At 71.7% G+C, this 209,067-nt stretch carries 196 protein-coding genes, 3 tRNA genes and 1 pseudogene; 111 read left to right on the top strand and 89 right to left on the bottom strand.

The features are described from left to right. Window positions 1-110, top strand: a pseudogene (locus ACW9J6_RS17510) (IS5/IS1182 family transposase); the annotation flags it as partial. On the opposite strand, the gene ACW9J6_RS17505 reads toward ACW9J6_RS17510, so the two are convergent. From ACW9J6_RS17505 to ACW9J6_RS17495, 3 genes are all read right to left on the bottom strand, one after another. Beyond that, on the bottom strand, window positions 62-679 hold the full coding sequence (locus ACW9J6_RS17505) for a PAS domain-containing protein (RefSeq protein ID WP_457117764.1): 618 nt from the start codon (window positions 677-679) through the stop codon (window positions 62-64). The pseudogene ACW9J6_RS17510 and the gene ACW9J6_RS17505 overlap by 49 nt on opposite strands. Before the next feature lie 637 nt (window positions 680-1,316). Beyond that, the gene (locus tag ACW9J6_RS17500; RefSeq protein ID WP_457117763.1) at window positions 1,317-1,757 is read right to left on the bottom strand and encodes a DUF1489 family protein; all 441 of its coding nucleotides are present in this window, start codon (window positions 1,755-1,757) and stop codon (window positions 1,317-1,319) included. Between the two features lie 70 nt (window positions 1,758-1,827). Then, complete coding sequence (locus ACW9J6_RS17495; protein ID WP_457117762.1) at window positions 1,828-2,709, bottom strand: hypothetical protein; 882 nt, start codon at window positions 2,707-2,709, stop codon at window positions 1,828-1,830. Window positions 2,710-2,816: 107 nt separating this feature from the next. Between ACW9J6_RS17495 and ACW9J6_RS17490 the strand changes: the two genes are divergently transcribed. The 5 genes from ACW9J6_RS17490 (at window position 2,817) to ACW9J6_RS17470 (ending at window position 7,882) form a co-directional block, all read left to right on the top strand. Further along, window positions 2,817-4,013, top strand: a complete 1,197-nt coding sequence (locus ACW9J6_RS17490; protein ID WP_457117761.1) for an MFS transporter — start codon at window positions 2,817-2,819, stop codon at window positions 4,011-4,013. Window positions 4,014-4,104: 91 nt separating this feature from the next. Further along, complete coding sequence (locus ACW9J6_RS17485) at window positions 4,105-5,214, top strand: ABC transporter permease (protein ID WP_457117773.1); 1,110 nt, start codon at window positions 4,105-4,107, stop codon at window positions 5,212-5,214. Window positions 5,215-5,222: 8 nt separating this feature from the next. Continuing rightward, window positions 5,223-6,077 (top strand): ABC transporter ATP-binding protein, encoded by an 855-nt coding sequence (locus ACW9J6_RS17480; RefSeq protein ID WP_457117760.1) that lies wholly within the window; start codon window positions 5,223-5,225, stop codon window positions 6,075-6,077. Between the two features lie 13 nt (window positions 6,078-6,090). Then, window positions 6,091-7,170: an MlaD family protein gene (locus ACW9J6_RS17475; protein ID WP_457117759.1), complete on the top strand. Its 1,080-nt coding sequence runs from the start codon at window positions 6,091-6,093 to the stop codon at window positions 7,168-7,170. 121 nt (window positions 7,171-7,291) lie between these two features. Beyond that, entirely contained in the window at window positions 7,292-7,882 is a 591-nt protein-coding gene (locus ACW9J6_RS17470; RefSeq protein ID WP_457117758.1) for an ABC-type transport auxiliary lipoprotein family protein, read from the top strand. A gap of 21 nt (window positions 7,883-7,903) precedes the next feature. On the opposite strand, the gene ACW9J6_RS17465 is transcribed toward ACW9J6_RS17470, so the two are convergent. The 5 genes from ACW9J6_RS17465 to ACW9J6_RS17445 form a co-directional block, all read right to left on the bottom strand. Beyond that, the gene (locus ACW9J6_RS17465) at window positions 7,904-9,226 is read right to left on the bottom strand and encodes a TadE/TadG family type IV pilus assembly protein (RefSeq protein WP_457117757.1); all 1,323 of its coding nucleotides are present in this window, start codon (window positions 9,224-9,226) and stop codon (window positions 7,904-7,906) included. Between the two features lie 285 nt (window positions 9,227-9,511). Further along, window positions 9,512-10,132 carry a helix-turn-helix domain-containing protein gene (locus ACW9J6_RS17460; RefSeq protein WP_457117756.1) on the bottom strand — a complete coding sequence of 207 codons (621 nt, stop codon included), beginning with the start codon at window positions 10,130-10,132 and terminating at the stop codon, window positions 9,512-9,514. A gap of 118 nt (window positions 10,133-10,250) precedes the next feature. Beyond that, window positions 10,251-11,054 (bottom strand): bifunctional hydroxymethylpyrimidine kinase/phosphomethylpyrimidine kinase, encoded by an 804-nt coding sequence (gene thiD / locus ACW9J6_RS17455; protein WP_457117755.1) that lies wholly within the window; start codon window positions 11,052-11,054, stop codon window positions 10,251-10,253. After that, window positions 11,051-11,752, bottom strand: coding sequence for a thiamine phosphate synthase (gene thiE, locus ACW9J6_RS17450; RefSeq protein ID WP_457117754.1), 702 nt, complete (start codon window positions 11,750-11,752; stop codon window positions 11,051-11,053). Before thiE ends, thiD begins: the two co-directional genes overlap by 4 nt. Before the next feature lie 93 nt (window positions 11,753-11,845). Beyond that, window positions 11,846-12,832 (bottom strand): DMT family transporter, encoded by a 987-nt coding sequence (locus tag ACW9J6_RS17445; RefSeq protein WP_457117753.1) that lies wholly within the window; start codon window positions 12,830-12,832, stop codon window positions 11,846-11,848. 245 nt (window positions 12,833-13,077) lie between these two features. On the opposite strand from ACW9J6_RS17445, the gene ACW9J6_RS17440 reads away from it, so the two are divergent. After that, window positions 13,078-13,950 (top strand): UDP-2,3-diacylglucosamine diphosphatase, encoded by an 873-nt coding sequence (locus ACW9J6_RS17440; protein ID WP_457117752.1) that lies wholly within the window; start codon window positions 13,078-13,080, stop codon window positions 13,948-13,950. Beyond that, window positions 13,947-15,041: a glycosyltransferase family 4 protein gene (locus ACW9J6_RS17435; RefSeq protein WP_457117751.1), complete on the top strand. Its 1,095-nt coding sequence runs from the start codon at window positions 13,947-13,949 to the stop codon at window positions 15,039-15,041. The genes ACW9J6_RS17440 and ACW9J6_RS17435 overlap by 4 nt, the downstream gene beginning before the upstream one ends. 737 nt (window positions 15,042-15,778) lie before the next feature. Here the strand turns inward: ACW9J6_RS17435 and ACW9J6_RS17430 are convergent. Both ACW9J6_RS17430 and ACW9J6_RS17425 read right to left on the bottom strand, forming a co-directional pair. Then, window positions 15,779-16,261, bottom strand: a complete 483-nt coding sequence (locus tag ACW9J6_RS17430) for a MucR family transcriptional regulator (RefSeq protein ID WP_457117750.1) — start codon at window positions 16,259-16,261, stop codon at window positions 15,779-15,781. A 419-nt stretch (window positions 16,262-16,680) separates the two neighbouring features. Next, window positions 16,681-17,292, bottom strand: a complete 612-nt coding sequence (locus ACW9J6_RS17425; RefSeq protein WP_457117749.1) for a DUF2147 domain-containing protein — start codon at window positions 17,290-17,292, stop codon at window positions 16,681-16,683. Window positions 17,293-17,491: 199 nt separating this feature from the next. On the opposite strand from ACW9J6_RS17425, the gene ACW9J6_RS17420 reads away from it, so the two are divergent. From ACW9J6_RS17420 to ACW9J6_RS17405, 4 genes are all read left to right on the top strand, one after another. After that, window positions 17,492-17,671 (top strand): hypothetical protein, encoded by a 180-nt coding sequence (locus tag ACW9J6_RS17420; RefSeq protein WP_457117748.1) that lies wholly within the window; start codon window positions 17,492-17,494, stop codon window positions 17,669-17,671. Window positions 17,672-17,784: 113 nt separating this feature from the next. Beyond that, the gene (locus tag ACW9J6_RS17415) at window positions 17,785-18,048 is read left to right on the top strand and encodes a hypothetical protein (protein ID WP_457117747.1); all 264 of its coding nucleotides are present in this window, start codon (window positions 17,785-17,787) and stop codon (window positions 18,046-18,048) included. 97 nt (window positions 18,049-18,145) lie between these two features. Further along, complete coding sequence (locus tag ACW9J6_RS17410; protein ID WP_457117746.1) at window positions 18,146-18,352, top strand: hypothetical protein; 207 nt, start codon at window positions 18,146-18,148, stop codon at window positions 18,350-18,352. A gap of 187 nt (window positions 18,353-18,539) precedes the next feature. Continuing rightward, window positions 18,540-18,845 carry a hypothetical protein gene (locus tag ACW9J6_RS17405; RefSeq protein ID WP_457117745.1) on the top strand — a complete coding sequence of 102 codons (306 nt, stop codon included), beginning with the start codon at window positions 18,540-18,542 and terminating at the stop codon, window positions 18,843-18,845. Window positions 18,846-18,967: 122 nt separating this feature from the next. On the opposite strand, the gene ACW9J6_RS17400 is transcribed toward ACW9J6_RS17405, so the two are convergent. Then, on the bottom strand, window positions 18,968-19,858 hold the full coding sequence (locus ACW9J6_RS17400) for a LysR family transcriptional regulator (protein WP_457117744.1): 891 nt from the start codon (window positions 19,856-19,858) through the stop codon (window positions 18,968-18,970). Between the two features lie 144 nt (window positions 19,859-20,002). Further along, window positions 20,003-20,077 (bottom strand) — tRNA-Thr (locus ACW9J6_RS17395). 22 nt (window positions 20,078-20,099) lie between these two features. Here ACW9J6_RS17395 and ACW9J6_RS17390 point away from each other — a divergent pair. After that, window positions 20,100-20,549 (top strand): hypothetical protein, encoded by a 450-nt coding sequence (locus ACW9J6_RS17390; protein ID WP_457117743.1) that lies wholly within the window; start codon window positions 20,100-20,102, stop codon window positions 20,547-20,549. A gap of 328 nt (window positions 20,550-20,877) precedes the next feature. Here the strand turns inward: ACW9J6_RS17390 and ACW9J6_RS17385 are convergent, their stop codons facing one another. Beyond that, the gene (locus ACW9J6_RS17385) at window positions 20,878-21,591 is read right to left on the bottom strand and encodes an SDR family oxidoreductase (RefSeq protein ID WP_457117742.1); all 714 of its coding nucleotides are present in this window, start codon (window positions 21,589-21,591) and stop codon (window positions 20,878-20,880) included. Between the two features lie 128 nt (window positions 21,592-21,719). On the opposite strand from ACW9J6_RS17385, the gene ACW9J6_RS17380 reads away from it, so the two are divergent. Next, window positions 21,720-22,631: a LysR family transcriptional regulator gene (locus tag ACW9J6_RS17380; protein WP_457117741.1), complete on the top strand. Its 912-nt coding sequence runs from the start codon at window positions 21,720-21,722 to the stop codon at window positions 22,629-22,631. 142 nt (window positions 22,632-22,773) lie between these two features. On the opposite strand, the gene ACW9J6_RS17375 is transcribed toward ACW9J6_RS17380, so the two are convergent. From ACW9J6_RS17375 to ACW9J6_RS17365, 3 genes are all read right to left on the bottom strand, one after another. Continuing rightward, window positions 22,774-22,863, bottom strand: a tRNA-Ser gene (locus tag ACW9J6_RS17375). A 113-nt stretch (window positions 22,864-22,976) separates the two neighbouring features. Beyond that, window positions 22,977-23,336 carry a hypothetical protein gene (locus ACW9J6_RS17370; protein ID WP_457117740.1) on the bottom strand — a complete coding sequence of 120 codons (360 nt, stop codon included), beginning with the start codon at window positions 23,334-23,336 and terminating at the stop codon, window positions 22,977-22,979. A gap of 153 nt (window positions 23,337-23,489) precedes the next feature. Further along, the gene (locus tag ACW9J6_RS17365; RefSeq protein ID WP_457117739.1) at window positions 23,490-24,002 is read right to left on the bottom strand and encodes a cupin domain-containing protein; all 513 of its coding nucleotides are present in this window, start codon (window positions 24,000-24,002) and stop codon (window positions 23,490-23,492) included. A gap of 495 nt (window positions 24,003-24,497) precedes the next feature. Between ACW9J6_RS17365 and ACW9J6_RS17360 the strand changes: the two genes are divergently transcribed. After that, the gene (locus ACW9J6_RS17360; RefSeq protein WP_457117738.1) at window positions 24,498-24,692 is read left to right on the top strand and encodes a hypothetical protein; all 195 of its coding nucleotides are present in this window, start codon (window positions 24,498-24,500) and stop codon (window positions 24,690-24,692) included. A gap of 239 nt (window positions 24,693-24,931) precedes the next feature. Here the strand turns inward: ACW9J6_RS17360 and ACW9J6_RS17355 are convergent, their stop codons facing one another. Continuing rightward, window positions 24,932-26,566, bottom strand: a complete 1,635-nt coding sequence (locus ACW9J6_RS17355; RefSeq protein ID WP_457117737.1) for an ABC1 kinase family protein — start codon at window positions 26,564-26,566, stop codon at window positions 24,932-24,934. 1,191 nt (window positions 26,567-27,757) lie between these two features. Then, complete coding sequence (locus ACW9J6_RS17350) at window positions 27,758-28,972, bottom strand: hypothetical protein (protein WP_457117736.1); 1,215 nt, start codon at window positions 28,970-28,972, stop codon at window positions 27,758-27,760. A 290-nt stretch (window positions 28,973-29,262) separates the two neighbouring features. On the opposite strand from ACW9J6_RS17350, the gene ACW9J6_RS17345 reads away from it, so the two are divergent. The 5 genes from ACW9J6_RS17345 to ACW9J6_RS17325 all read left to right on the top strand — a co-directional run bounded on the left by ACW9J6_RS17345 (window position 29,263) and on the right by ACW9J6_RS17325 (window position 36,122). Beyond that, on the top strand, window positions 29,263-31,257 hold the full coding sequence (locus ACW9J6_RS17345; RefSeq protein ID WP_457117735.1) for a transglycosylase domain-containing protein: 1,995 nt from the start codon (window positions 29,263-29,265) through the stop codon (window positions 31,255-31,257). 116 nt (window positions 31,258-31,373) lie between these two features. Further along, window positions 31,374-32,594: an ABC transporter substrate-binding protein gene (locus ACW9J6_RS17340; protein WP_457117734.1), complete on the top strand. Its 1,221-nt coding sequence runs from the start codon at window positions 31,374-31,376 to the stop codon at window positions 32,592-32,594. Continuing rightward, a complete protein-coding gene (locus ACW9J6_RS17335; RefSeq protein ID WP_457117733.1) occupies window positions 32,591-33,619 on the top strand; it encodes a cyclase family protein in 1,029 nt (342 codons plus the stop codon). Before ACW9J6_RS17340 ends, ACW9J6_RS17335 begins: the two co-directional genes overlap by 4 nt. Window positions 33,620-33,855: 236 nt before the next feature. Continuing rightward, window positions 33,856-35,169 carry a 30S ribosomal protein S12 methylthiotransferase RimO gene (rimO, locus tag ACW9J6_RS17330; RefSeq protein WP_457117732.1) on the top strand — a complete coding sequence of 438 codons (1,314 nt, stop codon included), beginning with the start codon at window positions 33,856-33,858 and terminating at the stop codon, window positions 35,167-35,169. 596 nt (window positions 35,170-35,765) lie between these two features. Then, complete coding sequence (locus ACW9J6_RS17325) at window positions 35,766-36,122, top strand: hypothetical protein (protein WP_457117731.1); 357 nt, start codon at window positions 35,766-35,768, stop codon at window positions 36,120-36,122. 74 nt (window positions 36,123-36,196) lie between these two features. Here the strand turns inward: ACW9J6_RS17325 and ACW9J6_RS17320 are convergent, their stop codons facing one another. Genes ACW9J6_RS17320 through ACW9J6_RS17310 form a run of 3 tightly spaced genes read right to left on the bottom strand, consistent with a single transcriptional unit; the run spans window position 36,197 to window position 38,538 of the window. Further along, the gene (locus ACW9J6_RS17320; RefSeq protein ID WP_457117730.1) at window positions 36,197-36,910 is read right to left on the bottom strand and encodes a hypothetical protein; all 714 of its coding nucleotides are present in this window, start codon (window positions 36,908-36,910) and stop codon (window positions 36,197-36,199) included. A gap of 24 nt (window positions 36,911-36,934) precedes the next feature. Continuing rightward, entirely contained in the window at window positions 36,935-37,567 is a 633-nt protein-coding gene (gene pncA / locus ACW9J6_RS17315) for a bifunctional nicotinamidase/pyrazinamidase (protein WP_457117729.1), read from the bottom strand. Next, on the bottom strand, window positions 37,564-38,538 hold the full coding sequence (locus ACW9J6_RS17310) for a quinone oxidoreductase family protein (protein ID WP_457117728.1): 975 nt from the start codon (window positions 38,536-38,538) through the stop codon (window positions 37,564-37,566). The genes pncA and ACW9J6_RS17310 overlap by 4 nt, the downstream gene beginning before the upstream one ends. A 127-nt stretch (window positions 38,539-38,665) precedes the next feature. Between ACW9J6_RS17310 and ACW9J6_RS17305 the strand changes: the two genes are divergently transcribed. Both ACW9J6_RS17305 and ACW9J6_RS17300 read left to right on the top strand, forming a co-directional pair. Continuing rightward, window positions 38,666-39,874 (top strand): UbiH/UbiF family hydroxylase, encoded by a 1,209-nt coding sequence (locus ACW9J6_RS17305; protein ID WP_457117727.1) that lies wholly within the window; start codon window positions 38,666-38,668, stop codon window positions 39,872-39,874. Between the two features lie 208 nt (window positions 39,875-40,082). Then, entirely contained in the window at window positions 40,083-41,144 is a 1,062-nt protein-coding gene (locus tag ACW9J6_RS17300) for a patatin-like phospholipase family protein (protein WP_457117726.1), read from the top strand. 20 nt (window positions 41,145-41,164) lie between these two features. Here the strand turns inward: ACW9J6_RS17300 and ACW9J6_RS17295 are convergent, their stop codons facing one another. The 3 genes from ACW9J6_RS17295 to acnA form a co-directional block, all read right to left on the bottom strand. Beyond that, window positions 41,165-41,596 (bottom strand): CBS domain-containing protein, encoded by a 432-nt coding sequence (locus tag ACW9J6_RS17295; RefSeq protein WP_457117725.1) that lies wholly within the window; start codon window positions 41,594-41,596, stop codon window positions 41,165-41,167. A 150-nt stretch (window positions 41,597-41,746) separates the two neighbouring features. Next, window positions 41,747-42,568: a rhomboid family intramembrane serine protease gene (locus ACW9J6_RS17290; protein ID WP_457117724.1), complete on the bottom strand. Its 822-nt coding sequence runs from the start codon at window positions 42,566-42,568 to the stop codon at window positions 41,747-41,749. Window positions 42,569-42,889: 321 nt separating this feature from the next. Next, entirely contained in the window at window positions 42,890-45,592 is a 2,703-nt protein-coding gene (acnA, locus tag ACW9J6_RS17285) for an aconitate hydratase AcnA (protein WP_457117723.1), read from the bottom strand. 863 nt (window positions 45,593-46,455) lie between these two features. Between acnA and ccmA the strand changes: the two genes are divergently transcribed. Then, window positions 46,456-47,094, top strand: coding sequence for a heme ABC exporter ATP-binding protein CcmA (ccmA, locus tag ACW9J6_RS17280; protein ID WP_457117722.1), 639 nt, complete (start codon window positions 46,456-46,458; stop codon window positions 47,092-47,094). After that, on the top strand, window positions 47,091-47,759 hold the full coding sequence (gene ccmB, locus ACW9J6_RS17275; RefSeq protein ID WP_457117721.1) for a heme exporter protein CcmB: 669 nt from the start codon (window positions 47,091-47,093) through the stop codon (window positions 47,757-47,759). The genes ccmA and ccmB overlap by 4 nt, the downstream gene beginning before the upstream one ends. 3 nt (window positions 47,760-47,762) lie before the next feature. On the opposite strand, the gene ACW9J6_RS17270 is transcribed toward ccmB, so the two are convergent. Beyond that, window positions 47,763-47,936: a DUF1328 domain-containing protein gene (locus ACW9J6_RS17270; protein WP_457117720.1), complete on the bottom strand. Its 174-nt coding sequence runs from the start codon at window positions 47,934-47,936 to the stop codon at window positions 47,763-47,765. Between the two features lie 114 nt (window positions 47,937-48,050). Here ACW9J6_RS17270 and ACW9J6_RS17265 point away from each other — a divergent pair, with 114 nt between their 5' ends. The 4 genes from ACW9J6_RS17265 to ACW9J6_RS17250 all read left to right on the top strand — a co-directional run bounded on the left by ACW9J6_RS17265 (window position 48,051) and on the right by ACW9J6_RS17250 (window position 50,570). Further along, the gene (locus ACW9J6_RS17265; RefSeq protein ID WP_457117719.1) at window positions 48,051-48,815 is read left to right on the top strand and encodes a heme ABC transporter permease; all 765 of its coding nucleotides are present in this window, start codon (window positions 48,051-48,053) and stop codon (window positions 48,813-48,815) included. 26 nt (window positions 48,816-48,841) lie between these two features. Then, window positions 48,842-48,988, top strand: a complete 147-nt coding sequence (gene ccmD / locus ACW9J6_RS17260; RefSeq protein ID WP_457117718.1) for a heme exporter protein CcmD — start codon at window positions 48,842-48,844, stop codon at window positions 48,986-48,988. Beyond that, window positions 48,985-49,584 (top strand): DsbE family thiol:disulfide interchange protein, encoded by a 600-nt coding sequence (locus tag ACW9J6_RS17255; protein ID WP_457117717.1) that lies wholly within the window; start codon window positions 48,985-48,987, stop codon window positions 49,582-49,584. The genes ccmD and ACW9J6_RS17255 overlap by 4 nt, the downstream gene beginning before the upstream one ends. A 101-nt stretch (window positions 49,585-49,685) precedes the next feature. After that, window positions 49,686-50,570: a fumarylacetoacetate hydrolase family protein gene (locus tag ACW9J6_RS17250; RefSeq protein WP_457117716.1), complete on the top strand. Its 885-nt coding sequence runs from the start codon at window positions 49,686-49,688 to the stop codon at window positions 50,568-50,570. A gap of 44 nt (window positions 50,571-50,614) precedes the next feature. Here ACW9J6_RS17250 and ACW9J6_RS17245 read toward each other — a convergent pair whose 3' ends face one another. Then, a complete protein-coding gene (locus ACW9J6_RS17245) occupies window positions 50,615-51,043 on the bottom strand; it encodes a DUF3597 domain-containing protein (RefSeq protein WP_457117715.1) in 429 nt (142 codons plus the stop codon). Between the two features lie 179 nt (window positions 51,044-51,222). Here ACW9J6_RS17245 and ACW9J6_RS17240 point away from each other — a divergent pair, with 179 nt between their 5' ends. Further along, window positions 51,223-52,257: a Rieske 2Fe-2S domain-containing protein gene (locus ACW9J6_RS17240; RefSeq protein WP_457117714.1), complete on the top strand. Its 1,035-nt coding sequence runs from the start codon at window positions 51,223-51,225 to the stop codon at window positions 52,255-52,257. Window positions 52,258-52,278: 21 nt separating this feature from the next. Here the strand turns inward: ACW9J6_RS17240 and ACW9J6_RS17235 are convergent, their stop codons facing one another. Further along, complete coding sequence (locus tag ACW9J6_RS17235) at window positions 52,279-52,593, bottom strand: hypothetical protein (protein ID WP_457117713.1); 315 nt, start codon at window positions 52,591-52,593, stop codon at window positions 52,279-52,281. Between the two features lie 158 nt (window positions 52,594-52,751). Beyond that, the gene (locus ACW9J6_RS17230; protein WP_457117712.1) at window positions 52,752-52,955 is read right to left on the bottom strand and encodes a hypothetical protein; all 204 of its coding nucleotides are present in this window, start codon (window positions 52,953-52,955) and stop codon (window positions 52,752-52,754) included. 213 nt (window positions 52,956-53,168) lie between these two features. On the opposite strand from ACW9J6_RS17230, the gene ACW9J6_RS17225 reads away from it, so the two are divergent. Next, the gene (locus ACW9J6_RS17225) at window positions 53,169-53,441 is read left to right on the top strand and encodes a hypothetical protein (protein WP_457117711.1); all 273 of its coding nucleotides are present in this window, start codon (window positions 53,169-53,171) and stop codon (window positions 53,439-53,441) included. Here the strand turns inward: ACW9J6_RS17225 and ACW9J6_RS17220 are convergent. The 4 genes from ACW9J6_RS17220 to ACW9J6_RS17205 form a co-directional block, all read right to left on the bottom strand. Next, window positions 53,423-54,172 (bottom strand): hypothetical protein, encoded by a 750-nt coding sequence (locus ACW9J6_RS17220; RefSeq protein ID WP_457117710.1) that lies wholly within the window; start codon window positions 54,170-54,172, stop codon window positions 53,423-53,425. The two genes, ACW9J6_RS17225 and ACW9J6_RS17220, sit on opposite strands and share 19 nt — an antisense overlap. An 85-nt stretch (window positions 54,173-54,257) precedes the next feature. Then, window positions 54,258-54,425, bottom strand: a complete 168-nt coding sequence (locus tag ACW9J6_RS17215) for a hypothetical protein (protein ID WP_457117709.1) — start codon at window positions 54,423-54,425, stop codon at window positions 54,258-54,260. 271 nt (window positions 54,426-54,696) lie between these two features. Then, a complete protein-coding gene (locus tag ACW9J6_RS17210) occupies window positions 54,697-54,882 on the bottom strand; it encodes a hypothetical protein (protein ID WP_457117708.1) in 186 nt (61 codons plus the stop codon). 201 nt (window positions 54,883-55,083) lie between these two features. Beyond that, entirely contained in the window at window positions 55,084-55,785 is a 702-nt protein-coding gene (locus ACW9J6_RS17205) for a gamma-glutamylcyclotransferase (RefSeq protein WP_457117772.1), read from the bottom strand. Between the two features lie 122 nt (window positions 55,786-55,907). On the opposite strand from ACW9J6_RS17205, the gene ACW9J6_RS17200 reads away from it, so the two are divergent. Together ACW9J6_RS17200 and ACW9J6_RS17195 are read left to right on the top strand one after the other, a co-directional pair. After that, window positions 55,908-56,150, top strand: coding sequence for a hypothetical protein (locus tag ACW9J6_RS17200; protein ID WP_457117707.1), 243 nt, complete (start codon window positions 55,908-55,910; stop codon window positions 56,148-56,150). A gap of 248 nt (window positions 56,151-56,398) precedes the next feature. After that, window positions 56,399-58,876: a putative bifunctional diguanylate cyclase/phosphodiesterase gene (locus ACW9J6_RS17195; RefSeq protein WP_457117706.1), complete on the top strand. Its 2,478-nt coding sequence runs from the start codon at window positions 56,399-56,401 to the stop codon at window positions 58,874-58,876. Window positions 58,877-58,895: 19 nt separating this feature from the next. Here ACW9J6_RS17195 and ACW9J6_RS17190 read toward each other — a convergent pair whose 3' ends face one another. Further along, complete coding sequence (locus ACW9J6_RS17190; RefSeq protein ID WP_457117705.1) at window positions 58,896-59,954, bottom strand: hydantoinase/oxoprolinase family protein; 1,059 nt, start codon at window positions 59,952-59,954, stop codon at window positions 58,896-58,898. Between the two features lie 41 nt (window positions 59,955-59,995). Between ACW9J6_RS17190 and ACW9J6_RS17185 the strand changes: the two genes are divergently transcribed. Next, window positions 59,996-60,709: a HisA/HisF-related TIM barrel protein gene (locus ACW9J6_RS17185; RefSeq protein ID WP_457117704.1), complete on the top strand. Its 714-nt coding sequence runs from the start codon at window positions 59,996-59,998 to the stop codon at window positions 60,707-60,709. 150 nt (window positions 60,710-60,859) lie between these two features. On the opposite strand, the gene ACW9J6_RS17180 is transcribed toward ACW9J6_RS17185, so the two are convergent. From ACW9J6_RS17180 to ACW9J6_RS17165, 4 genes are all read right to left on the bottom strand, one after another. After that, window positions 60,860-61,705 (bottom strand): DUF1236 domain-containing protein, encoded by an 846-nt coding sequence (locus ACW9J6_RS17180; RefSeq protein WP_457117703.1) that lies wholly within the window; start codon window positions 61,703-61,705, stop codon window positions 60,860-60,862. A 109-nt stretch (window positions 61,706-61,814) separates the two neighbouring features. After that, on the bottom strand, window positions 61,815-63,503 hold the full coding sequence (locus tag ACW9J6_RS17175; RefSeq protein WP_457117702.1) for a CHASE3 domain-containing protein: 1,689 nt from the start codon (window positions 63,501-63,503) through the stop codon (window positions 61,815-61,817). A gap of 355 nt (window positions 63,504-63,858) precedes the next feature. Further along, complete coding sequence (locus ACW9J6_RS17170) at window positions 63,859-64,659, bottom strand: DUF3108 domain-containing protein (RefSeq protein ID WP_457117701.1); 801 nt, start codon at window positions 64,657-64,659, stop codon at window positions 63,859-63,861. A 67-nt stretch (window positions 64,660-64,726) separates the two neighbouring features. After that, complete coding sequence (locus tag ACW9J6_RS17165) at window positions 64,727-65,032, bottom strand: hypothetical protein (RefSeq protein ID WP_457117700.1); 306 nt, start codon at window positions 65,030-65,032, stop codon at window positions 64,727-64,729. Between the two features lie 413 nt (window positions 65,033-65,445). On the opposite strand from ACW9J6_RS17165, the gene ACW9J6_RS17160 reads away from it, so the two are divergent. The 5 genes from ACW9J6_RS17160 to ACW9J6_RS17140 all read left to right on the top strand — a co-directional run bounded on the left by ACW9J6_RS17160 (window position 65,446) and on the right by ACW9J6_RS17140 (window position 69,825). Further along, window positions 65,446-66,042, top strand: coding sequence for a PAS domain-containing protein (locus ACW9J6_RS17160; protein ID WP_457117699.1), 597 nt, complete (start codon window positions 65,446-65,448; stop codon window positions 66,040-66,042). Window positions 66,043-66,137: 95 nt separating this feature from the next. Continuing rightward, complete coding sequence (locus ACW9J6_RS17155; RefSeq protein ID WP_457117698.1) at window positions 66,138-66,767, top strand: PilZ domain-containing protein; 630 nt, start codon at window positions 66,138-66,140, stop codon at window positions 66,765-66,767. Window positions 66,768-66,808: 41 nt separating this feature from the next. Continuing rightward, the gene (gene trmD / locus ACW9J6_RS17150) at window positions 66,809-67,513 is read left to right on the top strand and encodes a tRNA (guanosine(37)-N1)-methyltransferase TrmD (RefSeq protein WP_457117697.1); all 705 of its coding nucleotides are present in this window, start codon (window positions 66,809-66,811) and stop codon (window positions 67,511-67,513) included. A gap of 87 nt (window positions 67,514-67,600) precedes the next feature. After that, on the top strand, window positions 67,601-68,782 hold the full coding sequence (gene rnd, locus ACW9J6_RS17145; RefSeq protein WP_457117696.1) for a ribonuclease D: 1,182 nt from the start codon (window positions 67,601-67,603) through the stop codon (window positions 68,780-68,782). Continuing rightward, on the top strand, window positions 68,779-69,825 hold the full coding sequence (locus ACW9J6_RS17140; RefSeq protein ID WP_457117695.1) for an acyltransferase family protein: 1,047 nt from the start codon (window positions 68,779-68,781) through the stop codon (window positions 69,823-69,825). Before rnd ends, ACW9J6_RS17140 begins: the two co-directional genes overlap by 4 nt. A 218-nt stretch (window positions 69,826-70,043) precedes the next feature. Here the strand turns inward: ACW9J6_RS17140 and ACW9J6_RS17135 are convergent, their stop codons facing one another. From ACW9J6_RS17135 to ACW9J6_RS17115, 5 genes are read right to left on the bottom strand one after another with little or no spacing between them, the layout of a single operon-like run. Next, entirely contained in the window at window positions 70,044-70,502 is a 459-nt protein-coding gene (locus ACW9J6_RS17135; RefSeq protein WP_457117694.1) for a peptidylprolyl isomerase, read from the bottom strand. Next, on the bottom strand, window positions 70,495-70,974 hold the full coding sequence (locus ACW9J6_RS17130; RefSeq protein WP_457117693.1) for a hypothetical protein: 480 nt from the start codon (window positions 70,972-70,974) through the stop codon (window positions 70,495-70,497). Before ACW9J6_RS17130 ends, ACW9J6_RS17135 begins: the two co-directional genes overlap by 8 nt. Beyond that, window positions 70,964-71,506 (bottom strand): peptidylprolyl isomerase, encoded by a 543-nt coding sequence (locus ACW9J6_RS17125; RefSeq protein WP_457117692.1) that lies wholly within the window; start codon window positions 71,504-71,506, stop codon window positions 70,964-70,966. Before ACW9J6_RS17125 ends, ACW9J6_RS17130 begins: the two co-directional genes overlap by 11 nt. Before the next feature lie 25 nt (window positions 71,507-71,531). Beyond that, complete coding sequence (coaD, locus tag ACW9J6_RS17120; RefSeq protein WP_457117691.1) at window positions 71,532-72,032, bottom strand: pantetheine-phosphate adenylyltransferase; 501 nt, start codon at window positions 72,030-72,032, stop codon at window positions 71,532-71,534. Window positions 72,033-72,074: 42 nt separating this feature from the next. Then, on the bottom strand, window positions 72,075-72,815 hold the full coding sequence (locus tag ACW9J6_RS17115) for a phosphodiester glycosidase family protein (protein WP_457117690.1): 741 nt from the start codon (window positions 72,813-72,815) through the stop codon (window positions 72,075-72,077). Between the two features lie 118 nt (window positions 72,816-72,933). Here ACW9J6_RS17115 and ACW9J6_RS17110 point away from each other — a divergent pair, with 118 nt between their 5' ends. After that, window positions 72,934-73,410, top strand: coding sequence for a hypothetical protein (locus tag ACW9J6_RS17110; protein ID WP_457117689.1), 477 nt, complete (start codon window positions 72,934-72,936; stop codon window positions 73,408-73,410). Window positions 73,411-73,444: 34 nt separating this feature from the next. Here ACW9J6_RS17110 and ACW9J6_RS17105 read toward each other — a convergent pair whose 3' ends face one another. Continuing rightward, window positions 73,445-73,849: a DUF4174 domain-containing protein gene (locus ACW9J6_RS17105; protein WP_457117688.1), complete on the bottom strand. Its 405-nt coding sequence runs from the start codon at window positions 73,847-73,849 to the stop codon at window positions 73,445-73,447. Window positions 73,850-74,272: 423 nt separating this feature from the next. On the opposite strand from ACW9J6_RS17105, the gene ACW9J6_RS17100 reads away from it, so the two are divergent. The 4 genes from ACW9J6_RS17100 to ACW9J6_RS17085 all read left to right on the top strand — a co-directional run bounded on the left by ACW9J6_RS17100 (window position 74,273) and on the right by ACW9J6_RS17085 (window position 77,342). Continuing rightward, the gene (locus ACW9J6_RS17100) at window positions 74,273-75,286 is read left to right on the top strand and encodes an NADP-dependent oxidoreductase (protein ID WP_457117687.1); all 1,014 of its coding nucleotides are present in this window, start codon (window positions 74,273-74,275) and stop codon (window positions 75,284-75,286) included. Window positions 75,287-75,427: 141 nt separating this feature from the next. After that, window positions 75,428-75,649, top strand: a complete 222-nt coding sequence (locus tag ACW9J6_RS17095; protein ID WP_457117686.1) for a hypothetical protein — start codon at window positions 75,428-75,430, stop codon at window positions 75,647-75,649. 218 nt (window positions 75,650-75,867) lie between these two features. Continuing rightward, a complete protein-coding gene (locus tag ACW9J6_RS17090; protein ID WP_457117685.1) occupies window positions 75,868-76,950 on the top strand; it encodes a transglycosylase SLT domain-containing protein in 1,083 nt (360 codons plus the stop codon). Window positions 76,951-77,090: 140 nt separating this feature from the next. Beyond that, window positions 77,091-77,342, top strand: coding sequence for a hypothetical protein (locus ACW9J6_RS17085; protein WP_457117684.1), 252 nt, complete (start codon window positions 77,091-77,093; stop codon window positions 77,340-77,342). 59 nt (window positions 77,343-77,401) lie between these two features. On the opposite strand, the gene ACW9J6_RS17080 is transcribed toward ACW9J6_RS17085, so the two are convergent. Beyond that, the gene (locus tag ACW9J6_RS17080) at window positions 77,402-78,439 is read right to left on the bottom strand and encodes a glutamine synthetase beta-grasp domain-containing protein (protein WP_457117683.1); all 1,038 of its coding nucleotides are present in this window, start codon (window positions 78,437-78,439) and stop codon (window positions 77,402-77,404) included. 468 nt (window positions 78,440-78,907) lie between these two features. On the opposite strand from ACW9J6_RS17080, the gene ACW9J6_RS17075 reads away from it, so the two are divergent. Then, a complete protein-coding gene (locus tag ACW9J6_RS17075; protein WP_457117682.1) occupies window positions 78,908-79,102 on the top strand; it encodes a DUF2735 domain-containing protein in 195 nt (64 codons plus the stop codon). A gap of 35 nt (window positions 79,103-79,137) precedes the next feature. Here the strand turns inward: ACW9J6_RS17075 and ACW9J6_RS17070 are convergent, their stop codons facing one another. Next, on the bottom strand, window positions 79,138-80,067 hold the full coding sequence (locus tag ACW9J6_RS17070) for a glutaminase (protein WP_457117681.1): 930 nt from the start codon (window positions 80,065-80,067) through the stop codon (window positions 79,138-79,140). Between the two features lie 538 nt (window positions 80,068-80,605). Then, window positions 80,606-83,443 (bottom strand): phosphoenolpyruvate carboxylase, encoded by a 2,838-nt coding sequence (locus tag ACW9J6_RS17065; RefSeq protein ID WP_457117680.1) that lies wholly within the window; start codon window positions 83,441-83,443, stop codon window positions 80,606-80,608. Window positions 83,444-83,698: 255 nt separating this feature from the next. Here ACW9J6_RS17065 and ACW9J6_RS17060 point away from each other — a divergent pair, with 255 nt between their 5' ends. Genes ACW9J6_RS17060 through ACW9J6_RS17050 form a run of 3 tightly spaced genes read left to right on the top strand, consistent with a single transcriptional unit; the run spans window position 83,699 to window position 84,904 of the window. Beyond that, complete coding sequence (locus ACW9J6_RS17060; protein WP_457117679.1) at window positions 83,699-84,025, top strand: hypothetical protein; 327 nt, start codon at window positions 83,699-83,701, stop codon at window positions 84,023-84,025. Beyond that, window positions 84,022-84,645, top strand: coding sequence for a hypothetical protein (locus ACW9J6_RS17055; protein WP_457117678.1), 624 nt, complete (start codon window positions 84,022-84,024; stop codon window positions 84,643-84,645). The genes ACW9J6_RS17060 and ACW9J6_RS17055 overlap by 4 nt, the downstream gene beginning before the upstream one ends. A gap of 10 nt (window positions 84,646-84,655) precedes the next feature. Continuing rightward, window positions 84,656-84,904 carry a hypothetical protein gene (locus ACW9J6_RS17050; RefSeq protein WP_457117677.1) on the top strand — a complete coding sequence of 83 codons (249 nt, stop codon included), beginning with the start codon at window positions 84,656-84,658 and terminating at the stop codon, window positions 84,902-84,904. A 15-nt stretch (window positions 84,905-84,919) separates the two neighbouring features. Here ACW9J6_RS17050 and ACW9J6_RS17045 read toward each other — a convergent pair whose 3' ends face one another. Further along, a complete protein-coding gene (locus tag ACW9J6_RS17045; RefSeq protein ID WP_457117676.1) occupies window positions 84,920-85,195 on the bottom strand; it encodes a hypothetical protein in 276 nt (91 codons plus the stop codon). A gap of 528 nt (window positions 85,196-85,723) precedes the next feature. On the opposite strand from ACW9J6_RS17045, the gene ACW9J6_RS17040 reads away from it, so the two are divergent. Together ACW9J6_RS17040 and ACW9J6_RS17035 are read left to right on the top strand one after the other, a co-directional pair. After that, complete coding sequence (locus ACW9J6_RS17040) at window positions 85,724-86,467, top strand: Crp/Fnr family transcriptional regulator (RefSeq protein ID WP_457117771.1); 744 nt, start codon at window positions 85,724-85,726, stop codon at window positions 86,465-86,467. 106 nt (window positions 86,468-86,573) lie between these two features. After that, window positions 86,574-87,146 carry a ComEA family DNA-binding protein gene (locus ACW9J6_RS17035; protein ID WP_457117675.1) on the top strand — a complete coding sequence of 191 codons (573 nt, stop codon included), beginning with the start codon at window positions 86,574-86,576 and terminating at the stop codon, window positions 87,144-87,146. An 893-nt stretch (window positions 87,147-88,039) separates the two neighbouring features. Here the strand turns inward: ACW9J6_RS17035 and ACW9J6_RS17030 are convergent. Then, entirely contained in the window at window positions 88,040-89,002 is a 963-nt protein-coding gene (locus ACW9J6_RS17030) for a CobW family GTP-binding protein (protein WP_457117674.1), read from the bottom strand. A gap of 62 nt (window positions 89,003-89,064) precedes the next feature. After that, complete coding sequence (locus tag ACW9J6_RS17025) at window positions 89,065-89,865, bottom strand: creatininase family protein (protein WP_457117673.1); 801 nt, start codon at window positions 89,863-89,865, stop codon at window positions 89,065-89,067. Window positions 89,866-90,049: 184 nt separating this feature from the next. Between ACW9J6_RS17025 and ACW9J6_RS17020 the strand changes: the two genes are divergently transcribed. Next, on the top strand, window positions 90,050-90,637 hold the full coding sequence (locus ACW9J6_RS17020) for a MarR family winged helix-turn-helix transcriptional regulator (protein WP_457117672.1): 588 nt from the start codon (window positions 90,050-90,052) through the stop codon (window positions 90,635-90,637). A 120-nt stretch (window positions 90,638-90,757) separates the two neighbouring features. Beyond that, on the top strand, window positions 90,758-90,952 hold the full coding sequence (locus ACW9J6_RS17015) for a hypothetical protein (RefSeq protein WP_457117671.1): 195 nt from the start codon (window positions 90,758-90,760) through the stop codon (window positions 90,950-90,952). Between the two features lie 27 nt (window positions 90,953-90,979). On the opposite strand, the gene ACW9J6_RS17010 is transcribed toward ACW9J6_RS17015, so the two are convergent. Further along, complete coding sequence (locus tag ACW9J6_RS17010; RefSeq protein ID WP_457117670.1) at window positions 90,980-92,014, bottom strand: phosphotransferase; 1,035 nt, start codon at window positions 92,012-92,014, stop codon at window positions 90,980-90,982. Window positions 92,015-92,191: 177 nt separating this feature from the next. Here ACW9J6_RS17010 and ACW9J6_RS17005 point away from each other — a divergent pair, with 177 nt between their 5' ends. The 3 genes from ACW9J6_RS17005 to ACW9J6_RS16995 all read left to right on the top strand — a co-directional run bounded on the left by ACW9J6_RS17005 (window position 92,192) and on the right by ACW9J6_RS16995 (window position 94,765). Beyond that, entirely contained in the window at window positions 92,192-92,824 is a 633-nt protein-coding gene (locus ACW9J6_RS17005; protein ID WP_457117669.1) for a hypothetical protein, read from the top strand. 76 nt (window positions 92,825-92,900) lie between these two features. Then, complete coding sequence (rlmN, locus tag ACW9J6_RS17000; protein ID WP_457117668.1) at window positions 92,901-94,196, top strand: 23S rRNA (adenine(2503)-C(2))-methyltransferase RlmN; 1,296 nt, start codon at window positions 92,901-92,903, stop codon at window positions 94,194-94,196. 68 nt (window positions 94,197-94,264) lie between these two features. Beyond that, entirely contained in the window at window positions 94,265-94,765 is a 501-nt protein-coding gene (locus tag ACW9J6_RS16995) for a hypothetical protein (protein ID WP_457117667.1), read from the top strand. On the opposite strand, the gene ACW9J6_RS16990 is transcribed toward ACW9J6_RS16995, so the two are convergent. Continuing rightward, window positions 94,766-95,401 carry a LysE family translocator gene (locus ACW9J6_RS16990; RefSeq protein ID WP_457117666.1) on the bottom strand — a complete coding sequence of 212 codons (636 nt, stop codon included), beginning with the start codon at window positions 95,399-95,401 and terminating at the stop codon, window positions 94,766-94,768. 108 nt (window positions 95,402-95,509) lie between these two features. On the opposite strand from ACW9J6_RS16990, the gene ggt reads away from it, so the two are divergent. The 5 genes from ggt to ACW9J6_RS16965 all read left to right on the top strand — a co-directional run bounded on the left by ggt (window position 95,510) and on the right by ACW9J6_RS16965 (window position 100,105). After that, window positions 95,510-97,285, top strand: coding sequence for a gamma-glutamyltransferase (ggt, locus tag ACW9J6_RS16985; protein WP_457117665.1), 1,776 nt, complete (start codon window positions 95,510-95,512; stop codon window positions 97,283-97,285). Window positions 97,286-97,366: 81 nt separating this feature from the next. Then, window positions 97,367-97,942 carry a sigma-70 family RNA polymerase sigma factor gene (locus ACW9J6_RS16980; protein WP_457117664.1) on the top strand — a complete coding sequence of 192 codons (576 nt, stop codon included), beginning with the start codon at window positions 97,367-97,369 and terminating at the stop codon, window positions 97,940-97,942. Next, complete coding sequence (locus ACW9J6_RS16975) at window positions 97,939-98,718, top strand: anti-sigma factor family protein (RefSeq protein ID WP_457117663.1); 780 nt, start codon at window positions 97,939-97,941, stop codon at window positions 98,716-98,718. Before ACW9J6_RS16980 ends, ACW9J6_RS16975 begins: the two co-directional genes overlap by 4 nt. Before the next feature lie 76 nt (window positions 98,719-98,794). Further along, window positions 98,795-99,505, top strand: a complete 711-nt coding sequence (locus ACW9J6_RS16970) for a Bax inhibitor-1/YccA family protein (protein WP_457117662.1) — start codon at window positions 98,795-98,797, stop codon at window positions 99,503-99,505. A gap of 375 nt (window positions 99,506-99,880) precedes the next feature. Further along, window positions 99,881-100,105, top strand: coding sequence for a hypothetical protein (locus ACW9J6_RS16965; protein ID WP_457117661.1), 225 nt, complete (start codon window positions 99,881-99,883; stop codon window positions 100,103-100,105). A 25-nt stretch (window positions 100,106-100,130) separates the two neighbouring features. Here ACW9J6_RS16965 and ACW9J6_RS16960 read toward each other — a convergent pair whose 3' ends face one another. The 4 genes from ACW9J6_RS16960 to ACW9J6_RS16945 all read right to left on the bottom strand — a co-directional run bounded on the left by ACW9J6_RS16960 (window position 100,131) and on the right by ACW9J6_RS16945 (window position 106,280). Further along, window positions 100,131-100,445, bottom strand: a complete 315-nt coding sequence (locus ACW9J6_RS16960) for a hypothetical protein (protein WP_457117660.1) — start codon at window positions 100,443-100,445, stop codon at window positions 100,131-100,133. An 89-nt stretch (window positions 100,446-100,534) separates the two neighbouring features. Next, entirely contained in the window at window positions 100,535-102,223 is a 1,689-nt protein-coding gene (locus tag ACW9J6_RS16955) for a methyl-accepting chemotaxis protein (RefSeq protein WP_457117659.1), read from the bottom strand. Between the two features lie 599 nt (window positions 102,224-102,822). Further along, window positions 102,823-104,484 carry a putative bifunctional diguanylate cyclase/phosphodiesterase gene (locus ACW9J6_RS16950; RefSeq protein WP_457117658.1) on the bottom strand — a complete coding sequence of 554 codons (1,662 nt, stop codon included), beginning with the start codon at window positions 104,482-104,484 and terminating at the stop codon, window positions 102,823-102,825. A gap of 8 nt (window positions 104,485-104,492) precedes the next feature. Continuing rightward, window positions 104,493-106,280: an ATP-binding protein gene (locus tag ACW9J6_RS16945; protein WP_457117657.1), complete on the bottom strand. Its 1,788-nt coding sequence runs from the start codon at window positions 106,278-106,280 to the stop codon at window positions 104,493-104,495. A 313-nt stretch (window positions 106,281-106,593) separates the two neighbouring features. On the opposite strand from ACW9J6_RS16945, the gene ACW9J6_RS16940 reads away from it, so the two are divergent. The 3 genes from ACW9J6_RS16940 to ACW9J6_RS16930 all read left to right on the top strand — a co-directional run bounded on the left by ACW9J6_RS16940 (window position 106,594) and on the right by ACW9J6_RS16930 (window position 109,074). Continuing rightward, window positions 106,594-106,743 carry a hypothetical protein gene (locus ACW9J6_RS16940; protein ID WP_457117656.1) on the top strand — a complete coding sequence of 50 codons (150 nt, stop codon included), beginning with the start codon at window positions 106,594-106,596 and terminating at the stop codon, window positions 106,741-106,743. Window positions 106,744-107,056: 313 nt separating this feature from the next. Beyond that, window positions 107,057-107,557, top strand: coding sequence for a hypothetical protein (locus ACW9J6_RS16935; protein ID WP_457117655.1), 501 nt, complete (start codon window positions 107,057-107,059; stop codon window positions 107,555-107,557). A gap of 95 nt (window positions 107,558-107,652) precedes the next feature. Continuing rightward, window positions 107,653-109,074, top strand: a complete 1,422-nt coding sequence (locus ACW9J6_RS16930; protein WP_457117654.1) for a TAXI family TRAP transporter solute-binding subunit — start codon at window positions 107,653-107,655, stop codon at window positions 109,072-109,074. Between the two features lie 9 nt (window positions 109,075-109,083). Here ACW9J6_RS16930 and ACW9J6_RS16925 read toward each other — a convergent pair. Further along, a tRNA-Lys gene (locus tag ACW9J6_RS16925) sits at window positions 109,084-109,159 on the bottom strand. Between the two features lie 101 nt (window positions 109,160-109,260). On the opposite strand from ACW9J6_RS16925, the gene ACW9J6_RS16920 reads away from it, so the two are divergent. Then, a complete protein-coding gene (locus ACW9J6_RS16920; protein WP_457117653.1) occupies window positions 109,261-110,334 on the top strand; it encodes a hypothetical protein in 1,074 nt (357 codons plus the stop codon). An 18-nt stretch (window positions 110,335-110,352) separates the two neighbouring features. Here ACW9J6_RS16920 and tgt read toward each other — a convergent pair whose 3' ends face one another. Together tgt and queA are read right to left on the bottom strand one after the other, a co-directional pair. Beyond that, on the bottom strand, window positions 110,353-111,489 hold the full coding sequence (gene tgt / locus ACW9J6_RS16915) for a tRNA guanosine(34) transglycosylase Tgt (protein ID WP_457117652.1): 1,137 nt from the start codon (window positions 111,487-111,489) through the stop codon (window positions 110,353-110,355). Next, complete coding sequence (queA, locus tag ACW9J6_RS16910; protein ID WP_457117770.1) at window positions 111,489-112,574, bottom strand: tRNA preQ1(34) S-adenosylmethionine ribosyltransferase-isomerase QueA; 1,086 nt, start codon at window positions 112,572-112,574, stop codon at window positions 111,489-111,491. Before queA ends, tgt begins: the two co-directional genes overlap by 1 nt. Window positions 112,575-112,671: 97 nt before the next feature. Here queA and ACW9J6_RS16905 point away from each other — a divergent pair, with 97 nt between their 5' ends. The 3 genes from ACW9J6_RS16905 (at window position 112,672) to ACW9J6_RS16895 (ending at window position 114,754) form a co-directional block, all read left to right on the top strand. Next, window positions 112,672-112,872, top strand: a complete 201-nt coding sequence (locus ACW9J6_RS16905; protein ID WP_457117651.1) for a hypothetical protein — start codon at window positions 112,672-112,674, stop codon at window positions 112,870-112,872. Window positions 112,873-112,968: 96 nt separating this feature from the next. Continuing rightward, the gene (locus ACW9J6_RS16900) at window positions 112,969-113,856 is read left to right on the top strand and encodes a cation diffusion facilitator family transporter (RefSeq protein WP_457117650.1); all 888 of its coding nucleotides are present in this window, start codon (window positions 112,969-112,971) and stop codon (window positions 113,854-113,856) included. Between the two features lie 121 nt (window positions 113,857-113,977). Continuing rightward, window positions 113,978-114,754: an SDR family oxidoreductase gene (locus tag ACW9J6_RS16895; protein WP_457117649.1), complete on the top strand. Its 777-nt coding sequence runs from the start codon at window positions 113,978-113,980 to the stop codon at window positions 114,752-114,754. A gap of 40 nt (window positions 114,755-114,794) precedes the next feature. Here the strand turns inward: ACW9J6_RS16895 and ilvD are convergent, their stop codons facing one another. Both ilvD and ACW9J6_RS16885 read right to left on the bottom strand, forming a co-directional pair. Then, the gene (ilvD, locus tag ACW9J6_RS16890; protein WP_457117648.1) at window positions 114,795-116,624 is read right to left on the bottom strand and encodes a dihydroxy-acid dehydratase; all 1,830 of its coding nucleotides are present in this window, start codon (window positions 116,622-116,624) and stop codon (window positions 114,795-114,797) included. Window positions 116,625-116,687: 63 nt separating this feature from the next. Further along, window positions 116,688-117,029, bottom strand: coding sequence for a hypothetical protein (locus ACW9J6_RS16885; RefSeq protein WP_457117647.1), 342 nt, complete (start codon window positions 117,027-117,029; stop codon window positions 116,688-116,690). A gap of 264 nt (window positions 117,030-117,293) precedes the next feature. On the opposite strand from ACW9J6_RS16885, the gene ACW9J6_RS16880 reads away from it, so the two are divergent. Continuing rightward, entirely contained in the window at window positions 117,294-117,893 is a 600-nt protein-coding gene (locus ACW9J6_RS16880; RefSeq protein ID WP_457117646.1) for a cation transporter, read from the top strand. A 30-nt stretch (window positions 117,894-117,923) separates the two neighbouring features. On the opposite strand, the gene ACW9J6_RS16875 is transcribed toward ACW9J6_RS16880, so the two are convergent. After that, the gene (locus tag ACW9J6_RS16875) at window positions 117,924-118,631 is read right to left on the bottom strand and encodes a FadR/GntR family transcriptional regulator (protein WP_457117645.1); all 708 of its coding nucleotides are present in this window, start codon (window positions 118,629-118,631) and stop codon (window positions 117,924-117,926) included. 275 nt (window positions 118,632-118,906) lie between these two features. Here ACW9J6_RS16875 and ACW9J6_RS16870 point away from each other — a divergent pair, with 275 nt between their 5' ends. From ACW9J6_RS16870 to ACW9J6_RS16840, 7 genes are all read left to right on the top strand, one after another. Further along, window positions 118,907-120,400, top strand: coding sequence for a sugar ABC transporter ATP-binding protein (locus ACW9J6_RS16870; protein ID WP_457117769.1), 1,494 nt, complete (start codon window positions 118,907-118,909; stop codon window positions 120,398-120,400). Between the two features lie 19 nt (window positions 120,401-120,419). Continuing rightward, complete coding sequence (locus tag ACW9J6_RS16865) at window positions 120,420-121,433, top strand: ABC transporter permease (RefSeq protein ID WP_457117768.1); 1,014 nt, start codon at window positions 120,420-120,422, stop codon at window positions 121,431-121,433. Between the two features lie 186 nt (window positions 121,434-121,619). Next, on the top strand, window positions 121,620-122,555 hold the full coding sequence (locus ACW9J6_RS16860) for a substrate-binding domain-containing protein (protein WP_457117644.1): 936 nt from the start codon (window positions 121,620-121,622) through the stop codon (window positions 122,553-122,555). A gap of 25 nt (window positions 122,556-122,580) precedes the next feature. Beyond that, the gene (locus ACW9J6_RS16855; RefSeq protein ID WP_457117643.1) at window positions 122,581-123,585 is read left to right on the top strand and encodes an aldo/keto reductase; all 1,005 of its coding nucleotides are present in this window, start codon (window positions 122,581-122,583) and stop codon (window positions 123,583-123,585) included. A 9-nt stretch (window positions 123,586-123,594) separates the two neighbouring features. Continuing rightward, on the top strand, window positions 123,595-124,419 hold the full coding sequence (locus tag ACW9J6_RS16850; RefSeq protein WP_457117642.1) for an amidohydrolase family protein: 825 nt from the start codon (window positions 123,595-123,597) through the stop codon (window positions 124,417-124,419). Window positions 124,420-124,427: 8 nt separating this feature from the next. Continuing rightward, the gene (locus ACW9J6_RS16845) at window positions 124,428-124,757 is read left to right on the top strand and encodes an L-rhamnose mutarotase (protein ID WP_457117641.1); all 330 of its coding nucleotides are present in this window, start codon (window positions 124,428-124,430) and stop codon (window positions 124,755-124,757) included. Between the two features lie 103 nt (window positions 124,758-124,860). Continuing rightward, on the top strand, window positions 124,861-126,138 hold the full coding sequence (locus ACW9J6_RS16840) for an L-fuconate dehydratase (RefSeq protein ID WP_457117640.1): 1,278 nt from the start codon (window positions 124,861-124,863) through the stop codon (window positions 126,136-126,138). 331 nt (window positions 126,139-126,469) lie between these two features. Here ACW9J6_RS16840 and glmS read toward each other — a convergent pair whose 3' ends face one another. The 3 genes from glmS to glmU all read right to left on the bottom strand — a co-directional run bounded on the left by glmS (window position 126,470) and on the right by glmU (window position 130,710). Continuing rightward, the gene (glmS, locus tag ACW9J6_RS16835) at window positions 126,470-128,296 is read right to left on the bottom strand and encodes a glutamine--fructose-6-phosphate transaminase (isomerizing) (protein ID WP_457117639.1); all 1,827 of its coding nucleotides are present in this window, start codon (window positions 128,294-128,296) and stop codon (window positions 126,470-126,472) included. Window positions 128,297-128,467: 171 nt separating this feature from the next. Next, window positions 128,468-129,112, bottom strand: a complete 645-nt coding sequence (locus ACW9J6_RS16830; protein ID WP_457117638.1) for an anti-sigma factor — start codon at window positions 129,110-129,112, stop codon at window positions 128,468-128,470. A gap of 248 nt (window positions 129,113-129,360) precedes the next feature. Further along, a complete protein-coding gene (glmU, locus tag ACW9J6_RS16825) occupies window positions 129,361-130,710 on the bottom strand; it encodes a bifunctional UDP-N-acetylglucosamine diphosphorylase/glucosamine-1-phosphate N-acetyltransferase GlmU (protein WP_457117637.1) in 1,350 nt (449 codons plus the stop codon). A gap of 150 nt (window positions 130,711-130,860) precedes the next feature. Here glmU and ACW9J6_RS16820 point away from each other — a divergent pair, with 150 nt between their 5' ends. Both ACW9J6_RS16820 and mdoH read left to right on the top strand, forming a co-directional pair. Next, complete coding sequence (locus tag ACW9J6_RS16820) at window positions 130,861-132,519, top strand: glucan biosynthesis protein (RefSeq protein WP_457117636.1); 1,659 nt, start codon at window positions 130,861-130,863, stop codon at window positions 132,517-132,519. Further along, window positions 132,495-134,633, top strand: coding sequence for a glucans biosynthesis glucosyltransferase MdoH (gene mdoH / locus ACW9J6_RS16815; protein ID WP_457117635.1), 2,139 nt, complete (start codon window positions 132,495-132,497; stop codon window positions 134,631-134,633). The genes ACW9J6_RS16820 and mdoH overlap by 25 nt, the downstream gene beginning before the upstream one ends. 553 nt (window positions 134,634-135,186) lie before the next feature. On the opposite strand, the gene ACW9J6_RS16810 is transcribed toward mdoH, so the two are convergent. Then, a complete protein-coding gene (locus ACW9J6_RS16810; RefSeq protein ID WP_457117634.1) occupies window positions 135,187-135,723 on the bottom strand; it encodes a hypothetical protein in 537 nt (178 codons plus the stop codon). 117 nt (window positions 135,724-135,840) lie between these two features. Here ACW9J6_RS16810 and ACW9J6_RS16805 point away from each other — a divergent pair, with 117 nt between their 5' ends. The 3 genes from ACW9J6_RS16805 (at window position 135,841) to ACW9J6_RS16795 (ending at window position 138,575) form a co-directional block, all read left to right on the top strand. Next, window positions 135,841-137,223, top strand: a complete 1,383-nt coding sequence (locus ACW9J6_RS16805) for an aminotransferase (protein ID WP_457117633.1) — start codon at window positions 135,841-135,843, stop codon at window positions 137,221-137,223. A gap of 146 nt (window positions 137,224-137,369) precedes the next feature. After that, a complete protein-coding gene (locus tag ACW9J6_RS16800) occupies window positions 137,370-137,552 on the top strand; it encodes a hypothetical protein (RefSeq protein ID WP_457117632.1) in 183 nt (60 codons plus the stop codon). Window positions 137,553-137,657: 105 nt separating this feature from the next. Beyond that, entirely contained in the window at window positions 137,658-138,575 is a 918-nt protein-coding gene (locus ACW9J6_RS16795; RefSeq protein WP_457117631.1) for a metallophosphoesterase, read from the top strand. A gap of 46 nt (window positions 138,576-138,621) precedes the next feature. Here ACW9J6_RS16795 and ACW9J6_RS16790 read toward each other — a convergent pair whose 3' ends face one another. From ACW9J6_RS16790 to alaS, 6 genes are all read right to left on the bottom strand, one after another. Next, window positions 138,622-140,154 carry an acyl-CoA carboxylase subunit beta gene (locus tag ACW9J6_RS16790; protein WP_457117630.1) on the bottom strand — a complete coding sequence of 511 codons (1,533 nt, stop codon included), beginning with the start codon at window positions 140,152-140,154 and terminating at the stop codon, window positions 138,622-138,624. Between the two features lie 122 nt (window positions 140,155-140,276). Continuing rightward, window positions 140,277-141,167, bottom strand: coding sequence for a glucose-1-phosphate thymidylyltransferase RfbA (rfbA, locus tag ACW9J6_RS16785; protein ID WP_457117629.1), 891 nt, complete (start codon window positions 141,165-141,167; stop codon window positions 140,277-140,279). Window positions 141,168-141,178: 11 nt separating this feature from the next. Next, window positions 141,179-142,072 carry a dTDP-4-dehydrorhamnose reductase gene (gene rfbD, locus ACW9J6_RS16780; protein WP_457117628.1) on the bottom strand — a complete coding sequence of 298 codons (894 nt, stop codon included), beginning with the start codon at window positions 142,070-142,072 and terminating at the stop codon, window positions 141,179-141,181. A gap of 7 nt (window positions 142,073-142,079) precedes the next feature. Further along, complete coding sequence (gene rfbB, locus ACW9J6_RS16775) at window positions 142,080-143,132, bottom strand: dTDP-glucose 4,6-dehydratase (protein WP_457117627.1); 1,053 nt, start codon at window positions 143,130-143,132, stop codon at window positions 142,080-142,082. Between the two features lie 23 nt (window positions 143,133-143,155). After that, complete coding sequence (gene rfbC, locus ACW9J6_RS16770) at window positions 143,156-143,710, bottom strand: dTDP-4-dehydrorhamnose 3,5-epimerase (protein ID WP_457117626.1); 555 nt, start codon at window positions 143,708-143,710, stop codon at window positions 143,156-143,158. A gap of 120 nt (window positions 143,711-143,830) precedes the next feature. Continuing rightward, window positions 143,831-146,491: an alanine--tRNA ligase gene (gene alaS, locus ACW9J6_RS16765; RefSeq protein ID WP_457117625.1), complete on the bottom strand. Its 2,661-nt coding sequence runs from the start codon at window positions 146,489-146,491 to the stop codon at window positions 143,831-143,833. A 687-nt stretch (window positions 146,492-147,178) separates the two neighbouring features. Between alaS and ACW9J6_RS16760 the strand changes: the two genes are divergently transcribed. The 3 genes from ACW9J6_RS16760 (at window position 147,179) to ACW9J6_RS16750 (ending at window position 149,629) form a co-directional block, all read left to right on the top strand. Beyond that, on the top strand, window positions 147,179-147,907 hold the full coding sequence (locus ACW9J6_RS16760; protein WP_457117624.1) for a Crp/Fnr family transcriptional regulator: 729 nt from the start codon (window positions 147,179-147,181) through the stop codon (window positions 147,905-147,907). A gap of 181 nt (window positions 147,908-148,088) precedes the next feature. After that, window positions 148,089-149,066, top strand: coding sequence for an iron exporter MbfA (gene mbfA / locus ACW9J6_RS16755; RefSeq protein WP_457117623.1), 978 nt, complete (start codon window positions 148,089-148,091; stop codon window positions 149,064-149,066). A 92-nt stretch (window positions 149,067-149,158) separates the two neighbouring features. Next, entirely contained in the window at window positions 149,159-149,629 is a 471-nt protein-coding gene (locus ACW9J6_RS16750; protein WP_457117622.1) for a hypothetical protein, read from the top strand. Window positions 149,630-149,755: 126 nt separating this feature from the next. Here the strand turns inward: ACW9J6_RS16750 and ACW9J6_RS16745 are convergent, their stop codons facing one another. The 4 genes from ACW9J6_RS16745 to fdh all read right to left on the bottom strand — a co-directional run bounded on the left by ACW9J6_RS16745 (window position 149,756) and on the right by fdh (window position 157,388). Then, window positions 149,756-151,450 (bottom strand): ATP-binding cassette domain-containing protein, encoded by a 1,695-nt coding sequence (locus ACW9J6_RS16745; protein WP_457117621.1) that lies wholly within the window; start codon window positions 151,448-151,450, stop codon window positions 149,756-149,758. 29 nt (window positions 151,451-151,479) lie between these two features. Then, window positions 151,480-152,973 (bottom strand): hypothetical protein, encoded by a 1,494-nt coding sequence (locus tag ACW9J6_RS16740; RefSeq protein ID WP_457117620.1) that lies wholly within the window; start codon window positions 152,971-152,973, stop codon window positions 151,480-151,482. A gap of 910 nt (window positions 152,974-153,883) precedes the next feature. After that, complete coding sequence (locus tag ACW9J6_RS16735) at window positions 153,884-154,186, bottom strand: hypothetical protein (RefSeq protein WP_457117619.1); 303 nt, start codon at window positions 154,184-154,186, stop codon at window positions 153,884-153,886. Further along, complete coding sequence (gene fdh / locus ACW9J6_RS16730) at window positions 154,173-157,388, bottom strand: formate dehydrogenase (RefSeq protein ID WP_457117618.1); 3,216 nt, start codon at window positions 157,386-157,388, stop codon at window positions 154,173-154,175. The genes ACW9J6_RS16735 and fdh overlap by 14 nt, the downstream gene beginning before the upstream one ends. Window positions 157,389-157,647: 259 nt before the next feature. Here fdh and ACW9J6_RS16725 point away from each other — a divergent pair, with 259 nt between their 5' ends. From ACW9J6_RS16725 to ACW9J6_RS16655, 15 genes are all read left to right on the top strand, one after another. Then, window positions 157,648-157,866 carry a hypothetical protein gene (locus ACW9J6_RS16725; protein WP_457117617.1) on the top strand — a complete coding sequence of 73 codons (219 nt, stop codon included), beginning with the start codon at window positions 157,648-157,650 and terminating at the stop codon, window positions 157,864-157,866. 10 nt (window positions 157,867-157,876) lie between these two features. Further along, entirely contained in the window at window positions 157,877-158,812 is a 936-nt protein-coding gene (locus tag ACW9J6_RS16720) for a 4Fe-4S dicluster domain-containing protein (RefSeq protein ID WP_457117616.1), read from the top strand. Beyond that, on the top strand, window positions 158,812-159,930 hold the full coding sequence (gene nrfD, locus ACW9J6_RS16715) for an NrfD/PsrC family molybdoenzyme membrane anchor subunit (RefSeq protein ID WP_457117615.1): 1,119 nt from the start codon (window positions 158,812-158,814) through the stop codon (window positions 159,928-159,930). Before ACW9J6_RS16720 ends, nrfD (ACW9J6_RS16715) begins: the two co-directional genes overlap by 1 nt. Before the next feature lie 48 nt (window positions 159,931-159,978). Continuing rightward, complete coding sequence (locus ACW9J6_RS16710) at window positions 159,979-160,590, top strand: cytochrome c3 family protein (RefSeq protein ID WP_457117767.1); 612 nt, start codon at window positions 159,979-159,981, stop codon at window positions 160,588-160,590. Further along, window positions 160,578-163,418: a 4Fe-4S dicluster domain-containing protein gene (locus ACW9J6_RS16705; RefSeq protein WP_457117614.1), complete on the top strand. Its 2,841-nt coding sequence runs from the start codon at window positions 160,578-160,580 to the stop codon at window positions 163,416-163,418. Before ACW9J6_RS16710 ends, ACW9J6_RS16705 begins: the two co-directional genes overlap by 13 nt. Then, window positions 163,415-164,770: an NrfD/PsrC family molybdoenzyme membrane anchor subunit gene (gene nrfD / locus ACW9J6_RS16700; protein WP_457117613.1), complete on the top strand. Its 1,356-nt coding sequence runs from the start codon at window positions 163,415-163,417 to the stop codon at window positions 164,768-164,770. The genes ACW9J6_RS16705 and nrfD (ACW9J6_RS16700) overlap by 4 nt, the downstream gene beginning before the upstream one ends. Continuing rightward, a complete protein-coding gene (locus ACW9J6_RS16695; RefSeq protein ID WP_457117612.1) occupies window positions 164,770-165,291 on the top strand; it encodes a DUF3341 domain-containing protein in 522 nt (173 codons plus the stop codon). The genes nrfD (ACW9J6_RS16700) and ACW9J6_RS16695 overlap by 1 nt, the downstream gene beginning before the upstream one ends. Window positions 165,292-165,521: 230 nt before the next feature. After that, window positions 165,522-166,076: a c-type cytochrome gene (locus ACW9J6_RS16690; RefSeq protein WP_457117611.1), complete on the top strand. Its 555-nt coding sequence runs from the start codon at window positions 165,522-165,524 to the stop codon at window positions 166,074-166,076. Then, complete coding sequence (locus ACW9J6_RS16685; RefSeq protein WP_457117610.1) at window positions 166,076-167,032, top strand: hypothetical protein; 957 nt, start codon at window positions 166,076-166,078, stop codon at window positions 167,030-167,032. The genes ACW9J6_RS16690 and ACW9J6_RS16685 overlap by 1 nt, the downstream gene beginning before the upstream one ends. Then, window positions 167,022-167,426: a hypothetical protein gene (locus tag ACW9J6_RS16680; protein WP_457117609.1), complete on the top strand. Its 405-nt coding sequence runs from the start codon at window positions 167,022-167,024 to the stop codon at window positions 167,424-167,426. The genes ACW9J6_RS16685 and ACW9J6_RS16680 overlap by 11 nt, the downstream gene beginning before the upstream one ends. Further along, window positions 167,423-168,397, top strand: a complete 975-nt coding sequence (locus ACW9J6_RS16675; RefSeq protein ID WP_457117608.1) for an SCO family protein — start codon at window positions 167,423-167,425, stop codon at window positions 168,395-168,397. The genes ACW9J6_RS16680 and ACW9J6_RS16675 overlap by 4 nt, the downstream gene beginning before the upstream one ends. Next, entirely contained in the window at window positions 168,397-169,329 is a 933-nt protein-coding gene (gene coxB, locus ACW9J6_RS16670; protein WP_457117607.1) for a cytochrome c oxidase subunit II, read from the top strand. The genes ACW9J6_RS16675 and coxB overlap by 1 nt, the downstream gene beginning before the upstream one ends. Then, window positions 169,326-171,002, top strand: coding sequence for a cytochrome c oxidase subunit I (locus tag ACW9J6_RS16665; RefSeq protein ID WP_457117606.1), 1,677 nt, complete (start codon window positions 169,326-169,328; stop codon window positions 171,000-171,002). Before coxB ends, ACW9J6_RS16665 begins: the two co-directional genes overlap by 4 nt. Next, a complete protein-coding gene (locus ACW9J6_RS16660; protein ID WP_457117605.1) occupies window positions 170,999-171,646 on the top strand; it encodes a cytochrome c oxidase subunit 3 in 648 nt (215 codons plus the stop codon). Before ACW9J6_RS16665 ends, ACW9J6_RS16660 begins: the two co-directional genes overlap by 4 nt. Then, window positions 171,643-171,924: a cytochrome C oxidase subunit IV family protein gene (locus tag ACW9J6_RS16655; protein ID WP_457117604.1), complete on the top strand. Its 282-nt coding sequence runs from the start codon at window positions 171,643-171,645 to the stop codon at window positions 171,922-171,924. The genes ACW9J6_RS16660 and ACW9J6_RS16655 overlap by 4 nt, the downstream gene beginning before the upstream one ends. 88 nt (window positions 171,925-172,012) lie before the next feature. Here ACW9J6_RS16655 and ACW9J6_RS16650 read toward each other — a convergent pair whose 3' ends face one another. The 3 genes from ACW9J6_RS16650 to ACW9J6_RS16640 form a co-directional block, all read right to left on the bottom strand. Further along, on the bottom strand, window positions 172,013-173,266 hold the full coding sequence (locus ACW9J6_RS16650; protein WP_457117603.1) for a class I SAM-dependent methyltransferase: 1,254 nt from the start codon (window positions 173,264-173,266) through the stop codon (window positions 172,013-172,015). A 148-nt stretch (window positions 173,267-173,414) separates the two neighbouring features. Beyond that, a complete protein-coding gene (locus ACW9J6_RS16645) occupies window positions 173,415-173,636 on the bottom strand; it encodes a hypothetical protein (protein ID WP_457117602.1) in 222 nt (73 codons plus the stop codon). A 263-nt stretch (window positions 173,637-173,899) separates the two neighbouring features. Further along, a complete protein-coding gene (locus ACW9J6_RS16640; RefSeq protein ID WP_457117766.1) occupies window positions 173,900-175,738 on the bottom strand; it encodes a chloride channel protein in 1,839 nt (612 codons plus the stop codon). Between the two features lie 80 nt (window positions 175,739-175,818). On the opposite strand from ACW9J6_RS16640, the gene ACW9J6_RS16635 reads away from it, so the two are divergent. Further along, window positions 175,819-176,265 carry a MarR family winged helix-turn-helix transcriptional regulator gene (locus ACW9J6_RS16635; RefSeq protein WP_457117601.1) on the top strand — a complete coding sequence of 149 codons (447 nt, stop codon included), beginning with the start codon at window positions 175,819-175,821 and terminating at the stop codon, window positions 176,263-176,265. A 540-nt stretch (window positions 176,266-176,805) separates the two neighbouring features. Here the strand turns inward: ACW9J6_RS16635 and ACW9J6_RS16630 are convergent. The 6 genes from ACW9J6_RS16630 to ACW9J6_RS16605 form a co-directional block, all read right to left on the bottom strand. Further along, on the bottom strand, window positions 176,806-177,651 hold the full coding sequence (locus ACW9J6_RS16630) for a formate/nitrite transporter family protein (protein WP_457117600.1): 846 nt from the start codon (window positions 177,649-177,651) through the stop codon (window positions 176,806-176,808). A 192-nt stretch (window positions 177,652-177,843) separates the two neighbouring features. Further along, window positions 177,844-180,495, bottom strand: coding sequence for an MGH1-like glycoside hydrolase domain-containing protein (locus ACW9J6_RS16625; protein ID WP_457117599.1), 2,652 nt, complete (start codon window positions 180,493-180,495; stop codon window positions 177,844-177,846). Window positions 180,496-181,126: 631 nt separating this feature from the next. Beyond that, complete coding sequence (locus ACW9J6_RS16620; RefSeq protein ID WP_457117598.1) at window positions 181,127-181,519, bottom strand: hypothetical protein; 393 nt, start codon at window positions 181,517-181,519, stop codon at window positions 181,127-181,129. A 15-nt stretch (window positions 181,520-181,534) separates the two neighbouring features. Further along, window positions 181,535-181,921 (bottom strand): hypothetical protein, encoded by a 387-nt coding sequence (locus ACW9J6_RS16615; RefSeq protein ID WP_457117597.1) that lies wholly within the window; start codon window positions 181,919-181,921, stop codon window positions 181,535-181,537. Between the two features lie 50 nt (window positions 181,922-181,971). After that, window positions 181,972-182,187, bottom strand: coding sequence for a hypothetical protein (locus tag ACW9J6_RS16610; protein ID WP_457117596.1), 216 nt, complete (start codon window positions 182,185-182,187; stop codon window positions 181,972-181,974). A 154-nt stretch (window positions 182,188-182,341) separates the two neighbouring features. Beyond that, window positions 182,342-183,562, bottom strand: a complete 1,221-nt coding sequence (locus tag ACW9J6_RS16605; RefSeq protein ID WP_457117595.1) for an LL-diaminopimelate aminotransferase — start codon at window positions 183,560-183,562, stop codon at window positions 182,342-182,344. A gap of 293 nt (window positions 183,563-183,855) precedes the next feature. Between ACW9J6_RS16605 and ACW9J6_RS16600 the strand changes: the two genes are divergently transcribed. Further along, window positions 183,856-184,269, top strand: coding sequence for a response regulator (locus ACW9J6_RS16600; protein WP_457117594.1), 414 nt, complete (start codon window positions 183,856-183,858; stop codon window positions 184,267-184,269). A 15-nt stretch (window positions 184,270-184,284) separates the two neighbouring features. Here ACW9J6_RS16600 and ACW9J6_RS16595 read toward each other — a convergent pair whose 3' ends face one another. The 3 genes from ACW9J6_RS16595 to ACW9J6_RS16585 form a co-directional block, all read right to left on the bottom strand. After that, window positions 184,285-187,449 carry an efflux RND transporter permease subunit gene (locus tag ACW9J6_RS16595; RefSeq protein ID WP_457117593.1) on the bottom strand — a complete coding sequence of 1,055 codons (3,165 nt, stop codon included), beginning with the start codon at window positions 187,447-187,449 and terminating at the stop codon, window positions 184,285-184,287. Further along, on the bottom strand, window positions 187,449-188,501 hold the full coding sequence (locus tag ACW9J6_RS16590; protein WP_457117765.1) for an efflux RND transporter periplasmic adaptor subunit: 1,053 nt from the start codon (window positions 188,499-188,501) through the stop codon (window positions 187,449-187,451). Before ACW9J6_RS16590 ends, ACW9J6_RS16595 begins: the two co-directional genes overlap by 1 nt. A gap of 148 nt (window positions 188,502-188,649) precedes the next feature. After that, a complete protein-coding gene (locus ACW9J6_RS16585; RefSeq protein WP_457117592.1) occupies window positions 188,650-190,707 on the bottom strand; it encodes a methyl-accepting chemotaxis protein in 2,058 nt (685 codons plus the stop codon). Between the two features lie 307 nt (window positions 190,708-191,014). Here ACW9J6_RS16585 and ACW9J6_RS16580 point away from each other — a divergent pair, with 307 nt between their 5' ends. The 10 genes from ACW9J6_RS16580 (at window position 191,015) to rimM (ending at window position 199,858) form a co-directional block, all read left to right on the top strand. Next, a complete protein-coding gene (locus ACW9J6_RS16580; RefSeq protein ID WP_457117591.1) occupies window positions 191,015-192,844 on the top strand; it encodes a DEAD/DEAH box helicase in 1,830 nt (609 codons plus the stop codon). A 106-nt stretch (window positions 192,845-192,950) separates the two neighbouring features. Then, window positions 192,951-193,682, top strand: coding sequence for a septum site-determining protein MinC (minC, locus tag ACW9J6_RS16575; protein WP_457117590.1), 732 nt, complete (start codon window positions 192,951-192,953; stop codon window positions 193,680-193,682). Window positions 193,683-193,748: 66 nt separating this feature from the next. Next, window positions 193,749-194,564, top strand: a complete 816-nt coding sequence (gene minD, locus ACW9J6_RS16570) for a septum site-determining protein MinD (protein ID WP_457117589.1) — start codon at window positions 193,749-193,751, stop codon at window positions 194,562-194,564. Next, window positions 194,561-194,851, top strand: coding sequence for a cell division topological specificity factor MinE (minE, locus tag ACW9J6_RS16565; RefSeq protein WP_457117588.1), 291 nt, complete (start codon window positions 194,561-194,563; stop codon window positions 194,849-194,851). The genes minD and minE overlap by 4 nt, the downstream gene beginning before the upstream one ends. Before the next feature lie 93 nt (window positions 194,852-194,944). Beyond that, window positions 194,945-195,766, top strand: coding sequence for an SDR family NAD(P)-dependent oxidoreductase (locus ACW9J6_RS16560; protein ID WP_457117587.1), 822 nt, complete (start codon window positions 194,945-194,947; stop codon window positions 195,764-195,766). A 14-nt stretch (window positions 195,767-195,780) separates the two neighbouring features. Further along, complete coding sequence (locus ACW9J6_RS16555) at window positions 195,781-196,692, top strand: alpha/beta hydrolase (protein WP_457117586.1); 912 nt, start codon at window positions 195,781-195,783, stop codon at window positions 196,690-196,692. Between the two features lie 174 nt (window positions 196,693-196,866). Further along, window positions 196,867-197,088, top strand: a complete 222-nt coding sequence (locus ACW9J6_RS16550; protein WP_457117585.1) for a glutathione S-transferase — start codon at window positions 196,867-196,869, stop codon at window positions 197,086-197,088. 17 nt (window positions 197,089-197,105) lie between these two features. Next, the gene (gene ffh / locus ACW9J6_RS16545) at window positions 197,106-198,707 is read left to right on the top strand and encodes a signal recognition particle protein (protein ID WP_457117584.1); all 1,602 of its coding nucleotides are present in this window, start codon (window positions 197,106-197,108) and stop codon (window positions 198,705-198,707) included. A gap of 149 nt (window positions 198,708-198,856) precedes the next feature. Next, window positions 198,857-199,222 carry a 30S ribosomal protein S16 gene (gene rpsP / locus ACW9J6_RS16540; RefSeq protein WP_457117583.1) on the top strand — a complete coding sequence of 122 codons (366 nt, stop codon included), beginning with the start codon at window positions 198,857-198,859 and terminating at the stop codon, window positions 199,220-199,222. A 3-nt stretch (window positions 199,223-199,225) separates the two neighbouring features. Continuing rightward, a complete protein-coding gene (rimM, locus tag ACW9J6_RS16535) occupies window positions 199,226-199,858 on the top strand; it encodes a ribosome maturation factor RimM (protein WP_457117582.1) in 633 nt (210 codons plus the stop codon). A 6-nt stretch (window positions 199,859-199,864) separates the two neighbouring features. On the opposite strand, the gene ACW9J6_RS16530 is transcribed toward rimM, so the two are convergent. Next, window positions 199,865-202,225 carry a multicopper oxidase domain-containing protein gene (locus tag ACW9J6_RS16530; RefSeq protein ID WP_457117581.1) on the bottom strand — a complete coding sequence of 787 codons (2,361 nt, stop codon included), beginning with the start codon at window positions 202,223-202,225 and terminating at the stop codon, window positions 199,865-199,867. 319 nt (window positions 202,226-202,544) lie between these two features. Between ACW9J6_RS16530 and ACW9J6_RS16525 the strand changes: the two genes are divergently transcribed. Further along, window positions 202,545-203,417, top strand: a complete 873-nt coding sequence (locus ACW9J6_RS16525; protein ID WP_457117580.1) for a dienelactone hydrolase family protein — start codon at window positions 202,545-202,547, stop codon at window positions 203,415-203,417. Between the two features lie 6 nt (window positions 203,418-203,423). On the opposite strand, the gene ACW9J6_RS16520 is transcribed toward ACW9J6_RS16525, so the two are convergent. Then, on the bottom strand, window positions 203,424-205,463 hold the full coding sequence (locus ACW9J6_RS16520; protein ID WP_457117579.1) for an NAD(+) synthase: 2,040 nt from the start codon (window positions 205,461-205,463) through the stop codon (window positions 203,424-203,426). A 225-nt stretch (window positions 205,464-205,688) separates the two neighbouring features. Here ACW9J6_RS16520 and ACW9J6_RS16515 point away from each other — a divergent pair. Further along, on the top strand, window positions 205,689-209,067 hold a 3,379-nt coding region (locus ACW9J6_RS16515), incomplete at its 3' end, for a DNA translocase FtsK (protein WP_457117578.1).

The following is a 209,067-nucleotide window of genomic DNA, read 5'->3' as shown; positions in this document are numbered from 1 at the left end:
GCTTTGCCAAGCTCAAGCAGTTCCGGCGCGTCGCCACACGCTACGAGAAAACTGCCCGCAACTACGCAGCCGTTGTCACCATCGCCGCTATCGTCTTGTGGCTCCGGTAAGTGTCCACAGCGCCTAGCGCGTCCCAGAAGCGCGCGTAATCCGCCGATTGCCGCTCGGCGGGATTGACGAACAGGACGTGGTGGCGGCCCTTGACCTCGTCGAGCCCGTAGCCGACCACCGCGAGGAAGTTCTCGTTGGCCGTCAGCACCGTGCCGTCGGGCGCGAACTCGATGATCGCCTGGGAGCGGTCCAGCGCCCGCTGCTTGCCCTCGAAATCGGCGTTGCGCAGCGTCTGGGCGGTGACGTCGGTGGCGCATACCAGCACGCCGGTCGGCTTGCCGTTCCGGCCGATGACCGGGTTGTAGCTCGCCTGGATCCAGACCTCGCGCCCGCCCTTGCCGACGCGCCGGTACTCGGCCGCCTGCGGCTCGCCCCGGCGCAGGGCGTCCCAGAACAGCTTGTCGGCCGCGCCACCCCGCTCGTCGTCGGCCACGAACAGGCTGTGGTGACTGCCCCGGATCTCGTCGAGGGCGTAGCCGACCAAGCGCAGGAAGGCCTCGTTGGCAACGACGACCTCGCCGTCGAGGGTGAACTCAACGATGGCCTGAGATCGGAAGATGGCACTCATCTTCGCATGGTTGCGGGAGAAGAGCCTGAACATGACGAGCTGCCTTCAGGGTGACCAATCCCCTGTGATAACGAGCATTGGAACCCGCACCGCTTTCCAAGGTCTTGCTGCGACTGCGGAGTCCGCGGCCCGGCGGGCGGCCAGATGTAGGTATCTTGGGCTAATCTGGAACTTTCACGTGAGATCGAGCTTTCAAATCGACACCCCGCCGCCGCCCACCAGCCATGGTCATAGGCCAGCACGGCGATCCGAAATCGATAAATTCAGACTCAAAATATCGCTTCAAACAATAAAGACGGATGTAGAGCAGAGTGCCCCCCTTTGGACACCCCGAGTTGTGACGTTTCGACCCCTTGCATTAAGAAACTATTCAACATGCGAGGAGCTAGGCCGCATTCCGAGGACGTTCAAGGTCGTTGAGGGCCGCGCGGCCGGCGGACCGAGCGGGGCGGAGGGGTCCGACGCATCCTCGGCGCCAACGTGCGCGACCGGTCGAAGCCGACCATGGCGCCGCGCCGCGGCAGCCGATGTCCGGAGATGGCTCGCGGCCGCGCCGTCACGGCTCGGCTGGCGCGACGCGGCGGTCCGGGTGAGGTCGGTCGTCGATTGCGCAGCGCCCGCCGACGGCCTCTCGGCCTCAGAGCAGGCCGAGGGCGGCGAGGTCCCGGCGCATCGCCTCCGGCATCGCGGCGAGGCCGGCCCCCGCCTCGCGGCCGATGTCCCGCGGCGCGTCGGCCGCGGCGAGGTAGCGCCAGCCCTGGAAGGGACGGTACGGGCGCGGCTCCACGGGAATCACGGCGGGGTCGAGGACGAGGTGGCAGCGCCCGACGCCCGCCGGATCGACGAAGGGCCGCACCGCCAGGATCGGCTGGCGGCAGGCGACGAGGCCCTTGATCACCCAGTAGAGCGAGCCGGCGCCCGCGATCTCGTCGGCGCGCTTGGGGACCATGCGGGTGGTGTGCACCTGCTCGAAGGCGATGCCGGCCCGCGCGGCCACGGCGCGCCGCTCGGCGATCCACGCCTCCAGGTCCCGGATGGACTCGCAGCCGACGCAGAGCTTGAGGAGGTGGAGGGCCATGCCGGATGCCGGTGTGTCGGGACGTGCGGCCCTCTGTGCCGCGATCGTGGCGGCGCCGAGGCGACCCGCCTCAGCTGAAGCGGCTGATCTTCTCGATCGGCGCCAGGATGTCCACCTCCGCGAAGGCCGTCCCGAGATCGACGGTCTCGCCCGCGATCTCGTCCTGGACGGGTTCCGGCCCCAGGAGATCGACCGGCAGGCTCGGCACGAAGGCGATGTCGTCGGGCACGAGCGAGTCAGGCAGGACCGGGCGCGGCGCCGGGGCGGGCGCCGCCGGCAGAGCCGCGGTGGCGATCACCGCGTCCACGTCGCTCTGCGCGAGTTCGGTGCTGACCGGCGCGGGCGGCGGAGCCGCGGCCGGATCCTCGATCTCGCCGCCCCAGATCTCGACCATCGCGGTGAGCCGCTGCTCCAGGTAGCGCAGCGTGTGGACGATGCGGCTGGTGCGCTGCGCGGTGATGTCCTGGAAGGAGCAGGCGGTGTAGATGCGGGTGGCGTTCTGGTCGAGGATGTCGCAGACGCGCGGGTCGGCCCCGCCCTCGCGAAGGGTCCAGGCGACCTCCTGCACCTCCTCGGCCGCCTCCAGGATGTCGGAGGTGGCCCGCTCGGTGGTGCGGACGATGGCGTCGAGGGCCTCGGAGGCGGCTTCGAGGCGGCTCTGGTCGTGGTCCGGCGAGTGGATCGCCGCGATCTCCTGCTTGGTGCGGCCGATCGCCGTGATCATCTCGACGAGGTCGAGGCGCATCCGGTCCAGCTCGGGCGCCGACCGCTCGGCCGTCACCGTGGCCTCCAGCCGGTGGATCGCCGAGAGCAGGCGCTCGGTGTCGTCGGACCGGTTGCGGGCGGCGAACTCGGACAGGAACCAGCGCCCCCTCGCCGTTTCCAGCAGCGCCGCCTCGATCACCGCGTACTCGTCCGCCCCGGCCGTACTGAGCGAGGAGAAACCTGCCATGATCACAATCCCCGGGCTCGACGGGCGCCCGTCGCCCCATTCCGACACTTGACAGTCGCGCGTTAACGGCGGCTTACGCCGCGTCCGCGCCGCTCCCCGGGAGCCCGATGCCCTCGCCGTCTCCGTTCGTCACCCTGCGTCTTGGGCTGCTCTACGCGGCGATCTTCGCCGGCATCGGCATCGCGATGCCGTTCCTGCCGCTCTGGCTGGCGAGCCTGGGCCTCGATCCGGGCCTGATCGGCCTCCTCGCCGCCCTCCCGATCGGCGTGAAGATCGGCGCCACGGCCCCCCTGATGGCCCTGATCGACCGCGGCCTGCCGGCCCGCCGCCTGCTGGTCGCGGGCAGCCTCGGCCTCGGCCTCACCTACGCGACCATGCCCGCCGCGGCCGCCCTCGGCTGGCCGGCGCTCGCGGGGGTCATCGCCCTCAACGCGGTGGCGGGCGCGGCGCTGGTGCCGGCGGTCGACTATCTGTGCCTCGCGGCGGTCCGCCGCGACCCGCGCCTCGCCTACGCGCGGATCCGGCTCGGCGGGTCGCTCGGCTTCCTGGGCTCCAGCCTCGCGGGGGGATGGCTCCTCGGCCTCGTCGGGGAGCGGGCCGGCGTCACGGCCTTCCTGGCGGGGCTCGGCCTCGTCTCGGCGGGCGGCGCGGCACTCCTGGTGCCGCGGGGAGCGGCGGCAAGCGCACCGCCCTCGCCGGAAGCGGGAGCCGGCCCGGCGCGGGCGCCCCGGCTCCCCGCCGCCCTCTCCCTCGCCATGGCGTCGGCGGCGATCACGCAGGCGAGCCACGCCGCGGTCTACACGTTCGGCAGCATCCACTGGGCGGGGCTCGGCCTGTCGCCGCCCCAGATCGGCGCCGCGTGGGCGACGGGGGTCGTCGCCGAGATCGCGTTCTTCGCCCTGGTCGGCCGGATCGAGGGGCTGCGGGACGCCCCCTTCCGCCTCCTGGTGCTCGGGGCCGGGACGGCGCTGCTGCGCTGGGCCGGCCTGATCGCCACCGCGCGGGTGCCGGAGGCGGTGCTGCCCCTTCAGGTCCTGCACGGCCTCACCTTCGGGGCGACGCAGCTCGGCATCATGGGCGCGCTGGCGCAGTTCGCCCCGGCGGGGGCCCGCGGGCGGGCGCAGGGGCTCTACGCCGCCGCGGCCTCCCTGGCCTCGGCGGCCGCCACGCTGGCGAGCGGCGCGGCGGCCCGGGAGGGAGGCCCCCTCCTCGCTCTGACGGCCATGGTCCCGCTCGCGGCCCTCGCCCTCGGGCTCGCCCTGGCCTCGCCCCGGTTTGTCACGTCGCCGCGGCGCGCGCTATAAGGCCGCCGTGGGGACGGCGATCGAAGTGGAGGGCGGGCCCGTGTCGACCGAGGCCAGCACGCATCCGCCCGAGCACGCATCCGCGACCCTCCTGCAATTTCGCGACGGCATTCAGGCGCGCCTGGCGGGCCGCTGGACGGCCGATCAGGCGCCCGCCGTCGAGGCCTCCGCCGCCGCGATCGCGGCGGGTGCCGATCCGGGCGGGCGCGTCCAGATCGACCTGTCGGGCCTCCTGCGCCTCGACACGCTGGGCGCCTTCGTCCTGGAGCGCACCCGCAGCGAGATCGAGGCGGCGGGCCGCACCGTCGACTACGCGGGCGCGCGGCCCGAGCACCGCATCCTCCTGCGCGAGGTCGCCTATCGCGAGCCCACGCCCGCGCCGGAGCGCCGCCGCGGGCTCTCGCCCCTCGACGGCCTCGCGGCGATCGGCGCCGGGATGCGGCATGTCGGCGCCGAGGTGCTGTCCTGGCTCGGCTTCCTCGGCGAGGTGGTGGCGGCCTGCCTGAGGGTTCTGGCGCGGCCGCGCAGCTTCCGCGCCGCCGCCCTCGTCAACCAGGTCGAGCAGATCGCGCTCAGGGGCACGCCGATCATCATGCTGATCGCGTTCCTGGTCGGCTGCATCGTCACCCAGCAGGGCCTCATCCAGCTGCAGCGGTTCGGGGCGCAGTCCTTCGTCGTCAACATGATCGGCATCCTGACGCTGCGCGAACTCGGGGTGCTCCTCACCGCCATCATGGTGGCAGGCCGCTCGGGCTCGGCCTTCACGGCGGAGATCGGCTCGATGCGCATGCGCGAGGAGGTCGACGCCCTGCGGGTGATGGGCCTCGACCCGATCGAGATCCTGATCGTGCCGCGCATCCTCGCCCTGATGCTGGCGCTGCCGATGCTCGGCTTCCTGGCCGATCTCGCGGCGCTCGCGGGCGGGGCGCTCACCTCCGCCGCCTACGGCAACCTCTCCCTCGACGCGTTCCTGTCGCGGCTGCAGGGCGTCGTCACCATCCGGCACGTGATCGTCGGGATGCTCAAGGCGCCCTTCATGGCGCTGATCATCGGCATCATCGCGACGAGCGAGGGATTCCGGGTCGAGGGGTCGGCGGAATCGCTCGGCCGCCACGTCACCGCCTCAGTCGTCAAGTCAATCTTCATGGTCATCGTGCTGGATGGCGTCTTCGCCATCTTCTTCGCGGCCATCGACCTGTAGAGACCCCCGTGCAGGCTGAGCGCCAGGAAACGACGTCCCCCGGACGCGACGCGGTCATCCGCGTGCGCGATCTCGTGGTCGGCTTCGGCGACCGCACGGTGCTCAAGGGCCTGAGCCTGGACATCCGCCGCGGCGAGATCCTGGGCTTCGTCGGCCCGTCCGGCCAGGGCAAGTCCGTCCTCACCCGCACGCTGCTCGGCCTGGTGCCGAAGCGCTCGGGGCTGATCGAGGTGTTCGGCGAGGATGTGGACGCGCTGAGCCCGGCGCGCCGCCGCCTGATCGAGCGGCGCTGGGGCGTGCTGTTCCAGCAGGGCGCGCTGTTCTCGGCGCTGACCGTGAAGCAGAACATCCAGGTGCCGATGCGCGAGCACCTGCGCCTGTCGGAGCGGCTCCTCGACGAGTTCGCGCGGCTGAAGATCGAGCTCGTCGGCCTCAAGCCCGACGCGGCCGACAAGCTGCCCTCGGAACTCTCGGGCGGCATGATCAAGCGGGCGGCCCTCGCCCGGGCGCTCGCCCTCGACCCGGAGGTGCTGTTCCTCGACGAGCCGACCTCCGGCCTCGACCCGATCGGCGCGGGCGAGTTCGACGACCTCGTGGCGACGCTCCAGAAGACGCTGGGCCTCACCGTCTTCATGGTGACGCACGACCTCGACAGCCTCTACACCGCCTGCGACCGCATCGCCGCGCTCGGCGACGGGCAGATCATCGCCGCCGGCCCGATCGAGGACATGCTCGCCTCCGATCACCCCTGGCTGCGCTCCTACTTCCACGGCAAGCGGGCGCGCGCGGTCGTCCCGGGCGGCGCGCGGACCGGCGCCGGCTCCGAGGCGATCGCGGCCGCCGCATTTTCGCCCGCCGAATGAGGACCATGACGGCATGGAAACCCGCGCCAACAACGTCCTGATCGGGGCCTTCACCCTCGCGGTGATCGCGGCCGGCTTCCTGTTCGCCTTCTGGCTGCGCGGCAGCACCTCCAATCAGGCGCGGGTGCCGCTGCGCATCGTGTTCTCGGGCGGCGTCGGCGGCCTCGCCAAGGGGGCCGTCGTCACCTTCAACGGCATCCGGGTGGGCGAGGCGCGGGACGTCGAGCTGCTGCCGCAGGATCCCCGGCGCGTCACCGCGATCGTCGAGGTCGAGCGCGCGACGCCCCTGCGCGCCGACACCCGCGCGCGCCTCGACATGACGATGCTCACGGGCGTGGCCTCGATCGCCCTCGTCGGCGGCAGCGCCGACGCCCCGGCCCTCAAGCCGCCCGAGGGCGAGCGGATGGCGACGATCTTCGCCGATTCCTCGGACATCCAGGACCTGATGCAGAGCGCGCGCATGATCGCCCAGCGCGCCGACGACATGCTCCAGCGCCTCGACCGGGTGGTCGCCGGCAACGAGGGCGCGATCAACCGCACGCTCGCCAATGTCGAGACCTTCTCGAAGACGCTGAGCGACGCCGGCCCGGCCCTCGACGCGCTGGTGAAGGCGATCGACGGGCGCAAGCTCGGCAACCTGATCGACAATGCCGACCGCTTCTCGGCCGCGCTGGCGGCGGCCTCGCCCGACATCCAGGACGGGCTGCACGACGCCCGCACTCTCGCGGGCAAGCTCAACGCCTCGGCCGACCGGATCGACGCGGTGCTGAAGGGCGCGGAGGGCTTCCTCGGCTCCGCCTCCGGCGAGGAAGGGAAGAGCACCTTCGGGGAGATCCGCGAGGCCGCGGTCTCGATCCGCGAGGCCGGCCGCGCCTTCCGCACCATGTCGGAGAACCTCGACAAGCGGACGGCGACCATCACGACGAGCTTCGGGCGGCTCAGCGGGGCGGGCCGGCGCGAGGTCCAGAACCTCTCCACCGAGGGCCAGCGCACGCTGGGCACCCTCAACAGCGCCGCCCGCAGCATCGAGCGCGACCCGTCCCAGGTGATCTTCGGCGGCAAGCCATCGTTGCCCGAATACAACGGTCGCTGACCCTGTGGCGCCGCAACGGGGGCGTGCAGGTGCGCAAAGGCACGCGGCGGCCGGGCCGGCGATGTCCGGTCAAGGTTCCGGTCCTATAATCCGGCTCCGAGACCGCAGCCCGCCACGCTTCATGCCGCACGCTTCCCTCCGCGCCCCGCTCCTCTGCGCCGTGCTCGCGACCCTCGCGCTCGGCGGCTGCGGCACCGGCGCGGTCCCCTCGACCTTCGACCTCACGGCGCTGCCCGGCGCGGCGCGGGCCGGGGCGGCGCGCCGCTCGCTGGTCGTGGCCGAGCCGGTCGGGCTGCAGCCCTTCGAGGCCGACCGGATCATCGTGCGCGAGCCCGGCGGCGCCCTCTCCTTCCTTGGCGGCGGGCAATGGGCGGACCGGCTGCCGCGCCTGATCCAGGCCCGGCTGATCCAGAGCCTGGAGAACACCCGCAGCCTGCGGTCGGTGAGCCGCCCGGGCGACAAGATCGCCGCCGACACGCTGCTGGTGACGGAGATCCGCGCCTTCGACATCGCGGCCGGCTCGCGGGAGGCGGTGGTGGATCTCTCGGCGAAGCTCGTCTCGGACTCGACCGGCGCCGTGGTGAACGCCCGCGTGTTCGAGGCCCGGGTTCCGGTCGCGGAGATCAACGCCGCCACAGCTGCCAACGGCCTCGACCGTGCGCTGACGATCGTGCTGGCGGACGTGGTGCGCTGGGTGGGGACGGGCGGCTGACCGGGCGATCGCCGCCCTGCCCTACTGCACCAGCCGCACCGTGCGCTTCACCGTGTTGCCGACGCCGTCCGGCACCGGGATGTCGCTCACGCCATAGTTGGAGTTCAGGTAGATGCTCGGGCCGTCGAAGAACTCGACCTGGCGCGCCACGATGATCGTGTACGCGGAGCGGTCGGCCACCGGGTTGCCGGCGTCGACGATGAGCCGACCGGCCGGGAGGTAGATGGTCCCGAGCAGGTTGCGGGCGTTGTTGCTGATGATCCGGTACTGTCGCATCGGGGGCGAGCCGGGCGGCGGTGGCGGCGGCGGGGTGTACTTCTCGGTCGAGACCGCCGCGACCGGCGCGCTGACGCTGCGGTTCTCGAAGAACAGCAGCCCGGCCATGACGCCGTCCTTGGGCGCGGTCAGATCAATGCTGCTCTTCACGTCGAACAGCACGCCGCCCGCGTCGCCGGTGAAGTAGAAGCCGACGTTCTGCCCGCTGATCGAGGCGTTCTTGTCGACGGTGAGCGGACCGTCGTCGATGATGTAGATCCCCGCCGCGAAGGTGACCACCGCCCCGTTGGTGATCTTCAGACCCTTGCAGTAGATGCCCGGCGTCAGCAGCGCCGTCGGAGTTTTCGACCCGTCGATCACGGTCGGCGTCGTCGTCGTGCAGCTCGGGATCGCGGGGCCAGAGCGGCTCGCCAGGGGATCGGTCCGAACGGGGCAGCCGCTCTGCGTCACGCCGCGCACGCTCGCGCGGCCGATGGCGATGCCGCCGGCCGAGCAGACCAGCGCCGCGTCGACGCTCGCCCCGTTCTCGATATGCACGCCGCCCTTGTCGGTGGAGTTGCCGAACATCCCGCAGCTCGTCGCCGCCAGGGTGGCGTTCTTGTGCAGGTGCATACCGTCGGGGCGGCTGTCGTCCAGGGTGAGGAGGCAGATCCGGGTCGAGCCGGAGAGTTCCGCCGTCGCGCTCGCCCCGATCTCCATGCTGGGAAGCGTCAGCAGGCGGCCGAACAGGCTCTGCATGGTCTCGTTGATCGCGACCGTGACGGTGCTCCCCCCGCTCCCGATCGTCGCGGTGACCCGCGTCTGGGATGGGTCCGTGCCGTTGGCCGACTGGAAGGCGAGGCTCTTCGCCCGCGCCTCGACGTAGCGGTCCGACCCGGCGACCGTCAGCTCGCCCGCCGCGCCGAGGGCCGCCACGTCCACCGCCTTCTGCAGTTCGGCGCGCCGCTTGTGGATGCGGGCGTACTCGACCGCGGCCCCGCTCGCCGCCACGATCACCGGGAGGCTCAGGCTGAGGATCAGCGCGACGACCCCCGCCCGGTCCGAGAGAAATCGCCCGATCGTACGCATCCCGCACCGACTCTCATCCGCGCGTGGATCATTGTTGTCAGGGATTAAAAATCCGTATTCATCAACTGTATCTCGATCGCGCTCCACACTCTTTGAGCATTCTATCCGATCAAGATTACGCTCGACTGATCGTTACGAACCTTGCGGCGGATGACGGAAGAACCGCGCACCGCGGGAAGCACGGAGGCAAGTCTCGCGGAGACGCGCCGTGATCTCACGGTGCCGCTCGCGGCGATTGCTGCGGAAGGCGAGCGTCGACCGCGACGGCGTCGCGGCCGGCGGGCCCTACTCCATCACGGCGGCCTTCATGATCACCACCATCGTGGCGCGGGCCGGCCGGTCGCCGACGCAGCGCACCGTGTGCGGCCGGTCGCAGCGGTAGCGCAGGGTCTCGCCGGCCTTGGCGCGCTGGACGCTCCCGGCCACGTCGATCTCGAACTCGCCGTCGAGGACCGACAGGCACTCGACCGAGCCGCGCTGGTGGGCGTCCGAATCGAGTTCGCCCCCCGGCTCGGCGGTGAGGTCGTACCATTGCAGCCACTCGACCGTCTTGATCCAGCCGGTGATGGCGAGCCGCACCTTGCCGTCCTCCGACAGCAGGATCGGCGTGTCGGCCCGGGACGACTTCTCGATGAAGGGCTCCTCGTCGCCCGTGGCGAGCACGCGCTCGATCGAGACGTCGAGGGCCTGGCTGAGGCGCCAGATCGTGGCCAGGGTGGGATTTGTCTCGTTGCGCTCGATCTGGCTGATGATCGACTTCGCCACGCCCGACTGCTCGGCGAGTTCGGAGAGCGACAGGTTGTAGGCCTTGCGCAGGCGCTGGATCGTCTTGCCGAGCTGGCCCGACAGGACCTGCGCGCCCGTCATCAGGTCCCTCGTCCGCTCACGTCCCCGCTCCACACCCATCGGCCGCTCTCACCCCGCGACGTTCCGCATTCCGAACGTCCGTACGCTCCATCAAACGCAATCGACCCGGGAGGGCAAGGGGCTTGCGCCCGCGGGGCCATGTTTTCGGGCCGGCGCCTCACCACCACGCGTGGAAGTGGTGGACCGGCCCGTGGCCGTGCCCGATCGCCAGCCGGTCCGCCTCCGCCAGGGCCGCCGCCAGGTAGCCCTTGGCGGCCCGCGCCGCCTCCGTGAGGGGCACGCCGCGCGCGAGCCCGGCGGCGATCGCCGCGGACAGCGTGCAGCCCGTCCCGTGGGTGTTGCGGGTCGCAAGCCGCCGGCCGGCGAGCCGCAGGACGGCGTCGCCGGGTCCGACCAGGAGGTCGACGCTCTCCTCGCCGGCCCCGTGGCCGCCCTTCATCAGCACCGCCCCCGGGCCGAGGGCGAGGAGGCCCCGCCCCTGGGCCAGCATGCCGGCCTCGTCCTGCGCCACCGGCGCGTCGAGGAGGGCGGCGGCCTCGGGCAGGTTGGGCGTCAGCACCCGGGCGAGCGGGATCAGGTGCCGGCGCAGCGCCTCGACCGCCCCGGCGGCGAGCAGCGGGTCGCCGCTCGTCGCCACCATCACCGGGTCGAGGACCACCGGGAGGCCCGAGGCGTGGCGGCGCAGGCCCTCCGCCACGGCGGCGATCACCGGCTCTCGCGCCAGCATCCCGACCTTGACGGCGCCGACCGCGAGGTCGCCGAAGACGCTCGCGATCTGCTGCGCGACGAAGGCCTCCGGCACGTCGTGGATCGCCTGGACGCCGCGGGTGTTCTGGGCGGTGAGCGCGGTGACCACGCTCGCCCCGTAGACGCCGAGGGCCGAGAAGGTCTTGAGGTCGGCCTGGATGCCGGCGCCGCCGCCGGAATCCGACCCGGCGACCGTGACCGCGATCGGCGTCACGCCGCCCCCCGCGCCGCCAGGACCTCGTCGACCACGGCGCGCAGGTCGCGCGCCCGCGGCTCGACCTCCCCGGGCACGCCGAACAGGGCCGAGATCAGCGCGATCCCGTCCGCCCCGGCCCCGATCACCGCGGCGGCGTTGCCCCGGTCGATCCCGGCGATCGCGCCCAGCGGGAGTCCGGCCCGGGCGAGCCGGGCCCGGAACGCGATCCGCGCCAGCCCGTCGAGGCCGACCGGCGGGTCGGGGTTCTGCTTGCTCGCCGTGGCGAAGACCCCGCCGATGCAGGCGTAGTCCACCGGCATCCGGTAGAGTTCGTCCGCCTGCGCGGCCGTCTTGATGGTGAGGCCGATGATGGCCCCGGGGCCGAGCAGCCTGCGGGCCTCGGCCGGGTGCAGGTCCTCCTGGCCGAGATGCACGCCCTCCGCGCCCGCCGCCAGGGCGAGGTCGACCCGGTCGTTGACGAGGAGCGGGACTCCGGTGCCCGCGAGCGCCGCGCGGATCGCCCGGACGCGCTCCAGACTGTCGCGGATGCGGGCGATCTGCTTCTCGCGGTACTGGAGCAGGGTACAGCCGCCCGCCACCGCGGCCCGGGCCATGGCGGCGAGGTGCGCGCCGTCGCCGCCGCTCACCCCGACGTCGAGGATGCCGTAGAGGCGCAGGTCGACCCGGACCGGCGCGCGCGACTCCGCGGGATGCATCGGGACGCTCCTGGCCGGGAGATCCGGCCGGGTCGGGAGTATGCGGCGGCCGCCCCGGGCGTCAATCTTGGGCCGCGCGCGGCGCCCCGGCCGTCAGGCGATCCGGGCGCCCCCCGCCGCGGCGTCCCGGGCGCGCTCCTGGGCGAGGCGCCGCTCGCGCCACACGGTGTAGACGCCCGCCCCCGCCACGATCGCGCCGCCCAGCGCCACCGCCGCCTGCGGCAATTGCCCGAACACGAACCAGCCGATCAGCAGCGACCACAGCATCGTGGTGTACTCGAACGGGGCGACCAGGGAGGCGTCCCCGTGCCGGTAGCTCTCCGTGAGGAGGATCTGGCCGATGCCGCCCAGGATCCCGATCATCGCGAAGCCGCCGAATTCCGCGAGGCTCGGCAGGCGCCAGCCGAGGGCGAGGGTCGAGAGGCCGAGCAGCGAGGTGAAGAGGAAGAAGTAGAGGACGATCGCCCCGGTGCGCTCCGTCATCGTGAGGCGCCGGACCTGGATCGTCGCCGCCGCCGAGCAGACCGCGGACAGGCAGGCGAAGAGCGCGCCGATGGAGCCCGCCGTCCCGGCCCCGCCGAGGTCGAGATGGGGCGCCAGCATGATCAGCACCCCGAGGAAGCCCACCACCACGCCCGCCCAGCGATAGGCCTGGACGCGCTCGCGCAGCACAAGGGCCGCCAGGACCACCACGAGGAGCGGCGAGGCGTAGCCGATCGCCACCGAATCCGAGAGCGGCAGGAAGGACAGGGCCGCGAAGCTCGCGAACATGCCGCAGGCCCCGATGAGGCTGCGCAGGACGTGGCCGCGCAGGTTGTCGGTCCGCACCGCCGCCGCCACGCCGCCCTGCCAGGCGAGCCAGATCAGGAGCGGCAGGATGGCGAAGGAGGAGCGGAAGAACACGATCTCGCCGGTGGGGAACTGCCGGTCCGCGAGGCCCTTCACGCCCGCCGACATCAGCGTGAAGGTGAGGGCGGACAGGATCTTGAGACCGATCCCGAGATAGGGGCGGCCGGACTCGGCGGAACGCGCGGCGGCCCCGGCCAGGGGGCGCTCGGGCAGGACGACGGGGGCAGCCATGGGAAGAGTCGCAGGGAGGATAGGAGGAAGGTCCTTCTAGCCTCCTCCCGTACGGCCGAGCCAGCCGGATCGCCACTGTCCAGATCTGCGCTCCCCGCATGCGGTTCTTCATCAGACCGCAAGGAAGGCCGATTCCGGGCAATCCTGCGTTCCGCCCGCCTTAATCGGGTCGGGACCGGGCTTCGTCATCAAAGTGATACGCGAATGCGGTTTGGGTGCGCCCCATAGACCGAAAGGAGACGGACGTGGCTGACGACGCTGATGCGCTGCGCGTGCGCTCGCTCTTCCTGTCCGACCTCCATCTCGGCACGAAGGGCTGCCAAGCGGAGCTGTTGCTCGATTTCCTGCGCGAGGTCGATTCCGACGAGATCTATCTCGTCGGCGATATCGTGGACGGCTGGAAGCTGAAATCCGGCTGGTATTGGCCGCAGGCCCACAACGACGTCGTGCAGAAGCTGCTGCGCAAGGTGCGCAAGGGCTCCCGGCTGATCTACGTGCCCGGCAACCACGACGAATTCCTGCGCGACTTCCTGGACCTCCATTTCGGCGGCATCGAGGTCCACGACCAGATCCTGCACGAGGGGGCGGACGGCAAGCGCTACCTCGTGATCCATGGCGATCAGTTCGACCTCGTGGTGCGCCACGCCAAGTGGCTCGCGCTGCTGGGCGACGGAGCCTACACGGCGGCCCTGTTCGTCAACACGCACCTGAATTGGGTGCGGCGCCGCCTCGGCCTGACCTACTGGTCGCTCTCGGCCTGGGCCAAGCTGAAGGTCAAGAACGCCGTCAACTTCATCAGCCGCTTCGAGGAGCTGCTGGCCGCCGAGGCCAAGCGCGTCGGCGCGGACGGGGTGATCTGCGGCCACATCCACCACGCGGCCAACCGCGAGATCGACGGGCTGCGCTACCTCAATACCGGCGACTGGGTGGAGTCCTGCACGGCGATCGTCGAGCATTACGACGGCCGCATGGAGGTGATCCGCTTCGCCGAGATGCGCGCCGGGGTCGCCACGGGCCAGCCGGTGCTGCCGCGGCCGGACGCGGCCCCGGTCGAGCCCCTCCCCGCCCCGCGGCCCGCCCGCGAGCACACGGCCTCCGACACCCGGGCCGTCGCGTGAGACTGCTCATCGCGACGGATGCCTGGCATCCGCAGGTCAACGGCGTCGTCCGCTCCCTGGAGCAGATGGCGAAGGCGGCTCCGGGTCTCGGCGTGACGCCGATGATGATCACGCCGCAGCTCTTCCGCTCGGTACCGCTGCCGGGCTACCGCGAGATCCGGCTCTCGCTGGTCACGGCCCGCGGCATGGCGGCCCGCTGCCGCGAGATGGCGCCGACCCACGTGCACATCGCCACCGAGGGGCCGATCGGGCTCGCGGTGCGGCGCGTCTGCCTGTCGGAGCGGCGCCCCTTCACCACGAGCTACCACACGCGCTTCCCCGAATACCTCGCCGCCCGGCTGCCTGTGCCCCCGGCCCTGAGCTACGCGTGGCTGCGCCGGTTCCACAACGCCGCCAGCGGCACCATGGTGAGCACGCCGTCGCTGGAGCGCGAGCTCGCCGGCCGCGGCTTCCGTACCCTCCTGCGCTGGACCCGGGGCGTGGACACGGAGCTGTTCCGCCCCCGCGACGAGCCCGAGCCGGAGGCCCTGCGCGGCCTGCCCCGTCCGCTCTTCCTCTTCGTGGGGCGGCTCGCGGTGGAGAAGAACGTGTCGGCCTTCCTGTCCCTGGATCTTCCCGGGACCAAGGTCCTGGTCGGCGACGGCCCGGATCGGGCGCGCCTGGAAGCGCAGCACCCGGAGGCGCGGTTTCTCGGCACGCTCACGGGCGAGTCGCTGGCGCGGATCTATTCCGCGTCGGACGTGTTCGTGTTCCCGAGTCTCACCGACACGTTCGGGATCGTCCTCCTGGAGGCCCTGGCGAGCGGCCTGCCGATCGCCGCCTATCCGGTGACCGGCCCCCTGGACGTGGTCGGCGGAACGGATGTCGGCGTCCTGGATCACGACCTGCGGGAAGCGGCGCTCGCCGCGCTGGCGATCCCGCGGGGCCGCTGCCGGGACGAGGCGCTCCGCTACACTTGGGCGGAGAGCGCCCGCCAGTTCTTCGGCAACATCGAGGCCGCGCACGCCAAGGGCCCGGCCGATCTGCGCTCCGACACCCGCCCGAGCGCGGCGGCCGTGTTCGGGGCGGCTCCCGGCACCCGCGAGGGTTAGAGAGACAGGGCATCACGGGGCGCGCCGTCACGCTCGCCGTCGTGCGGCCCACCGAGGGGCCCCAGCACCGCCGCGCGCCCTCGCAGTGGACGCCCGCTCTGAAGGCCGCGGCGCGGGCCATCCCGGAAACAGCGCCGCGTCGTGGCGCCGAGGATGGGGGCGGATCCCGCCGCATTGGGGGCCGATCCGCAAGCATGCCCTGACCACCTGACCGACAGTGCGGGACAAATTCTCAGCCGTACGTCCTAGATACGCATCCGATTGAATACGGAAGCAAGACCGAAACACCGAGCACAATATTCCATCAATGGCAACAAATCCACCTCCTCATGCTGAGGTGCGAGCGGAGCGAGCCTCTGGCGGGCCGCAGGCCCGCACGCACCCCAGAGCATCTCGTCCAAGGCGCCTTTTCTCTTGGATGAACGTTCTGGGTGCTTCGAGACCTCTGCGCGGTACCTCAGCATGAGGAGTGTCGCGCACTCCAGGCGGGTTCATTTGATGAGCAGGCTATCGAGATGTGTGCACACGGTAGCCCGTGCGGGAGAGAGTAGGGTCCGAGACCGGCCCGTCATGAAGCGAAGATGGTCGTGCTGGCAGCGGGACACGTCAGAATACGTGCTGAACCACCTGGACCCTCACGCGGGATCTCCGATCCCCTACCCCTCTCCCGCACGGGAGAGGGATTGCCGCGCCACGACCTGCGGGCCGGACGGCACCGCCTCGCGGGAGCGTTCGATTCAGACGTTCTTGCGCGGACGGCCGCGCTTGCGGGGCGCCTCGGGATTGGGTGCGGGCGGTCGCGCGGCGGCGCGGTCGCGGCGGAGCTGGCCGAGGCCGAGGGTCTTGGCGAGTTCGGAGCGCTGGGCCGCGTAGGTCGCCGCCACCATCGGGTAGTCCGGCGGCAGGCCCCACTTCTCCCGGTACTGCTCGGGCGTCAGGCCCCGCCCCGACAGGTGTCGCTTCAGCGACTTGTAGGGTTTGCCGTCCTCCAGCGAGATGATCGCGTCCGGCGTCACCGTTTTCCGGATCGGGATGGGAGGAACCGGCTTCTCCGGCTTCGGCGGCGGCGGTGCCACGATCGTCGTCAGCGAGGCGTGCACCGCCTCGATCAGCCCGGGAAGATCCGCGAGCGGGACCGAGTTGTTCGCCACATAGGCCGACACGATGTCGGCGGAGAGGTTGATCAGCTCCGACTGCTCCGGAGCGCCATCCCTGCTCATGCACTTGCCCTCGGTGAAAACTTGTTTCCACCTGCGAGAAAATCACCTGATCGTCAATGGATCATCGAAATCAAGTTTGGGACTTGGGTCGTTCGCGAGCGAGGGTTTCACGCAACCATTGCGCACCAATTGGATACGATGCAGCAGCGGCGGCGAGACGGCGGAGCCGTCGGCGCCGGCGCGCCCGCCACCGCCGCGCGGCCGCGCTCGGCCCCGGAGGTCCGGCAGCGAGCGGCTAAAACCTCACGCTCGCGGGGGCTTGGCTGGGCGGCATGGCCGCCGGCACCGCGCGGCCGGCGCGGGCGGGCCGGGCGCGGGGCGACCAGCGTGGCTTCAACTTCCGGTCGAACCGGCGGCGGTGACGGGGCCGCTCGCCGGCCGGCCCGCGCCCATACGCCCCTGTGGACGACGCTGCGCGATCAGGGTTTCGCCGCCTCGTCCTTGTGGGTGGCGGCCGCTCCCTCCTTGTGGGCCGCGGGGGCTGCGGGGGCCGCCGCCTTCGGGGCGGCTGGCTTGGGGGTCCATTCCGGATCAGGGCGCGGACCGCCCGGACCGTTGGTCGGCCCGGTCAGCTGGCCCGCCAGCGTGTCGGTCGTCAGCTTCCAGGTCTGCGACCCGCACAGGAAGCCCAGCAGGCAGCCGCGCACGCTGAGTTCACCCGGCGCATCGACCCAGATCGACACGTCGTACGACTTGCCGTCCTCCGAATTGTAGATCTGTCCCTCGAAGTGGTCGTCGGCGTTCGGCTTCAGGCCCATGATGAGCTGATGCCCGAGCGACGGACGGTTGCGCTTCTTGGGATCGCTGTTCTTGAAGTCGACGCGCGGCTGGCCCTGGTCGTTCAGCGGCGTCTTCAGCCAGACCACGTAGCCGCAGATGCGGTCGTTGCGGGTCAGGCACTTCTCGATGCGGATGCGGGCCCTGCCGTCCTCGGTGAGCCAGACGCCGGTCGGATCCTTCGGCGCGGCCAGGACGGCCGTCGGGACGAGAAGGCCGAGGGCGGCAAGGCCCCGGGTCAAGGGCATCATCATACAGGTGTCCTCCGGTGCGGCCGTGCGCGGAAGTACGACGCGTCCGGCGCCGCCGCAACCCGGCGCGGCCGCGCCGCCCGGCCACGCTGTCGCATGGCCGGATGTCACATGGCTGGATGTCACATGGCTCCGGTGGCGGATCGCGCGATAGAGCGGCAGCGTCGGACCGTCGTTGTCGCCGCTCGCTTCAAGGCTTCGCATGATCCCGGTCGAGATCCTGGTGATGACCTTCGGGGCGGTCGGCGCGATCGTGATCGTGGTCGCGGCGCGGCCGGGCCGCCCTCCCCTGCGCTGGCCGCGCAATCCGGTTCTGCCGGACGCCGCGGGTCCGCAGGCCCGCGCCGCGATCCGTTCGGGCAACGCCCTGCCGCCGCGCTGACGCGGCGCCGTCCCGGGCGGCTGCCGCATGACAGGATGGCAATCCGCCCGCCACGTCCACAACAGCTCGGCCGCTCCATGATTCGCCCACTCGCGACGCATGGAGTGCCGCCGATGTCACCGATGGACCGCCCGGCCGAGCTGATGATCTGGCACGCGGAACGCGCCGCCCCCTCGGCCGAGGCCCGCATCTATCCCACGCTGAGGCAGGCCCTCCTCGCCGCCGCGGATTGCGCGGAGGACCCGGACGCGCTGCCCTGGATCGTCACCGAGGACGGCGAGATCCTGAGCCCGCACTGGATCGACCACCACCTCGCCGCGGTGCGCAGGCCGCCCGGCGGCTCCCGCCTGCGGACATGGCTGACGCATTGGGTCTGAGGCGGCCGGCGCGGCGGGCCTGGGGTCGGCGCGAAATCGCGGGAGCGCGACGATAGGGGGCTCTCCCGTTCGGCACCCGCCGTGATAAAGTCTCCGCATGTCTAGCCTGCGCAAGTCCGCACCACCGCATCGCGACCCCGTTGCGACGACTTACGGATACGGGATCCTGCGCGGGCGGCTTCCGCGGGCGGGGAACGACAACCGGCGCGCGGCGGGGCGGCGCTCGGTCCCCGTCCTGGTCGGCGCGTGGTTCGTGATTCTGGCGGCGATCACCGCCCTGTTCTGGCGCTCGGCCGGATTGTAGCGGACCACCGCGGGCATGATCCGACCCGACGACCGGCACGTCGGGGCGACGACGGCGGAGATCCCGGTCCCGCGCGGAGCGAAACGGCCACGCGATCGGGCGCCGCGGCCTCACCGCTGAACCCCGCGACGCCAGGGACGTTGTGGGGGCTGCAGGGGGCGCTGCAACGCCATGTCGGAGCCAATCCATGACCCACTTGACGACCGGAGCGCGGATCCTCGCGGTTTGCGTCGCCGCCCTCCTCCTGTCGGGCGGGGCGGCGGGAGCGCAGGGGACCGAGCGTGAGCGCAACGCCTGCATGGGCGACGCGATGACGCTGTGCGCCAGTGCGATCCCGGACGAGCATCGGATCGAGACCTGCCTGCGGCGCAACTCCGCGCAGATCAGCGCCCCGTGCCGCGTCGTGCTCGGGCCGAGCGAGGACGCTCCCGGCGACACCACCGGCAGCCTGCCCGCCCCCCGCGCGGGCCGCCACGCGTCGACGGTCCGGTAGCCGGGCCGCCCGGCTGGGACGGGCGGTGGAGGCGGATGCCGGTCCGTCGAACGCCGGACCGGTGCTGGACCAGCGGCCCGGCGGAGATCCCGTACGGCGTCGGCCCGATCCCGTGGGGCGGATCAGATCCCGTGCCGGTTCGCGCGCAGGCGCGCCACCGCCAGATCCACGAAGGTCCGGACCTTGGCCGGCGCGTGACGTCCCTCCGGGTGGAGCACGTGGATCGGCAGCGGCGGCTCCTCGTACTCGGCGAGCACGATCCGCAGGCGGCCTTCGCGCAGGGCCGGGCCGATCTGGTAGTGCAGCACCCGCGTCAGCCCCCATCCCGTGACGGCGGCGGCGATGGCTGCCTCGTTGGTGTTGCTCTCGAGCGCGGGATGGACGCTGACGCGCTCGTCCCGCCCGAACCGCCAATCCGATGACGGCCATGCGCCGGTCGAGGCGGCGATGCGGTGATGCCTGAGATCGGCCGGGACCGTCGGAACGCCGTGCTTCTCGAAATAGGCAGGCGCTCCGCAGACCACCCGGCGCACGTCCCCGACCTTGACGGCCGTGAAGCCGGAATCGGGCAGGTGGCCGATGCGGATGGCGACGTCGATGCCCTCCTCCACGATGTTCACCGGGCGGTCGACGAACAGCGTCCGGGCCGCCATGGTCGGGTAGGCGTCGAGGTAGTCGGTGACGATCGGCAACACGTGCATCCGCCCGAACAGGACCGACGCCGTGACCGTGAGCGTCCCGGTGGGCGTCGCGGTGGCGCCGGCCGCCGCGGCCTCCGCCTCCGCGAGATCGGCCAGGATGCGCCGGCAATCCTCGACGTAGCGCCCGCCCGCTTCCGTGAGTTTCACCGAGCGCGTCGTGCGGACGAAGAGCCGGGAGCCGATGGCGCCCTCGAGCGCCGCGACCGCGCGGGTGACGGCCGGGGCGCTCATCTGCAACTGGCGCGCGGTCTCGGTGAAGCTCGCGGTTTCCGCGACCCTCACGACGATGCGCATGGCCTGCAGACGATCCATTCCGAGCCCTACCGCCATGCCGCGCCCCGGCCGGTGCGCACGCCAGCGGCCCAGGGACGACGGCCGCGGTCAATCCGGACCGGCTTCCAGGAGACAGGCGCGGCCGCAGGGTGGCGTAACCCGATCCCGGGGCGAAGCCTGTGATGGTGCCGGCGGAGGGGATCGAACCCCCGACCTTCGGTTTACAAAACCGCTGCACTACCGCTGTGCTACACCGGCATGGCCGCTCGACCGGCGCGCAATGTGGCACCGTGGTCGCGGCACGCGGGTCATAAAGGGCATTCCCGCCCCGGTCGTCAAGGCGCGTCGGCCGCGGAGCGGCGGAGAGCGGACCCTCGCCGAGATCGGCCGCCTGACCGGGTCCGGACGCATCGACATTTCTCGATCGGAACGCGGGGACTTCTGTTACATCGTCTTGGCGATTCGTCCCGAGCCACACCGGATGCCTGTCCTCGAAGAGCTACCGTCCGATGCCGACATCAGCAAGAAGCAGAATTACTTGCTCCTCGAAAAAACAAAGTCGAACTCCGGCGAGCATTATTACGCGATCACCGGGACGATCACGAATGCGAAGCACCAGGTTTCGGTTCGCTCGGCAGCCGCGAATTTCGAAGCGGCGCTCGCCTTAGCGAAGCATCTGGCAGACAGGCTTGACGCCGCGTTCATCTACATCAAAGACGAAGACGTGTAAGCGAGCAAGTGGCGGGTGTCGCGGGTGTGGACTTCCTCTTGACTCAGTCTTCATAGACCGACCAGGAGGTATGACTGTCGACCAGGGAAGCCGTGCGGCCATGACCGGCCGGCCCGCGCCGGGCCCGGATGAGCACGATGTTCACGCGACGGCCCTCCGACACCGCATCGCTCCCACCCTCGCGCCGAAGAATGCGCGCAGCGTGCGTGGCTGGTCGATGCCGATCCTGACGCAACGGCCGCGCATTTCGAGGCTGCGGCGCCGAGGCGGATGGCGTGCCACGCCGCGTCGGGCTTCAAGCCATGCGCCGCGATGCCGATCAGCCCCATCACCACGGTACGGTGTTCCCGTCGCGGTCGAGGAAGGCGAGACCCGGCTTGCCCCGGCGCCCGAGCAGCACGTCGACGAGCAGCGGCACGCTCTCCTCAACGCCGAAGGGCGCCCCAGGGCCGCCGAGCCGCGTCCTGATCCAGCCGGGCGCCAACAGGACGAGCGCACGCGGGTCGTCGGCGTGGCGGGCGGCGTAGCTGCGCACGAGCTGGTTCAGCGCGGCCTTGCTGCTGCGATACACCTCATGTCGCCCGTTGGTGTTGTTGGCAATGCTCCCCTGGCCGGAGGACATGACTCCGATCAGGCCATCGGCTTTCACGAGGGTCCGGCAGGCTTCGATCACCCGCATCGGGCCGAGCGCGTTGGTCACGAGCACGCGGGCATATTCGTCACTCGCGATCTCGGCGGCGGGCTCGTCCTTCCTGTTCGCGGTACCGGCATTGACGAACAGGATGTCGAACGCGCGCGACGCGAGGCGGTCGCGCAGGGCAGCGACCTGCTCAGGCTCGGCGATATCCACCGTCTCGATCTCGATCCGGTCGGGATGAGCGTCCGCGAGGTCGTGCAGCGCGGTCCGCATACCTTCGCGCAGGGTGGCGACGACGTGCCAGCCACGCCCGGCGAACTCGCCGGCCATGCCGAGGCCGAGGCCGCGCGAGGCGCCGATCAGGAGGACGGTCCCGCGGGACGCGTCGGGAGAAATCTGAGTCATGGGGCGGCTCCGATCATGGTCGGAGCCGATATCTCTCGCTCTCGTACGATGCGCCAGACGCAACGGATGCACAGTATCATTGCGCGCAACGCCTGTTCGCGATCACCTCGGTGGGGCATGGTTGGGGCATGTCCGACCTCGATCTGAACCTGCTCGTGGCCCTCGACGTGCTGCTGGGACAAGGCAGCGTCAGCGGCGCCGCCCGCAAGCTCGGGCTGAGCCCATCCGCCATGAGCCGGACGCTGACGCGGCTGCGCGCCGCGACGGGCGATCCGCTGCTCGTGCGGGCCGGCCGCCGGCTGGTGCCGACACCCCGCGCGATGGCGATGCGCGGCCGGGTCCACGACCTCGTGCGCGACGTCCACGCTGTGCTCGGACCGGAATCCGGTGCGATCGACGTGGCGGCGATCGACCGCACCTTCACCATCCGCGCCGGCGAAGGCTTCGTGGAGATGTTCTCGGCCCCTCTGGTGACGGCGATCGCAGCGGCGGCGCCGCGCGCACGGCTGCGGTTCGCGCCCAAGCCCGACAAGGATGCCGGGCCGCTGCGCGACGGGGAGATCGACCTGGAGATCGGCGTTCTGGGCGCCTCCGCGCCCGAATTGCGCACCCGGCTCCTCTTTCGCGACCGGTTCGTCGGTGCCGTGCGGGCGGGCCATCCCTTGCTGTCCGGCGAGATCGGCGCCGAACGCTACGCGGCGGGCCGGCATGTCGTGGCATCGCGCCGGGGGGCGTTCACCGGCCCGGTCGATGCCGCGCTGGCGACGATCGGCCTGAGCCGGGAGACGATGGTGGTCGTGCCGGGCTTCTCCGACGCCTTGCGGATCGCGCGACACTCGGACCTGATCGCGCTCGTGCCGGGCTCGTGCGTCCAGAGCGACGATCCAGGCCTGGCAGGGATTGTCGCATTCCCGCTCCCCGTGCCGGTGCCGGAGATCGCCGTCTCGGCGATGTGGCACCCGCGGATGGATGCCGATCCGGCCCACCGGTGGCTCCGGGGCAGAGTGCTGGAGGTCTGCAGGGCGACGCAGGAACGCTAGCGTCGATCATGTCCCGAGAACGCGCGTTCAGGAGGGATGACCGGAGCGAGCGCGCCGCCTTGCTGGAATTCGTCATAGCGCCGCGGGGCGTGAGATGTTCGACAGTGTTTGAGCCAACGCGGAAGCGATATCGGGCAATCTATGGCGGAGAGGGAGGGATTCGAACCCCCGATGGACTTGCGCCCATGCCGCATTTCGAGTGCGGTGCATTCAACCGCTCTGCCACCTCTCCGGCGCCGCTTGCGCGACCGCCCGGCGACGCTCTCGCGTCGCAGGCGGCGCCTTTAGCACGAGGTTGGCGCCGCTCACAAGCGCCGAGCGCCAACCGCGCCGAGAAAAACGCCCTCAGAACGCCCGGGCGCCGGCCGAGCCCGCGAGGCTGACGCGGCGGGCGGTCGGGTGGCGCGGGCCGGGCTCGCGCGCGGGCCGGCTGCGCGATTGCGCGAAGAGCACCGACCCTGCCAGCCCGGCCGCCTCGACGAGGTCGTGCTCGTCGCAGATCGCCGCGATCCGCAGGCCGATCTCGTGGGTGTGGCTCTTGCCGTAGAGGTAGGCCGCCAGGCGCGCGCGGATGCGGGGCGGGATCCCGCCCACGATCGCGTCCACCGTCTCGCTGTCGCCGCGATAGATCTGGCCGAGCGTCGCGAGGGGAACCGGACACTCGGCATCGTCGGCGGGAACGGGTCGGGCCTTCGGCAGTACCATGGCGCACCTTCGGGAACTGGAATTGATCCAAGGCTCGGGCCACGCGCTTAACAAAGGATTAAAATGCGCGGCGGGCCCGGGGAAGATCCCAGCAACGTCAAGTGGATCGGCAAAAAAGCCACGGCCAGCCCGGCCCGCCCGGGCGCGCTTCCTCTAAGGATGTTTGTGGATCGGATCGACCCAATAGACGGTCTCCGGCGGCTCGACCGGTTGCACGTCCGGCAGGTTGACGACGACGGCCTCGTTGTCCGAGCGCACCAGCACGCATTCGAGCGGCTCGTCCGGCGACGCGTTGATCTCCTGGTGCGGGACGTAGGGCGGCACGTAGATGAAGTCACCCGGCCCCGCCTCCGCGGTGAATTCGAGGTGCTCGCCCCAGCGCATGCGCGCCCTCCCCCGCACCGCGTAGATCACGCTCTCCAGGGCGCCGTGGTGGTGGACGCCGGTCTTGGCGTCGGGCTGGATCGCCACCGTCCCGGCCCAGATCTTCTGCGCCCCGACCCGCGCGTGGTTGATCGCCGCCTGACGGAACATGCCGGGGGTCTGCGCGGTGTTGGGGTCGAGGCGGTCGCCCGTGATCACCCGGACCCCGTCGTGCTTCCAGCGCGGCGCCGCGTCGTGGTCGTGGTCGTGGTCGTGGTCGTGGTCGTGCGGATCATGCGCCATGCGGCCCTCCTGACGAGTGCGCCCAGCTTGCGCCACGGCCCGCACTGACGCCAGGGGGCAGGTACGGCGCTTCGTTCTTTTTGACGAACGCAGCGCGGCCCATTCCTTGGGGTCTTTTCCGCCAATCCAGCGAAATATTCGAGAAAGGCGACCTCGTCCGCACGCAATATGCTCCCTCGACTTGTTCCATAGAAAGAACATTCTCGTTGACAGTGGCGCCGTCCGCCGGGATCCTCTGGAGAACGTCAGCCGGGCCCCGCGAGGCGCGGTCGGACGGATCCCGCGGGCCGCCCCGGCCGCCCGCCTCCCGGAGCCGATGCGGCGATGCGACCGATCCCGATCCGACGCGAGCGCCTGCTGCACGACGCGCGCGGTCCGGCCCGCGCAGCACGCGACGGCTGTCCCGGCGCCTGACCCTCCCGCAATCCCCCATCCCGTCACCGCGCCGCACGGCGCGCCCCGCCGGCTGCGCGCCGGCGAGAGGAGTGTCACGTCATGTCGTCAGCCCGCATCGTGGAGGTCGGGGAGACCTCGGCCGGGATCGTGGTGCGCGAAGCCCAGGGCTTCCGCTTCTTCGCGGCCCATCCCGACTACCTTCGGCTCGAAGGGCAGGTCTTCCGCTCCCCGCATCACGCTACCCGCGCGGCCGTCGAGCTGCGCGCCAGCCGCGGCCGGCCGGCCCGCCACTGAGGGTGTCGCGGGACACCCCCGAGGGGTCCCGCGCCATCGCCCCGGGAGCAGGCGCGGCGCGCGTCGAACCGCGGCTCCGGGTTCGCGGTTCGCCGCGGGCGGTGACGGACCGGCGCCGCCACCGTCGGAGGCTGTCCTCAAGCCCTTTCGGTGATCCTCGGATCTCCGAGAGGGCTTCACGTTCCTTCGTCATCGCCCTGTCTTCACGCGAGCCGGTGACCGCCTCGCTCGACACGGCTCTAGCGGTTGCGGGCGAGCAGCAGGATCCAGCCGATTCCGATCGTCAGCACGACGATGCCGATCGCCGCGAAGGCCGGCGTGCCGTGCTCGATGATCCGCGGCGCGAGCTGCGTCGCGAAGGCCGCCACCACGAGGCCGACCGCCACCCGGGCCGCCGCCCGCTCGATGCCGCGGGTGAGCTTGTCCATGCCCTTGAGTTCGATCTCCACCGTCACGCGGCCCTGCTTGAGGCGCACCAGCATGAGGTGGACGAGGGTCGGCAGCTCGGAGGCCGCCCCGTAGAGGCCGGCGGCGAGGCCCTCGAACTTGGTCTTGACCTCCTTCATCGAGAAGCGCGTGTGCATGGTGCGCTTCACGGTCGGCCCGGCCGCCGCGAACAGGTCGAATTTGGGGTCGAGCTGGCGCATCACCCCGTCCGCCGTCACCAGCCCCTTGAACAGGATCGCGAGGTCGGTCGGCATGGCGAGGTCGTTCTCCCGCGCCATCGTCATGAAGTCGGTGAGCACCACGCCGAGGTTGAGGGTCGAGCCGTTGTGCCGGGTCACGAAGGCCTGCGAGGCCGATTCCAGCTTCGTCAGGTCGGGGGCCGTGCCGCCGGTCCAGTCGAGCAGGACCGCCATCAGCCCGTCCGCATCCTCCTTGAGCATCGCCCCGATCAGGATCAGCAGCTGCGCCCGGCGGCGCTGCGACAACCGGCCGATGATGCCGAAATCCACGAAGGCGATCCGGTTGCCCGGCATGCACAGGATGTTGCCGGGATGCGGGTCGGCGTGGAAGACGCCCTCGATCAGCGACATCTGCAGGAACGCGTCGGTGCCGCGCTGGGCCAGCACGACCCGGTCGAAGCCCTCCTCCTCCAGCCGGCGCAGGTCCGTGGGCGGGATCCCGTGGATGAACTCCTGCACGAGCACCCGCTCGGAGGTCCAGTCCCAGTAGATCTTCGGGAAGACAATGTCGTCCCGGTCGGCGAACAGGGCCGCGAGCAATTCGCAGTTGCGCGCCTCGTTGAGCAGGTCGAGCTCCTCGCGCAGGCCCTGCGCGATGTGGCGCATCTGCTCGTGCGGGCGGTAGCGCGTCATCTCCGGCCACTCGCTCTCGACGATGCGCGAGGCGTGCGAGAGCAGGCGGAGGTCGGCCTCGATGATCTTCTGGACGCCGGGGCGCCGGACCTTGACGATCACCTCCTCCCCGCTCTCCAGCCGCGCCCGGTAGACCTGGGCGATCGACGCGGAGGCGAGCGGATTGGTGTCGAACTCGGAGAAGATCTCGCTCGGCGGGGCGCCGAGATCGGCCTCGAGCTGCGGGCGGATCACCTCCCATGGCACCGGCGCCACCCGGTCGTGGAGCTTGCCCAGTTCCTCCGTCCATTGCGGCGCGAGGAGGTCGGCGCGGCTGGCGAGCACCTGCCCGAGCTTGATGAAGGTCGGCCCCAGCGCCTCGATGGCGCGCCGCATCCGCTCGGGCTGCGACAGCCGGGTGAGGTCGACCGTGGGGGTGCTGCGCCACGCGAGGCGTGGGATCGCCCGCAGGCCGAGACGGTCGACGACCTGATTGACGCCGAACCCGATCAGGATCCCGGCGATCTCCTGGAGGCGCTGCCGGTCGCGCGCCGCGACGAAGGCCGTTTTCAGCATGATCGCATCAGTTCAGCCCGGCTGCCGTGAGAGGTCGGGACCCGTTTAGACCGCGCGGGAGGGCCCCCGATACGGTCCTGTACGCGCCGGCACGCCCGACATCGAGCCTCGCGCCGCTGATCCGCTAGGCCCTCAACCGGGCGGGACTTGGGCGGCGTGCGGACGGGACGACGGCGCGGCCGGGACCCGGGCGAATCCGTCGGGCGCGACGGCGCCCCCGGCGGTAGCGCAAGGCGCGGGCGCGCACAACGGGGCGGATCGACCGGGGGCGTTCCCGGCGCGCGCGGTGAATGAGCGGGGGATCGGCCCGGAGCGCGTCACGACAGGTGAAGCCCGACCGGCCACGGGATCCCGGCCAGTCCTGCGAGACTCGTCTCGAGCTCTGGCGGGGGGCAAGACCTCCCCTCGTCGGCGACACACCGGCCCTGGAGCGCCCAACATCCCTCATGCTGAGGTGCCGCGGAGCGGCCTCGAAGCACCGCGGAACGCTTATCCAGGAGGAAACGCGGCTCCGAAGATCGGTTGCGGTGTGAGTCGCGGCTCGATCCGCTCGCAGTTCAGCGTAAAGACGCTGGCTTTCCGCCATCGATAAGATGTGATAATCTCGCTCACAACAAATGAAAACCGACGCGCTGCCAACGGCACGGCCCAATGTTCCTGCGGAAGCGTCCGTCCCTCGCCCCCGCCCCTCTCCCACTCGGGCTTGCGGATTCACACTTCGGGTCGTGCGCATGCCCGCTCCCCACAGGCAGTTTGCAGAGTCAGACGTCCCCGTCGTGGATTCGTGGACTGAACGCCCCTGGAAGTCGCACCCTTCCTCATGCTGAGGTGCGAGCATCGCGAGCCTCGAAGCACCCCTGACCACAGATCCAAGCCAAGGCCGGTTGGGATCGACCGTTCCGGGGTGCTTCGAGGCTGGCTCCGCCAGCACCTCAGCATGAGGAGTGTCGCGACACCCAGCCACGTCCAGCCGACGCGCCGAAAACCGGATTGTGTGAACAGGCAAGCCCACTCGGGAGAGGGGAGAGGAGTTCCACGTGTCCGCGGACAGCCATGCGGCAGACGGGAGAGGGATCCTGCGAAGGGACGAACGGACGAACCGATGCCACCATAGAAAAGCCCCGCTGCCGCAATGACAGCGGGGCCGATGAGCGGGACGCCCTCACGGACGTCCCGATCGGTGCGATGCGCTCACATGCGGCCGCCGGACGCGCCGCCATTCGCCTTGGTGCCACCCATGCCGCCGGAGGCCCCACCGGACGCGCCACCCGTCGAACCGCCACGCATCGTGCTGCCGGTGGTCTCCGGCGATGCGGCGCCGCGGCCCTGCTGGGCGTTGCCGCGGTCGCGCGGGCCCTGCTGGTTCGCCTGCTCCTGACCACCGCGGCCCATGCCCTGACCGGCCCGGTCCTGGCTCATGCGGTTGCGGTCGCCGCCGCGGTCCCCGCCGCGAGCCTCGCTGCCGCGCTGCTCGGAGCGGGCGCCCTCGCCCATCCGGCGCTCGTCGTGACGGGCGCTGGTGCGCGTCTCGTCGCGGCGGCCGTGCTCACCGACGCGCTCGCTCGACCGCACGTCGACCCGGTCGCGCCGCTCCTCGCGAACGCCGATGCTGCCCGTGACGCCCGACCGCTCGGTGACGACGAGGCGACGGTACTCGGGCGAGCCGTAGAGCACGCGCCGTCCATGGATGAACACGTAGCGGGGACCCGAATGCTCCCGCACCACGAGGCGGCGGTACTCGGGCGAGCCGACGCGCACGCGGCGCCCCTGGATCACCACCCATTCGGTACCGGCGGTACGGACGTGACGGTCGCCGCGCCGCTCGATGATCACGAGCCGGCGGTACTCGGGCGAGCCGTAGACCACGCGGCGGCCGGCCACCGTCACGAAGTGGCGCCCGCCGCCCTCGAAGCGGTCCTCGCGGCTGGAGGTCCGGATGCTGGTGCGCTCCTCGCGGCTGCGGTCGAAGCGCTCGGCGCGGTCGCGGTGGCCGTCGCGCATCTCGCTGCGCGCGTTGCGCATGCCGTCGCGGTCACCGTGACGCCCGTCGCGCTGACCGATCTCCGCCTCGCGGCCGCCGCCCGCGTCGCCCTTGCGGTCGCGGGCGCCCATCTGCTGCCCGCGGCCGCGATCCGGCAGGGCGCCCTGCTCCTGGCGACCGCCCTGTCCGTCGCCGCGGGCGCTCTGGCCCGCCATGCCGCCGGCCTGGCCACCCTTCTGCGCGCCCCCCATCCGGTCGGCCCCGCCGCCGGCCGAGCCCTGAGACCCCGCGCCCTGGGACATGGCCCCGCCGGCCCCGCCGGCACTGCCCGGCCCGCCGGCGCTCCCGCTCTGGGCGTAGACGGACGTGCTGATGAGCAGCGCGGCAAGACCGGCCGTCAGGCGGCCCATGGATGACTTCGTCATGATGCTCCTCCGAGTTGGTGGTAAAATCCGGCTTCGAAACGTCGACAAGCCAGCATCGTTCCACCCGATCGTGCGCGCCTATCTGATATTGCCCAGTGCATCCGAGCTTCTTTTCGCAGTGCAACACGCGATCAACGGGATCGCCCGGAAGAGCAGGGGCGGCAACTTGGCCGCACGACTGAGGTTGCGCGCCCTGATGGGCGGCTGCCGCGGAACCTCGGAGGCCACATGGCGTTTTCGGGGACCGTGGCCGTAGCGGCGGGTGCGCCGCAGGGAGAGCGACCGACGACATGCTGGCGGAGCCTCAGACGACGCCCGAGCGCGACTGGCTCGATCTCGGGACCGCGACGGGCCCCGCGGCGGCCCCGCCGGGCCGGCCCGCTCCCCTCCCCGCGCCCCGGGCGCGCCTCGCTGCGGCGGCGCGATGGCAGGCCGCCCTGGCCGCGCGGGCCGTGCCGCTGCGCCGTGCCGTCGGCCGCGTGACCGGCGAGATCGCCGCGCATCCTGCGGCCCGTGCAGCGCACGGGCGCTGGATCCTGGCGCGGACGCGCGGGCACGCTGTCCTGTCCCGGGCCGCCGGCCTGGACTGGCGCCGCGCGGCATGGGCCGCCGCGCTCGGGCCGCTCGCGCTCCTGGGGGCGCTGCTAGCCGTTGCGGCCGCGACGCTGCCGCCCCTCTCCGGCCCGGCGCCCGGCGCGGCCCCCATCACCGTGCGGGCCGAGGGCGGGGAGCCCGTGGCAACCCGCGGGGCCGTGCGGGGCAAGGCCCTGGCGGCGACCGAGATCGCTCCCGCGATGCGCGACGCGATCGTCGCCGCGCAGGATCCCTGGTTCGCGGATCGCTACCGGCTCGACGCCGCCGGCGTCGCGAGCGTGATCCGCTCGGCCTTCCGCTCCACGATCGGCACGGGCCCGCGCGAGGGAGCGCCCCGGCTGACGCAGCGCCTCGTGCGCGACCAGATCCTCGGGGGCGCCCAGGGACTCGTCGCCCGGGTTCAGGAGGCGATGCTGGTCCTCTGGCTCCAGGCCCGGGAGACGCCCGAGGCGATCGTGGCGCGCTACCTGTCCGGCGCGCCGTTCGGGCCGGAGATCACCGGGCTCGACGCCGCGGCGCGGCGGGTCTTCGACAAGGGTCCGGCCGACCTCTCGACGGCGGAGGCGGCCTTCCTCGCCGGGCTGACCCAGCGGCCCACCGACCGCGTGGCCGACCGGGACAGCGAGGCGTCCCGCGCCCGCGCCCGCGGCGTCCTCGACGCGATGGTGATGATCGGCGCCCTGCGGCGGGAGGCGGCGGACCAGGCGGCGGGCGCCCTCGCGGGGCTGCGCCTCCCCTCGGCCACGATGGTGACCCGCAGCGGCCTCCCGGACCTCGCCGTCCTCGCGGCCCGGGACCGGCTCGGCGACGGGTTCCGCGAGGCCGCCCTGCGCACCTCCCTCGACCGCTCGCTCCAGGGTGCCGCCGAGGCGGCCATCGCCAAGCGGCTCGACGCCGCCGCGCAGCGCCGCGGCGACCGGGTCGGGCTCGTCGCCCTCGGACCCGACGGCGCCGTCCTGGCCGCCGCGAGCACGAGCGGACCCCTCGCGGCCGACCCGACCGGCCGCGCGGCCGCGGAGGCGAGCCTGCGCCGCGTCACCCGCGACGGCCGCCCGGTCTACGATCGGCTCCAGGCCGCGACGCTCGATCCCGCGGCGGTGCGGGCGCGGGCCTTCGCGCTGCTCTCCGGCCTCGCGCGGCTGCCGGACGGGGCCGAACTGACACCGGCGGCCCGCGACGGCGTCACGGTCGGCCTGGCGGGCGACGTCACGCTCGGAATCTGGGCCTCCTCCGAGGACGAGGGCGCGGCGGCCGCGACGCCCGCGGCGATCTGGCAGGACCTCGCCGGGACGCTGCGCGAGGAGCGCGAGGCGTCGGCGCGCGACCCCGGGGCGGCCCGGGCGGCGTGGCAGCCGCCGGAGGAGCGCCGCTCCGCCTCGGTGCTGCGCGGGGCGGCGCGCGTGGTGGATACCGGCCGCCTCAAGCTCGACGGGCAGACCATCCGGCTGTTCGGGGTCGAGGGCCAGGGCGGCAAGGCCGCCCGCGAGTTCCGTCAGTACCTGAAGCGGCGGGACGTCGCCTGCGAGCCGGCCGGCGAGGCCGAGGTCTACCGCTGCAAGGCGGGCTCCCAGGACCTCTCCGAGGTGGTGCTCTTCAACGGGGCCGGGCGGGCCGCCCCGGGCGCGACGCCCGACCTCGCGGCCGCCGAGGCCAACGCGAAGGCGCGCAAGGCCGGGATCTGGCAGGACTGAGCCCGATCCCCCCTCCGGCCGCGCGCAGATCGCGGCCGCGATCGCGTTGACAAGCGCTGCCACAGGCCGATCATGCGGGCGGGCTCCCCGAGAAGCCCCCGACAGGGAACAGACAGGTGAGGAAAACGCTCCTAGCCGCGGCCGTCGCCGCCGCGTGGCACGGGTCCGCTTGCGCGCAAGAATCCGGCACCGGGCGAATCTCCGACGGCGTCGTGAAGATCGGCTTCCTCCTCGACATGTCGAGCCTCTACGCCGACGTCACCGGCCCGGGCAGCGAGGCGGCGGCCCGGATGGCGGTCGAGGATTTCGGCGGCAAGGTTCTCGGCGCGCCGATCGAGGTCGTGGTGGCCGACCACCAGAACAAGCCCGACATCGCGGCCGCCACCGCGCGGGCGTGGTTCGACACCGAGAAGGTCGACGCCATCCTCGACGTCGCCGCCTCGGCGACGGCGCTGGCGGCGGCCGACATCGCCAAGGCCAAGCACCGGATCATCGCCTTCAGCGGCCCGGGCGCGGTGCGACTCACCAACGAGGCCTGCTCGCCGGTCTCGATCCACTGGGCCTACGACACCTACGCGCTCGCGAACGTGACCGCCCAGGCGACCGTGAAGGCGGGGGGCGATTCCTGGTTCTTCCTCACGGCCGACTACGCCTTCGGGCACGACCTGGAACGGGACGCCACCGCGGTCGTCAAGGCGCAGGGCGGGTCCGTGAGGGGCGGCGTGCGGGTGCCGCTCAACACGCCGGACTTCTCCTCCTTCCTGCTGCAGGCGCAGGGCTCGGGCGCCAAGATCGTCGGCCTCGCCAATGCGGGTCGGGACACCACCAACGCGATCAAGCAGGCGGCGGAGTTCGGGCTGACCCAGGCCGGCCAGAAGCTCGCCGGGCTCCTCGTCTACATCAACGACGTGCACAGCCTCGGCCTGAAACCGACCCAGGGCATGCTGCTCACCGAGGGGTTCTACTGGGACCTCGACGACGCCACCCGGGCCTGGTCGAAGCGCTTCTTCGACCGCACCGGCCGGATGCCGAACATGTCCCAGGCCGGCGTCTACTCGACGGTGACGCATTACCTGAAGGCCGTGGCCAAGGCCGGGACGGACGAGACCGACGCGGTCATGCGGGTGATGCGCGAGACGCCGGTCGAGGATTTCTACGCCCATGGCGGGCGCATCCGCGAGGACGGCCGCATGGTCCACGACATGTACCTGTTCGAGGTGAAGCGCCCCGAGGACTCGAAGGGCGAGTGGGACCTCTACAAGCGGGTGGCGACGGTGCCGGGCGACCAGGCCTTCCAGCCGCTCTCGGCCTCCCGCTGCCCCCTGGTGAAGAAATGAGCCCGCGCTGGCGCAGCCGCCCGGAGGGCTCGACCTGGGGCGACTGGGGACCCGACGACGAGCTCGGCCGCCTCAACCTGCTGACCCCCGAGAAGGTGCGCCAGGGCGTGGCCGAGGTGCGCGAGGGCCTGACCTTCTGCCTCAGCCTGCCCCTCGACTATCCGGGCGGCAACGTGCTGAACCCGCGCCGCCACCCGCCGAAGATCACGCCGACCGTGCGGGCGAACGGGCGGCCGAACATGAACTTCCCGGTCTGCGAGGAGGTGCCCGACGCCACCGACGTGATCAGCGACGATCTCGCGGTGCTCCACCTGCAATACTCGACGCAGTGGGACGGGCTCTGCCACGTGGGCTCGCTGTTCGACGCGGACGGCGACGGGGCCCCGGAGCCCGTCTACTACAACGGCTTCCGGGCCGGGCGGGACATCACCGGGCCGTCGCGGCCCGAGGAGGCGGGCGCGCCCTCTCGGGCCAAGGCCCTCGGCATCGAGCGGCTGGCCGAGCGCGGTATGCAGGGGCGCGCGGTGATGATCGACCTGCGGGCGCATCTCGGCGAGGGGCGCAGCGTGGTCGGCTACGACACCCTGCGCCGGATCCTCGATCAGGACGGCGTGGTCGTCGAGCCGGGCGACATGGTCTGCCTGCATACGGGCTTCGCCGAGCGCCTGCTCGGCATGGACCGGGCACCGGACCCGGAGGTGGTCCACCGCCTCGGCGCCGGCCTCGACGGGCGCGACGCGCGACTTCTCGACTGGATCACCGACAGCGGCCTCTGCGCGCTCATCGCCGACAATTACGCGGTGGAGGCCTATCCGGCCGGGCCGATGCGGGGCTGCTGCGCCACGCTGCCGCTCCACGAGCACTGCCTGTTCCGGCTCGGGGTCAATCTCGGGGAGCTCTGGCACCTGACTCCGCTGGCGACCTGGCTGCGGGCCAACGGACGCTCCCGTTTCCTCCTCACGGCCCCTCCCCTGCGGCTCCCCGGGGCGGTGGGCTCGCCGACGACGCCGATCGCGACGGTGTGATCCGGTTTCCGGACGATCCGTTCGGAAACCGGATCACCAGCCCGCGCGGCGGAGCTTCGCTCCGCGCACCTGAGCGAAGCCGGTTTCCGCATCGCGCAGCGATCGATCGGAAACCGTATGACGCTCGGGTGACGCGGGCGGCCGCCTGTGCTATGGGGCCGCCCCGACACCCTCCCTCACACGATCAGGCCTGCTCGCGCGCCGTCCGCCGCGAGGGCGGGTGAGATGCTTTCGTCATGAGCGCTGCCCCCAAGATCTCCTTCGTGTCGCTCGGCTGCCCGAAGGCCCTCGTCGATTCCGAGCGGATCCTCACGCATCTGCGCGCGGAGGGCTACGAACTGGCCCGCAAGCACGACGGGGCCGACGTGGTGATCGTCAACACCTGCGGCTTCCTCGATTCCGCCAAGGCCGAGTCGCTGAACGCCATCGGCGAGGCCATGGCCGAGAACGGCCGGGTGATCGTCACAGGCTGCATGGGCGCGCAGCCCGAGGAGATCCGCGACAAGTACCCGAACCTGCTCGCCGTCACCGGCCCGCAGGCCTACGAGTCGGTGGTGGCCGCCGTCCACGAGGCGGTGCCGCCCGCCCACGACCCCTTCCTCGACCTCGTGCCGCCCCAGGGCGTCAAGCTCACGCCGCGCCACTACGCCTACCTGAAGATCTCGGAGGGCTGCTCCAACCGCTGCAGTTTCTGCATCATCCCGTCGCTGCGCGGCGATCTCGTCAGCCGCCCGGCCGCCGACGTGCTGCGCGAGGCCGAGAAGCTGGTGAAGGCCGGCGTCAAGGAACTCCTTGTCATCTCGCAGGACACCAGCGCCTACGGGGTCGACCTGCGCTACGCGGCGAGCCCCTGGCGCGACGGCGAGGTGCGGGCGCGCTTCTTCGACCTCGCCCGGGCGCTCGGCGAGTTCGGCGTGTGGGTGCGGCTCCACTACGTCTACCCCTACCCGCACGTGGACGAGGTGATCCCGCTGATGGCCGAGGGGAAGGTGCTTCCCTACCTCGACATGCCGCTCCAGCACGCGAGCCCGAGCGTGCTCAAGCGCATGCGCCGCCCGGCGAACCAGGAGAAGATGCTGGAGCGCATCCGCTCCTGGCGCGCGGTTTGCCCCGACCTCGCCATCCGCTCGACCTTCATCGTCGGCTTCCCCGGCGAGACCGAGGCGGAGTTCGAGGAGCTGCTCGCCTGGCTCGCCGAGGCGAAGCTGGAGCGCGTCGGCGCGTTCCCGTACGAGCCCGTGCGGGGCGCGGCGGCGAACGACGTCGCGGCGCTGATCCCCGAGGAGGTCAAGGCCGACCGCTACCGGCGCTTCATGGAGGCGCAGGCGGCCGTGTCGCTGCGCCTGCAGAAGGCCAAGGTCGGCAAGCGCCTGCCCGTGATCATCGACGAGGCCGGCCCGACCGTCGCCAGGGGCCGCTCGAAATACGACGCGCCGGAGATCGACGGCAGCGTCCACGTCGCCTTCCGCCGACCGGTCCGGGCGGGCGACATCGTCACGGTGAAGATCGAGCGGGCGGACACCTACGACCTGCACGGCGTCGTGGTCTAGATCGAAGGCGCTCGCCAAGCCTTGTCGTTTCTGCGAGATCTGAAGCGTTCAGATCTGCGGGTCATGGCGCGGGGAACCCCTAACCCCGAGTGGGAGAGGGGCAGGGGTGAGGGTGGCTCGGCTTCAGGGTTGAATTCTGGACGTTGAGCTGCCAGCGGCACGGTTCAGACTTCTTGCTGACGCGACCGTCCCTCACCCCTACCCCTCTCCCACTCGGGAGAGGGGATCCAACGCCAGTCTTGATGTGCCATCATTCAAGATGGAACGTCTTTGCCACAGACCAGGAGAGCCGTTCGTCCGCGAAGGGCGGCCGAGCCGTCGCGCGACTGATACCATCGATCATTTCCAACGACCGCTGCTTCCCCTCTCGCATTGGCGCCAATCCTCCGGCACCGCATCGGGAACTCGAGATGGTCAACGGCACGATGCGCCAGCATCGTGGGCCGTTGGCCCGACCTTCGGAATCGGTACGGTCGCGGCCCATCCGCTCCGCGTTGCTGCGCGGTTCGGGAACGGCAGGCGCGTCCGGGCGTTTCGGCACGACCTCCGGGATGCCGCGTTCGCGGCCTCTCGGGAGGCGGTGCCGAGGAGGCGTCATGGACAAGACGTTAGTGAGCGTGGTCGGGGCCGTGACGGCCCTGGCCGCTTCGGGCCCGGCCCAGGCGGCGGTCGCGGGCCCGGCCAACCTGGACGCGGTGATGCAGGTCGCGTCCTATGCGGACCTGGTCAAGCCCATCCCGAACGCCGTCGCGCTGCTGAAGGCGTCGGATGCGGCCGAGGAGAGCCGCGCCGCCGAGGCCCTGGACGGGGCGCAGGTCGAGAAGGCGCAGTTCTACTATCACCACCACCACCATCACCATCACCGGTACTGGCGGCGTTTCTATCACCACCACCACCATCACCACCGGTACTTCCGGCGGTTCCACCACCATCATCACCACGGCTATTACTGACCGCGGATCGATGGTCGTGAGGCGGCGGGCCCGTCCGGCCGCCTCACGCCTCCTGGGACCCGAGCGGCGGCGCTTCAGCGCTTCGGCCGCGTGGCCCCGTGGATGCGCCGGTAGGTGCCGTCGAAAACGGTGTTCGTCGACGAAGTCCACTGGGAATCGGCCGAGAGCGTGGAGCGGCTCGCGTAGATGCGCCGGGCCTGGAGCTCGCGCTCGGCCGCCTCCTCCTCGGACATCGGGACGAGCTCGAACTCGCTCTCGGCGGGGACCACCGTGATCTGGAGGAACGGCTCGCCCGGCCTGAAGACGTGGGTCCGCCCCTCCTCGGGGGCCTTAAACACCACGAAGTAGATCATCGGCCACCAGTGCCGCAGCAGGGCCGGCACGGCGACCGGCACCGTTCCGGTCCGGTCGGTGTAGAAGCGCGGGTGCGGCTCGGTCTTGATCGCGAATCCCTCCTCGACCTTAAGGTCGAGCAGGATCTGGTACGTGTAGTAGTCCTCGCCGAAGCTCCGGAATGGCGGCCACTGCATCTCGGGATCCGGCGGCGGGCCGAAATCCCCCTCGAACAGCATCTCTCCGCCGCGCGTCGTCACGCGCAGCTCGGCGTCGTAGGGGAAAAAAACCTCGATCCCCGCCTTCGCGGCCTCCGAGAACGGGATGCAGTGCCAGGCATGCTCGTGCGAGCCGTCCACGCGCGGCTCCGGCCGGCCGGCCCAGCCCGGGATCTCGAGCCGCGTCCGCCGGGGCCGCAGGCCCGGATGGACGAGTCGGTACTTCACGATGCTCATGGCTACGCTCCTCACGCGCCGCCCTCAGGGGGCGACGTCCTCCATCCGCACCCGCTCCACACCCGCCGCCGCCATCGCGTCCCAGGCCCGGGCCAGCGACCCGGCCTGATCGATGGCCCGGCAGGCCTCCTCGACCACCCATGCGGCGAAACCGGCCGCCCGCGCGTCGAGGGCGCTCCAGCCGACGCAGTAATCCGTGGCGAGGCCGCAGAGCACGACCCGGGTGATCCCCCGCTCGCGCAGGTAGCCCGCGAGCCCCGTCGGGGTGCGCCGGTCCGCCTCCAGGAAGGCGGAGTAGCTGTCGATCCCCGGCCGAAATCCCTTGCGGATCACGAGTTCGGCCCGGGGCAGGTCGAGCCCCTCGGCCAGAGCCGCGCCCGGCGTGCCCATCACGCAATGGTCCGGCCACAGCACCTGCGGACCGTAATCGAGGTCGACGCTGTCGAAGACACCCCGGCCCGGGTGGCTCGACGCAAAGGAGGCGTGGCCCGGCGGGTGCCAATCCTGCGTCAGGACCGCGTGCGGGAAGAGCCGCCCGAGGGCGTTGACGACCGGGACCACCGCGTCCCCGTCCGGCACCGCGAGGGCGCCGCCGGGCAGGAAGTCGCGCTGGACGTCCACCACCAGGAGGACGTCCGTCTCGGCCGGGACGATCACGGCAGCAGCACGGTGGCGCCGGTGGTCTGGCGGCCGGCGAGGTCGCGGTGGACCTGCGCGGCATCCGCCAGCTTGGCGCGGCTGTGGACCGGGATCTTGACCGCGCCGCTCTTCACCACGCCGAACAGGTCCTCGGCCATGGCCTCCAGGCTCGCCCGCTCGGCGACGTGGGTGAACAGGGTCGGGCGGGTGGCGTAGAGCGAGCCCTTCTGGCCGAGGAGCGCGATGTTGAAGTTCTCGATCACGCCCGAGGCGTTGCCGAAGCTCACGAACATGCCGAAGGGCTTGAGGCAGTCGAGGGAGGCCGGGTAGGTCGCCTTGCCGACGCCGTCATAGACGACCGCGCAGCCCTTGCCACCGGTGATCTCCTTCACGCGGGCCGCGAAATCCTCGTCGCGGTAGAGGATGACGTGGTCGCAGCCGTGCTCGCGGGCGAGATCGGCCTTCTCCTTCGAGCCGACCGTGCCGATCACGGTGGCACCGAGATGCTTGGCCCATTGCGTGGCGATGAGGCCGACGCCGCCCGCCGCGGCGTGGAACAGGATCGTGTCGCCGGGCTGCACCCGGTAGGTCTTGCGCAGGAGGTACTGGGCGGTCAGCCCCTTCAGCATCATGGCGGCGGCGGTGTCGTCGTCGACGCCCTCCGGCACCTTCACGGCCACGCGCGCCTCGATCACGGCCTCCTCCGCGTAGGTGCCGGCGGCCGAGCCGTAGGCGACCCGGTCGCCCACCGCGAGGCCGCTCACCCCCTCGCCCACGGCCACCACCTCGCCCGCGCCCTCGTTGCCCGGCGTGAAGGGGAGCTGCGGCGCCTTGTAGAGGCCGGAGCGGAAGTAGATGTCGATGAAGTTGACGCCCACCGCGCGCTGGCGGACGCGGATCTGGCCCGGTCCCGGCGCCGGCAGGTCGACCTCCTCGAAGCGCATCACTTCGGGGCCGCCATATTCGTGGACACGGATCGCCTTCGGCATCGGGACCTCCCCAGCGCATTGTTGGAATGCGGGCGGATGATAGGTGGCGCGGCGGTTTCGGCAATGGCGGGGCGCGCTGGGCCGCCCCATCTTGGTCGCACGGGATCATGCGAAGGGAGCGACCGGGTTGAGCGAGGCACAGCGGGCGATCGTCGACGTCGCCGTGGTGGGGGCCGGGGCGGCCGGGCTGGCGGCGGCCCTCGCCCTGTCGCGGGACGGGATCCAAACGGCGCTGGTCGGGCGGCACCTGCCGGTGGCGGACGGCCGCACCGTCGCCCTCCTCGACGGATCCGTGCGGCTCCTGCGGGCGCTTGGCGCCTGGGAGGCCGTCGCCCCCTTCGCGGCGGCGCTGACGGAACTCCACATCGTCGACGACACCGGCAGCCTCTTCCGCCCACCGCCGGCCCGCTTCGTCGCCGCCGAGATCGGCCTCGACGCCTTCGGCTGGAACGTCGAGAGCGCGCGGCTCGTCGAGGCCCTGCGCGGCTCGGCCCGCGGGGCCCCCGACCTGACCCTGGTCGAGCAGGACGCGGCCGGAGCGACCGCCGAGGGCGAGGCGGCCGCGATCGCGCTGGAGGGCGGCGGCACCCTGCGCGCGCGGCTCGTCGTGGCGGCGGATGGCGCGCGCTCGCCGCTGCGCGAGGCGGCCGGGATCCCGGTCCGCCGCTGGGACTACCCGCAGGCGGCCCTCACCACGATCCTCGCCCACGACCGCGACCACCGCGAGGTCTCGACCGAGTTCCACACGCGCCGCGGGCCCTTCACCCTGGTGCCGCTGCCCGGCGGACGCCGCTCCAGCCTCGTCTGGGTCAACGCGGAGGACGAGGCCGAGCGCCTGCACGGGCTCGACGACGCGGATCTCGCCGCGCGCGTGGAGCGTCAGGCCCAGGCGCTGCTCGGGCGGATGCGGATCGACGGACCGCGCGGCCTCGTGCCGATGCGCGGGCTCCTGGCGACGCGCCCGGTGGGCCCGCGCCTCGCCCTCATCGGGGAGGCCGCGCACGTCTTCCCGCCGATCGGCGCCCAGGGGCTGAATCTCGGCCTGCGGGACGCCGCCGCCCTGCGCGACCTCGTGGTCGAGGCGCGGCAGGAAGGCGAGGATCCCGGCGCCGCTGGTCTCCTGAGCCGCTTCGCCCGCGGGCGGGGCCTCGACGCCCGCCTGCGCACCACGGCCGTCGACGCGCTCAACCGCTCGCTCCTCTCCGGCCTCCTCCCGGCCGACCTCCTGCGCGGCGCCGGCCTGCTGGCGCTCACCACCATCCCGCCCCTGCGCCGGGCGGTGATGCGGGAGGGCATCCTGCCGCGCTTCGGCACGCCCAAGCTGATGCGAGCCTGAGGAATGCGTCGCGCGCAGAGACCGGGGCCCGCGCGCGCGTCGCCGTGTTCTGGTTCCGGCAAAAAAACTTTTCCACCGGGTCTTCGCGGCCGGAATGAAACCGCTGCCGTTGAGAAACGATTGATAGGTCCGGCGCAGACTGCCCTGACGATAAGCCCGCTCGGTACGGGTTCCGCGGGGCGAGCGGGCGCAGTGGGAGCTGAACGTCATGATGTGGGACGGCCTCGGTCTGTTCACGGGAGGACCGGCCCGTCGCGTCGCCGAGGGAGGCGGCGCGGGCGGCGCGGGCTACGCGCACGCTCCCCCCGACGACCGGCCCCAGCCGCGCTACCGCCGTCCCAAGCTCGGCCTCGCCCTCGGGGGCGGCGCGGCGCGGGGCTGGTCGCATATCGGCGCCATCGAGGCGCTGGAAGAGGCGGGGCTGACCATCGACGTGATCGCGGGCTGCTCGATCGGGGCAGCGGTCGGGGCCTGCCACGCGGGCGGCAAGCTCCCGGCCCTGAAGGAATTCGCCCTCTCGCTCACCAAGCGCCGGGTGATGGGGCTGCTCGACTTCCACCTCAGCGGCTCCGGGCTGATCGCGGGCGAGCGCCTGCGCCACCTGCTCGAGCGCGACCTCGGCGGGCAACGCATCGAGAACCTCCCGGTGACCTTCGCCACCGTGGCGACCGAACTCGGCACGGGCCACGAGATCTGGCTCACCCGCGGTCCCGTGGTCGAGGCCGTGCGGGCCTCCTACGCGCTTCCCGGCATCTTCGACCCGGTCAAGATCGCCGGCCGCTGGCTGATGGACGGGGCGCTGGTGAACCCGGTGCCCGTCACGGTGGCCCGCGCGCTCGGCGCGGACGTCGTCCTCTGCGTGAACCTCAACGGCGACATCCGCATCCGCGGCACCGTGATCCAGGCCCATGGCGGGGACGAGAGCGTGGTCGAGGCCGCGGCGGCCGAGGCCGTGGAGACGCTGACGGAGGCGCCGCGCCGCTGGCCGCGGCTGCGCCCGCAGAAGACGGTGAAGCCGCGCCTCGACCCCGGCATGCCCGGCGGCATCGCCAGCGTGATGGTGGACGCCTTCAACATCACGCAGGACCGGATCTCGCGCTCGCGGCTCGCGGGCGATCCGCCCGACGTGATGATCAACCCGAAGCTCGCCCAGATGGGCTTGTTCGAGTTCCACCGCGCCGAGGAATGCATCGAACTCGGCCGGCAGGCCGCCCGCAAGATGCTCCCGGAGATCCGCGAGGTGGTGGCGGCCGCCGCGCTGCCGGTCTGACGGCCGCCTCTCCCCGGGCCTCAGGCCGTGGCGATGTACTCGCGCAGGGCCTGCTGCTCGGCCTCGACGAGCGCGATGCGGTGCTTGACGACGTCGCCGATCGACACGAGGCCGACCAGCCGCTCCTCCTCCACCACCGGGACGTGGCGGAAGCGCCCGTCGGTCATGATCTCCATGACCTCCTCGATCGCGGTGGCGCGGGTGCAGGTGACGACGCGCCCGGTCATGTAGCGGGACACCGGATGGTCGAGGCAGGCGGCGCCGTGGCGGGCGATCGCCCGGATGATGTCCCGCTCCGAGATGATGCCGAGCACGGCGAGGCCCGCGTCGCTCACCACGAGGGCGCCGATGCCCTTCTCGGCGAGCAGGTCCGCCGCCTCGGCGAGCGTGCGGTGGGGCTGCACCGTGACGACGGTACGGCCCTTCTGGGACAGGATACGCGCAACGGTCATCGCTTCCTCCACGTCCTGGGACGGCCCATTCCGGCGACCCGCTCGTGCCGGTCGCGTGCGGCCCGTCCGTTGTTCGTGCGCGAGTGTGGAAGCGCCCGCGACATCTTGCAACCCGGACTTCCCGTCATCCCACCGCTGGTCCGTCTTCGGTCAGCGGCGGCGGGGCTCCAGGAGCGGCAGCAGCACGAAGCCGGCCAGGAAACCGCCGAGATGCGCGTCCCAGGCGACGCTCGCATCGGTGATGCCCAGCGGTCCGGCGAGCAGGCCGAAGAGCAGGTTGGTGACGAACCAGATCACCAGGAACAGGGCCGCCGCGCGGTTGCGCACCAGTTCCGGGATCGATTGCAGCCGGGCGGGCACCGGCCGCTGCCAGGGCAGCAGGCCGGCATGCTGGGCCGGATCGGGGGGCGGCTGGAACACGAAGCGGGTCGCGGCCGCCATCAGCCCGGAGACGCCGGCCGAGGCGCCGACCAGCGGCAGCGTGCTCAGGGGCGCGAGGAGGACGTGGAGGACGCCGCCGGCCGCCGTCGCGACGAGCGCGATCACCCCGAAGCGCCACGCCCCGCAGCGCCGCGCGACCGGCGTCCCGAAGGCGGCGAGCCAGAGGCTGTTGAGCAGGACGTGCGCCCAGGAGCCGTGCAGCAGCCCGTAGCTGACGATGGTCCAGGGCATCGGCTCCTGCTCGGCCACGATGTAGCTGGCGAAGGCCGAGCGCGCCTGGACCTCGAGAGCGCTGCCCGGCCAGGCGGCGGCGGCCCGCAGCACGTCGTCGGCGCGGTCCGGCGCGAAGGCCAGCGTCCATCGCGCCGGGACCAGGGCGAGGTCGATCAGCAGCGTGATGTCCCAGGTGTCGGGCAGCACCGTGCGGACCGCGTGGATCAGGACGAGCAGGCCGACGGAGGCGGAGACCACGGCCGGCATGTTGAAGACGGGCACGCGGGGCGGCCGGGGAAGATCGGGAGTCGCATCCATGGCCGGCACCGTGGACGCGCGGCGGCGGCGCCGCAAGGTGGGGCGCGCCGTCGGACAGGACCCTCCCCCCTCTGCGGGGGAGGGTGGCCTGCGGAGCAGGCCGGGAGAGGGGCGGCACGACGGTGATCCAGGTGGCCCGCGTCACGACGGATCAGCACAATCCTGAAGCGTGGTTCCCCTCTCTCGCCCGGCTCCGCCGGGCACCCTCCCCCGCAGAAGGGGGGAGGGTCACGCTGCGCCCCGCGCCCAAAAGAGAAGGCCCCCCGGCAAGCCGGAGGGCCCTCCCTTTTTCAGGCGCCGGGCGCGCGCCCGGCCCATCCGTTACGCCGCGAGCTGACGCAGCACGTAGGGAAGGATCCCGCCGTTGCGGAAGTATTCCAGCTCGTCGAGGGTATCGATCCGGCAGGTGAGCGGCACCTCCCGGGTCGACCCGTCCGCGGAGGTGATCTCGGCGATCAGGGTCTGGCGCGGCTTGAGGTCGCCCTCCAGGCCGCGGATCGTCACCGTCTCGTCGCCCTTGAGCCCGAGCGAGGCCCAGCTGGTGTCGCCCTGGAAGACCAGCGGCACCACGCCCATGCCGACGAGGTTCGAGCGGTGGATGCGCTCGAAGCTCTCGGCCACCACGGCGCGCACGCCGAGCAGCTTCGTGCCCTTCGCCGCCCAGTCGCGCGACGAGCCGGTGCCGTACTCCTTGCCAGCGAAGACCACCAGCGGCGTGCCCTCCTGCTGGTACCGCATCGCCGCGTCGTAGATGAACATCCGCTCGCCGCCCGGCTGGTAGAGCGTGTAGCCGCCCTCCACCACCGTGCCGGACTCGTCCCGGACCATCTGGTTCTTGATGCGGATATTGGCGAAGGTGCCCCGCATCATGACCTCGTGGTTGCCGCGCCGCGTGCCGTACTGGTTGAAGTCCTGCACGCGGACCTGGTGCTCCTGCAGGTAGTGGCCCGCCGGCGAGGCCGCCCGGATGTTGCCGGCCGGCGAGATGTGGTCGGTGGTGATCGAGTCGAGGAAGAGGCCGAGGATCCGGGCGCCGACGATGTCGGTGACCGGGTCCGGCTCCTTCTTCATCCCCACGAAGTAGGGCGGGTTCTGCACGTAGGTGGAGCCCGGGTTCCACTGGAAGGTCTGGGCCGGGGTGACCTCGACCGCCTTCCAGTTGGCGTCACCGCCGAAGACGTCCGCGTAGCGGCTCTTGAACAGGGCCGACGTGATGGTCTGCTCGATGAAGGCGTTCACCTCGGCCGAGGAGGGCCAGATGTCCTTCAGGTAGACGGGCTGGCCGTCCGAGCCGGTGCCGAGCGGCTCGTTGACCAGGTCGACCTGCAGCGAGCCGGCCAGCGCGTAGGCGACGACGAGGGGCGGCGAGGCGAGGTAGTTCGCCCGCACGTCCGGGTTCACCCGGCCCTCGAAGTTGCGGTTGCCGGAGAGCACGGCCGCCGCGACCACGTCATTGTCGTTGATCGCCTTCGAGATCGGCGCCGGCAGCGGGCCGGAATTGCCGATGCAGGTGGTGCAGCCGAAGCCGACGAGGTTGAAGCCGAGCGCGTCGAGGCTCTGCTGCAGGCCGGCCTTCTCCAGGTACTCGGCGACGACCTGGCTGCCGGGGGCGAGCGAGGTCTTCACCCAGGGCTTCGAGCGCAGGCCCTTGGCCACCGCGTTGCGGGCCAGCAGCCCCGCCCCGATCATCACGCTCGGGTTCGAGGTGTTGGTGCAGGAGGTGATCGCCGCGATCACCACGTCGCCGTGGCCGATGTCGAAGTTGGCGCCCTCGACGGGGTAGCGCTTGGCGATGTCGGCGGCCTTGCGGAACTCGCTCTCCATCGAGGCGGCGAAGCCCGCCTTGGCGGAATCGAGCAGCACCCGGTCCTGCGGGCGCTTCGGCCCGGCCAGCGAGGGCTTCACGTCGGCGAGGTCGAGTTCGAGCGTGTCCGTGAAGACCGGGTCCGGCGTCGCCGCGTCGCGCCACATGCCCTGCGCCTTGGCGTAGGCCTCCACGAGGGCGATGCGGTCGTCGGCCCGGCCGGTGACCTTCAGGAAGTCGATGGTCTTGGCGTCGACCGGGAAGAAGCCGCAGGTCGCGCCGTATTCGGGCGCCATGTTGGAGATCGTGGCGCGGTCGGCCACCGCCATGTCGTCGAGGCCGGGGCCGTAGAACTCCACGAACTTGCCGACCACGCCCTTCTTGCGCAGCATCTGCGTGACGGTGAGCACGAGGTCGGTGGCGGTGGTGCCCTCCGGCAGCTTGCCCGAGAGCTTGAAGCCGACCACCTCGGGGATCAGCATCGAGAGCGGCTGGCCGAGCATGGCCGCCTCGGCCTCGATGCCGCCGACGCCCCAGCCCAGCACGGCCAGCCCGTTGACCATCGTGGTGTGGGAATCGGTACCGACGAGGCTGTCCGGATAGGCCAGTTCCTGGCCGTTCTCGAAGGCCTTGGTCCAGACCGTCTGCGACAGGTATTCCAGGTTGACCTGGTGGCAGATGCCGGTGCCAGGGGGCACCACCGAGAAGTTGTCGAAGGCCGTCTGGCCCCACTTCAGGAAGGTGTAGCGCTCGCCGTTGCGCTCGTATTCGAGGGCGACGTTGTCGGCCAGCGCCTTCGGGGTGCCGAACTCGTCGACGATGACCGAGTGGTCGATGACGAGATCGACCGGCACCAGCGGGTTGATCTTCTTCGGGTCGCCGCCGAGCGCCACCATGGCGTCGCGCATGGCCGCGAGGTCGACGACGGCGGGCACGCCGGTGAAGTCCTGCATCAGCACGCGGGAGGGCCGGAAGGCGATCTCGGTCTCGTTCTTGCCGCGGTTGTCGAGCCAGGCCGTCACGGCCGCGATGTCGGCCTTGCAGACCGAGCGGTCGTCCTCGAAGCGCAGCAGGTTCTCCAGCAGCACCTTCATCGAGAAGGGCAGCCGGCTGGCATCCGGCAGGCCGTTCTTCTCGGCTTCGGGGATGGAGTAGTAGGCGTAGGTCTTGTCGCCGATCTGCAGGGTCTGGCGAGACTTGAAGCTGTCGATGGAAGCCACGGCGTGGTCCTCGCGAGGGGGTTGTCGAACACGGCGCAGGCACGACCTGCGCCAGACGTGATGTGTTCGGCCGGATGCGCGAGCGGCGCCGGTCCCCAGGCGGGCACGACTCCGCTTCCCGTGCGTCCTCCGCGGGCGGGCCGCGTCAGCCACGGTGCGCGCGCCGCCCCGGGGGTGCCCGGACTGGGATTGCGCGAGAGACGGTTTGGACGCCTACAAGGTCGCGCGGCGCAGCCGAGACTGCGTATAGAACACTTCGAATGTGGCCGCTACGGGTGAGTCGGCGAGCGGGGAGCGGACGTGACGCGACGTGGGGGAAGCGGGGATCACGCGCGAGCGAAGGTCGCTCAACCCTTCCCCCTCTGCGGGGGAGGGTGCCCCGCGGCGAGTGCGAAGCACTCGCGCCGGGGCGGGAGAGGGGACCCACGGTGCCGGAAACGGCTGAACCGATCTGACGAGGACGGTCCGCAGCAGTGTCACTCTCCTCATATCCCTGGCACGCGAGCGATTGCCTACGCGGTTCGAAAAGCAACCAAATCGCTGATGTTTGATCGAGCCATCAACGTCCCTGCGGATCGCGCGCGGAACCCCTCTCCCGTGCGGGAGAGGGGCAGGAGTGAGGGTCCCGGACCGTGCCGCAAGCTGGCTGAACGGCGGTGCTGGCAGCGATACGGTTCAGGACACTCGCTGAAGCTCCTGGACCCTCACCCCTACCCCTCTCCCGCACGGGAGAGGGGATCCCGCGCCTCACACTGGTTCCGCCGCAGACAATCGTTCGGAGAGGCTGCTCCTCTGCCGCGCACGATGGGGGCGGAGAACTCCATGGTTGCCGCGTCCCCCACGCCCCATCGGGTCCCCTCCCCGTGCGCCTGATCGCCGAGGGGCTCGCCTGCCGCCGCTCGGGGCGGCGCATCTTCGCCGGCCTGTCCTTCGCCCTCGGCGCCGGCGAGGCGGTGGTGGTCACGGGCCGCAACGGGGCCGGCAAGTCGACCCTGCTCACGGTCATCGCGGGGCGCCTCGCCCCGGAATCCGGGACCCTGCGCGCCGAGGGTGTCGGTGAGCGCACGATTCCCGAATGCCTGCACGGGATCGGCCACCGGGACGGGCTCAAGGGCGCGCTCACCGCCGAGGAGAACCTCGCCTTCGCCCGCGACCTCCTCGGCGAGGCGACCCTGGCGCCACGGGAGGCGCTGGCCCGCATGGGCCTCGCCCACGCGGCGGCGCTGCCGGTGGCCTACCTGTCGGCCGGCCAGCGGCGGCGGGTGGCCTTGGCGCGGCTGCTGGTCTGCCGCCGGCCGCTCTGGCTCCTCGACGAGCCGACCGCCGCCCTCGACACCGCCTCGCAGAGCATCCTCGCCACCCTCATGCGGGCGCATCTCGCCGAGGGCGGGCTCGTCGTCGCGGCCACCCACCAGGCCCTCGGCCTCGACGGTGCCCGCGAGATCGCCATCGAGGCCTTCCGCCCGACCCGCACCGATCCCCTCGCCGAGGCCGCCCGATGATCCGCGCCTTCCTGGCGGTGCTCCTGCGCGACCTCAGGCTCGCGGGCCGGATCGGCGGGTCCGGCGCGCTCTCCCTCGTCTTCTTCCTGATGATCGTGGTGCTGGTGCCCTTCGCCCTCGGCCCCGACCTCAACCTGCTGTCCCGGATCGGCCCCGCCATCCTCTGGCTCGCCGCCGTCCTGGCGACCCTGATCGGCCTCGACCGCCTGTTCCAGGCCGACGAGGAGGACGGATCCCTGGATCTCCTCAGCGGCGCGCCCCTGCCCATGGAGGCGGTGGTGCTGGCCAAGGCGCTGGCCCACTGGCTGACGACGGGGCTTCCCGTCGCGCTGGCCGCGCCGCTGTTCGGGCTGCTGGTCGCACTCACGCCGACGGCCATGGCCGCCACCAGCCTGACGCTCCTCGTCGGCACGCCGGCCCTCACCTTCATCGGCGCGGTCGGGGCGGCCCTGACCGCCTCGATCCGCCGCGGCGGCCTGATCCTCGCCGTGGTGGTGCTGCCGCTGATGATCCCGACCCTGATCTTCGGGGTTTCGGCGGCCGAATCGGCCACGGGCGGCACCGTGCCCTTCGCGACGCCGCTCGTGATCCTGGGGGCGCTCAGCCTGGTGGCGGCCGTCGTCGGCACTCTCGGCGCGGCCGCGGCGCTCCGCTGGAGCGAGTGAGGCTCAGAACACCGCCTGCCCGACCGCGAAGGCGAAGATGACGATCGCCACCGCGATGACGAGGAACAGCCCGAACAGCAGACGCGCGATCCCGCGCGCCCCGGCCGCGACGTTGGTGAAGCCGAGCCCGCCGGCGACCAGCGAGATGACGAAGAAGATGAGCGCCCATTTCAGCATGTCGACCAACCTTGACCGGAAACCCGCCCCTCAACGGCGCGGGCGGCCATCCGTTCCCCCGCTGCGCCCATCGTCCGCATTGCCCGGGCGACCGGCCGCGGGCTAGATCGCCCCATGGCACAAGGCCTCCTCACGCGGCTCGCGCAGCCGAGCCACTTCATGCGCTGGTCGGGCGCCGCCCTCCCGTGGATCGGCGGCCTCGCGGCCGTGCTGCTGGCGGTGGGGCTCTACCTCGCCTTCTTCGTCGCGCCGCCGGACTACCAGCAGGGCGAGACGGTGCGGATCATGTTCATCCACGTGCCGGCGGCCTGGCTCGGGGTGTTCTTCTACGGGGCGATGGCGGTCTCGGCGCTCGGCACGCTGGTCTGGCGCCATCCCCTGGCGGACGTGGCGCAGCGCGCCGCCGCGCCGGTCGGCGCCGCCTTCACGCTGATCTGCCTCGTCACCGGCTCCCTCTGGGGCAAGCCGATGTGGGGCACCTACTGGGTCTGGGACGCCCGGCTGACCTCGATGCTGGTGCTCTTCCTGATCTATGGCGGCCTCCTCGCCCTCTGGCGGACGATCGAGGATCCCGGCCGGGCGGCGCGGGCGGCGGCCATCCTCACCCTGGTCGGGGCGGTGAACCTGCCGATCATCAAGTTCTCGGTGAACTGGTGGTCGACCCTGCACCAGCCCGCCTCGATCCTGCGCATGGGCGGGTCGACGATCGACGCCTCGATGCTCTACCCGCTCCTGGAGATGATCCTGGCCTTCTCGGTGCTCGGCATCGCCCTCCACCTCGCGGCCATGCGGACCGAGATTCTGCGCCGCCGGGTGCGCACGCTGGCGATCCTCGAAGCCGAGCGGCTCGACGACGCGGCGGCGCCGCTGGCCGCCTGATCCGCCCTCCCGAACGGATGCGCCCCGTGGACCTCGGACCGCACGCCACCTTCATCGTCGCCGCCTACGCCTTCACCGGGCTCGTCGTCGCCGCGCTGATCCTCCACGGCCTTCTCGACCACCGGGCGCAGCGGCGCGCGCTGGCGCGGCTCCAGGACGGGAGGGACGCGTGAGCGCGACGGAGGAGGTGCCCGGCGCCGAGGGCGCGCCAGCGCCCCGCGGACGGCTGCTGTTCCTGCTTCCGCTGGTGGTGTTCGGAGCGCTCGCGGCGATCTTCCTCGGGCGCCTCCTCACCAGGGGCTACGATCCCTCCGCATTGCCCTCGGCGCTGATCGGCCAGCCGGCCCCGACCTTCGCGCTGGAGGGCCTGCCCGGGCTGACCGACGCCAAGGGGCCGGTCGCGGGGCTGGCCAGCGACGATTTCAGGGGCAAGGTCACGGTGCTCAACGTCTGGGCGTCCTGGTGCGCGCCCTGCCAGGTCGAGCACCCGATGCTGATGCGCCTGTCGCAGGACGGGGTGAACCTCGTCGGCATCGACTACAAGGACGCGCCGGAGAACGGCCGCCGCTTCCTCGGCCGCCACGGCAACCCGTTCCGGGCCGTCGGACGGGACGAGACCGGCCGGGTCGGGATCGATTTCGGCGTCTACGGCGTCCCGGAGACCTTCATCATCGGCCCGGACGGCCGCATCCGGGACAAGCTGGTGGGGATCCTCTCGGAGGACAACTACGCCTCGTTCCTGGAGAAGGTGCGGGCCGCCGGGAAGTAGCCGCCCGCGAACCGCGCCGCGCGTCCCGGCGTTTCCGGGCTGGTCGCGGGCACCCCGCCCGCGCTATCGGGACACCGTTTCCAGGCAGGGGAGGTGCGGTCATGAAGCTTGTGCGCTTTGGCGAGAGCGGCGCGGAGAAGCCCGGCATCGTGGGGGCGGACGGCACGATCCGGGATCTGTCCGGGGTGATCCGCGACATCGCCGGACCGACGCTCGGCGCCGAGAGCCTCGCGAACCTCCGCGCGATCGACCCGGCGACGCTGCCCACGGTCCCGGCCGGCGCGCGGCTCGGCCCCTGCGTGGGCTACGTCCGCAACTTCATCGCGATCGGGCTCAACTACGCGGACCATGCGGCGGAGACCAATTCGCCGATCCCGGCCGAGCCGATCCTGTTCAACAAGGCCCCGTCCTGCATCGTCGGCCCGAACGACGACGTCATCATCCCGAAGGCCTCCGCCAAGACCGACTGGGAGGTCGAGCTGGCGATCGTCATCGGCAAGCGCGCCTCCTACGTGCACGCCAACGAGGCCCTGGACTACGTCGCGGGGTACTGCGTCTGCAACGACGTCTCGGAGCGCGAATTCCAGCTCGAGCGCGGCGGCACCTGGACCAAGGGCAAGGGCTGCCCGACATTCGGTCCGCTGGGCCCCTGGCTCGTCACGCCCGACGAGATCCCGGACGTGCAGAACCTGTCGATGTGGCTCGACGTGAACGGCGAGCGCATGCAGACGGGCTCGACCAAGACGATGATCTTCGACTGCCGCCAGATCGTCTCCTACCTGTCCCACTTCATGCTGCTGGAGCCCGGCGACGTCATCACCACGGGCACGCCGCCCGGCGTCGGGCTCGGGATGAAGCCGCCGCGTTTCCTGAAATCCGGCGACGTGGTCACCCTCGGGATCGAGGGGCTGGGCGAGCAGCGCCAGCGATTCGTCGCCTTCGACGAGTGGACCGCGAAGGTCGCGGCCGGCGAGCCGACGAACTGAGCCGGCGGGAGGCCGCGGCCCCGCACGGGGCCGCGGCGCTCTCGTCAGTCCTTGAGGTCGTCCGGCACCTTGCCGCCGTTCTCCTCCAGCTTCTTGATCACCTGCTTGTGCAGCCAGACGTTCATCGTGGCGCTGTCGTCGGTGTCGCCGGTGTAGTGCAGCTCCTCCGCGAGCTGCTTGCGGGCGGTGAGGCTGCTGTCGAGGTGCAGGAGCTTCAACAGGTCGACGATGGAGGTGCGCCAGTTGAGGGGCTGGCCCGCCTTGCCGGCGAGATCGTTGAGCACCGCCTCGACGTCGACCTTGCCGTCCACCTTCGGGACGGAGCCGGTCGTCGCCGGATCGGAGCCGCCGGTGGAGGCGGGCGAGGCCGGCGCGGAGGAGGATGACGACGAGGAATCCGGCGTCGCGGCCTGCGCGTCGCTCCCCCCGAACGGGTGCAGGATCTTGCTGACGATCGTTCCGAGCAGGCTCATCGCACTCTCTCCTCTCAAGGCGGGCCGCCGGCCGGACGACCGGCCCCGACGCGGCGATTTAACGTCAAGCTGCGTCATGCGTTCCGGCACGGCCGGCGGCGATGACGCGGGCCGGACTTTGCCCTAAGCAGCCGGCGCCGAGATGACACCGGGGCCGCGCCCCGAAACGCCAGGACAGCATGACCGGAGATCCGATCCGCCGCCCCCTCGACGACGTCTGGTACTGCGTCGGCGAGAGCCGCCGCTTCCGGCCGGAGCGCCTCGCCGCCGTGACGCTCGGCGAGGAGGCGATCGTGGTCGGGCGGGACGCGACCGGCGCGCTCTTCGCCCTGCGGGACCGCTGCCCCCATCGCGGCATGGCGCTCTCGGCCGGACGCCTCGACGCGGGCGAGCTCGTCTGTCCCTTCCACGGCTGGCGCTTCCGCCCCGACGGCCAGTGCGCGGCGATCCCCGCGCTCGCGGGCCGGGACGACGCGGATTTCCGCACGGTGCGCCTGCCGCGCTTCCCGGTGAGGGAGGTCTCGGGCCTCGTCTGGGTCGCGACGGGGGCCGTCCCCGACGGGGCGCCGCCGGTGCCCGAGGTCGATTTTCCCTATTGCGGCTCCCTGATCGAGATCCTGGAGGTCGAGGCCGGCTTCGACCTCGTGGCGCTCAGCTTCGTCGACCCCGCCCACGTCGCCTACGTGCACGATTCGTGGTGGTGGCGGACGTCGAAGACCTTGAAGGAGAAGGTGAAGCATTTCGCCCCCTCCCCGTTCGGCTTCACCATGACGAGCCACACGGCGAAGAGCGCCTCGGCGATCTACCGCCTGCTCGGCGCGATCCCGGAGGTCGAGATCGAGTTCCGCCTGCCCGGCGTGCGCCTGGAACGGATCAGGGCGGGCGAGAAGCGCATCGCGAACTACACCTTCGCGACGCCGCTGGGGCCGAACCGCACGGCGCTGATCAACGCCATGTACTGGAACATGCCGGTGCTGAACCTGCTCAAGCCGCTCGCGCGCCCGCTGATGCGGCAGTTCCTCGGCCAGGATCGGTCCGTGCTCGAGATCGCCCAGCGGGGTCTCGACCGAAAACCCGCCATGGTGCTGATCGGCGAGAGCGACGTGCAGACCCAGTGGTATTTCGGCCTGAAGCGGGAATTCCTGCGGGCGCGGGAGACCGGCGGCGCCTTCGTCAACCCGCTCGCCCCGCGCGAGCTGCGCTGGCGCAGCTGACCGACGCGGCCTGCCGGCCGATCAGTCGCGGCGGCCCTCGGTGGAGCGGTCCCGGCAGCGATAGCCGAGGAAGCACTGCCCCCCATCGGAAGCGGGGCCGAAGAAGGGCGCGGTCGTCTGCTCGATGCTGCAGAATCCGACGTCGCGCACCAGACGCTCGTAGGTGAAGGGGCTGGTCGCGACGATCGCCGCACCCGCGCGGTTCACGAGGGTCTCGACCTCGCCGCAGCGCAAGGCGGGCGCGGCGATGCGCGGCGTGGCGGGCTGGGCCAGGGCGGGGGCGCAGCCCGGCAGGGCCAGCCCCAGGAGGATCGCGCGGCGAGCGGTCGTGAGCATGCCCGCCCTATACGCGATTCGCCGCCGCGGTCGATGGCGCCCGCGGACGGCCCTCCCCGCGCCGGACGCGGGTCAGAGCAGCGGCGCGAGGAGGAAGGCCAGCCCGACGCCCACCCCGAAGGTCCCGGCGATGAGCAGCGCTTCGTGGAGCCGCGCCCTCATCGGCTCACGACGCCCCGCGCGGCGTCCTCGAGGGCGAAGACCAGGAGATCCTGGGGCGTGGGCAGGAAGGCCGCGACCGGGAGGCGCTCCGTGTAGAGCTTGGCCGGCGCAGGCCCGCGGGACGCGCTGCGTCCGGGCGGGACCAGCAGATAGGCGGCGAGCGCGGCGAGCGCCGCGATCAGCGTGGCGGTTCGGATCATGGTGCGCTCCCGAGTGCGGCCTTCGGCCTGCGCGGCCGTTCGGCCGTCCCCTCGGTCGCGGTCTAGCGGCCGGTCGTTGCCGCGGGATTGCGTCGGCGCTGCGAATTCGTTGCGTCGCGCAACGCGCCGCGAAACACGCGCGGCCCGGGAACGCTCCGTTCAGCTCGGCCGTTGTGGAATGGGCCGACCGGGACCCGATGCGGAGGGCGAGCGATGACGAGGTGGATGCAGGTGCTGACCCTGGCGGCGGGAGTGCTGGCGCCGGTCGCCGCATCGGCCGGACCGCGTTCGCCCGTGCTCGACATCGACTCCACCGCCTCGGTGGGCGGTCGCGCGCCGTGGTCGCGTCCCTACGAGTACGACTCCGGCAGCGACAACGACAATCGTCCGAACCTGCCCTATTACCAGCAGGGCCGCGGACAGCAGACGGGCGGTCCCGCCCGCAACCTGCTGCCCGACGACGGGCTTCACATCGTCCCGCGCTGATCGGCGCCCTGGCGCCGGTGGGCGGCGCGCTCCCCCGCCTCGGCCGCGCACTTGCCCGCGTGCGCGGCGCGATTGACGACCTGAAGGTTCGGCAAGCCCCAATAGCGCAGCAGGTCCGGCCAGGGCGCGTCGCGCCGTTCGCGCCAGACCCGGTAGAGCGGCACCCGGTGGTCGACTTCCGCGGTGCGCAGCAGGCGCTTGCCGGTCTCGGCGCAGCGGTGGCGCTGGCGGGCCTTGAGCACCTTCACGTGGTCGCTCGCCGCGCCCCAGAACTTCCAGGCCGCGACGCAGGCGGCGTGCCAGCCGGCATTGCGGTTCGGCGCGCCGGCGCCCCAGAGATCCTCGTGCCAGCCGAAGCGGTAGACGGGCTGGCCGCAGACGCAGCAATGGCCGCGGCCGCGGGCGAAGGCCGGCTCGCGGAAGGGGGCGGGCGGTGCGCGGAAGCTCGCGGGCAGGCCGTCCTCCCGCACGCCGAGGCGCCAGGACCAGCCCTCGGGCGTCCCGCTGCGGGCGGCCAGCCCCCGGGCGAGCCGGTCCGCCCGCAGGACGTGACCGCGCCAGTATCCCTCCACCGCCAGCCGCGGCGTGGGGGGAATGAAGGGGCGCGACAGCGCGTGGCGCAGGACGAGCGGCGGGAAGATCGCGGGCAGCGCCTTCTCCAGCCGCGCCCGGGCGACCACGTTGCGCGCCTCCCGCCACTCCGCAGCCTTGCTCCTGCGCTCCTCCGCCATGCGACCTCCGGGCTGCGAATGATCGCAGGATATCGCAGCCGATGGTGAAGGCGGGGTTGCCGGGCGGCCCCGACGGCGGAGCCGCTCAGGCGCCGCCGATCGGCTGCGTCACCGTCCCGGTGCCCAGACACTCCGGGCAGTCCTTGGTCTCGGTCCGGCCGGAGCCTTGGCAGCGCGGGCAGATCGCCTCGCCAGTGCCGGGCGTGCCGGGCGGGGCCTGGTCGCCGGGCTTGGTGGAATCCGTGTCCGTCATGCGCGCTCCTCCTACGGGACCATCCCCGGGCGGTGGCGCGGGTTCCGTCATCCGGCGAGGCCGAGCAGCGTGACGGCGCCGAAGATCAGCACCGACAGGACCGCGGCGGCGAGCAGGATCAAGGCGCCGCGGGATTCACGGAGGTCGTCGTGCATGGTGCCTTGCGTCCAGGCGGGGCCGTCCGGCGCGGGCGGCCGACGCGGATCCAAGCACAGGCGACGGCCTCTTGCGAGCCCGAGAGGCCCGGCGGTCAGCCGCGGTCGGGCCGGGACTAGTCCGGCATCGCGGCGACGCCCTGACCCGGCGATGCCCCCGGCCCGAAGGTGGAGACCGCCACGTGCAGGCCGATGGCCGGTGCGAAGACCAGGGCGAGGAGAAGGAGAAGCGCGAGGGCGACGCCCCGGTCGCGGTGATGGCTCACCGCGGCCGCGCGGGCCCGGGCGGACAGCAGGATCATGGCTCACCTCGTTCGACCGGCCGCCTCACGGCCGGTCGCGGGCGGGCCCGATCGAAGGATCAGGCGAAGCTCACGACACGGGCGCTGGCGGCGCGGTCCTTCGACTGTCGCTGGACATCAGGTTCGTGGTTCCGGTGGAGTCGCGCGGACGGCCGTGGCACGGGCGCGACGGAGGTCAGATGCGACGGACGCGCTCCCGCGTCAAGCGCGGTTGGATACGGAAGGGCTGCGCGCCGCGAGATGCGCCGCGACGCGGGCCTTCAGCCGCTCCAGATGCGCGTCCCGCAGGCCGAGTTCCGCGCAAGCCTCCGCCGTCCGCAGGAGGTACTCGGCGTTGGGCCCGCGATGGCCGCAGGCCGCCGCGATCCGGGCGGCGATCTCCTCCTCGGGGAGCCGTCCCGCGTAGCGGGGTCCGGCGCGGTCGGCCACGAAGGCGAGGGCCATCACCGGCCCGCCGGGCGTCGCGACCGGGAGCCAGCGCGCCGCGTAGCCCCGCCCGCGCATCTCCCGGTGCCAGACGCCCCGCAGGGACTCGACCGGGTCGGGGCCGGCGAGCCGGTAGGCGAGGCCGCGGCACTGGCCGCCCCGGTCAAGGGCGAGCATCACCCCGGGCGCGTCCCGCGTGCCGCGAAAGCGCCACTGCCAGAGGCAGAAGCGCCGATGCCAGCCCCGCAGCGTCGCCGGCCGGCGCTCCCCGAACGGGAAGTCCGGCTGCCACATCAGCGCCCCGTAGGCGAAGAGCCAGATCTCTTCGGGCGGACCGGGCTTCGCGCCGAGCGCCACCGCGAGCAGATCCTCGGTCTGCCCCTCTCCCAGGAGCGGCATCGCCTCCGGATCGTCCGGCACCGGATGCGGATGCGCGCGGGCGACGAGTTCGGCGGTGAGATGGAGGGGCGGCACCATGCCGCCGACAGAGCCCCCGGGTCCGGGCGCGGTCAAGCCCATCCTGCAGGGCGGGTGCGGCGCCGCACCGGCACGGCCCGGCCGGAGGGGCAGGATGCGACGGCTGCGAGGGCGAACGAGCGATGCGGTGGATCGGACGATGGCGGGCGGCCCGGCTCCTGCGCCGGGCGAACCGGGACCTGGAGGAGGCCGACGCACTGTACGAGGCGTCCGCCGCCTGCCGCGCCAGGGCCGAGCGCCGCATCGCCGCAGCCGGACAGCTCCTCGGCCCGCCGTCCTCCGCGTCGCGGCTGGAGCGCCTCGTGGGACTGGGCGGGCTCCTCCCTCTCGGAAAGCGTCACCGTCGCCCCACCAGCCACGCTTGATCCGCGACTTCCCGTAGTTGCATTCCCCTCCTGACGATAGGCTCAACTTTCGATAGGAGGTGACGGACAGAAAGAACTGCGATAAGCCTTCCGCAAGGTCTCCTGAGTTATTGCGGCGCACCCGGTTTCAGAGAGCCCGCAGGGCGGACCCGCCGTGGATGGTAAGCAGGAGACAGTGCGTGGCGTCGAGAACGATTGAGGCATCGCCTTCGACGGAACCGGCGTGCCTCGGGCGGAAACTTTGGGTCATGGCCGCGCTGCTCGGCGCCAGCCTGTTAGCCCTGACGACCGTTGTCGTGGTGCCTCCCGCCGACGCGTTCCTGCACAGCCGTCAGCACGTGTCGGAGATCGAGCAGCTGCGCGAGGTGCTGGCGAGCGCCAACCAGATCTCGGCCGAGCGGGCCCCCGCCAACGTGATCATGTCCCTCCCGCCCGGGGGCGACCCCGCTGCCGCGGCCACGCTGCGGACCTTCCGGTCCGCCAGCGACCGCGCGCTCGCGCGGCTGGGTGAACGTCAAAACCTCGCCGCACGGGTCGAGACCGTGGCGGCGCTTCTGCGCGCGGCGCGCAGAGAGGTGGACCGCGTCGCGGCGCGGCCCGTCGCCACGCGGGGTGCACGGGACGTCCAGGATGCGATCCTGGCCATGTTCGGCGTGAGGGACGCACTCCAGGAGATCATCGCCAGCGGCATTCGCGACCTCGGGCGGGCGCATTCGGACCTTCTCGGCCCGGCGCTCATCGCCGAGGCGGTGAGCGAACTGCGTGAGCATGGCGGCCGGCTCGGCTCGTACCTCGTTCCCGCGCTCGCCACCGGCGAGCCGCTCGGTCCGCAGCGGGTGGCCGAGGTGCTGGAGGCGAGCGGCCGCGTCCGCGCGACCTGGCAGATGCTGCGCGTGCAGGCCCCGTTCGAGGCGCTGGCCGATCTCGTCCAGGCCGTCGAGACGCGATTCATCGGCGAGGGGCTCGGGCTGATCGAGACGACCATCGCCGAGGTCCAGGGACCGGGTCCCTTCGCGCTCACGCCGGACGCGCTGACCCGCCGCTACGTGCCCCTGCTCCGCCCGCTGGAAGAGTTGAGAAGTGCCTACCTGGATCGGCTGATGTTGATCGTCACCCAGGATCAGGATGCGGCGCGAACGCACCTCGTCCTGGTCGCCTGCGGCACGGGCGGGCTGCTCCTCCTCCTCGCGGGCCTGCTTCAGTCGCTCAGGACCGACGTCCTACTTCCTCTACTCGCGGCACGGCAGGCGATCGTCGCCCTGGCCGAGGAGCGCCCGATCCAGCCTCCGCCCGCTCGGTTCCGGATCCGGGAGATGCGCGGGCTCCACGACGCGATCCTCGTGCTGCAGGCGCGGATGGGTGAGCGCGCGCGGCTCATGCAGAACCTGCGGCAGCAGGCCGACACGGACGAACTCACCGGATTGAGCAACCGCCGCGGCCTCGCCCGTGAACTCGCGGCGCTGGGGAACCGGACCGGCGCGGAGGCCGCGGACGGGACGGGCCTCGCCGCGATGCTCGCCATCGACCTCGACGGGTTCAAGCGCGTCAACGACAGCTTCGGGCACGAGGCGGGCGACGGCCTCGTCCGGCTCACGGGGCAGCGGCTCCAGGCGATCGCCGGCGGCGACGGCCTGGTGGCGCGGATGGGCGGGGACGAGTTCGCGATCCTGCTGCGCTCGGTCACCGGGCCCGAGGAGGGCGCGAGGCTCGCCCGGACCATCCTGGCGAGCCTCGCGGAGCCCTTCCGCGTGGCCGGTCAGATCCTCCACGTCGGGGCGAGCATCGGCGTCGCCGTGGCGCCGCGTCCGGGCGCGGCCGTGGAGGATCTGGTCGCGCGGGCCGATACGGCGCTCTACGCGGCCAAACGGGCGGGCCGCCACTGCTACCGCCTGTTCGATCCCGAGATGCGGCAGGCGCGCATCTCATGGACCGCGCGCCAGCAGGAGATGCCGCGGGCGCTCGCGGAGAGCGAGTTCGTGCTGTTCTACCAACCGCAGCTGCGCCTCTCCGACCAAGCCATCATCGGCGCCGAGGCGCTGATCCGCTGGCGGCATCCGCAGCTCGGGCTGCTGACGCCGGCCGCGTTCCTCGCCCCCCTCGAGCGCAGCCGTCTCGCGGACGAGGTCGGACTCTGGGTGCTGCGTACCGCCTGCGCGCAGGCCGCGTCGTGGCGGCGCTGGGGCCTGCGGGACCTGCGCGTCGCCGTCAACCTGTTCAGCCGCCAGTTCCGGTCACCGCACGTCGTGGAGCAGGTGCGCGAGGTCCTGGCCGACACCGGTCTGCCGGCCTCCTGCCTGGAGCTGGAGATCACCGAGACCATCATCCTGGAGCACGACGAGGCGCTGCTCGCCCCGTTGCGGGCGCTGCGCGACCTCGGCGTCGGCCTCGCCTTCGACGATTTCGGCACCGGCTACGCCTCGCTGAGCCACCTCAAGCGCTTTCCCCTCACCCGCCTGAAGATCGACCGCTCCTTCGTCCGCGGCCTGCCGGACTCGCCCCAGGACCTGGCGATCGTCCGGTCGATCATGGCGCTCGGGCGCAGCTTCGGCCTGGAGGTGACCGCGGAAGGCATTGAGACGCCCGCGGTGCTGCGCTGCCTCGCGCTCGAGGGCTGCGAGGAGGGGCAGGGCTACCTGTTCGGCGAACCGATGACGGCGGAGCTGTTCGCGGCGAAGTGCTGGGAATCGGAGCGGACGAGCGCGCCGATCTCGCGCCTGTCGGCCTGAGCCGGAAGGCCCGCCGCGTTCAGGACTGCGCCGCGAGCCAGCCGACCGCCACGGCCGGCCCGCAGGTCGAGGCCCAGCCGGCGAGATCCCCGGCGAGGCGCGGGGCGATCAAGTCGGTGAGCGGCAGGACCGGGCGCCCGAGCCGGGCGGCGAGCCGCGCCGCGAGGAACCGCCCCGCCCCGCAGGCGACGAGGGGGGCCTGTGACGGGAGGTCGTCCCGGGACAGGATGACGGCGGCCGCGTCGTGCAGGAGACGCAGTTGCGCCTCCGCGAAGTGCGCGGCGAGGCGCGCCCACTCCGCGTCGGACCCCTCCCGGAGATCCCGCCCGATCATGCGGGCGAGGCGCGTGCGGGTCTCGGGCAGCGACTTGCCCTTCAGGTCCATCGTGTCCTGCTGGTCCTCCTCCGGGGCGAGGTCGCCGAGCAGGCGGTACACGTCCCCCGTCGCCGCGAAGGTCTCGGCCATGAGGGTCGTGCGGCGCCCCCGGAACGGCGCCCAGCCGGAGAGGGCGAGGACCGGCGTGCGCACGACGCCGGTGTAGACGAGTTCGCCGGTCTCCAGGCGCTCGGCATCGCTGTAGCCCCGGGCAGCGGGCCGGCCGCCCACGATCGGGATCAGGTCCGCGGTGGTGGAGCCGATATCGGTGAGGAGCGCGTCCGGAACCGAGGTGCCGGCGAGGCAGGCGGTGGCGTACCAGTTGGCGCTGGCGATGTCGGCCGCCGCGTCCGCCGCCGCGTCCGGCGCCACGAAGCCGCCCCGGCCCGCGTAGATCGCGACCTCCCCGCTGAGGGCGCGGGCGGCCCAGCCGGCGAGCTGCGCCACGCCGTCCGCCCGGTCGGCGAAGCAGTCGGTGAGTTCGCCCGTCATGGTCACGGCGTGGCGCGCCTCGGCGCGGGCCCAATCCGGCAGCGCCGCGAGCGCGGCGTCGAGGGCGGGCAGGCCCCGCCAGAGGGGACAGGGGACCTGCACCACCGCCCGCACGTACCCGTCCTCCAGCAGGGCCGCCTTGACATGGACCCCGCCGAGGTCCCAGCCGAGGGTTCGGGCGAAGGAAGCGGAGCGATGCGGCAGGGACACGGGCGGGACTCGCGATGCGGGCTGGCGGGGGCCCGGGTGGCATGACCGCGCCCGCCGACGCAAGGGCGTTCGAGATCATCCCGGTGATCGACCTGCGCCACGGGCTGGTGGTGCGAGCGAGGGCGGGCGAGCGCCACGCCTACGCGCCGATCGCGACGCCGCTGAGCCCGAGCCCGCAGCCCGGCGCGGTGGCGCGCGGCCTCTTGGCCGCTTTCCCGGCCCGCCGGCTCTACGTGGCGGTGCTCGATGCGATCATGGACGGCGCCCCGCCGGACCTCGCGGCGCTCGCGGCCGTCGCGGCGGCCGCTCCCGGGGTCGAGCTGTGGGTCGATGCGGGGTTCGCCACCGAGGCGGCGGTGCGGGCCTTCCTGGCGAGCGGCCTCGGACGGCCGGTCCTCGGCAGCGAGAGCCAGACCGACGCCGGGCTGGTGCGGCGGCTCGGCGAGGCGGCCGTGCTCTCCCTCGACAGCCGCGACGGCGTGCCGCTCGGCCCCGCCTCCCTGCACGAGGACGCCTCGTCCTGGCCATCCGACCTCATCGCGATGCCCCTCGCCCGGGTGGGAAGCGGGGCGGGGCCGGACCTCGCGGGGTTGGCCGCGATCCGGGCGCGGGCGCCGCGGGCGCGCCTCTACGCGGCCGGGGGATTGCGCGGCGCCCACGACATCGCGCCCCTGCGCGAGGCGGGTGTGGCGGGCATCCTGGTGGCGAGCGCCCTGCACGACGGCCGGCTCAGCCCGGCGGATTTCGGCGGATGAGAGGATGAGGCATCCGCGCGACGACACCTCCCTGTCTCCGGATCTCCTTCCGCTCGCGCTGCGGTCCTTCGGAGAAGGGGAATCCGCGACGCGAGCTCGCGGGCCGGCTGACCGGCGCGCGAGCCGCGTTCGATCCGACGCCCGCCGGCCTCAGGCCGGGATGACGTCCACGATCTCGTAGGTGTCCGGGTCGATGATGACGATGTCGTCGCCGACCAGCACGTAGCGGAAACCGCGATAGGCCGGGACGAGCGAGATGATCGTCGGCGGCAGCGCGTGCAGGGTGACCGAGCGCGGCACCGCCGTGCCGACCGAGAGCGCGAAATGCGCGTCGCGCAGCGGCCGGACGCCGGAACTCACGATGGTCTGGCGGAACTCGGTGCGCTGCCGGGTGTCGAGCCGGGCCCCCGCACCGCGCGCCTCGCCGATCGCACCGGTCCGATCGCCGCGCGCGCCGCCGTGTTCGGCCCCACGCTCGGCCGCGCGCCCGCCGCGCTCACCCTGCTCCCCCGCACGTCCACCCTGCTCGGCCGCGCGGCCGCCCCGCTCGCCCTGCTCGCCCGCACGTCCGCCTTGCTCGGCCGCGCGGCCGCCCCGCTCACCGCCCGGTTCGCCGCGCTCCGCGCCCCGCTGGGCTCCCGGCTCGCCGCCACCGGCCGGCCGGCCGGCCCCTTCCGCTGCCCGTCCACCGGCGCCGCCGGGCTGGGCACCGGCGGGACGCTCGGCCCCGGCTCCGGCGCCGGGCGCCCGCTCGGCCCCGGCACCCCCGTTCACGGCCCCGCCCGCACCGCCGCGCCCTCCGGCGCCGCCGCCCGGTCCCGCACCCGGAGCCCCGGCACCGCCCGCGGCTCCCGGGGCCGCGCCACCCGCGCCCCCGGCTGCGCCGCCGGCACCGCCCCCCGCTCCGCCGCCGCCAGGCCCGCCCTGCGCGAAGGCGGTCGCCGCTCCGAGGGCCAGGATTCCGGCCGTCAGCGTTCCGCGCACCAGCTTCCTCATCGTTCCATCCTCCTCTGGCCGAGTTCCGGACCCGGACAGGCCGGCCGCACCCGTGAGACGGCCCGCAACGGCAGGAGACGGGGAATGGTTCCGTCCCGGCGGGCCGCCCTCAGGCCGCCCGCAGCGAGTCGAGGAACCGGGTCACCTCGCCGCTGAGATGAGCGGACTGCGCCGAGAGGGTCGAGGCGGAGGCGAGCACTTCGCCCGCCGCGCCCTCCGTCACTTCCGCGGCCGCCGCGACGCCGGCGATATTCGTGGTGACCTCGCCCGTGCCGGAAGCGGCCTGGGCGACGTTGCGCACGATCTCCTGGGTCGCCGCGCCCTGCTCCTCCACGGCCGCCGCGATCGTCGTGGCGAGCGTGCTCATCTGGTCGATCCGTCCGCTGATGGCGGCGATGGCGGCGACGGCCGCCTCGGTCGAGCCCTGGATGCGGGCGATCTGTCCGCCGATCTCCTGGGTCGCACGGGCGGTCTGGCTGGCGAGGTTCTTGACCTCGGCGGCGACCACCGCGAAGCCGCGGCCCGCCTCGCCGGCCCGCGCCGCCTCGATCGTCGCGTTCAGCGCCAGCAGGTTGGTTTGCCCGGCAATCGACGAGATCATGCCGACCACCTCGCCGATCGTCCCCGCCGCGGCGCTGAGTTCGCGGACGAGGTCACCGGTCTGCCCGGCCTCCGCCACCGCCGCCCGGGCGAGGTCGGCCGAGCCGGAGACCTGCCGGCCGATCTCGCGCACGGAGGCGCCGAGTTCCTCTGCCGCCGCCGCGACCGTCCCGACATTCGAGGCCGCCTCCCCGGCCGCCGCCGCGACCGCCGTGGAGCGGGCCGACGTCGCCTGGGCGGTGTCGGCCATGCTCCGGGCCGTGCCCTGAAGGGCGGTCGCGCTCGCCGTCACCGTCGCGACGATCCCGCTCACCGCCTGCTCGAAGGCGTCCGCCAGCCGTTCCGTCGCGGCCCGGCGCTGCGCCTCGGCCCCGGCGCGGGCGAGCGCCGTCTCCTCCTCCAGGGCGCGGGTGCGCACGAGATTGTCCTTGAACACCTGCACGGCGGCGGCCATGGCGCCGATTTCGTCGCGGCGCTCCCGGTCCGGCACCGCCACCGCGACCGTGCCGCGCGCGAGATCCCCCATGACGGCGGTCATCCGGCGGATCGGCCGGGCGAGGCCGAGATTGAGCAGCGCCACCGCGCCGGCGGCGATCGCCAGCACACCCGCGAGGCTGCCGAGGGCCAGGCGGCGGGAGCCGGCGCTGACCTCCGCGAGGGTGCGGGCGCGCGCCTCGAGGAGCGCGCGCTCGGCGGCTTCGATCTCGGCGGCCTTGGCGTGCAGGGCGTTCATGGCGCTGCGCCCGGCGCCGGAGGTCTCAATCCGGCGCGCCTCCGCATACGTGGCGGGGTCGACCATCAGGGCGATCGCCGTGCCGGCGACCTCCTCCTGCCAGCGGCTCGCCGCGACGGCGATCTCGTCGAGCCGACGAAGTTGGTCCGGGTTGTCCGAGACGCGCTCGCGCAGCTCCGTCAGGGCCGCGTCGAAGGCCTGCCGCCCGGTCCGATAGGGTTCCAGGAAGGACTCGTCCGCCGCCAGCAGGTAGCCGCGGATCCCGGTCTCCTGATTGACCATGGCGCCGGTCAGCTGCTCCAGCCGGAGAAGGACTTGCGCGGAATGGTCCCTTCCGCGCCCCGCCTCCTCGACCGAGCCCAGGCCGTAGAGACCCGACAGGGTGGCGGCGGCCGAGACGACGACGACCAGGGCGAAGGAGAGCAGGAGCTTCGACGTGATGCTGAGGGTTCTGAACACAGGCACGGCGGATTCCTCAGGGGCGCGTGAGCAGCCGCCCGGTCATCCCTCGATCGGTGTTCCGGCACGGCTCGGCCGACCGGTTAGTCTGATCGAATTAAGACCTCATGAATTCAACAGCACCCGTCAGCGTCGATTGCTGGCTTCGCAAGGCAGATGCACCCGTTGAAATCTATAGCCGCGGAAGAAAATGGCCAAGATGCCTACGAATTGGCTGAAATATCGCGAGAGTGCGGGCCAGACGTCCGAAGATCTTTGCCGGGCCAGGGCCAATTCCGATCGCCGCGGGGACACGCGCTGGCGCAGGGATGGTGCCCGCCCGACCCGCAGCGTCCCTTGGTCAGGCGGTCGCCCGCTTGCCTCAATGGGACCGGGGCTCCTCGACATGCCAGGACGTCACCTCCGCCAGCGCGGTGCCGAAGGTCGTGCCGACCGCGATGCGGACCGGCGCGAGGACCCGGCTCGACCCGACCGGGGCGAGCCAGACGCGCAGGTCCTTGTTGTCCTGCATGTAGCGGACCACCCAGCGCTTCGGCCGGTGGCCGGAGAGCGGGACGTAGCGGGCGCGGCACATCACGGCGGTTCCCGCGTAGCCGCTCCCGTCGAAGGGCTTCGCCTCCCCGTCCGCGAGCGGGATGTCGAAGCGCGCGGTGCCGTCGTGGACCGGGAGCGTGCGGTCGCATTCCCGCGCCGTCGGCTCCCCCGGCGGGCCGAGCTGCGGGCCGATCAGCGCGGAGAGCGGATCCACCACGTTGCGGTCGTCGCCCGGGCGGGGCGGCAAGCGGTCGGGCCGGATGCGGGCGTCCGGCACCATGGTGACGGAGGTGAGGCGCCCGCCCTCCAGGATCATGCGCTCGCTGATCGGCGTGCCGCCGTAATCGGCGGTCAGGGCGAAGTCCTGCGGGCGCACCGCTCCGGTGAGCGTGCCGCGCGCGCTCGCCGTGCCCTCGCCGCCCCAGAGCACCCGGGCGAGACCGCTCAGCGTGGCGTCGAGGCGCAGAGCGTAGCGCCGCTTGTCGTCGAGGTCCGTGCGCAGGGTCGCCTGCCCGACCGGCAGCCCCGCCAGGGTGATGCGGTAGGTCGCCTCCAACGTGGCGGCCCGCGCGGGACCGCCGAGGCACAGGGCGGCGAGGACGAGGATCGGGGTGCGAAGCGAGCGCATGGGCGACCTCCACGGGCGCGGCCACGCTGCGCGGCGGCCGCTGAACGGGCGCCGAACGCCGCGGGCCTCAGGCCTCCTCCCCCTCCCCGCTCTCCAGGGTCGCCCGCACGGCGTCGAGCACGCGGCGGGCGAGATCCGAATCGGGATCATCGCGGGTGAGCGCGTCCTCCAGCATCGCCAGGTAGCCGCCGAGCTCGTGGCGGTAATGGTCGGAATCGATCCCGCGCAGGATCCGCGCCAGGAAGGCGACCGACATCTGCAGCCCGACCTGCTTGGCGGCGACGTCCGCCTGCGCCTCGGAGAGCCGGGCGATCATCTCGCCGTGACGGGCCGACAGGAGTGTGAGGCCGCTGATCTTGTCCTCCGCGCTCATGGCGGCTGCCTCCGATCTCGGCGCGGTCCTCGCCCGCCAAAAAAAGAAGGGAGAGCGTCGCCGCTCTCCCTGGATCGGGCGGGTGGCGCCGGGATACCCCGACGCGCGCGTCGTTCGGACCGTGACGACGCGGGCCGGAAGGCCCCCACCCTTCAATGCCGCGACCCTAGGATGCCGCCCGTCCGGAGGCTAGCCCCCGCCGCAGGGCTCGCGGGCGAAAGTGTGGCGGCGTGACCGAAACGCCGCGCTCCCGCCCGTTAACCTTACGGGAAAGTTGCCCCCCTTCGGCACATGAAGCGCGGCATAAGCTCTGCTCCATCGAATCGCGGCGGGACGCACGGGGATCACCGCGCATCGACCGTTACCGAATCCGACAGGTCCGCGACGCGGGACCTGTGCCAAGACGAGACATCATGAAGCATCCGACGAGTGCCCTGCTCCACGCCTACTGGGACGGATTGCGCGGCGCCCGGGCCGCGCCCGAGCGGGCGGAGATCGAGCCGGGCGAGATCCGGCACATCCTGGCGGACAGCCTGATCCTGGAGATCGACCCGGCGCAGGGCCTGGCCGCGGTGCGGCTCGCCGGCACGCGGCTCTGCGCGCTGTTCGGGGCCGAACTGCGCGGGCGGCGGTTCGAGAGTCTGTGGGGCGCCGATCCGGCCTCCGACCCGTGGCGGCTGATCGAGGTGGTGGTCCAGGAAACGGTCGGCATCGTGGCCGGCCTCGTCGGCACCACGGCGGAGGGCGACGCGATCGACCTCGAACTGCTGCTCCTGCCGCTTCGCCACCGCGGCAAGACCCAGACCCGGGTGATCGGCTCGCTCTCGGCGAGCGGGTCCCCGCTCTGGCTCGGCCTGCGCCCGATCACGGCGCTGCGCACCGTGTCGCTGCGCGTGCTGACAGGACCGCCGCAGCCGGAGGCGGAGCCCGGCCTGCCGCCGGAGCCGGCCAACGACTGCGTGCAGGCGCGCCGGCCGCGGCTCGTGGTGCATCGCGGGGGGCGGTCCTGAGCGCATCCCTTGCTGTTCGTTAAGGATTGGAGCGCACAAGGGGGCTGTAGCGGAAGTCGACTTCCGAAAGGTCAATCGGCCATGAGGATCGGGCCATGAGCACCGCCGCGACCCCCGCCGTGTCTCGCGTCCGCCTGCTGGCGGCGCAGGCGGCGGACAAGCGCCGGCACCGGCGCGTTCCGGTCGCCCTGCTGGGGCGCTACATGCTGTCCGACCGCCGGGAATATCCGTGCCAGACCGTCGACGTCTCGCCCGGGGGGGTGCGGCTCGTCTGCGCGGTGAGCGGCGAGGTCGGCGAGCGGACGGTGATCTACCTGGAGCATCTCGGGCGGCTCGAAGGAACGATCGCCCGGATCCTGCCGGATGGCTTCGCGGTGGCGCTCAGCGCCACGCCGCACAAGCGCGAGAAGATCGCCTCGCAGCTCACCTGGCTCCTCAACCGGGCGAGCCTGGGGCTGCCGGAGGACCGCCGCCACGAGCGCGTGGTGCCGCGCCAGGCCGCCGTCACCCTGCGGCTCGACGGCGGCGACGAGATCCCGGCGCGGCTCATCGACGTCTCGCTCTCCGGCGCGGCGATCGCCTGCGACCTGCCGCTGCCGATCGACGCCCCGGTCACGGTTGGACGCACCCCCTGCCGGGTGGTGCGCCAGTTCAAGGGCGGCCTCGCCGTGGAGTTCCTGCTGCCGCTCTCGCCCGACCGCTTCGACGAGAACCTCGTCCTGTAACGGGCAGTTGACCCCCGGGGCGGGGCGGGCGATCAGGCCGCATGACGAACCCCTGGCGGGCCACGATCCTCACCCTCTTCCCGGAGATGTTCCCGGGTCCGCTGGGCCTCTCCCTGTCGGGCGACGCGCTCTCACGGGGCGCCTGGGCGCTGGAGGCGCGCAACATCCGCGACCACGGTCTCGGCCGGCACCGGGCGGTGGACGACACCCCGGCGGGCGGGGGGGCCGGCATGGTGCTTCGCTGCGACGTGCTCGCCGCGGCGATCGACGCCGCCGCCCCGGCCGGCGACCCGCGGCCACGGCTGCTGATGAGCCCGCGCGGGCGCCCGCTCACGCAGGCGCGGGTGCGCGCGCTGAGCGAGGGGCCGGGAATCGTCGTGGTCTGCGGGCGGTTCGAGGGCGTCGACGAGCGGGTGATCGCGGCGCGGGCGCTGGAGGAGGTGTCGATCGGCGACTACGTCCTGTCGGGCGGCGAGGTCGCGGCCCTGGTGCTGATCGATGCCTGCGTGCGCCTGATCCCCGGCGTGATGGGCAAGGCCGCCTCGGGCGAGGAGGAGAGCTTCGAGGGCGGCCTGCTCGAATACCCCCACTACACTCGCCCGCGGGACTGGGAGGGCCGGACCATTCCGGAGGTGCTGACCGGCGGCAACCACGCGGCGGTGGCGCGCTGGCGCCGCGAGGAGGCCGAGCGCCTCACCCGCGAACGCCGGCCCGACCTGATGCGCGGGCGCGACGGGCCCGCCTGAGCCCGGCCCGCGCCACGGCAAAATGCTTGGGGCGGGCGCGTCACGGCGTCTCGCGCTCACGGGCCGCCTCCGTTATAGCGGCACTTCATGAACCTGATCACTTCGACGGACGCGCTCGCGGCCACCTGCGCGCATTTCGCCACGCAACCCTTCGTGACCGTCGACACGGAGTTCATGCGTGAGACGACCTACTACCCGAAACTCTGCCTGATCCAGCTCGCGGCGCCGGACGGAACCACGGCCCTCGTCGACCCCCTGGCGCAGGACATCGACCTCGCGCCGTTCTTCGCGCTGATGGGCGACGAACGCGTGCTCAAGGTCTTCCACTCGGCGCGGCAGGATCTGGAGATCATCTGGCTGCTGGGCGGACTTCTGCCGCAGCCCTTCTTCGACACCCAGGTCGCCGCGATGGTCTGCGGCTACGGGGACTCGGTCTCCTACGAGCAGCTCGTCAACGACGTCGCCAAGGCGAAGGTCGACAAGTCCTCCCGCTTCACGGACTGGTCCCGCCGCCCCCTGTCGGAGGCCCAGCTGACCTACGCCCTCTCGGATGTCACCCACCTGATCAAGGTCTACGAGGCCCTGGCGCGCCAGCTCATCGCCACGGACCGGGGGGCCTGGCTCGACGAGGAGATGGCGGTCCTCACCTCGCCCGAGACCTACCGCGCCGAGCCGGACCAGGCGTGGCGGCGGCTCGCCGGGCGCATGCGCAAGGCCCGCGAGGTCGCCGTGCTGATGGAGGTCGCCGCCTGGCGCGAGCGCGAGGCGCAGAACCGCAACGTGCCGCGCGGCCGCATCCTCAAGGACGAGGCCGTGCTCGACGTGGCGACGGCCGCGCCGCGCAGCGTCGAGGCGCTGGGACGGCTGCGCACCATCCCGACCGGCTTCGAGCGCTCGCGGACCGGGCAGGAGATCCTGGCCGCCGTCGAGCGGGGGTTGGCGCGCGACCCGGCGACGATCCCGATGCCCGAGCGCGGGCGTCCGCGCAGCGGCGGCAACGGGGCCCTCGTGGAACTCCTCAAGGTGCTGCTGAAGGCGGTGTGCGAGGAGGAGCGGGTCGCGCCGAAGATCATCGCCACCGTCGACGACCTCGAGGCCATCGCGGAGGACGACGAGGCGGACGTGCCGGTCCTGAGTGGCTGGCGGCGGGGCCTGTTCGGCGACAAGGCCCTGGCGCTCAAGGCCGGCCGCCTCGCCCTCTCGGCCCAGGGCGGGCGAGTCGTGGTGCGCTACCTCGACGGGGCCGCGGGCGCGCAGGATCCCGGGTGAGCGGGGAGGCGCGGGCGAACAATATCGGCCTGCTGCGCCTCGTCCTGGCGGCGCTGGTCGTGGTCTCGCACGCGCCCGAACTCGTCGACGGCGACCGCTCGCGGGAGATCCTGACGCGCCTGTTCGGCACGCTGTCCTTCGGCGAGGTCGCGGTCGACGGCTTCTTCCTGCTCAGCGGCTACCTGATCACCCGCAGCGTGCTCGGCTCGGCATCCCTCCCGGAATTCCTCGGAAAGCGGGTGCTGCGCATCTACCCGGCCTACCTCGTCTCCTCGCTCGTCTGCATCGCGGTGGTCGCCCCGCTCGCGGGAGGCGATCTCGGATCGGTGCGGATCCCGGACATGCTCGGCCGCCTCCTCGTCCTCGGGGTGCCGAGCGTGCCGCACGTCTTCGGCGGCCTGCCCTACCCGGTCCTGAACGGCTCGGCCTGGACGATCGCCTACGAGTTCGGCTGCTACCTTCTCGCCGCGGGCCTCGGCCTGTGCGGGGCGCTCGGTCCGAACCGGCGCTTCCTCGCGATGCTCGCCGTCCTGGCAGCGGCCTGCGCGCTGCGCTGGCATCCCGCCTTCGACCCGGCGGACCCGCGCCTGTTCAAGCTCGGGACCGCATTCCGCTTCGCCCTGATCTTCTGCTGCGGCGGCGCCTTCTTCCTCTACCGGGACCGGATCGCCTACCGGGCGGGCCGCGCGGCCGCGGCCGCGCTCCTGCTCGCTGCCCTCCTGTTCCACCCTCTGCTGGCGGAACCCGCCCTGACGGTGCTCGGCGGGTACCTGCTGTTCGGGTTCGCCTTCGCGGTGCCCGCGGGCCGGCTCGCCCGGCTGGCGCAGGAGACCGACATCTCCTACGGGCTCTACCTCTACGCGTGGCCGATCCAGAATCTCGTGGTGATGCAGGATCGCACGGCGCCGCCATGGGTGGTCGCCCTGGTCGGGCTCGCGGGCGCGAGCCTCCTCGGCCTCCTGAGCTGGCACCTCGTGGAGCGGCCGGCGCTGGCGCGCCGGGCCGCGTTGCTGAGGCTGACGCGGCCTCCCGCCGCCCGGTGATCGCGCGGCGCGACGAGGGCGGCGCCCGACCGCGTTGCGATCGCGCGCTGCTGCAGGTCTCCGTCTTCGCCGCCTATCCTGCGACGAACCGGCATCCACGTCGCCGGAACAATGTTCTAGAGCATTTTTCGACGACGTGGATGCCGGTTCGTCGCAGAAAATGCGTAAACATCAAAGACCTAGAGCAGTGTCCGATTGCAACGTGATCGGATACTGCTCTAGGCGGCCTGAACCCGCATCGAGACGATCTTGTCCGGATCGCGGACGGGCTCGCCGCGCTTGATCTGGTCGACGACCTCCATGCCCTCGGTGACCTTGCCCCACACCGTGTACTGGCGGTTCAGGAAGGGCGCGTCCGCGAAGCAGATGAAGAACTGCGAGTTCGCCGAGTGGGGGAAGCTGGTCCGCGCCATCGAGCAGGTGCCGCGCACGTGCGGCTCGGCGTTGAACTCCGCCTTGAGGTCCGGCAGGTCCGAGCCGCCGCTGCCGGTGCCGGTCGGGTCGCCGGTCTGGGCCATGAAGCCGTCGATCACCCGGTGGAACGGCACGCCGTCGTAGAAGCCCTGCTCGGCGAGCGTGCTGATCCGCTCCACGTGGGCGGGCGCGAGGTCGGGACGAAGCGCGATGACGACGCGCCCCTTGGTCGTCTCCATCACGAGGGTCTTGGTGTCACTCATGCCGGGTCTCCTTTGCTCCGGGATAGACGAAACGCAGCGCGATCGGGCGGCCGGCCACGGCGCCGCCGAGGCCCGCCGTGATCGCCACCGGGGTGCAGGCCTGTAACGCGCGCCGGGTGGCCTCGACCAGGGGCCGGCGCTGGTCGGGGGGCAGGCTCGCGTAGGTCACCCGCGGCGGGCCTTCGAGGCGGCCGTCGCGGGCGAGGCTGAGGCGCAGGGTGATCTGCGCCCGGCCGAGGCCGGGCGGCGGGCTCCAGCAGGCCGCCAGCGCCGGGTAGAGCTGCGCCAGGGTGTCGGCGGGCACCACGAGCCCGGCCCGGTCGACCGGTACCCGAACGGTCGCCCGCAGGGTCGTCGGCAGCGACAGGAACGGCGGATCCCCGTCGAAGCCGATCTGCGCCGCGGCGGGCGCGGCCGCGGCGCCGAGCGCGAGCCCCGCGAGGGCGCGCCTCAGGTCGCGCCTACTGCGCATCCGGCTGGGCGAGCGTCATCTTGACGATCTTGTCCGGGCCCTGGACCTGGCCGTTGGCCGCCTTCGAGCCCTTCTTGATCTTGTCGACCACGTCCATGCCCGACGTGACCACGCCCACCACCGTGTACTGGTTGTTGAGGAACGGCGCCTCGTCGTAGCAGATGAAGAACTGCGAGTTCGCCGAGTTCGGGTCCGAGGAGCGGGCCATGCCCACGGTGCCGCGCTTGAACGGCGTCGCGGTGAACTCCGCCGGCAGGTCGGGCAGCTTCGACTTGCCGGTGCCGGTGCCGGTGGGGTCGCCGGTCTGGGCCATGAAGCCGTCGATGACCCGGTGGAACGGCACGCCGTTGTAGAAGCCCTGTTTGACCAGCGCCTTGATCTGCTTGGCGTGCTTGGGCGCGAGGTCGGGCCTCAGCTCGATGGTGATCCGGCCGTCCTTGGTGTCGAGGTAGACGGTGTTGGCGTCCGGCGCCGCGGCGGCGCCGAAGGCCGTCGCGAGGGTGAGCGCCAGGGCGACGAGCCAGCGGGTCATCGGGGGATCCTTCCTTCGGGGAGGGTCAGGGTCGGGAGAAGCGGGCCCTCAGGCGCTCGGCCACGAGGTCCGGCACGAAGGGGCGCACGTCGCCGCCCATGGCGGCGATCTGGCGCACCAGCGTCGCGGTGATCGGGCGCACGCCCGTCGAGGCCGGGAGGAACACGGTCTGCACCTCGGGCGCCATGGCGCCGTTCATCCCGGCGAGCTGCATCTCGTAGTCGAGGTCGGTGCCGTCACGCAGGCCGCGGATGAACAGGCTCGCGCCCACCCGCCGGGCCGCGGAGACTGCGAGGTCGTCGAAGGTGACGACCTCCAGCACCGCCTGCTCGGCCGCGGCGATCGGCCCGCAGGTCGCGCGCAGGAGATCGGCCCGCTCCTCGGCGGAGAAGAGCGGCGCCTTGCCGGGGTGGACCCCGATGGCGATGACGAGCCGCTCCACGAGGCGGCAGGCCTGCCGGATCACGTCCACGTGGCCGTTGGTCACCGGGTCGAAGGACCCGGCATAGAGCGCGGTGCGGTTCATCGCGGCACGAGGTAGAGCATCGCTCGCGGGAAGGGAATGGCCTCAGCGCGGGACCGCGCCGACGAGCGGTCCGAGCGGACGGCTGAGATCCTGCCGGTTGAGGTCGGGCGCGTAGAGGCTCGACACGCTGCCGTCGAGAAAGAGCGCGTTCGGGCAGCCCAGCCGGTCGCGGAACAGCCGCGCGAAGCTCCCGAACGTGACCGGCCCCTCCGAGATCGCGAAGACCGCGATGTGGCCGTCGGGCGTGACGCCGACCCCGTTGCGAATCTTCAGCGAGGGCCCGTTCGTCGAAATCTTCGGGTGGATGCGCCCGTTAATCACCAGCATCGGGCCGGACTGGGTCGCGTAGTCGGCCCGCGGGTGGGCGCGCAGGTAGCGGCCGGTCTCCATCACGCCGGCCCGCTCGCCGCTCACGTAGAAGACACCGTTCGGCTTGAGGTGGAAGTTGCCCGGCCCGTTCGCGGTGTTCGCCGCCTTCAGCTCCCGGCCCTCCTCGACGTAGAGGCCCACCGGCGCGAGGTCGGAATCGTACATGCCCGCATTCATGGCGAAGGCGAGCGCCCTGCCCTGCGCGGCGGCGAGCCGGCCGAGAGAGGCGTAGGGCTGCCCGTCGGGGCCGCGCCAGAACAGCTTCACGCGGGCGCGCCGCAGGTCGACCGTGCAGGCCACGAAGCGTTCGCCCTCGTGGCTGATCGGAGCGCAGGTCTCCGCCGCGAGCGCGCCGAGCGCCCGCAGCACCAGCATGCCCGCGATCACGATCCGGGCGATTCCGTTCACCGCCATCCTGCCCCCCGAAGCCGGCGCCGTCGGTAGCACGCGATCACCTTCCTGTGCACCGGGGACCGATTTCCTCGACCGAACGTTGAATGGCGACAACGATGCTCGCACTCGGAGAAGCGACATGAAACGGGCAATGGTGGCGTCTGCGGCCCTGCTGGGCGCGCTCATGCTGGTCCCGGCGGCGGCGGAGGCCCGCGGGTTCGGCGGCGGCGGGTTCGGTGGCGGCGGCTTCCGGGGCGGTAGCTTCGGCGGCGGCGGCTTCCGAGGGGCGGCCTTCCGCGGCGGTGGCTTCGGCGGCGGCTTCCGCGGCGCCGGGTTCGGGCGGCCGGGCTTCGCCGGCGGCTACGGCTACCGGGGCGGCCGGTACGGCTACGGGCGCGGCTTCGGCTACGGCGCTGCCGGTCTGGGGCTGGGCCTCGGCCTCGGTCTCGCGGCCGCCTCGTCCTACCCGTATTACGGCGGCTACTACCCGGCGGGGTACGGCGGCTACGGCTACGGCTACGACGATTACGGCTACGGCGACAGCTGCTACCAGGTCCCGCGGGTGCGCTGGACGCCCTACGGCTACCGCCGCGTCCTCGTGACCCGCTGCTACTGAAGATCGGCGGGGCCGGAGAGCCGGCCCCGCTCCCTCACCGTCGACGCGCCGCCTCGTCGCGGCGCATCGGCATCGCGTCGATCGTCCCGAAGATGTCCTGTGCCGGGATCGGCTCCCGGGCGGTGAGCTTGGCGCCCCCGTCCTTGCCCACGAGCACGGCGCGGAACCCCTCCGGCGGAAGGCCGAGGGCCGTGCGCAGCGCCTGCGCGGCGGCGTCGGCTCCGAGCCCCTCGACCACCACCAGATCCCTCTCCCGCGCGCCCGCCGCCTCCGCCTCGATGACGCGCCGCTGCGCAGCGACGCGCGGGTCGTCGGTCCTCCCGGCGATCACGAGCACCCGCGCCTTCCACCGGTATCGATCGAGGGGCGACGCGGCGGCCGGGCTCGTCAGGAGCATTGCCGCGGCGAGGGCGGCGGGGAAGAGGTGGGCAGCGATCATGGCGGGGCGATCCGGGGTGACGGGCCCTGCAGGGGATGGGCACCGTTTGGTGGCTCGCCGGACAACGTGCGAGGCGAAGCGTGGCTCGGATGGGCGGCTTCACGTTTCCGTTCGGACGCGCCCCTGACCCTCCCCCCTCTGCGGGGGAGGGTGCCCGGCGGAGCCGGGCGGGAGAGGGGAACCCCGGTGCCGGAAAGACCTGAAGCGTGGTGCAGGGCGCCAACCTGGTTCAGTGTCGCGCCGGCCCCTCTCCCGGCTCACTGCGTTCGCCAACCTCCCCCGCAGAGGGGGGAGGGTTCGGGCGCGGCGTACCCTCGATCTCCCGCCCGCCGTTGACCCGGGCGGCCCGCAGCGCCAAGTCCCTCGCGCCCACGTCCGGCGCGCCTCGGCGCGACCCGACGGACCGCGCCAGGGAGATCCCGCATGTCAGACGTCAATCGCCGCATCGTCCTCGCCTCGCGCCCGCACGGCGAGCCCACCCCGGCGCATTTCCGGCTGGAGCGGGCGCCGGTGCCGGCGCCGCGGGACGGCGAGGTCCTGCTGCGGAACCGCTACCTCTCCCTCGATCCCTACATGCGCGGCCGGATGAGCGCCGCGAAATCCTACGCCCAGCCCGTGGAGATCAACGACGTGATGGTGGGCGGCACCGTCGCGGAGGTGGCGGTCTCGAACCATCCGGGCGTCGCGGTCGGCGACACGGTGCTCGCCTATGGCGGCTGGCAGGATTACGCCGTGTCGGACGGGCGCGGCCTGCGCAAGCTCGATCCCCAGGCCGTCCCGGTGACGACGGCGCTCGGCGTCCTCGGCATGCCGGGGATGACCGCCTATACGGGCCTCCTCACCATCGGCGCGCCCAAGCCCGGCGAGACCGTGGTGGTCGCCGCGGCGAGCGGCCCGGTCGGCTCCCTCGTCGGGCAGATCGCCAAGCTGAAGGGGGCCCGCGCGGTCGGGATCGCCGGCGGCGCCGACAAGTGCCGCTTCCTCACCGAGGAACTCGGCTTCGACGCGGCCGTCGACCATCGCCGCGACGACCTGCCGACCGCCCTGGCCGAGGCCTGCCCGGGCGGGATCGACGTCTATTTCGAGAATGTCGGTGGGGCGGTGTTCGACGCCGTCCTGCCCCTCCTCAACGACTTCGCGCGCATCCCGGTCTGCGGCCTCGTGGCCAACTACAACATGACCGAGTTGCCCGCCGGGCCGGACCGCGTCCCGGTCCTGATGCGCGCCGTGCTCAGCAAGCGCCTCACCTTCCGGGGCTTCATCGTGTGGGACTTCGCCGACCAGGAGCCCGCCTTCCTGCGTGACGTCTCGGGCTGGCTGCGGGAGGGCCGGATCCGCTACCGCGAAGACGTGGTCGAAGGACTGGAGCATGCCCCGGAGGCCTTCATCGGGCTCCTGAAGGGCCGGAACTTCGGGAAGCTGGTGGTGAAACTCTGAACACCCGCTTCGGGAGCGCGGATCCACTGCCCTTCCGCTGCTGGCGCTCGCCGCGTCCCGGAACCCGCCCTGGCGATCCGTGTTATGGTGACCGCGGCCGCAACGGCCGCGGGAAGGACCGGGAAAGCCCGGAAGACGACAATGAGACAGATCCTGATCGCCGCCTCCGTGGCGGCGGGCCTCGTCGCCACCAGCGGCGCGGCCGAGGCGAAGGGTTGCATCAAGGGCGCCATCGTCGGGGGCGTCGCCGGGCACTACGCGGGCGGCCATACGCTCGCGGGCGCGGCGGCCGGCTGCATGATCGGCCGCCATCAGGCCGCCAAGCGCGACCGCGAGCGGGCGGTGCAGCAACCGGCCCGCTGAGTCGGCCGCACCGCAGCGATGGGGCGGTCAAGCTTAGCGTGGTTAACCTGAGATAAGCTCGGCCATTCGAACCCCGCGCAATCGCGTGTGGACCGGCCGAGCTTCGCCCACACGAAGATGACGGCGCCGCCGCGGGCGCCGTCATATCGCCACAACTCGCGGGCTTCCTCGCCGAAACGGGCCGGACACACGCGGCCGCAGCGCAGGAATGACCCGCCATGCAGCATCGCGCGATCGGACCCTCGGCCCAGGCCGTGCGCTGGGCGCCCGCAGGTCCGCGCGATGCGCTGCTCCTCGGCGGCCCCGACCGCTCCACGCGCGGCGGCCTGCCGGTCCTGGCCCGCACGGCGCTGACCGCGGCCTGCCTGGCGGCGGGTCTCGGCTCGCTGCTCCACCGCTACGGCCCCGACCTCGCGACCTCGGCCCGGCCCCAGGTCACCCTGATGGCCGACCTCCTCACCATGCCGATGCCCAAGCCCCGGGTGCAGGAGCGGCCCAAGGAGGTGCCGATCAGCATGCCGGTGCACGACCTCGACACGGCGCTCGGGGCGGACGGCGTCGACCGCGTCTCCTACGACGACCTGATCTCGGCCACGATGGGAGGCGACCCGAACGAGATCCTGACCTTCGGACCGATGCGGATCCGCCGCCACATCGTGCAGACCGTCGTCAAGGCCGCCTACCAGGTCGGCATGGACCCGGTCCTGCTGATGGCGATCGCCGACAAGGAATCGAGCTTCATCACCGAGGTCCAGGCGCGCACCTCCTCGGCGACCGGCCTTTACCAGTTCATCGAGCGGACCTGGCTGCAGGTGATGCGCGAGTTCGGCGCGCTGCACGGCTGCGCGCGCGAGGCGGCGCTGATCGCGGACGACAACAGCGTCGGGGACGCGGCCGAGAAGGCGCGCATCCTCGACATGCGGCGCGACCCGGCCCTGTCGGCGGTGCTGGCGGCCGAGATGCTCAAGCGCGACAGCGCCCGCATCGCCGCCCGGATCGGCCGCACCCTGACGCTCGGCGAGACCTACCTCGCCCACTTCCTCGGCCCCGACGACGCCGAGCGCTTCATGGCGAAGGTGGTGGAGGAGCCTAAGGCCGAAGCCGCCGCGCTGCTGCCCAAGCCCGCGCGGGCCAACAAGCCGATCTTCTACGAGCGGGTCGGCCGGCGGAAGGCCCGCAGCCTGTCCGTCGCGCAGGTGCACGACAAGTTCGAGGCCATGATGACGACCCGCGGCGACCGCTACCGCGACGTCGGCGCGCTGATGGGCGTCATGGCCTACGCGGCCGCGCAGTCACCGTGACGGGTCCGCGATCCGCCCGGTTTGACCTGCCGCCGATCTGACCTAAGCTCCTGCACAGTACCGTGTCGGGCGGTGCCGCGCGCCTCCGGGCCGGGCGCACCGCCCAGGGAGGACACCGCGGAACGGCGCCGGGGACGACAATGGCAGTGAAGAGCGACGGGAACAGCTACGCGCGCGAATACGCCGCCACGGCCGGGCAGCAGGCCGCCTATTTCCGCGAGCAGGCGGATCGCCACCGGCGCGAGGCGGCCCGGGCGCGCCTGACGGCCGACCTGAGCGAGGGCGAGGACCGCGATGAGCAGGCGCGGCGCGCCGAGCGGCTGGAGACGCTCGGCCGCCACGACGACACCATGGCGGACGCCTTCGAGGCGCGGGCCCGCGGCCCGAACTAGAGACGCGAACGGCGGGGATGGGTGGCCATCCCCGCCGCTCGGTTCGGTCGCGTGACGGATCAGGCCGCCGCCGAGACGCCCTCGGTCGGGACCTCGGAGATCGTCTTCAGAACCTGCGAGGCGATCTGGTAGGGGTCGCCCATCGAGTTCGGGCGGCGGTCCTCAAGGTAGCCCTTGTAGCCGTTCTTGACGAAGCTGTGCGGCACCCGGATCGAGGCGCCGCGGTCGGCCACGCCGTAGGAGAACTTGTTCCAGGGCGCGGTCTCGTGCTTGCCGGTCAGGCGCAGGTGGTTGTCCGGGCCGTAGACCGCGATGTGCTCGTCGATGTTCTTCGCGAACGCCGCCATCAGGGCCTCGAAATAGGCCTTGCCGCCGACCTCGCGCATGTGCGTGGTCGAGAAGTTGCAGTGCATGCCCGACCCGTTCCAGTCGGTGTCGCCGAGCGGCTTGCAGTGCCACTCGATGTCCACGCAGTACTTCTCGCAGAGACGCATCAGCAGGTAGCGCGCCATCCAGATCTCGTCGGCGGCCTTCTTGGAGCCCTTGCCGAAGATCTGGAACTCCCACTGGCCCTTCGCCACCTCGGCGTTGATGCCCTCGTGGTTGATGCCGGCCGCGAGGCACTGTTCGAGGTGCTCCTCGACGATCGAGCGCGCGACGTCGCCGACGTTCTTGTAGCCGACGCCGGTGTAGTAAGGGCCCTGCGGCGCCGGGTAGCCGTTCTCCGGGAACCCGAGCGGGCGCCCGTCCTTGTACATGAAGTATTCCTGCTCGAAGCCGAACCAGGCGCCCTCGTCGTCGAGGATCGTGGCGCGCTTGTTCGACGGGTGCGGGGTGACGCCGTCGGGCATCATGACCTCGCACATCACCAGGGCGCCGTTGCTGCGCGCCGGGTCGGGATAGAGGGCGACCGGCTTCAGCACGCAATCCGAGCTGTGGCCCTCGGCCTGCTGCGTCGAACTGCCGTCGAAGCCCCACAGCGGCAGCTGCTCGAGCGTCGGGAACCCGTCGAATTCCTTGATCTGCGTCTTGCCCCGAAGGTTCGGAACGGGGGTGTAGCCGTCAAGCCAAATGTATTCGAGTTTGTACTTCGTCATTTCCAGCCTCTCGTCATGGAACCATGAGGAGCTTGCGGCGCTTGTGCCCATTACCTTGCCATCCAAGGCGAGCGGGCCAAAGCAGGGACTGTGCCAAACTGGCGGCGCCGCGGCGGATTGCCGGCGAAGCACCGCCGTCGCACGCCGCGCCGGCGGATGGCGAGACGTCGCCGCGGCCCCGGCGGGCGGGACCGGCCGCGGCGGCTGGCCGGCCCGGGTCGGAGCGCCGCTTCTGCCTCTGGAAGAGGCAGACCCGCGTCGCTGCCTTCGGGATGCGCAGATGGCGCGCCTCGCGGCGGCGGCACTGCTGCAATAATGGAATGTCGTTTGGCAAGATGCTGTATGCGCAAATTTCGAGCAAATACTGATTTTTTTAGCGGCAGGACGTGCAAGGCGCGCGCATCGCTGGCTATATTCAGTCAGCACGCGACGCGCCACGGCGCGTCGTTACGACGGGAGACGGCGTTGATGAACACGGGCACCCAGCGCGAAACGGCGAAGATCTATCAATTTCCCCTGCGCACCCGCGGTGGCGCGCCGGTGCGGCGCCCGGCGACCGAGGGCGGCGAGCGCAGCGCCCCGCGCTTCGCCGACGCGGCCTTCGGCGGCGGCTGGTACCATGAGGCCGCGATCCAGGACGCGGACCGCTCGCGCAAGCCGTGATCGGCGAGCCCTGACCGGGCCCGGCCCGCGCGTCGTCACGGACCGAAGATCGACCAGCCGAGCCGCTGGGTCAGCGCCTCCAGGGCGATGCGGCCGAGATGCGAGTTGCCCGCCGCGTCGAGACCCGGCGACCACACGGCGATCGAGGCCCGGCCGGGCGCGACGGCCAGGATCCCGCCGCCGACGCCGCTCTTGCCGGGGAGCCCCACCCGGTAGGCGAAGTCGCCCGACCCGTCGTAATGCCCGCAGGTCAGCATGATCGCGTTGATGCGGCGCGCCCGCTCGGGCTGGACGACGAGGTAACCGGTCGAGGGATCGCGGCCGGAATGCGCCAGGAACCGCCCGGCCTGCGCGAGCTGGCGGCAGGTCATCGCGATGGCGCAGTGGTGGAAGTAGACGCCGAGCACGTAGGGCACCGGGTTGTCGATGACCCCGTGCGCCTTCATGAAATTGGCGAGCGCCACGTTGCGGTAGCCGGTCTTCTGCTCGGAGGCGGCGACCGATTCGTCGATGTGGATGGACTCGTCCTGGGCGAGCATCTGCAGGAAGCGCAGGATCTCCCCCAGCGCCTCCCGGGGCTGGTGCCGGGACAGGATCAGGTCGGTGACCGCGATCGCGCCCGCGTTGATGAACGGGTTGCGGGGGATGCCGCGCTCGTATTCGAGCTGGACGATCGAGTTGAAGGGGCTGCCCGAGGGCTCGCGGCCCACCCGCCGCCAGAGCCGGTCGCCGACCATCCCGAGGGCGAGCGTCAGGGTGAACACCTTCGAGATGCTCTGGATGGAGAAGGGAACGTCGCAATCCCCGGCCGCCGCGACCTCGCCGTCGGCACCGATCACCACCATGCCGAAGGCGCGCTTGTCGGCGCGGGCGAGCTCCGGGATGTAGGTCGCGACATCGCCCCGGTCGGGACGCTCGCGCATCTCCTCGGCGATCTCGGCGACGATGCGGGTCAGGTCGGGCACGGGCAGGTCCCTGGGGCTGCGGTCGGTCAGGGTCTCAGCGGCGTCGGCGCTGCGGGTGCGGCCTCGCCCTCCTCTGCAGACGGGAAGGCGATTCGAGTCACATGTCAGGCGCCTCTCCCCTCTCCCACCCGGGCCCGCGGATTCGCACTTCGAGTGGTGCGCATGCCCTCTCCCCGCGTGCGGGGAGAGGGTCGAGCCCCCCTTGTGGGGGGTGAGACGAGGCGGCAGCCGAAGGTGAGGGGGCGGTTCCGGAGGAGCCACATCCGGCACGGCCCCCTCACCCTCGCCCTTCGGGCTCGCTGCGCCCCCGACAAGGGGGACGCAGCCGTCTCCCCGCACGCGGGGAGAGGGGAAACCCGCGCCTCATCCGGCGAAGTGTGAACGAGTTAGCCCACCCGGGAGAGGGGATCCCCCGCCATGTTCCGCGCCTGTGACGCGCTTTGGATGGAGAGCATTTTCTCGATCAACTCGCTCTCATCAAGGACTCGGATTTCCCCGGACAGCCTTGAACACAGGGGAGGAGGATTCATCATGCGCCTCACCCGAACGCCCCGACCTCGTGCTGGATCATGCCGCTGATCTCGCGCACCAGCGCGAAGAGCCGGCCGATCGGCGCGAACAGGGTGCGGTGCTCCGCCTCGTAGGTGCCCACCCCGCGCGGCCCCGCCGGCTCGCCGAAATTCAGTCCCAGCGTCGGGTCCGGCGTCACCGGGAAGATGTCCTCGAGGGCCTTCAGGCAGCCCGGCACGTCGAGGCGCAGGATCCGCTCGATCAGGCTCTCCCGGGTCACGCCGCCCTGTGGCCGGAAGCCCGGGATGTGCACGGCCAGAAACCAGATCCGGTGGATCAGCGCAAGGCGCAGGGCGTGCAGGAGAGTGAGCCGGGGACTCATCATGCCGAGGTCGGGCGCCACCGCGTGCAGCATCAGGTGGTCGTGGGTGAGCCGGCCGAACAGACGCCGCAGACGCGGCGCGAGGTCGAGGCGGTCGAGGGCACTGGCGATCGCCACGATCTCCTCGCGCCGGCCGTCCCGCGTCGCCCGGCGCGCCCGCTCCAGCCACATGCCCGGATCGAGGGTCTCCACGTAGGCGCGCAGCACGTCGAGGTCGCTCACCTCGGCCGCGTGCTGGACGAGGCTGAAGGCGCGGGCGAAGCGGTCGGACTGAGCCCGCATGTCGCGGAACAGGTCCGGCGCGCGGGCGGCGGCGTGCCCGATTCCGTGCATGGAATTCGCCAGGAATCCGAGCTGCTGCAGGATCGCGTTGTTGGGGATGGCCCGGATCTGGCGCGGATGGGTGATCGCGACCGGGCCGCCCGCATCCGACTGGCGCGCCACCGGCCGCGAGCCGGTGCGGTCGATCAGGTTCGGGCCGAAGGTCCCGAGCAGGGCCGCGTAGCCGGGATCGTCGACGAGCGTCTCCATGTCCTGGCGCGCGCCGGTGAAGAACTCGGTGGCGAAGTCGGGCTCGGCGTAGATCGGGTCGTCGGGCGGGTCCCCGGCCGCGAAGACGTGCTCCACGATCCGCAGCACGGTGGCCCGCGCGAGCGGCGCGGATCCGAGCAGCAGGTAGCCGTCCGTGCCCTGGAAGCTCGATTCGAGCCGCACCTTGAGCCCCGCTTCGCGGTTGCGCAGCCGGGCCTGGCCGGGAGCCAGGTAGGCGAGCCGGTCGGCGAGGCTGGCCGGATGGGCGCCCCGGCCGATCGATTCGCCGTGCGTGTCGAACACCACGAGCTCGATGTCGGAGAGCCCGTTCTGGACCATGATCTCGGTGATGCGCAGCCGCAGCCGCTCGATCCAGAAGGTGGCGGCGAGCTGCCCGACGTAGCGCCCGGAATCCGAGTAGCCGAACTGCAGCACGAGGCGCCCGATCCGGCGCAGGTAGCGCCGCCAGTGCGGCGAGCGCAGGGCGTCCTCGATCACGTGCACCCCCTGCTCCAGGGCGGAGGCGGTCTCGAAGAGCGGCGTGATCTCGACCCGGTCGGCGATGCCGAAATGCTCCGCGAGCCAGAGCGCGGCGAGGAGCGTGTAGCCGGTCTCGGTCTCGGCGATGAGGAAGCGGACCGGATGGGTGCCGTCCACGTGCTTGAGGATCTGCGCGATCGTCATCATCAGCCGGGCGGCGGAGGCCCGCTCGGCGGCGAGCGCGCCGAAATCCACCGGCACCGCCTCGACGCGGTCGAGGAGCGCGTTGATCGAGGCGAGGTGCGAGCGGCGCTGGGCCGGATCGGTCGGGTCGCCGTCCTGCTCGAGCGAGCGGCGCACGGCGTTGTGCACCTGGGTGGCGTTGAGCCGGAAATGCGGCAGGCCGTTCTGGAGGCCGTGGGCCGCGCAGCCCGCGCGCAGGACGCAGAGCTTCAGCCGCGCCTCGTCGTCGGCAGCGGCCGCCACCGCCCGGTCGAGGGCGGCGATCAGCGGGCCGGCCTCGGTCTGGGCGCGCTCGCGCTCGATGATCAGCGCGAGGGCGAAGCGGTGGACCACCTCCAGGCTCGGGTCGTCGCCGAGCTTCGGGGCGACCGCGAGCTGGCGCGAGACCGCGTCGCGGGCCTCCTCGGCCAGGCGCCGCACGACGGCCGCCGCCGGGTCGTCGGGAAGCTGCGCCAGCACCCGCTCCATCTGCGTGCGCTTCGATTCGAGCCGGTAGCGCAGGGTGTCCCACCAGCCGATATCGGTGCGCCCGTCCGTGTCGCAGCCGACCCAGGAGGCGATCACCACCGGCTGGGGCACGAGGCCGTGCCACTCCTCGGGCCAGCGGGTCATGGCGGCGCGCAAGAGCGCCTCGTTCAACCCGTCGAGGGCGGCGCGGCCGTGCTGCACGGAGAAGCGCGCCTGGTCGAACTCGTCGTTGAGGGTGATGACCGGGTCGGGTCGGGCGGAGAGCGCGGCCGCCTCGGCGCAGAGGGCGTGCCGGGCCGCCGGGTCCGGCGTGGAGGCGGCCTCGGCGAGGAGGCGCGCCGCGGCCTTCGGCATGCCGAAGGTCGGGTGAGCGGTGAACACGGCCGCGAAGCGGGGCCGCTCGACCCGCGCCCGGGCGGCCTCGAAGGCGCCGCCCTCCGGACCCAGGATCAGCGGGACGGCGCGCGCGAGGTCGTCCCCACCCGGTGCGTCGAGGCCCACATAGGCGCGCAGCCGCCCGGCCCGCGCCTCCAGGGCCTGCAGGCGCAGGGCGGGCAGCAGCCCGTCGAGGTCGGAATCGGACACGTCGCCCCGATCCATGCGCCGGCTGATCGCCAGCGCCACGGTCAGAACGGGGTTCCGGAACGGATCCTCGCTGGCCTGCCGACGGGTCTCCTCCACGAGCCGGAGCAGATCCGCCTCCAGGCCGCCCTCGGGGCCGTCCGGGGCATGCGGGTCGGGACTGTCCTCGGGCCGGTACATGGACACCTCTCGTCGCGGCGGTGGCGGGTCGGGCGCGGGCGGCGACGCAAGGTCCGTTCCGTCCGGCACCCGGCCCCCTTCATTCCCTCCACGGATCACGGCCGCGCGACAAGGCCCCGCGGCCGCCTGGAATCGCGGCGCGTCTCGGGATAGACCCGACGCGCGCGATGTCGGCCGCCGCCGCCGACGCCGCAGCGGGAGAGGATCCGCGCCCGGGTGGCCGGATGTCGGGGCGGCCTCGGGCGTAAGGTGAACATGGTCCTCATCCTGGCGGTCGCGGCCGCGCTCGTCGCCGTCGGCGTGCTGCTGCTGCTGGTGCGCACGACGGAGCGGCGCCCTCCCCTGCGCCTCCCGCGCGAGAGCCTGCTGGAGGAGCGCGGGGACGAACTCTACGACGCCCACGGGCCCCGCCCGCGCGTTCCGGTCGACCGCGACGCCCCCGCCCTGGACACGGACGGCGCCCCGTCGCCGCGGGCGCTGCCGCACGGCGGCCCGCCGCCGATGCCGCCCCGCAGGATCCCGAAGGTGATCGATCACGACCCCGACGAGGGACGGCCGTCGGGACCGGGAGCCACACCGTGAGGCGGGCCCTCGTCCTCGCCGCATGGCTCGCGGGCGTCGGACCCGCATCGGCCCAGCTGCCCGCCCCGCAGGTCGGTTCATCGGGCGCGCCCTCCGGCTGCCCGGACAAGCAGGCGGCCGAGTATGCCGGCCCCAAGGGGATGGTCCTCTGGGTGACGCGCCGGGGCACGCTCAAGCGGGAGAACCCGCTGCGCCCGCTGACTCCGGACGACCTGCAGGTGCTGGAGGTGGTGATCCGCAACAAGGCCGCGACCGCTCTCGGGCCCGACCTCGACACCCTGCGCCGCGGGGCGGCGCCGGCGAGCCTGGAGGCGCAGAGCGGCGCGAAGATCCAGTGGCTCGACCACCTGGAGGGCCTGCCGGCCACGTTGCGGATCCTGGAGGACGAGGGCGCCGGGCTCGTCGCCGCCCTGCCCTTCCGGGGCTGCGGCGAGGCGCCGAAGGTCGCCGCGCCCAACGTGGCGCGGCCCGCGGCCAAGCCGCGGGCCGGCAAGCCGAGACCCGCGGACGCCAAGAGCGCGGATTCCAAGAGCGCGGAGCCCGGGGCCGGCCCGGCGAAGCCCGCACCCGCCGCCCGCACGCCGGGCGGATTCACCCTGCCGCAGGGCGCGATTCCATGAGGAGGACCCGATGATCGGACCTTGGCTGCGCCTCTCGATCGAGACGACGCACCTCGCCGCGGAGGCCGGCGAGGTGGTCGCGAGGCGGCTCGCGATGTTCGCGCGCGGCGACGCGGGCGCGGCCCGCGAGGCGCACCGGATGGTGGCGGAGAAGGTGCGGGCCGCGGGCGAGGCCGCACTGTCGGGAGGCGCTCTCCCCGCGGTGAAGCTCTACCGGCGGCGCGTCCGCGCGAATGCCCGGCGGCTGCGCAAGGGGTGAGCGGTTCGGCCCGCGCTACTTGCGGGCCGCCATCATGTCGTGCGCGAGCACCGTCAGCTTGCCGATCAGGCTCGATATGTCGCCGTGCGTGCACGACCACTGCGTTCCGATCGATGCGCCGTCCGACGACACCGAGACGATCGCCACCGAGCGCAGCTTGCCCTCGCGGGCCAGCCGCAATTGCTCCTGCAGCACGTCGATCATCGAAGCGGTGTTCTCGTCCGCCGGCGCGCAGGCCACCGCCTGAGGGAAGGAGAGGATGCGGGTCTGTTCGGGAGCGAGATCGGTCATGGGACTCTTGCGGAACGCGGAGGGATGTCTCGGGGCGGTGCCGCCGGCGCGGCGTCGAGCCGCGTCAGCAGGTGGGCGAGGCTCGCCCCGAGGTCGGCCGGAAGGCCCTCGACGAGGGAGCCGTCGAAGACGGCCCGCAACCCCGGAGCGAGCGCGACGACCAGACCGTCGCCATCACACCGGCAGGCGCCGGCTGGGCGCGGGCCCGGCCTGGCCGCGGAGCTGCGCCGCCAAGTCGTCGGCGAGATCTGTGACGTCATCGCGCCCTCGGTGCTGTACGCCGTCTCTGGGCGTTAACCTGCCGATCCCCGACAGGATCACAATCCCCGCTCTGCGGCCGAGCTTTCGGTTCGGTGACCATTGTGCCCGCATCGCAACACTCTCTCCGCCCCCCGTTCTCGCCGAACTGCTTAGCCCAAAAAAGGATTGGGGCGAGACTGTCGGATCCGCAGGTTGTTATCATATGATAGATCGGCGGGACCCCAAATCCAGCCAAGATCGCCCCGCATGGACGAGGTTTCAGGCGCCTTGGCTCAGTACCTGATCCGGAAATTGGAACACTTCACGCGCCTCTCGGGGATCGAGAAGGATCTTCTCGACTCGCTTGCGCGACAGCGAACCCGTCGCGTTCGGGCACGGGAGGACGTGATCCACGAAGGCGACACACCTCAATTCATTAATGTTGTGCTGGAGGGCTGGGCCTGTCGCTACAAGACGCTGGAAGATGGTCGGCGTCAGATCATCGCCTACCTGCTCCCGGGTGACGTCTGCTGCGTGGGCACACCCGTCCTGCAGGAGATGGACCACTCGATTGGTGCAGTGACGCCAGTCACGCTCGGGGAAATTCCGATCGAGGTGGCGAGCCACGCCCTCCACTCCAACCCTCGGCTGCTGCAGGCCTTCTGGTGGGACGTGCTCACCATGGCCTCGATCCAGCGCGAGTGGACGGTCAATGTCGGGCAGCGGACGGCGTTCGAGCGGCTCGGGCATCTCCTGTGCGAGCTCTTCGTGCGGATGCGGGTGATCGGCCTCACGCGCGGGACGAGCTGCGACCTGCCGCTCACCCAGGGCGAGATGGCGGACACGATCGGCCTGTCGGTCGTCCACGTGAACCGGACCCTCCAGGAACTGCGCAATACGGGCTTCATCACCCTCGGTGGCCGCGAATTGACCATCAACAGGCTGGAAGCCCTGGAGCGCGCGGTCCTGTTCAACGCGAACTACCTGCACCTGTCCCGCGAGGGGCGCTACCTCGACGCAGAGCCGGAGTGAGGGCCGCGGCGTCCGGCGTGAAATCCCGGGAAAGACGCGGTGGGGTCACCAAAATGACACCGTCGTCGCGACTTCCTTAAGGTGCCATGTCCGGATCCGTCCTCACATGCTGACCGGTTCAGCCATCACACGCGCCTTCACCATCGTCGTCATGGCGGCGGCGCTGGCGGGACTCTGGCAATACTTCATCGGCGGGGCCGTTCCGGCGAGACGCCCGGCCGAGATCGCGGCCACGGCGTCGCCAGCCGTGGCACGCCCCGCGCCGCCCCCGGCCGCCCAGCCGGAACCGGTCCGCACGGCCAGCGCCGAACCGGTCGTGGCGACGCCGGAACCGTTCCGCCTCGCGCCGGCCCCCCCGCCGGCGATCGCGGCGCCGGCCGAGCCCCCCGCCGCCACGCCGCCGCCGGTCTTCGCGGCCCCCGCGGCGCTCGCCTTCGCGGAGGATCCGCCGGCCGCCCCGCCACCGGAACCGGAGTCTCCCCCGGCGGCCGGTCCGACGGAGGGGATCGACCTCAACACCGCCAGCCTCGCGGACCTCAACGCCCTGCGGGGCGGCGGCCATATCGGCAAGGCGATCGTGGCGGGCCGGCCCTACACCTCGCCGCAGGATCTGCTCTCGCGGCGGATCCTGAGCCGCTCCGTCTTCCTGCGCATTAAGGACCAGGTCACGGTCCGCTGATCCGCGAGGCTCGATCCGCGCGGAGGGTGGAGCAGTCCATCACCGGCTTCGCGATCCCGTGCGGAGGAACAAGTGGTCCGATTGCCGGCAGAAACAGCCGATCATCCATGATGGCGTCGCAAGACTGACGTAGGATCTTCTGTTCCGGACGGGCTTGCTCATTCAACCGTCGTCGGATCAGGCGCGGGCGTCTGCTCTCTCCCGCGTGTGCAGGGCTGTCCGGGGAAAATCCAGGGCTCCCCGAATGCGGCTTGATCTCCGAGAACGGCGAGTTTCTCGAGCATCTACGATCGCTCAGCTCGTCCGGGATGCCCTCTCCCGAGTGGGCTAGCGGGTAAAGAGAAGGCGAAAAATACAAACAGGGTAGATATTTACCTCGACACACGTCGGTTGCCGAGTCTATCGCGGGGAACCCCTCTCCCGTGCGGGAGAGGGGCAGGGGTGAGGGTCCAGGTGGTTCAGCAAGTATTCTGAAGCGCCCCGCTGCCAGCACAACCGTCTTCGCTTGATGACGGCACGGTCCGGGACCCTCACCCCTACCCCTCTCCCGCACGGGAGAGGGGATCCCGCGGGCCTCCTTGGTTCCGTTCAAGCACCTACAAAAGAAGAGCTTTTTGATGCCGACAGGCGAAAGGTGAACACGCTAGCCCGAGTGGGAGAGGGGTGGGGGTGCCTCGTCTTGTCGCCGGACACGTGTGACTGAAAGACCCCAATCGGGAAACGAATTCCTCGCGCCACAACCTTCGACGCTGGGATGCTTCGACCCGCCGCCAGGCTCCCCTTTCCCGGACGCGTGCCGCGTCAGCGGCGTGAGACCCGAAGAAGGGTCACGTCAGCGCGCGAGGGATCCGACCGTCCCCCGAGCCGGTCTCGATCGAGAACCCGGCGGGCGGCTACGCCCGCGTGGCCTCAAAGGCGGCGCGGATCCGGGCGGGATCGAGGTTGCGCCCGATGAACACCACGCGCGACTCCCGCGGGTCCCCGGCCGGCCACTCGTCCTGGAGGTCGCCGTCGAGGATCATGTGGACGCCCTGGAACACGAAGCGGCGCGGCTCGTCCGGGAAGCTCACGATCCCCTTGCAGCGCAGGATGTCCGGACCCTGGACCTGGGTGAGGTCGGAGATCCACGGCATGAACTTGTTCGGATCGACCGGGCCGGGCAGCCGCGCCGAGACCGACTGGATGTCGTCCGCGTGATGATGGTGGTGCCCCTCCTCCAGGAAGGCGGGCTCGACCTCCATGATCCGGTCGAGGTCGAAGGCCTTGCGGTCGAGCACCGCGTCGAGGGGCACGGCGCACTTCACGGTGCGGTGGATCGCGGCCGAGGGGTTGATCGCCCGGATCCGGCGCTCGACCTCGGCGAGGTCCGCCTCGCTCACGAGGTCCGCCTTGTTGAGCAGGATCACGTCCGCGAAGGCGATCTGGTTCTTGGCCTCGGGCGCGTCCTTGAGGCGCTCGGAGAGCCACTTGGCGTCCGCCACCGTCACCACGGCGTCGAGCCGGGCCGCGTCGCCCACGTCCTGGTCGACGAAGAAGGTCTGGGCCACCGGCGCCGGATCGGCGAGGCCGGTCGTCTCGACGATGACCGCGTCGAACTTGCCCCGCCGCTTCATCAGCCCGTCCATGATGCGGATCAGGTCGCCGCGCACGGTGCAGCAGATGCAGCCGTTGTTCATCTCGAAGACTTCCTCGTCGGCCCCGACCACGAGGTCGTTGTCGATGCCGATCTCGCCGAACTCGTTGACGATCACGGCGTAGCGCTTGCCGTGCGGCTCGGTGAGGATGCGGTTGAGGAGCGTGGTCTTGCCGGCGCCGAGATAGCCGGTGAGCACGGTGACGGGGATCTTGTCCGACATGCGGCACCCTGCGGGAGTGGGATGGCCGCCGCGAGGCGGCGAGGAGCCGATGATATAGTGTATCACTCGGGGTCGCGGGAGGGTGCGGACAAGCTGAAGCGGTCGACGTCGCGCAGCAGTTCCACGAAGGCGCGGGCGCCGTGCGCGAGCGCCGCCTCCCCGGCCTCCGGCGTGGCGAGGGAAGCGTCCCCGATCGCGCCCGCCGGGTTGAGATCCTCGGCGAGCCACGCGAAGGCGGCGGGCCGGCCGGCCCGCAGGTGGGTGAAGTCGCGCTCCATCGCCAGCGAGCGCGGCACGAAGGGGCGGACCTGCTCGCGCCGCACGAGGTCCGGCCGCAGCGCCAGCATCAGCGCCGTCTCGATCGCGCCGCCGTGGATGCCGTGGCGGATCTCCTCCTCCGGGAAGAGGCCGGGCGGGGTGCCGAACCGGCTCCAGGCAGTGGTGACGGCGAGGAGCCCCACGGCCCCGCGCAGGTCGAGGGCGAGGAGGTCGATGAGCGCGCTGTTGCCGCCATGCGCGGTGACGATCACGAGCTTGCGGCAGCCGGCCCGATGGACGGCCCGGCCGATCTCCCCCCAGGCCGCCAGGGCGGTGGCCGCCGAGAGCGTGAGCGTGCCCGGGAAGCTCAGGTGCTCGTCGGACTTGCCCACCGCCTGGACCGGCAGGAGCAGGACGTCGAGGTCGTCGGGCACCAGGGCGGCCGCGCGGGCGAGGTAGCCCTCCGCGATGATGGCGTCGGTGCCGAGCGGCAGGTGCGGGCCGTGCTGCTCGACGGCGGCGACGGGCAGGACCGCGATGGCGCGGTCCATGGCGCGCGCGCGGATCTCGGTGGTGGTGAGGTCTTGCCAGGGGCGGGCCGGCATGGGGTCTCTCCGAACGGGTCGCGCCAGATTAGGGGCCGCGGCTGCCGCCTCAACCGCCGCGCGGACCGGACTTGTGCATCGGCTACGGATTGTCATGCCGCCGTCACCGCCGACCGTCAGACGCCGTGCTATGGAACCGGGCGCGGCGGACCGCGTCGCTCCCCCCGGCAGAAGGAAGACCGCGATGACGACGGCGGAGCAGGCGGTGCCGGTGCAGGCCGAGAAGGCGCCGCGCCGCAAGGTCCCGAAGGGGCTGCGCCCGCCGGGCGCCAAGAGCGTCGGCTGGGCGCTGGTCCACGCCGCGCGGATGCATCGCGGGCGGATAGGGGACCGGCTCGCGGCCCTCGACCTCTTCGCCGGCCAGGAGCAGGTGGTGCAGGTGCTGGCCTCCGCCGGCACGATGACGATGGGCGATCTCGCCGCGACCCTGCGGGTGCGGCCGCCGACCGCCTCCAAGACCGTGACCCGCCTCGCGGCCCTCGGCTTCGTCGAGCGCCGGGCGGAGGCGGCGGACGGGCGGATCGTGCGGGTGCGCCTCACCGAGGCGGGTCTCGCCAAGGCGGCGGCGATCGACCGGCTCTGGGACGAGGTCGAGGCCGAGATGCTCGACGGCTTCGACAACAAGGAGAAGCGCCGCCTGCGCAAGCTCCTGCGCCGCGCCGCCCGCAACCTCGCGGAGGCGGCGGGCCTCGACGCGCACGACGCCGAGCCCGAGGACGACCTCGACGCGCTCGGGCTCGAAGCGGAGGATGGCGGCCGGGACGCGGATTGAGGGGCCGGGATCGCCCCGAATTTCCCCTTCGCCGTTGCACGAAAGTCACGCTCCGGCCCTGCCTCCGCCGGATTCCGCCGCTTGGATCGCACTCCAAGAACGATCGACAGGGAGTGCCCCATGCAGAACGGCGACCGGCCGGCGACCGGCCCGATCGACCTCGAACGCTCCGTCGCGGCGGCCCTGCGCGTGATCGCCCAGGTCCAGTCGGAGCGCGGCGACGAACCCGTGCGCGCGGCGCGGCTTCACCTCGCGACGATCTACGGCGTGAACCGCCTGCGGCGCCGCCTCGACCGCGAGGCCGACGCCGCCTGACCTCACCCCATGAGCGGCGCGGGGCCGTCAGCCCTGCGCCAGCTCCCAGGCGCGGTCGGCCAGGGCGATCCCCAGCGCCCCCTTCTCGGCCGCGTCGGCACTCGACGCGTTGCCCGCCTTCGCCCGGGCGAGCACGCCCTCCAGGATCACCGCGAGGCGGAACAGCGCGAAGGCGAGGTGGAACGGCGTGATGCCGTCGCGGCGCCCGGTCCGCTCGCAATAGCGGCGGATATACGCCTCCTCGCTCGGGATGCCGAGGGCGTCGAGATCCTTGCCGCGAATGCCGCGATACACCGTCGGATCGGTGTTGTAGGCGATGCAATTGTAGGCGAGGTCGGCGAGAGGGTGGCCGAGCGTCGCCAATTCCCAATCGATGATGCCGATCACCCGGGGCTCGCTCGGGTGGAAGATCATGTTGTCGAGGCGGAAATCGCCGTGGCAGATGCGGGTCTCGTCGTCGTCCGGAAGATGCGCCGGCAGCCACGCCGCGAGCCGGTCGATGGAGGGGTTCTCGCGGGTCTTCGAGGCCGCCCACTGGCCCGACCAGCGCTCGATCTGCCGCCGGAAGTAGTTGCCCGCCTTCCCGAAATCCGAGAGGCCGATCGCCGCCGGGTCGACCCGGTGCAGGCGCGCCAGGGCCTCGTTCATGGCGAAGTAGATCCCGGCGCGCGCCTCGCGCGGCAGGTCGGGCAGGGCCGGGTCCCAGAACACCCGGCCGGTGAGCCGCTCCATCAGGTAGAACGGCGTGCCGATCACCGCCGGGTCGGCGCAGAAGGCGACGGCCCGCGGCACCGGCACGTCGGTGTCGGCCAGCGCCCGCAGCACCCGGAACTCCCGGTCGACCGCGTGGGCCGAGGGCAGCAGCTTGCCCGGAGGCTGCTTGCGCAGCACGTACTCGCCCGTCTCGGCGACGACCAGGAAGGTCGGGTTCGACTGGCCGCCCCGCATCTGGCGCAGGTCCGTGAGGCGGCCGAGCCCCTGGCCGGCCAGGAAGGCGTCCAGCGCCTCGGTCGGGAAGCGGTGGGCCTCGCGCACCGGGATGGTCTCGGGCAGGTCGGTCATGCTGTGTGGCTCGCAGGGGAATGGGCGCGCGACCATGCAACAGGGCGGCGCCGCGGTCATTCCTGCAACGCAGCATTTCGGCACCGGCCTCACGCAAGCCAAGCGTGATCCGCTGCGGGCCGGATCGGGAATCCCGCGCAGGTTTCGTGCCGCCCGGCCATGCTTTAGGATGCCCGCATGAGTCGTGCCCTCCTCCCCGTCCTCGTCCTCGCCCTGGCCGCCACCCCCGCCGCCGCCCGGCCGAGGCCCAAGGCCGAGAAGCCCGCCGAGAAGACCGAGGCCGCGGCGCCGCCGAGCCTTCAGGCGAGTCCGGTCGGCAGCTTCGGCGTCTGGAACGTCTTCGCGGCCGGAGAGGGCAAGGCCCGGATCTGCTACGCGATCAGCCAGCCGCAGACCCGTCTGCCGAAGAGCCTGAAGCGCGACGCCGCCTACCTGTTCGTGACCGTGCGCAAGGGCGAGCGGGTGGCGAACGAGGTCGCCCTGATGATGGGCTTTCCCCCGAAGCCCGGCAGCAGCCAGACCGGCGCCGGGGCCGAGACCGCCGCGGCCAACGCCGCCCCGGTTCCGGCGCCTTCCGCCGCCAACGATCCCTCGCTGGCGATCGGCGCGGCCCGCTACGCGCTGGTGGTCAAGGGCGCCAACGCGTGGCTGCAGAACCCCGCCGAGGAGGGCCGGGTGGTCACGGAGATGAGCCGCGGCAAGAAGGTGGTGGTGAAGGCGACCTCGCAGCGCGGCAACGCCTCGACCGACGAGTACAGCCTCGAGGGCTTCGGCGACGCCATCAAGCGCACCCGCGAGGAGTGCAAGTAGGGTCCGCCGGCCGCTCATTCGCGTTTCGGCCGCAAAGCGCCTATATCGGGGGCTCTTGCACTCCCGAAGGTTGGTCATGGCGACGGCGTCCCTGGACACCGCGCGGCCCGAGAGCCGTGGCGGTCCCGCTCCCCTCATCGAGAAGACGCCCGAGATACGCCCCGACGTCATGGAGGCGACGGGCCGGCCCTCCCTGGTGGGCCTGACCCGCGGCGCCCTGCGCGAGAGGCTCGCGGCGATCGGCGTGCCGGAGCGCGAGCAGCGGATGCGCACGGGCCAGCTCTGGCACTGGATCAACGTGCGCGGGGCGACCTCCTTCGAGGCCATGACCAACGTGAGCAAGGCGCTCAAGGTGCAGCTCGACGCGGTCTACACCCTCGACCGGCCCGAGGTGGTGAGCGAGCAGGTCTCCCGCGACGGCACCCGCAAGTGGCTGCTGCGCATGCCGCCGACCGGCCGCCACGACCACAATCGCGGCGCCGAGATCGAGTGCGTCTACATCCCGGCCAACGACCGCGGCACGCTCTGCGTGTCGAGCCAGGTCGGCTGCACGCTGACCTGCTCGTTCTGCCACACGGGCACGCAGCGCCTCGTGCGCAACCTCTCGGCCCAGGAGATCACCGCGCAGCTTGTCGTCGCCCGCGACCGCCTCGGCGACTGGCCGGGCCAGATGCCGCCCAAGGGCACCTTCGTGCCGGTCGACGGCTCGCGCTTCGTCTCGAACATCGTCTTCATGGGCATGGGCGAGCCCCTCTACAACGTCGACAACGTGATCGATGCCGTCGGGGTGATGAGCGACAACGAGGGGCTCGGCCTCTCGCGCCGGCGCATCACGGTCTCGACCTCGGGCGTGGTGCCGCAGTTCGAGCGGCTCGGCATCGACGCGAACGCCATGCTGGCGATCTCGCTCCACGCCGTGCGCGACGACCTGCGCGACGAGTTGGTGCCGCTCAACCGCAAATACCCGATCCGGACCCTGCTGGAGGCCTGCCGCAACTACCCGGGCGTGTCGAACGCGCGGCGCATCACCTTCGAGTACGTGATGCTGAAGGGGGTCAACGATTCCGACGCGGAAGCGCGGGAGCTGGTGCGCCTGCTCAAGGGCATCCCCGCCAAGATCAACCTGATCCCGTTCAACCCCTGGCCGGGCTCCCGCTACGAGTGCTCGGACTGGGAGCGGATCGAGCGCTTCTCCGAGATCGTGTTCAACGCCGGCTACGCCTCGCCGGTGCGCACGCCGCGCGGGCGCGACATCCTGGCGGCCTGCGGCCAGCTCAAGAGCGAGACCGAGAAGCTGCGCGCCCGCGCCCGGCTGATGCTGGAGGACGGCATCGGGGCCGAGGGCGTGTACGGGGCGGTGGACGACGATTGAGGGGGGCGGCGTTCAACCCTCCCCCCGCTGCGGGGGAGGGTTCTTGCCGTGCGGTCGAGGACATCCCGATGCACCTGATCGGCCGCCTGCTCGCCGTCAGCTTCGCCCTGCTGATCGCCATCCCGGTCGGCGCCGTGCTCCTCGGGATCGGCACCCTCTACGACCCGCTGCTGCGCGACCTCGTCGGCCAGCTCGGCCTGAACGTCGTCGCGGCGATCCTGAACGAACTCGCCGAGGGCTACCCGCCGGACCCCGGCATGGTCGAGGCGGTGCTGGGGATGGGCCGCGCCGTCCTGCTCCTCGTCGCGGTGCCGCCCGCCCTCAACGCCGTGACGGGCGAGGTTTTGGGCTGGCGCTCGGCCACCTGGTACGGGGGCGCCACCGGGTTCCTCACCGCGCTCCTGCCCTGGCTGATGCGCGCGACACCCGCCGCGCCGGCGGCCGTCGCCGAGGGTCGCGTGACCGCGCTCCTGTTCCTCGCCGGCGCTGCGTCCGGCCTCGTCTACTGGCTGATCGCCGGACGCTGGGCCGGCCGCCCGCCTCTCCCCTTCGCGCCGCGCACCCGGTGATCAGCGGGCGGTGGCGAGGATCCGGGCCGCGAAGGTCCCGAACAGCCCGGCGAAGACCCAGTCGATCGCCCGCAGCACCCGCGGCCGCGCCTGCAGCGCGCCGGTGATCCGCTCCGCTCCGAGGACCAGCAGGGTCCCGAGCGGGGCCGAGATCGCCACGAAGGTGAGGCCCAGGAAGGCGAGCTGCCCGGTCGGGTTGACCGCGTCGGCGCGCACGAATTGCGGCAGGAAGGTGATGAAGAACAGCACGACCTTCGGGTTCGTCAGGTTGACGCCGACGCCGGTCCAGAAGGTGCGCCAGAACCCGCCGCGCACCCGCTCGGCCCGCACGGTCAGGGCCGAGCCGCGGCGCAGGGCGTCGAGGGCGAGCCAGGCGAGGTAGAGGGCGCCCACCACCTTGAGGACCAGGAAGGCCGTCGCCGAGGCCGCGAGCAGGGCCGAGAGGCCGAACGCCGCCGCCAGCGTGTGGCCGAGGGTGCCGACATTGGTCCCGAGCACCGTCGCGAGTCCCGCCCGGCGCCCCGCCCCGATCGTGCGGGCGAGCGTCAGGCTCATGTCGGGGCCCGGCGTCACGAACAGGACGATGCAGGCGACGAGGTAGGTGAGGAAGGTGGTCGCATCGGGCAGGAAGGTCATGGCGGCGCTCCGGGCGTGTCGGGAGGGCATGCGCCGCGTTGCGCGCCGGGGCAAGACCGGGCTTGAGGCGGCGGCGCGCGCCGTTACCTGAGCGGGAGGAGATGTCCCATGCCCCTTCGCCTCGCCCTCGCGCTCCTCGGTGCCCTCGCCGTGGTCGGCCCGGCCCTGCCCGGTCCCGCCGGCGCGCAGAGCGCGCCACCGCAGGGGGCGCCGCCCGGCATGCCGGGCGCGGGCGCGATCCAGTCGGAGGCGTCCCGCATCCTCCCGGCCTTCGCGCCGCACGGCATGGTGTCCTCCCAGGAGGCCCGCGCCACCCGGATCGGCGTCGACGTGCTGCGGCGGGGTGGCAACGCCGTCGACGCGGCGGTGGCAGTCGGCTTCGCCCTCGCCGTGACCCTGCCGCGGGCCGGCAATCTCGGCGGCGGCGGCTTCATGATGGTGCATCTCGCGTCCCGCCGCGAGACCATCGCCATCGACTACCGGGAGACCGCCCCGGCAGCGGCGGCGAGCGACATGTTTCTCGGGCCGGACGGCGAGCCGGACCCGAGACTCTCGACGGCCACCGGCAAGGCGGTCGGCGTGCCGGGCACGGTGCGGGGCCTCGCGGAGGCGCTCGCCCGCTACGGCTCGGGCCGCTTCCGCCTCGCCGACCTGATCGCGCCGGCCGAGGCGCTCGCCCGCGACGGGATCACGGTCGACGACGATCTCGCGGATTCGCTGCCGCGGGCGGCGGGGCTGCTCGGGCGCTGGCCGTCGAGCCGCGCGGTGTTCTTCACGGGCGACCGGCCCTACGGCTGGGGCGAGCGGCTGGTGCAGCCGGACCTCGCCGCGACGCTCCACGCCATCGCGGAGGCCGGACCGGACGCCTTCTACGCGGGGCCGATCGCCGGCAAGATCGTGGCGGCCGTGCGCGAGGCGGGCGGCGTGATGACGGAATCGGACCTCACCGGCTACCGGGTCGCGCTCCGCCAGCCCGTCCGCGGCACCTACCGGGGCACCGAGATCGTGGCGATGCCGCCCCCGAGCTCCGGCGGCGTCCACCTGATCGAGATCCTGAACATCCTCGAAGGCTACGACCTCGCGGCGCTCGGCGCCGGCAGCGCCGGGGCGCTCCACCTGGAGGCCGAGGCGATGAAGCAGGCCTACGCGGACCGCGCCGCCTATCTGGGCGACCCCGACCGGGTCCGCGTGCCCGTGACCGGCCTCACCGCGAAGGCCTATGCGGCGCGGCTGCGGGCGCTGATCGACCCCGACCGGGCGCGGCCGGCCGGCGAGGTCAAGGCGGGCGATCCCCTGCGGGACGAGCCGGACCAGACGACGCATTTCTCCGTGGTCGATTCCGAGGGCAACGCCGTCGCCAACACCTACACGCTCAACTTCTCCTACGGGCTCGGCCTGGTGGCGGCCGGGACGGGCGTGCTCCTCAACAACGAGATGGACGATTTCTCGGCCAAGCCCGGCTCCCAGAACGCCTACGGCCTCGTGGGCGGCGAGGCGAACGCCGTGGCGCCGGGGGCCCGGCCCCTGTCGAGCATGACGCCGGCTCTCGCGTTCCGGGGCGGCAAGCTCCTCCTCGTCACCGGCAGCCCCGGGGGCAGCCGCATCATCTCGACGGTGCTCCAGGTGATCACCGGGGTGCTGGATTTCGGGATGAGCCTGTCCGAGGCCGTGGCCGCGCCCCGCGTGCACCACCAGTGGCGGCCCGACGCGCTCCTCGTGGAGGGCGGCCTGTCGCCGGACACGCTCGCTCTCCTGCGGGCGAAGGGCCAGCGGGTCGTGGTGGGCTCCACCTCCGGCTCGGCGAACTCGATCATGGCGGTGCCGGGCGGCTGGGCCGGAACGGCGGATCCGCGCCAGCGCGGCACTCTGGCCGAGGGATATTGAGGGGCCGCGGGATTAGGCGCGGGGGGCTGCCCGTTCACCTCATGTCGGCTTCCTCAGCCATGAGCCCATGAGACCGCGGAGATGAGACCTCGCAAGCGCCTCGACGTCGTGGACCTGATCGGGCCGCTGCGGCGCTACGCCCGCGCCCTCACCCGCGACCACGCCCAGGCGGACGACCTCGTCCACGACGCCCTGGTGCGCGCCCTGGAGCACCAGGGCGCGCTCAAGAGCGGCACGAACCTGCGCACCTGGCTGATGACGGTGCTGCACAACGCCTTCATCGACGGCCAGCGCCGCCGGCAGGTGGAGGCGCGCTACGCCGAGACGCTGGAGCAGCTCTCGGAGGCGGCGGTGCCGGCGGCCCAGGACAGCCACGTGCGCCTCGCCCAGATCCGCGAGGCTTTCGCCCGGCTGCCCGAGGAGCAGCGCGCCGCGCTCCACCTCGTGACGATCGAGGGCATGGCCTACCAGGAGGCGGCGGACGTGCTCGGCATCCCGATCGGCACCCTGATGTCGCGGCTCGGGCGGGGCCGCGCGGCCCTGCGCGGCTTCGAGAGCGGGCAGGGCCTGCTGCCGCCGCCCGCCGCCGAACCCGGCGGGCCGCCGCGCCTGCGCGTCGTCCAGGGCGGTCGCCCGTCCGCGGAGTACGAGAGATGATGGACCCGATCACCGAGCACGACCTGAACGCCTACGTGGACGGCCAGCTCGACCTCGCGCGGCGGATCGAGGTCGAGGGCCACCTCGCGGCCCGCCCGGACATCGCCGCCCAGGTGATGGCGGATTTGCGCACCCGCGACGCGCTGAGCGCCGCCTTCGCGCCGGCCCGGCCGAACCTTCATCCCGGCCCGGTCCCGGAGCGGATCGCCGCGGCCGCGCGGCGCCTCGACCGGGCGCTCGCGTGGCGGCGGATCGGCCAGCGCTTCCAGCGCGCCGCCGTGGTGGCCTTCCTGGTCGGGGCCGGGTGGCTGATGCATGCGGAGACCGGCGGCTTCGGCGTGCCGGAGACCATCGCCTCCACCCATTCGCCGCCCTTCGTGGCCGACGCGATCCAGGCCCGACAGGCCGCACAGCTGCGCGCCCGGGTGGCGTCCCTGCGCCCGAGCCCGGCCTACGACCGCAGCGGCGTCGAGGCCGCCACCGGCATCCGCCTGCCCGACCTGCCGCGGGACTGGCACGTGCGCGACCTGCAGATCGTGCCCACCCGCTCGGGAGCGGGGGTGGAGGTGGCGATCGAGGCCGCCGCGCTCGGGCCGGTGGCCCTGTTCGCCACGCAGACCGCGGACGACGAGGCCCTCGCCCGGGAGACCTCCCGCGAGCCGGAGGCGGTCACGGTCTACTGGAAGGCGGGCCGCACCGCCTACGCGCTGAGCGGCGGGAGCGACGAGCCGGCCCTCGGCCGCGCCGCCGAGAGCCTGGGCGCCCCCCGTCCCTGACGCACCCTTCCCGCCGGGCGCCCCCGTGCCCGACGGCTTTCGCCCCAAGGATGATCGACCCAGAGATGATCGACCCATGAACACCCCCTACGCCTGGCAGACCGGCGCGGCCCCCTCCGCCGCGCTCTTCGACGAGGGCCTGCGGCAGCACATGCTGCGGGTCTACAACCGGATGGGGCTCGGCCTCGCGCTGACCGGCCTCGTCGCCTTCGCGGTGGCCTCGACCCCGGCCATCGCCCAGCCGCTGTTCGGCACGCCACTGAAGTACGTGGTGATGCTGGCGCCGCTCGCCTTCGTGCTGTTCCTGTCCTTCCGGATCGAGCACGTCTCGGCCGCCACGGCCCAGGCCCTGTTCTGGGGCTTCTGCGCCGTGATGGGTCTGTCGCTCGCCTCCGTCTTCCTGGTCTTCACCGGGACCAGCATCGCCCGCACCTTCTTCATCACCGCGGCCATGTTCGGGGCGACCAGCCTCTACGGCTACACCACCAAGCGCGACCTCTCGCAGATGGGGTCCTTCCTGATGATGGGCCTGATCGGCCTGATCATCGCGAGCCTCGTGAACCTGTTCCTCGCCTCCAGCGCCCTCCAGTTCGCGATCTCGCTGATCGGCGTCGTGATCTTCGTCGGCCTCACGGCCTTCGACACGCAGACCATCAAGGAGCAGTACGCGGACCACTGGGACCGGGAATCGACGAGCAAGCTCGCCGTGTTCGGGGCGCTGACGCTCTACCTGAACTTCATCAACCTGTTCCAACTGCTCCTGAACTTCACCGGCGAGCGGGAGTGAGGTTCCCCCCTTTCCCTCAGGCCTGACGGCGGTGCTCGCGAGCCCCTCGCCCCTGCGCGGGCGAGGGGTTTCGCCGTCGCGGGCCATGCCTCGAGAGGCCGCTCCCGCGGAGGCGCACGTCCAGGACGACGCTCGGCACCGGTGAGGCATCCGGCCCCGACCGGCGTGACTCTGCTCTCGACCGGCGGATCGGCAGGAGCCGCGATGCACCGGACTCGATGGGATCGACATCATCACCGTGACCGCCAGCCTGAGCATTGTCCGCTGGCAGACGGTTTCGTCCTGATGCACGGGGATCGGCGCGATTTGCCTTGAGGTTCGACTTGGTCGATGCAACCGTTCTACAGTTGAGTCCAGCGCCACGGAGGAGTCGGGATGTCGGCCTTCGACGCCTACACTGTCTTCCGACGCAAGGAGAAGCCCGCGCTGCGCTGCGCCGTTCGGCAGGATCGGCCGGTGCCTGGCTTCGTGAGCGGGGACGGCTGGGAATATGCCGGCACGGTCGACGGCGAGACGGCACCGGCGGGCTTCAGGGCCAAGGCGGCCCGCGAGGCGACCTCCCAGGTCGGCTACTACGTCTTCTACGTCCTGAACGCCTGACGGACCGGTCGCCCCCGCACCGGGCTCAGTTCACGCCGGTCGGATCGCGGTTGATGTCCTTGCAGCGATAGCCGACGAAGCAGCTGCGATCGTCCCGGCTGGGCACCAACGCGCGCTCGGTGATCTCCTGCGACCCGCAGAAGCTGCGGTCGCGCACGAAGCGGTCGTAGGTGAAGCCGCCGGTGCCGAGGACGATGGCGCCGCGCCCGGCCACCAGCCTCGCGGCCTCGGCGCAGCGCAGCGCGGTGCTGTCCGGACGCTCCTGGCCGCGGGCGGGCACCACGCCCAGGAGGATGAGGCCGCCGATCCGCAGGGCGAGTCGGGCGAGGCGAGAGGACATGGCCGCACCCTCCCCGACCGGGTGCCGAAGGGCAAGTGCGGCATCGCCGCGCCGGGGGACGCCGGCACGGCCGGGCGCCGGAACCGCGCCTAGGCGGCCTTCACCCCGGCCAGGAACGCATCGAGCTCCTGGCCGAGGCCGGCCGAGGTGCGGGCGAGCTCCCGGGCCGCGTCCAGCACCTGGGCGGAGGCGGCGCCGGTCTGGGCCGCCTCCTCGCGCACGACCCCGATCGTGACCGTGACGTCCTGGGTGCCCTCCGCGGCCTGGGTCACGCTCCTGACGATCTCCAGGGTGGCGGCGCCCTGCTCCTCCATGGCGGCCGAGACGCTGGTGGCGATCGCGTGCATCTCGGCGATGGTCCGGCCGATCGTCTCGATCGCGACCACCGCCGCGCGCGTCTCGCCCTGGATGGCGGCGATCTGACCGCCGATGGACTCCGTCGCCTTGGCGGTCTGCTCGGCGAGCTGCTTGACCTCGCTCGCCACCACGGCGAAGCCGCGGCCGGCCTCGCCGGCCCGGGCCGCCTCGATGGTGGCGTTGAGCGCCAGCAGGTTCGTCTGCGCGGCGATCCCCGAGATCAGGCCGACCACGTCGCCGACCTTCTCGGTGCCGGCGGCGAGCCCCTGCACGAGGACGTTGGTGCGCCGCGCCTCACCGGAGGCCTGGGCGGCGATCTCGGACGAGCGGGCCACCTGCCCGGCGATCTCGCGGATCGAGGCGGCCATCTCCTCGCTGGCCGCCGCGACGGTGCGGACATTCGCGGCCGTCTCCTGGGCGGAGGCGGTGACGCCGGCGGCGCGCCCGATCGTGCGCTCGGCGCTGCCCGTCATGGTGGCGGCCGTGGCTTCGAGTTCGGTCGCCGCCGAGGACAGACCGCCGATCAGCGCCGCGACCTGGCGCTCGAACTGCCTCGTCAGATGGTCGAGCCCCTCGGCGCGGCGGGACCGGCCGTCCGCATCCCGGGCCGCCAGGGCGTCGGCGTCACGCTTGGCGAGGAGCGCCTGACGGAACACCTCGACGCTGCGGGCCATGCCGCCGATCTCGTCGCCCCGGTCGCTCCCGGGCACCGGCCCGCCGAGGTCGCCTTCCGCGAGTTCGTGCATGCGCGCACCGAGCCTGCCGAGCGGTGCCGTGATGCTGCGGCCGACCAGAACCACGAGCAGGCCGGCAACCACCGCGACGACGAGCAGGATGCCGCCGGCCGTGACCGCCACCGGGACGAAGGCCTCGTCGATGTCGTCCGTGTAGGCGCCGGCGATGAGGAGCAGGTTCCAGGGCTTGAACTGGGAGGCGTAGGAGATCTTCGGGAACAGCCCGGTCTGGCCCGGCCGCGTGAAGCTGTAGCGGAAGACGGTGGTCTCGGCGTCCTTCAGCCGGTCGGTGATGGAGCGCAGGATGCGCACGCCGTTCGTCTCGACGTCCATCCGGTTCTGGCCGATCATGCGGCGGTCCGGCACCGCGATCGCCGTCCCGTCCATCGTGTAGACGGAGACGTAATCCGCCCCGCCGTTGTAGCGCATCGCCATCGCGGTGTCGGAGAACTGGGCGAGCGCCGCCTCCTTCGTCACCGCGCCGGACGCGACCTTCTTGTCGAGGCTCGCGGCCAGGGACTGCAGCATCTCGGAGATCCGCACGAGCGAGTCGACGCGCGCCTCCGTGGTCTTCCGGTAGTGATAGGCCAGTGCGCCTACGCCGATCGTGACCACGATGGCCCCGATAAGCACGGTCAGAAGGGCGAGACGATGGAGAATGCGAAGCGTCGAACGACGAGAGATCATGGCGAGACCTGACAAAGAAGCCCGGCCATCAGGTCACAACGTGATTAATATCGGACTAAGGCATAATGCGCAGCTTTCCGACTGGCCGCTCGGAGATCGCGCCGCGGCCCGAATCAGGCTGGCGGCGAGGTCCGTCGGCGATCCGCATCCGGCTTTCATGCCGTAACGGGATCAAGTCCGGGAGAGTCGCGTGGGGCGCGGCCCTGGACTGGCTCTCGACCCGGAAGCATGCGCGCGAGACCCGTCTCCGGGCGCTTCACAGCGGTGCTCCCTCGCGGAGCGGAGCGCCCGCGCCGGCTCCAAGCCGGTCGCGCGCGCCGCCAGGTGAGAACGGCCCGGGTCGAGCGGCTGCCGCGTCGTACGGATGCCGATGGATTGTTCCGTCACGCAGAGACCGGCTTCCGTCCGGGGTGACGAGCAAGGCTCCGCCACGCGGGCCGACCCCCATCGAACACTCTCGCGATTTCGCGCCAGTCTCGACGGCGATCACCGGTGACCGGATGTCTCTGCCATCCATCCGATCGCTCGATCGTCGGCGAGGACCGGCGAATCCGGTGACGCGAAGGCCCACCCTCCCCTTCGCAGCGACCGAGACCGTGTCACGCGACCGCGCGGTCGCGGTTCGGCGCGCCCTCGCGCGCGGCCGGTCCCGGGCCGCCGGGGCCGGCGCGCTCGCTCCGCGCCTGCTCCAGCAGCATCGGCCTCGCGAAGTAGAAGCCCTGCGCGTAGCGGATCTGCGTCGCCGCCTGCAGGTAGGCGACCTCCTCGTGGGTCTCGACGCCCTCCGCGATGATCCGCATCCCGAGCGCCGCGCCGAGCGACTCGATCGCCCGCAGCACGATCTGGCTGCGCGGCCGCTCGTGGATGCCCGTGATGAAGGAGCGGTCGATCTTGAGCTCGTCCGCCGTGATCTCGGCGAGCGCCGCGAGCGAGGAGTAGCCGACGCCAAAATCGTCGATCGACACCCCCGCCCCGACCGCCCGGATGCGCGGCAGCACCTCGCGCTGAAAGGAATCCTTGGTGAAGAACGCCTCCTCGGTCAGTTCCAGGATGAAGCGCTCCGCGCAGCCCGTCGCCGCCAGAGCCTCGCAGAAGGCGCTCATGAACGGCACGTCGCAGGCCTGCTTCGCCGCGATGTTCAGGCTGATCGTCACGCCGGAGCCGAACACCTCGTCGAATTCCGGCAGGGTGTTCACGACCTCGGCGAGGACCTGAAGGGTGATCTCGTTGATGAGGCCGAGTTCGATGGCGAGGCCGATGAACGCTCCCGGCGCCTGGATCACCCCCTCCTCGTCCCGCCAGCGCAGCAGCACCTCGACCCCGTGGGTCACGCCCGTGCGCAGGTCCACCTTGGGCTGGAACGCGCAGCAGAAGCAGCGGTCGCGGATCGCCAGGCGCAACCGCTGCTCCACCGCCATCCGCTCGGTGGCGGCGCGGGCCATGCTCTCCTCGAACAGGCTCACGCCGCCCTTCACGCCGCCCTTGACGCGGTACATGGCGCTGTCGGCCCGGCGCCGCAGCACCTCGTAGGTGCGGCCGTGGTCGGGATAGAGGCTCAGGCCGATCGACGCGGAGGCGAAGACCTCGTGCCCGTCGATGAAGAAGGGCTGCTTGAGGCGCCCGGCCACATCCGCCACCAGCGCGCAGGCCACCTCCGCGCTCTCCACGGGGTTCAGCAGGAGCACGAACTCGTCGCCGCCGACCCGGGCCAGCATGTCGGTCGGGCCGATCAGGCCGCGGACGCGGTCCGCCACCTTGGTGAGCAGGGCATCGCCCGCGGCGTGGCTGTAATAGTCGTTGATGTGCTTGAAGTTGTCGAGGTCGAGGAAGGCCAGCGCGAAGCGCTGGGTGTCGGGCGTGCCGGCGATCAGTTCGGCGATGCTCTGCTCGAACAGCACCCGGTTCGGGAGGCCGGTGAGCGCGTCGAGATAGGCGCGCTCGATCAGGTCGCGCTGGATCGCGTGGTGGTGGGTCGCGTCGATGGCCGTGGTGAGGTGGAAGGTCTCCGCCTCGGCGCCGAGATGCCCGACCTCCATGCGGCGCGTGTGCAGTTCGAACTCCCGGCCCGCCAGGTGCACGGAAGCGGAGCCGTCCGCCGCGCCCGGTTCCTCGTGCGGCGGGCGGTCCTGCATCAGTTCGGGCGTCTGGGCGCGCGCCGCCGCGTTGGCGAGGATGCAGCGCCCGTGGGCGTCGTGCACGACGACGCCCACGGGCAGCACCTGCATCGCCGCCTCGAGGAGGCTGCGCCTGTGGCTCGACATCGGCGGATTCATCGGGCCGACCACAGGCCGTCGCCGGCGGGCCGCGACGGCTGCCCGGGCGAGGCCTCGGCCGCGTCGAGGGGGCGCCGCAGCAGGCGGCGATGGGCCTGATCGAGGGCCGCTCCGGCGCCGCCCTCGGCCGCGGCGTCGCGCGCGCCGAGCGCCGCCGCGAGGTCGGGCTCCGCGCGCCCCTTGTTCATGCTCGCGACGCGCCAGCGCTCGACGACCGCGCCCACGAAGGCGGCGGAGGTCCCGCCGCTGAGGCCGTCCGCGCCGGCCCCCGACGTGTCGGCGCGGGGCAGCGCGTCCGGGGCGAGTTGGCTGAACCGCACCCGCGCCGGGATCGGCACGCCCTCGCCGAAGGCGATGCACTCGCCGGTGCCGAGCAGGGGTACGAAGCTCAGCAGGTTGGCGGTGTCCGAGACCGCCGCGGCCAGGTAGGCCTGGTCGCGGTCGTTCGTCATCCGCATCGCGAAGACCGTGCTGCACTGGGAGATGATGGCCGGGTCGAGTTCCGCCGGCCGCTGGGTGACGAGGCCGAGATGGACGCCGTGCTTGCGCCCCTCGCGCGCGATGCGCGAGAGCGCCCGCCGGGTCGGCGAGAAGCCCACCGACCGGTCGGCCGAGGCGTAGCGGTGGGCCTCCTCGCAGACGAAGAGCAGGGGCACCGCCCCGTCGCTCCAGATGCCGAACTCGAAGGCCAGCCGGCAGAGCACGCAGACCACCGCGTCGAGCACCTCCGCGGGCAGGCCGGCCAGCTGCATGATCGTGATCGGCCGCCCATCGGGCTGCAGCCGGAACAGGTGGGCGAGCAGGTCCCCCATCACGTCGCCGCCGACATTGGCGTTGTCGAACATGAAGGCGTAGCGCGGGTCGCTGCGGATCGTCTCGATGCGGGTGATGAGCCGATGATGGTGGAGCCGTGAGTTGCGGTTCTCCAGGCGGCCCATCCGCTCGTCGATGAGCGCGACCAGATCCTGGAGCAGGTACGGGACCGGCGTGTCGACCGTGAAGCCGGAGGTCCTGGCGGCGTTGCGCTTGATCAGCTGCCGCTCGCCGGCCTCCTTGTACTGCGCGTAGCGTGCCTTGGCGGCGGGCACGAGCTCGGCCAGGATCTCGATCTCCTCGTCCACCGGCGGGCGGCCGCCGTAGATGACGTCGGTCACCTCCTCGATGTTGAACAGCCAGAAGGGCAGCTTGAGCGAGCGCGGATTGATGACGTTGGCGCGCGCGCCGAAGCAGGCGGCGTACTCGTTGTGGACGTCGAGCAGGAAGGCGCGCATGTCGGGCCGGACGCCGAGCACCGCGTCGAGCACCACGGCGACGCCGCTCGACTTGCCGACGCCGGTGGCGCCGAGGACGGCGAAGTGCTTGGCGAGGAGATCGTCCGCCTTGATGCAGGCGGGCAGGGACGGATCCTGCGCATGGGTGCCGATGGTGGCCGTGTGGGCCGCCGAGACCCGGTGGATCAACTGCAGGTCCGCCGAGGCCAGGAGGCGCGCGGTGTCGCCGATCACCGGGTAGGTGGTCACGCCGCGGCGGAAGGCGCGGTCCTCCTCGTGGATGAACTCCCCGAGCAGGTCGAGGTCCGCGAGGACGGCCCGCGCGCCGAGCTTCTCGCCGGAGGTGAGCGCCGTCACCACCGCGACGAGGACGCGGGTGTCCGCGTGGATGGCGAGATAGCTGCCATAGGTGACGCGCGGGCGGGGTTCGCTCGGGATCAGCTCAAGGGTGACCTTCGAGTCCCGGATCGCGATCACGTGCCCGACCGGCGACGAATCAGTCTCGGTGTTCATTCAGGTCGACTCCAGCCATGCGCCTCTCTCTATTAGTATGTCCGAAGAGTGCTGGATCTCGACTTAAGCTTTTTAGTTAATACGGGGTTGAGATGATACAATTGAGGCCGCACCACTCTCTTTCGACTTAGTCTTGTCTCTCGCGGCCCACCGGTGCGCGGTGCCGAGGCTCCGTCGGCGATGCGCCGCACCGCCGTCCCGCGAGGCTTCGCGCGCGGCAAGATGGGGCGTGCCGGGTCTCGGGACGCGACGCGCACGGGGAGCGGTCGCGCAGACCGCAACGCGTCACGCAGGAGGCGCCGTCAGCATCGCCATGCCGAACTGGACCATCGCCGCCGCGACGCTGTCCGTGGGCGGCCGGCCCGTCGGCCGCTGGTTCATGACGTCCACGAACCGCGACGTGATCCTGTCCGATGCGGGCAGGCAAGCGTTCGTCGCGGAGCGGCAGGTATCCGGGAGATGAGTCGACGTGATCGTCGCATCGACCATGAGATGGAGAGCGTGGCAGTGTGCATGACGCTCCCCGATCGAGGCCGAGTGCGGAAGTATCCGCGCGTCACAGACGCGCTTGGCGTGAGTGGACGGACTTGCATCTTCAGGGCGCGCGAGCATGATGAAGCCGAAACGCCGGGAGGGCTGCGATGATGTCGACGCGACGCCCAGCGACACCTCTGTCCGACGAGACGGCAGCCGCTCCCGCCCTTTCCGCACCCGGGCTGGCCTCTGCTGAGGCTGTCACAACAAAGCGATCCATCGCTCGGCGCGCTGCGGAGGAGATGGAGCGTTATCTTGCTCTTTCGGTCTATCTCGTCATTGTCTTCGGGACGCTTATCCTGTTCAGTCTGAACATCTACGCCCGCCTCGACGAGGACGTTCGACGCTATTCCAGTTATCACTTCTACGCGCTCGGCCTGCTTAATGCCCTCGTTCTCGCCAAGCTGATGCTGGTGGCTGAGATGACAAAGCTCGGCTCGCACTCCATCGGGCGTCGTCTGCAGCAAGGGCCACTCGTCTACTCGATCCTGTACCAGGCCGTTCTCTTCGCTGCCGTGCTGACCATGCTCAATGTGTTGGAGGAGCTGCTGGTGGGAGCTTGGCACGGGAAGGCGCTGGACGCGGTCTTGCCCGAGATCGCGGGCGGGCCGCGCGGGCTGGCGACCCTCGCGTGGGTGATGTTCGTGGCGCTGATCCCGTACTTCGCCTTCCGTGAACTCAGCCGCGCGCTTGGCGAGACCCGATTGCGCGCCCTGCTCTGGAGCAGCCGGGCAGCAGAATAGGTGTTCGCGTGACCGGGTGCGCTCGCGGTGAATGCGCAGGCTCGCAGCGGCAGGGTTCACCGGCACGATGAGGTCCAGACACGGGGAGGGCTGCGATGATGTCGGACGCAACGCCCATTGGTCCCAAACCCGAGGCGGAAGGCCGGGAGCGGCCTGTCGTCCGTCAGCCGCACCGCAGAGGGTGGGGGCGCCTCCTCGCCGTGATCGGGGTGCTGTTGCTCGCCGCCGCCGGGTTCACTCTGGCGCATTTCTGGTCGCCACATGCCAACCTGCGCGTGACCACCGGCCCACAAGGCGGTGCCCTTCAGCGGTTCATGGCAGCGTTCGTCTCCGTCTCCGCGATCCAGCATCCCCGCGTTCACTTGGACCTCGTGCAGGTTCCCGACCTCGCCGGGAGCGCGAAGGCCTTGGAAGACGGTCGGACGGATCTGGCCGTCGTGCGCAGCGATGCGGCGGCGCCGGCCAACGCGCAGACCATCGTGATCTTGCGCCGGGATGTGGTGGCTCTCGTCCTGCCGCCCCACAGCAAGATCAGCTCCGTCGCGGGCTTGGCGGGCAAGACGGTGGGGATCGTGGCCGGTCCGGTCCAGGTGAACAATGCCCAGGCCCTCGACACGCTCCTGAGCTTCTTCAACATCCCCGCAAAGGACGTGCATCGGGTCTTCCTGCCCGTGGCAGAGCTCGGCCAGGCCGTGCAGGAGAAGAAGGTCGAGGCGGTCCTCGCGGTCGGTCCGATGGCGCCGGGTGAGGTGGTCGACGTCGTGGCCGCCATCGCGCGGGCGACGAAGGGGACCCCGGGCATTCTGGCCCTCGACGACGCGGAGGCTCTCGGAAAGCGCTTCCCCGGCTTCGAGTCGATCGACGTTCCTGTCGGCGCGTTCCGAGCCCGGCCGGCCACGCCGAGCGACACCGTCACGACCCTCGCCGTCACCTATCGCTTCGCCGCTTCGGAGCTGATGAGCAACGTCGTGGCGGCTGCCATCGCGCGTTCGATCCTGACCACGAAAACCAAACTCATGGCCGCAACACCGCTCGCCAACCAGATCGAAGCCCCTGACCCTGATGACAAGAGCCCCATCCTGCCGATTCACCCCGGCGTGGCGGCCTACCTCAGTGGCGGAGACCAGAGCTTCCTCGATCAGTTCCAGCAGTACTTCTACGTGATGGGCATCGGCACCAGCATCATGGGATCGGTGTTTGCTCTGGCTTCGAGCTACTGGAGCCGGCGGAGATGCGACGAGGACTGGCGGCCGATCAGCAGGCTCGTCGAGATCGCGGATGAGGCGCCCGGCGCCGAGCGGCTCGCATTGGAAGCGCTCGAGCGTGAAACCCGGGCGATCGCCTCGTCCGTGCTCGGCCGGCAGGCCGGGGCGGTAGGGGCCGAGCGGCTGTCGGCGTTCTCGACCGCGCTCACCCACGCGAGGCACGCCCTCGATGCGCGACAATCGGTTCTTGGTCCGCACATGGGGGCGAGCCCCGGACCGAAGCCTGCGCCGACGCTATCCGCAGTCCAGTGAGACATGTGGTGGTGAGCGCGCTGGGGCTCGAACCCAGGACCTACAGATTAAAAGTCCGTTGCTCTACCAGCTGAGCTACGCGCTCGCATCCGCGCGGATCCGGCGCGGGCAGCCCGGTAAGCCGTGAGCGGAGCAGGGGCGGATGTAGGGGGTTGACGCAGCCGGGTCAACCGCCGAACGAGGGGCGTGACCCGTCCCGACCCGCAGGCCCCGCCTCGCCCCGGCCCGGATCCGCGCGCCGCGGAGTGGCGCCGCTTCCTCGGCACGGCCCTCGGGACCGCGGCCCTCGCCGCCCTCCTGGCCTTCGGCTTCATCGCCGCCATGGACCCCTACGGCTTGCGCGCCGCGCCCGGGCGGGCGCCCGGGCCGATCATGGATCTCAACCAGCGCTACATGTACCCGCAGATCGTGCGCGGCGGCGCCTACGACGCGGCGGTCTTCGGCACCTCGACGGCGCGGCTCCTCGACCCTCGGGCGCTCGACCGGGCCTTCCCGGGCGCCTTCGCCAACCTCGCGATGAACGCCGCCACCCCCTGGGAGCAGGCGCAGCTCGCCCGCTTCTTCCTGGCCCGGGTGCGGGCGCGGACCCTGATTCTCACCCTCGACGGAACCTGGTGCGACCCGGAGGCCGAGGCCAAGCGGCTGACCTTCCGGCCCTTCCCGCCCTGGCTCTACGCGGACGGCGCGGCCTGGCGCGGGCTGTTCGCGCAGTGGAACCTGCAGAGCCTGGAAATCGCCGGCCGCGTGCTGCTGCACCGGGTCGGGCGGATGCGCGAGCGGATCCGCGGCGACGGCTACGAGGTCTTCACCCCGCCCGAACAGACCTACGACGCGGCGCGCGCCGCCGGCCACATCCGGGAGATGGCGCGCGCGCAGGAACCGATCGGGCCCGGCGCGGCCTTCCCGGCCCTGGCCTGGCTCGACGACCTCCTCGCCACGGCGCCGGGCGACGCCGTGAAGGTCGTGGCCTTCATGCCGGCGCATGTGGCGGTGCAGCCCCGGCCGGGCTCCGACGACGCCGCGCGGGAGGACGCCTGCAAGGCGCAGGCCGCCGCGATCGGCCGGCGGCACGGCGCCACGGTGGTCGATCTGCGCATCGCCTCGCCGCTCACCACCCGCGACGAGAATTACTGGGACGCCCTCCACTACCGCCTGCCCGTCGCCGACCGGGTGATCGACGGGCTGCGGCGGGCGGTGACGACCGGCCGGGACGACCCGGACGGCCTCTTCCGGGTGCTGGCCCGGCCGGCCGGAGGCTGATTGCGGTCCGGGACGAGGTCAGGCCCGCGCGCGGTCGCGCTCGGCGCGGGCCCAGCCCTCGCGGGTCTCGCCCACGAAATCCTCCAGCCGGCCCTCCGCGATCGCCCGGCGCAGGCCGGCCATGAGGTCCTGGTAGTAGGAGAGGTTGTTCCAGCTCAGCAGCATCATGCCGAGGATCTCCCCCGAGCGCACGAGGTGGTGGAGATAGGCCTTGCTGTAGAGAGTGGCGGCCGGGCAGGTCGAGGCGGGATCGAGCGGTTCGTTGTCCTCGGCGAAGCGCGCGTTGCGCAGGTTCAGGCGGCCGTGCCGGGTATAGACCATGCCGTGGCGGCCGGCCCGGGTCGGCATCACGCAGTCGAACATGTCGATGCCGCGGCGCACCGCCTCGACGATGTCGTCGGGCGTGCCGACGCCCATGAGGTAGCGGGGCTTCTCGCCCGGAAGGTGCGGCTCCACCGTCTCGATCATCGCCAGCATGGTGGCTTGCGGCTCGCCCACCGCGAGGCCGCCGATGGCGTAGCCCTTGAGGTCGAGGCCGACGAGCTCCCGCGCGCTCTCGACGCGGAGCGCCGGGATGTCGCCGCCCTGGACGATGCCGAACAGAGCCTTCCCGGGCTGCGCGCCGAAGGCGACGCGGCAGCGCTCGGCCCAGCGCAGGGACAGGCGCATGGCCTTGGCGATCGCCTCGGGCTCGGCGGGCAGGCGCACGCACTCGTCGAGCTGCATCTGGATGTCCGAGCCGAGCAGGCCCTGGATCTCGATCGAGCGCTCGGGCGTGAGCAGGTGCGCGGTGCCGTCGAGATGCGACTGGAAGGTGACCCCGGTCTCGTCGAGCTTGCGCAGGCCGGACAGGGACATGACCTGGAAACCGCCGGAATCGGTCAGGATCGGGTAGGGCCACTGCATGAAGGCGTGCAGCCCCCCGAGCCGGGCCATCCGCTCGGCGCCGGGGCGCAGCATGAGGTGGTAGGTGTTGCCCAGCACCACGTCGGCGCCGAGCGCCTTCACCTGCTCGGGATACATCGCCTTGACGGTGCCCACCGTGCCGACCGGCATGAAGGCCGGGGTGCGGATGACGCCCCGCGGCATGCGGATCTCGCCCGTGCGGGCGGCGCCGTCGCGCGCCGCGACGGTGAAGCGGAAGCTGTCGGTCATCAGGGTTGGGCCCGGAACAGGAGGCTCGAATCGCCGTAGGAATAGAAGCGGTAGCCTTCCGCCACCGCGTGGGCGTAGGCCGCCCGCATCGTGTCGAGACCCGCGAAGGCGCTGACCAGCATGAACAGGGTCGAGCGCGGCAGGTGGAAGTTCGTCATCAGCGCGTCGACGGCCCGGAAGCGGTAGCCCGGCGTGATGAAGATGTCGGTGGCGCCCGCGAAGGGACGGATCGTGCCGTCCGGGTCGGCGGCGGATTCGAGGAGGCGCAGCGAGGTGGTGCCCACCGCCACGATCCGCCCGCCCGCGTCGCGCACGGCGTTGAGGCGCGCGGCCGTCTCGGGGGCGATCTGGCCGATCTCGGCGTGCATCCGGTGCTCCCGCGTGTCCTCCGCCTTCACGGGCAGGAAGGTCCCGGCCCCGACGTGGAGCGTGACGCGGGCCTCGCCGATCCCGGCCTCGCGCAGGCGCGCCAGCAGGTCGGGCGTGAAGTGGAGCCCCGCGGTCGGGGCCGCGACGGCGCCGGGTTCGCGGGCGTAGACCGTCTGGTAGTCGGCGGCGTCCCGCCCGTCGGTCGGGCGGCGACCGGCGATGTAGGGCGGCAGCGGCAATTCCCCGAGCCGCGCCACCGCCTCGTCCAGGTAGGCGCCCGAGAGCGCGAAGGTCAGGGTGATCTCGCCCCCCTCCCCCCGCGCGGTCACCGTCGCGTCGAGATGGCCCAGCTCGCAGGCCGTCCCCTCGGCGCCGGCGCCGAACCGGATGCGGTCGCCCTCGCGCAGGCGCTTGCCCGGCCGCGCGAAGGCGCGCCAGCGATCCGGCGCCTCGCGCAGGTGCAGCATCGCCTCCACGCGCACCGCGGGCCCGTCCGGACGGGTGCGCAGCCCCCGCAGCCGCGCCGGGATCACCTTCGTGTCGTTGAAGACGAGGCAGTCGCCCGGGGCGAGCAGGGCCGGCAGGTCGCGCACGGCGCGATCCTCCGGCGGCGCGCCCGGCGTGACCCGCAGCAGGCGGGCGGAATCCCGGGGCACGGCCGGGCGGAGCGCGATCAGCGCCTCGGGCAGGTCGAAATCGAACAGGTCCACGCGCATGCGGGCCATGAGCACGGATCGGCCCCCGGGATCAATGGCCCGTGGCGGCGCGGGCCGCGGCACGCCATCTAGAGGCCGAACCGACAGGGAGATCGCGATGGCCAACCAGCCGACGCTCGATGCGGAGCTGGCGACGTGGTGGAGTTGCGAGGCCGAGCGCCTGGACCGGCTCGCCGCCGAGGCGCGCTTCGGCTTCATGCAGCGCCGCTACGCCCGCAAGGCCGCCGAGGCGCGGGCCCGGGCGCAGGTGAGTCAGGTCCGCGAGGCGGCGCGGCGCGGGGACTCCGCCGCGTCATAGCCGCGGCTAAGACGTGTGCCGTGGCCTTCGCCCCCCTCCTGCGCCTAAGGAGCCGGCGCCCCGGCCGGCCGGGGTGCCACCGACGGAATCCGCAAGATGGAACGCGCGCAAGCCGCGGCTCTGGTGAGCACCGGCCTCGGGCTGCTGGTGCTCGGCCTGAAGTTCGGGGCCTGGTGGCTCACGGGAAGCCTCGCACTCTACTCGGACGCGCTGGAGAGCATCGTCAACGTGGTGGCGGCGGCCACCGCCTTCGTGGCCCTGCGCGTCGCCGCGCAGCCGGCCGACCAGGATCACCCCTACGGTCACCACAAGGCCGAATACTTCTCGGCGGTGATCGAGGGCGCGCTGATCGTAGTGGCGGCGGTGATGATCCTGCGCGACGCCTACGAGGCCTATCTGCATCCCAAGCCGATCGACATGCCGCTCATCGGCGTCGCCGTGAACGGGCTGGCGACGGTCATCAACGGGGTCTGGGGCTGGATGCTGCTCCGGCGCGGGCGGGACTGGCGCTCGCCGGCCCTGGTCGCGGACGGGCGCCACGTGATCTCGGACGTGGTGACCTCGCTCGGCGTGCTGGCGGGCGTCGGGCTGACCGCGGCGACGGGCTACGTCCTCCTCGACCCGGCCATCGCGGCGCTCGTCGCCCTCAACATCCTGTGGTCGGGCTGGGGCATGGTGCGCGACTCGGTCAACGGCCTGATGGACCAGGCCGCCGCCCCGGAGATGCTGGACCGGATCCGCGTGCTCATCTCCGAGCACGGCGCCGGCGCGCTGGAGGCCCACGACGTGCGCAGCCGCCATGCCGGGCAGGCGACCTTCGTCGATTTCCACCTCGTGGTTCCCGGCGAGATGACGGTCGCGGAATCCCACGCCATCTGCGACCGGCTGGAACAGGCGATCGAGAGCGGGCTTCCCGGCACCGTCGTGACGATCCACGTGGAGCCGGGGGATCACGCCAAGCAGCGGGGCGTCCCGGTGGTCTGACGCGGTGCGGCACCGCGCCGGGGACCGGCGCGCCGAGGCTTGCCGCCCGCCCCCCGCGTCCCAGAATAGCCGCCAGGACCCGCGCCGGCGACCGGCCGGGCCGCCCGCGGGGATGACGGCGATGAAGCTCGGCTTGGACGGAAAGGTCGCCCTCGTCACGGGAGGCTCGAAGGGCATCGGGCTCGCCTGCGCCCGCGCCCTCCTGGACGAGGGTGCTCGGGTCGGTATCGTCTCGCGGTCGCAGGAGAATCTCGACCGCGCGCGGGGCCTGCTCGGCGCCGTCGCGGGCCACGCGGCCGACCTCGCCGACCCGGCACAGGCCCTGGCGGCCCTCGACGCCGTCGAGGCCGCGCTCGGCCCCATCGACGTGCTGGTGACCAGTGCCGGGGCCGCGCGCCGCAGCCCGCCCGACGACCTCGACCCCGGACGGTGGCGCGCCGCGCTCGACGCGAAGTTCTTCACCACCGTCAACATCGTGGACCCGGCCGTGAAGCGGATGGCGGCCCGGGGCGGCGGCGTGATCGTCACCATCATCGGCAACGGCGGCAAGGTCGCCTCGCCGACGCACATCGCCGGGGGCGCCGCCAACGCGGCCCTGATGCTCGCCACCGCCGGGCTCGCCCAGGCCTATGCGGGCCGGGGCGTGCGGGTCGTCGGCGTCAATCCCGGCCTGACGCGGACCGATCGCGTCGCCGAGGGGATGCGGGCCGAGGCGAGCGCGCGGACCATCACGGTCGAGGAGGCCGAGCGGGCGGCGATCGCGCGCATCCCCCTCGGGCGCATGGCGGAGCCCGAGGAGATCGCCGCGACCGTGGTGTTCCTGGCCTCGGCCCGCGCGAGCTACGTCACCGGCGTGACGGTGACGATGGATGGCGCGCAGGCCGCCCTCGTGGTGTAGGGCGGGCGCCGCTCCGGGTGCCACCAGGAATCCGGGCGGCTCAGACCTTCCGCACGGCTCCCTGCGCGGCGCTCGTCGCGAGCATCGCGTAGGCGCGGAGCGCCGCCGAGACCTTCCGCTTGCGCGGCGCAGCCGGCCGCCAGCCCTTGGCCTCCTGGGCCACCCGACGCCGATCGAGTTCCGCCTCCTCCACCGCGAGGTGGATGAGCCGGTTCGGGATGTCGATCTCGATCCGGTCGCCCTGCTCCACGAGGCCGATGAGGCCGCCCTCCGCCGCCTCCGGTGAGACGTGCCCGATCGACAGGCCCGAGGAGCCGCCCGAGAAGCGCCCATCCGTCACCAGGGCGCAGGCCTTCCCCAGCCCCTTCGACTTCAGGTAGCTCGTCGGGTAGAGCATTTCCTGCATGCCCGGTCCGCCCCGCGGCCCCTCGTAGCGAATCAGCACCACCTCTCCGGCCTTCACCGTCCCGCCGAGGATGCCCTCCGCGGCCGCGTCCTGGCTCTCGAAGACGTGGGCCGGCCCCGCGAAGGTCAGGATGCCGGCATCGACGCCCGCCGTCTTCACGATGCAGCCGTCTTGCGCGAGGTTGCCGTAGAGCACGGCGAGGCCGCCGTCCCGCGCGTAGGCGTGCGCGGCGTCGCGCAGCACGCCCGCCTCGCGGTCGAGGTCCAGGGCGTCGTAGCGCGCCTCCTGCGAGAAGGCGGTCTGGGTCGGCACCCCGCCGGGCGCCGCCCGGTAGAAGGCGTGGACGCCCGGGCTGTCCGTCCGCCGCACGTCCCACCGATCCAGGGCGGCCGCGAGGCTCTCCGCGTGGACGCTGCCGACCGCGGTGTCGAGGAGCCCGGCGCGGTCGAGTTCGCCGAGGATGCCCATGATGCCGCCGGCCCGGTGCACGTCCTCCATGTGCACGTCGGCCACCGCCGGGGCGACCTTGCACAGGACCGGGACGCGCCGGGACAGGCGGTCGATGTCGCTCATGGTGAAGGGCACCTCGCCCTCGTGCGCGGCGGCCAGCAGGTGCAGGACCGTGTTGGTCGACCCGCCCATGGCGATGTCGAGCGTCATCGCGTTCTCGAAGGCCTTCACGTTCGCGATCGCCCGCGGCAGCACGCCCGCGTCGTCCTGCTCGTAGTAGCGGCGGGCGAGGTCGACGATCAGGTGGCCGGCCTCCACGAACAGGCGCCGCCGGTCCGCGTGGGTGGCGAGGAGCGAGCCGTTGCCCGGGAGCGAGAGGCCGAGGGCTTCGGTGAGGCAATTCATCGAGTTCGCCGTGAACATGCCCGAGCAGGAGCCGCAGGTCGGGCAGGCCGAGCGCTCGATCGCCCGCACGTCCGCGTCGGCGACCCGGTCGTCGGCCGCCGCCACCATAGCGTCGATCAGGTCGACCTTCCGGCGCGCCCCGCCGACCACGACCTTGCCGGCCTCCATCGGCCCGCCCGAGACGAACACCGCCGGGATGTTGAGACGCAGCGCCGCCATCAGCATGCCGGGCGTGATCTTGTCGCAGTTCGAGATGCAGACCATGGCGTCGGCGCAATGCGCGTTGACCACGTACTCGACGGAATCGGCGATCAGCTCGCGCGAGGGCAGCGAGTAGAGCATGCCGTCGTGACCCATCGCGATGCCGTCGTCGACCGCGATGGTGTTGAACTCCTTGGCGACGCCGCCGGCCTGCGCGATCTCGCGCGCCACGAGTTGCCCGAGATCCTTCAGGTGCACGTGGCCGGGCACGAACTGCGTGAAGGAGTTCACCACCGCGATGATCGGCTTGCCGAAATCGGCGTCGGTCATGCCGGTGGCGCGCCACAGGCCGCGGGCGCCGGCCATGTTGCGGCCGTGGGTGGTGGTGCGGGAGCGGTAGGCGGGCATCGGTCCATTCCAGTGAACGGGCCGCGTTCTGCGCCCCGCCGCACCGGTGCACAAGCCGGCGGCTCAGTTCTCCGGCGGCACCGGCTCGCCGCTCTCGAGGCGGAAATCCGCCGGATGCCCCCAGAGCGCCAGCCCGGCGGGGCCGCCGGTCACCACCCGGACGGTCCAAGCCGGCCCCCCGGCATCCCTGGCTGTGTCCGCGAGGCGCAGGACGACGAAGCCGCGCCCGGCGCGCAGGCAGCCATTCTCGGCGAGCCAGCGTGCATCCTGCGCCGCCCGTGCGGCGACAGCGAAGCTGAAGCGCGAGACGCAGAGGAGCGCACCCTCGCGGACGAGCAGGCGCCGGGACGCCTCTGGCTGGGCGAAGGTCGGCAGCGGCAGCCCGGCGAGGAGGAGTAGGATCATGCCGCGCCGCATGGGGCCGCCTCCGGTGGAGCGCGCGGCAGCGCCTCGACGCGGGCGGCTCCTCGGACGGGAACGCGCGCGGGCGGCCATGGCGGTGCGGCTCCGGTGTCGCAGGACGGACGTGGCATCCCGCCGATCGCGCCGAGCGGCCGGACATGCGAAGGCTGCGCGCGGGTCCGGGCGCCCGGCCGTGCGGTCGGATGATGGGGGCCGATCGCGACGTTCATGCGAACCGCCCGGGGCGGGACGGAGGGGGATGGGGACATGACGCGCACGCGGGCGCCGCAGGGAGACCTCTCCCGGGTGGTGGTGCGGGTGGCGGTGCTGAACCTCGCCTATTTCGGCGTGGAATTCGCGGTGGCGCTGGCGATCGGCTCGGTCGCGCTGTTCGCCGACAGCATCGACTTCCTGGAGGATGCCTCGGTCAACCTGCTGATCCTGCTGGCGCTCGGCTGGAGCGCCCGCAATCGCGCGCGGCTCGGGATGGGCCTGGCCCTGATCCTGCTGGCGCCGGGCCTCGCCACCCTGTGGACGGCCTCCGAGAAATTCGCCGCGCCGGTGCCGCCGCAGGCCGGCGCCCTGACGCTCACCGGCCTCGGCGCGCTCGCCGTCAATCTCACCTGCGCGCTGATGCTGGCCCAACACCGGTCGCGAGGGGGCAGCCTCACCCGGGCGGCCTTCCTGTCGTCGCGCAACGATGCCGCCGCGAACCTCGCGATCATCGCGGCGGGCCTCGTCACGGCGTTCCTGTGGCCCTCCGCCTGGCCGGACCTGGTGGTCGGGCTCGGCATCGCGGCGATGAACGCCGACGCTGCCCGCGAGGTCTTCGAAGCGGCGCGGGACGAGCACCGGTCCGCCGCCTGAGCCGGACGGGCCGGCGCCGGCGCAGCCCCGTCACCGCGGATCGCTCTCGAGCCAGCGCCGCTTCGACTGATCGAGATGCGCATGCATCATCGCCTGGCCGAGCAGGGGATCGCCGGCCTCGAGAGCGCCCAGGATGGCCTCGTGCTCGGCCAGGGCCAGGGTCCAGGTCCCGGGGCTCTCGAAGCGGTCGCGCATCCCGGCCGAGAGCGGGCTGTGCCGCTCGTCGAAGAGGTCGGCGACGATGCGGGCGAGCACCGTGTTGCCCGCCTGCGCGGCGATCGTGATGTGGAACAGGCGATCGTGGTCGAGGGGCTTGCTGCCCCGCGCGATCGCCTCGCGCATCCCGTCGAGGGCGCCGCGCAGGGTCTCCACCGCCTGCCGCGTCATCCGGGCGGTCGCCAGGACGATCACCGCACCCTCGACGACCGCGCGAGCCTGCATCAGCTCGGCGGGACTGTCGCCGATGCCGGCGGTCGCCCAGATCCGCGGCTCCCCGGTCCCCAGGACGTAGAGGCCCGAGCCCATCCGGATCTCGATCGTGCCCTCGATCTCGAGCGCGATCAGCGCCTCTCGCAGGGACGGACGCGACACGCCGAGCTGCTGCGCGAGGTCGCGCTCCGCCGGCAGCCGGTCGCCGGGGGCGAACCGGCCCGTCTGGATCAGCGCCCGGATCTGGTCGGCGACCTGCTGGTAGAGCCGGCGCTCGACGGACCGCGGAGCGGTCGGCTCGTGTCGCATGATTGGCCTGACCAATAGCGCGGGTTTCCGCATCATAACCGGGCTCCTCAGGCGCGCAATGCGATCCGGCGAGGGCGATGATACGGCTGTGGACCGCGCAGGACGAATCCGCCACGAACCGGCTTGACCAATTTCCACCCGCATCTTACCATGGGTCATCTTGAACTCGCCCCGGCAGTGGGCAGAGGCCCCTAGGGAGGGCAGCCGTGGTCCTGACCTGCGGAACGCAGAGGGCAGACCGTCTTGGGCCGGGCGCGGCCACCGACCCTGGCGAGGTGATCCTGTCGCTGCACGGTGTCGGCAAGACGTTTCCCGGTGTGACGGCGCTCTCCGGCGTCACGCTCGACCTTCGCCGGGGCGAGGTGCACGCCGTCTGCGGCGAGAACGGCGCCGGCAAGTCGACGCTGATGAAGATCATCAGCGGTGTTCACCCGCCGACCTCGGGGCGGATCGTGCTGAAGGGGACGGAACGGCGCTTCGCATCGCCCTTGCAGGCCGAGAAGGCCGGCATCGCGATGATCCACCAGGAACTGAACCTGGTGCCGGACCTGTCGGTGGCCGAGAACATCTCCCTGGCGCGGGAGCCGCGGCGGGGATTCCTGATCGATCGCCGGCGGCTGCGGGACGACGCGCTACGCTGGCTCGACCGGCTGGGAGGCGGGATCGATCCGGACCGGACGGTTCGGACGCTGTCGGTCGCCCAGTGCCAGATGGTCGAGATCGCCAAGGCGCTCTCGCTGAACGCCGAGGTGCTCGTTATGGACGAGCCGACCTCCTCCCTGACCGAGCAGGAGACGCGGCGCCTGTTCGAGGTGATCCGCGGCCTGAAGGCGGCGGGAGTCGGGATCCTCTACATCTCGCACCGCCTCGAGGAGCTCGGCGCGATCGTCGACCGGGTGACCGTGCTGCGCGACGGCCGGCACGTCTCGACCGCGGACGTCCGCGAGACCAGCCTCGACACCATCGTGGCCCACATGGTCGGCCGCCCCGTCGAGGACACGTTCCCGGCGCGGTCGTCGCGGCCGACCTCCGAGACGATCGCCTCCGTTCGGGGCCTCGGGCGGGCGGGCGTCTTCTCGGAGATCGGCTTCGACCTGCGCCGCGGGGAGATCCTCGGCTTCGCCGGCCTGATCGGAGCCGGGCGGACCGAGGTGGCGCGGGCGATCTTCGGCGCGGACCCGTTCGATTCCGGCACCATCACCCTGCACGGGCGCGCCCTGACGATCCGCTCGCCGCGCGACGCGATCGCCGCCGGGATCGCCTATGTCCCGGAGGACCGGCGCGGGCAGGGCCTCGCCGTCGCGATGCCGGTCGACGTCAACCTCACGCTCGCCCACGTGGCGGGGATCGCCGGCCGGCTCGGCGTCATCGATGCCAGGCGGCAGGCCGAGATCGCCCAGCGCTACGTCGACCTGCTGTCGATCCGGACGCCGTCGCTGCGCCACCCGGTCCGCCTGCTCTCGGGCGGCAATCAGCAGAAGATCGTCATCGGCAAGTGGCTGTTCCGCGAGCCCAAGCTCATCATCTTCGACGAGCCGACGCGCGGCATCGATGTCGGGGCGAAGCTCGCCATCTACACGATCATCGACGGGCTGGCAGCACAGGGCATCGGGATCATCCTGATCAGCTCGGAGCTTCCCGAGATCCTCGGCATGACCGATCGCGTGGCGGTGTTCCACCGCGGCCGGATCGCGCGCGTCCTCGACACCGACCGGACCAATCAGGAGGAGATCATGCACTACGCCTCCGGCTTCCGGGAGCGGCCCTGAGATGGGCGCCCCCGCCGTGATGCCCTCGCCCCTCCCGACCGCGCCGGCGGGCGAGCGGCGCAGGGAACTCGTCCAGAAATTCGCCGCCCTCGCCAGTCTCCTGGTCCTGGTCGCGGCCTTCTCGCTGACCAGCCCGGCCTTCTTCAGCCTCGGCAACGGGCTGACCATCGCCCTGCAGGTGACCTCGATCGGGCTTCTCGGCATCGGCGCCACCTGCGTGATCATCGCGGGCGGGATCGACCTGTCGGTCGGTTCGGTGCTGGCCCTGTCCGGCGTGGTGGCGGCCCTGTGCGTGAAGGAAGCCGGGCTTCCGGTGCCGCTCGGCATGCTCGCGGGCATCCTGACCGGCGCGCTCTGCGGCCTCGCCAACGGCGTGCTGGTGACGCGGATGCGGCTGCCGCCCTTCATCGCCACCCTCGGGACGATGCTGGTCGCGCGCGGCCTGGCCCTGCAGGTCACCGGGGCGCGGGCGGTCTCGGGGCTCGGCGAATCCTTCGGCGCGCTGGGCAACGGCGCCCTGTTCCGCGTGATCCGGATCGAGGATGACGGCTTCCCGACCACACTCTTCCCCGGCATCCCCTACCCGGTGATCCTGATGGTGGCGATCACGCTCGCCGTCGCCGTCATGTTGGACCGCACGGTGATCGGTCGGCACATCTACGCGGTCGGCTCCAACGCCGAGGCCGCGCGCCTGTCGGGGGTGAACGTGAGCCGCGTCGTCACGCTCACCTACGTCCTCTCGGGCGCCCTCGCCGGTCTCACGGGCTGTGTGCTGATGTCCCGCCTCGTGACCGCGCAGCCGAACGAGGGCGTGATGTACGAACTCGACGCCAGCGCCAGCGCGGTGATCGGCGGCACCTCCCTGGTCGGGGGCGTCGGCACGATCTCCGGCACGGCGATCGGATCCTTCGTGATCGGCATCCTGCGCAACGGCCTCAACATGAACGGCGTCTCCGCCTTCATGCAGCAGATCATCATCGGCCTCGTCATCCTGTTCACGGTCTGGATCGACCAGATGCGCCATCGCCGCTGAACCGGGCTGCGCGGGCCGTCCCGCCGCCGCGTCGCCGCGCTCACGCCGCACCGGCCCGGCGCGGGAGGGCAGCGGCCACCGAATTCCGGAGCCGGTGCGGCTCCGGCACGAGCGAACCGGGACGCCGGCCCGATCGCGGAGCCTCACCGGTCGACGCGACGATCGACCTGACGACGGGGAGACACCATGAGACGGATCTTCGGTGCGGTGGCGTTCGGGGTCCTGCTGGCGGCGACGCCGGTGCGGGCCGGCGAGATCGCGGTCATCGTAAAGACGGTGAATTCCACCTTCTGGCAGAACGTGCAGAAGGGCGCCGACGCGGCCATCAAGGCGGAGGTCGGCCACACCCTGACCTTCCAGGGGCCCGCGGCGGAATCGGCCATCGCCGACCAGGTCAACATGGTGGAGAACGCGGTGACCCGCGGGGTCGCCGGCATCGTGCTGGCGCCGAGCGATCCGGACGCGCTGGTCCCGGCCGTGAAGAAGGCCTGGGAGGCCCGCATCCCGGTGGTGATCATCGACTCCGCCCTGAGCCCGTCGGCGGAGCCCTATTACCGGTCGTTCCTCGCCACCGACAACCGCAAGGCCGGGGAACTGGCCGCCAGGACCCTCATCGAGCGGGTCGGGACGGAGGGCCGGATCGCCGTGATGTCCTACGTGGCGGGGGTCGGGTCCGAGATCGGCCGCGTCGGGGGCTTCGTCGACTACGTCAAGGCGCACTCGAAGCTCAAAATCGTCGGGCCCTTCTATTCGCAGTCGCAGATGGCGACGGCGCTCAACCAGACCACCGATGTGCTGGCGGCCAATCCCGACCTGAAGGGGATCTTCGGCGCCAACGAGCCCACCGCCGTGGGCATGGGCCGGGCGCTCAAGCAGTCCGGCAAGGCCGAGCGGATCGTCGCCGTGGGGTTCGACGGGAACCAGGACCTGCAGGGCTTCGTCGCGGACGGCACCCTGGCGGCCATCGTGGTCCAGGGCTCCTTCCAGATGGGTGAGCGCGGCGTCGCCACCATCGCCAAGATCCTGCACAAGCAGCCCGTCGAGAAGGTCATCGACACGGGCGCCGTACTCGTGACGAAGGACAATATCGGGCAGCCCGAGGCGAAGAACGTCCTCTACTGACGCCACCCCGGTCACCGGAGCGATCATGAACGCCGCAACCCTCCGCACCCACGCGCGCAGCCAGGTCGTCGTCTCGGCGATGGGCCTCGGCTGCGCCCAGATGGGCAACCTCTACGCGGTCATGACCGGCGCGGAGGCGCGCGACGTGGTGGACGCCGCGCGGGAGGTGGGCATCCGCTACTTCGACACGGCGCCGTTCTACGGGTTCACCCGGTCGGAACGGCGGCTGGGCGCCCTGGTGACCGACCTTCCCCGCGACAGCTACGCGCTCAGCACCAAGGTCGGCCGCCTGATGCGGCCGGACCCGACGGTGGGCGAGGAGGAGGACGGCTACGTGCGGCCGCTGCCCTTCCGGCCCGTCTACGACTACACCCACGACGGCGTGATGCGGTCCTTCGAGGACAGCCGGCAGCGCCTCGGTATCCTGCGGCCCGACATCCTCTTCGTCCACGACATCGGCCGCGTCACCCACGGGGACCGGCACGCGCTGTACTGGGAGCAGCTCACCCGGGGGGGCGGCTTCGCGGCCCTGACGCGGCTGCGGGAGGAGGGTGCGGTCAAGGCGATCGGCCTCGGCGTGAACGAATGGCAGGCCATCGCGGAGGCGATCGCCGTCGCCGACCTGGACATCTGCCTGCTCGCCGGTCGCTATACGCTGCTGGAGCAGGGAAGCCTCGACCTCCTCGACGCCTGCGCCCGGCGCGGCATCGGCCTCGTGATCGCCGGCGCCTTCAATTCTGGCATCCTGGCCGGGGGCGATCGCTACGATTATCGCGCAGCGCCGCCCGCGGCCGCCGCCCGGGTCGCCGCCCTGCGCGCGGCCTGCGCGGAGGCGGGCGTGTCCCTGCAGGCGGCCGCGCTCCAGTTCCCGCTCGCGCACCCGGCCACCCTGTCGGTGGCCGTGGGCGCGCACGACGCGACGCAGGTCCGGGCCAACGCCCGCTGGTTCGAGGAGGCGATCCCCGCCGGGTTCTGGGGCGACCTCAAGGCCCGGGGCCTGATCGCCGCGGCCGCGCCGGTCCCGGCCTGAGGAGGTCCGATGCGCGTCGATGCCCACATGCACGTCTGGCGGATCGCGGACCGGGCCGGCCACTGGCCGCCGCCGGACCTGACCGTCCTGCACCGGGACTTCACGCCCGCGGACCTCGTGACGCGGCTGGACGAGGCCGGCATCGACGGCGCGGTGCTGGTCCAGAGCCTGCCGGACGAGGCGGAGACCGCGTCCCTGCTCGCCGTCGCGGCCGAGCACCCGGTCGTGCGCGGCGTGGTCGGCTGGACCGACCTCAAGGCCCCGGCGGCACCCGCGGCGATCGCGCGGCTCGCCCGCAACCCGAGGCTCAAGGGCCTGCGCCCGATGCTGCAGGACCTCGTCGATGAGGCCTGGATCGACGATCCGGCCCTGGCGCCGGCGGTCGACGCGATGGTGGCGCACGACCTCGCCTTCGACGCCCTCGTCCGGCCCGGCCACCTGCCGCACCTGCGCGCCTTCGCGGCGCGCCATCCGGCACTGCGGATCGTCGTCGACCACGGGGGCAAGCCGCGGATCGGCGGCGGCTCGCTCACCGCCTGGCGGACGTCGATGGCCGACCTCGCGGCCCTGCCGAACGTGGTCTGCAAGCTGTCGGGCCTGCTGACCGAGGTGGTGGGGGACGGGCACGCGGAGGTGGAATCCTGCGCGGCCACCCTGCTCGCGCTGTTCGGACCGGAGCGGCTGATCTGGGGCAGCGACTGGCCCGTCCTGACCCTGGCGGCCGATTACGGCACGTGGTTGGGGCAGTGCCGGGCGATGGTCCCGGCCGACCATCACGGAGCCGTCTTCGGCGGCAACGCCGTCCGCTTCTACCGCCTCGACGACGAACCATGAGGCAACCGATGCGACGCATGGGCATGGTGATCGGCCTCGAGCCCGGCATGGTCGAGACCTACAAGCGGCTGCACGCGGCGGTCTGGCCGGACATCCTCGACCTGATCGGCCGCTGCAACATCAGGAACTACACGATCTTCCTGCGGGAGCCGGAGAACCTGCTGTTCGGCACCTGGGAGTACCACGGCACCGACTTCGCGGCGGACATGGCGCGGATGGAATCCGACGCCACCAACGCCGCGTGGTGGCGCCTCACCATCCCCTGCCAGCGCCCGCTGGAGAGCCGCGCGCCCGGCGAGTGGTGGGCGCCCATGGAGGAGGTCTTCCACCTGGATTGAGGGCGCGGCGCGCCCGACTCCGCCCTGCCGGCAGTGTGAATTCAGATGCGCCGCGGCCCGCCGGCGCTGCGACCCGTCTCCAGCCTGATCCAGGATCCTCGGCATGACCACGATCACCGGTATGCGCGTCATCGATCTGCGCTTTCCGACCTCCGCCGCCCTCGACGGCTCGGACGCGATGAACCCGGATCCGGACTATTCCGCCGCCTACGTCATCCTGGAGACCGATACCCCCGGCCTCGCGGGGCACGGGCTCACCTTCACCATCGGGCGGGGCAACGAGATCTGCTGCCGGGCGATCGAGGCCCTGCGCCACCTCGTGATCGGGACCGAGCTCGACGACGCCCGCCGGCATCCCGGCCGCTGGTGGCGCCGCCTGACCGGAGACAGCCAGCTCCGCTGGATCGGGCCCGACAAGGGCGCCATGCACCTCGCCACGGGTGCGGTGGTGAACGCCGTCTGGGACCTTCTGGCCAAGCAGGCCGGAAAACCCGTCTGGCGCCTCGTCGCCGACCTGTCGCCCGAGGAGATCGCCGATATCGTCGATTACCGCTACCTGACCGACGTCCTGACCCGGGACGAGGCGGTGGCGATCCTGCGCAGGGCCGAACCCGGCAAGGCGGATCGCATCGCCACCCTCGGGCGCGAGGGCTACCCCTGCTACACGACCTCGGCCGGCTGGCTGGGCTACGACGACGCGAAGCTGCGCCGCCTGTGCGAGGCGGCGGTCGCGGACGGCTTCAACCACGTCAAGCTGAAGGTCGGACGCAACCTGGAGGACGATGTGCGGCGCCTCGGCATCGCCCGCGCGGCGATCGGGCCCGACCGCCACCTGATGATCGACGCCAACCAGGTTTGGGAGGTCGACGAGGCGATCGACTGGGTGCGGGCGCTGGCTTTCGCTCGGCCCTTCTTCATCGAGGAGCCGACCAGCCCCGACGACGTCGCCGGGCACCGCAAGATCCGCGCGGCCATCGCCCCGGTGAAGGTCGCCACCGGCGAAATGTGCCAGAACCGGATCCTGTTTAAGCAATTCATCGCCGAGGGCGCGATCGACATCGTTCAGATCGACGCCTGCCGGATGGGCGGCCTCAACGAGGTTCTGGCGGTGCTCCTGATGGCAGCCAAGCACGACCTGCCGGTCTGGCCGCATGCCGGCGGCGTCGGACTGTGCGAGTACGTCCAGCACCTGTCGATGATCGACTACGTGGCGGTGTCGGGGCGCAAGGACGGCAGAGTGATCGAGTATATCGACCACCTGCACGAGCATTTCCTCGATCCCTGCGAGGTCAGGAACGCGGCCTACATGCCGCCTCGGCGCCCGGGCTTCTCGATTGAGATGCGGCCCGAGACCCTGCGGTCCTACGCCGTCGACGGCTGATCCCGGCGCCGGTCCCCTCCCCCCTCACGGACTTGCGGCCTCGCAGTTCGGGTCGTGGCTTCGTGGACTGAACGCCCCTGGAAATCGCACCCTTCACTCATGCTGAGGTGCGAGCATCGCGCGCCTCGAAGCACGCCTGACCACAGATCCAGGCCAAGACCGCTTGGGATCGACGGTTCCGGGGTGCTTCGAGGCCGCGCGCGATCTTCGATCGCCGCGGCACCTCGGCATGAGGAATGGTGCCACACCCGGCCACGGCCAGCCGACGCGCCGAAAACCGGATCGTGTCAACAGGCAGGCCCTCGACGGGGCCCACCTGCCCGGCGCTCCGTCACTCCACGGTGACGGACTTGGCGAGGTTGCGCGGCTGGTCCACGTCCTTCCCCAGCACGACCGCCGTGTGGTAGGCGAGCAGCTGCACCGGGACCGCGTAGACGATCGGCGCCACCACCGAGTCCACCGCCGGCATCCGCAGCGTCGCCAGCGTGTCCAGGCCCGCCGCGTCCGCCCCCGTCGCGTCGCCAATCAGCACGATCCGGCCACCCCGCGCTGCCACCTCCTGCATGTTCGACACCGTCTTCTCGAAGGTGCCGTCCGGCGGCGCGATCACCACTACCGGAACGCTCTCGTCGATCAGCGCGATCGGGCCGTGCTTGAGCTCGCCCGCCGCATAGCCCTCGGCGTGGATGTACGAGATCTCCTTCAGCTTCAGCGCGCCCTCCAGCGCCATCGGGTAGGAGGTGCCCCGCCCCAGATACAGGACGTCCCGCGCCTTCGCGATCTCCCGCGACAGACCCTCGACCGCATCCTCCCGCTGCAGCGCCTCTGCCATCAGACCCGGCACCGTGATCAGCGCGTCGATCAGTTCCCGCTCCCGCTCCGCCGAGAGCACGCCCCGCGCCCGCCCGGCGGCGATCGCCAGGCACAGCAGCACCGTCAGCTGGCAGGAGAACGCCTTCGTTGAGGCCACCCCGATCTCCGGGCCGGCCAGAGTCGGCACGATCACCGAGGCCTCGCGGGCGATGGTCGAGGTCGGCACGTTGACCACCGCAAGCACGTGCTGGCCCTGCGCCTTGGCGTAGCGCAGCGAGGCCAGCGTGTCGGCGGTCTCGCCCGATTGCGAGATCACCAGCGTCAGCCCGCCCGCCTCCAGCGGCGGCTCGCGGTAGCGGGTCTCGGAGGCCACGTCGATCTCGACCGGCAGCCGCGCCAGCTGCTCGAACCAGTACTTGGCCACCAGCCCGGCGTAGTAGGCGGTGCCGCAGGCGGTGATCGACAGGCGCGACAGCGCGGCGAAGTCGAAGGGCAGCGCCTCCGGCAGGGCGATGCGGCTCGCCGCCAGGTCGACGTAGTGGGCGAGCGTGCGGCCCACCACCTCGGGTTGCTCGTAGATCTCCTTGGCCATGAAGTGGCGGTGGTTGCCCTTGTCGACCAGGAAGGCCTGGGTGACGATCCGCTGGCGGGGGCGGGTGACGGCGGTGCCGGCCGCGTCGCGGATCTGCGCGCCGGCCCGGGTGAGGACGGCCCAGTCACCCTCCTCCAGGTAGGTGATCTCGTCGGTGAAGGGGGCGAGCGCGAGGGCGTCGGAGCCGAGATAGGTCTCGCCCTCGCCGAAGCCGATGGCGAGCGGCGCGCCGTGGCGGGCGCCGATCAGGAAGTCGGCCTCGCCGGCGAACAGGAAGGCGAGCGCGAAGGCGCCGCGCAGGCGCGGCAGGACGGCGGCGACCGCCGCGACGGGGTCGCGGCCGTCGCGCATCTCCTGGGTGACGGCCTGGGCGACGACCTCGGTGTCGGTCTCGGTCTCGAAGACGCAGCCCTTGGCCTGAAGCTCGGCCTTCAGCTCGCGGAAGTTCTCGATGATGCCGTTGTGGACGACGGCCAGGCGGTCGGTCGCGTGGGGGTGGGCGTTGGTCTCGTTGGGCCGGCCGTGAGTGGCCCAGCGGGTGTGCCCGATGCCGATGGCGCCCGAGAGCGGGTTGTTGAGGAGCTTGAGCTGGAGGTTGGTCAGCTTGCCCTCGGCGCGGCGGCGCTCCAGTCGGCCATCCTCCAGGGTGGCGATCCCCGCGGAATCGTAGCCGCGGTATTCCAGCCGCCGCAGGGCGTCGATCACCTGACCGGCCACCGCCTCACGCCCCACGATCCCCACGATGCCGCACATGCTGGTTGCCCCGTTCCTGGACGCGCGTCCCCTGCCGGGGCGGCGCGCCGTCTGTCTTCGCGGCCGGCGCAAGGCCCGGACCGCTCGTCTGCGGGTCGCCGGGCGACCCGCTTCCTCCCTGCCCGCCGGGTGCGGCGAGATTCGGGCCGGCCGTCCCGGGCCGATCCGCCGTCACTCGCGGACGAGGCGCCCACGATACACGAAGGTCCCGGCCGGCACGCCCGTCGTCGCGCCGCCGGGCCCCTCGACGCTGACCGCCAGGGTGGCGCCCTCCGTCAGGATCCGGTCGGCGGCCGGGAGCGCGAGGCGCGTGAGCGGACCGGCGGCGATCCGCCCGAGCGAGCGCGGGGCCGCCCCCGGCGCGATGAACCAGAGTTCGAGGCTTCCCTCGCGCGGCATCTCCGCCGCGAGGACGTGCACGCGGACGGTCTCGGCGGCCGCATCGATGGTGACCACCAGAGCCGGCGGCTGGCCGCCGCGATCGAGCACCGCGAAGGCCCGCGGCTCCGCCCCCCGCGGGCGCAATCCGCGCAGGGCCGCGATCAGGACGAGGCCGAGGCCGAGCGCCCCGAGCGCCGCGATCCACCACCGGCGCGACGACGGCGCCGACGCGGCGCGAAACACATTCCACAGGGCCGCGCCCGGAACGATCGGGGGCGTCGCGGGCGCGAGGGAAGCCAAGCGCTCCTCCCAGAAGCTCTGCGCGGCGGCCAGCTTCGGGTCGCCGGCGCGGTCGCGCTCGTAGGCGGCGCGCTCGGCCATGCCCAGGGTGCCCAGGACGTATTGGACGGCGCGGAGGTCGGGATCCTCACTCATGTGCCCGGCTCCGCAGCGACGGGGGCCGGCTCCCGCGCCCCTCCCGGCGAGGGCGGACCCCCCGGTCCTCCCCGCCCCCATCCGGACGCGCCCGCCTCGCGGGAGCCGGGAGCGCCGGACCGAAATCCTAGGGGAATTCGGCCCGCCGGACCATCGCCTCCTGCGTCGCGGGGCAGAGGTCCCGGCCGGACGGGCGGGCGCCCCGTCCATGCGTGCGGCCGCGGGTCTGCGCCGCGCGAAGCGGGCCCTCAGGCCTTGCCCTTGCCGCGCGCCCAGCCGGGCTTGACGACCTGGCGGCCGCGGGCGATCGCGAGCGCCTCGGCCGGCACGTCCTGCGTGACCACCGACCCCGAGCCCACATAGGCGCCCGCTCCGATCGTCACCGGCGCGACCAGGGCGGAGTTCGAGCCCACGAAGGCCCTCTCGCCGATCACCGTCCGGTGCTTGTGAACGCCGTCGTAGTTGCAGGTGATGGTGCCCGCCCCGAGATTGGCCTTCGCCCCGACCTCGGCGTCGCCGACATAGGAAAGGTGGTTGACCTTGGCGCCCGGGCCGATGGCGGCGTTCTTCACCTCGACGAAGTTGCCGATCCGCGCGCCCGTCTCCAGCACGGCGCCGGGCCGCAGGCGGGCGTAGGGCCCGATCTGGACGCCAGGCGCCAGGGAGGCCTGTTCCAGGTGCGAGAAGGCGTGGATCACGCAGCCCTCCCCCACCGTGACACCGGGCCCGAACACGCAATGCGGCTCCACGACGGTGTCGCGGCCGAGCCGGGTGTCGTGGCTGAGGAACACGGTCTCGGGCGCGATCAGCGTGGCGCCGGCGAGCATCGCCTCGCGCCGCAGGCGGCCCTGGATCGCCGCCTCGGCGGCCGCGAGCTGGACCCGGTCGTTGACGCCCTGCGCCTCGGCCTCCGGCACGATCACGACCGCGGCGCGCAGGCCCTCTGCCACCGCCAGCGCCGGCGCGTCGGTGAGGTAGTACTCCCCGGCCGCGTTGGCGTTGCCGATGCGGTCGAGGAGCGCGAGGGCGTGCCGGCCGGACAGGGCCATCAGGCCCGCATTGCTGAGGGTGACGGCGCGCTCGGCCGGGCTCGCATCCTTCTCCTCGCGGATCGCCAGGACGCGGTCGCCCTCCGTCAGCACGCGGCCGTAGCCGGACGGGTCGGCCGCCTCGAAGGCGAGCACCGCCACCGCCGCGCCGTCCGCCAGGGGGGCTCTCAGGCGCGCGAGGGTCTCGGGACGGATCAGCGGGGTGTCCCCGAAGGCGACGAGCACGTCGTCGTGCCCCGCCTCCAGGGCCGCACGGGCGGCCAGCACCGCATGCGCGGTGCCCAGGCGCTCGGCCTGCGGGAAGACCTCGGCCCCCGGCGCGGCCGCCGCCGCCGCCGCGGCCACGTCGGTCCGGCCCGGCTCGGCCACCACCGCGATCCCGGTCGCCCCCGCCGCCCGCGCGGCGGCGAGCACGTGGGCCAGCATCGGCCGTCCGGCCAGCGGGTGCAGGACCTTGGGCAGGTCCGAGCGCATCCGCGTGCCCTTGCCGGCCGCGAGGACGACGCAGAGCAGCGAGCGGGCGCCGGAGGGGGTCGGAATCGGGGTCATCGGGCTCATCGTCCGGGTGCGGGTCGCGGGGGATCTAGCCGAATCGCGGCCAGACGGGCAAACCCCAGGCCGCCGGGAACGATCGATCTTAACCCCGGGTTCAGGTCCGGGCGTGGTAAACCCCCGGCGACCCTCCCGGAACGGATGCGCATGACGGACAGACTGCCCGCCCCGCTACGGCCGGCCGATGACGGAACCCGCCCCGACCGGCGCGCGGTGCTGGCGCTCGCGGGCGGCCTCGCGGCGAGCGCGCTCGGCCCGGCCGCCGACGCCCGGGCGGAGGACGCGCCGCCGGCCCCGCCGCTGGGCGACGGGGCGCGGTTCGATGCCGCCGCGATCGTGGCCCTCGCCCGGTCGCTGGCGGCCAAGCCCTACGCGGCCCCGGCGAACGATCTCCCGGACGGCTTCGGCAAGCTGAGCTACGAGCAGTATATCGGCATCCGGCCCAAGCCCGAGCTGCTGCTCTGGCACGGCGAGGACCGCGGCTTCGTCGTCGAGCCCCTGCATCGGGGCTACCTGTTCACGAACCCGGTCGCCCTGCATACGGTGGAGGACGGGGTCGTCCGGCGCATCCCCTACAACCGCGACCTGTTCGAGTTCCGCAAAGTGGCGCCGCCGGAGGCCGGGCGGGACCTCGGCTTCTCGGGCTTCCGGCTCTACGGCAGCTTCGGGGGCGGCAAGCCCGCCGATTGCGCGATCTTCCAGGGCGCGTCCTTCTTCCGCGCGCTGGCGGCGGGCCAGAGCTACGGGATCACCGCCCGCGCCCTGACGCTTCGCCCGGCCGAGGCCCGCGGGGAGGAATTCCCGATGTTCCGCGCCTTCTGGCTGGAGCGGCCGGGGCCGGCGAGCGGGCAGATCGTGATCCACGCGCTCATCGACTCGGACTCGGCCGCCGCCGCCCTGCACATGACGCTGAGGCCCGGCGACGCCACCATCGTCGACATCGAGGCGACGCTCTGCCCGCGCACGCCCCTCGACCATGTCGGGATCGGTGGGATGACCGGGGCCTTCCTGTTCGGGCCGGCCGACCGGCGCAACGTCGACGACCCCCGCCCGGCCGCCCACGAGGTCGGCGGCCTGCAGATGAGCAACGGCGGCGGCGAGGCCCTGTGGCGGCCGGTGCAGAACCCCGAGACGCTGCAGATCTCCTCCTTCCTCGACCAGGACCCCAAGGGGTTCGGCCTCGTGCAGCGGCACCGCGCCTACGCAGATTACCAGGACGACGTGCAGCATTGGGAGCGCCGCCCGAGCCTGTGGATCGAGCCCTTCAGCACCTGGCAGCCGGGCCAGGAGCAGCACGGCTGGGGCGCGGGCGCGGTGCAGCTCATCGAGATCCCGAGCGAGTCGGAGGTCAACGAGAACATCATCGCCTATTGGCGGCCCAAGGACCCGGTCGCGAAGGAGACGGCCTTCAGCTACCGGCAGTTCTGGTGCTGGGACATCCCGGGCGCGCCGCCGCTCGCGCGCTGCACCGGCACGCGGGTGGGCAAGGGCGCCTCGGGCAAGCGCCGCCGCTTCCTCGTCGACTTCACCGGCGACGCGCTGTTCGCGCCCGAAGTAAAGCCGGAGGCGCTGACCCTCGCGGTCACGGCCTCGCCGGGATCGATCGTGGAGCCCAAGCCCGACGCGGCGCCGGCCAAGAGCGATCCCCAGGTCCGGCCCCTCCTCTACCTGTACCCGGAGCGCAAGACGGTGCGCGCCGCCTTCGAACTCGACCCGGGCGGCGAGACCGCCTGCGAGATGCGCCTCGTCGTCAAGAACGGCGACCAACCCGTCAGTGAGACATGGCTGTTTCGTTGGACCCCCTGACGCCGCCGGCGTCCCCCGCCCCGGCGGTTCTGCCCGAGGCGCCGCTCGCGATGCCGGTGCAGGACCTGCGCCGCTGGTCGCCGGAGCGCGCGCATCGCGGCGCGCCGCACCCGTCGCCGCGGGCGGCGCGGCTGTTCGTGTTCGGGGCGGCGCTGCTGCTGACCGCCTACGGCGCCTACGAGATGTACGAGGTGGTGTCGGTCGCGGGCAGCGCGACGGTCCTGCAGCTGCTCCTACTGCTGCTGTTCACGCTGAACTTCTCCTGGATCGCACTGGCCTTCACCTCGGCGCTGCTGGGCTTCGGGGCGCTGCTGCGCCGCCGCCCGCCCGCGGCGCCGCCGGCTCCGCTGATGCGGCGCACCGCCGTCGTGATGCCGGTCTACAACGAGGCGACGTCCCGCACCTTCGCGGCCGTCGAGGCGATCCGCGCCTCGATCGAGGCCACGGGCCAGGGGGAGCGGTTCGATTACTGGATCCTGTCGGATTCCACCCAGGCCGATGCCTGGATCGCCGAGGAGCGCGCCTTCCTGGCCCTGCGGGACAAGCTCGGACCGGAGGCCCGCCTGTATTACCGCCACCGGCCGAAGAACCACCACCGCAAGGCCGGCAACATCGCGGATTTCGTCACCCGCTGGGGCGGCCACTACGACCACATGCTGGTGCTCGACGCCGACAGCCTGATGAGCGGCGACTGCGTGGTGCGGCTCGCGGCCGCCATGGAGGCGGATCCGGATGCCGGGATCATCCAATCCCTGCCGCTGATCATCAACCGCAACACGCTGTTCGCCCGCGTGCAGCAATTCGCGGCGCGCATCTACGGGCCGGTGATCGCCACCGGCCTCGCCCTGTGGTCGGGGCGGGACGGCAATTACTGGGGCCACAACGCCATCATCCGCACCCGCGCCTTCGCGGAGCAGTGCGGCCTGCCGGACCTGCCCGGCAAGCCGCCCTTCGGCGGCCACGTGCTCAGCCACGACTTCGTCGAGGCGGCGCTGATCCGGCGCGGCGGCTGGAGCGTCACCATGCTCCCCGACCTCGCCGGCTCCTACGAGGAGAGCCCCCCCTCGCTGATCGACATCGCCGTGCGCGACCGGCGCTGGGCGCAGGGCAATCTCCAGCACGCGCGGATCATCACGGCCGCGGGGCTGAAGCTGCCCTCGCGCCAGCACTTCGCGACCGGCATCGCCGGCTACCTCGCCTCCCCGCTCTGGGCGGCGCAGCTCGTGGTCGGTGTCGCCCTGGCGCTGCAGACCGCCTATATCCGGCCCGAATACTTCCCGAGCGAGTTCCGGCTCTACCCGATCTGGCCGCGCTTCGACCCGGTGCGCGCGCTCCAGCTCTTCGGGCTGACCATGGGGATCCTGCTCGCCCCGAAGCTGTTCGGGCTGATCCTCGCTCTCCTCGACGGGGCGGTGCGCCGCGCGAGCGGCGGCGCGGCGCGGCTCATCCTGTCCGCGCTGATCGAGACGCTGCTCTCGGCCCTGATCGCGCCGATCGCGATGCTGATCCAGTCGGGCTCCGTGGTGCAGATCCTGCTCGGCCGCGACACGGGCTGGAACCCGCAGCGGCGCGACGACGGCTCGATCCCCTTCCGCGACATCGTGCGGCGCCACCGCTGGCACACGTTGCTCGGGTTCGTCTCGGGGGCGGCCGCCTTCGCGATCGCGACCTCGCTGTTCCTGTGGATGTCGCCGACGATCCTCGGCCTCGTCCTGGCGATCCCGATCTCCTGGGCGAGCGGGCAGCTGGCCTGGGGCCTCGCCCTCAAGCGGCTTGGCCTGCTGATGACGCCCGAGGAGCGCGTGCCGCCGCCGATCGCGCTGGCCGCGAAGGCGCTGGCGAGCGAGAACGCCGCCCGCGGTTTCGACGACGCGGACGCGGTCGAGGCGCTGAGCGAGGACCCCGTCCTGCGCGAGGGCCACCTCGCGATGCTGCCCGCGCCCGCGCCCCGCAAGCGGGGGGCCGTGGACGCGGACCGGGTCGTGGCCGCGGCGAAGCTCGCCGAGGCGACGCGGTCCGAGGAGGCGGCCGCCTGGCTCACGCCGAAGGAGCGGATGGCCGCCCTGCACGACCCCGCCCTGGTGGAGCGGCTGGGCCGGCTGACCGGGACCTGACTCGTCCCGCCCTGCCGCACGGCAGTCCGGGGACGATGCGAGGGACGTCTCCCTTCTCCCGAGTGGGCTAATGTGTTCACACATCGCCTCTCGGCATCAAAGAAGCGCTTCTTTCGCAGTTGCTTGAACGGAACCGAGGAGACCCGCGGGATCCCCTCTCCCGTGCGGGAGAGGGGTAGGGGTGAGGGTCCCGGACCGTGCCGTCATCAAGCGAAGACGGTCGTGCTGGCAGCGGGACGCTTCAGAATACTTGCTGAACCACCTGGACCCTCACGCGGGATCTCCGATCCCCTGCCCCTCTCCCGCACGGGAGAGGGGTTCCCCGCGCCACATCCGGGAACCATCGTGTGTCGACGCAAGTATCTGCCCTGTTTTATTTTTCACGTTCTATGAATCCGCTAGCCCGAGTGGGAGAGGGGATCCCGCGCCGGCTGGAATGGCGTAGTTTATTGTCGAAGTAACGCTTTTCGAGACCAAAGCGCCTTAAAAGGGGCCTCCGATCTTGCCCGGGCAACCATGCTCCCGCGGGCGTGGGGTCAGGCGCGGAACGCCCTCACGCCGCCCGCACCCGCTCCACGTCGATCACGAGGCCCTTCGGCGTCATGCGCTCGCGGGACACCAGCCGGTCCCCCGGCGCGAACTCGCCGAGCGGCACGTCGCGGTCGGGCAGGATCACCGTCGCGTGCCGGTTCACGAACACGATCACGTGCCGCTTCTGCGCGAGCGAGGCCACGGCCCAGCGCTTGATCTGGTCGTAATAGGGCGCGCGCTTCCACATCCCGGCCTGCCCGGGATCGACCTGGACCTGGAGGAAGCGCGTCACCGGGTCGAGGGTCAGCACCATCTTGGCGCGGTCGGGCTTCCATTCGGGGCCGAGCCAGCCCTCCGTCATCCAGAGGCAGTGGAAGGCGCGGCAATGGCCGGGGCGGGTCGCGTGGATGGAACAGCCGCGGCCCACCAAGGCGTGACGGCACCACTCGCCCGCGACGCTCTCCACCGCCGGCACGTCGAAGACCTTGCAGCAGAGGGTGCAGGCGCCGCAGGAGCGGCCCGGGGCGGGTTGGGTGACGAGTTCAGCGGGATCGGTCATGCCTGAGGGGGTCGTATGCGCGGGCCGCCTTGGTGCGGGGGCATCGCGCCGCTAATGTGGCGGCGCGCCGGTCTTCCAGCCGTCCGGCCCACGCCTCGCCAGGAAAGCGCAGACCCGATGCTCTCAAACCTCGCCGCCCGCGACGTCGAAACCCTCATCCATCCCTACACGAACCTCGCGCTGTTCCGCGAGTCGGGACCGCTGGTGCTGGACCGCGGGCACGGCGTCTGGGTCTACGACACCGACGGTCGCCCCTATCTCGAGGGCATGGCGGGCCTGTGGTGCACGGCGCTCGGCTACTCCAACGAGGAGCTGGTCGAGGCCGCCCGCGAGCAGATGGCGCGGCTGCCTTTCACGCACCTGTTCTCCGGCCGCAGCCACGACCCGGCGATCGAACTCGCCGAGACGCTGAAGGAACTCGCCCCGATCCCGGTCTCGAAGGTGTTCTTCACCTCGTCGGGCTCGGAGGCGAACGACACCCAGGTGAAGCTCACCTGGTACCTCAACAACGCGCTCGGCCGCCCGCGCAAGAAGAAGATCATCAGCCACACCAAGGGCTACCACGGCGTCACGGTGGCCTCGGCCTCGCTCACGGGACTTCCCGCGAACCACGCGGATTGGGACCTGCCGCTGCCGGGCTTCCTGCACGCCCCCTGCCCGCACCATTACCGCGGGGCGCAGCCCGGCGAGAGCGAGGAGGCGTTCTCGGCTCGGCTCGCGGCGGAGCTCGACGCCCTGATCCAGCGCGAGGACCCCGACACGGTGGCGGCCTTCATCGCCGAGCCGGTGCTCGGGGCCGGCGGCGCGATCGTGCCGCCGCAGGGCTACTACGCGGCGATCGGCAAGGTGCTGGCGGCCTACGACATCCGCTTCATCGCCGACGAGGTGATCTGCGGCTTCGGCCGGCTCGGCACGTGGTTCGGCGCCGAGACGATGGCGATGCGGCCGGACAGCCTGTCCTTCGCCAAGGCCGTCACCTCCGCCTACATGCCGCTCGGCGGCCTCACCGTGGAGGAGCCCCTCTACCAAGCGATGCTCGACGAGAGCCGCAAGATCGGCACCTTCGGGCACGGCACCACCTATTCGGGACACCCCGTCGCCTGCGCGGTCGCCATCAAGGCGCTGGAGATCTACCGGCGCGACCGCCTCGTCGAGGCCGCGGCCGAGAAGGCGCCGCACTTCCAGCGGCGCCTCACCGCCCTCGCCGACCACCCGCTCGTCGGCGAGGCGCGCGGCATCGGCCTGATCGGCGGCATCGAACTCGTGGCCGACAAGGCGACGAAGCGCCAGTACGAGCCGAAGGCCGGCGTCGCGGCGCGCTGCGTCGCCTTCGCGCAGGCCGAGGGCCTGATCGTCCGCTTCCTGGCGGGCGACCGGGTCGCGATCTGCCCGCCGCTGGTCATCGCGCCCGACGAGATCGACGCCCTGTTCGACCGGCTGACCCGCGCCCTCGACCGGACCGCCGCCTGGGTCCATGAGCAGGCCCTGACCGCGGCCTGACGCCGTTCATCTCTCGTCCAGGTCTGCGGCGGGGGCGCCGCCATCTTGCCCCCGCCCCGCCGCGATCGCGCCCGACGCCCGTCCCGTTCCGCCGCATAACGGAGGGACCGGCCGAGGAGAGCCGGGGTGACGAGAGGAAATCAGGAATGGCATCGCACACGCAGAGCCCGGCCGTCGCGACCCGCAGCCGCGCGCAGGCGCAAGGCGCGGCGGCGAGCTTCCGCCCCCTGGCCCTGCCGGCCGTCGCGGCCGCCGCGCGGGCCGCCGGAGCCAAGCCGAAGCGCAGCCCGCGCCCGCCGATCCGCCACGAGCACGAGACCGGTGATTGACCGGGCGCAACCGCGCGCGGATGACGGGATCTTAACGCTTCTCCCTTTCCCCTTCGACAGGCGCGCGGAGTCTCCCGCCCCCGCGGCCGACGAGGTCCCGCGCCGATGCTGATCCTGCCGAGCCGGCGACAGATCCTGACGGGCTCCGCCGGCCTCGCGCTCGCGGGCGCGGCGGCCGGCTACGCTGTCGCGGTCGAGCCCGCGTGGCGCCTGGTGGTGACGCCCTACGCGCCGCGGCCGACGCACTGGCCGTCCGGCCTGCGCCTGCGCATCGCCGCCCTGGCCGATTTCCACGTGGGCGATCCCTGGATGTCCCTCGGCCGCGTCGAGGCGATCATCGCGGCGACGAACGCGCTCGCGCCGGACCTGATCCTGCTGCTCGGCGACTATCCCGGGTCGCGGCCGGTCGCCCTGCGCCGGGTGCCGCTGACGGATTTCGCCAAGCGCCTCACGGCGCTGAAGGCTCCCCTCGGCATCCACGCGATCCTCGGCAACCACGATTGGTGGGACGATCCCCGGGCGCAGGCGGCGATGCGCGGCCCCGTCGAGGCGCGCCGGGCCCTGGAGGCGCAGGGCATTCCGGTCCTGGAGAACGCCGCGACGCGCCTGACCAAGGACGGCCAGCCCTTCTGGCTCGCCGGTCTCGCCGACCAGGAGCCGTTCCTGCACCGCGGCAATCCCCGCAGCCTCGCCGACCTGCCCGCCACCCTCGCGGCGGTGACCGACGACGCGCCGGTGCTGCTGATGGCGCACGAGCCGGACATCTTCCCGAGGGTGCCGGGGCGGGTCGCGCTCACCCTGTCCGGCCACACCCATGGCGGGCAGGTGCGCATCCTCGGCTACGCGCCCGCCTCGCCCTCCCGCTACGGACAGCGCTACATCTACGGCCACGTGGTGGAGCAGGACCGGCACCTGATCGTCTCGGGCGGGCTCGGCCTCAGCCGGCTGCCGGTGCGGATCGGCGTGCCGCCCGAGATCGTCCTCGTCGATCTCGGCGGGGAGCGGCCCGCCGGCCAAGTCTGAGCGGCCAAGTCTGAGCGGCCAAGTCTGAGCGGCGGGCTCCGCTGCGTCAGAGCGGGATGTTGTCGTGCTTCTTCCAGGGCTGCTCGCTCTCCTTGGTGCGCAGCATCGCCAGCGCCCGAGCCACCCGGCGCCGGGTCGAGTGGGGCATGATCACCTCGTCGATGTAGCCCCGCTCCGCCGCCACGAAGGGCGACATGAAGCGCTCCTCGTACTCCGCCGTGCGCGCCGCGATCTTGTCGGGATCGCCCAGGTCCTGCCGGAAGATGATCTCCACCGCGCCCTTGGCCCCCATCACGGCGATCTGCGCGCTCGGCCAGGCGTAGTTCACGTCGCCGCCGATGTGCTTGGAGGCCATGACGTCGTAGGCGCCGCCGAAGGCCTTGCGGGTGATCACCGTGACGAGCGGCACGGTCGCCTCGCTGTAGGCGAAGAGCAGCTTGGCGCCGTGCTTGATGAGCCCGCCATATTCCTGGGCGGTGCCCGGCAGGAAGCCCGGGACGTCCACGAAGGTGACGATCGGGATGCCGAAGGCGTCGCAGAAGCGCACGAAGCGCGCCGCCTTGCGCGAGGCGTCCGCGTCGAGCACGCCCGCCAGCACCATCGGCTGGTTGGCGACGAGGCCCACCGTGCGCCCCTCGATCCGCGCGAAGCCCGTGATGATGTTCTTCGCGAAGGCGGCCTGGATCTCGAAGAAATCGCCCTCGTCGACCACCCGCCGGATGAGCTCGCCCATGTCGTAGGGCTTGTTCGGGTTGTCCGGGACCAGGGTGTCGAGGCTCTTGTCGAGCCGCAGCGGGTCGTCGAAGCTCTCGATCTCCGGCACGCCCTCGAGGTTGTTGGCGGGCAGGAAATCCATCAGGCGGCGGATCTGCAGCAGCGCCTCGACGTCGTTGTCGTAGGAGCCGTCCGCGATCGAGGACTTGGTGGTGTGGACCTTGGCGCCGCCGAGTTCCTCCGCGGTGACGACCTCGTTGGTCACGGTCTTGACCACGTCCGGCCCGGTCACGAACATGTAGCTGGTGTCGCGCACCATGAAGATGAAGTCGGTCATGGCCGGCGAGTAGACGTCGCCGCCCGCGCACGGCCCCATGATCACCGAGATCTGCGGGATCACGCCGGAGGCGAGCACGTTGCGCTTGAACACCTCGCCGTAGCCGCCGAGCGCCGCGACGCCCTCCTGGATGCGGGCGCCGCCGGCATCGAACAGACCGATGATCGGGGCGCGCATCTTGAGCGCCATGTCCTGGACCTTGATGATCTTCTGGGCATGCGCCTCGGAGAGCGAGCCGCCGAAGACCGTGAAGTCCTTGGAGAACACGAAGACGGTGCGGCCGTTGATGGTGCCCCAGCCGGTCACCACGCCGTCGCCCGGGATCTTCTGCGCCTCCATCCCGAAATCGCTCGACCGGTGCTGCACGAACATGTCGAATTCCTCGAACGAGCCGGTGTCGAGGAGGAGTTCGATGCGCTCCCGCGCGGTGAGCTTGCCGCGCTTGTGCTGGGCCGCGACGCGGCTCTCGCCGCCGCCGAGCCGGGCCTGGGCGCGCCGCTGGTCCAGCCGATCGAGGATGTCCTTCATTGCCTGCCGCCTGTCTGTGTCGGGCGCCGGGAGCCGGGAGGCTTGGCGGTACTTGTGGACGCGGCTCTAGCACGCACCCACCGCGCCGCAAAACCGGCCGGAGGGCGGAGACGCCGCCCTCGTCAGAGCGGCGGCAGGCCCGCTTGGTCCTGGCGGGCGAGCCGTAACAGGTACTGGCCGTAATTGGTCTTGGCGAAGAGTTCGCCCCGCGCCGCCACCTGCTCGCGCGGGATGAAGCCCTGCAGGTAGGCAATCTCCTCCAGGCAGGCGACCTGCATGCCTTGCCGGCTCTGGATCACGCGCACGAACTCGCCGGCCTCCAGCAGGCTGTCGTGGGTGCCTGTGTCGAGCCACGCGTAGCCGCGCGACATGCATTCCACCCGCAGCTGACCGCGCTCCAGGTAAGCCTGGTTCACGTCGGTGATCTCGAGCTCGCCCCGCGCCGAGGGCTTCACCGCCGCCGCGATGTCGAGCACCTGGTTGTCGTAGAAGTAGAGGCCGGTGACCGCCCAGGTCGATTCCGGCACTTTCGGCTTCTCCACGAGCTTGGTCGGGCGCCCCGCGGCGTCGAGGTTGACGACGCCGTAGGCCTCCGGGTGGTCGACGTGGTAGGCGAAGACCGTCGCCCCGTCCTCCCGGGCGCAGGCCCGCGCCAGCAGGGCCCGCAGGCCCGCCCCGAAGAACAGGTTGTCGCCGAGGATCAGGGCGACCGGGTCGCTCCCGACGAAGTCGCGGCCGATCACGAAGGCCTGGGCCAGCCCCTCCGGCCGCGGCTGCACCGCGTAGGAGAAGCTGACCCCGAACTGCTCGCCCGTTCCGAACAGGCGCTTGTAGTTGTCGAGGTGCTCGGGGCTGGAGATGATCAAAATCTCCCGGATCCCGGCCAGCATCAGGACCGAGACCGGATAGTAGATCATCGGCTTGTCGTAGACCGGCAGCAGCTGCTTGTTGATGGCGAGCGTGGCCGGGTGGAGCCGGGTGCCGGACCCGCCGGCGAGCACGATGCCCTTCATGAAAAATCTCCTCAGGCCGGACGCGCCGGGCCGATCAGCCGGTCGAGGATCGCGTCGAGCGCCTCCGGCCAGGGCCGCGGCGCGATGCGAAAGTCGCGGGTGAGCGTCGCGGTCGAGAGTTCGGAATTGGCCGGCCGCCGGGCCGGGGTCGGGTAGGCGGAACTCGGGATCGCCTCGACAGGGACGGCGCGCACGCCCCGCGCCCGCGCCCCCTCCATGATCGCCCGGGCGAAGCCGCACCACGTGGTCGCGCCGGCATTCACGCAGTGGTAGGTGCCGGACGGGGAAGCCGGGTCCTCGGCGAGGCGCAGCGCCACCACCGCGAGCGCCGCCGCGAGATCCGCGGCCGCGGTCGGGCAGCCGCGCTGGTCGTCGACCACGCGCAAGCCGTCGCGCTCGCCCGCGAGCCGCAGCATCGTCTTCACGAAGTTCGCCCGGTGCGGGCTGACCACCCAGGCGGTCCGCACCACCGCGTGGCGCGGGTTGGCCGTGCGCACGGCGAGTTCGCCCGCCGCCTTGCTCGCCCCGTAGACGCTCGTCGGGTTGATCGGCGCGTCGGGGGCGTAAGCGCCCGACCCCGTGCCGTCGAACACGTAGTCGGTCGAGACCTGGACGAGGGGGATTCCGGCCCGCGCGGTCGCGGCGGCGAGAAGCGCCGGGGCGAGCGCGTTCAGCCGCCAGGCGGCCGCGACCTCGCTCTCGGCCTTGTCCACCGCCGTGTAGGCGGCCGCGTTGATCACCGCCGTGTAGGTCCTCTCCGCGAGGGCGGCCGTGATCGCGGCCTCGTCGGTGATGTCGAGGGCCTCGCGGGCGGGCGCATGGAGCGCGACATCCGCCGGCCAGGCATGCTCCCGCAGCGCGGTGCCGACCTGGCCCGCCCCGCCCAGGATCAAGATCGCGCGCATGCCGGCCTCACGAAGCGGTCAGGCCGAGCCGCTCGCCGGCGTACCGGCCCTCGCGGATCGGCTGCCACCAGTCGCGGTTGTCGAGGTACCAGCGGACCGTATCCTCCAGGGCCTGCTCGAAGCTCCGGGTCGGACGCCAGCCGAGTTCCGCCTCGGCCTTGGCCGGGTCGATCGCGTAGCGCCGGTCGTGGCCCGGCCGGTCGGCCACGAAGGTGATCAGCCGCTCGTGCGGCCCCTCCTCCGGGCGCAGCCGGTCGAAGACCGCGCAGAGCGTGCGCACCACGGCGAGGTTGCTGCGCACCGCCCGGCCGCCGAGCAGGTAGGTCTCGCCGGGGCGTCCCCGCTGCAAAGCCGCGACGAGGCCGCGCGCGTGGTCCTCGACGTGGATCCAGTCGCGCTCGTTCTGCCCGTCGCCGTAGACCGGCAGCGGCTTGCCCTCCAGCGCGTTGAGGATCATCAGCGGGATCAGCTTCTCGGGGAAGTGCCGCGGCCCGTAATTGTTCGAGCAGTTGGTCACCATCACCGGCAGGCCGTAGGTCTCGTGCCAGGCCCGGGCCAGATGGTCGGAGCCGGCCTTGGAGGCCGAGTAGGGCGAGCGCGGGTCGTAGCGGCTCGCCTCCGTGAAGAAGCCGCCCGGCGGCAGGGACCCGTAGACCTCGTCCGTCGAGACGTGAAGGAAGCGGAAACCCGCCTTCTCGTCCCCGGGCAGGGCGGCATGGTGCGCGCGGGCCGCCTCCAGCATCACCTGGGTGCCGACCACGTTGGTGCGGATGAAGGCAGCCGGCCCGGTGATGGAGCGGTCGACGTGGCTCTCGGCCGCGAGGTGCATCACCGCCTGCGGCCGGAACTCCGCGAAGAGCGCGCCGACGCGCTCCGGATCGCAGATGTCGGCCTGCGCAAGCCGGTGGCGGGCCTCGTCCCTGAGGGGCAGGAGCGAGGCCGGGTTCGCCGCGTAGGTCAGGGCGTCGAGGGTGAGCACCTCGTGGCCGAGGTCGCGCACGAGGTGCAGGACCAGGGCCGACCCGATGAACCCGCAGCCGCCCGTGACGAGGATTCGCATCGAAGGGACCTCCGTTCGGGGCGTCAGAAGAGGGCCGGAAGCTCGGCGAGCGGCCGGGCGGTCCGGTCCTTGTCGGACAGGACCGCTTCTGCAGCGGAGACCGGCCAGTCGATCCCGATCGCCGGGTCGTTCCACAGCACCGCGCCGTCATGGGCGCGGCTGTAGTAGCCGCCCGAGACCTTGTAGGCGATGGCCGTGTCGGGCTCGAGGGTGCAGAAGGCGTGCCCGAACCCGACCGGCACGTAGAGCTGGTGGCCCTGCTCGGCGTCGAGGCGCACCGCGACGTGGCGGCCGTAACTCGGCGAGGCGCGGCGCAAGTCCACGGCGACGTCCAGGACCGCGCCCGAGACGACGCGCACCAGCTTGGCCTGCGCGTGGGGTGGCGTCTGGAAGTGGATGCCCCGCACCGTGCCCGCCTGCGCCGAGAAGGACTGGTTGTCCTGGATGAAGACGTCGCGGATGCCGGCCTCGGCCAGGAGATCGGCGCGGTAGGTCTCGGAGAACCAGCCGCGCGCGTCGCCGTGCCGGGTCGGGATGACGAGCTTCACCTCCGGGATGGATTGATCCACGACCTGCATGCGCGCCCTCTCCCACGGCTACCGGCCGGCCGCGCCCCGGACCCGGGAACCCGGCGTCTGCCGCAGGATACGCGCCCTACTGTCTCGCGCCCGCGGTGACAAGCCGGCCGGACGCGCGGGTCAGGCCGCCGCCAGCGCCTCGGCGATCGCCGCGAGCGCCGCCTCGGCCGCCGCCCCGTCCGGGCCGCCGGCCTGGGCCATATCGCGGCGCCCGCCGCCGCCCTTGCCGCCGAGCCGCTCGGACCCGGCCCGGACCAGGGCCACCGCGTCGAACCGGTCCGTGAGGTCGTCGGTGACGCCGACCACGAGGCCGGCCTTCCCGTCCGACGCCACGCCCACGATCGCCACCACGCCCGAGCCGAGGCGCTTCTTGCCCTCGTCCGCGAGGCTCTTGAGGTCGCGCATCTCCACGCCTTCGACCGCGCGGGCCATCAGCTTCACGCCGGCGACCTCGCGCACCGGATCCTCCGCCGCGGAGCCGCCGCCCATGGCGAGCTTGCGCCGCGCCTCGGTCAGTTCGCGCTCCAGGCGCCGCCGATCCTCGATGAGGGCGGCGAGGCGTTCGGGCGCCTCCGCCGGCGGCACCTTGAGCAGGCCCGCCACCGCGGCGAGGCGCCGGCTCTCCTCGGCGAGGTGGCGGCGCGCAGCGTCCCCGGTCATCGCCTCGATGCGGCGCACGCCCGACGCGACGGCGCTCTCGCCCACCACGGTGATCAGGCCGATCTCGCCGGTGCGGCCCACATGGGTGCCGCCGCAGAGCTCCACCGAGAAGGCGCGCCGACGGCCGTCGGCCGCCTCGCCCTCGCCCATCGAGACGACGCGGACCTCGTCGCCGTACTTCTCGCCGAACAGCGCGCGGGCGCCGGTGGCGATCGCGTCGTCGACCGCCATCAGCTTCGTCACCACCGGGCCGTTCTGGAGCAGCACCCGGTTGGCGATCCCCTCCACCGTCGCGACCTCGTCGTCACCCATCGGCTTCGGGTGGCTGAAGTCGAAGCGCAGGCGCTCGGGCGAGACCAGTGAGCCCTTCTGGGCAACGTGGTCGCCGAGCACCTGCCGCAGCGCCTCGTGCAGGAGGTGGGTGGCCGAGTGGTGCGCGCGGATCGCCGCGCGCCGGTCGTGGTCGACCCTCAACTCCACCGCCTGGCCGAGGCTCAAGCGCCCCTCCTCGACCGTGACGTGGTGCACGAAGAGGTCGCCGAGCTTCTTCTCGGTATCGGTGACGCGCACCCGCAGGCCGGCCGCCGTCACGAGGCCGGTATCGCCGACCTGGCCGCCCGACTCGCCGTAGAAGGGCGTCTGGCTGACGACGAGGAGGCCCTCCTCGCCCGCCGCCAGGGCCTCGACCTCGGCCCCGCCCCGGACCAAAGCCGTGACGACGCCTTCGGCCGTCTCGGCCTCGTAGCCGAGGAACTCGGTCGCCCCCACCCGCTCGCGCAGCGCGTACCACAGGGTCTCGGTCGCGGCCTCGCCGGAGCCCGCCCAGGCGGCCCGGGCCGCCGCGCGCTGGCGCTCCATCGCGGCCTTGAAGCCGTCCGTGTCGACGCCGATGCCGCGCGCCTTCAGCGCGTCCTGGGTCAGGTCGAGGGGGAAGCCATAGGTGTCGTAGAGCGTGAAGGCGGTCTCGCCCGAGAGGTTCTGGCCTTCCGAGAGGTCGCGGGTTTCCGCGTCGAGGATCGACAGGCCCCGCTCCAGGGTGCGGCGGAACCGGGTCTCCTCGAGTCGCAGCGTCTCGGAGATCAGAGACTCGGCCCGCGCCAGTTCCGGATAGGCCTGCCCCATCTCGCGCACCAGGGTCGGGACGAGCCGGTACATCATCGGGTCCCGGGCGCCGAGCAGCTGCGCATGGCGCATGGCCCGCCGCATGATCCGGCGCAGGACGTAGCCGCGGCCCTCGTTGCCCGGCAGCACCCCGTCGGCGACCAGGAACGAGGAGGCGCGCAGGTGGTCGGCGATGACGCGGTAGGAGGCGGTCTCGGTGCCCGCGGGCGGGCGCCCGACCTGGTGGGCCACCGCGTCGATCAGGCTGCGGAACAGGTCCGTGTCGTAGTTCGACTTCACACCCTGGAGGATCGCCGCCATGCGCTCCAGGCCCATGCCGGTGTCGATCGACGGTCGCGGCAGGCCGACCCGGTTGCCCGGCTCGACCTGCTCGTACTGCATGAAGACGAGGTTCCAGAATTCGAGGAAGCGGTCGCCGTCCTCCTCGGGGCTGCCGGGCGGGCCGCCCCACAGCTCCGGACCCTGATCGATGAAGATCTCCGAGCACGGCCCGCACGGGCCGGTATCGCCCATCTGCCAGAAGTTGTCGGAGGTGCCGATGCGGATGATGCGGCCGTCGGGCAGGCCGGCGATCTTGCGCCAGAGCGTCGCCGCGTCGTCGTCGTCCGCGTAGACCGTGACCAGCAGCTTGCTCGTGTCGAGCCCGAACTCCTTCGTGACGAGGTTCCAGGCGAGCTCGATCGCCAGCGGCTTGAAGTAGTCGCCGAACGAGAAGTTGCCCAGCATCTCGAAGAAGGTGTGGTGGCGCGCCGTGTACCCAACGTTGTCGAGGTCGTTGTGCTTGCCCCCCGCGCGCACGCATTTCTGCGCCGTGGTGGCGCGCTGATAGGGCCGCTTCTCGACGCCGGTGAAGACGTTCTTGAACTGCACCATGCCGGCGTTCGTGAACATCAGGGTTGGGTCGTTGCGCGGCACCAGCGGCGAGGAGGGAACGACCTCGTGACCGTGCTTGGCGAAGTAGTCGAGGAAGGTCGACCGGATCTCGTTGACGCCGCTCATCGCGTGAAGACTCGTGGGTGGGGCTGCGGGCGTGGACGGGAAGCCCCCTCTGTGCCGCTCACGGAACGTCCCTCCGGCGAGGAAGGGCGTCGCGTGAGGAGCACGCGGGGCTCGCGCCCGCTGTCTTAGTCACGCGGTTCCGCCGTGTCGAGGCGAGCGCCGCCGCAGCCCCGGTCGGCGGGGGTGCCGGCTCGCTGCGTGCTCACGATCCGAGCGTCAACCCGATTACAGCGATGCACAACGTCGATTCAACTACAGATACGTTTCTGCATTGCGTCCAAATCAATCGACCGTAGTTTTCTCCTCGACCTGCGAGGTCAGCAAGCAGCCACGGCTGCAACGTCTTAACAGTTACAATCCTATCACATTAACATTTTTTATAGCCGAGATTGATATTTGCATTGATCATGCGACAGTGATGCAAGGCGCTGACGGCATCGACCAAGATCAGTCCGCCCCGGGGCGCGTCTCGCGGGGCCGTGACCAAGCGACGGGAGGGACGGCCACCCGGGTTCGGGCATGGCGATCGGTCGAATCCCGCCCGCGCGCCGTCCGGCCCAGGTCGGGCATCGGCCTATTCCGGATGGGACTGCCACGCCGGGCCGTCGGCGGCGAAGCCGGCATCCTGCGAGAAGCGACAGGGGACGAGGCCTCCGGGAACGCAACGCGAGCGCGAGGAGACGAGCCATGCCTGATCATGCTGCTGCGGTCCGGCCAGCCGCCGAGAGTTCCATCCCCGAGGGCTGGCGCCTCACACTCCCGTCGCCGCCGCGGCCACTCTCCGTCCCGGCGCGCACGGATATCGACGACGGTTGCGGCGTCGAGAGCATCGCCATCCTCACCGACGGCATCGCCTGCCTGTACCGCATCCTGTCGGACGGGTCCCGGCGAATCCTCGCCCTGATTCTGCCGGGCGAGTTCTGCTGCGGTCCCCACCCGGACGCCCGTCCGCTCGGCTACGCGGTGGGCACGCTGACGGGTTGCACCATCGCGAGGCTCCCGCCCCGCGCGACGATGCGGCTGGCGCGGGACGGCACGACCATCAGCGAAGCCCTTCGCAGTCACGTCGTGCTGAAGGTGAGCGCGATGCAGGAATGGCTCTGCAATGCCGGGCGCGGCTCCGACAAGCAGCTCGCACACATCTTCTGCGAGCTGCACGTCCGGCTGCAGGCGATCGGGCTCGCCGACGAGACCGGTTACGATCTCGACATCACCCAGGCCGACCTGGCGGATATGGTCGGGATCTCGCCCGTCCACGCCAATCGCGTCCTCAAGGCCCTGGCGCGCAAGAGGCTGGTGACCTGGAAGTGCCGGCGCGTGGAGATCCCGGATGCGGGGCGCCTGAAGGTCTTCGCGGGCTTCAGCGCGCATTACCTCTCCGAGTGCTCGCCCCACGCCCTCGGCCTGGACGCCTGAACCCTGCCCATGGCGGGCAGTCCCCTTTTCCCCAGAACCCGCTTCGCGCAGGCTGGACGCGGGTCCCGATAAGGCATGCGCCCGACCCGCTCATCGCGTTCCGCGACGCCGGCGGGAGCGTTGACGCGCGTCGTCCTTCGAATTAGAGGAATTCTAAATTACAACCTCATTCGAGATCGCGATGCCGCTCTTCACCGCGGGGCCGCAGGTGGCCCTCTCCGAACTGTCCGACCGCGAGGTCCTCGCCCTCGCCATCCAGGCCGAGGAGGAGGACGGCCGGGTCTATCGCGAGATCGCGGAGCGCCTCCGGGAGAACTACCCCGCCTCCGCCCAGGTCTTCCAGGAGATGGCGAGCACGGAGAGCGACCATCGCCGGCAGCTCCTCGACCTGTTCCAGGAGCGCTACGGCGACCACATCCCGCTGATCCGCCGCGAGGACGTGAAGGGCTTCGTGCGCCGCAAGCCGGTCTGGATGCAGGAGAGCTTCGACATCGCCGCGGTGCGCCACCGCGCCGAGACCATGGAGGCGGAGACTCAGCGCTTCTACCGCGAGGCGGCCTCCCGCTGCACCGACCCGACGGTGCGCAAGCTGCTGGGCGACCTCGCCGACGTCGAGGCCGGGCACGAGGTGATGGCCTCGCGGCTGGAGGCGAGCGCGGAGCGCAAGGCCGGCGAGGAGGAGACGGAGACCGCGCGCCGGCTCTTCGTGCTGCAGGTGATCCAGCCGGGACTCGCCGGGCTGATGGACGGCTCGGTCTCGACGCTGGCGCCGGTCTTCGCCGCGGCCTTCGCCACCCAGAACAGCTGGGACGCCTTCCTGGTCGGCATGGCGGCGTCCCTCGGCGCGGGCATCTCGATGGGCTTCGCCGAAGCCTTGTCGGACGACGGCTCGATGACCGGCCGGGGCCGGCCCTGGATCCGCGGCATCGTCTGCGGGCTGATGACCACGGCCGGCGGGATCGGGCACACGCTCCCCTACCTGATCCACGATTTCCGGATCGCGACGGGACTCGCCGTGGCGGTGGTGCTGCTGGAGCTCTGGGCGATCTCGTGGATTCGCTCCCGCTACATGGACACGCCCTTCCTGCAGGCGGCGTTCCAGGTGGTGGTCGGCGGGCTTCTCGTCTTCGCCACCGGCATCCTGATCGGCAGCGCGTAGGCGAGACGCCTTCCGGTCGCAGGGGGCAACAACGGCCCGTCCCGCAACGTTCTGGCCTGCGACACGGATCGTGGATCGGACGGAGTGGGACGATGCCGAATTCTCTTCCCCGCCTGCGCGGCGGGCTCGCGGGGCTGCTGCTCGCCGGCCTCGCCGCCGGGCCGGCCCTCGCGGCCAACGACCTGCCCCCGCCCAAGAACGGGGACACGATGCCGCCGGTCTCGCTCACCATCACGAGCGAGAACGGGGCGCCGAAATGCGACCCAGCGGAACTCCGCCTGCCGGCCGACAGCAACGTCGCGCTGCAGGTGGTGAATCAGTCGAAGGACGAGGTCACCCTCACGGCCCCGAAGATTTTCGAGAACCGCTACGTCCTGCACCACGACGGAGACGTGGTGCACGTTGCGAACAACGACGGCTACGTCGTCAAGCAGAACGGCCGCGGCGAGATCCGCCTGCGCACCATCGCACCCGGCCAGTACACCTTCGGCTGCACGAGCGTCACGGCGCGGAACAAGCCGTTCGAGGGCAAGCTGACGCTGGTCGATCCAGCGGCGAAGTGAGCGCAAAGGGGCTGTGCCCAGCCCTCCTCGCTTCGCAGGCCCCTCGATCTCGCCGCGGAGCGTCAGCGCCACCACCTACAGGATGGCCGCGGCAACGCTGCGCTCTGGAGCCGAGCCAAGCCCTCGCTAAGCCGATACTGGAAGCACCGACGTCCTGCTGGCGGGATCGCCGTCCGATGCGTCATCCCACCAGGAGACGTGCTTGTCCGATGCCTCAGCTATGTCATCGTGGGAAATCACGATCAGGATTGAGCGACGGAACCGTTCGCGGAACGCGGCAAGGACTGCGGAAGCCGACTCGGGGTCAAGATTGGTGGTAGGCTCGTCGAGGATAACGATGCCGGCGTCTCGGACGAATGCGCGAGCCAGAGCGATCCGGCGCCGCTCACCACCGGACCAATCGCCACCGCGATCTCCAATTTTGTCCGTCAGGGACAAGCCCCGCCTCGACAGCATCTCCGAAATCCCGAGCTTGATCATGGCTTGCGAGATCAGATCGTCCGGGATCGACGTGTCCCCCAGGCGAATGTTTTCGATGATGCTTTCGGAGAATACGTAATCTACTTGAGGCACGTAGAGGCTAAATTGGCGAAGATCACTGTAGTTATCTTTGACAGAGAAGGGCACGCTGTCGACGACGATCGAGCCGGCCGCTCCCGGAATGAGGCCGGCGATCGTGCGAGCCAACGTCGATTTTCCTACACCGCTCGGCCCTTGGAAGATGATCACTTCACCACAGCGCCACTCCGCCGAGCGTGGAATACCGACCCGGCGCTCACCAGCCATTGCCTCCACACCCAAAAGAGTAAGCCTCTCGAGTGACCGGCGAGTGCGAAGCCCTTCTGGGGCGCTCCTCGTCGCGTCCAGGAGAATGCTCGCCGCAACTTCCATGCTCGCGGAGGCTTGCACGAGCCTCTCCGCAGATCTGGAGAGGCTAACGATCGGTGCAATGAGCTGGAAATAGGACAGAATGAGTGCAACGAGATTCCCGATGCGTTCAACCCCGGGCGGCGCGTCATTCGGAAGCGTCATTTGAAAAGCAACGATTGCGGCAACGAGGCCAGACCAGCGGAGCAATTCGAGCCGAATGTGTTTTCTGAAATAATGTTTCCCGTGAATGACCACGCGCTCATCGAATAATTCCAACTGAGTTCTCAAGCGTAAATCTAGAAATGACTCAGTTCCAAAACTTCTCACTATCTCACCGACTTCGTGGGCACCTGCGATACTTTCGGATATATCCTTCTGAATCTTATCAAATGCCAAACTAAGCGCACGTTCTTTACTAATGTCGCGGAGATTCAAAGCAATGAATAACGACGCTGTTGCAAAAACAGGAGCGGCCGTCACCCAATTTACCGTGAACGTGACAAGAGAAAGCGAGACGATTAAGCCGGAAACATAGGGGATAAGATTAATGAAAAGATCAACTATAATAGCGTGCGTCCCCTCACGTCCTTTAGAATATGCATGCATCAGATCGGTGAGAGTGTATCGCCAGAAATTTCGATCCGGACGTAGCAATGCCGATAGTGTTGCCAAGGCAATGTCCGCGCCAACTCTCTCCCGTGATTGGAGAGCAAAATAAGCAGCGCCTGCTGTGCAACTACCGCCCGCGAGGCCGACGCTAACGTAAGCAACAAGTAGCAGAAGCAGATCGTTGCCTGAGATTGCAGAAACGGTAGCGTGGGCAAGGATAAACGGCTGGACCGCAAGCAATATGGCCGAAATCGTTGCGAGTATAGCCACTAATATACTTTTAATAACGGTTTGTTTATGAATTATGTTGCGCACCGTATTGACATTACTGACAATACTCATAGTTTTTAAGCCTCATTTGTGTCATGCGATTACAGATTACATTGCCTCAGAAAGAATTCCAACCGTACTGCGTTGGCGAAACAAGTAAGTGGTACACTGCATTTTCCCTCATTTATAAAAAGACGGTACTGGTAATTAAGCTTTTCGCAATTTATAATGCCATAATCGTGGAGGATAGATGTCTCAAAAAAATCAGAAACATCAAACAACAATAAATCACTATCATATACGCGAGAAAAATTTTCGCGATATCTTGGGAAAAGGAAGTAATCGCTCAAACCAGACTTCGCTAATGCTAACTTATTAAGAAGACGATTTTTCTTAATTTCCGACGGTAGACATTGAGAAAAATTCACAATGTGAGGATGGGTAAATGGATTTATGGGCCAAATGTGTTGACTTAAAAACATATCAGATCGACAAAATGCAGAAACGATTGCGCTGTTCGAAGCAACATGTCTCGTTAACGCAACTTCTTCGACCGATTCACCAAATAAGTCATCAAGATCGGATTGCTGAAACATGACGGTGTGCTCGTTTGAAATCATAGTGAGCTCATCACCGCCAATGCCCGTTACGACAACATCAGGATGAAAATCACATTTTGATAAACACAATTCTATACCTGTCCTGTAAATTTCGTCACTAGGAACACGCCGTATGATCGATTTTTTGAATATTGAGAAAGGCTTGCATTCCGTGGAATCAACAGAAACATCGTGAAAGTCAAAGATATTTATCAATTCTCTCCTACGAGTTTGCTGCTGGATCCCCGCCACACCCGGTTGGATAAGGCCGTACGTGGGCAACGTTCCAGACATAACGTTCCCACGACGTAGAGCTGCACCGATACAAGAGGAGTCGAGCCCGCCACTAAGCTCCAAAACCGGAGCAGCAGAAGTACGAATGTGAGGTCTTACAACCGACGCAATAAGGTCGAGGAAGTACAGCGCTGCCTCAGCGCCTTCGGCCAATGCCGCCGGCTCATAACGAGCCAACGAGGACGATTGCTCGATTGCACAACCGTCCTTGCCAAACGAAGCGTACTGTCCGCCATTAATCAGATATACATCCTGGAAAATTGTATTGCTTTCGAGATTCGGACCCCAATATATGAGCTTTTGACAGCTTTTTTTGTTAATTTTTTTTGAAGATAACTCAGAACATAAAGTAAAATTCCATGATACAGCCGCACGATTACCATGACGGACTATATATACTGGGACGGTGGAATTTAATGTACGGATTATCTCAATCTTATAACCGATAGAAGATCTTGTCACAAGTACAGCCACGGCCTGGAAATCGACCTCGTTTCTGAGTTTTGATTTCGAAAAATTACTCATATCTATTTTGCTTTTAGTATCAATATCTACGCAGGCTTCCACAGCACACCATAGCCATTGACTCTTCGGCTCATGTGATATGAGTTTTATTTGAGAAGAACACATCTCGATGTATTCTATAATACTATCTTGACAATCCTCACCATATCCATCAAAATCCAAACATGAAGTGAACATATTCGACCTCGTCATCTAGCTTGGGTATGGAAGTAGCAGAGCTACTTCCATCCCAAATTTAACAAATATGAAGTTCTTCTCCAGCGTACCCTTGATCTGCTGTACCAGCCGGCTTGGGAGGATGATCGCAGAATCTGGAAACAAGAACTGCGACTCGCACGTACTTGAAGACTTTCGACATCGCTATCTCCGATGACATCATGTTTGATTGGATATACTGATTTGCATTGACATCGCAGATCAACTGTCTTGGATGTCACATGATTTCTAATATGAGCGTGACTCGCATGTAAACGTGACAACATGACGCTAAGTTATATTAGAAGAATTTTTAAAACTTATTGTTTAACAGTTACAAATATCGAACACAGGCAGAATATAAACATTTAAAAATTTGAATGTAGCAAGTATATGTTTTAAGTATCAAATTTTTGAAATTTATATGAAGCTATAACTTATCTGAATATGGATATTGTCCGGTGAATAAAAGATCATTTTCTGATCATATTGTGACCAATCCGACGCTTACTGCCCCGATCAGCCCGACGAGCGCAAACTCAAGGCGGGCACCATCGCACCCGGCCAGTACACCTTCGGCTGCACGAGCGTCACGGCGCGGAACAAGCCGTTCGAGGGCAAGCTGACGCTGGTCGATCCAGCGGCGAAGTGAGCGCAAAGGGGCGCCCGAACCCTCCCCCCCGGTGCGGGGGAGGGTGCCCCGCGGAGCGGGGCGGGAGAGGGGAACCCCGGTGCCGGATGATCTTGAACCGATGCGACAAGCGCTTCCTTGAGAAGCGTCGCGCCGGCCCCTCTCGGCGGGACTGCGTCCCGCTGCGCCTGCTCCGCAGGCCACCCTCCCCCGCAGAGGGAGGAGGGTTCGGGAGCGAGACCTCCCGACGCGCCCCGCCGACTACTCGAATTCCGCCACCAGGTCCGCAAGCCAGCCCCGCGCCTTCTCCACCTCCGGCCAGGGCACGGTCCCGAGCGGGAAATGCGCCCCCATGACCACGCTGATCACGCCGTTGAGCCGCGCCAGCGTCTCGCGCTGGGCGGGGCTCGGCGGCGCGCGGCGCTGGATCGCGATCACCTCGTCGCGGAACGCCGTCAGGCACTGCATCGTCCGCGTCAGGCCGTGATCGTCCTTGCGTGGCTTCTGCGCCAGGACCGCGTCGAGGGCCGCCAGCGCCCGGTGGCCGTGCTCAAGCGGGAGCACGGCGCGCCTCCCGCTTGAGCGACGTCAGGCGGCCCGCGCGCAGCGCGCAGGTGACCGCCTTGGTGCTGTGGATGCTGGTGTTCGGGTCGCCGGTGATCGCGAGCAGCACGTTCGCCACGGCGCCCCGTGCGTAGCCCTCGCGGCCGTAGACCCAGGGCATCGCCACCTCGTGCACGATTCGTCCGTCGATCCGGAACGGCCGGAGCCGCTCGGTCACCATCGCCCGCACCTCGATCTCCCCGCGCAGCGTCGACAGCACCGTCCAGCCGAGGTGGCGGATGCCGAGTTCGCCGGCGAGTTCCGGCGAGATCTCCACGAAGGCCTCCGGTTGCAACTCCGCCGTGTGCGGCATGACCCGGGTCGGGATGCCGCCGCAATGCAGTTCCGTGAGCCGGAAGGTCGTGAACACGTAGGGGAAGCGCGGGTCCTGCGGCGCGTGCAGGGCGTTGCCGGGACGCCCCCACAGCTTCGCGGCGGGGTTCACCTGCTGGTCGCCGTAGAGCGGGTTCTTCACCGGGCTCTCGACCGGCTCGTAGTGGGTCGGCAGCGGGCCGTCCTTCAGCCCCGTCGGCACGAAGATCTGGCTCTTGCCGTCCGCCTCCATGATGAAGGGGGCGTCGCCGCCGAGCGCGTCCATGCCGCGCGGCGTCGTCGACCAGTCCGGGCGGTAGTCGGGCCGCTTGGTCTCGACGAAGTCCGGGACATCGAGCCCGGTCCAGGTCTCCTTCGCCCCGTCCCACCAGACCATCTTCTTGGCCTCGGACCAGGGCCGGCCCTCCGGATCGGCCGAGGCGCGGTTGTAGAGCGTGCGCCGGTTCGACGGCCACGCGAAGCCCCAGCCGAGATGCGAGCCGGGCCCGTCCGGCCCGTCGGGCCTGCGCGAGCGGGCGAGGTTGTGCCCCTCCCGCGGCATGACCCCGCAATACATCCAGCCGCCGCACGCAGTGGAGCCGTCGTCCTTGAGTTCCTTGTAGCTCGCCACCGGCTTGCGGTCGGAGACGGTGTAGCCGTTGATCTCGGCGAGCACCGCCTCGGCGTCCGGCTCCGCGATCGCACCCTCGACCGGATAGTCCCAGGTCAGCGCCTGGATCGGCCCGTCGCGCAGGTCGCCGCTGTCGGCGTAGAGGGCCTTCAGGCGCCGCCCGAGGTGGTAGATGAACCAGAGGTCGGAGCGGCTGTCGCCCGGCGCCTCGCAGACCTTCTCGTGCCACTGCACGAGGCGGCTCGTATTGGTGACGGTGCCCTCCTTCTCGCCCGGCATGGCGGCGGGGAGGAAGAACACCTCCGTGTCGATGTCCTCCGGGGCGATCTCGCCGCGCTCCACGAGGCGGCCCTTCTGCCAGAAATTCGCGGTCTCGGTCATGGCGAAGTCGCGCACCACCAGCCAGCGCAGCTTCGACAGGCCCCGCTCGACGAGGTCGGCGTTCACCGCGCCGACGAGGGGGTTCTGGCCGAGCACGAACTGGCCGCGCATGACGCCGTCCACCATCGAGAGCGTCATCGGCTCCTGCGAGGCGTCGCCGGTGAGCTTCGGCAGGAACTGGTAGCCGTAATCGTTGGCCTTCGTCGCCGCGTCGCCATACCAGGCCTTGAGCAGGCTGATCACGTATTTGGGCATGTTCGCCCACCAGCCGGTCGTCGGCGTCTCGACCCGCAGGTAGTCGGCGAGCGTCGCGTGCTCGTGGAAGACGTTGGGCTGCGGCAGGTAGGTCGGCAGCATGTTATAGAGGGTCGGGATGTCGGTCGACCCCTGGATGCTGACATGGCCGCGCAACGCCATGATGCCGCCGCCCGGGCGCCCGACATTGCCGAGCAGCGCCTGGACGATGGTGCAGGCCCGGATGATCTGCACCCCGGTGGTGTGATGGGTCCAGCCGACCGCGTAGGTGAAGGCGCCGGTGCGCTCGCGCCCGGAGCGCCGCGCGAAGGTCTCCACCACCTCGATGAAGGTCTCTTTCGGGCAGCCGGTCACCCGCTCGACCATCTCGGGCGTGTAGCGGGCGTAGTGCCGCTTGAGGATCTGGTAGACGCAGTTCGGGTGCTGCAGCGTCAGGTCCTGGGGCGGGGGCCCCTCGGTCATGCTCTCGTAGGGGCTGCCCGATCCGGACTCGCCCTCCTGGCTCTGCACCCGGTGCTCGGCCACCGGCGAGGGCACGCGCTTCCCGGCATATTGCCACGTGTCGTCCGTGTAGGACGCGGTCTCGCGGTCGAAGCCCGAGAACAGCCCGTCGAGCGTCTCCGGGTCCTGGTAGCGTTCGTCGATGATGTGGGCGAGGTTCGTATAGGCGAGTGCGAAGTCCCGGAACCACAAATCGTGCTCCAGGATGTAGCGGATCATCCCGCCGAGGAAGGCGATGTCGCTCCCTGAGCGGATCGGCGCGTAGATGTCCGCGAGCGCGCTCGTGCGGGTGAAGCGCGGGTCGACGTGGATGATCGTGGCGCCCTTGCGCTGCGCCTCGGTCACGAAGCGGAAGGCGATCGGGTGGTTCTCGGCGATGTTGGACCCCATCTCGATGATGCAGTCCGCATTCGCGAGGTCCCACAGCGCCATGGTGGCGGCGCCGCGTCCGAAGGAGGCACCCAGACTGGGCACCGAGGAGGAGTGTCAGATTCGGGCCTGGTTCTCGATGCTGACCACCCCCAGGCCGCCGCCGAAGAGCTTCTTGATCAGGTAGTTCTCTTCGTTGTCCATCGTGGCGCCGCCGAGCGAGGCGATGCCGAGCGTCTGGTTGATCACCCGGCCGTCCGGCAGCCGCTCGGCGAAGGTCTCGTCGCGCGCTTCCTTGGTGAGCTGCGCGATCCGCTCCATCGCCCAGTCGAGGGGCTTCACCTCCCACTGGCGCGAGCGCGGGGCGCGGTAGAGCACGCGGCTGATCCGCTCGGGCGACAGCAGCATGCCGAGCGTCCCGGCGCCCTTCGGGCAGAGCGTGCCGGCGTTGATCGGCGAGCGCGGGTCGCCCTCGACGTGGATGGGCCGGCCGTTCTTCGCGTAGATCAGCTGACCGCAGCCGACGGCGCAGAACGGGCACACGCTCGTCCCGACCTGGTCGGCCTGCTCCAGACGCGGCCGCAGGCGTTCGGACATCGTGCTGCGGGCGGCCGAGCCCATCACGCTCTCGCCCGCGAGCTGGCGCGGGATCGACCAGTCGCGCAGGAAGCCGGAGACGCGCTCGCCGATGCCCTTGCCGATCCGTCGCGCCATGTCCGCCCTCCCGTTACCGCGTCCGTCGCCTCAATCGCGCGCGGTCGCGGAGGTTCCCCTCGGGCACGGCGCGGCTTCGTACGCTCCCGCACCAAGGTCCGGTTGCGTGACCGCTGGAGCCCGGACTGCCCCACGTTATCTCCCGGCCTCCGGCCACAGTTCAGAATGGCTCTGAACCATCCGGCCTTCCCGGCGTTGGCCGCGCGACAAGCGGAACCGGGATGATGGCCGGGCCGCCGCGCGTGAACCGAGGACTCTCATGCCGTCGATGCAGGGCGTGGTCATCATTGCGCAGGAGAGCCGGTTCCAGCTCGTGGACGAGGAGGGCATCGCGCACCTCTTCGTGCTGAGCCCGACCATGCGGGCCGAGCCCGACGACCTCGCCCGGCTCCAGGCGGAGCAGGCCCGGGTCCGCGTGAGCTACGACCGCACCCGCAACCTGATCGCCCACCGCGCTCTGCGGCTGGACCGGGTGTGAGGGCGCGCCGATGGGCATCCAGCACCTCCATCCCCGGGCGGCCGACTACCCCGAATCGCGTCTCGACCGGATGATCCCGGATGAGGCCGAGATCACCGCCGGCACCCGCATCGAGCCGGGGAAGTCCTATGGCTTCTTCACCGACACCACGGTCTGCATCGGCTGCAAGGCCTGCGAGGTCGCCTGCAAGGAGTGGAACAACCTCCCGGCCGACAATCTCGGGCTGACCGGCCACAGCTTCGACAATACCGGCGCCCTCTCGGCCCATAGCTGGCGGCACGTCAGCTTCGTCGAGAAGTCCGGGCCCGGCGGCGTCCGCTCCAGCACCCAGACCGCCTTCCAGAGCGGCTGGCTGATGATGAGCGACGTGTGCAAGCACTGCCACAACGCGCCCTGCCTCGAAGCCTGCCCGACCGGCGCCCTGTTCAAGACCGAGTTCGACACCGTCGTCGTCCAGCAGGACATCTGCAACGGCTGCGGCTACTGCGTGCCCGCCTGCCCGTTCGGCGTCGTCGACCTCAGCCCGGTCGACGGCAAGGCGCACAAGTGCACCCTCTGCTACGACCGCCTGAAGGGCGGCCTCGAGCCGGCCTGCGCCAAGTCCTGCCCGACGGATTCGATCCAGTTCGGCGAACTCGGCGCCCTGCACGAGACGGCGCGCGAGCGCGTCGAGACCCTGCACGAGCGCGGCGTCGCGGGCGCCTATCTGTACGGCGTGCCGGGCGGGCCCGGCGCCACCGGCGATCTCGGCCACCTCAACGCCTTCTTCCTCCTCACCGACCGGCCGGAGGTCTACAACCTGCCCGCCGCCCCGACCCGGCCGTCGAACCGGGTCGCCCCGAGCCTCGCCACCGGGCTGACCGCCGTGGCCGGCCTCGCCCTCGCGGCGGCCTTCCTGCTCGGGGGCGCGGGGTCCCGCGGCGACGGCCGCCGGGAGCGCCCGTGATGGCCGAGTACCCCGTTGCCGCGCGCGGCCCCGAGCGGCCGCTGCCCCGCCCCGACCGCGCCTCCGGCGCCGTGCGGCCGGAGCCCGGGGAGGCCTGGGACGGGCCAACCTATTACGGCCGGGCGCAGCTGAAGACGGCGCCGTTCGAGAACGCGGTGGTTGGCGGCTACATCTTCCTCGCCGGCCTGTCAGGCTCCTCGGCGATCCTGGCGGCCCTCGCCGAGGCGACGCAGGGCGCCGAGGCCGGGCCGATGGCGCGCCGCGCCCGCTACACGGCGCTGCTCGCGCCCACGATCGGCAGCGCGCTGCTGATCTACGACCTGCACACCCCGAGCCGCTTCTACAACATGCTGCGGGTCGCCAAGTCGACCTCGCCGATGTCGATCGGGACCTGGATCCTGATGGGCTTCTCCGGTTGCGCGGGCCTGAGCGCCGCGGCGCAATTCGCCGCCGACCGCGGGATCGCGCCGGGCGCCATGCGGGGCCTCGCGCGGGCCGCCGGGGTCCCGGCCGCCCTGTTCGGGGCGGGTCTCTCGACCTACACGGCCGCGCTCCTCTCGGCGACCTCGACGCCGCTCTGGGCGGCGGCGCCGCGCGCGCTCGCCGTGCGGTTCGGCGCCTCCTCGATGGCAGCGGGCGCGGCCGCCCTGGCGATGGGCGAGCCCGAAGGGCCGCGGCGGGACGCGCTGCACGGCATCGCCACCGCGGCGCTCGCAGTCGAACTCGCGGGCGATTCCGCCGCGGCGCTGGCCTACCGGCGAACGGGTGTCGCGCCGGCGACGCGCGGGCCGGCGGGGATGACCGAGACGGTCGGGGCCGTCGGCCTCGGCGTGCTCCTGCCGCTCGGGCTCTACGCGGCCGAGCGCGTGATGCGCGCGCGGGGCCGCCGGCCGCCTCCGGAACTCTCGCTGGCGGCCGGGCTCGCGGTGCTGGCGGGCAGCGCGCTGCTGCGCGTCTCCGTGATGGCGGCGGGCGACGAATCCGCCGCGCGGCCCGATGTGAGCTTCCGTTTCGCGCAGCCCGAGAACCTGCCGGAGACGCCCGAAACCGGCCCGCCGCCCCGCACGGGCCACCTCGCCTCATCCCCCGCGCCCACCGCTCGCAGACGGTCCGCCTGACCCGTGCAGATCTTCCGTCCCGGTGCCGACACGATCGCCCGCCTGCTGATGGCAGGGGTGGCGGCGCTGCCGGTGCTCGCCGTCGGGCTCACCTACCGGTTCTGGGCGTCGCCCTATTACACGGCGCAGAACGTGGTGCGCGAGCAGCCGGTGCCGTTCAGCCACCAGCACCATGTCGGCGGCCTCGGGATCGCCTGCCGCTACTGCCACACCTCCGTGGAGACGGCCCGCTTCGCCGGCCTGCCGCCGACCCACACCTGCATGTCCTGCCACTCGCAGATCTGGACCAACGCCGAGATGCTGGCCCCGGTGCGCGCGAGCCTCGCCACCGAGACGCCGATCCGTTGGCGTCGCGTCCACACCCTGCCGGACTACGTCTATTTCGACCACTCCGTGCACGTGACGAACGGCATCGGCTGCTCGAGCTGCCACGGCGCCGTCCAGGACATGCCGCTGATGCGCCAAGCCTCCCCGCTCACCATGAGTTGGTGCCTCGACTGCCACCGCAACCCCGAGAAGAACCTTCGACCCCGCGAGGAGGTCTACGACATGACCTGGACCCCTCCCCCCGACCAGGAGACGCGGGGCAAGGCCCTCAAGGCCGCCTACCACATCCCCTCGGTCGACCGACTCAGCGAGTGCTCGATATGCCACCGCTGACGCCCCCGTCCCCGAGCCGCCGCGAGGCCCTGCGGGCTTTCGCAGCCGGCATCACCCTGGCGGCGGGCGCCTGCGCCAAGCCCGACGAGGAGATCGTCCCCTACGTGGTCCAGCCGGAGCGGGTGACGGGGGGCGTGCCCCTCGTCTTCGCCAGCACGCTGCCGCTCGCCGGCTATGGGCGCGGCTGCCGGGTGCGCTCGGTCGAGGGGCGGCCGATCAAGGTCGACGGCAACCCGCGCCACCCGGCGAGCCTCGGGGCGACGGACGTCTTCGCCGAGGCCGCGGTCCTCTCGCTCTACGATCCCGACCGCTCCAAGACCCTGCGGCAGGGCGGCGACCTCTCGCACTGGAGCGCCCTGCAGAAGGCCCTGGTGCCGAAGGTCGCCGGCTGGCGCAGCCGCCAGGGCGAGGGCCTGCGGCTCCTCACCGGCCGGGTGACCTCGCCGACGCTCCAGCGCCAGATCGCTCGACTCCTCGACGCCTACCCGAAGGCGGCCTGGCACGCCTACGAACCGACCGAGGACGTCGCGTCCCGCGCGGGTGCCGCCCTGGCCTTCGGCCGCCCGCTGGTTCCCGTACCGCATCTCGACCGGGCGGCGGTGATCGTGACCCTCGACGCCGACCCGCTCGGCCCCGGTCCCGACCAGATCCGCCTCGGCCGCGGCTTCGGCAGCCGCCGCGTGCCGGGGACCGGGGACGGCTTCTCGCGGCTCTACGCGATCGAGGCGGCGCCGACCCTCACCGGCGCCAAGGCCGACCACCGCCTCGCCCTTCCGCCGGTGCAGATCGGCGAAGCGGCCGTGGCGCTGGCTCGCGCGCTCGGGGCCGAGATCCGCGACGCCGCGCTCCCCGATCTGGCGGCCCGGATGGTGGCGCGGGCCGCCGCGGATCTGACGGCGCATCGCGGCGGCGCCCTCGTCCTCGCCGGGCCGACGCTGCCGCCGGAGATCCACGCGCTGGTGCACTGGATCAACGGCCAGATCGGCGCGCCGCTCGACTGGATCGCGCCGCCGGACGCGGCCGGTTCCCGAACGCCCGCCCCCCTCGCGGACCTCGCCCGCGACCTCGCTTCGGGCAGCGTGCCGGATCTCGTGATGCTCGGAGTCAACCCGGCCTACGACGCGCCCGCCGACCTCGCCGTGTCGGACGTCATCGGCAAGGCCTCGTTCCGGCTGCACCACGGCGGCTACGTCGACGAGACCGCCGTGCTCGCCACCTGGCACGTGCCGGCGACGCATCCCCTGGAGAGCTGGGGCGACCTGCGGGCGATCGACGGCACCGCCTCGGTGGTGCAGCCGCTGATCCGCCCGCTCTACGCCACCCGCACGGCGGAGGAGGTCGTCTCGGCGCTCCTCGGGGAGACGGACGCGGCCTCCTACGACCTCGTGCGCGAGACCTGGAAGGCCGGGCGCGGGGACGATTTCGAGACGTGGTGGCGGCGCGTCCTCCACGACGGCGTCGTGCCGGACAGCGCCGCGGCCCCGGTCACGGTCGGCGCGGCGCACCTGCCGGATCCTGGCCCGCCGGGGCGCTCGGGCGACCTCACCCTGGTGCTGCGTCCCGACCCGACCCTCTGGGACGGATCCCACGCCAACAATGCCTGGCTGCAGGAATGCCCGGCGCCGCTCACCAAGCAGGTCTGGGGCAACGCGCTGGCGCTCTCGCCGGACGAGGCGGCGCGGCGCGGCGTGGCGCAGGGCGACCTCGCCCGGGTCAGCGCCGACGGGCGGGCGGTCGAGGTCCCGGTGGCCGTCGTGCCGGGCCACGCGGCGGGCGTGGCGAGCCTCACCCTCGGCTACGGCCGCTCGCGGGCCGGGGCCATCGGCAACGGCGTCGGGGCGAGCGCCTTTCCCTTACGCCGGTCGGACGCGCTCTGGCGCCTCGACGACGTCGCGCTCGCGCCGACCGGGCGGCATCCCGGCATCCTGACGACACAGCTCGTCGTCCGCGAGCGGGAGGCGGAGGAGAACTACCCGCTCCTCACCCTCGCCGCCCTCAACGGCGGCCGTACGGCGATCGCGGAGGCGCCGGGCACCGATCCCGGGCCGCACCCGACCCTGCTCGAACCCTGGACCGGCGACGCGGACGGCCACGCCTGGGCGATGGTGATCGATTCCTCGCTCTGCATCGGCTGCAACGCCTGCGTGGTCGCCTGCCAGACCGAGAACAACGTGCCGGTGGTCGGGCCCGAGGAGATCGCCCGGGGCCGCCTGATGCACTGGCTGCGCATCGACACCTACGACCGCGGCGACGATCACCATCCCCGGCCGGGCTTCCAGCCGGTGCCCTGCATGCATTGCGAGCACGCGCCCTGCGAGCCGGTCTGCCCCGTCGCGGCCTCGGTCCATGACGGCGAGGGCCTCAACGTCCAGGTCTACAACCGCTGCATCGGCACCCGCTTCTGCGAGGCCAACTGCCCCTACAAGGTCCGGCGCTTCAACTTCTTCGGCTACGCGGACGGGCAGGAATACGCCAATCTCGGCCTCGATCCCCTGCCCGCACAGCGCAATCCGGAGGTGACGGTCCGCCAGCGCGGCGTGATGGAGAAGTGCACCTACTGCGTCCAGCGCATCAGCGGCGCGCGCCGCGCCGCCGAGCGCGACGGGCGTCCGCTTGGCCGCAACGAGGTCACCACCGCCTGCCAGGATGCCTGCCCGACGCGGGCGATCGTGTTCGGCGATCTCGCCGATTCCGGCTCGGACGTCGCTCGCCTGAAGACGGAGCCGCGCCACTACGCGCTCCTCGGCCATCTCGGGACGCGCCCGCGCACCACCTACCTGGCGGATCTGCGCAACCCCGCCCCCGACCTGCCGGGAGACGGCTCGTGAGCGCCCCGATCTCCCAGGCCCATCGCTGGATCGCGCCGGAGCGGGAGAGCGACGCGGCGATCACCGACGCGGTCGTGAACCCGATCCTGGTCGGCGTCGGCAAGGGCTGGTGGATCGCCCTCGGGCTCACCCTGCCCTTCGTGCTCCTCACCCTGGTCGCGATCGCGTGGCTGTTCTGGCGGGGCGTCGGCGTCTGGGGGATCAACACCACGGTGGTGTGGGGCTTCGCCATCGCCAACTACGTCTGGTGGATCGGCATCGGCAATGCCGGCACGCTGATCTCCTCGATGCTGCTCCTCACCCGGCAGCATTGGCGCGCCTCGATCAACCGCTTCGCCGAGGCGATGACCCTGTTCGCGGTCTCGATCGCCGGGCTGTTTCCGATCTTCCATCTCGGGCGGCCGCTCTACGCCTACTGGCTCGCGCCCTACCCCAACACCATGGCGCTGTGGCCGCAATGGCGCAGCGCGCTGGTCTGGGACTTCTGGGCGATCGTCAGCTACCTGCTGTTCTCGATCCTGTTCTGGTACGTCGGCCTGATCCCCGACCTCGCGACGATGCGCGACCGGGCGACCTCGCGCGGGGCGCAGCTCTTCTACGGCGCGCTGGCGATCGGCTGGCGGGGTTCGGCCCGCCACTGGCGGCGCCTGGAGATCCTGCACGTGACGATGGCGGCGCTCGCCGTGCCCCTCGTCTGCTCGGTCCACTCCATCGTCGGCCTCGACTTCGCCGCGAGCCTGATGCCGGGCTGGCAGGAGAGCCTCTTCCCGCCCTACTTCGTGGTCGGCGCCATGTATTCGGGCTTCGCCATGGTGGTGGTGCTCGCCGCCCTAGTGCGCTGGGGCCTGCGCCTGCAGGCGGTGATCACGGTCGCGCATTTCGAGGTGATCGGCCGGGTCATGCTCATGGCGGCGCTGGTGATGGGCCTGTCCTACGCAACCGAATGGTTCATGGCCTGGTACGGGGGCAAGTCCGAGGAGCGCGGCCTCGTCGCCTACGAGTTCCTCGGCGACTACGCCTTCCTCTACTGGGCGATGCTCGCCTGCAACGTGGTGGTGCCGCAGGGCCTCTGGCTCAGGCGCGTGCGGCGCAGCATCCCGGCCATGGTGGTGATCGCGGTGATCATCAACATCGGCATGTGGCTGGAGCGCATCCTGATCACCTGGACGACGCTCTCGCACGGCTACGCCGCGAGCCTGTGGCGGGTGTTCCATCCGACCTTCTGGGACTGGTCCTTCCTGGTCGGGCCGCTCGGGCTGTTCGCGTTCTTCGTCCTGCTCTTCGTGCGCGTGGTGCCGGCGGTCTCGATGCACGAGGTCCGCCAACTCGCCCACCGGGAGGGCGCCGCCTGATGCGCGAGATGCTCGCCTGCTTCGCCGATCCCCAGACCCTGGTGCGGGCCGCCCGCACGGTGCGCGAACAGGGCCACCGCCCCCTCGACACCTTCACGCCCTTCCCGGTCGAGGAGGTCGGGGAGGTGCTCGACGAGCGGCCGACCCGGCTGCGCTGGGCGATGCTGGCCGGCGGCGTCGGGATGGCGGGGTTCGCCTACCTGCTGCAATGGTACAGCGCGGTCTTCGACTATCCCCTCAATTCGGGCGGGCGCCCGCTGCATTCCTGGCCGGTCTTCCTGCTGGTGCCCTTCGAGGTCGGGGTGCTGGCGGCGGCGATCGCCGGTCTCCTCGCCTTCCTGTGGAGCAGCGGCCTGCCCCGCCTGCATCACCCGCTGTTCGAGATCCCGGGCTTCGAGCGGGCGAGCCAGGACCGCTTCTTCCTGCTCGCCGCGCAGGACGGGACGGCGGAGGACGATCTCGCCCTGCGCCACCTCCTGGAGGAGGCCGGCGCCCTCGTGGTGTTCGAGGTGCGGCGATGAAGGGAACATCGGCAAGCTATCGAGGCGCGGGGAACCCCTCTCCCGTGCGGGAGAGGGGCAGGGGTGAGGGCCCAGGTGGTTCAGCAAGAAAACTGAACCGTCCCGCTACCAGCACCGATCGTTGCGGATGCTTGCGGCACGGTCCGGGACCCTCACCCCTACCCCTCTCCCGCACGGGAGAGGGGATCCCGCGCCCAGACGGGAGTCCGGGTCGCTTCAGCAAGTCTGGTTTGGGGATCCTCGGTTCCGGTCCTCGGCAGCGCGCCCGGCTGCGGACCCTCCTCCTCGCCGCCCTCCTCCTCGCCGGCTGCCAGGACCAGAGCCTGTTCCAGCAGAAGCGCTTCGACACCGACGCCCCGTCCACCATTTGGCCGAACGGCACCTCGGCCCAGCCGCTGCCCGCCGGCACGGTCGCGCAGGGCGATCTCGCCCGCGAGGCCGCCCTCGACACCCAGCCGGAGGTCACGCCCGCGCTCCTGGCCCTCGGCCGCGACCGCTACGACGTGTTCTGCTCGCCCTGCCACGGCTACGACGGCGACGGGCACGGCATGATCGTGCAGCGGGGCTTCCCGCCCCCGCCCTCCTACCACTCCGAGCGCCTGCGCGCCGCGCCCGCCTCCCACGTCGTCGACGTCATCACGCACGGCTACGGGGTGATGTATTCCTACGCGTCCCGCGTGCCGCCCGAGGAGCGCTGGGCCATCGCCGCCTATATCCGGGCGCTGCAGCTCTCGCGCCGCGCCACCCTCGCCGAGGCCCCCGAAGCCGCCGGGAGGCTGCCGTGATGGAGGAGGCCGCCCGCCTCTGGCTCGCCGCCACCAGCGCCTGGAGCGGCATCCCGATCGGCAGCCTCGCGCTGCTCCTCATCCACCGCCTCACCGGCGGGCGCTGGGGCGAGGCGCTCGGACCGGTGCTACGCCCGGCCGCCGCCCTCACCCCGCTCGCGGCCCTGGCCTTCCTCCCGATCGCCCTCGCGCTGTCGAGCCTCTACCCTTGGGCCGCCGACCCGTCCCAAGCGCCGCCGGGGGTGGCGGCCCTCTACCTGCATCCGGCCGCGTTCCTCGCCCGTTCCGTCATCGCCCTGGTGCTCTGGTCGGTGATCGGCCTCGTCGTCGCGGCGGGCCGCGGCGGCCCCCTCTTCGCGGCGATCGCCCTCCTCCTGCACGGCGTGATGATCAGCCTGATCGCCGTCGACTGGGTGCTGTCGCTGGAGCCCGGCGTCACCTCCTCGGCCTTCGCGGCGGGCTTCGCGGTCGAGCAGCTGCTCACCGCGCTCGCCTTCGCGGCCCTCCTGGCGCCGACCACGCTCGCGCCGCGGGACGCCAACGACCTCGCGAGCCTGCTGATCGCGACCCTCACCGGGACGGTCTACATCGCCCTGATGTCCTTCCTCGTGGCCTGGTACGGCGACCTGCCCGACAAGGCGGCCTGGTACCTGCGGCGCACGGAGCACGGACTCGTCTGGCTGATCGTTGCCGCGCTTGCGGCCGGGGCGCTGATCCCCTTCGGCATCCTGCTGAACGGGTCCGCGCGGCGCAGCCGCCCGGCGCTCCGCCTCGTCGGCGCCCTCGTGCTCCTCGGCGTCGCCCTGCACCGGCTCTGGCTCGTGGCGCCGGCCTTCGCGGCACCGGGCCTGCCACTGGTTCTCGGAGCGGCGGGACTCGTCGCCCTGGCGGGTGCGACGGTGGCGATGGTGCGCCGGGCGGAACGCTCCTCGGGAGGGCTCTTCCATGTCCGCTGACGCCGCCCGAGACGAACCCGCCCCGCCGGAGGCGCCGGGCATCCCGGTCCGCCGGGTGCTCGCGGCCGTGTTCGGCTTCCTTACCTTCGCCGGGCTGGTGATGGGCGGGCTGCGGTTCTTCTGCGACTGGAGCTTCGAGGGGAACCGGCTGCCGCCGCGGGCGATGCCCCAGCCGGGCCTGCAGGTGGACCCGCCCGGAGATCTCAAGCGCCTCCTCGACGCCCAGCATCAGGCGCTCACCGGCTACGCCTGGGTCGACCGCGAGCACGGCATCATCCGCATCCCGGTCACCCGCGCGATGGAGATCCTGGCGGGGCGGGGCGCCGCGGCCTTCGCCCCGATCGGCGCCGCGCCGGCGGCGCCGGGCCCGATCAAGGAGAACCGGCAGCCATGACGCGCCTCCTCCTCGCCCTGCTGATCGCGCTCGCGCCGGGGGCCGCGCGGGCCGGGCTCGCGGCGGCGGATCTCGCGGCGGCGGGACTCTCGGTGCCCGCGGGCGCGCCGCTGCCCCTCGCAGACCGTTTCACCGACCGCGACGGCCACGCCCTCACCCTCGGGGATGCGCTCGCCGGGCGTCCGGCCCTGCTGCTCCCGGTCGACTTCACGTGCCGCACGCTCTGCGGTCCGTTCCTCGCGGTGGTGTCGGGGGCGCTGGTGCAGACGGGCCTGCGTCCCGGCCGCGACTATCGCCTGATCGTGCTCGGCCTCGACCCGAAGGATGCCGTCGCCGAGGGCCGAGCGCTCCTCGACGCCCAGGTGGCGGATCCCGGATTGCGGGCCGCGACGGTGCTGCTGCGGGGCGATGCCGAGGCGGTCGGCGCCGTCATCCGGGCGGCCGGCTACCGCACGGCCTACGACGCGGAGCACGACCAGTACGCCCATCCCGCGGCCGTGCTGGCGCTGACGCCCGACGGGCACCTCGCCCGCGCGCTCTCGACCCTCGCCCTCACCGGACCGGACCTGCGACTCGCCCTGCTGGAGGCCGGACGCGGCACGATCGGCGGGGTCGCCGGGCAGATCGCGGTGCTCTGCTACGGATTCGACGCGGCGCACGGGATCTACACGCTGGCGATCACGCGGGTGCTCACGGCGGCGGGGGCCGCGACGGTGCTGGGGCTGGGACTTTGGCTGTTGTGGCTCAGGCAAATCGAGGGGTCACGCCCCCCACCCTCCCCCCTCTGCGGGGGAGGGTGCCCGGCGGAGCCGGGCGGGAGAGGGGAACCACGCTTCCGAATTTGGCTGAACCGCGGTGCACGGCGCCAGCCGAATCAACGTCGCGCTGCCCCTCTCCCGGCTCACTCCGTTCGCCACCCTCCCCCGCAGAGGGGGGAGCGTGAGCCCGCCCCCACCGGGAGGACCGCCTGATGTCCTTCTGGCCCGAGACCGCCTCCACGCTCGCGCAGCGCATCGACGGCATCTTCGCCGGGCTCCTCGTCCTCTCGGGCGCGATCCTGCTCCTCGTCGTGGGTCTGCTGCTGGGCTTCGCGGTGCGCTACCGGCGCGGCTCCCCGGCACCGCGCGGGCCGATGCCGGAGGTGGTCAGCCGGGAATTCGAGATCGGCTGGACCAGCGCGACCCTGTTCCTGTTCGTGTTCCTGTTCTGGTGGGCCACCTCGATCGAGACCCGCTCGTTCGTGCCGCCCAAGGACGCGATCGAGGTGCAGGTCATCGCCAAGCAGTGGATGTGGAAGACCCTGCACGCGAACGGCGCCCGCGAGATCAACGAACTCCACGTCCCGATCGGCGTGCCGGTGCGCCTCGTCATGCGCGCGCAGGACGTCATCCACTCCTTCTTCGTGCCGGCCTTCCGGCTCAAGCAGGACGTGGTGCCGGGCCAGACGCACGAGACGTGGTTCCAGGCGACCAAGCTCGGCACCTTCCAGCTCCTCTGCGCCGAGTATTGCGGCACCGACCATTCCGGCATGCGCGGCAAGATCGTGGTGATGCAGCCCGACGCCTACGCGGCCTGGCTCGCCGCGCAGCCCGAGGGTGACGACCTCGCCAAGGACGGCGCGCGGCTCTTCGTCGAGCGCGGCTGCTCGGGCTGCCACGCCCCCTCTGCCGCCGTGCACGCGCCGAGCCTCGCCGGGCTCTACGGGCGCACGGTCGCCCTCGACGACGGCCGCGTCGTCGCGGCCGACGAGGCCTATCTCCGCGATTCGATCCTGCAGCCGAAGAAGGACGTGGTGGCCGGCTTCGCGCCGATCATGCCGAGCTTCGCCGGGCGGCTCTCGGAGGGAGAGATCCAGAGCCTCGTCGCCTATATCCGCTCCCTCGCGAAGGACGACCGGCCATGAGCGATACCGCCGCCCTCGGCGAATTGCCGCTGCCGACCGAACCGGACTACCTGCGGTTCCAGCAGAGCGTCTGGTCCTGGCTCACCACCACCGACCACAAGCGCATCGCGATCCTGTTCGCGATCCTGATCACCGTCTTCTTCTTCCTCGGCGGCGCGGCGATCACGCTGGTGCGCCTCGAACTCGTCTCGCCGGAGGGGCACCTCCTCACCAACGACACCTACAACAAGCTGTTCTCGTTCCACGGCATCGTGATGGTGTGGTTCTTCCTGGTGCCCTCCATCCCCAACACGCTCGGCGTCTTCCTGGTCCCGCTGATGATCGGGGCCTCCGACCTCGCCTTCCCGCGGCTCAACCTGTTCGGCTTCTACCTCAACGCCTTCGCGGGCGCCTGCACGGTCTACGCGCTGATCGCCGGCGGGGTCGATACCGGCTGGACCTTCTACACGCCGTTCTCGACGATGTACTCCAACACGCACGTCCTCGCGGCGGCGATGGGCGTGTTCCTGGTCGGCTTCTCCAGCATCGCCACGGGCGTCAACATGATCGCCACCGTGCACATGCTGCGCTGCCCGGGCATGACCTGGTTTCGGCTGCCGCTCTTCGTGTGGTCGATCTACGCGACCAGCATCGTGATGGTGCTGGCGACGCCGGTCCTGGCGATCTCGCTGCTGCTGGTGATGGCCGAGCGCTGGCTCGGCCTGCCGATCTTCGATCCCAGCCGGGGCGGCGACCCGATCCTGTTCCAGCACCTGTTCTGGTTCTACTCGCACCCGGCGGTCTACATCATGGTGCTGCCGGCCATGGGCGTGGTCTCGGAGATCATCCCGGCCTTCGCGCGCCGCCGCATCTTCGGCTACACCTTCATGGTCTACGCCATCCTGGCGATCTCGGGCATCGGCTTCTTCGTCTGGGGCCACCACATGTTCGTCTCGGGCATGTCGCCCTACACGGCACTGATCTTCTCGTTCCTGTCCTTCATCATCGCGGTGCCGTCGGCCATCAAGGTCTTCAACTGGACCTTCTCGCTCTATCGCGGGCAGATCAGCTTCGGCGCGCCGATGCTCTACGCGCTCGGCTTCGTCGGGCTGTTCACCACCGGAGGGCTGTCGGGGCTGTTCCTCGCCGCGATCCCGATCGACGTCCACGTCACCGACACGTACTTCGTGGTCGCGCATTTCCACTACATCATGGTGGGCGGCTCGGTCTCGGCCTTCTTCGGCGGCCTGCACTTCTGGTGGCCGAAGGTGACCGGCAAGATGTACCCGGAATCCTGGGCCCGCTTCGCCGCCATCCTGATGTATTTCGGCTTCAACCTGACCTTCGCACCGCAATTCATCGCGGGCTATCTCGGGATGCCGCGGCGCTACCATACCTACCCGCCCGAGTTCCAGATCTACAACGTGATGTCCTCGTCCGGCGCGGCGATCCTGGCGGCCGCCTACCTGCTGCCGCTCGGCTACCTGACCTGGTCGCTGTTCTTCTCCGCGCGGGCGCCGAGCAATCCCTGGGACGCGACGGGGCTCGAATGGAGCACGACCTCGCCGCCGCCGCACAAGAACTTCGTCCGGCAGCCGAGGGTGGTGCGCGCGCCCTACGACTACCACCCGGAGGGGCACGCGGCGCAACCGGGGCCGCCGAGCTACCAGCGCGAGCAGGAGCTGGTGCAATGAGCGGGGTCGCCGAGCGCCTGATCCGCGAGCCCTGGTCGGATCTCGGGCGGCAGAGTTACGGGGCGACCCTCGGCATCTGGATCTTCCTCGCCAGCGAGGTCCTGTTCTTCGGGGCGCTGCTCCTCACCTATGGGGCGACGCGGATCGTGCATCCGGAGGCCTTCGCGGCGGCGGGCCGTGAGACCAACATCGTCCTGGGCACCCTCAACACGGCGATCCTGCTCACCAGCAGCCTGACCATGGCGGTGGCCTCGCAGGCCGTGAAGGCACAGGAGGACCTGCGCCGGCTGGCGATCGTCTGCCTGGGGCTCACGGCGGCGCTCGGCCTCGCCTTCATCGTGGTGAAGGGCTTCGAGTACCGGGAGGATCTGGAGAAGAGCCTCGTCCCCGGCCCCCACTTCCCCCTGGCCGCGGCGCCGGCACAGCTGTTCTTCGCCCTCTACTGGCTGATGACGGGCGTGCATGCGGTCCACCTGTCGATCGGCATCGGGCTCGTCGGGCGGCTGGCCCTCCTCGGCTGGCGCGGAGGGCTGGAGTTGCGGAAGAGCCCGGAGGTGGAGGTGACGGGGCTCTACTGGCACCTCGTCGACGTCGTCTGGGTGTTCCTCTACCCGGTCTTCTACCTGCCGGGGCGGTCCGGATGAGCCCGGCCGTCCGTTCCCTCTGGCTGCGCAACCTCGCGGTCTGGGCGGCCCTGATGGCCCTCCTGGCCCTGAGCACGGTCGCCGCCTACTGGAAGCTCGGCGCCTGGACGACGGCGATCGGCTTCGCCATTGCCGCGATGAAGCTGCTGCTCGTCCTCGTGTTCTACATGGAGCTGAGGGAGGCGCGCGGCCTCGTGCGGCTGGCCGCCGGGGCGGGCTTCATCGTCGCGGGGGTGCTGTTCGCGCTGACGCTCAGCGACGTGGTCACCCGGCCGTGAGGGTGGCTCACCGCGGCCTGGGCAGAGCGTGGTGCATCGGGCGCCGCGCCGTCCCTGCCTCTGCGCCGCTCACCGGAGCATCCGGCCTTCAGGCTGCCTCCGCCCACGGCACCCCGACCGTCGCCTCCCGCTGCCGCAGCCGAGCCTCGCCGGCGGCGATGTAGTCGCGGGTGATCGGGACCACGTCGTTGCGGCGCGCGAGCTGGATCTGAAAGACCACGACGTCCTCGTAGCGGAACGCCGCCTCGCAGCTGGCCAGGTACCAGTCCCACATCCGGCAGAAGCGCTCGCCGTAGAGGTCGCGGGCCTCCTCCCGTCGCGCGTCGAAGCGCACCCGCCACGCCGCGAGGGTACGGGCGTAGTGCAGCCGCAGCACCTCCACATCCGCCACCATCAGGCCGGAGCCCTCGATGGCGGGCATGATCTGCGAGAGCGTCGGCAGGTGGCCGCCCGGGAAGATGTAGCGGGTGATCCAGGCATTGGTCGGATAGGGTTCGCCCGTGCGGCCGATCGTGGACAGGAGCATCACGCCGTCCTCCGTGAGGCGCTCGCGGGCGAGGCGGAAGAAGGTCGGGTAATCCGCCGGCCCGACATGCTCGAACATGCCGACCGAGACGACCCGGTCGAACCGGCCGGCCGTGCGGCGGAAATCCTCCAGGGCGAAGTGCACGCGCCCCGCCAGGCTCCGCGCCTCGGCCTGGGCCCGCGCCCGGGCGAGCTGCCCCTCCGAGAGCGTGATCCCCCGCACCGCCTCGCAGCCGGCGACGCCCGCGAGGTACAGCGCGAGCCCGCCCCAGCCGCAGCCGATGTCGAGGACCCGCTGTCCCGGACCCGCCATCAGCTTCGCCGCGATGTGGCGCACCTTCGCCCGCTGCGCCGCGTCGAGATCGTCGGCGTCCGATTCGAAATACGCGCAGGAATACTGCCAGGCCGGATCGAGGAAGAGCGCGTACAGGCGCGAGTCGAACTCGTAGTGGTGGGCGACGTTGCGGCGCGCCCGGCGGGGCGTGTTGCGGGCCACCCGCCGCGCGAGCCGGCGCAGAGCCGCCATGGCGGTGACGGAGGGCAGGCGCAGCTCGCCGCGACTGCGCGCGAGGAGAAGGTGCATCAGATCGGGAAACGCGCCCTCGTCCAGCGTCACCCCGCCGTCGACCACGAGTTCGCCGAAACGCAGCTCGGGATCGAGGAGCAGCGCCCGGGCCGCGCCGGGATCGTGCAGCCGCAGGGTGACGCGGGGCCCGCCGCCATCCCCGGCCTCGTATCGGCGCCCATCGGTGCCCACCACGACCAGCCGCCCGGCGAGCGGCAGCGCCCTCACCACGCGACCGAAGATCCGTTCCATCAGCGCAGTCATCGGAACCACACCGGATGTCCGTCCGGCCCCGCTCGAGCGAAGGCGACGTCGCGGCCGGGATTGCTGCTCCCTCCTCGATCAAACGCCGTTCAGGCCCGGCCGGTCCCCCGTCGCGCTTGCATCGAGCCGAACGCCGTTAGGCCCGCCGAGCATCGGGTCCGAAGGCCCCGTGCACGATCCCGAAATTCTCGGCGTCGCCGAGGAGACGGCGGGCGGACATGATCAGTTGCAGTTCCTGGCGGCAGCTCCGCTGCCGGCGCGCCTGCGTCTCCAGCTGGCGCAGGCGCTCCACCATCCGCTGCTTGGCGGGCCGCACCTCGGTTCGTGAGTCGAGGATGAGCCCCTCGATCTCCGCCACGGTTCTCGGATCCAAAAGCTCAGCCTGTCTCAACATCGTGCGGTCACCATGCTCACGTGACGACAGGCCAAATGTAGCCCTGCCGGATCGGCGGTGCTTCAACTCAGGTTAACCGCGATCGCCCCACAAGAAACGGGCGAATCGCCGTGTCATGGGTTCGATGAAGCTTGCGTGACACACACGATGATCGAGAGCGCTGCACGGGGTGACCGCGCGTCCGCACGGCAAGCGACGCCGCGTCGGGCGGGCGCATCCGCTTCCCGTCATGAGGGACGCACGGGCGAGGCACGGCGCCGGAGGCCCGGCGGCCGCGGCGCCAGGTAGGCGCGGCGCTCGACCTCGGCGCGCTTGGCCGCGGCGCGCACCCGCATCAGATCCTTGCGGCTGACGAGACCGACAAGGGCGCCCGTCCCCGGGTCGGTCACCGGGATCCGGCCCTGATCGGCCGCCAGCATCGCGTCGAGGGCGCGGCCGGCCACGTCGTCCGGATGCACGACGGCGAGGGAGGCGTCGGACACGCGCTCCTCCAAGGGGCCGTCGGCCTCCTCGGCCTCGCGCGCCCAGCGCAGCACGTCGGCCTGGGTGACGATCCCGATCGGGCGGCGGGCGGCGTCGAGGACCGGGTAGGCGTCGTGCCCGCCGGCCGCGACCGCCGCCGCGGCGGCCGTCACCGGAAGATCGGCCGCGAGGACGTCGACCTCCCGCACCATGATCTCGCTGACGCGGGTGAGTTCGAACGGATCGACGCCGTATTCGCGGGTGATGTGCTGGCCGCGCCGGGCGATCTTCTCGGTCAGGATCGACCGGCGCATCATCAGAACGGTGACCGCGTAGGCGGTGACGGTCGCGGCGATGAGCGGCGCCAGCGCCTGCACGGCGCCGGTGAGTTCCACCGCGAAGAGCGCGCCCGTGAGGGGCGCCCGCATGGTGCCGCCGAGCATCGCCGCCATGCCCAGCAGCGCCCAGAAGCCCGGCTCGCCGGGCAGGCCGAGACCGTGGCCGAGAAGCCAGCCCATGGCGCCGCCGAGGATCAGCAGCGGGGCGAGCACACCGCCCGAGGTGCCCGAGGCCAGGGCGACGAGCCAGATCGCCGCCTTCACGGCGAGCAGGATCAGCACGGTTCGCGAGAGGAGCGCGCCGCCGAGGAGATCCGCGATCACGTCGTAGCCGACACCGAGCGCCCGCGGCGCGATCAGGCCGCCCGCCCCGACGACGAGGCCTCCGAGGGCCGGCCACCACATCCAGTGGATCGGCAGATGTTCGAACGCGTCCTCCAGCGCGTAGAGGAGCCGGGTGAGCAGGCCCGAGAGCAGGCCGGCCGCGAGGCCGAGCCCCGCGCAGACGAGGAGGCCCAGGCCGGGCAGCGCCGGGACGGACGCGAAGGGGAAGAGCGGCCCCTCGCCGAACAGGACGGGGCGCCAAGCGGTGGCGACCATGGCGGCCACGGCGACCGGGATGAAGCTGCGCGGGCGCCACTCGAAGAGCAGGAGTTCGACGGCGAGCAGCACCGCGGCCACCGGCGTGCCGAAGATCGCCGTCATGCCGGCGGCGGCGCCCGAAACCAGCAGCGTCTTGCGCTCGGCGGCGCTCAGGTGGAAGAGTTGCGCGAACAGCGACCCGATCGCCCCGCCGGTCATGATGATCGGCCCCTCGGCGCCGAAGGGGCCGCCGCTGCCGATCGAGATCGCCGAGGAGAGCGGTTTCAGCACCGCGACCTTGGCGGACATCCGGCTGCCGCCGATCAGGATCGCCTCGATCGCCTCCGGGATGCCGTGGCCACGGATCTTCTCCGAGCCGAACCGCGCCATCAGGCCGATCGCGAGGCCGCCCAGCGCCGGCGCCAGTACCATCCAGGCCCCGCGCGGTGCCTCCCCGAGGGCGACCGGGGCGTCCGAGAACCGCCCGAACCAGAACAGGTTCGTGACCAGCGCGATCAGCTTGACGAGCCCGAGGGCCGCGATGGCCCCGCCCGTGCCGACGACCAGCGCCATGCCGACGAGAATCAGGACGCGCGGACCGGCGCTGAAATCGGCGGGCGGGCGCCGCGCGGCGACGGCCACCGATCCCCCTGCCCCCTTCGCGCCCGCGTGCTCCTGCGCCATGATCGTCTCCCGGTTCGTGGTCCGGGACATATATCGTACTCCGATACAATTCCAGGGTCGGAGCTGAGGAGAAGTGCGCCGTGACCGAACTGCCGATCCCGCCGGAGGGGTTGTCCCGCGCGCAGTACGCCGCCCTGGCGGCCTTCCGGTTCCGGCTCCGGCAGTTCCTGGCCTTCAGCGAGGCGGCGGCGCTGGCGGCGGGCCTGCCGCCGCAGCAGCATCAGGCCCTCCTCGCGGTGGCCGGGCACGCGGGGCCGGAGGCGCCGCATGTGGGGCTGGTGGCCGAGCAGCTCCTGATCGCACCCCACAGCGCGGCCGAACTGGTGGCCCGGATGGTGGAGGCCGATCTGCTCGCGAAGACGCGGGGCCGGGAGGACCGGCGGCGGATGGAACTCGCCCTGACGCCACGGGCGGAGGCGCTGCTCGCCCGGCTCAGCGCCGCCCACCTGGAGGAGCTGCGCACCCTGGAGCCGGCGCTGATCCGGGCGCTCGGGCGGCTGACGCGGGAGGGGGGTGGGGCCGGGTAGCGGCGGACCCCGGCCGCGCGTGCGAAGCACGGGTGCCGAGGCGGGCCGGGACGACGTCCTGCTGCGCCTGCTCAGCAGGCCAACTTCGCCCGCGGAACCGTCCGGGCAGATCCCGCCCTTGATAGGAGCCGGTTCGCGGGGCGGTCACACGTCGTCCGGTTTCACACCAACCTCTTCCCCACTTGTCCAGGCGCATGCAGCGACAGCGGAATGCGACCCGGAAACCAGTGCAAGACTCCGCGAAGCGTCCGATTGTCAACAACGTGTCTGAAAAACGGAGCCGCTGCGCGGCAGAGTCTTGCGCTGGTTTCCGGGTCGCATTCCGCTGTCGCTGCAGTCGTCCGGAAAAGGGAGAGCTTGAAATCGACCGCGCGAAATCCTGGTTTCATCAGCCAGTGTCCGCTACGCCGGTCACAATCCATACGATACGCAGTTGATTGGTGCGCAATGCGGAGATCACGTTCGCCCAGGCGGGCGGAGCAACGCTCCGCCGCGCGGGATCGGTGAGACCGGGTTCGCTTTGATCGAGCGGAACCCGTCTCACTCCGCCGGATAGGCCACCCCCTGCGGCATCAGGCGGGCCGGCCGAGCGCTCACGGTGCGCACGTGGGTCGCGTAGAGGGTCAGACCGGTGAAGGTGAGTCCGCCGATCAGGTTGCCCAGCACCGTCGGGATCTCGTTCCAGATGAAGTAGTCGGCGATCGAGAACTTGCCGCCGAGCATCAGACCCGACGGGAACAGGAACATGTTCACCACCGAATGCTCGAAGGTCATGAAGAAGAACAGCATGATCGGCATCCACATGGCGATCACCTTGCCCGGGACCGTCGTGGAGACCATGGCGCCGACGACGCCGGTCGAGACCATCCAGTTGCAGAGCATGCCGCGGATGAACAGGGTGAGCATGCCGGCGGCCCCGTGGGCCGCGTAGCCGACCGTGCGCGACTCGCCGATGGCGCCGATCTTCTGCCCCACCGGATCGGGGGGCGTGGTGAAGCCGAAGGTGAAGATGATCGCCATCATCACCGCCACGGTCAGCGCGCCCGCGAAGTTGCCGAGGAACACGAGGCCCCAGTTGCGCAGCACGCCGCCCAGCGTCACGCCCGGGCGGCGGTCGATCAGGGCGAGGGGCGACAGCACGAAGACGCCGGTCAGGAGGTCGTAGCCCAGGAGGTAGAGCATGCAGAACCCGACCGGAAACAGGATCGCGCCGACGAGGGGCGAACCGGTCTGCACCGTGACCGAGACCGCGAAGGCCGCCGCGAGCGCCAGCAGGGCGCCCGCCATGTAGGCGCGGATCAGCGTGTCGCGGGTGGCCATCAGCACCTTGGCCTGACCGGCATCCACCATCTTGGTGACGAATTCGGACGGGGCGAGATAAGCCATCGTGTCTCCTGGGACGGACAGCAGCGGGCGGGCGGACAGTTCCGCCGGCACTTCACGCTGCGAGTAATTGGTGAGATCATGGTAACGACATGATCCGCCTCGTCCAGAGACAAATTGTGGGCAATTCGTGATCTATCGGTGAGCAGGGCTGACGAAGGGATTCGCAGCAGCGGCGGCTTCCCGTTGCGAAGCTCAGCCCTCCCGGTGCTTGGCTTGGCTGAGCAGCAGGTTCATGACGAGGGCCGTCCAGCCGGTCTGGTGCGAGGCGCCGAGGCCGCGGCCGGTGTCGCCGTCGAAGAACTCGTGGAAGAGGAGCGGCTCGTCCGCGCCCGCGGGCGGCATCGCGCGGCCCCCGAGCGCCGGGCGGCGGCCCTCCGCGTCCTTCGTGAACAGCGCGATCAGCCGGTCCTCCAGGGCGTCCGCGATGGCGCGCAGGGGCCGCATGGCGCCCGAGCCGGTCGGGTACTCGACCAGGAAATCGTCGCCGTAATAGGCGTGGAAGCGGCGCAGCGACTCGATGATCAGGTAGTTCACCGGCATCCAGACCGGTCCGCGCCAGTTCGAGTTCCCGCCGAACATCCCCGAGGTCGAATCGGCCGGATCGTAGCGGACCGTGAAGGAGGCCCCGAAGGCGTCGAGGGCGTAGGGCTTCTCCGCATGAACCTTGGAGAGCGAGCGCACCCCGAAGGGAGAGAGGAACTCGCTCTCGTCGAGCATGCGCCGCAGCAGCGCCTTCATGCGGTGGCCGCGCAGCAGCGAGAGGAGCTTGCGGTCGCCGACGCCGCCCTCGGTCCAGCGCGAGACCAGGCGCGCGAGGTCCGGGCGGTTCTCCAGCACCCAGTTCAGGCGCCGGGCGAAGTCCGGCAGGCGCTGGAGCATGCGCGGCTCGATCACCTCGACGGCGAAGAGCGGCACCAGCCCGACCATCGAGCGCACCCGCAGCGGGATCATGCCGCCGTCCGGCATGTCGACCTCGTCGTAGTAGAACTGGTCCTCCTCGTCCCAGAGGCCGAAGCCCTCGCCGCCCATGTCGGTCATCGCCTCGGCGATGAGCAGGAAATGCTCGAAGAACTTCGAGGCGGTGCTCTCGTAGACGTCGTTGTGGAGCGCCAGTTCGAGGGCGATCCGCATCATGGCGAGAGCGTACATCGCCATCCAGGCGGTGCCGTCGGCCTGGTGGACGATGCCGAAGCCCGGGGGCGGCCGCGAGCGGTCGAACACCCCGACATTGTCGAGGCCCAGGAAGCCGCCCTGGAAGACGTTGCGGCCGGTGGCGTCCTTGCGGTTCACCCACCAGGTGAAGTTGATGAGAAGCTTGTGGAAGACCCCTTCCAGGAAGGCGAGGTCGCCCCGCCCTCCCCTGCGCTCCCGGTCGATCTCGAAGACCCGGAAGGTCGCCCAGGCGTGGACCGGCGGGTTGGCATCCCCGAACTCCCACTCGTAGGCCGGGAGCTGCCCGTTCGGGTGCATGTACCACTCGCGGGTGAGGAGCAGCAGCTGGCTCTTGGCGAAGCTCGGATCGAGATGGGCGAGCGGGAGGCAGTGGAAGGCGAGGTCCCAGGCCGCGAACCAGGGATATTCCCAGGTGTCGGGCATCGAGAGCACGTCGGCGGCCGCCACGTGGCGCCAGGCGGCGTTGCGCCCGGCGAGGCGCTCGCGGGGCGGCTCGGGCTGGAGCGGGTCGCCGCGCAGCCAGCGCCGGATGTCGAAGCGGTAGAGCTGCTTCGACCAGATCAGCCCGGCCGCGGCCTGCCGGAAGATCGCCTGCCGGTCGGGATCGTCGATCCCGTCCTGGAGATCCTCGTAGAAGGCGTCCGCCTCCGCGCGGCGCTGCTCGACCACCCGGTCGGCGAGGTCGACGGGGAGCGCGCGCGACCCGGAGGCGAGGCGCAGGCGCAGGCTGGCGGCCTCGCCGGGGCCGAGCCGGAGCCGGTAGTGAAGGCCGAGCCGCGTGCCGGCCTCGCCGCAGACGGCGTCGCGGCGGCCCTCGACCACCGCCTCGTTGATGCCGTCCTTGAACCGGCCGGGCGCGTCGGCGGGGCCGCCGTGCCGGCGCGGATTGGTCTCGTTCTCGCAGAACAGCAGGTCCGGGCTCCCCTCGGCCGCGAGGCGGTAGGGCCCCAGCCGCGGATGCGCGCAGGCGATCGTCCCGTCCGGCAGGGCCGAGAGGCGCGGGCGCTCCCGCTCCGCCCCCTCCTCCCAGGACCAGGTGTTGCGGAACCACAGGAGCGGCACGAGGTGAAGCGCGGCCGTCTCGGGACCCCGATTCACCGCCGTGATGCGCAGGTGGATGTCGTGAATGTCGGCCTTGGCGTACTCGACCGTGACGTCGAAGAAGCGGCCATCGTCGAAGGCGCCGGTCTCTTCGATCTCGTATTCGGGCCGGTCGCGCCCGCGCCGCCGGCTCTCGGCGAGGAGCGCCTCGTACGGGAAGGGGGCCTGCGGGTAGCGGTAGAGGACCTTCAGGTAGGCGTGGCTCGGGACCGCGTCGAGGTAGTGGTAGACCTCCTTGACGTCCTCGCCGTGGTTGCCCTCCTCGTTGGTGAGGCCGAACAGGCGCTCCTTGAGGATGCGGTCCCGCCCGTTCCAGAGGGCGACGGACAGGCAGAGCAGCCCGCGGTCGTCGCAGAGCCCGGCGATGCCGTCCTCGCCCCAGCGATAGGCGCGGGAGCGCGCGTCCTCGTGCGTGAAGGAGCGCCAGGCATTGCCGTCGCGGCTGTAATCCTCCCGCACGGTGCCCCATTGCCGCTCGCTCAGATAGGGGCCCCACAGGGACCACGCCCGCTCGCCCCGGCTCTGCTCGGCCACGCGCCGCCGCTCGGCCCAACGATCCACCCCGTCCACCGCACCCCTTCCGGCTGTCGCGCCGGGGGCAGCAATGCATATTCAGCGCCAGCTCGGCGGGAGGGGGTGGCGAGCGGAGTGAGCGCGGCCGGTCGACGTCATCTTCCGACGTGTGGTTCTCCTCTCCCGCCCGGCTCCGCCGGGCCCCCTTCCCCGCGAAGGGGATTGCCGCGTGCACGCAGCACAGGAAACCATGGTCCGTAGCGAAAGCATGATCGTTCCGATCGATCAGACATCGAGCGGATCCGTCATTGCTCAGCCGCACCCGCTGCGCGGTCGCTCGCAGGGCATCGCAAGGCTCAATCGACGCAGATCGAGGTAAAGAGCGGCCGATTTCATCCGATCAGGTGATAGTGGGCCACAGCATCAAATCCGGCTCATGGCAACAAACCCACCTCCTCATGCTGAGGTGCGACCGAAGGGAGCCTCTGGCGGGCCGCAGGCCCGCACGCACCCCAGAACAGCGGATCCAAGGCGCACTTCTCTTGGATAGACGGCCAGGGGTGCTTCGAGGCTGGCTCCGCCAGCACCTCAGCATGAGGAGTGTTGCGTTTTCCAGGGGTGTTCAGCTGATGAGCCGGACACAACGATGTGTCACACGGCAGCCCGCAACGGGGGGTTGCCCGGCGCGCTACCGCGCGGCCTGCCGATGCCGGCGCTCGATCCGGGCGTGCCGGCGCTGCCAGGCCGAGGCCGTGCGCATGCCGTGATGCCGCGCCCGACGCAGCTCGGCCCGGTCGGCGACCGTCCGCTGCTCGAAGCCCGGCCCCTGCACATCCTCGTAGACGCCGCGGCCCGTCCGGGCCCGGTAGGCGGCGCCCGCGTAGTCGCCGGGGGTCGGCGGCGTGCCGGGCTGCGAGTAGCTCGTCTCGGGCCGATAGGCCGGACCCCAGCCGATCTCGTCGTCCCCGGCCGGATCGCGGCCCGGGATCCCGGTGACGTATCCGACGCTCTGGGCCGCGGCCGGGGCGGCGACGCCCGCGAGGGCGATGAGGGCGGCGAGGAAAGGGGCGGGACGCAGCATCGGGGCTCCTGAGGCTCAGTAGGGCACGCTGCCGAGGACGTAGACATCCGGCCGCGGGCGGCGGTTGAGGGGACCCTCGCTCGTCGACTCCGCGTAGTAGCCGAAGCCGGTGGGCCCGAAGGCGGCGCCGTTCTGCACGGCGGCGACCGGCACCGCCCGGATCGCCACGGGCGGAAGGAGGCTTCGCGGCGCGAAGGGGTCGACCTGCAGCACCACGGGACCGCGCGCCGCCGCGCGGGCGTAGATGTCCTCCCGGAGAACCGGCTCAGGTCGCACGCGCAGCGTCAGGGGCGCCTGCGCCCCATTCTGGGCGAGCGCGGGACCGGCGAGGCCCGCGAGGGCGAGAACGAGCGAGGGGCGCAGCACCGGCCGGATCCTGGGCACGAGGAAGACCTCTTCCAACGCGCAGGATCCGGGATGCGGTTCCCGGAGGAGGGTGATGACCGGCGCGGTCAGCCCTTCGAGCGGACCACGACCTCGCGCTCGCGCAGCACCGGGTCGCAATCGGTCCAGAAGCCGTTCAGCACGGTCGGGCGGGAGCGGCAGCGATAGGCCTCGTCCGGGCTCGGCGCGGGGACGGGATCCCGGGCGACGATCGGGTTCGGCGCGCAGGCGGCCGGCGCGAGGGCCGCGAGCACGAGACCGACGATGGTCAGCGAAGGACGCATGGGGAACCCGGGCTTGGAGGGGACAGCGTGGCCGCAACCCTGCCGCCCCACCCCGGCCCGATCAAGGCGCGGCCGGAAGGGGGGCGGCCCGGGCGTGGCTTTCGCCGCGCCCTGTCACCCCCCGGCCACAACCGGGCCGCTCAGGCTGCCGCCCTCACACCGCCTTCTGCAGCGGCACGACGTTGTGCAGCGTGCGGTCCGCCCCGTCGAAGAAGCGGCGGATGTTGCGGGCGGCCTGCCGGATGCGCTGCTCGTTCTCCACGAGGGCGATGCGCACGAACTCGTCGCCGTGCTCGCCGAAGCCGATGCCGGGCGCCACCGCCACGTCCGCCTTCTCAACGAGGAGCTTCGAGAATTCGAGGCTGCCGAGCCCGCGGAACTTCTCCGGGATCGGCACCCAGGCGAACATCGAGGCCGACGGGACCGGAATCGTCCAGCCGCATTTCTGGAAGGAATCGACCAGCGCGTCGCGGCGGCGGCGATAGGTGGCGCGCATCTCGTGGATGCAGGCCTCCGGCCCGTTGAGGGCGGCGGTCGCCGCGACCTGGATCGGCGTGAAGGCGCCGTAATCGAGATAGGACTTCACCCGCGACAAAGCGGCGAGAAGGCGGTCGTTGCCCACCGCGAAACCCATCCGCCAGCCCGCCATCGAGAAGGTCTTCGAGAGCGAGGTGAACTCGACCGTGACGTCGATGGCGCCCGGCACCTGCAGCACCGAGGGCGGTGGGTTGGAATCGTCGAAATAGACCTCCGCGTAGGCGAGGTCCGAGAGCAGGATCAGGTCGTGCTTCTTGGCGAAGGCGACGAGGTCCCGGTAGAAGTCGAGGGAGGCGACGTAGGCGGTCGGGTTCGACGGGTAGCAGACCACCAGCGCCACGGGCTTGGGGATCGAGTGCTGCATCGCCCGCTCGGCCGCCGGGAAGAAGGCGGGCGTCGGCTCGGCCGGGACCGAGCGGATGACGCCGCCCGCCATCAGGAAGCCGAAGGCGTGGATCGGGTAGCTCGGATTGGGCACCAGCACCACGTCGCCCGGCGCGGTGATGGCCTGGGCCATGTTGGCGAAGCCCTCCTTCGAGCCCAGCGTCGCCACGACCTGGGTCTCGGGGTTGAGGGTGACGCCGAAGCGGCGCTGGTAGTAGCCGGCCTGGGCCCGGCGCAGGCCCGCGATCCCCTTCGAGGCCGAGTAGCGGTCGGTGCGCGGCTTGCCGACGGTCTCGACGAGCTTCTCGATCACGTGGCGGGGCGCGTCGAGATCCGGGTTGCCCATCCCGAGATCGATGATGTCGGCGCCGTTGGCGCGGGCGGTGGCCTTGATCCGGTTGACCTGCTCGAACACGTAAGGCGGCAGTCGCTTGATGCGGTGAAAGTCGGTCATCGGCCGGATCCTGATCGGCGCCGCCTCCCCGGGGCGCCCGTCGCGTGGCAGCATCTCCGCCGCTGCGGGGCTGCGCCGGAGCCGTCCTGCTTAACCCCGATCGCGTCGAAGCGGAACCGGGCATCTCGCCGACGTCGCCGATCGACCCCGCGGCGGTTCGGCCGGCGACGCGGGGTCGCTTTGCGCCAGATCAATGCGCGCTCGGTCCGGCCGCGCGATGATGGCGCGCCGTCGGTCTCGGTTGCCACCTGGCCCTCGGCATGCATTGGGAGGTCGTGAACGGAGGGGCCGTGATGGCGGAGCGATCGGGCGATCTCGACCGGTGCCGCATCCTCGTGGCCGAGGACGAGTATCTCCTCGCGGACGACCTCGCGCAGGTTCTGGCCCGGGCGGGCGCGGAGGTGATCGGCCCGGTCGGCACCGGCCGGGAGGCGCTGGCGCTCCTCGCCGCGCGGACCGTCGACGCGGCGATCCTCGATATCGGGCTGCGGGAGGCGGACGGCTTCGCGATCGCCGACCTCCTCAGCCTGCGGCGGATCCCCTTCGTGTTCGCGACGGGGTACAGCCGGCTCGCCCTGCCGGACGCCTACCGGTCCGCGCCGGTCTTCGAGAAGCCGGTCGACTACCGCGGTCTCGTCGCGCACCTGTCGGACCTGACGCGCGGAACCGGCCGGTCGCGTGCGCTCTGCCAAGGTGCGGAGGGATGAGCGCGGGGCGGGGCGTCACCGCGCGCCGGCGGGGTCGGGATGGGCCTCGTGCCGCGGATCCGCCGATGGGTCGGGACCGCCGAAGCGGCCGAGGCGGAGCGCCAGCATCGGCAGGACGAGCAGGTTCAGGGCCGTCGAGGTGACGAGCCCGCCCAGGATCACGATCGCCATCGGCCCCTCGATCTCGCGGCCGGGCTCGCCCGCCCCCAGCGCCAGCGGCATCAGCCCGAGCCCGGTGACGAGCGAGGTCGCCAGAATCGGCACCAGCCGGTCCCCCGCCCCCTCGATCGCCGTCGCGATCCCCCAGCTCCGCCCCTCGACGCGCACGAGGTGGTCGTAGTGGGAGATCATCATGATGGTGTTGCGGAGCGAGATCCCGAACAGGGTCACGAAGCCGACGAGCGAGCCGAGCGAGAGCACCCGGCCCGTCAGGAACACCGCGAGGACGCCGCCCACCACCGCGAAGGGCAGGTTCGCCACGACCAGGGCGAGGTTGCGCCAGTGGCCGGTGACCGCGCCCAGCAGCAGCAGGATGCCGGCACCCGCGAAGGCGGCGGCGACCAGGAGGTCGCGGCGCGACCGCGCCTGCTCCTCGGCGCTGCCCGCGAAGGAGACGGAGGTCCCGGGCGGCAGGTCGACCTCCCGGGCGACCTTGCGGCGCGCCGCCTCGACGAAGGAGGCGACGTCGCGCCCCACCACATTCGCCGTGACCGTCTGCACGCGCAGCGCACCCTGGTGCAGCACCTGCAGGCGCCCGGGCGTCTCGTAGATGTCAGCCACCTGCTTCAGGAGCACGTAGCTCCCCCCGCGGGTGCGCAGGGGCAGGTCGCCGATCGCCGCGACGCGCCCGCGCAGGGTGGGATCGAGGATCACGATCACGTTGAAGATCGCGTTGCCCTCGTAGCTCTGGCCGACCGTGTCGCCCTGGTAGGCGGTCCGCACCAGTTCCAGCACCTCGACGGCGTCGAGGCCCCAGTGGCGCAGATCCGCCGGGCGCAGCGACACGGTGACTTCCGGCAGGCCGGGCGGCGCCGCCTGCTGGATGTCGGCCGCACCCTTCACCTCCCCGAGTTCCCGGGCGAGGTCGCGGGCCGCGATCTCCAGCCGCCCGAGATCCGGGCCGGTCAGGTTGATCACCACCGGCGCGGTGAAGCCCGACAGGGTCTCCTCGATCCGCTCCGTCAGGAAGGTCTTGAGGGAGAAGGCGGCGCCCGAGAAGGTCGTCGTCAGGGCGCGGATGCGGGCCTCCACCGCCTCCTGCCCGGCCCCGTCGAGGCCGGGATCGAGGTCGATATGGACCTCGCTGTAATGGGTGCCGGCGGTATCCTGCCCGGCCTCGGCCCGCCCGACCTGCTGGGCCACCGCCCGCACGCCCGGGATCTCGCGGAGCGCCGCCGTGAGGTGGCGCCCGAGGCGCAGGGATTCCTGCAGCGAGGTGCCGGGCGCCGCCGCCATGTGCAGGATGAAGTGCCCCTCCTTGAGGTCGGGCAGGAAGGTGCTGCCGAAGCCCGGGACCAGAGCCGCCCCGCACAGGGTCGCGAGCAGGGTCAGGCCACCGACGAGGAGCGGCGCGCGCTCGACCCCGCGCAGGATGCGCGCGTAGCCCCGGCGCGACCAGCGCATCACCGGAGGCTCCCGGGCCGGGGCGTCGCCGCCCGCCCGGCGGGTGAGCAGCAGGGCGGCGAGGGCGGGGGTCAGGGTCAGGGCCACCGCCAGGGAGGCCAGCACCGCCAGGATGTAGGCGAGCGCCAGGGGGCCGAACAGACGGCCCGCGACGCCCGTCAGCGTCAGCACCGGCAGGAAGACGAGGAGCACCGCGAAGGTCGCGTAGGCAACGGAGACGCGCACCTCCAGGATCGCGTCCAGGATGACGCGGTGCTCCGGCCGCGCGAGGCCGAGGCGGCGGTTCTCGCGCAGGCGCCGAACCACGTTCTCGATCCCGATCACCGCGTCGTCGACCACCTCGCCGATCGCGATGGCGAGCCCGCCGAGCGTCATCGTGTTGAGCGTCTCGCCGAGCGCCTGCAGGGCCAGGGTCGCGGTGAGGAGCGAGAGCGGGATCGCCACGCAGGAGATCAGGCAGATGCGCCAGTCGGCGAGGAAGACGTAGAGCACCACCACGACGAGGGCGCCCCCCAGCGCCAGCGCCTGAATGACGTTGCCGGTCGCCACCGCGATGAAGTCGGCGGGCCGGAACAGGTCGGCGCGCAGGCGGATGCCCTGCTCCTCCAGGCTCGGGCGCAGCTCCGCGAGGGCCGCCTCGACCCGGCGGGTGACCTCGAGGGTGTTGGCGCCGTACTGGGCGCCGATCATGAACAAGATGCCGGGCTCGCCGTCGACCAGGGCGGCACCGATCGGCGGCTCGGGCGCCTCGGCCACGGTGGCGACGTCGCCCAGCACCACGCTGGCGCCGCCCTCGTTGACGAGCACCGTGCGGGCGAGTTGGTCGGGGGTGAGGGACTGGCCCTCGGTCTCGAGCGTGATGCGCTGGTTGGGCGTGTCGACGAAGCCCGCCCCGCGCACGCCGGTGGCGCGCCGCGCGGCGGCGAGGACGTCGTTGAGCCCGATGTTGAACCGGATCAGGTCGCGGGGCCGGACCTGGACCTGCAGCGAGCGCACGTCGCCGCCATAGACGGAGACCTGCGCCACGCCCGGCACGGCGAGGAGGCGCAGCCGCAGCGTCCAGTCCGCGACCCGGCGCAGATCTGCCTGCGAGCGCGCCGCCGCGGTGATGCCGGCGAGCAGCACCGTGCTGCTCGACGAGGTCAGCGCCGTCATGGTGGGCGTGCCGACGCCCTGGGGCAGCTTGGCCGCGGCCGAGGCCAGGCGCTCGGTCACGAGCTGCCGGTTGCGGTAGATGTCGGTGCCCGACCGGAACACGATCGTGATCACCGACAGGCCCTGGATCGAGGCCGAGCGCAGGCTCTCGACGCCCGGGAGCCCGTTGACCACCACCTCGACTGGCAGGGTCACCAGCTGCTCGACCTGCTCGGCGCTGAGGCCCGGCGCCTCGGTCTGCACCACCACCGAAGGCGGGGCGAATTCGGGGAAGACGTCGTAGCGCGCCTTGCCCACCGCGATCAGCCCGTAGGCGACGAGGGCCAGCGCCAGGGCGAGCACGCTGCCGCGGAAGCGGATCGCGGCGCCCACCAGGAGCGCCTGCGGGCCGGAGGGCGGCATCAATCGTCGTCGCCCGAGACGCGGATCTGGGCCTTCATCTCTTCGGAGAGGAGCGCCTGGGCGCCGCGCAGCACGATCTCGGTCTCCTCGGGCAGCCCGGCGACCACGAAGGCGTCGGCGGCGATCGGGGTATCCGCCTTCAGCGGGTGGCGCGCGAAGGCATCGGGGCCGACGCTCCGGTAGAACCACGCCCCGCCCTGCCAGTGCACCACGGCGTCCTCGGGCACCGCCACGCCCGCGACGGCGCGCGCCGTCGGGACGAAGGCGAGGCAGCTCATGCCCGGCAGGAAGCCGCTGTCCCCCGCGACGGTGTAGAAGTAGCTGAGGCCCTGGATGCGCTGGTCGGTGCGGGTCGCGGGCGAGACGTAGTCGAGGGTCACGCGGGCGCTCTGCGGCGGCACCTCGGCGAAGGCCGTGGCGGGCGGCGCCCCGACGCTCTCGCCGGGCGCCAGCGTGACCTGGACCAGGAAGCGCTCGCGCTCGATCAGCCGCGTGACGAGCGGCGCGCGCTCCACGATCGCGCGCCCGAGCACCGGCCCCCATTCCTGCTGGGCGGTGGCGGCGAGGGTGCGCAGCTGCGATTCCGCCGCGGCCAGCGCGGCCTCGTCCGTGCGGAAGGTGCCCTCGGCGGTCTCGAGCTGCACGGCGGTGGCGTAGGGCCCCAGCGCCTTCGCGCGCTGATAGGCGCTGCGGGAGACTTCGAGCCGGGCCTGGGCGGTGAGGAGCTGCGCCTTGGCGCTGGCGTAGGAATTCGTCAGGTCCGTCACCCGCGCGAGATCGACGACGCTGCCGTAGGCCTGCCGCTCCTCCCGGTGGCGGTCCGCGCGCAGGCTCACGGTCTCGACGCCGATCTGGCGCCGCTCCTCCGCCGTCAGCTTGACGATGGTGCGCCCCTCCTCGACCACCGCCCGGGTGACCCGGGGCGGCGGGGGCTTCCCGACCGGCGGCGCGGCGCGCAGGCTCTCGGGCAGGAACCAGAGGAACGCGCCCGCGGCGGCGGCGAGCACGAGGAGCGTGCCGAGCGTACCGAGGATGCGGCGCGGGCGGGACAGCGACACGGCGGGCGCCTGGACGACGAGGGGTTCGTTCCCGGTTCCGTCGACCCGCTCCCCCCTCGCGCCGGCCGTCGGTGTCTCCCGCGAGGCCTAGCACGGGTCCGGCCGGTCGGGAACATTGCGCAACCGGCGCGGGCGGCGGCGCTCAGGCCGCCCGCACCGTCGCGAGGAATTGCGCGACCTCGCCGGTCAGGCTCTCCGCCTGCCGCGAGAGGCCGGAGGCGGAGGACAGCACCTGCGCGGCGGCGGCCCCGGTCTCGTCCGCCGCCCGGGCGACCTGCCCGATGGTGCGCGTCACCGCGCCCGTCCCGGCCGCCGCCTGGGTGACGCTGCGCACGATCTCCCGGGTGGCCGAGCCCTGCTCCTCCACTGCCGCGGCGATCGCCGCCGAGACCTCGCTGACCTGCTCGATCACGCCGGAGATGCGGCCGATCGCCGTCACGGCCTCGCCGGTCGAGTCCTGGATGCGGGCGATCTGCGCGGTGATCTGATCCGTCGCCCGCGCGGTCTGGCCGGCGAGTTCCTTGACCTCCGCGGCCACGACCGCGAAGCCGCGGCCGGCCTCCCCGGCCCGCGCCGCCTCGATGGTGGCGTTCAGCGCCAGGAGGTTCGTCTGCGCGGCGATGGTCGCGATCATCGCCACGACGTCGCCGATCCCGCCGGCCGCCCGGCTCAGGTCCGAGACCACGGCCGCGGTGCGGGAGGTCTCGTCGACCGCGCCGCGGGCGAGCGCCACCGATCCCTGAACCTGGCGCCCGATCTCCTGCACGGAGGCGCCGAGTTCCTCGGCCGCTGCCGCCACCGTGGCGACGTTCGTGGCGGCCTCGCCGGCCGCGACCGAGACGGAGGCGGATTGCTCGGCCGTCCCGGCGGCCGTGCCGGAGAGGCTGCGGGCGGCCGTCTGGAGGTTGTCGGCCGAGGCGGAGACGGCGCCGACGAAGCGGCCGATCTCGGCCTCGAAGCGGTCGGCGACCGCGTCCATGGCGGCGCGCTGGGCTGCGGCGGTGTGGCGGTCCTGCGCCTCCTGCTCGGCCCGGATGCGCCGCCGCTCCACCACGCTGTCCCGGAAGGATTCGGCCGCCGCCGCCAGGGCCCGCACCTCGCGCGGCCCCTGGGACGGAATCGCGACGTCGACGCGCCCCTCCCCCACCGCGGTCACCGCCGCGGCAAGCCGCACCAGCGGCCGCGCGATCGCTCGGCCCATCGCCGCCGCGACCACGATGGAGGCGAGCACGGCCCCGATCCCGGCGCCGCTCCAGGCCGCGAGCGAGCGCTCGGCCCCGGCGCGGACCTCCTGCGCGGCCGCGGCCATCTCGGTGGTCAGCCCGTCCTCGATCGCCTTCAGCCCCTCGATGCGCCGCGTCGCCAGCTGGAACCAGCCGGGCGCGTCCCGGAAGGCTAGGGCGGTGCCGGGCATCGTCCCCTCCACGAGGCCGCGCAGCCGGGCGACCTCGCGGGCCGGCAGCTCGCCCTCGACCCGCTCCAGGGCCGCCACCGCCTCCGGCCGCGCCGAGGCGCGGAACAGCTCGGCCTGCGTCGCCTGGTTGGCGGCGAGGGCCGCGACGCGCTCCACGGCGTCGAGATCGGCGCTGCCGGACGCGAAGACGGCGGCGGCGACGGCGCGCTCGCGGCCCGCCTCTTCCTTGAGCGCCAGCAGGGCCGCGTAGGCCGACAGCCGGGCCGCGATCTCCGGGCGGGAGACCTGACGGGCCATGACCCGCACGGCGCCCAGCGCCTCGGCGATGGGACCGCTATAGGCCGCGACGTTCTGGGCCGCGGTCACGGTGAGCGCGTCGACGGCGCGGCGATGCGCGGCGAGACGCGCGGGTGTTTCGCGCAGGGGCGCCGCCCGGGTGGCCACCGCCTCGCCGACGTCGGACAGGGCCGGGCCGGAGAGCATCGCCGTGAGTGCGCCGAGGGCCTCGTCGGTCCGGCGCCGCTGTGCCTCGACCTCGGCGCCGAACTGCGTTCCCTTGGACCCGATGAGGAGGTTCGACGCGCCGCGCTCGATCTGGGCCTCGTGCATGAAGCGGCTCAGGGCGGAGGCGAGGTCCACCTGCGAGGCCACGCGGGCCATCTCCGACCGCTCCGCGGAGCGCTCGCCCACCACGAGTGCCACGAGGACCGCGAGGGCGAGGCACGGCGCCAGGGCGACGAGGCCGATCCGCGCGGCGAGGGAGTGGAGGAAAGATCTGAGGAGCATGGCAGTCGCATCGTTGTCGCCGACACCCTGCTTGTCTTTTGTTAAGGCTGATCTAACGCAGGAGTACCTTCGCGAGATCCCTGCTTAACCGAAAGGCATAGGCTGCCGCGAGCGTGATCACTTCTGGCGTAGCCGGGAGTGCGAGTCGACCGCTGACCGAATAGCCGCGACGACGGGTCCGCCGCCGGAAGGCGGCGTGGGCCGGAGGTCGATCCGGACTCGGGGCGCGCACAGCGTCGGAAGAGCGAGGATTCACAACCGCGGACACCTCGGCCATGCTGCGCGGGATGAGTCGCTGGTCCGCGCCGTGAGCGCATCCGTCCGCCCCCTGCGCAGCCACCAGCGCAGCCTGTCCGAATTGGTGGCCGCGCTCGCCCGGGGCGAGGCCGCGGAGGTCGCCGACATCCTCGCCGCCGTGACGCCCGGGGGAGGCAAGTCGCTCCTGCCCGTCATCGCCGCGGCCCGCCTCATCGCCGCCGGAACGGTCGAGCGCGTCGTCTGGGTGGTGCCGCGGGACTCCCTGCGCCTGCAGGCCGAGGAGGCCTTCGCCGATCCAGCCTGGCGCGCCGCCCTCGGCCACGCTCTCTCGGTGCGCGCCGCCGACAACGCGCCCGACCCGGCCCGCGGCCTGGCGGGCTACGTCACGACCTACCAGGCGGTGGCCGCTTCCCCCGCGCTCCACCTCGCCGAGATGAAGCGCCACCGCACGCTCCTCGTGGTTGACGAGGTTCACCACCTGCCCGCCCTCGCCGATTCCGCGCCGGAGGGCGAGGCGGCGGCCTGGAGCCGGGCGCTGCTGCCCCTTCTCCACCACGCCCGGCTGCGGCTCCTCCTCTCCGGCACGCTGGAGCGGGCGGACAACCGGCGCATCCTGTGGCTGCCCTATCGCGAGGCGGCATCCGGCCGCGCGCCGGTCCCGGACACGGGGGCGCCGGGCTGGGCGGTGATCGGCTATTCGCGGGCGCAGGCGCTGGCCGAGCGCGCGGTGCTGCCGGTGCGCTTCGGCGCCCTCGACGGCGAGGCGAGCTGGCTGGAGGGCGGCCGGGAGGCGGGCCACGCCCGGGTGGGGCCGCATCGCCTCTCCGGGCCGGGTCCGAGCGCGACGACGCGTCCGGCCCTGTTCACGGCCCTGCGCACGGGCTTCGCCCGCGACCTGCTGCACGAGGCCTTCCTGGCGACGCGGCGCCTGCGGGCGGAGCGGCGGCGCGCCCGCGGCCTCGACGCCGCGGCGGCGGCGCGGGGCCTCGGCAAGCTCCTGGTGGTGGCCCCCGACCAGGCGAGCGCCCAGAGCTACCTCGCGATGCTGCGCGGCTGGATGCCGGTCGCGCAGGGCCTGCGGGACGCGCGGATCGCCGTCTCGTCGGAGCCCGACGCCCACGATGCCCTGGCGGCGTTCCGGCTCACGCCCGAGCCCGCGATCCTCGTCACCGTCGCGATGGCCTACGAGGGGCTCGACGCGCCGGAGGTCGCCGTGGTGGCGGCCCTCACCCACATCCGCAGCCGGCCCTGGCTGGAGCAGATGATGGCCCGCGCCACCCGGGTCGACCCGCATGCGGGCGCCTACGCGGACCAGCACGCCCTGGTCTTCCATCCGGACGACCCGCTCTTCGCGCGCTTCCGCGCCCGCATCGAGGCCGAGCAGGGCGCCCCGCCGCGCAGGCGGCGGGCCGACGGCGCCGCGACGCCGCCGCCGCCCCCGGCCGCGCGGGCCGAGGAGGGGATCGTGCCGCTGGAGAGCAACGCCCTCGGCCTGCGCTACGCCATGCTGCAGCCCGGCCCGTCGCTGGCGCTGGTGCGGCCCGAGGTGCCGGCGGTTTCGCCCCTGCCCCCCTCGGTGGCCGAGCGGCAGCTCCGGTCCCAGGTCGCCGCCATGGTGACGGCCCAGGCCGTCGAGGACGAGGCGGAGCTGCAGGTGCCGCGGGCCGGCCGCCTCTCCCACCGCTACAACGCGGTCCTGAAGCGCCTCTTCGGCAACAAGGCCCGCGCCGCGATGACCGCCGCCGAACTGGAGGCCGCCCTGGCGTGGCTGGAGCGCAACCGGCTCGCCGACCACCTCCACCTCCTCGACGGGGATGCCCGCTACACTTGGACGGCCCGCCGCCGCTGGGCCGGGGAGCGCCGGGCCGCGGGCCGGTGACCCGGCCGCGGGCTCTGCCGTTACGGAACCATGAATTGATGGTGATCCCGTTAACTCTTCGGTAACGATCCGGGCGCGCAATAGTGCGGTAACGAATCATCAACCCGTGACCAGCTCCGCTCCCGCCCGCCCGCCGATCCGCTTCCGCGGCCGCTCCTTCCTGGCCGTGGTCCTCGCCCCCGAGGCGCCCGTCGAGGCCTGGCTGTCAGACCTCGACGCCCTGATGCAGCGCTCGCCGGCCTTCTTCGCCGGCCGCGCCGTGATCCTCGACGTCGCCGCCCTGAAGCCCTCCCGCGAGGCGCTGCAGGCCCTGGTGACCGATCTCGCCGCCCGGCAGATCCCGATCATGGGGCTGGAGGGCGCGGGCTCGGCGGCCTTCGCGCCCGGCCTGCCGCCGCGGCTCACCGGCGGCCGGGCGGGCGGCGAGATCCCGGTGCCGGACGAGGCCCCTGCCCCGGCCGACGCGCCGGCCCCGGTGGCGATCGGGGTCTCCGAGCGGCCGACCAGCATCGGCTCGCTGGTGCTCGACGCGCCGGTGCGGTCGGGCCAGCAGATCCTGTTCCCGGAAGGGGACGTGACCGTGATGGGGTCGGTGGCCTCGGGCGCCGAGGTGATCGCCGGGGGCTCGATCCACGTCTACGGGACCCTGCGCGGGCGCGCCATCGCGGGCGCGGCAGGCAACGGCAACGCCCGGATCGTCTGCAGCCGGTTCGAGCCGGAACTGCTCTCGATCGACGGATTGTACCGCATCGCGGACGACATCGACGCGAGCCTGCGCGGCAAGCCCGTGCATGTCTGGCTCGACGGCGACGCGATGCGAATGACGGCCCTGGACTGACGCGGACGCGCGGCAACGCTCCGTCCTGACCGGCGGGCGACCGCCCAACACCCAGCGAGGAATGGCATGGCGAAGGTTGTGGTGGTGACATCGGGCAAGGGCGGGGTGGGCAAGACCACCACCACGGCGGCCCTCGGGGCGGCCCTGGCCCAGTCCGGGCAGAACGTCTGCGTGGTCGATTTCGACGTCGGCCTGCGCAACCTCGACCTCATCATGGGCGCCGAGCGCAGGGTCGTCTACGACCTCATCAACGTCGTCCAGGGCAGCGCCAAGCTCGCCCAGGCGCTGATCCGCGACAAGCGCGTCGACACCCTCTCGCTGCTCCCCGCCTCCCAGACCCGCGACAAGGACGCGCTCACCGACGAGGGCGTCGCCCGGGTGATCAATGACCTGCGCGAGCGCTTCGACTGGGTGATCTGCGACAGCCCCGCCGGCATCGAGCGCGGCGCCACGCTGGCCATGCGCCACGCCGACGTCGCCGTCGTGGTCACCAACCCCGAGGTCTCCTCGGTGCGCGACTCCGACCGCATCATCGGGCTCCTCGACGCCAAGACCGCCCGCGCCGAGGCCGGCGAGGGCCTGGAGAAGCACCTGATCCTCACCCGCTACGACCCCTCCCGGGCCGACAGGGGCGAGATGCTCAAGATCGAGGACGTGCTGGAGATCCTCTCGATCCCGCTCCTGGCGGTGGTGCCCGAGAGCGAGGAGGTGCTCAAGGCCTCCAACATCGGCAGCCCGGTCACCCTCAACAACCCCGCCAGCGCCCCGGCCCGCGCCTACGCGGACGCCGCCCGACGCCTGCGCGGCGAGAGCGTGGCCATGACCATCCCGACCGAGCGCAAGTCCTTCCTCAACCGCCTCCTCTCCCGGAGGGCCGCATGACGCTGCTGCCGTTCTTCTCCCGCCGCGGCACCGCGCCGATCGCGCGCGAGCGCCTGCAGATCCTCCTCGCCCACGAGCGCGCCGCCAGCGCCCCGGGCCGCAGCGACCTCGCGGCGGTTCTGCGCGAGGAGATCCTCGCGGTCATCGCCAAGCACGTGGCGATCGACCAGGAGAAGGTGAAGGTCTCGATGGAGCGCGGCCAGGCCGTGTCCCTGCTGGAGATCGACGTGGAACTGCCGGTCCTCCCGGCCCCCGAGGCCGCCGAACCGGTCCGCAAGCGCGCCTGATCCACCCCGCCGGGCGCGGCCGCGCTTGCGCCCGGCGCGCCTTCGGGCGAAGACGCGCCAAGCCCCGATCGGGGGCACCCGGGGGGCGCGGCATTGGCGGCACGATTCGAACTGCGCGACAGGACCGCGCTCGTCACGGGCGCGGCGAGCGGGATCGGGGCGGCCCTGGCGCAGGCGCTCGCGGCGCGCGGAACCCGCCTCGCCCTCGTCGACCGCGACCCCGAGGGGCTCGCGCGGCTGGCGGCCGGCCTCGACGGGCGCGCACCCGGCCTCAGCACCCACGTGGTCGACCTGCGCGACGCCGCCGCCATCGCGGCCCTGCCCGACGCGGTCCTCGGCCGGCACGGGACTCTCGACCTCCTCATCAACAACGCGGGCGTGGCGCTGGCCGGCCGCTTCGAGGAGGTGTCCCTCGACGATGTCGAGTGGCTGATGGACATCAATTTCCGCGCCGTGGTGCGGATGAGCCACGCCTTCCTGCCGGCCCTGCGGCGCCGGCCCGAGGCCCAGATCGTCAACCTGTCGAGCCTCTACGGGATCATCGCCCCGGCCGGCCAGACCGCCTACGCGGCGAGCAAGTTCGCGGTGCGCGGTTTCTCGGAGGCCCTGCGCCACGAGACCGAGGGAAGCGGGCTGCACGTCATGGTGGTGCATCCGGGTGGCGTCGCCACGGCGATCGCGCGCAACTCCCGCACGGGGGCCGGGGTTGACCCCGCCGAGGCCGAGCGCGGCCGGCGCGCCTTCGAGAAGCACCTGCGGCTCTCGCCGGAGGCGGCGGCCGCGCAGATCCTCGCCGGGATCGAGCGGAAGGCGCCGCGCCTGATCGTGGGGTCGGACGCGAAGCAGGTCGCCCTGATCCAGCGCCTGATGCCGGTCCGCTACTGGTCGCTGATCCGCCGGGCGATCGGCGCATAGGAGGTCTCCCCCGCATGGCATCGTTGCGCGCATACGCCTTCGCCTGGATGATCAAGCGTCAGGTCAAGCGGCGGATGGCCGGCGTGACCGACGTCCTCGCCGTGCGGCGGGTCTTCGACGCGGCGGCCTTCCCGGATCCGCCCGGAATCGCCTTCCGTGCCGGGACGGTGGGCGGGATTGCCGGGGAATGGGCGGAGCGGCCCGGCCTGTCCGCGGACGCGCCCCGGCTCCTCTACGTGCATGGCGGCGGCTTCATCGCCTGCTCGCCGCGCACCCACCGGCCGCTGGTCGGCGGCCTCGCCCGCCAGGGCTTCCGGATCTTCACCCCCGATTACCGCCTCGCCCCCGAGCATCCCTACCCGGCCGCCCTCGACGACGTCCGGGCGGCGTGGCTGGACTTCGCCGCGCAGGGCCCGGCCGCTCTCGCGGGCGAATCGGCCGGCGGCAACCTCCTCCTGGCGCTGATGCTGCGCCTCAAGGCCGAGGGCGCGCCGCTCCCGGCGGCCGCGGCGGCCTTCTCGCCCGCCACCGACATGACGGGCGGCAGCCCCTCGCTGACCGAGAACGCGCGGCGCGAGGCGATGCTGACGGTCGAGAGCTTCCCGATGCTGCAGGAGGCCTACCTCGCCGGGCACGACCCAGCGGACCCGCTGGTCTCGCCCCTGTTCGGCGACCTCGCGGGCCTGCCGCCGCTGCTGCTCCATGTCGGCGAGCGCGAGATCCTGCGCGACGATTCCGTGCGCTTCGCCGAGAAGGCGCGGGCGGCGGGCGTCACCGTGGCGCTCACGGTCTGGCCGGTGGTGCCGCATGCCTGGCAGTTCGCGTCCTCGTTCCTTCCGGAGGCCCGCCGCTCCCTCGCGGAGACCGGCGCGTTCCTCAAGCGCCATCTCGCCGCGGCGCGGCAGCCGGCGCCCGCCGAGCGTTGACTTTTCGGCGGAAGACCTGTAGGCGCTCCGGCTTCCAGGCGAAGTCTCGTCTCGACCCGTACCGCCGCCCGGTCCCCTGAGGCCGGAGGCCAACGCCCGACAGCGCGATGCGCCCTCGGGCGCGTCCGGCGTTGGGCGAAGCCGCGCCGCCACGCTGCCCGAACCGGGACCCGGATGAGAGACACGACCCACGCGCCGTTGCGCATCGAGGACGCGGTGAACACGGCCTGCCCCTGGTCGGGCAAGCCGATCGCCGCCGATTCGCTGACGCTCTACAACGGCGCCGTGGTCGGCTTCTGCAATCCCGGCTGCCGCGACAAGTTCGAGACCGCGATCCGGCACTTCGAGGGCGCGCTCCAGGTGCGCCGGGCCGCCGCGGCGGGCAACGACGAGTAGCGCTGAGGGACCACAGCATGTTCGACGGCCTCTCCGAGCGCCTCTCCGGCATTCTCTCCGGCCTCACGCGCCGCGGCGCGCTGACCGAGGCCGACGTCACCGCGGCCCTGCGCGAGGTGCGCCGCGCCCTGCTGGAGGCGGACGTCGCCCTCGAGGTGGTGCGCGGCTTCACCGAGAAGGTGCGCGAGCAGGCGGTCGGCGCCGTCGTGCTGAAATCGGTGACGCCCGGCCAGATGGTCGTGAAGATCGTCAACGACCAGCTCGTGGCGATGCTCGGCACCGACGCCGAGGTGATCGACCTCAACGCCCCCTCGCCGGTGCCGATCCTGATGGTCGGCCTGCAGGGTTCGGGCAAGACCACCACCACGGCCAAGATCGCCCGCCGCCTGACGCAGCGCGACCGGCGCCGGGTGCTGCTCGCCTCCCTCGACACGCGCCGCCCGGCCGCCATGGAGCAGCTCGCGGTGCTGGGCCAGCAGGTCGGCGTCGAGACGCTGCCGATCGTCGCCGGCCAGTCGGCGGTGCAGATCGCCCGGCGCGCCATGGAGGCCGCCCGGCTCGGCGGCTTCGACGTGGTGATGCTCGACACGGCGGGCCGCATCACCCTCGACGAGGGGCTGATGCAGGAGGCCGCCGACGTGAAGGCGGCCACCAACCCGCACGAGGTGCTCCTCGTCGCCGACGCCCTCACCGGCCAGGACGCGGTCAATACGGCGCGGGCCTTCGACCAGCGCCTCGGCGTCACCGGCATCGTGCTCACCCGCATGGACGGCGACGCCCGCGGCGGCGCGGCCCTCTCCATGCGCGCCGTCACCGGCAAGCCGATCAAGCTCGTCGGCACCGGCGAGAAGGTCGACGCGCTGGAGGAGTTCCATCCCGCCCGCGTCGCCAACCGCATCCTCGGCATGGGCGACATCGTCTCGCTCGTCGAGAAGGCGGCCGAGACCATCGACCAGGAACAGGCCCTGCGCGTCGCCGAGAAGATGCGCAAGGGCAAGTTCGACCTCGAAGACCTGTCGATGCAGCTCGGCCAGATGGAGAAGATGGGCGGCATCGGCGGCCTGATGGGCATGCTGCCCGGCATGGGCCAGATCAAGAAGCAGGTCGAGGGCGCCAACCTCGACGAGAAGATGTTCCGGCGCCAGCGGGCCATCATCTCGTCGATGACCCCCGAGGAGCGGCGCAACCCCGACATCCTGAAGGCCTCGCGCAAGAAGCGCATCGCCAAGGGCTCGGGCGTCGACGTCTCGGAGATCAACAAGCTCCTCAAGATGCACCGCACCATGGCCGACATGATGAAGGCCATGGGCTCGGGCAAGCGCGGCCTCGGCCAGGCGCTCGGCAGCATGTTCGGGCTCGGCGGGGGCGGCGGTCTCGGGGGCGGCGGTCTCGGGGGTGGTCTCGGGGGCTTGGGCAAGATGATGGGCGGCGGTGGCATGCCCGAGCCGACGCCCGAGCAGATCGCCGCCCTGGAGAAGCAGTTCGGCGGCAAGCTGCCGCCGATGCCGCCCGGCCTGGGCGGGGCGCCCGGCAAGATGCCGGGCCTGCCGGGCCTCGGCGGCGGCAAGGGGCCGGGGCTGCCGGGCCTGGGCGGCCTGCCCTTGGGCAAGAAGAAGTAGGGGGATGATGCCCCTCGCAGGAATCGACGTTCTCGAGCACGGGAAGATCGATGACGACGGTCGCCGGCGCGCGATCGTCCGATGATGGGAGCGCGATCGCGTCGCTCCGCACAATCCACTGAAGCATGTTCGAGTGAAGAGGTAACGAGATGTCCCTGAAGATCCGTCTGACCCGCGGCGGCGCCAAGAAGCGCCCCTATTACCGCATCGTCATCGCCGACTCGCGCTCGCCGCGCGACGGCCGCTTCATCGAGAAGGTCGGCGTCTACGACCCGATGAAGCCGAAGGACGATCCGGCCCGCGTGGTCCTCGAGGTCGAGAAGGTCCAGGCCTGGCTCGCCAAGGGTGCGCAGCCGACCGACCGCGTGCTCCGCTTCCTCGACGCCGCCGGCCTCGCCAAGCGCCCGGCCCGCAACAACCCGACGAAGGCCGAGCCCGGCACCAAGGCCAAGGAGCGCGCTGCCGCCCGCGCCGAGAAGGCCGGCGCCGCCGCCGGCGAGGACGCCGCGGCGTAATCCATGGCGCGCCGGCCTCCCCGCCCCGCCCCCTCCGGCCCCCGGCCGGGGCGGGACGCGGCCGGCGCACCGGGCCCCGGCCCGGCCGCCGATCCGGGCTTCGTGCTCCTCGGCGAATTCGGCCGCGCCCACGGCCTCCAGGGCGAGGTGCGGCTGAAATCCTACACCGCCGATCCGATGGCGATCGGGTCCTACGGCCCGCTCACGGCGGCCGATGGGCGCGTGATCGAACTCGGCGGCCTGCGCCCGACCTCCGGCGCGCCCGACGTCCTGATCGCCCGCGTGGCCGGGATCTCCGGGCGGAACGCGGCCGAGGCGCTGAACCGCCTCGCCCTCTACGTCCCCCGCGACCGCCTCGGCGCGGCCGAGGACGAGGACGAATTCTTCACCGCGGACCTGATCGGCCTCGACGTGGTCGATGCGGCGGGTACGCGGATCGGCACCGTGCGGGCCGTGCCGAATTACGGCGGCGGCGACCTCCTGGAGATCGCACCCGCGGTGGGCGGCGCGCCCGCGCTACTGCCCTTCACCCGCGCCTTCGTGCCGAAGGTGGAGATCGCCGCCCGGCGGGTCACGGTGGTGCCGCCCGAGGATCTGTTCGCGCCGCCCGGCCCCCCGCCGGACGAGGAGGCGTGAGCGCCCCTACTCCTCGACCTTGAGCAGCGACATCATCCCTTTGTCCTCGTGTTCCAGGATGTGGCAGTGGAACACGAAGCGCCCGAGCTTGGGCCCGTCGAACCGGACGTGGAACAGCACCCGGGCGCTCGGCGGCAGCGGGTAATTGTCGAGGAGCGCCGCCTGGTTGATCGGCCGGATCGCCGTCCGGTCGCCGGCGCACTGGTCCGAGGCCGGGGGTGCCGTTCCCGCGATCGCGGCCGCCGTGCCTTCGAAATCGGCGTCCACGACGGCGAATTTCATCTGGTGGATGTGGAAGTTGTGACACTCGGCGCTGTCGTTGACGACGAGCCAATACTCATCCGCGCCGTACTTGACAGTAACGTTATCGATATTTTCTTTGAATTCGTTGTAATAATCGTGGAAGCCATCCGGCGTATCGATCGTCTTGCACGGGTTCGGTAGGCGGATATTGCGGATCAGTGATGCCGTCCCGTCCTTCGGCGGCGAGCCGCCCTCGTCGATCAGGGCCGCCACCGTGACCGGCGCACCGTCGGGATCCCGCGCGAGATCGAACAGCTCGTTGTGGATGCCGAACACCTCGACCTGCTTCGGCCCCACGTTGTCGTTCTTGAGGCGGATCAGCCTGACCCGGGTGCTGTCCAAGCCGAACCGATCCGGCCCGTGCCGGTAGGCGCAGGGGTCGGTCGGAGTGGGCGCGGACGCCGCAGGCGGGGCCGGCGATGGCGAGGCGACGAGCGACGTGGGCGGGGCGGCGGCGCTGACCCGCGGCAGGACCGGCGCCCCCGCCTTCCCGGCCTCGAACACCACCTCGGCGAGCTCGATCGCCGGCCAGGCATCCCCGGCGCCGTCCCGCCCGGTCACCATGCCGCGGGTGCGCAGCACCGCCCTGACGGTCCGCTCCCGCGGCACGCAGCCGGTCTCGTCGCGGCCGTCGGGGACGGCGCGGCAGCGCTCGACGACCACCTCGATGCGGGCGCTCGGCATCAGGACGATCTCCGGCAGCGGCTGCCCCGCCGTCGCCGCGACCTTGCCGCCGGCGAGCCGGCCGGGCTCGACTCCGGCACGCAGCGCCGCGAGCGCCACGCCGTCGAGGGCGATCGGGCGCATGCGGTAGGGCGTGCCGTCCTCGCCCTTCAGTTCCAGCCGGTAGCTGACATCCGCCGACATGTTGGCGATCCGCCACAACTCGGTGGCGTCGGGCTCGGCGGTGATCCGCGGGTAGACCTGCCCCGAGACCGGGAAGACCCATCCTTCCCGCTGCCCCGTGTCGGTCTTGCCCCAGCACGCGCCGCGGGCGGGGCCGACCTGGCCGGGGGCGACGACGTCGCCGTCGTCCCGCAGCACCGGCACGCCGCCGCACCGCGCCTTGCGGGCGTCGTTGGCGGTGGAGAACGCCTTGTCCGTCGTCTTGGGCCGGTGCGGGAAGGGGATCAGGTCGAAGCGCGGGGCCGCGCCGGCCGGGGCCGGCCGGGCCGCCACCTGCACGTCCTTGAGCCCGAGATAGCGCACCCGCAGGAGCGGCCCGTCCTCGCCGCTTCCGCGCGCCTGCGCCTCCAGCGCCCGCTCCTCCCGTTGTTCGGCCTGCGTGCGGCAGGCTTCGCCCCGGGCGGCGGGCGAGGCGGTGAGCCGGCAGCGAAAGTAGAGCTCGTCCCAGACGGACCCGATCGCCAGCAGGCCCGAGACGCCGTTCGAGAGCTGGATCTCCGACTGGCCGTGCGGGTGCGGGTGGATCCAGAACAATCCACTCGGGTGGTCGGCCGGGATCGTGTAAGTGTAGGCGAGGCGGTCCGCGATCGCCATGCCGGGCGGCGTGCCGGACGCGCAGGGATCGGCGTCCATCCCGGCGTGATGCGCGTGCGGCCCGGTGTCCGGCGCGGCCCCCGCGTGGCTCGCCGCGAGCGGAAGCACGCAATCCCCCAGCCGGGGCGCGGGACCCCCGAACCCGATGCCGGTCGGGGCGACGATCAGGCCGTGCGTGTGCACGTTCGAGAAGTCGCCGCTGCGCCGCGCGTCGGCCTTGCCGAGCCCGGGCGCGTCGATCGTCGTCAGGCGGTTGTTGAGGTGGAGATCGAGGACCGTGCCCTTGTCGATCTGGAGCACCGGCGGCATGAGGCTGCGCCGCTCCGGCGCGGTGCGGGGCTCGTCGCCCGGCCGGATGTCGTAGAAGGAGGCGCCGTTCACGCGCCCCAGGCCCGGCACATCCACCCAGTCCGTGAAGGCGTCGAGGGTCACGACGGACGATCGGGGGATGCGCAGAACAGGTGGATCCGTCCAGCCCGCATCCTGGTCGGCCGCGCGGACCGGGATCGCCGCCAGCAGCAGCCACAGCCACGGGACGATCCACGCCATGCGTTCGCGCGCCATGACCCAGCCCCTCTGACCCAGAACAGTCGCGCCGACGTTACTCCGATGTCCGACTTCTCCCAATCACGAAGTGATGGTCCGGGCCGCCTCGACCGCTGCGGACTGTTTCACCACGCCGCAACATCCGACAGTTCTCCCGGCATGAAGCGGCGACGTCCGATCAAAAGGGCGAATCCCGCCCGAGGTGCTTCCCGAGACCGCCAAGCCGAGAACGGACGCGGCATCGTGGCGGGGGCGGTCGCGCACATCCCGCCCGGCGCATCCCGGCGATACCTCGCGGGTCCGCCGAGAGCGGCGGGCCTTCGACCGGAAACCTCCCATGGCTCCGCGCCTCCTCCTCGCCGCCCTGCTCGGGCTCTGCGGCCTCCTGCCCGCCCTCGCCGCCGAACCCGTCAGGGTCACGTTCCCGAGTGCCGACGGACGCACGACCCTCGTCGGCTACCTGTTCGCGCCCGACGCGCCTGCGGGCCGGCGGCACCCGGCCGTCGTGATGATGCATGGGCGCGCAGGGGCCTACTCGTCGCGCGCGGACGGGGTCTACAACGCCTCGACCCTCTCGCAGCGCCACCGCGCCTGGGGCGAACTCCTGGCCGAGCACGGCTTCGTGGCCCTCCTGGTCGACGGCTTCGGGCCGCGGGGCTATCCGGGCGGCTTCCCGCGCCACAGCTACGACGACCGTCCCGAGGCGGTCAGCGAGGTGGCGGTGCGCCCGCTCGACGCCGCGGGCGGCCTTGCCTACCTGCGCGCCCGCCCGGACGTGGCGGCGGACCGCATCGGGCTGATGGGCTGGTCGAACGGCGGCAGCGCGACGCTCGCCACCCTGGCGGAGGGCGCGGTGCCGGCGGCCCGGGACTTCCGGATCGGGGTCGCGCTCTACCCGGCCTGCGGGCTGAGGGGCCTGTTCGCGACGCGGGCCTACCGTCCCGTCGCGCCCGTCCGCGTCTTCCACGGCACCGCCGACGAGGAGGTCTCGCCGGAGCGCTGCGCGCGGCTCGTCGCGGCGGGCCGCGCCGCGGGCGGCGACGTCGCCATCCGGATCTATCCGGGCGCGACGCACAGCTTCGACGATCCCGGCGAGCGCCGGCAGTCGATTCCGGCGAATGCGGAGGCCACCGACGACGCGACCCGCCGCATCCTGGACCTGTTCGATCGTTACCTGCGGACGCCGGGGCCGCAATCGGGGCGGCCCTGAGATCGCTCACGCCTCGGGCACGGTCCGCTCCAGCTCCTCCAACCACGCGGTCGCGTTGCCGTCCGAGGGCGCCCGCCAGTCGCCGCGGGGCGAGAGCGCCCCGCCCGCCGCCACCTTCGGGCCGTTCGGGATCGCCGACCGCTTGAACTGGCTGAAGCCGTAGAAGCGCTGCAGGAACACCTTCAGCCAGGCGCGGATCTCCGGGAGCGCGTAGGCGCCCCGCCGCGCCTCCGGGAAGCCGGGCGGCCAGGGGCCCCGCGCCGGATCCTCCCAGGCCCGCGCCGCCAGGAAGGCGATCTTGGAGGGGCGGTACCCGTAACGGAGCGTGTAGAACAGGTTGAAGTCCTGCAGCGCGTAGGGGCCGATCTTCGCCTCCGTGCTCTGGATCGCCTCGCCCTCCTGCACGGGCACCAGTTCCGGGGAGATCTCGGTGGCGAGGATCGCGTCCAGGGTGGCGTTCACCTCCGGCTCGAACTGGCCGGAGGCGACCACCCAGCGGATGAGGTGCTGGATCAGGGTCTTGGGCACGCCGGCGTTGACCGCGTAGTGGGACATCTGGTCGCCGACGCCGTAGGTGCACCAGCCGAGCGCCAGTTCCGACAGGTCCCCGGTGCCGACCACGATCGCGGCGTTGTGGTTGGCGAGGCGGAACAGGAAGTCGGTGCGCAGGCCCGCCTGCACGTTCTCGAAGGTGACGTCGTAGACGGGCTCCCCGCGCCCGAACGGGTGGCCCATGTCGGCGAGCATCTGCCGGGCGGCCGGGCGGATGTCGAGTTCCGCCGCGGCCGTGCCGAGCGCCGCCATCAGCCGGTGGGCGTTGGCCTTGGTCTCCGTCGAGGTGGCGAAGCCCGGCATCGTGTAGGTGAGGATGTTGGTGCGCGGCAGCCCGAGCCGGTCGAAGGCCTTGGCCGCCACGATCAGGGCGTGGGTCGAATCGAGGCCGCCCGAGATGCCGATCACCACCTTCTCGGTGCGGATCGCCCGCAGGCGCTGGGCGAGCCCCGCCACCTGGATGTTGTAGCCCTCGTAGCAATCCTGGGCGAGGCGGGCGGGATCGGCCGGCACGAAGGGGAAGCGCTCGACCGTGCGGGCGAGGCCGAGATCGCCGGAGGGCGGCGCCACCGTGAAGGGGATGCGCCGCCAGGTCCGGTCGCCCAGCACCGCGCGGGCGTTGTCGTCGAAGCTGCCCATCTGGGCACGCTCCTGGCGCAGGCGGTCGAGGTCGAGGTCGGCCACCGTCACCTGCGGCTCGGCCGGGAAGCGCTCGCCCTCGGCGAGGAGGTCGCCGTCCTCGTAGATGACGGTCTGCCCGTCCCAGGCGAGGTCGGTGGTGGATTCGCCCGGCCCCGCCGCGGCGTAGATGTAGGCCGCGAGGCAGCGGGCCGAGGCCGACTGGCAGAGGAGCTTGCGGCTCTCCGCCCGGCCGATGGTGATCGGGCTGCCCGAGAGGTTCACCAGCACGGTCGCCCCCGCCAGCGCGGCCAGCGCCCCCGGCGGGACCGGGATCCACATGTCCTCGCAGACGTCGACGCCGATCACCAGCCCGGGCAGGTCCGCGGCGGGGAACAGCAGGTCGGTGCCGAACGGGACCTCGGTCCCGCCGAGCCGGATCGTCGCGCCGGTGATCCCGGCCCCCGGGGCGAAGTGGCGCTTCTCGTAGAATTCCCGGTAATTCGGCAGGTAGCTCTTGGGCACCACGCCGAGCACGCGCCCGCGATGCACCAGCACGGCGGTGTTGTAGAGGCGGTGGCCGTGGCGCAGGGGCGCGCCGATCACGAGGAGCGGCAGCAGGTCGGCACTGCCCTCCGCGACCGCCAGCACGGCGCTCTCGACGGCGGCGAGCAGGGTGTCCTGCAGGAACAGGTCCTCGATCGCGTAGGCGGAGAGACAGAGTTCGGGAAAAACCGCCACCGCGACGCCCTGGTCGTGGCAGCGCCGCGCGAGCGCCAGCACCTCGCCCGCATTGGCGGCCGGCTCCGCGATGTGACTCCGGCCGACGCAGGCCGCGACCCGGGCGAAACCGTGCTGGTAGAGGGATCGGAACATCGCGGGCCTGCCTCCGGTGGCGATCCTCCCTGCTTAACGCGGGGCCGCCGCCCTGGGCACCCCGGCCGTCCCCGGGGCCGGGCTCAAGCGGGCGTTAACGATACCGCGCCTAACTGGTGGGGAGCAGCGGCCCCGGGCGGCGTGGCCCGCCTCCAACCAGCCAGCATCATGAGATCATCGGGACGGCCCACCAACCTCGAGTCTTCGGCGCGGCATCCACAGGCGATGCGCGGCGCGCCCCAACCCGCGCGCCGCGGCCTCGCCTTCGCGGCGCTGGCGGAGACCCTGATGCGCCTGCGGGCGCTCGTCGCCCGGCGGCTCGCGCCGCCGGCGCCGCAGCGCCTCGCGCTGCCGCCTCCGCCGCGGCCGGCGGTCCTCGACAGGCGCGCGACGCCGAGCTGGATGACCGATCCCGTCCCGCGCGAGACGCCGGCCTGGTCACCGGACCTCGTGCGCGCCGCGCCCGCCCCGGCGCCGGAACCGCCCTGGGTGCCGGACCCCGCCCCGGCCGCCGCGCCGGCCTGGGTGCCGGAACCGCCGGTCGCCGCCGCACCTCCCCCGCCGCCCATTGCCGCGCCGATCCCGGCCGCGCCGATCCCGGCCCCACCGGTGGCGGCGGCGCCCGTCCGCGCCGCCCCGATCGCGCCCGCGCCCCGCCCGGCCGAGCCGCCGCGGCCGGCCGGGCCGGGACCCGACATGGAGGATGCCTGGGTGGCGATCCCGCCGGCCGGCCCGGCGCGGACCGTGCTGACGCGGGCGCGCCGCCAGGCCGAGACGGCGCGCAGCCTCGAAGCGGCCTCCCGTCCCGCTCCGGCGCCGCCCCCGGCACCGCGCGACGACGTTCCCGACCTGCGCTTCACCCGCACCCCCGACCACGTCCTTCAGGCCCGCCGCCGCAAGCGGGAGGAGGAGGCGCGGGCGCGCGAGGCCGAGCGCCTCGCCGCGGAACAGGACGCCGCCGCGGCGCGCGCGGAGGCCGAGGCCGCCGCCGAGGCCGCGCGCCTCGCGGCCGAGGAAGCCGCCCTGCCACCGCTCCCGCGCTGGCGCCAGCCCTACGTGCTGCCGCCCGGCGTGAAGTTCACGCGCACGCCCGACCACCTGCTGCGCCACGCCCCAGAGGAGGCGCCCCCGCCCGCGCCGCCGGCCCAGCCGCCGGTCGACGCCGAACCGCCCGCGCATCCGGAGCCTGTGGCCGAACCCGCCGCGGCGGAGCCGCCGTCCGAGGCCCGTCCGGGAGACGCCGTCGCGGTCTCGACCGATGCCGAGGCCCTGGCCGAAGGCGCGGCCGTGCCGGCTCAGGCCTATCCCGCGCCCGCGGACGAGCCCGCGCAGAAGCCGGAGATCGTGCCGGCCGCGGAGTTCGACGCGGCGGAGGTGGAGAACGGCGCGCCGATCGTGCTCCCGCTCGACATCTCCTTCCTGCGCGCCCTGCCGAAGCACCCTCCCTACGCCTTCGCCGGCATGCTGCGGCACGACTGGTCGCAGCCGCTGACGCTCGCCGAGGTGCAGGACAACCGGCCGGTGCCGTCCGATGCCGACGCGCAGACGCCACCCGTCGCGGCGGGCGCGGCGCCGGAGGCGATGGTGGCGCCCGCCGTCGAGGCGGAGCCGGTCGCGGAGAGCGCGGCCGTCGCGATCGCACCCGCCGACGCCCCGATGGCCGAGGCGGACTCCCCGTCCGAGACCGCACCCGACCTGACCGCACCCTGCGTCGCCGAGGCGGCCATCCTCGCGGCCGAGGAGACCGCCGCGCCGGTCGCAGTCCCGTCCGAGGAGACGGTTGTGCCGACGGCGGATTCCGTCGCCGAGATGCCGGACCCCGCCGGCGCGACCGGCGTCGCCGCGGAACCGGTGAGCGCCCCGGCCGAGACGGCGGCGCCCGCCGAGACGGTGGTCGTCGAAGCGGCCGCGCCCGTTCTCCCGGTGCGGGCCGAGATCCTGCCGCCCGTCGCGATAGCGCCGGCGGCCCTCCCCGCCCCGGCGGCTTTCCCGGGCGACGTCGCGCTGGCGCCGCTCGCCCTCACGATGGTGCCGGGCGGGCCGGTCGAGCCGATCACCGTGGGGTCGATCGTCCTGCAGGTCGCCGCGCCGGTGATCTCGATCGTGGCGCCCGAATTCTCGCGCCTGCCCGCCGCCATCCCGGCCGCGGCGCCCGCCTCCGTGCCGGCGGCGCCGGAGCCGCACGGCGTGGTGATCGGCAATGCGGGGCTCGATTCCGACCTCGGCCTCGACGCCGAGGATCCGGAGGACGAGGACGACATTCTGGCCCTGGTGCCGCTCCCCCCTCCCCCGCTGCGGCCGGCAGTCCAGGCTCCGGAATTCCCCTACGAGTTCCCGCCGCTCGACCTGCTCACCGAGGCGCGCGCCTCGGACGGCAGCAGCCTCGACGCGGACGTGCTCCAGGCCAACGCCGTGCAGCTGCAGCAGGTGATCCACGATTTCGGGGTGCGGGGCGAGATCCTGGCCGTGCGGCCCGGGCCCGTCGTCACCCTGTACGAGATGGAGCCGGCGCCGGGCACCAAGTCCTCGCGCGTGATCTCGCTCGCCGACGACATCGCCCGCTCGATGTCGGCGATCTCCGCCCGCGTCGCCGTTGTCCAGGGCCGCAACGCCATCGGCATCGAACTGCCCAACGTCAAGCGCGAGACCGTCTACCTCCGCGAGATCCTCTCCAGCCCCGCCTTCGCCGAGACCAAGCAGAAGCTCGCCCTCTGCCTCGGCAAGAACATCGGCGGCGAGGCCATCATCGCCGACCTCGCCCGCATGCCCCACCTGCTCGTCGCCGGCACAACCGGATCCGGCAAGTCGGTGGCCATCAACACCATGATCCTCTCCCTCCTCTACCGCATGAAGCCCGAGGAGTGCCGCCTGATCATGGTCGATCCCAAGATGCTGGAGCTCTCCGTCTACGACGGCATCCCGCACCTGCTCTCGCCCGTGGTCACCGACCCCAAGAAGGCCGTGATCGCCCTCAAGTGGGCCGTGCGCGAGATGGAGGAGCGCTACAAGAAGATGGCGCGCCTCGGCGTTCGCAACATCGACGGGTTCAACGCCCGGGTGGCGGAGGCGCGCGAGCGGGGCGAGGTGATCACCCGGACGGTGCAGACGGGGTTCGACCGGGAGACGGGCGAGGCGGTGTACGAGGACGAGGTGATGGACCTGTCCGCGCTGCCCTACATCGTGGTGATCGTGGACGAGATGGCCGACCTGATGATGGTGGCCGGCAAGGACATCGAGGGGGCGATCCAGCGTCTGGCGCAGATGGCGCGGGCGGCGGGGATCCACCTGATCATGGCGACGCAGCGCCCGTCGGTGGACGTGATCACCGGGACGATCAAGGCGAACTTCCCGACCCGGATCTCGTTCCAGGTGACGTCGAAGATCGACTCGCGGACGATCCTGGGGGAGATGGGCGCCGAGCAGCTTCTGGGTCAGGGCGACATGCTGTTCATGGCGGGCGGCGGTCGGACGACGCGGGTTCACGGCCCGTTCGTGTCGGACGACGAGGTGGAGGCGATCGTGGCGCATCTGAAGCGCCAGGGGCGTCCGGCCTATCTCGACGCGATCACCGCCGAGGAGGGCGAGGAGGGCGGCGCCGAGGCCG

It is taken from the genome of Methylobacterium sp. JK268 (genome assembly GCF_054052225.1).
Note: the sequence above shows the minus strand (reverse complement) of the source record. Positions and strands in the feature narration are given on the sequence as shown.

Excerpts from the sequence above, each read along its gene's own strand:
- ACW9J6_RS17495 (WP_457117762.1), bottom strand. The coding sequence starts at position 2,709 with ATGGCAGGTTTCTCCTCGCTCAGTACGGCCGGGGCGGACGAGTACGCG.
- ACW9J6_RS16550 (WP_457117585.1), top strand. The coding sequence starts at position 196,867 with ATGAGAGACACGACCCACGCGCCGTTGCGCATCGAGGACGCGGTGAAC.
- ACW9J6_RS17295 (WP_457117725.1), bottom strand. The coding sequence starts at position 41,596 with ATGACCGTTGCGCGTATCCTGTCCCAGAAGGGCCGTACCGTCGTCACG.
- ACW9J6_RS16905 (WP_457117651.1), top strand. The coding sequence starts at position 112,672 with ATGGCCAACCAGCCGACGCTCGATGCGGAGCTGGCGACGTGGTGGAGT.
- ACW9J6_RS16865 (WP_457117768.1), top strand. The coding sequence starts at position 120,420 with ATGCCCTCGCCCCTCCCGACCGCGCCGGCGGGCGAGCGGCGCAGGGAA.
- ACW9J6_RS16640 (WP_457117766.1), bottom strand. The coding sequence starts at position 175,738 with ATGGCGCAGGAGCACGCGGGCGCGAAGGGGGCAGGGGGATCGGTGGCC.
- ACW9J6_RS16650 (WP_457117603.1), bottom strand. The coding sequence starts at position 173,266 with ATGGAACGGATCTTCGGTCGCGTGGTGAGGGCGCTGCCGCTCGCCGGG.
- tgt (WP_457117652.1), bottom strand. The coding sequence starts at position 111,489 with ATGACCGACAGCTTCCGCTTCACCGTCGCGGCGCGCGACGGCGCCGCC.
- ACW9J6_RS17470 (WP_457117758.1), top strand. The coding sequence starts at position 7,292 with ATGCCGCACGCTTCCCTCCGCGCCCCGCTCCTCTGCGCCGTGCTCGCG.
- ffh (WP_457117584.1), top strand. The coding sequence starts at position 197,106 with ATGTTCGACGGCCTCTCCGAGCGCCTCTCCGGCATTCTCTCCGGCCTC.
- ACW9J6_RS17380 (WP_457117741.1), top strand. The coding sequence starts at position 21,720 with ATGTCCGACCTCGATCTGAACCTGCTCGTGGCCCTCGACGTGCTGCTG.
- ACW9J6_RS17400 (WP_457117744.1), bottom strand. The coding sequence starts at position 19,858 with ATGGATCGTCTGCAGGCCATGCGCATCGTCGTGAGGGTCGCGGAAACC.
- ACW9J6_RS17460 (WP_457117756.1), bottom strand. The coding sequence starts at position 10,132 with ATGGGTGTGGAGCGGGGACGTGAGCGGACGAGGGACCTGATGACGGGC.
- ACW9J6_RS17155 (WP_457117698.1), top strand. The coding sequence starts at position 66,138 with ATGAGCACCGCCGCGACCCCCGCCGTGTCTCGCGTCCGCCTGCTGGCG.
- ACW9J6_RS16675 (WP_457117608.1), top strand. The coding sequence starts at position 167,423 with ATGACGCGCCTCCTCCTCGCCCTGCTGATCGCGCTCGCGCCGGGGGCC.
- ACW9J6_RS16965 (WP_457117661.1), top strand. The coding sequence starts at position 99,881 with ATGTCGGCCTTCGACGCCTACACTGTCTTCCGACGCAAGGAGAAGCCC.
- ACW9J6_RS17360 (WP_457117738.1), top strand. The coding sequence starts at position 24,498 with ATGTCGTCAGCCCGCATCGTGGAGGTCGGGGAGACCTCGGCCGGGATC.
- ACW9J6_RS16750 (WP_457117622.1), top strand. The coding sequence starts at position 149,159 with ATGCCGAATTCTCTTCCCCGCCTGCGCGGCGGGCTCGCGGGGCTGCTG.
- ACW9J6_RS17200 (WP_457117707.1), top strand. The coding sequence starts at position 55,908 with ATGCGGTGGATCGGACGATGGCGGGCGGCCCGGCTCCTGCGCCGGGCG.
- ACW9J6_RS17095 (WP_457117686.1), top strand. The coding sequence starts at position 75,428 with ATGAGACAGATCCTGATCGCCGCCTCCGTGGCGGCGGGCCTCGTCGCC.
- ACW9J6_RS17130 (WP_457117693.1), bottom strand. The coding sequence starts at position 70,974 with ATGCGCAGTAGGCGCGACCTGAGGCGCGCCCTCGCGGGGCTCGCGCTC.
- mbfA (WP_457117623.1), top strand. The coding sequence starts at position 148,089 with ATGCCGCTCTTCACCGCGGGGCCGCAGGTGGCCCTCTCCGAACTGTCC.
- rfbB (WP_457117627.1), bottom strand. The coding sequence starts at position 143,132 with ATGCGAATCCTCGTCACGGGCGGCTGCGGGTTCATCGGGTCGGCCCTG.
- ACW9J6_RS16880 (WP_457117646.1), top strand. The coding sequence starts at position 117,294 with ATGACGCGCACGCGGGCGCCGCAGGGAGACCTCTCCCGGGTGGTGGTG.
- ACW9J6_RS16660 (WP_457117605.1), top strand. The coding sequence starts at position 170,999 with ATGAGCGGGGTCGCCGAGCGCCTGATCCGCGAGCCCTGGTCGGATCTC.
- ACW9J6_RS17170 (WP_457117701.1), bottom strand. The coding sequence starts at position 64,659 with ATGCGCTCGCTTCGCACCCCGATCCTCGTCCTCGCCGCCCTGTGCCTC.
- ACW9J6_RS17310 (WP_457117728.1), bottom strand. The coding sequence starts at position 38,538 with ATGCCGAAGGCGATCCGTGTCCACGAATATGGCGGCCCCGAAGTGATG.
- ACW9J6_RS16685 (WP_457117610.1), top strand. The coding sequence starts at position 166,076 with ATGGAGGAGGCCGCCCGCCTCTGGCTCGCCGCCACCAGCGCCTGGAGC.
- ACW9J6_RS17195 (WP_457117706.1), top strand. The coding sequence starts at position 56,399 with ATGGCCGCGCTGCTCGGCGCCAGCCTGTTAGCCCTGACGACCGTTGTC.
- ACW9J6_RS17080 (WP_457117683.1), bottom strand. The coding sequence starts at position 78,439 with ATGACGAAGTACAAACTCGAATACATTTGGCTTGACGGCTACACCCCC.
- ACW9J6_RS17270 (WP_457117720.1), bottom strand. The coding sequence starts at position 47,936 with ATGCTGAAATGGGCGCTCATCTTCTTCGTCATCTCGCTGGTCGCCGGC.
- ACW9J6_RS16805 (WP_457117633.1), top strand. The coding sequence starts at position 135,841 with ATGCTCTCAAACCTCGCCGCCCGCGACGTCGAAACCCTCATCCATCCC.
- ACW9J6_RS16935 (WP_457117655.1), top strand. The coding sequence starts at position 107,057 with ATGGAGCGTTATCTTGCTCTTTCGGTCTATCTCGTCATTGTCTTCGGG.
- ACW9J6_RS17245 (WP_457117715.1), bottom strand. The coding sequence starts at position 51,043 with ATGAGCCTGCTCGGAACGATCGTCAGCAAGATCCTGCACCCGTTCGGG.
- ACW9J6_RS17420 (WP_457117748.1), top strand. The coding sequence starts at position 17,492 with ATGATCCCGGTCGAGATCCTGGTGATGACCTTCGGGGCGGTCGGCGCG.
- ACW9J6_RS16745 (WP_457117621.1), bottom strand. The coding sequence starts at position 151,450 with ATGAGTATTGTCAGTAATGTCAATACGGTGCGCAACATAATTCATAAA.
- rimO (WP_457117732.1), top strand. The coding sequence starts at position 33,856 with ATGAGCGCTGCCCCCAAGATCTCCTTCGTGTCGCTCGGCTGCCCGAAG.
- glmS (WP_457117639.1), bottom strand. The coding sequence starts at position 128,296 with ATGTGCGGCATCGTGGGGATCGTGGGGCGTGAGGCGGTGGCCGGTCAG.
- alaS (WP_457117625.1), bottom strand. The coding sequence starts at position 146,491 with ATGAGCGGCGTCAACGAGATCCGGTCGACCTTCCTCGACTACTTCGCC.
- ACW9J6_RS17290 (WP_457117724.1), bottom strand. The coding sequence starts at position 42,568 with ATGGATGCGACTCCCGATCTTCCCCGGCCGCCCCGCGTGCCCGTCTTC.
- ACW9J6_RS17125 (WP_457117692.1), bottom strand. The coding sequence starts at position 71,506 with ATGACCCGCTGGCTCGTCGCCCTGGCGCTCACCCTCGCGACGGCCTTC.
- ACW9J6_RS16620 (WP_457117598.1), bottom strand. The coding sequence starts at position 181,519 with ATGCTGCGTCCCGCCCCTTTCCTCGCCGCCCTCATCGCCCTCGCGGGC.
- ACW9J6_RS17385 (WP_457117742.1), bottom strand. The coding sequence starts at position 21,591 with ATGACTCAGATTTCTCCCGACGCGTCCCGCGGGACCGTCCTCCTGATC.
- ACW9J6_RS16840 (WP_457117640.1), top strand. The coding sequence starts at position 124,861 with ATGACCACGATCACCGGTATGCGCGTCATCGATCTGCGCTTTCCGACC.
- ACW9J6_RS17430 (WP_457117750.1), bottom strand. The coding sequence starts at position 16,261 with ATGAGCAGGGATGGCGCTCCGGAGCAGTCGGAGCTGATCAACCTCTCC.
- ACW9J6_RS17250 (WP_457117716.1), top strand. The coding sequence starts at position 49,686 with ATGAAGCTTGTGCGCTTTGGCGAGAGCGGCGCGGAGAAGCCCGGCATC.
- rfbC (WP_457117626.1), bottom strand. The coding sequence starts at position 143,710 with ATGCAGGTCGTGGATCAATCCATCCCGGAGGTGAAGCTCGTCATCCCG.
- ACW9J6_RS16855 (WP_457117643.1), top strand. The coding sequence starts at position 122,581 with ATGAACGCCGCAACCCTCCGCACCCACGCGCGCAGCCAGGTCGTCGTC.
- ACW9J6_RS17465 (WP_457117757.1), bottom strand. The coding sequence starts at position 9,226 with ATGCGTACGATCGGGCGATTTCTCTCGGACCGGGCGGGGGTCGTCGCG.
- ACW9J6_RS17500 (WP_457117763.1), bottom strand. The coding sequence starts at position 1,757 with ATGGCCCTCCACCTCCTCAAGCTCTGCGTCGGCTGCGAGTCCATCCGG.
- ACW9J6_RS17370 (WP_457117740.1), bottom strand. The coding sequence starts at position 23,336 with ATGGTACTGCCGAAGGCCCGACCCGTTCCCGCCGACGATGCCGAGTGT.
- ACW9J6_RS16665 (WP_457117606.1), top strand. The coding sequence starts at position 169,326 with ATGAGCGATACCGCCGCCCTCGGCGAATTGCCGCTGCCGACCGAACCG.
- ACW9J6_RS17090 (WP_457117685.1), top strand. The coding sequence starts at position 75,868 with ATGCAGCATCGCGCGATCGGACCCTCGGCCCAGGCCGTGCGCTGGGCG.
- ACW9J6_RS16585 (WP_457117592.1), bottom strand. The coding sequence starts at position 190,707 with ATGCTCCTCAGATCTTTCCTCCACTCCCTCGCCGCGCGGATCGGCCTC.
- ACW9J6_RS17050 (WP_457117677.1), top strand. The coding sequence starts at position 84,656 with ATGATCGGACCTTGGCTGCGCCTCTCGATCGAGACGACGCACCTCGCC.
- ACW9J6_RS16960 (WP_457117660.1), bottom strand. The coding sequence starts at position 100,445 with ATGTCCTCTCGCCTCGCCCGACTCGCCCTGCGGATCGGCGGCCTCATC.
- ACW9J6_RS17215 (WP_457117709.1), bottom strand. The coding sequence starts at position 54,425 with ATGACGGACACGGATTCCACCAAGCCCGGCGACCAGGCCCCGCCCGGC.
- ACW9J6_RS17415 (WP_457117747.1), top strand. The coding sequence starts at position 17,785 with ATGTCACCGATGGACCGCCCGGCCGAGCTGATGATCTGGCACGCGGAA.
- rnd (WP_457117696.1), top strand. The coding sequence starts at position 67,601 with ATGAACCTGATCACTTCGACGGACGCGCTCGCGGCCACCTGCGCGCAT.
- ACW9J6_RS16795 (WP_457117631.1), top strand. The coding sequence starts at position 137,658 with ATGCTGATCCTGCCGAGCCGGCGACAGATCCTGACGGGCTCCGCCGGC.
- ACW9J6_RS16710 (WP_457117767.1), top strand. The coding sequence starts at position 159,979 with ATGGCAGGGGTGGCGGCGCTGCCGGTGCTCGCCGTCGGGCTCACCTAC.
- ACW9J6_RS17505 (WP_457117764.1), bottom strand. The coding sequence starts at position 679 with ATGAGTGCCATCTTCCGATCTCAGGCCATCGTTGAGTTCACCCTCGAC.
- ACW9J6_RS16705 (WP_457117614.1), top strand. The coding sequence starts at position 160,578 with ATGCCACCGCTGACGCCCCCGTCCCCGAGCCGCCGCGAGGCCCTGCGG.
- ACW9J6_RS17100 (WP_457117687.1), top strand. The coding sequence starts at position 74,273 with ATGTCAGACGTCAATCGCCGCATCGTCCTCGCCTCGCGCCCGCACGGC.
- ACW9J6_RS16885 (WP_457117647.1), bottom strand. The coding sequence starts at position 117,029 with ATGATCCTACTCCTCCTCGCCGGGCTGCCGCTGCCGACCTTCGCCCAG.
- ACW9J6_RS16955 (WP_457117659.1), bottom strand. The coding sequence starts at position 102,223 with ATGATCTCTCGTCGTTCGACGCTTCGCATTCTCCATCGTCTCGCCCTT.
- minD (WP_457117589.1), top strand. The coding sequence starts at position 193,749 with ATGGCGAAGGTTGTGGTGGTGACATCGGGCAAGGGCGGGGTGGGCAAG.
- ACW9J6_RS16975 (WP_457117663.1), top strand. The coding sequence starts at position 97,939 with ATGATGGACCCGATCACCGAGCACGACCTGAACGCCTACGTGGACGGC.
- ACW9J6_RS17475 (WP_457117759.1), top strand. The coding sequence starts at position 6,091 with ATGGAAACCCGCGCCAACAACGTCCTGATCGGGGCCTTCACCCTCGCG.
- ACW9J6_RS17115 (WP_457117690.1), bottom strand. The coding sequence starts at position 72,815 with ATGGCGGTGAACGGAATCGCCCGGATCGTGATCGCGGGCATGCTGGTG.
- ACW9J6_RS17355 (WP_457117737.1), bottom strand. The coding sequence starts at position 26,566 with ATGCTGAAAACGGCCTTCGTCGCGGCGCGCGACCGGCAGCGCCTCCAG.
- ACW9J6_RS17075 (WP_457117682.1), top strand. The coding sequence starts at position 78,908 with ATGAACACGGGCACCCAGCGCGAAACGGCGAAGATCTATCAATTTCCC.
- ACW9J6_RS16940 (WP_457117656.1), top strand. The coding sequence starts at position 106,594 with ATGCCGAACTGGACCATCGCCGCCGCGACGCTGTCCGTGGGCGGCCGG.
- ACW9J6_RS16680 (WP_457117609.1), top strand. The coding sequence starts at position 167,022 with ATGTCCGCTGACGCCGCCCGAGACGAACCCGCCCCGCCGGAGGCGCCG.
- ACW9J6_RS17105 (WP_457117688.1), bottom strand. The coding sequence starts at position 73,849 with ATGATCGCTGCCCACCTCTTCCCCGCCGCCCTCGCCGCGGCAATGCTC.
- ACW9J6_RS16595 (WP_457117593.1), bottom strand. The coding sequence starts at position 187,449 with ATGCCGCCCTCCGGCCCGCAGGCGCTCCTGGTGGGCGCCGCGATCCGC.
- nrfD (WP_457117615.1), top strand. The coding sequence starts at position 158,812 with ATGGCCGAGTACCCCGTTGCCGCGCGCGGCCCCGAGCGGCCGCTGCCC.
- ACW9J6_RS16980 (WP_457117664.1), top strand. The coding sequence starts at position 97,367 with ATGAGACCTCGCAAGCGCCTCGACGTCGTGGACCTGATCGGGCCGCTG.
- ACW9J6_RS16605 (WP_457117595.1), bottom strand. The coding sequence starts at position 183,562 with ATGACCGACTTTCACCGCATCAAGCGACTGCCGCCTTACGTGTTCGAG.
- ACW9J6_RS17410 (WP_457117746.1), top strand. The coding sequence starts at position 18,146 with ATGTCTAGCCTGCGCAAGTCCGCACCACCGCATCGCGACCCCGTTGCG.
- minE (WP_457117588.1), top strand. The coding sequence starts at position 194,561 with ATGACGCTGCTGCCGTTCTTCTCCCGCCGCGGCACCGCGCCGATCGCG.
- ACW9J6_RS16525 (WP_457117580.1), top strand. The coding sequence starts at position 202,545 with ATGGCTCCGCGCCTCCTCCTCGCCGCCCTGCTCGGGCTCTGCGGCCTC.
- ACW9J6_RS17205 (WP_457117772.1), bottom strand. The coding sequence starts at position 55,785 with ATGGTGCCGCCCCTCCATCTCACCGCCGAACTCGTCGCCCGCGCGCAT.
- ACW9J6_RS16740 (WP_457117620.1), bottom strand. The coding sequence starts at position 152,973 with ATGTTCACTTCATGTTTGGATTTTGATGGATATGGTGAGGATTGTCAA.
- ACW9J6_RS17110 (WP_457117689.1), top strand. The coding sequence starts at position 72,934 with ATGAAACGGGCAATGGTGGCGTCTGCGGCCCTGCTGGGCGCGCTCATG.
- ccmB (WP_457117721.1), top strand. The coding sequence starts at position 47,091 with ATGATCCGCGCCTTCCTGGCGGTGCTCCTGCGCGACCTCAGGCTCGCG.
- trmD (WP_457117697.1), top strand. The coding sequence starts at position 66,809 with ATGACGAACCCCTGGCGGGCCACGATCCTCACCCTCTTCCCGGAGATG.
- ACW9J6_RS17425 (WP_457117749.1), bottom strand. The coding sequence starts at position 17,292 with ATGATGATGCCCTTGACCCGGGGCCTTGCCGCCCTCGGCCTTCTCGTC.
- rimM (WP_457117582.1), top strand. The coding sequence starts at position 199,226 with ATGGCGCGCCGGCCTCCCCGCCCCGCCCCCTCCGGCCCCCGGCCGGGG.
- ACW9J6_RS17235 (WP_457117713.1), bottom strand. The coding sequence starts at position 52,593 with ATGCTCACGACCGCTCGCCGCGCGATCCTCCTGGGGCTGGCCCTGCCG.
- ACW9J6_RS17030 (WP_457117674.1), bottom strand. The coding sequence starts at position 89,002 with ATGTCGGACAAGATCCCCGTCACCGTGCTCACCGGCTATCTCGGCGCC.
- ACW9J6_RS17350 (WP_457117736.1), bottom strand. The coding sequence starts at position 28,972 with ATGACGAAGTCATCCATGGGCCGCCTGACGGCCGGTCTTGCCGCGCTG.
- ACW9J6_RS17405 (WP_457117745.1), top strand. The coding sequence starts at position 18,540 with ATGACCCACTTGACGACCGGAGCGCGGATCCTCGCGGTTTGCGTCGCC.
- ACW9J6_RS17065 (WP_457117680.1), bottom strand. The coding sequence starts at position 83,443 with ATGTACCGGCCCGAGGACAGTCCCGACCCGCATGCCCCGGACGGCCCC.
- rfbA (WP_457117629.1), bottom strand. The coding sequence starts at position 141,167 with ATGAAGGGCATCGTGCTCGCCGGCGGGTCCGGCACCCGGCTCCACCCG.
- ACW9J6_RS17060 (WP_457117679.1), top strand. The coding sequence starts at position 83,699 with ATGGTCCTCATCCTGGCGGTCGCGGCCGCGCTCGTCGCCGTCGGCGTG.
- ACW9J6_RS17325 (WP_457117731.1), top strand. The coding sequence starts at position 35,766 with ATGGACAAGACGTTAGTGAGCGTGGTCGGGGCCGTGACGGCCCTGGCC.
- ACW9J6_RS17135 (WP_457117694.1), bottom strand. The coding sequence starts at position 70,502 with ATGAGTGACACCAAGACCCTCGTGATGGAGACGACCAAGGGGCGCGTC.
- rpsP (WP_457117583.1), top strand. The coding sequence starts at position 198,857 with ATGTCCCTGAAGATCCGTCTGACCCGCGGCGGCGCCAAGAAGCGCCCC.
- queA (WP_457117770.1), bottom strand. The coding sequence starts at position 112,574 with ATGCGCGTGGACCTGTTCGATTTCGACCTGCCCGAGGCGCTGATCGCG.
- coaD (WP_457117691.1), bottom strand. The coding sequence starts at position 72,032 with ATGAACCGCACCGCGCTCTATGCCGGGTCCTTCGACCCGGTGACCAAC.
- ACW9J6_RS16655 (WP_457117604.1), top strand. The coding sequence starts at position 171,643 with ATGAGCCCGGCCGTCCGTTCCCTCTGGCTGCGCAACCTCGCGGTCTGG.
- ilvD (WP_457117648.1), bottom strand. The coding sequence starts at position 116,624 with ATGCCCGCCTACCGCTCCCGCACCACCACCCACGGCCGCAACATGGCC.
- ACW9J6_RS17020 (WP_457117672.1), top strand. The coding sequence starts at position 90,050 with ATGACGACGGCGGAGCAGGCGGTGCCGGTGCAGGCCGAGAAGGCGCCG.
- ACW9J6_RS16530 (WP_457117581.1), bottom strand. The coding sequence starts at position 202,225 with ATGGCGCGCGAACGCATGGCGTGGATCGTCCCGTGGCTGTGGCTGCTG.
- ACW9J6_RS17035 (WP_457117675.1), top strand. The coding sequence starts at position 86,574 with ATGCTGACCGGTTCAGCCATCACACGCGCCTTCACCATCGTCGTCATG.
- ACW9J6_RS16995 (WP_457117667.1), top strand. The coding sequence starts at position 94,265 with ATGCACCTGATCGGCCGCCTGCTCGCCGTCAGCTTCGCCCTGCTGATC.
- ACW9J6_RS16720 (WP_457117616.1), top strand. The coding sequence starts at position 157,877 with ATGGGCATCCAGCACCTCCATCCCCGGGCGGCCGACTACCCCGAATCG.
- ACW9J6_RS16790 (WP_457117630.1), bottom strand. The coding sequence starts at position 140,154 with ATGAAGGACATCCTCGATCGGCTGGACCAGCGGCGCGCCCAGGCCCGG.
- ACW9J6_RS16900 (WP_457117650.1), top strand. The coding sequence starts at position 112,969 with ATGGAACGCGCGCAAGCCGCGGCTCTGGTGAGCACCGGCCTCGGGCTG.
- ACW9J6_RS16990 (WP_457117666.1), bottom strand. The coding sequence starts at position 95,401 with ATGACCTTCCTGCCCGATGCGACCACCTTCCTCACCTACCTCGTCGCC.
- ACW9J6_RS16860 (WP_457117644.1), top strand. The coding sequence starts at position 121,620 with ATGAGACGGATCTTCGGTGCGGTGGCGTTCGGGGTCCTGCTGGCGGCG.
- coxB (WP_457117607.1), top strand. The coding sequence starts at position 168,397 with ATGTCCTTCTGGCCCGAGACCGCCTCCACGCTCGCGCAGCGCATCGAC.
- ACW9J6_RS17320 (WP_457117730.1), bottom strand. The coding sequence starts at position 36,910 with ATGAGCATCGTGAAGTACCGACTCGTCCATCCGGGCCTGCGGCCCCGG.
- ACW9J6_RS16610 (WP_457117596.1), bottom strand. The coding sequence starts at position 182,187 with ATGCGTCCTTCGCTGACCATCGTCGGTCTCGTGCTCGCGGCCCTCGCG.
- ACW9J6_RS16895 (WP_457117649.1), top strand. The coding sequence starts at position 113,978 with ATGAAGCTCGGCTTGGACGGAAAGGTCGCCCTCGTCACGGGAGGCTCG.
- ACW9J6_RS17045 (WP_457117676.1), bottom strand. The coding sequence starts at position 85,195 with ATGACCGATCTCGCTCCCGAACAGACCCGCATCCTCTCCTTCCCTCAG.
- ACW9J6_RS17490 (WP_457117761.1), top strand. The coding sequence starts at position 2,817 with ATGCCCTCGCCGTCTCCGTTCGTCACCCTGCGTCTTGGGCTGCTCTAC.
- ACW9J6_RS16695 (WP_457117612.1), top strand. The coding sequence starts at position 164,770 with ATGCGCGAGATGCTCGCCTGCTTCGCCGATCCCCAGACCCTGGTGCGG.
- ACW9J6_RS16820 (WP_457117636.1), top strand. The coding sequence starts at position 130,861 with ATGACGGACAGACTGCCCGCCCCGCTACGGCCGGCCGATGACGGAACC.
- ACW9J6_RS16800 (WP_457117632.1), top strand. The coding sequence starts at position 137,370 with ATGGCATCGCACACGCAGAGCCCGGCCGTCGCGACCCGCAGCCGCGCG.
- ACW9J6_RS17220 (WP_457117710.1), bottom strand. The coding sequence starts at position 54,172 with ATGGCGGAGGAGCGCAGGAGCAAGGCTGCGGAGTGGCGGGAGGCGCGC.
- ACW9J6_RS17335 (WP_457117733.1), top strand. The coding sequence starts at position 32,591 with ATGAGCCCGCGCTGGCGCAGCCGCCCGGAGGGCTCGACCTGGGGCGAC.
- ACW9J6_RS16555 (WP_457117586.1), top strand. The coding sequence starts at position 195,781 with ATGGCATCGTTGCGCGCATACGCCTTCGCCTGGATGATCAAGCGTCAG.
- rlmN (WP_457117668.1), top strand. The coding sequence starts at position 92,901 with ATGGCGACGGCGTCCCTGGACACCGCGCGGCCCGAGAGCCGTGGCGGT.
- mdoH (WP_457117635.1), top strand. The coding sequence starts at position 132,495 with ATGGCTGTTTCGTTGGACCCCCTGACGCCGCCGGCGTCCCCCGCCCCG.
- ACW9J6_RS17345 (WP_457117735.1), top strand. The coding sequence starts at position 29,263 with ATGCTGGCGGAGCCTCAGACGACGCCCGAGCGCGACTGGCTCGATCTC.
- ACW9J6_RS16950 (WP_457117658.1), bottom strand. The coding sequence starts at position 104,484 with ATGTCGAGCCACAGGCGCAGCCTCCTCGAGGCGGCGATGCAGGTGCTG.
- ACW9J6_RS17180 (WP_457117703.1), bottom strand. The coding sequence starts at position 61,705 with ATGAGGAAGCTGGTGCGCGGAACGCTGACGGCCGGAATCCTGGCCCTC.
- ACW9J6_RS17010 (WP_457117670.1), bottom strand. The coding sequence starts at position 92,014 with ATGACCGACCTGCCCGAGACCATCCCGGTGCGCGAGGCCCACCGCTTC.
- ACW9J6_RS16845 (WP_457117641.1), top strand. The coding sequence starts at position 124,428 with ATGCGACGCATGGGCATGGTGATCGGCCTCGAGCCCGGCATGGTCGAG.
- ACW9J6_RS17240 (WP_457117714.1), top strand. The coding sequence starts at position 51,223 with ATGACCGGAGATCCGATCCGCCGCCCCCTCGACGACGTCTGGTACTGC.
- ACW9J6_RS16875 (WP_457117645.1), bottom strand. The coding sequence starts at position 118,631 with ATGCGACACGAGCCGACCGCTCCGCGGTCCGTCGAGCGCCGGCTCTAC.
- ACW9J6_RS17210 (WP_457117708.1), bottom strand. The coding sequence starts at position 54,882 with ATGATCCTGCTGTCCGCCCGGGCCCGCGCGGCCGCGGTGAGCCATCAC.
- ACW9J6_RS17225 (WP_457117711.1), top strand. The coding sequence starts at position 53,169 with ATGACGAGGTGGATGCAGGTGCTGACCCTGGCGGCGGGAGTGCTGGCG.
- ACW9J6_RS17390 (WP_457117743.1), top strand. The coding sequence starts at position 20,100 with ATGTGGCACCGTGGTCGCGGCACGCGGGTCATAAAGGGCATTCCCGCC.
- ACW9J6_RS17265 (WP_457117719.1), top strand. The coding sequence starts at position 48,051 with ATGGCACAAGGCCTCCTCACGCGGCTCGCGCAGCCGAGCCACTTCATG.
- ACW9J6_RS16600 (WP_457117594.1), top strand. The coding sequence starts at position 183,856 with ATGGCGGAGCGATCGGGCGATCTCGACCGGTGCCGCATCCTCGTGGCC.
- ACW9J6_RS17025 (WP_457117673.1), bottom strand. The coding sequence starts at position 89,865 with ATGCCGGCCCGCCCCTGGCAAGACCTCACCACCACCGAGATCCGCGCG.
- ACW9J6_RS17300 (WP_457117726.1), top strand. The coding sequence starts at position 40,083 with ATGATGTGGGACGGCCTCGGTCTGTTCACGGGAGGACCGGCCCGTCGC.
- ggt (WP_457117665.1), top strand. The coding sequence starts at position 95,510 with ATGCCCCTTCGCCTCGCCCTCGCGCTCCTCGGTGCCCTCGCCGTGGTC.
- ACW9J6_RS17085 (WP_457117684.1), top strand. The coding sequence starts at position 77,091 with ATGGCAGTGAAGAGCGACGGGAACAGCTACGCGCGCGAATACGCCGCC.
- ACW9J6_RS16930 (WP_457117654.1), top strand. The coding sequence starts at position 107,653 with ATGATGTCGGACGCAACGCCCATTGGTCCCAAACCCGAGGCGGAAGGC.
- ACW9J6_RS16830 (WP_457117638.1), bottom strand. The coding sequence starts at position 129,112 with ATGAGTGAGGATCCCGACCTCCGCGCCGTCCAATACGTCCTGGGCACC.
- ACW9J6_RS16810 (WP_457117634.1), bottom strand. The coding sequence starts at position 135,723 with ATGACCGATCCCGCTGAACTCGTCACCCAACCCGCCCCGGGCCGCTCC.
- ACW9J6_RS17165 (WP_457117700.1), bottom strand. The coding sequence starts at position 65,032 with ATGAGCGCGGAGGACAAGATCAGCGGCCTCACACTCCTGTCGGCCCGT.
- ACW9J6_RS17005 (WP_457117669.1), top strand. The coding sequence starts at position 92,192 with ATGAGTCGTGCCCTCCTCCCCGTCCTCGTCCTCGCCCTGGCCGCCACC.
- ACW9J6_RS16630 (WP_457117600.1), bottom strand. The coding sequence starts at position 177,651 with ATGGCTTATCTCGCCCCGTCCGAATTCGTCACCAAGATGGTGGATGCC.
- thiE (WP_457117754.1), bottom strand. The coding sequence starts at position 11,752 with ATGCATCCCGCGGAGTCGCGCGCGCCGGTCCGGGTCGACCTGCGCCTC.
- ACW9J6_RS17185 (WP_457117704.1), top strand. The coding sequence starts at position 59,996 with ATGACCGCGCCCGCCGACGCAAGGGCGTTCGAGATCATCCCGGTGATC.
- ACW9J6_RS16520 (WP_457117579.1), bottom strand. The coding sequence starts at position 205,463 with ATGTTCCGATCCCTCTACCAGCACGGTTTCGCCCGGGTCGCGGCCTGC.
- ACW9J6_RS16970 (WP_457117662.1), top strand. The coding sequence starts at position 98,795 with ATGAACACCCCCTACGCCTGGCAGACCGGCGCGGCCCCCTCCGCCGCG.
- ACW9J6_RS16945 (WP_457117657.1), bottom strand. The coding sequence starts at position 106,280 with ATGAACACCGAGACTGATTCGTCGCCGGTCGGGCACGTGATCGCGATC.
- ACW9J6_RS17015 (WP_457117671.1), top strand. The coding sequence starts at position 90,758 with ATGCAGAACGGCGACCGGCCGGCGACCGGCCCGATCGACCTCGAACGC.
- ACW9J6_RS16850 (WP_457117642.1), top strand. The coding sequence starts at position 123,595 with ATGCGCGTCGATGCCCACATGCACGTCTGGCGGATCGCGGACCGGGCC.
- ACW9J6_RS17160 (WP_457117699.1), top strand. The coding sequence starts at position 65,446 with ATGAAGCATCCGACGAGTGCCCTGCTCCACGCCTACTGGGACGGATTG.
- rfbD (WP_457117628.1), bottom strand. The coding sequence starts at position 142,072 with ATGCGCGCGATCTTGATCCTGGGCGGGGCGGGCCAGGTCGGCACCGCG.
- glmU (WP_457117637.1), bottom strand. The coding sequence starts at position 130,710 with ATGACCCCGATTCCGACCCCCTCCGGCGCCCGCTCGCTGCTCTGCGTC.
- ACW9J6_RS17230 (WP_457117712.1), bottom strand. The coding sequence starts at position 52,955 with ATGATCCGAACCGCCACGCTGATCGCGGCGCTCGCCGCGCTCGCCGCC.
- ACW9J6_RS16725 (WP_457117617.1), top strand. The coding sequence starts at position 157,648 with ATGCCGTCGATGCAGGGCGTGGTCATCATTGCGCAGGAGAGCCGGTTC.
- ACW9J6_RS16760 (WP_457117624.1), top strand. The coding sequence starts at position 147,179 with ATGCCTGATCATGCTGCTGCGGTCCGGCCAGCCGCCGAGAGTTCCATC.
- ACW9J6_RS17365 (WP_457117739.1), bottom strand. The coding sequence starts at position 24,002 with ATGGCGCATGATCCGCACGACCACGACCACGACCACGACCACGACCAC.
- ACW9J6_RS17445 (WP_457117753.1), bottom strand. The coding sequence starts at position 12,832 with ATGGCTGCCCCCGTCGTCCTGCCCGAGCGCCCCCTGGCCGGGGCCGCC.